Origin of the sequence: Gordonia sp. 'Campus', assembly GCF_022206305.1 — a bacterium.
GTDB lineage: Bacteria > Actinomycetota > Actinomycetes > Mycobacteriales > Mycobacteriaceae > Gordonia.
The window spans coordinates 1-184,167 of sequence record NZ_JAKOIW010000008.1 but is presented as its reverse complement, the minus strand read 5'-3'; the positions used below and the strand labels follow the sequence as shown (position 1 = coordinate 184,167).

The window sequence follows — 184,167 nt, the reverse complement described above, 5'->3', positions numbered from 1 at the left end:
GGAGTGGGACGTATGACCAGGGTGGGGCGCAAGGGTATTCAGCGATCGGACAAGGTCGCGCGACGCACGGATCGCAAGCAACGACGCACCGGGCGCGCGGTCGCCGGTGCCGCTGCGCTGGCGACTGTTGCCGCGATCGGCGCGGGCCAGGCGGTGGAGCCCGCGACGGCCGACGCCGCGTCGACGTCGTCCATCCTCGAAGATCTGCGCGACTGGTCCGCCGGATACGACAGCAAGAACCCGCTCGGCAGCCTCGTCTCCGAGATCGGCAACGGAGAGCTGACCACCGCCATCGCCGAACAGTGGCGTATCCAGTCCTGCGTGTCGACAGGCACCCGCGGGGGCTCCGATTGCACACAATCCAGTACCGAACTCGGCGGGCTGGGGATCGCCCTGGTGCTGCCCGATCGCATCGAGGTCGTCCCCGTCGCCGTCTACGATCCGGTGAAGGGTGTCTTCGACACCCTCTCCGGCTCGGCACTGGGCGATATCGTGCGCTGGCTCGGGATCAAGTTGCCGGAGAAGATGACCGATCCGCCGGCGACCAGCGGCTCCTCGACCGTGGCGGGCACCGGTTATCAACTCGCGGTGGCCTTCCGGGGTGGCGACGCGAGCGCCGTCTCCTACCTCCCGCTGAGCATCGCCACCGCGGGTGCCAGCGACGGCAAGACGGCGACATCGTTCGCGTTGATCGGCATGGCCCACGCGTGGAACACCGGACCGCTGGACGTGACGGCGCTCGGCGTACCCGTGCCGGGTGCGCAGATCCCGGGGGTCACCGGTGTCGGTTGCTACGGCGGACTCACCAGCGCCTACGCGGAAGGTGTCGGCGCATGTGCGAATGTTCTCGGCACCTTCGACTTTCGGTTCCGGCAACCCAACGGCGAGGTCCAGTTCGCCCTCACCGATCCGACGGCGCTGATCTCTGATCCCGGAGGCGTCCTCGGTGGCGTCGGGTCCGAGGTCCTCCAGGGGCTCCTCGCCGGCATCCTCAGCGGCTCCGGTGTCGACTTCGACGGCGACTGGATGTCGCTGTCCAAGGACTTCGCCCGCCTGAGCATCGGCGGTGATCACGACCTGTTCAGCGGCAACTTCCTCCGGCTGACGAGTGACTACGGGTTCACCGGTCCGATCACGGTCGACTGGCTGGGTTCGACGGTCACCTTCCGCCCGCTCGTCGAGGTCAACGGTGAGCTCCGCCCGAACCGGCTGGGCCGGCCCGTCATCGAGCTCGGACAACTCGACACGGGCGAGCTCATCCCCGTCCTGCGGATCCCGTCGTACGAGTTGCCGTTCGGGCTGCCCGCGACCCGTCCGATCGACACTGGCGCCCGGAACCAACTGTCCGACAGGGCTGGTGCGCCGGGCGAGCAGCTGTCCGCCATCGACGCGTTCGTCGCCACCGAGGACGTCGGCGGCGACTCTGCGGAGAGCTATGTCGGCAAGCATCGCGCCGCCGAGGACAGCTACGTCGGCAAGCATCGCCTCCCGGCGGAGACCCCCGACTCCGACGATGCGACGGGCGGGGTCGTCGACTCCGGCGGCGGCGCAGACACCGACGACAGCGCAGACGGCGACGGCAGCGCAGACACCGACGACAGCGCAGACACCGGGAGCACGGACAGTGACGCCGGCACCGACGACGTGTCGACCGCCGATGCCGATTCCCCCGCCGATTCCGACGGCTCCGATACCGATTCCGCCGGTGCGGATTCGAGCGACTCCCCAGCCGCGGCGGCCTGACTGCGGCGGCCTCACTGCGGGCGCCGCCCCCAGACCGGCGCCCCGGCACTGGCCACGAGCCGTGCCGGGGCGTCGTCCAGTCCCCGCTGCAGCCGGACGTTCGCGACCCACCTCGCGGTCGCCGCGCCGCGACTACCCTGGACGCACGATCTCGGGTGTCATCCATCCGCCGGGGCAGTCGAACCCAGATCTTCATGACAACACGGGAGGCCGGTATGGCAATCGATCGGGACAAGAGCAGAGCCGTGTCGGAGGTAGTCCGGCAACACCCCGTGATGAGTCTGGTCGCGGTGTCGCCGGGTATCGCTGTCTTCGCGGTGCTCGTGTTGCTCGATCAGACGTTCCTCGCAATCCTGTTCGCGATTCTCGCCGTGGGTGCAGGCGTGTACCTGCTGACGCGCCGGCGTTGAGATGGCGTGCCGGTCGAACGCCGGCCGGTCGCGCTCCGGTGTCGCTCGGGCCGACGCGGCTACAGTGGGGCCCAACGAACGGCGGCCGGCGACGGGTGCCGGCACGCGACGCGGTGGAGGGAGCGGGTGTCATGGTCGCTGAACCGGATGGGGACCGCACGTCCGCCATGACCCCCGAATCGAGCGACGATCGGCCGGGTGACTGAATGTCCACGCGCGTCGACGCCTACATCTGGGCGATCCGTCTCACCAAGACACGATCCGCGGCGGGTGCTGCATGCCGCGGTGGGCATGTCCGCGTGAACGGTGTGACCGCCAAACCGGCGCAGCCCATCGTGCCCGGAGACGAGATCCGGGTGCGTCTGTCCGGGCGGGAACGCATCGTCGAGGTCACCAAGACCATCAGCAAGCGGGTGTCGGCGCCGATGGCTGCCGAGTGTTTCGTCGACCGATCCCCGCCGCCCCCTCCCAAGGAGATCCTGGCGAGTCAGCCCCGGCGCGATCGGGGCGCGGGCCGGCCCACCAAACGTGAACGGCGACAACTCGATCGCCTCCGCGACGGCAGCTTGCTCGTCGTGGTGCTCGCCGCCGTGGCGCTTTTCGTGGGCGCATGCTCCCCGGACGAGCCGTCCACCGATCCCAACCGGCCCAACACCCCGGAAGCGCCCGCCCAGGCGGGTTCGGGGCCGTTCTTCGGCAAGTGTGGCGGTGTGTCGTCGGAGGACGTCGTCCGGATCACCGGTTTCGGCGGGCTGACCGAGACGGTCAACAACACCTCGGTCTGCGAGTGGGACACCACCGGGTCGCGGACGGGCGCGGTCGCCTCCTTCAACTGGTACCGAGGGTCGCCGATCGGTCGCGAAGAGGCCAATGTGAAGCTGTCGCGGGACGTCACCGAGAACATCGAGATCGACGGCCACCGGGGCTTCATCGGTTACACGCAGACGGGACAGATCTGCGAGATCGGCATCGGGTTCGGCGCCGACTTCTTCGAATGGTCGATCCGGGGTGACGCCGCGACACCGCGGCCCATCCAGGAGATCTGCGACGCAGCCCGCGAACTGGCCACCCTGTCGATCGAGCGCGCATCATGAGGCGCTCCCTGGTGGTCCTCGCGGCCGTACTGCTGGGCCTCACCGCGCTCGCCGGCTGCGCCCGCACCGTTGATGGTGAGCCGTTGCCCCTGGGAGGTGCCGACCGGTCCGGAACCAGCGACATCGACACCGACCAGTTCGACAAGCTGCTGCTCGAATGCGATGTGCTGCCCGACGCCATGATCGCCGACGTCGTGGCCGGAGGCGGGTTCGCCGAACGGTCCTTCACCGGGGCCATCTGTCGATGGCTGGTCTCGGGGACCGCCGACACGGTCAGCGTGACGTTCAACTGGTTCGAGTGGGGCAACGTCAACGTGGAGAAGGAGACGGCCAAGAAACTCGGTTTCCAGACCGAGAACATCAAGGTCGCCAGTCAGTCGGCGTTCACCCAGCGCAGTCCCGACCGCCCGGGGGTGTGCGGAGTCACGGCGCGCGCCCCGAGCCGTGGGACGTTCACCTGGTTCGTCGAGCCGCGCAGCGCGCCACAGGGAGATCCGTGCGCCGCGCCCATCAAGCTGATGGAACTGTTGCTGCAGGGCGGCCAGTAGCGCCGTTCACGCGGGGAGGAGGCCGACGACGACGCTCGCCGCGACGACGAGCTCGTCCCCGGTGCCCGGCATCAGCAGCCATACGGTCAGCCGGTCGTCCTCCCGGACACGCCGCACGATCAGCCGGGTGCCCGGCACGATGGGCCGTAGGTACTCGATCACCACGCGGTGAGGGCCGTCGACCAGGTCGGGGTGCTCGACGAGCTCGTCCTCGATCGCCTCGAGGTACGCGGCGTTGTTGAGGTGCTTGAACGGATCGAAATCGGTGATGCGCAGGACGTGCTCGCGGTCGGGCATCCTGATCTCGTCGGGCGCGGGCGCCTTCTCCGGGTTCATCGACCGCCAGCGCAACCGGTGCTCGTCGGTCATCGCCGAGAGCATCGCGAACGCCTCGTCGGACAATCGCGACGGGACGCCCTTCTCGTTGACGTTGATCCAGAACGCCTCGGTCTCGATGAGCCCGGGTGGCCGCGGCTCCGGGTTGAACCGGTTGACCTCGTGTTCGGCCGTGAGCCGGACGCGCATGTTGGTCCAGCGGGTCGACAACGCCCCGCACCAGCGCTGCGCGGTCACCGCCGCGGGCCATGTGAAGGGTTCGATGACGTCGATGATGGTGCGCCGAACGATCCAGAACGGGTCCGTCGCGTGGAACTCGGTGGCCTCGATGTTGTCGTTGGCGACGTCCTGGAGGTAGCGGGCGACCGCGTCGAGCCGGACGCGCATGTCCTGGTCCACGTCACCGGTGCGGACGCGATAGCCGACCTCGTAGAACGCGGATCCCGGTTTGCGATCCGACAGTGATCCAGCTGACACTTCTGGCGTAACCTGGCTCACTCGGGTCCCTTCGATAGGCCGCAGGTATCTTTGCAGTTAAGATACAGTCAACCGGAAAAATAGAACACGTTCTACGTGTTGGATTACGAGGAAACAGCAGATGGCGCATGTGATTACCCGCCCATGTTGCAACGATGCCAGTTGCGTGAGCGTGTGTCCGGTGAACTGCATCCACCCGACGCCCGACGAGCCGGAGTTCCTGACTGCGGAAGCCCTCTACATCGATCCCGAGACGTGCATCGACTGCGGAGCCTGTATCGACGAGTGCCCGGTGGAGGCGATCGTCCCCGACGATCAGCTGACCGAGCGGGATGAACCCTATCTGCAGATCAATGCGGACTACTACAAGGACCACGACGTCGAGGGTGGGCTCGTCCCGCCGCGCAAGGCACCGCCGCTGCCCGACAAGGATCTGCACGTCGCGATCATCGGGGCTGGCCCGGCCGCGTTCTATGCCGCCGAGGAACTCGTCCGCAAGCCCAGCATCAAGGTCGACATGTTCGACCGGCTGCCCACCCCGTACGGACTCGTCCGCGCGGGCGTCGCACCCGACCACAGCGCCACCAAGGGCGTCGAGAAGACGTTCGCGTCGGTCGCGGCCAAGAAGAACTTCACCTACCACCTCAACGTCGAGGTGGGCAAGCACATCAGCCACGACGAGCTGGTCGCGCGGTATCACGCGGTGATCTATGCGGTGGGCGCAGCCACCGACAAGCGTCTCGGCATCGAGGGCGAGGACCTGCGCAACTCCGTGGCCGCCACGCAGTTCGTCGCCTGGTACAACGGCCACCCCGACTTCGCCGACCTCGACGTCGACCTGTCCGGTGAGCGGGCGGTCGTGGTCGGGAACGGCAACGTCGCCCTCGACGTGGCGCGCATCCTGGTGACCGATCCCGACGAGCTGGCCAAGACCGACATCGCCGATCACGCGCTGGCCATGCTGCGCGAGTCGAACATCTCCGAGGTCGTCCTGCTGGGTCGTCGCGGAATCGCCCAGGCGGCCTACACCAACAGTGAGTTCCTGGCACTCGGCGACGTCGACGGCGTCGACGTCATCGTCGACCCCGACGAACTCGTGCTGGACCCCGGAACAGAGGCGGCGCTGTCCGACGACACGCTCGATTCCACGATCGCCACGAAGATCCGTCTGGCCCGGGAGTTCGCGGAGCGTCCCACGACGCCGGGCAACAAGCGCATCGTGTTCCGGTTCCTCACGTCACCTCTCGAAATTGCCGGTGACGGGGAAGTGGCTACCCTTACCTGCGTGCGCAATGCCTACGCCGACGCGACCGGGAAAGTCGCGGTGACACCCACCGAAGACCGTTTCGACCTCGACACCGGTCTGGTCCTGCGGGCCATCGGCTACCGGGGTGTGCCCGTCACCGATCTGCCGTTCGACGAGGGCCACGGTGTGGTCCCCAACTCCGAGGGGCGGGTCAAGGACGCCGCCGACGGCGACGTGATGCCGGGTCTGTACGTCACCGGGTGGATCAAACGCGGAGCCACCGGGGGCATCGGTATGAACCGCATCTGTGGGCAGGAGACCGCGCAGGCGGTCATCGCCGACTTCGTCGCCGCCGCGTTCGACGACCCGTCGACCTCGCGCGACGACGTCGCCGCACTCGTCGCCGACCGCGGAGCCAACCGCATCGACCTCGCCGGATGGAAGGCCATCGACGCGGCGGAGAAGGCCGCGGGCAAGGCTGCCGGCCGGGTGCGTTCCAAGTTCGTCAGTGTCTCCGAGTTCGAGGCGGCCGCCACCGCCGGAGCGCAGTGATGCGGATCGCACTGCTGTCCTACCGCAGCAAGCCACACTGCGGAGGGCAAGGCGTCTACGTCCGTCATCTGTCTCGCGAACTCGCCCTCCTCGGTCACAGCGTCGAGATATTCTCGGGGCAGCCGTATCCCGAACTCGACCAGGTGGCGATCGATGCCGGCGTCACCGTCACCAAGGTGCCCAGCCTGGGTCTCTATGACGAGCCGGATCCGTTTCGCACGCCTCGTCCGGGCGAATACCGCGACTGGATCGACGTTCTCGAGGTGGGTTCGATGTGGACGGCGAGCTTCGGCGAGCCGCTGACGTTCAGCCTCCGGGTGGCGCGTCTGCTCAAGGAACGGCGCGAGGACTTCGACATCGTCCACGACAATCAGTGTCTCGGTTACGGATTGCTCGACATCCAGCGGGCGGGCTTCCCGTTGATCGCGACGATCCACCACCCCATCACCCGCGACCGCACACTCGCGGTGAAAGCGGCCAAGGGGTGGCGCAAGATCAGCGCGTGGCGGTGGCATTCGTTCCTCCGCATGCAGGGCCGGGTCTCGCGTCGGATTCCCGAGCTGCTCACCGTTTCCCGCAGCAGCGAGGTCGACATCCGCAAGGCGTTCGACATCCCGTCGGGCCGGATCACCACCATCCCGCTGGGTGTGGACACCGAGATCTTCACGCCGGCCGCCACGCGTGTGCCGGGTCGGATCGTCTGTGTCGCCAGTGCCGATGCCCCGCTGAAGGGTGTCTCGTACCTGCTGGAGGCGGTCGCGAAGCTGTCCGCCGAGCGGGACGTCGAACTGGTACTGGTGTCCAAGTTGGACCCGAACGGTCCGTCCGCCAAGATGATCGAGGATCTCGCGATCTCCGACCGCGTCTCGGTGGTCTCGGGTCTCGAAGACGCCGAGATCGCCGGGCTGCTCGCGTCGGCCGAGGTGGCGTGTGTGCCGTCGTTGTACGAGGGCTTCTCGCTCCCGGCAGTCGAGGCGATGAGCTGTGGGACACCGCTGGTCGCGACGCGCGCCGGCGCGATCCCGGAGGTCGTCGGAACGTCCGAGGAGGCCGCACTGTTGGTGCCGCCGCGGGATTCCGGGCGCCTCGCGCAGGCGATCGGCCGTCTCCTCGACGACGCGGACCTGCGGGCACGTCTCGGCGACGGAGGCCGTCGTCGAGCCGAGGAGAACTACAGCTGGGCAGCGGTGGCCGCGAAGACGGCGGCTCACTATGAAACCGTGCTCGCCGGACACCGGCGTGCAACAGAAGGGACATCGAGTGCTCACAGTTGATTTCGACCGGCTGGGCGTTGGACCGGGCACCAAGGCGATCGACATCGGGGCGGGGCAGGGTAGGCACTCGTTCGAGATGTTCCGGCGCGGCGCCGAGGTCATCGCCTTCGACATGTCCGAGAGCGACATGTCCGACGTCGGCGAGATGTTCGACGCGATGATGGCCGAGGGGCACGTCCCGGCGTCGGCGAAGGCCCGTGCCGAGGTCGGCGACGCACTGCGACTCCCGTACGCGGACAACAGCTTCGACGTCGTGTTGATGAGCGAGATCCTCGAGCACATCCCCACCGACGAAGGCGCGATCAGCGAGATGGCCCGCGTCCTGAAGCCGGGTGGCGTGGCTGCGGTGACCGTGCCCCGATACTGGCCCGAGAAGGTGTGCTGGGCGCTGTCGGACGAGTACCACGAGGTCGAGGGCGGGCATGTCCGCATCTACAAGGCCTCCGAGCTGGCCGGGAAGCTGAAGAGCGCCGGCCTCGAGGTCACCGGCACCGACCACGCGCACGCGCTGCACGCTCCGTACTGGTGGCTGAAATGCGCTGTGGGAGTCGAGAACAAGGACAACGTCCTGGTGAAGGGTTATCACCAGCTGCTCGTCTGGGACATGATGAGCAAGCCGTGGCTGACCCGCGTCGGTGAGCAGGTTCTCAACCCGTTCATCGGCAAGTCGGTGGCCCTGTACCTGCGTAAGCCCGAGACCGTCGCGACTTCATGACCGAACTTTCCACGGCGGGAGCATCATGACCGATGTTCCCGCCGTCCCCGGTGTGGTCACTGCCGAGCAGATGCGCGCCACCGGCGCCGCCATCGTCGGCATGCAGGAGGAATCCGGGGCTCTGCCCTGGTTCCCCGGCGGGCAGACCGATCCGTGGGATCACATCGAATCGGCAATGGCGCTGTCGGTCACCGGCTTTCACGCCGAGGCCGAGGCCGCCTACGACTGGTCGCGACGTAAGCAGCGCGACGACGGGTCGTGGCCGATCCGTACCGTCTGCGGCAAGATCGAGGATGCCGGGACCGACAGCAACTTCTGCGCCTACATCGCGGTCGGGGTCTGGCACCACTACCTGATCACCGGTGACGACGCGTTCTTGCAGAAGATGTGGCCGGTCGTCTGGTCGGCGATCGACTGCGTGCTGCGCTTCCAGCGCGAGGACGGGGCGTTTCGCTGGGGCGGTGACCACCGCACCGGGGCCATGTTCGGTGAGGCCCTGATCACCGGGAACGCCAGCATCTTCCAGGCCCTCGACTGCGCGATCCGCATCGCGGGCGAGATGGACCAACCCGACGAGGCCTGGATCGCCGCGCACAGCCTCCTCGGGGACGCCATCCGGTCCGACGTCGGGCGCGAGGAGTGGCAGGTCTTCACCCCGCCGTCGGAGCATTCGATGGACTGGTACTACCCGATCCTCGGTGGTGCCGTGCGGGGGCGCGAAGGTCAGGAACTCATCGCCCGCCGCTGGGAACAGTTCGTCGTCCCCGGCAAGGGAGTCCGATGCGTGGACCATCGGCCCTGGGTGACCGGTGCCGAGACCTGTGAGCTGGCCCTCGCATTGGACTCGCTCGGCGACACCGCCGACGCCATCGAGCTCATCGCGTCGATCCAGCATCTGCGCGATCCGGACGGATCGTATTGGACCGGCCTGGTGTTCGCCGACGGCAAGCGCTGGCCGGTCGAGAAGAGCTGCTGGACATCGGCCGCCGTCGTCCTCGCGGCCGACGCGGTCAGTCGGACGAGCGTGGCGAACGGGATCTTCCGGGATGTGCGTCAGCGTCTGGTCGCACCGGCGCCCTGATCGGTGAACCGGCCGGCGGTCATTCCCCGATCGTCGAGCTCGGGTCGGTCTGCTCGGCGAGGGCGCGCCGGGCTTCGTCGTGCAGCACCGCTCGCAGATCCTCCTCCAGCGCAACGAATTCCGGTGACGTGAGGACCGTGAGTTCCCGCGGCCGCGGAAGCTCTACGAGCGCCTGACGGACGACGCTCGCCGGCCGGGCGGACAGCACGATGACCCGGTCGGAGAGGTAGATGGCCTCGCGGATGTCGTGGGTGATCATCAGCACCGTCCACCGATAGCGTTGCCAGACCGACTGCAGCCACGACTGCATCTCCGTCCGGGTCAACGAGTCCAGGGCGCCGAACGGTTCGTCGAGCAGCAGCAGATCGCGATTCTGCACGACCGTGCGGAGCAGGGCGGCCCGCTGTCGCATCCCCCCGGACAGCTGCGACGGGCGCGCATCCTCGAACCCGGACAACCCGAAGGTGGGGAAGAGCTCCGCCGCCCGGCGTCGGGCCTCGGCTGCCGGCACACCCTGTACCTGCAGGCCGAGGATCGTGTTGTCGAGGATCGTGCGCCAGGGGAAGAGCAGATCCTTCTGTGGCATGTACGCGCAGTGTCCGGCGATCGCGGCGTCGGCGCCGACGGTGACGCTGCCGGAGTCGGGCACATCGAGCCCGGCGAGCATGGTGAAGATGGTGCTCTTGCCGCAACCGCTCGGTCCGATGACCGAGACGAACTCGCCGGGCTCGGCGGTGAACGAGACCTCGTCGAGGACGTGGCGCGGCGGATGCTCGCGGCCGGATCGGGGAAAGGACTTCGTCAGCCGGTCCACGACGAGTCGGCGAGCGTCGTCGGTCATGACGGTTCGGCTTTCTCCGCGCGAGCCCACGGAACGACGACCCGTTCGATCGCGAACGTCAGCAGGTACAGCGCGACGCTGATGACGGCCGTGACCAGGACGGCCGCGAGCACGAGGTCGGTGCGGAACGAGTTCTTCTGGAGGCTCATGTAGATGCCGAGTCCTTGACTGGCGCCGACGTATTCCGCGAACACGGCACCCACCACCGCGTAGGTGATGCCGATCCGCAGCGCCGTGAAGAACCGGGGGAGTGCGGAGGGTAGGCGCACGTAGCGGAAGATCTGCCGGCGGGTGGCGCCCATGCTCCGCAGGAGTGCGCCGGCCTCGCGATCGGCGGCCGCGAACCCCTCGATCAACCCGATCGCCATCGGGAAGAAGGTGACAAGGGCGATGACGAGGACCTTCGGGAGCACGCCGAAGCCGAACCAGATGATCATGAGCGGGGCGATCGCGATGATCGGCAACGTCTGCGACGCGACGAACAGGGGCACGAAGGCTCGCCGCAGGGTGGGGGAGAAGTCGACGATGATCGCCAATACCCACGCCAGGACCAGCGACACCGCGAAGCCGATCAGGGTGACCTGAAGGGTCGACCCGGCGTGCACCCCGATCTCGTCACGGTGCGCCCACCCCTGTGCCGCGACCCGGGACGGCGACGGCAGCAGTTGCGGCCGGATCCCGCTGAGGTCGACGTAGACCTGCCAGGCCGCGACGAGTACGACCACCGCCACGATCGCAGGCGCGGCCCGCCGGAGACCGGTGCTAGCGGGACGGGTCGAGGTAGTCATTGGTGAAGTAGGTCGACCAGTCCGGCTCGGTCGTGAGCGCGGACCCGTTTGGACCCGTGAGAAGCCCACTGCGGTACAGGAACCCGGAGTTTCCGGCCCACTGCTCGAGCGTCTGCCCGCCCACCCGGCCGTTCGCGTCCTTCATGTACTGGGCGGCGAGCATCCGTTGGCTCTCGACAACCAGCTTCTCGTCGTTGAACGCGCCCGGATTGGCGGCGATGAGGTCGCGGGCGGCTGCATCCGGGTCGTCGGCCGCAGCCTGGTAGCCGCGTTGCAGCGCCCGTACGAACTGGCCCGCACGCTCCGGGTTCTCGTTCAGCCAGTCCTCGTTGGCGTCGACGACGATCGCGTAGGCCTCCGGGAAACCGAAGTCCGTGTAGTGGAAATACCTCATCGGCGTTCCGTGGTGCTCGGCCTCGATGCCCTCCCAGGCGAGATACGAGACGGTGAAGTCCGCCTTCCCGGAATAGACGGCCTCGTATGCGGAGGTGCCGAGGGTGACCGAGGTGAATTCACCTGTGCCGCCGTCGTTCCGGATCACCCGCTTGAGTGTCTCCACCTCACCGGGGTCACCGAACCCGGCATAGGTCTTGCCGTCGAGGTCCTTCGGGCTCGTGATGTCGTCGCGGTCGGCGCGGACACCGATACCTGTCGCCCACCGCTGCAGTGGTGCCAGCACGGAGATCGTGTGCGCGCCCGATGCCCGAGAGAAGGTGGACGAACTGTGGGTGCTGATCCCGAATTCGGCGTTCCCCGCGTCCACGACGGTGTCGACGGAGGTGTTGTTGTAGGGCAGGATCTCGACGTCCAGGCCGGACTCGGCGAAGTACCCGCGCTGTTGCGCCACGAACAGGCCCGTGTGATTGGTGTTCGGGGTCCAGTCGAGCGCGAACCGGATGGTGTTGTCGGAGGCGGTGTCCGAGCCGCACGCGGTGGCCGTCGACAACACCGCGACGGTGGCAACGAGGCAGGCCAGGACGCGGCGCGCGCGGCCGGTCATGCGGCGGGCCATGCGTAGGGGTTCAGCGCGGTGTCCCAGAACATGAGCTCGTACCGGGTGGCGATGGTGAACGCCGCGGACATCGCAGCCCGTTCCGGCGCGCCGGCCGACGCCGCCGCCGCATCCACCAGTTCCCTTGCCCGGGCGGCGGACTCCTGGAACTCCGGGGCGTCGTAGGTGGTCACCCACTGGGCATACGGGTGCTTCGGGTCGGCGGCGAGGACCTCGGCGGCGCTCGCCGCCAGTCCCCGGCCGACGTCGGCGTAGATCCAGAAGCAGGGCAGCGCCGCGGCGGCGCCGACCGCGTACGACTCGGTCGCTGCGGTGGCGATCAGGTAGGACACATAGGCCAGGCACGCGGTCGACGGCTCGGGCTCACCCTGCCGCGGCGGCAACTGGCCGCCCCCGAGCAGGTCGCCGTGCAGGGCGACCTCGACGGTGGCCGCGGTCGACGACGAGTTCGCCCAGAATGCCGCGGTCTGCGGGTCGGGCGACTTCGACGCCAGGATCGCGAGTGCTTTCGAGTACCCGGCCAGGTACAGCGAGTCCTGCTCCAGGTAGGTGCGGAACACCTCGAGGGGCAGCGTGCCGTCTCCGAGGCGGTGCAGGAATTCGAGATCGTCGATCGACGCTCGCAGAGCTGTCGTCTGTTCCCACAGGTGGTCGGTGAAGCGGCCGGGATCCGGCGCGTGCGCATGCAAAGACATGACATCCCTTCGTCAGCATTACCTGGACAGGTTCTCGGGTCTCATCTCAGCCCCGCAGTTGCGGAGCACCCCGTGTCAGAACGCACCCAGGCTAGCAGAGGGATTCGGGCCTCTACACGACTGCCGGAGCGATACCCAACTTTCCCGCGAGTTTCGCGAGGTAACCGGTCGCGCGCTCCACCGAGTCGTCGGGCAGGCCGTACAGCACTGTCGTGACGCCGATCTCGCGCCACTTCTCGAGTTTCTCGGGAACCGGTCGGAAGTCGAGGACGACGATCTCGGGATCGCCGGTGCGACCTGCGTCGGCCCAGATCTGCTTGAGCAGCGACACCGAACCCTCGATGTCCTCCTCGCCCGGGGTGGTGATCCAGCCGTCCGCGCTGCGCGCGATCCACTTGAAGTTCTTCTCGTTGCCCGCCGCACCCACCTGGACCGGGATGTGCGCCTGGGTCGACTTGGGCCACGCCCAGCTGGGACCGAATTGCACGAATTCGCCGTCGTATTCGGCTTCTTCCTCCGACCACAGCGTCGACATCGCCTCGAGGTACTCGCGCAGCATGGTGCGCCGGCGCTTCGGCGGCACGTTGTGGTCCGCGAGTTCGTCGAGATTCCAACCGAATCCGACGCCGAGGGTCACCCGTCCGTTCGAGAGGTGATCGAGGGTCGCGATGGTCTTGGCCAGCGTGATCGGATCCGATTGCACCGGAAGGGCGACCGCCGTGGCCAGACGGATGCGTTCGGTGACCGCGGCGGCGGCGGCCAGCGATGTCCACGGGTCGAGCGTGCGCATGTACCGCTCGTCGGGCAGGGTCTCGTCACCGGTGCGCGGGTGCGCCGCGTCGCGCCTGGTGGGGATGTGCCCGTGTTCGGGAACGTAGTAGGAAGCGAATCCCGCGTCCTCGATGAGTGGGGCGAGGACGTGCGGCTTCAATCCGCGATCACTGGTGAACTGCACGATCCCGAAATCCATGGTGCCCTCCGACGGCGTCGTTCGGCCGCCCGGGACGGCCGGACGGTTGACTGGACACCAGTCTAGGTGATCGGCGTCACTCAGACCAGAGGAGGACCGGGGCTCGGACGCGGTCAGTGGCGTGGATCGGTGCGGAACCCGGGGAGGATGAAGACCTCGAGGTGTCGTCGGACCTGGGATGCGTCGTCGATGTCGACGGTCTCACCCGGCGACGTACCCAAGCTGATCAGAACGCGGGCAACCCATTCGGACACCTCGCGCAGGTCATGTCCAGGATGGATCTCGCCCCGGTGCGCGGCGTGCTCGACGAACGGGAACCAGAACGCGGCGAGGTCGGGGACGAGCTTGACGACGCCCACGCCGGCGCATTCGGCGAACTCGGTCGGTTCGTCGGTGCGCAGCCGCATGAGCAGGGTTCCGGGGTCGTCGTACGCGCCGCGGCCGATCCGCACACCGGCAGTGAGCCGGCCCGCGAAGTCGTCGATCCCGTCGAGTTCGGCGCGTGCGTCCCGCCAGAAGGACTCGGTGAGGCGCACGATGGTGGCACCGATCATGGACGGTTTGTCGGGATAGTGCCGATAGAGCCACGCGCGCGAGACCCCGGCCGTCTCGGCCACCTGCTGCATCGTCGTCGCGCGAATCCCCTTGTCGGCGAGCAGCTTCTCCGTCGCATCGAGTAGACGGTCCTGGACCGTGGTGGTCGGGGCTTCGGTCACGGACACTCCTGCGGTCACGGTCTGCGCGCACTGCTGCGTACTCGTCGGCGGTTCCGGCGAACGGACGACGGCGTCGTAGACAGTTCGCGGATTCTGTGTACACGATACGTCGCATCGTGTAGACACAAACCAGAATGTGTCTACACGCATGACCGAGACCCATACGACCGAACCAACGACGTGTCCGACGAGGGGGCAGTGTGCCTTTACCAACCACCGCGATCATCGGGGCCGGCATCAGCGGTCTGACCGCAGGCAAGATGCTCACCGATTACGGCGTTCCGTACACATGCTTCGAGAGTTCCGACCGGGTCGGCGGGAACTGGGCGTTCGGCAATCCGAACGGCCACAGCAGCGCATACCGCTCGTTGCACATCGACACCTCCAAGCACCAATTGTCGTTCCGGGACTTCCCGATGCCCGACGAGTACCCGGACTTCCCGCACCACACCCAGGTGAAGGCCTATCTCGACTCGTACGCGGAGGCCTTCGACCTCTACTCGTCTATCGAGTTCACCAACGGCATCGAACACGCGACCCGACTCGACGGCGGCGGCTGGGAACTGCAGACCCAGCTGGGCGAGCGACGCCGGTTCGATCTGCTCGTCGTCGCCAACGGGCACCACTGGGACCCCCGGTGGCCGGACTTCCCGGGCGAGTTCGACGGCATCGAGATGCACGCCCACCACTACATCGACCCGCGCACCCCGCACGACTTCATGGGCAAGCGCATCCTGGTCGTCGGACTCGGCAACAGCGCGGCCGACATCGCCGTCGAGCTGTCGTCGAAGGCACTGGACAACAAGCTGACCCTGTCCACGCGGTCGGGTGCATGGATCGTCCCGAAGTACTTCGGCGGCAAACCGGCCGACAAGTACTACCGGTCGACGCCGTACCTGCCCACGTCGTGGCAGCGGAAGTTCGTCCAGGTCATGCAGCCCGTGACGGCAGGACGTCCCGAGGACTACGGACTACCGACGCCCAATCACAAGTTCTTCGAAGCACATCCGACCCAGTCGGTCGAGCTGCCGCTCCGGCTCGGCTCCGGCGACGTCATCCCCAAGCCCAACATCAACCGATTCGACGGGTCGACGGTTCACTTCGACGACGGCACCTCCGATGATTTCGACATCATCATCTACGCAACGGGATACAACATCACCTTCCCGTTCTTCGATCCCGAGTTCATCAGCGCCCCCGACGATCGGATCGACCTGTACAAGCGGATGTTCTACCCGGGGATCGACGACCTCGTCTTCGCCGGTTTCGCGCAAGCGGTCCCGACGCTGTTCCCGTTCGTCGAATGTCAGGCCCGCCTGATCGGCGCGTACGCCACAGGTCACTACCGGCTCCCGTCGGTGCCGGAGATGAAGCAGACGATCGAGGCCGACATGCACTACTACACCGGCCACATGCTCGATCGCCCGCGGCACACCCAGCAGCTCGATCACTATCTGTACGAACACAACATGCGGACCAAGGAGATCCCGGCGGGCATCCGCCGGGCCCAGCAGCAGGGGCCGACCGAATGGGCCGGCGTCGCTTCCGAACTGGTCTCGAAGGGAGCCTCGGCATGAGCACACCGGACGGTGCGACCACCGTGCGCTTCTCCTCGTCGGACGCCGAGTGCGACGCCTGGTTCTTCCCGGGCGCGGCATCGTCGCCTTTCGAGGTCGACGGCACACGGCCCGTCGTCGTGATGGCCCACGGCTTCGCCGGGACCAAGGACTCCGGTCTGGCCCCCTACGCAGAACGCTTCGCCGAGGCGGGCCTGGCGGTGCTGGCGTTCGACTATCGCGGCTTCGGGTTGTCGGGAGGAGAACCACGGCAACAGATCTCGCTGGAACGTCAGGCCGATGACTACCGTGCCGCGATCGTGGCCGCGAAGACACAACCGGGCGTCGATCCCGGTCGGATCATCCTGTGGGGTGTCTCGCAGTCCGGTGGCCATGCACTGACCGTGGCCGCGGACCGCGATGACGTTGCCGCGGTGATCTCCGTCATCCCCTTCGTGAACGGGCCGGCCGCCGGCCGGGTCGCCTACGCGCAGAACGGCGGGGCGGCGATCGCGAAGTCGACCGCGACCGCGGTGGCCAGTGCGGTGTCGCGACGCCTCGGTCGTTCCCCGAAGATGATGCGTGTCGTGGGGCAACCCGGCGACACCGGCGCCGCGCTGACGGCGCCCGGCTACCAGGAGAGTTACCAGGCCATTGCCGGCCCGTCCTGGCGCAACGAGGTCGACGCCTCGGTCGGCCTGGAGATCGGGGGCTTCCGCGCGGACAAGTACGCACACCGGGTCTCCGCTCCGGTGCTGTTCCAGATCGCTGACTTCGACTCCGTCGCACCGCCATACGCCGCGTCGAAGACGGCCTTCAAGGCACGCGCCGAGGTGCGGCATTACCCGTGCGACCACTTCGACGTGTTCGCCGGGAACGACTGGTTCGAGCCCTGCGTCAAGCACGAGATCGGTTTCCTGACACGGCATCTGGTCACCAAGGGCCACACCGTCGAGGCCGGGGCCCGATGAGTCGGGCGATCGTCGTCGGCGGCGCCTCGGGGATCGGCCTCGCCACCGTCGACGCGCTGGCCGACGCCGGTTCGGAGGTGGTCGTCGCCGACGTCGACGTCGCGCGGGCGCAGGCGGTCGCCGCCGAACGAGGCGATGCGGTGCGCGCGGTTCGGTTGGACGTGACCGACGAGGACTCTGTCGCAGCCGTTTTCGACGATGTAGGCGAGTTCGACACCGTGGTGAACTGTGCCGGGCTCTCCGACCCCGGGCCGCTCACCGACCTCGAGTTGAGTGCGTGGCGGCACACCGTCGACATCTGTCTCACCGGAACGTTCCTGGTCATCAAACACGCCGGCCGACGGATCGTCGACGGTGGGTCGATCACCTGCATCGCGTCGCTCAACGGTCGGCAACCCGGTGCGGGGATGGGCGCGTACTGCGCCTCGAAAGCCGGTGTGCTGATGCTCGTCGAGGTCGCCGCCCTCGAACTCGCCGAGCGTGGGGTCCGGGTCAACGCGGTGTCACCGGGACTGGTGATGACCCCGCTGACCGAGGGGATCGGTTTCGTCCCCGGTCTGACCGAGGACTACCTCGACAACACCCCGCTGGGCCGCAGCGGTGAGACGTCCGAGATCGCCGACACCATCGCATTTCTCGCCTCCGACAAGGCTGGATGGATCACCGGCGCCGCCTTCGACGTCAACGGCGGTGCGCACCTGAAACGCTATCCCGACGTGCTGGGCAAGGTGCGGGCGCTGGCCGCGGAAGCCTAGCGCCCGCTCTCGCCTCGCGTCAGACCTTCGGTGTCAGCGGCGCACCGACGTCACCCGAATCGCGACGCAGGACGCGCAGCGATCCCTCGACCCTGACCTCGGTGAACTGCCCGGTTTCCAGTGCCTGGCAGTAGATCTCGTACGGCGGCCGTCCGCCGTCGGCCGGGTCGGGGAAGACGTCGTGGATGAGCAGGGCGCCGCCGATACGAACCCATGGCGCCCAACCGTCGAGGTCGTTCTGTGCGGCCTCCATGCTGTGGCCGCCGTCGATGAACACGAAGTCGGCCGGCGTGCCCCAGACCCTCGACGCGACCGTCGACGGTGCCAGCACCCCCACCACGGTCTGGTCGAGCCCGGCGTCGAACATGGTGCGGCGGAAGCGTGCCGAGGTGTCCAGCGTGCCGGTGTGCGCGTCGACGAGCGATTCGTCGTGGTACTCCCACCCGGGCTGGTGCTCCTCGGACCCGCGATGGTGATCGACGGTCACGATGACGGCCCCGTGCGCCTCGCCCGCGGAACCCAGGAACACCGTCGACTTGCCGCAGTATGTACCGATCTCGACGCCGACCTTCGTCGAATCCGGTTGCGACAGATACTCTCCGGCGATCTCGAACAGCGTCTGCGCCTCGTCGAGCGGCATGAAGCCGGGGGTCTCCTCGGCGACTCGGAGGCGTTCGGGGGACGGTGCGCTCGGCAGCTGGGCCGTGGGGTGTGACATGGCACCAGATCCTATCGGGTCTGTGAGCGTCGCCGCGTAGGGTGAGCCCTATGAAAGCTCAGGTACTCAATGCAGAGACAGGCCCCTCCGGACTCGAACTGAAAGACGTCCCGGATCCGGTGCCGGCCGACGGTCAGGTCCTCGTCGATGTGAAGTCGTGCGGGGTCTGCTTCCCCGATGTCCTGATGAGCCAGGGCAAGTATCAGCTCCGCGTGCCCACCCCGTTCACTCCCGGAACCGAGGTGGCCGGGGTGGTGCGCTCGGCGCCCGAGGGGTCGACGGTGAAGGTCGGGGACAAGGTCCTCGTCGCGTCGATCGTGGGGGGCTTCGCCGAGCAGGTCGCGGCCGCACCCGAACAGCTGCTCCCGCTGCCGGAAGGGCTGAGCTTCGAGCAGGGCTCGGCGATGGGCATCAACTACCAGACGGCCCTGTTCGCGTTGAAGACCCGCGCCCACCTGCAGAAGGGTGAGGTCGTGGGAGTGCTCGGTGCTGCCGGTGGCGTCGGCACCGCCTCGATCATGGTCGCCAAGGCGCTCGGCGCGAAGGTCGTCGCGATCGTCCACCGCAAGGGTGCCGAAGAACTGCTGCGCAGCGCGGGGGCCGATGAGATCGTGCAGCTCGAAGAGGGCTGGGGGACCGCACTCAAGGAGCTCTTCCCCAAGGGTGTCGACGTGATGATCGATCCGTCCGGCGGCGAGGTGTTCGACGAGGCGCTGCGCCAGGTGGCGCCCGACGGCCGGTACGTGGTGGTCGGCTTCGCGGCCGGCGGTATCCCGACCGTCAAGCTCAACCGCGTCCTGTTCCGCAACATCGCGGTCGTGGGTGCCGCGTGGGGCGAGTACGCGCGCACGCACCCGGAGATGAACCTCCCCGCGACCCTGCACGAGGAGCTGTCCCAGATGATCGCCGACGGCATGTCCCCACAGGTGAATGTGACGTACACGCTCGATCAGCTGCCCGAGGCGTTGACCGATCTGGCCGAAGGGCGGATCCTGGGCAAAGCGGTCGTCAAGATCGGTGACTGAGGTCCCCACCTCGGTTCGGCCCCGGCGGCGACCCTCACCAGCATCCGACCGAAGGGATCTGCCATGTGCCGCAACATCACCGAACTCCGTGGTCTGGAACCGCCGGCGACGGGAGATGAGATCGAGGCCGCGGCACGGCAGTACGTGCGCAAGGTGAGCGGGGTCCGCCATCCGTCGGCGGCGAACGTCGAGGCGTTCGAGGCCGCGGTCACCGCGGTCACCGCGGCGACGCGGACTCTCCTCGACGTCCTGCCGGAGCGTCGTCAACCGCCGAAGACCGTGCCCCCGCTGCGTCGGCCCGAGGTGCAGGCGCGCATCGCGGCGCGGGGTTGAGGGCTCGCCCGTTCCCAACGACGTTCAGCAGTAGGTATCGCCAGGCGATACCTACTGCTGAATGCGTTTCGGGGGACTGCTACGACCCGGCTGCCGCGTCGCTTCCGGTGACAATCGTCTCCGCGAAATCCCAGAGCAGATTGTCGAACGCTTCGATGGCATAGAAAATCGCTGAGAGCATGAGGATTCCCGCTTTCTTTCTGTTCCGACAATGGAATCGCCGCTCCGGCGTCGGTGCACGTCAGCGGCGTCGGGAAGCGAGAAACGCGTCGTCGGTCCGGTGTCTCTCGGGCCATTCGGAACGCGGTGAAGAATGAATGTTACAGTTCTCGATTCCCTGTATCATTGATAGCACGCGGATAAATACGCCGACAACAAAACACGGAACATCTTTCCGGTGACATCGTGGACGCTTTCGCGGTGATTCCGACACGCCGTGGATCTCTCGACCATCCGGCCGGCGGTGACCCGTTCGCGCCGTCGCATCGACGACGCACCAGGTCGCAGCGAAGAACGCCTGGTCATCGGGGTTAGGCCCACCGGCGAGCGAAAAAATTGGGACGTCCCCTGGGCTGCCCGATAGGGTCCGAGTGGTGTCCAACCACCGTTCTCTCCGCGGCCGCGTGGCCGCACCGCGTGCCGTTCGCCTCGTCGCGCTGGTTCTGACGGCCGCCATCGTCGGTCTGTTGACGATTCTCGGCGGCCCGGCGCCTCGCGCACAGGCCGCTCCGGCCGACAGCTGCGCACCCGCCGGCCTCGCGTCGGCCTCGGCGGCGCCGGTCAACCTCGCGGCCGCGGCGCAAGGCGGCGAGGACCGGTACACCACCGCGACGACCACGCCCGTCGAGCAGATCGACGTCAGTCGCCTGGAGCTGCTCGCGCCCGGCAAGATCTCGGTGGGCACGCTGTCCGACGCCGGACCCAGCATCTGCGTGAACAGCGCAGGCGACTTCACCGGCTTCGACAACGAGCTGCTCAAGGCGGTCGCCGCCAAGCTGGGCCTGCAGATCGAGTTCAACGGCACCGAGTTCGCCGGACTTCTTTCCCAGGTCGCGAACAACAGGTTCGATGTCGGGTCGTCGTCGATCACCACCACCGACGACCGTCGCAAGACGGTCGACTTCACCAACGGGTACGACTTCGGCTACTTCTCGCTCGTCGCGCCGACCAGTGGTTCCATCAAGAGCTTCGGTGACCTGTCGGCGTCCACACGCATCGCGGTCGTCCAGGGCACCGTGCAGGACGACTACGTCGTCAACACGCTCGGACTGGACCCGGTCAAATTCCCCGACTACGCCACCGCCTACGCGAACCTCAAGAGCGGCCAGGTCGACGCCTGGGTCGCACCGTCTCAGCAGGCCGAGGGGGCGGTTCGCGAAGGCGACGGCACCGCGATCGTCGAGAACACCTTCAGCGTCAACAACTTCGTCGCGTGGGCCGTCGGCAAGAACAAGCCGAACCTCACGGCGGCGCTCAACTCCGGACTCGACGCGATCATCGCCGACGGCACGTACGCGAAGCTCTACACCGACTGGGTGCCGCGTGAACTCCCGGAGGGCTGGAAGCCCGGCAGCAAGGCCGCTCCCACGCCCGAGCTCCCCGACATCGCCGCGATCGCGGCCGCCAACGCCGAGAACGCCGGCCCGGCCGAGAGCACTGCGCCCAAGAGCACGCTCCAGCAGCTCGGCGACACCTTCGTCAACTGGGATCTCTACAAGGAGTCCTTCCCCGAGCTCATCAAGACGGGCCTGGTCAACACCCTCATCCTGTCGGTGGTGTCCGGCGTGCTCGGCACCATCCTCGGCATGATCCTGGCGATCTGCGGGATCTCCCGGTCGCGGTGGCTGCGGTGGCCCGCGCGCGTCTACACCGACATCTTCCGGGGTCTGCCGGCCGTGGTCGTCATCCTGATCGTCGGTCTCGGCGTCGGCCCGGTGGTCAAGGGAATCACCGGCAACAACCCCTACTGGCTGGGTGCGGTGGCCCTGGCCCTGCTGGCCGCGGCCTACATCGGTGAGATCTTCCGGTCGGGCATCCAGAGCGTCGACGACGGACAACTGGAGGCGTCCCGCGCGATCGGCTTCAGTTACCGACAGTCCATGCGCCTGGTGGTCGTGCCACAAGGCGTGCGCCGCGTGCTGCCCGCGCTGATGAATCAGTTCATCAGCCTCATCAAGGACAGCTCGCTCGTGTACTTCCTCGGGTTGCTGGCGAGTCAGCGCGAGCTGTTCGCCGTCGGCCGGGACCTCAACGCACAGACCGGCAACCTCTCCCCACTGGTCGCGGCGGGCATCATGTACCTGATCCTGACGATCCCGCTGACACACCTGGTCAACTACATCGACCGCCGCCTCCGCACCGGTCGGCCCACCGATGTCGCAGACGATCCGCTGCCCGCGACCGTCGTCGAGAAGGGATAGGCCCGTGCCCGATCTCCACAAGTCCGACTCTTCCCCGGCTGATTCGACCCCGGCCGGTTCGTCCCCATCGGGCGCGCCGTCACCCCGGGCGACGACCACGCGGTCCGCGGTGTCGCTCACCGGAACCGGTCTGCATCTGTCCTTCGGGACCCATCACGTCCTGCGCGGTGTCGACATCGCGGTCGACGCCGGCACGACCACCACCGTCATCGGCCCGTCCGGGTCGGGCAAGTCGACGCTGCTCCGGGTGCTCAACCGATTGCACGAACCCGATCAGGGCGACATCCTGCTCGACGGCCGGTCGGTCCTGAAGGACAACCCGGACGAACTCCGCCGCCGGATCGGCATGGTGTTCCAGCACTTCAACCTCTTCCCGCACAAGACCGTGGTCGACAACGTCGCGCTCGGTCCGCGAAAGTTGAAGGGCCTGAGCAAGGAGGAGGCGCGGGAGGTCGCACTGCGGCAGCTCGAGATCGTCGGTCTGACCAACAAGGCCGACGTGCGTCCCGCACGACTGTCGGGCGGCCAGCAGCAGCGCGTCGCCATCGCACGAGCACTCGCCATGACGCCGGAGGTCATGTTCTTCGACGAGGCCACGTCCGCGCTCGATCCCGAGCTCGTCAAAGGTGTGCTCGCCCTGATGGCCGACCTGGCCACCGAAGGCATGACGATGGTCGTCGTCACCCACGAGATGGGTTTCGCGCGCAACGTCTCCGACAGCGTTCTGTTCATGGATCGCGGCGCCGTCGTGGAAACCGGTGCACCCGATCAGATCTTCGACGACGCCTCGTCGGATCGGTTGCGAGCGTTCCTGTCTCAGGTGCTCTAGACCTGGTCGGCGTCTATCGGTCGAGTCCGAACAACCGCGCACCGTTGCGGTAGAAGACGTTTCGAAGCCAATCGTCGCCGAGGTCGAGGCGGATGACCGCCTCGAGTGCGTGGGTGTATCCGTACGGGATGTTCGGGAAGTCGCTGCCGAAGAGAATCTTCTCGCCCGCATCGGCCAGGCGCGCGAGATGGTCGACCGGGAACGGCGCCGACTCCTCGGCGAAATCGGTGAACGCCATCGTCGTGTCGAGGCGGACGTTGGGGTACTCGAGGGCGAGATCGAGAAACGCCGTGTACTCGGGCATGCCCATGTGCGCGACGATCAGTGGGAGCGACGGGAACCGGTGCAGCAGTTCGCGGATGGGTTCGGGCCCGGTGAACGTACCCGGGGCGGGACCGGACCCGCAGTGGATGATCACCGGCACCTGTGAATCGGCGATTTGCGACCACACGCCATCCAACAGCGAATCGGTGGGGGAGAAGTCGCCGACCTGGATATGGCACTTGAACACCTGTGTGCCCGCCTGGATCGCGCGCGAGACGTAGGTGTGCGCCGACTCCTCCGGGTAGAAGGTGGCGGTGTGCAGGCAGTCGTCGTGGTGCGCGGCGAAGTCGTGGGCCCAGCCGTTCAGCCACTCGGCCATGTTCTGCTTGTGCGGATACACCAGCGACGAATAGGCGCGAATCCCGAACTCGCGCAGAGTCGCGACGCGCACGTCCTCATCCGCCCGATAGGTGATCGGCCACTCCCGGCCGACGAGCGGACCGACGGCGTCGAAGTAGGCCCATACCTTGTCCATCACCGGACGCGGCATGAAGTGGGTGTGGACGTCGACGATGCCGGGCAGGTCGAGGCCGGACCAGATCGCGCGGACCCGCTGCGCCTCGTCTGGGCTGAACGGCTCGGGGCTGACCGGCTCGGGGCTGACCGGCTCGGGGCTGAACGGTGTGGGGTTGGACGGGATCGAGCTCCCGGGAACGACGCTGTTCACGATGGTGACCGTACGCCGGGAGCGGCCGCCCGCGCGACCGCCACTCAGCCGACGGAGGTGACGGCCGGCGAGATCAGCACCTTCCGGTGGTTGTTGGGCGTCGACAGTTCGGCGAACACGCGGTCGACCTCCTCGAAACCGACGATCTCGCTGACCAGTGCCGACGACCCGATCGCGCCCTTGCGCAGCTCGGCTGCCGCGGTGACGAATTCGTCTCTCGTGTAATACGACACGAAATGCATGGTCGTCTCCTTCACGACGCCCGCCACCGGCATGAACGTGTCGTCGCCCAGGCAGACACCCGCAACGACGACGCGCCCGGACGACGTGACCGCATCCACGGCGGCGGCGATCATCCCGGGTTTGCCGACACACTCGATGACCAGGTCGAAACCCGGACCGACATGGCCGGTCAGGTCGTCGGGGGTGCACACCGACGACGCCCCGACGTCGAGGGCCGCGGTACGCCGTCCCGGGGACGGATCCGAGCAGACCACCTCGGTCGCGACGCCACGCGACAGCCAGTGCAGCACCGCGAGACCGACCGGGCCCGCCCCCAGGACCAGCGCTCGATCCCCCGGGCGAACCGCGGCCCGCGTGACCGCGTGCAGTCCGACGGCGAGGGGTTCGACGAGTGCGCCGTCGGCGGTGTCGACACCGTCGAGCGGCACGCTCTCGTGTGCACCGACGACGACGAACTCGGCCAGGGCGCCGGGCAGCACGCCCAGGCCGAGGGTGCGTGCCGACGTGCATCGCGCGAGGTCCCCGGTCAGGCAGGCGCGACACCGGTGGCATCCGATCACCGGCATCGCGGCGGCGGTGTCGCCCGGCCGGAAGCAGTGTTCGACATCCGGGTCGTCGGGACCGACGGCGACGACCTCGCCCGCGAACTCGTGGCCCATGATGGTCCCGGCGGGCAGGAACGGGGCCATCGAGAGGTCGGACCCGCAGATGCCGTTGGCGGCCACCCGCAGGACGAGTTCGCCGGGGCCGGGTGCGGGATCGGGGACCTCGGCGACGACGAATCCGGACGCGTCCGTCACGGCGGCGCGCATGTCAGCCCGCCGACCAGCGGACCGACGGGGCTTCGGCCGCGGAGCGGGGCACGATGAACACGCCCTCCGCCTCGCAGGTCACCCCGTCGGCATCGGACAGGGTTCCGCGCACGATCCGTTTGCGTCCGTTCCGCTCGGTCACTTCCGCCTGTGCGACGAGGGCCCCCAGCGGCGTCGGCCGCAGGAACCGCACGGTGAGGGTGCCGGTGTAACAAGGCCCCTCGGTACTCGCCGCGTTGCCCAGGACGTGGTCGAGAACCATCGCGCACACGCCTCCGTGCACGCGACCGGGTGGTCCCTCGTACGCCGCGCCGAGAGTGAACTCGCTGCGTACGCCGTCGGCGACGTGGACGACGTCCAACGGCGGCGCCAGTGCGTTGCGTACACCGATGACCGCATTGCCCCAGGCCATTCCCGTGTTCTCGCGGGTATGGCGCACACCGAACGGCCCGTCCATCTGGCGGCTCCGCAGGTCTGCGACGACATCGGCGATGCGGCGGCGCGCGTCCTCGAGGTCGTCCTCGGGCACCTCGGTGCGGATCACGGCGTCGACGAGATCGCGGACAGTGTCCGTGAGCGGGGTGTAGACGCCGCGACGGCGAGCGACCTCGTCCTCGGAGATGTCTTCGAGAATGAACTCCATATCCTACCGATCAGTCAGTTGTGGGATAGGTAACGATCCCTGGCGACTCCAATTAGAACGTGTTCTAATTCAACCACTAGAACGTGTTCTCATTCTGCGATCCGAGGACATCGACGCCGGTCGGCGGCCTTCTCGAACAGCCGACACTCGCGGTGATCCGATCGATTCGCACGAGCAATCCACAGGAGATGGAACCGATGAGCGCCGAGACATTCGACCTCACCGCCCGCGACGAGACCTGGGTCAAGCGAATACTGCCCGTACTGAAACTCGTGGCCAAGACCTACTTCCGCTCCGAGGTCCGGGGCATGGACAAGGTGCCCGACGGCGGCGCCCTGCTGGTGTCGAACCACTCCGGTGGCCTGATGGCCTTCGACGTACCGGTCATCAGCGTCGCCTTCGCCGACGAGTTCGGAGCCGACCGACCGCTGTACACCCTCGCCCACGACCTCATCTTCACCGGCTCGGGCAAGCAGATCTTCGGCAAGGTCGGATTCTTGCCGGCCCATCCCAAGAACGCCGTCGCCGCACTCCGGGCGGGCGCAGCGACCATCGTGTTCCCTGGTGGTGAATGGGAGGCCCTCCGCCCGACCAGCCAGAGCGCCACCATCGATTTCCACGGACGCACCGGCTACATCCGCACCGCTCTGGAAGCCGGTGTGCCGATCGTCCCGATCGTGACCATCGGTGGGCAGGAGACCCAACTGTTCCTCAACCGCGGTGACGGCCTCGCGAAGTTCCTGCGCCTCGACAAGCTGATCCGCACCGACACGGCGCCGTTCGCATTCGGTTTCCCGTTCGGTCTCACCGCGCACCTCCCACCGAACATCCCGTTGCCGTCGAAGCTGGTCACCGAGGTTCTCGATCCGATCGACATCACCGCGGAGTTCGGCAACAACCCCGAACACGACGAGGTGGACCAGATGGTCCGCAAACGTATGCAGCACGCGCTCGACGGTCTGGCCCGCGAACGCCGGTTCCCGGTTCTCGGCTGACCCGCACCCGACCTTCATCCACACCAACGAGGAGACGACGATGATCACGCAACTCCGCGATCGCGTCACCACCCAGAAGTGGCTCGTTCGCACCCTCGTCCGAAGCGGCTTCCTCGGCTCACTGCGAGTCGACCGCTACATCCGCATGGGGCTCAACCTGCGTCGCCATGGTGGCCCGTCCCCGGTGAGCGGGATCGGCCTGGCAGCGGCCCGGGATCCGCACGGGCTCGCGCTCGTCGACGAGGCCGGTCAACTGACCTGGGCCGAACTCGATGCCCGCTGCGACGCACTCGCCGTGGGGCTGGCCGACCTACCCGGTGAACGCGTCGGCACGGTCGCCATCCTGTGCCGCAATCATCGCGGACTCGTCGAGGCGCTGTGCGCCACCTCGCGACTCGGTGCGGATGCCGTCCTGTTGAACACGGGCTTCGCCGGTCCTCAGCTCGCCGACGTCCTCGAGCGCGAACAGGCAGATGTCCTGATCGCCGACGACGAGTTCGACGCCGTGATCCATCCTGCAGCGCAACGACTTCCGGGCATGCGACGGCTGCAAGCGTGGACCGAGGGTGCCTCGGCGTCGGGAGAGACGATCGAGGCGCTGATCGCCGCGAACAAGGGTTCCCGTCCTCGACGTCCGGAACGGGCGGGCCGCATCGTGTTGCTCACCTCGGGCACCACCGGCACCCCGAAGGGTGCTCGCCGCGGGGGCAGTACCGACATCGCCTCGCTGGCCGCCATGCTCGACCGCATCCCCTGGCGCGCAGGCCAATCCACCGTCATCGCGGCACCGATCTTCCACGCGTGGGGATTCGGCCAGGTGGCGATCGCCGCGACCATGACGTGCACGATGGTGATGCGCCGTCGCTTCGATCCGGAGGCCACGCTCCGACTGGTGCGCGACCACGAGGCGACCGGTCTCGCCGTCGTTCCGGTGATGCTCGAACGCATCATGGACCTGCCGGACGAGGTGCTCGACGCCCACCCGACGCCGAGTCTGCGGTTCGTCACGGCCAGCGGATCGCGGATGCGCACCGACGCCCTCGTCGCGTTCCTCGACCGCTTCGGCGACGTGGTCTACAACAGCTACAACGCCACCGAGGCCGGGTTGATCAGCACCGCGACCCCCGGCGACCTGCGTGTCGCCCCCGAGACCGCAGGGCGCCCCCTCACCGGCACCAGCGTCCGCATCCTCGACGACGACGACCGCCCGCTGCCGGTCGGCGAGATCGGTCGCATCGTGGTCGCCAACAACTCGGGCTTCGACGGTTACACCAGTTCCGACACCAAAGCCTTCAGCGACGGTCACATGGTGTCGGGTGATGTGGGACGTTTCGACGAGAACGGACTCCTCTTCGTCGTCGGCCGCGATGACGAGATGATCGTGTCCGGGGGCGAGAACGTGTATCCGCTCGAGGTGGAACAGGTGATCGGCAGCCTGGACGGGGTCGCCGAGGTCGCCGTCGTCGGCGCGGACGACGAGAAGTTCGGGCAGCGGCTGATCGCCTATGTGGTGCGTGCCCGGCGGGGGCCGGCCGGTTCCTCTCAGATCCAGGCCGATCAGATCCGGCAGCACGTCCGCGACCAACTGGCCGGATTCAAGGTGCCTCGCGAGATCCACTTTCTCACCGAACTCCCACGCAACGCCACCGGCAAGATCCTCAAGCGCGAACTCCGGCCGGCCGACGATCAGCGAAAGGTGGGCTGAGCCATGCATTCTGTCCAACAGCCCGATGCTGTCCGACAACCGATTGCTTCCGGTCCCGACATCGAGCGGATGACCGGCCCCGACGCGCTCATGTTGAACATGGAGTCACCGTCCACCCCGATGCACACCCTCAAGGTGGTCGTCCTCGACACCACCCGGCGGGGACGTCCACTCACGCTCACCGAGATCGCCGAGACGTTGCCGCGCTACCTCGGCATGTTCCCACGGGCGACGCAACGGCTCGAGTGGACCCGTGGGCACGCGGCACGACCGTTCTGGGTGCGCGACAACGAGTTCGATGTGAACCTACATCTGGACGAGACGTGGGTCGCCACTCCGGGTAGCCGTGCGGATCTCGACCGCGTCCTCTCCGGTCTCGCGGTCCGGCAGCTCGACCGCAGCCGTCCGCTGTGGGGGCTCACCCTGGTGCACGGCCTCGCCGACGGACGCCAGGCAGTCGTGGTGCGGGTCCACCACGCTGTCGCCGATGGTCTCGCCGCGCTCAACACCTTCATGGCCGCGACGGCCGAACCCGGTCAGCACGTTCGTCCTGCGCCGATCCCGGAGGCCCACAACTCCCATGACGCCGACGATCTCGCACGCGCCGCACGCGCGGAATCGTGGCGTATGGTCCGTGGCCTGCCGTCGGTGGCCTCGGCCCTCACGCGCGCGTTCGCCGCGAAGCGCCACGCGGACAACGCCGGTCGGATCCCCAAGCCACTGACGGTGCGCCGCAGCAGTTTCAATGCTCGCAGCGGCGACGAGCGGGTGTGCGCCTCCGGTCAGATCTCCCTCGCGGCGGTCCAGCGCATCGCGCTCGCCGCGGGCACCACCGTGAACGGCGCCCTACACGGCGTGATCGCGGGCGCGGTCCGTGAAGAGCTCATCGCGCGCGGCGAGGACCCCGGTACCGCGGTCACCATCTTCGGCGTCTGCAAGGACTTGGCCTCGACGCGGGTCCAGGGCAACGAGATCGCCACTGCCATGGCCTATCTGCGCTCGGACCTCGCCGACCCCGTCGAACGCGTCGTCTCGACCGGCGAGAGCTGCGCCGCCACCGTGCAGTGCCGGCGCGACGTCGGGTTCGAACTCACCGACAAGCTCGCCACCTACACCGGTCGACTGGGCCCGGTCTTCCGCGGTCTGGCCGCCCACCGCGTTCCGCTCGTGATGAACAACATCACCACCGCCAACCTCCCCGGTCCGCGAACGAGACGGTGGGTCGGTGACATCGAGGTCGTCGAGTGGATCTCGTTCGCCCTGGCGATCGCTCCCGCCGACGTGAACCTCACCACGTACAGCTACGCCGGCACACTCAGCATGGGGCTGATCGCGACACCGGAATCGATGCCCGACCCGAGCCGGTTCCTCCAGCGGGTCGCCGACGCCGTCGAGGAGACGAGCGAGGCACTGGGCATCGGTGAGATGGCACAGGAGGCCAGTTGATCGATTGGGAGTCGGGCGCCGCCCGCATCGGACTGTTCGCAGGAGTGCTACCGCGGGCGGTGGGCAGTTCACGTGCCGCCGGACGCGGTGACCCGACCGCAGGCATCCCGCCCGCCGACTTCGGGCCAAGGATGGTCGGCGAGACCGCTGTCGACGAGCTGTTCATCGCGGTCAACTCCGTGATCCGGGACATCCCGCCCATCGAGTCGGTGGAGCAGGCGGTGCATCGGTGCGCGGAGGTCGGCGGTGAGCTCGCGCGGTTGGGACCGACGGGCGTCCACCGCGATCCCGGCCCGCCGAAGATCCTCGCACGTGACCGAAAGCTGTTCGGGACGACGTCGTTCGACCACATCGACTACTCGGTGAGCGCTCCGGTGCCCGAGTCGGTGGCCGCGGTCGACCCCTATGCCGACGGCATCGCGTCGGTCCGGGTGCTGTCGCGGCGTGAACCGGGACGCCGGTGGCTCATCTGGGTCCACGGTGCCGCGCAGGGACGCGCCGATGATCTCTACGCCTTCCGCGCCGCGCACCTCTACAACAAGCTCGGGTACGACGTGGTCTTCCCGGTCCTTCCGGCACATGGTTCCCGGCGGGTGAAGAAAGTGGCCTACCCCGGTTTCGACCCGCTGGTGAACACGGTCATCACCATTCGCGCGATCGCCGAGATCCGTTCGCTCATCTCATGGATCGAGGACCAGGAGCCTGCCGACATCGCCATCGCGGGCACGTCTCTGGGCGGACCCATCGCGGCAATGGTCGCCTCTACCGATCCGCGGATCAGCTCGGTTCTCGCGGTGGTGCCGATGCTGGAGATGCACGCGACCCTCGCCCATCACATGGAACGCGGCGGTTCCAAGGGGAAGTACCTCGCATCGCTGATGCGTAGCGACGCGGTCCGCGCGGTGGGTTCGGTGATCAACCCGCTGTCGGTCGAGCCGATCGCGGTCCCGGACCGTCGCATGGTGGTCGCCGCCCTCAACGACAGGGTGACCTCGGTGTCGGCGGCGCAACAACTTCACCGGCACTGGGGCGGGCGCGTCCACTGGTACTCCGGAAGCCATGTGGGTCACGCCATCTCGAACGGGATTCGGCAGGCCACCGATGGCTTCCTCGGGGAACCGCCCCCTGCCCCGCGGTCCGACAGCGAACCCGGCCTGCGGTCCTTGATCTGAACGAGCGCGTGCCCGCTCGCTCACCTCTTCCGTTCCCGCTCACCGAAATCGGGTGAGCGGGAACGGAAGATGTGGGCGCGAGCGCGCGCCGCGGGATGGGCGTCGACGCTCACCCCCCACTCACGCCGGGACGAGCTCCGGGTTGGCGTCCGCGAGGAGCTCGTCGCGGTCCTCGTCGACGACGAACCCGGCGGCGATCGCGGCATCGCACGCGTCGCGGTAGTGCTTCTCGTACTGGGCTCGTGTCCCGTACCTTGCGGTGAGGACGTCACCGGCGACAGGCGCGGTCGATCCGAACAGCAGGCAGATGCGCGAGATCGGGTTGGCGACAACACCGCTCAGTACCTGCGTGGGGGCATCGACACACGGTGTGCGGACGCCGCCGCGGACATTGCCGAGATCGTCGACGGCGAAAGCAGGCTCGGCACCGTCGGTGGTGCGCAGAACGAGAGGTTCTCCGACCGGAGGTGGAGTGCCGCCGGCCACCCAGGACTGCAGATGCCGGAGTGCGGCGCGCAGCACGAACCGCTGTTGGCCTCGGTTGACCGGGTCGGGGCAACCGAGGAACTCTTCGAAGTCCCCGATCTGGTGGAGATCGGCGTGCGAGGCGCCCGCGACCTCCCACACCCGGAGGCGGTCCGTGTCCGGCTGGCGCACCACGTGATAGCGGAAGTTCGTCAACACCTCGGTCTCGGTCTGCACCACGAAGACCGGTGAGACGAGGTCGGTGCGCAGGGTCGTCGGCTCGCACCCGAAGACGACCGATACGTCGATCCCGGTGCCCACGTCGCCTGCGGGGAGTCCGGCTGCGGCGCGACTGTGGATGAGGTAGCCGTCGAAGATCCCCGCGACCGCGCCCACCGTGTTGACGTAGGTCGTGAGAGCCATCGCCGACTGCGACTCGCCGACGGCGAGCACGGTGCGCACATCCAGGCCGGACAACGGATGGTCCGACGCCGACGTGGCGCGTACGGCTCGGCCCATCGAACCGAAGATGTCGTAGCAGTACGCGTCGCCGGGATGATGCAGTCCGGCATAGCGTTCCGGGTCCTTGTCGGCGAGGCTCTGGGGATCGCCGGTCGCCATACCGACCGAACCGGCGCCCCCCTCGACCCCGACGTACTGCGCCGAGACACCCACCCAGGCGTGCCCGGCCCGCACGATCTCGGCCGCGAGGTAGGAGTACTCGGGCGCGGCGTCGTTGCCGCTGCTGACGTTGAGCCATTCGACGACGACGCAACCGCTGAACGACGACGGGTCGTCGGGCCTGCGCGAGACGATGCGGGTGGTGAAGTCCGCAGGCGGCACGAGCGAGTCGCCGACGAGTTGTTCGGCGGTGCCCGACGCGGCGTACTCGGTCTCGGTGTATCCGGCCGCGACCAGATCGGGCAGCGGCGACGCGCTCAACAGCGAGCATCCGTTACCGCCGGAAAGCGGCCGAAAGCCGATGGGCATCATCACTGGTTCTTCCGGAACTTCTTGATCACCTCACCGAACATGAAGTGCATCTTGGTGCCCTGCGGCCAACCGACGTAGTAACACAGGAAGAGACTGATCTCCTCGAGCTGCTCGGGCGTGAGCTCGCCGTTGCCGAGCGCGGCCCCGGCCTGGATCTCGGCGACATCTATGTTGTTGCTCGCGGCCAGAGCGCCGAGCAGGATCAACCGGCGATCCCGGTTGGTCAGACCCTCACGCGCCCAGACGTTCCCGAACACCTGATCGGCGGTGTGGGCGAAATAGTCGCCTGGACCGTCGCTGACATCCCAGCCGTAGACCTCCGACATCTTCTCGAGGGCGCGTTTGCGCACCTCGCCGGGTGCGTCGTCGGAGATGTTGGATCGGGTCATGCGGATTCTCCTTGCGGGTGAGGGACGCCGAGGCCGGCGGCCAGGTCGCGGAGTGCGATCTGCCCCAGTGGCAGGTCGACGCCGAGCTCGTTCCCGAGCGCGAGAGCGAGCGACAGATCCTTCTCGCCCAGTGTACGAACGCCGGTGAGGATTCCGTACCACGGATCGTCGGCGTCGACGGCCGCGGTGGTCTCCCGCAGCATGATCGCGCCGGCTCCGCCGGTCACGGCGTCGGAATGGCGGACGACCTTGCCGAGCTTGGTGATGTCGAGGCCCGCGGCCTCGGCGAGCCGCGCCGCCTCGGTGGTGGCGGTGAACGAGATGAAGTGAAGCAGGTTGCGGGCCAGCTTCATCCGGGTGCCCGCACCGACCTCGGGACCCGCGTGGACGAGCATGTCCGCGGTGAGTGCGAAGGGTTCCTTCAGCTTCTCGTAGGCGGCGCGGGGGCCGCCGACCATGATGGCGAGCCGACCCGAGGCGGCACCCATGGCGCCACCGGAGATCGGGGCGTCGAGGAGGGTGACCTCCCGTGCCGCGCACTGTTCGGCGAGATCGGCGGCCGTGTCGGGGCCGATCGTGGAGTGCACGGTGATGACGGTGCCGGGCCGGGCCGTCGCGAGCAGCCCGTCGGGCCCGCTCACGACGGTCCGGACCTGGTCGTCGTCGAGGACGCAGATGCCGATGATGTCGGTCGTCGAGGCGAGGTCGGCGAGCGAATCCGCGGCGGTCGCGCCCTTCTCGACGACCTTCGCGATGGCGTCGGCGGACAGGTCGAAGACCGTCAGTCCGCCGGACCAGGCGGCCAGGCTGCCGGCCATCGGTCCGCCGATGTTGCCGAGCCCGACATAACCCAGGCGGATCGGCTCCGGCTGCGGGTCGGACGGTTCGCTCATGAGCGGATGACCTGACCGCCGTCGACGTTGAAGATCTGTCCGGTGATCCAACCCGCCTCGTCCGACAGCAAGAACAGGCACATCCCGACCAGGTCCTCCGGCGTGCCGAAACGCTTGAGTGGCAGCCGGTTCACGATGTCGGCGACCATCTCCTTCGGGGTCGTCGTGCGGGTCGCCTCGGTGTCGATGGGTCCGGGGGCGATGGCGTTGACGCGGATGTTCTGTCCGCCCAGCTCGGTCGCGAGCTGCTGGGTCAGACCGTTCACGCCGACCTTGGCGAGACCATAGAAGCCGCTGTAGAGCCATGCGGCGGTGGACGACTGGTTGACGATCGCACCGCCGCCGTTGGTCATGTGCGGGTACACCGCGCGGGTCACGTTGAGCGCGCCGTCGAGGTTGACGCTCATGAACTTCTTGTAGTAATCCCACGGCACCGTGATGAGGAAGTCGAGCTTCATCCCACCGTAGATCGCGGCGTTGTTCACCAGGCCGTCGATGGAGCCGTACGCGTCGACGGTCGCGGCGGCCAACGCCTTCGCCGAGTCCTCGTCGGCGACATCGGTGTTCACGTACAGTCCGCCGATGTCGGCGGCGACCTGCTTGCCCTTCTCGTCGGCGAGGTCGGCGATCACGACGTTGGCGCCCTCGGCGGCGAGCGCCCGGGCGTACGCCTCACCGATACCACCGGCGGCGCCGGTGACGATGATGGTCTTGTTCTCGAAACGCTTGGAACTCATTGTCCTGCTCTCTGTGTGGTTGATGTACTGCCCTTCGTGGCTCGCTGCGCTCGCACCTCAGGGGGCGGGGGTGTTGCTTGGCTCGCACCTCAGGGGGCGGTGGAATCTGCTCCCTGAGGTGCGAGGAGCGATAGCGACGAGCCTCGAAGGGTCACGCCGGGCGAGCGACGGCCTTGGTCTCGAGGTACTCCTCGAAGCCCGCGACGCCCATTTCCCGGCCGATCCCGGACTGTTTGAAACCACCGAACGGGACATCGGCGGCGTACCAGATGCCGCCGTTGACGCCCATCGTGCCGGTGCGTACTCCGTTGACCACCTTGTCGATCCGCTCCTCGTCGGTCCCGTAGACCATGCCGGACAGGCCGTATGGCGAGTCGTTGGCGATGCGGATGGCGTCGTCGTCACCGTCGTGGGGGATGATGACCAGCACCGGCCCGAAGATCTCCTCCTGTGCGACGCGCGCCGAATTGTCCAGGCCCGAGATGAGGGTCGGTTCCACGAAGAACCCGGCCGGCTTGTCAGTGGGGCGCCCGCCGCCGATCTCGATGGTGCCGCCCTCGCTGGTGGCCAGTTCGATGTAGGACTCGATGCGCTGCCGCTGCCGGGCGGAGATGACCGGACCGCAGATGGTGCCGCCGTCGGTCGGATCGCCTGCGGGTAGCCCGGCCATCGCGTCGCGGGTGGCGGTGATGGCCTCGTCGAGCTTGGTGCGCGGCACCACCAGGCGCGTCGTGATGGCGCACCCCTGGCCGGCATGGGTGACGACGTTGAACGCGGCCATGGCGCAGGCGGATCCGATGTCGGCGTCGTCGAGGACGAGGAAGGCCGACTTCCCGCCCAGTTCGAGGAACACCTTCTTCAGTGACTCGGCCGCGGCGGCCATCACCTTCTTGCCCGTTGCGGTGGAGCCGGTGAACGAGACCAGGTCGACGCGGGGGTCGGTGCTGAGTTGTGCGCCCAGCTGATGGTCGGTCGAGGTGACGATGTTGAGAACGCCGGGTGGGAAGTCGGTCTCCTCGGCGACGATCTTGCCGACCAGCGCTGCGCACCAGGGGGTGTCGGGTGCGGGCTTGAGGACCACGGTGCACCCGGCGGCGAGCGCGGGCCCGATCTTGGCGAAGTTGATCTGGTGCGGGAAGTTCCACGGCGTGATCGCGCCGACGACACCGACGGCCTCCGAACGCAGTTCCCGGTGGTTCTTGAGCCCCATCGGCTTGGCGGTACCGAGGTCGCGGGTCCACTCGTAGTTCTCGGCCAGGTCGGCGAAGTAGCCGAGATCGGTGACGGGACCGTCGAACTGCGGTCCGTGGGTCAGGAACGCGGGGCAGCCCACCTCGGCGATGGTGAGCTCGCGGAACTCGTCGCCGTGGGCGAGGAGTGCATCGCGCAGCTGACGGAGGCACCGAGCACGGAATGCGTGGTCGCGCGACCAGTCGGTGGTGTCGAAGGCGGTGCGCGCAGCCGCGATGGCCGCGTCCATGTCCTCGGACGTGCCGTCGGCGGCCTGTCCGATGACCTCCTCGGTCGCGGGATTGACGACGTCGAAGACGCCGCCGCTACCTGGGGTGAGTTTTCCGTCGATCAGCAGATCCGACGAGGTTTCGGGGCGAAGGGGCATCAGCTGGAACTCCATCTGGACAGGTGTCTGGACTCGCGTTCAAAGCTAGTGTAGCGTGGCTCACATGTCCAGCCCCGTATCTCAGGAATCCACTCGTCGCAGGCTGACGCAGCAGCAGGCGGAGACGGTCACACGCCTCACCGACGCCGCGGTCGACGTGCTGAATGCAGAGGGTTTCGACGGCCTGACCGTGCGGACGGTGGCCAAGATCGCCGGCGTCGCGCCCGCGACGGCGTACACCTACTTCTCGTCGAAGAGCCACCTCGTGGCGGAGGTGTTCTGGCGTCGGCTCTCCGCCGGTGTGCTGGAGCCGGATCCGAACGCGTCGGCCACCGAACGGGTCGCGCAGGTCCTGCGCGAGGTCGCGCTCGTGGTGGCCGGTGAGGGCCAGCTCGGGGGAGCGGTCACCGTGGCGCTGCTGGGCACCGATCCCGACGTCGAACACCTCCGGGTCCGTATCGGCGCGTTCATCCGCCGTCGCCTCGCCGCCGCGCTCGAGGAGGACCCGGAGAACCCCGGCCCCTTGCTCGACGCCCTCGAGATGATCTACTCCGGCGGCCTCGTCTATGCCGGCATGGGTCACATGACCTACGAGCAGACCTCCGAACGTCTTGTCGCAGCCGCACATCTACTGATGGAGAAGTGATGACCGAAACGACGGCGGTGTCGGGGATGGAGCACGAGCTCCCCTTCGACCCGTATGCCTACGGCTTCCACGAGGATCCGTACCCGACCTACCTTCGCCTGCGCGAGGAGTCACCGGTCTACTACAACGCCGGAATGGACTTCTGGGCGCTGGCGGGCCACGCCGACGTCCGCGCCGCTTTCCGGGACACGCAACGACTCTCGAACAGCTGGGGCGTGTCGATGGACCCCTCGGCCTACGGCCCCGACGCCCACAAGTCGATGTCGTTCCTGGCCATGGATGATCCCAAGCACATGCGAATCCGCAAGCTGGTGTCGAAAGGCTTCACGCCTCGGCGCGTCAACGAACTGACCGGCCGGATCACCGCATTGACCCACCAGCACTGGAGCAGGTGCCTCGACAAGGGCGAATTCGACTTCGTGCACGACTTCGCCGCGCTGCTGCCGATGGATGTGGTCTCCGAGCTGCTCGGCGTCCCCGAGGCCGACCGCACCCAGCTGCGTCACCAGTCCGACCTGCTGCTGCACCGCGAGGACGGGGATCTCGACCTCCCCGAGGCGGCCATCTACGCGTACATCGAACTGCACAAGTACTATTCGGAGCTCATCGCCGACCGCCGCAAGAACCCCGGCGAGGATCTGGTGTCGGCGCTCCTCGAGGCCGAGATCGACGACGAGTCCGGCACGAAGACGAGGCTCACCGACGACGAGATCGTCGGCTTCATGGTGCTGATGGTGGTCGCAGGCAACGAGACGACCACCAAACTCCTTGCCAACGCCCTCTATTGGGGGTGGCGTAATCCCGATGAGTTGGCCAAGGTCTTCGCCGATCCGGAGGTCGTCGTTCCGGAGTGGACCGAGGAGACCCTGCGATACGACAACTCGACACAGATCGTCGTCCGACGAGTGGTCGAGGACGCGCCCTACGGTGACTTCGTGATCCCCGCGGGGGATCGCGTGCTGCTGCTCGTCGGCTCGGCCAACCGCGACACCGAGGTCTTCGGCACCGACGCCGACCGGTACCAGATCGGACGGGACTGCAGTCAGGCGCTGATGAGTTTCGGCCTGGGCGCCCACTTCTGCCTCGGCGCACACCTCGCGCGCCTCGAGGCGAACATCGGACTCGGCGAGGTCGTGAAGTCGATCCGATCGGTCGACATCGACATCGACAAGGCGGTGCGGGTGCACTCGGTCAACGTGCGCGGCTTCGCCGATCTGCCGGTGAAGGTGACGGTGCGCTGATGGCATTCCGACCCCACCCGCAGCGTCGTCCCGTACTCATCGCCGGCGCCTCGTCGGGCATCGGTGCGGCGACCGCCGAATACCTGGCCGCCGCAGGCCATCCGGTGGCCCTGGCGGCACGGCGCGTGGAAAAGCTGCAAGAACTCGCCGACAAGATCACCACCGCCGGTGGCGAGGCGGTTGCCGTGCCGCTCGACGTCACCGACGAACAATCCGTCATCGATTGCGTGGCCAAGGCCCAGGCGGCACTCGGCGATCTCGAGATCGTCGTCGCCGGTGCCGGGGATCTCGCGATCGGTCTGTCCTACGAGACCGGTACGCAGCACTTCGCCGACCAGGTCAACATCCACCTCAACGGCGCCTACCGGATCTACCGGGCTGCGATCCGCGGGATGATCGACCGTGCCCGAGGCGATTTCGTGTTCATCGGATCGGACGTCGCCGCCCACCCGCGTCCCTGGTCGTCGGCGTATGTCGCGGCCAAGTCGGGGATCGACGGCCTCGTGGCGACCATCCAGCTCGAACTCGAGGGCACCGGCGTGCGCGCCGGGGTGGTCCGTCCCGGGCAGACCATCACCGGGATGGGGATGAACCTCGACGCGACGGCAACCGAGAACATGCTCAACGACTGGATCGCCCACGGTCTCGCCCGGCACGGCAACTTCCTCGCGCCCGAACACATCGCGCAGGCCGTCGCGGCCATGGTGACCATGCCCCGCGGTGCTCACATGCGATCGGTCGATGTGGAGGCCGAGGGCGCGGTGAGCGACAACAAACGACAGGCAACACAGGAGAAGGGGACGGATCGATGACCGCCACCACCGAATCAGGCCTGAGGCAACCCGATCGCGTCTCGGGCGGCGAGGGCGAGCACGGGCACCTCGACGAACTCGCCACCGACCCGATCTCGCTGTTCTGGCGGGTCCGCGAGGAATGCGGGGACGTCGGCATGTTCCAGCTCGCCGACCGGGAGGTGGTGCTCGTCTCGGGGGCCGCCGCGAGCGAGGAGTTCTTCCGCGCCCCGGAGGAGGACCTCGACCAGGCCGCGGCCTATCCGTTCATGACCCCGGTGTTCGGGGAGGGCGTCGTGTTCGATGCGAGCCCCGAGGAGCGGTCCAAGGCCATTCACAATTCGGCGCTCAAGGGCGCCCACATGAAACAGCACGCGGTGACCATCCCCAACGAGGCCGAGCGCATCATCTCCGAGTGGGGTGACGAGGGTGAGATCGACCTGCTCGACTTCTTCTCCGAGCTGACGCTGTACACCTCGTCGGCCTGCCTCATCGGTCGCAAGTTCCGCGAGCGGCTCAGCGGACACATCGCGCACCTCTTCCACGACCTGGAGAAGGGCACCGACCCGATCGCCTACGTGGACTACAACGCCGACATCGAGAGCTTCCGCAAGCGCGACGAGGCGCGTGCCGAGTTGGTCGAGTTCATCCAGGGCGTCATGGACGAGCGGATCGCGAATCCCACCGAGGACAAGGAGGATCGCGACCTGATGGACGTGCTCGTCCAGGTCGGTTTCGATGCGAACACGATCACCGGCATGTTCATCTCGATGATGTTCGCCGGTCACCACACCACGTCGGGAACCGCGGCCTGGACACTCATCGAGCTGCTGCGCAACCCCGAATACATGGCGCGGGTGTATGCGGAGCTGGACGAGATCTACGGCGAGACCCCGCCCGGCGAACGCCCGGAGTACACCTTCGCCCACACCCGGCAGATGCCGCAGCTGGAGAACGCGCTCAAGGAGGCGCTGCGGCTCCACCCGCCGCTGATCATCCTGATGCGTGTGGTGCAGAACGACTTCCACGTCGAGGATCTCGAGGTGAAGGCCGGTCAGTCGATCGCCGTCTCGCCGGCCATCTCCAACCGTCTGCCCGAGGACTTCCCCGATGCGGACACCTTCGATCCCGACCGGTACGACAAGCCCCGCCAGGAGGATCTCGTCAACCGGTGGACGTGGATCCCCTTCGGCGCCGGTCGCCACCGTTGCGTCGGAGCGCAATTCGCGATCATGCAGCTCAAGGCCATCTTCTCGGTGCTCTTCCAGAACTACGAGTTCGAGATGCTCCAACCCGCGGACAGCTACCGGAACGACCACTCGAAGATGGTCGTCCAACTCCAGCAGCCTTGCCGGGTCGCGTACCGGAAGCGCCAGGCTTCCTGATGCGCGTCGAGGTCGATCTGGATCTGTGCCAGGGGCACGGCATGTGCGAGATGGAGGCGCCAGACGTCTTCGCCGCGCACACGGACCACGTCGAGATCCTCGACGCCGACCCCGACGAGTCGAAACGTGCCGAGGTCGAGGCGGGTGTCCATTTCTGCCCGACGCAGGCTCTCCGGATCATCGAGGACCAAGCCAGTCAACACGTCACCCACGACGACGAATGAAGGTGTCACACATGTCTTTTGATCGCGCCGAACTGGAAGAGATGAAGGAGCGGTGGCTCGCCGCCAACATCGAGGCCGAGAAGGCGGGGGACTGGAAGCCCCTCGCCGACTTCTACACCGAGGACGCCACCTACGGGTGGAACTACGGTCCCAAGAAGGACTTCATGGCGGTCGGCCGTGAAGAGATCCGCGAGCTCGCCCTGGGTCAGGAGATGGAAGGCCTGCAGGGCTGGGAGTACCCGTACCAGGCGTGGGTGATCGACGACCGCACCGGCGACATGATCGGGTTGTGGAAGCAGATCTACGAGGGCACCCGCGCCGACGGCAGCCACTACGCGCTGGAGGGCATCCAGGGCAGTTGGTTCAAGTACGGAGGGAACTTCCAATTCTCCTGGCAGCGTGATTTCTTCGACTACGGCAACGTCTCCGCGCTCTTCATCGAGATGATGAAGGACAACGCGATGAGCGAGCCGATGCTGAAGCGGGTCGAGAAGTCGGCACCGGGAAACCTGCCGGGGTGGTACGACTTCGGCAAGGCGCCGGTCGCGTTCTGGTGATCTGACATGACTCATACAGCCCCGACCTACCAAGGTCTGAGTCAGGATCAGCTGGCCGTGCTCGTGCCCGAGCTGTTGCTCTCGGGCCAGATGATCGACCGCAGCGGGATGGCACACCTCATCAGCGCCTTCGGGCGGGACGTGATGGGCCGGATCGCCATCGAGGAATGGATGGCGGCCAGCCCCGTCTACACGCACCGGATGCGTAGTGCCCTGGGGATCGACGGCGACGGTGTCGAGGACATGTTCAAGTGTCTGCAGCTCGACATCGGTGCGCCGCCGCAGTTCATGGACTTCCGCTACCGGATCGACGACGAGTATCACGGTTCCTTCGTGCTCGATCACTGCGGCGCCCTGCTCGACGTCGAGCCCCTCGGTGACGACTACGTCACGACGATGTGCCACGACATCGAGGACCCGACCTTCGACGCGACAGCCATCGCCACCAACCGTCGCGCCCGGATCCGGCCCGTGCATCGTCCGCCCCGGCGCCCCGCCGACCGGACTCCGCACTGCGAGTGGACGGTCACGATCGAGCCCGATCGCGACGAGCTCCCGTTGCCGCCCGACTCGGTCGACATGTTCGCCACCCGGGCGGGTCAGCTCGTCCTGTCGCCGATCGACCGTTCTGAGACAGACGGCTGGGTCGACTACCGGGGGCCTCTCGTCGAGGACCTTCAGTTCGCGGAGTGGTCGACATCGGCGCTGGTGCGGGTTGCCGAAGAGGTTGCGCTGCAACACCAGCTGCTGTCTCTCGGTTTCCTCGTGAGCCTGCGCCGGTCCGCCGACAACCCGGCGCAGACCATCGAGATCTTCCGCAAACAGCTGATCGGGATCGCCGGACTCGCCGCCGATCGGATCCGCGCCGCACTCGACCTGCCCTCCGGCACGGCGGGCTTCGCCGAGGTGCTGGCCCTGCATCCGTGCTTCGGTCCCGTCCAGTACACCGGGCTGACCACCGAGGTCGACGGCGATACGGCCCTGGTACGGATACCTCAGGAGTCGCACGCGATGACCGACGGCGGGTGGATGTCGATCATCGACGTGGACCACCTCGAGCCGCTGCAGGCCGCGGCGACCGCGGTCGACCCGTACCTGGCCATCGTCGACGCCGAAGTCGTCGACGGCGAGTTACGGGTGCGGTTCGGGATGTCCGACACCGCCCGCAAGGAGTTCGGTGAGGTGTCCGTCGCACGGTTCAGCGGCGGCGCGACCTTCGAGTTCACCGACCGCGGACGGTCGATCCCGATCACTCCGGTCGGCAGCTCGGCGTGACCTCCGGCGGGGGCCGGTCACCCGGCTCCGCCGGACTCGGCGGCCGGGTCGCCGTCGTCGCGGGTGCGACGCGAGGTATCGGTCTGGCGGTCGCGTATGCCCTGTCGGGACAGGGTGTCTCGGTGGTCGTCAACGGACGCGACCCGGAGGCCGTCGACGCCACGGTCGCCGAGATCCGTGGCGGCGGGGGATATGCCGTGGGGGTCACCGGGTCCGCCGGTGACGACGGTGTGGCGCAGGCCATGGTCGAGGCGGCGCTCGAGGAGTTCGGCGCGCTCGACATCGCCATCAACTGTGCCGGGATCGCGGAACCGCCGGCGTCGACGGTGTTGACGATCACCCACGCCGAGTTCCGCGAGCAACTCGACGCCCATCTGATGAGCGCCTTCCACCTCGTACAGGCGGCGGGACGGGTGTTCGTCGAGCAGGAATCGGGATCGATCGTCCTCACCGGCTCGGCGGCCTCTCTCGGCATGTTCGGGGGCAGTGGCTATCCCGCCGCCAAGGGCGGCGTCAACGCGCTCGCGCTGGCCGCGGCCGCCGACCTCCGGGATCACCATGTCCGGGTGAACGTGGTGATGCCCGGCGCGAAGTCGCGCCTGTCGTCGGGGAACGACTACGTCGCGCACATCGAAGGTCTGCACCGTCGGGGGATACTCGACGATCTCACCCGTGACGCCGCGCTCGATCCCGCGCCGCCGGAGTACGTCGCCCCGCTCTACGTCTTCCTCGCCGGCGACGCAGCAGAGCACATCTCCGGCGAGATCTTCAGTGCAGCCGGTGGTTTCATCGGCCGGTTCGAGACGCAGCAGGCGAGCTTCGTCGCCTACCGCGATCACAAGGACACCTCGCCGTACAGCCTCGACGAACTCGCCGACATCCTGGCCGGCCCTGCCGTGCGCTGACGGAACGCCTCAGGAGCCACTGCCCTTTCGCGCGGCGCGGCGCTCGAGCCAGAACCGGGCGCCTTCGGCGATGGCGTCGGTGACCGGCTGGGGATGCCAACCGAGGTCGCGTTCGGCCTTGCCGTGATCCATCTCGGACATGACGTGCATCAGACGGACCGACGGGATCGTCAGCTGCACGGGACGTCGTGTCAGGGCGGCACGGGCGGAACCCGCCGCGCCGCAGGCATAGAGCGCGGGCCTGTTCAGCACCAGTCGTGGGGGCGGGCGTTCTGCCGTTGCCGCCGCGATCGACACGACCTCACCGGTGTCGATCGCGCGCTCGGAGACGATGTAGCGTTCGCCCACCTTCCCATGACCGGCCGCGAGGTGGAGCGCCGACGCCGCGTCGTCGATGCCGACGGACTCGGCGCGGCACCCGCGAATACTGAACGGCAGCTTGCCGAGTGCCGCACCGGCGACGAACGCGCCGTGTGGTGTGGGCTGCCAGTCGCCAGGGCCGTAGGTGTTGGCCACGCACATGGCGACCGCGGGCACCGCGCCGTCCCGGGCCCGCTGCAGCACCAGATCCTCGGCCGCCACGCGGCTCTTGACGTAATCGGGCGCCTGTCGCGACCAGTTGAACCGATCGGATTCGATCGCCGGGCGACCCCGAACCCGACCGATGGTGGCGATACTGCTGGTGAACACGAACCTGCGCAACGACTGCCGGGCGGCGACGTCCAGCACCGATCTCAGCGCATCGACGTTAGTGCGGTAGAGCGGAGTGGCATCGCGCAACCATGCGCGGGTGTCGACGGCGCAGTGGAACACCACCTCGCAACCGCGCATGGCCCGCTCGAGGGATGCGTCGTCGAAGAGATCGCCGGTGACATGCTCGACGTCGAGCCCGGTGAGCGATCGGAGGTCACTCGTCGAGCGGGTCAGGACGCGGACGTCTTCGCCGGAGTCGACGAGCTGGCGCACGAGGCGGGAGCCGAGAAATCCGTTGCCGCCGATGACGAGTGACGGCACGGGTCAGAGACCGCCGGGGGTGAGATCGTCGATGGCGGCGGCGCTCCGGGACAGCATGGCGTCGAACATCGCCGTGCCACGCTCGGTGGGTTGCGCAGCGGCGGAACCGAAGACAATGATGAGCGGTGCCTGGATCAGGTTGCCGACATAGTCGTCCCAACATTCGTCGAGCGTGTAGTTCTCGACACCCGCGGTGACCAGCGCGCGATGATACGACGCCACGATGCCGCGTTCGTGTCGGCGACGATCCTCGGTCGTCAGGCTGGTGCTCAGCAGGAAGGCGATGTCCCGGAGTGCGTTGCCGGTGGTGATGGTCTGCCAGTCGATGACCGTGACCTCGCCCATCGGTCCGAAGAGAATGTTGTCGACGCGCAGATCACCGTGGATGAGGGCGGTGTTCGTCAATGGGGCGACGAGCCAGTCACCGGCCTCGCGGACAAGCCAGTCGATGGCCGACGACGACAGACCGTCGGGCGCGAAACGATCGCGATACAGCTCGGCCATGGGGCCGAGTATCGACTCCATCACCTCGCGATCGGAGGCGGTGGGCAGCGGGATCTCCGCCAAGAGGGTGGGGTCGTTCCAGCGGGGTGCATGCAGGCCCGCGGCCGCGACGGCGACCGACTCGGCCTGTGCGGCCGAACATCCGGAGATCTGATCGCCCTGGACGGCGCTGCCCATGTCCTCGAGCAGGAGCACGAACTCGGTGCCCGCGTCGGAGATCGTCGTGGCGAAGCAGGTGGGCGTCGGCACGGTGAAACCCGCAGCGAGGTCCCGGTAGAAGCGCACCTCGTTACGGAACACACCCGAGCCGAGCTCCCGTTGTGCGGCGTCCCCGGTTGCGAGCTTGGCGACGATCGTTTCCGGGATGTCCGACTTGTCAGCGTGATTCAACGTCAACCGGTACGAACCGGCCATCTGTCCGGTGCCCACCGGTTCTGCGGTGATGGACTCGATGATCGTCGGGTGGCCGTTGCTCGCCAGCAGTTCCGTCAACCATGTGGGAGTCAGATCCTCGACGCAGATGGGGATCTCGGCGATCTCGGGCACGCGGGCATCCTTTCGGCCGGCCGGCGGAAATGACAGCGGGTGTGATGGCGCTCACGTCCGACCGTTGGTGCGACACTACCCAGTCGGTGGACTGGTGTCCAGGGATGCATCCGGTCCGCGTCGTGCGGATCTCCGGTGAGCCACGGGGCCGCGTGCGGTTCCGGAAATCCATTCGGCCACATGGACGATGGTTCCGGTTTAGGATGCGTGCACGGCGCGCCGGGCCTGCCGCCCGGACCGCGAACGGCCCGACATCGAGGAGAACCGAGTGACCACCAGACTCGACGGCAAGGTCGCACTGATCACCGGTGCGGCGCGAGGTCAAGGGCGTAGCCACGCAGTGCGGATGGCCGAGCAGGGTGCCGACATCATCGCCGTCGACATCTGCGACCAGATCACCACGGTCAACTACGCGATGAGTACGCCGGACGATCTGCAGCAGACCGCGAAGATGGTCGACGCGACGGACCGGCGGGTCATCGCCAAGATCGCCGACGTGCGCAGCCGCGACGCCCTTCAGGCCGCGATCGACGAGGCGGTGGCGGAGTTCGGACGACTCGACATCGTCGTCGCCAACGCCGGTATCAGCCCGCTCGGGCCCCAGAGCCCCTCCGTGACGTGGATGAACACCGTCGCGGTCAATCTCGGCGGCATCATCAACACCCTCGAGTTGTCGTTGCCGTACCTCGAGTCGGGGGCGTCCATCATCTGCATCGGATCGATGGCCGCGTTCATGCCGTCGTTCGAGTCCGCGCAGGCGGGGCCGGGCGCAGGCGGTTACGGTCATTCCAAACGCGCGGTCGCCCGGCTCGTCAACGACCTGGCGCGTCATCTGGCGCCGAAGGGCATCCGCGTCAACGCGATTCATCCCGGGAACGTCGACACCGCGATGGTCCACCACGACGAGATCTACCGCCTGTTCCGACCGGACCTGGACAAGCCGGCATATGACGACGTCAAAGACGTGTTCGCGGCGTTGCACGCGATGCCGGTCGATCTGCTCGCACCGGAGGACGTCACCGAGGCGGTCCTCTATCTGGCCTCTGACGCCGCCAGATACGTGACGGGCCAACAGATGCGGGTGGAGGCCGGTGCGCTCCTGAACTCGGTGCCGCCCGGCGTTCCGGACTGAGCGGGAGCCGGCGCCATCACGGGGCGTGGATCGCACCCGGATTCGCGTGCAGCGCAGGCAAGTCGGGTCGCAGCGCCCGATAGGCGTCGACCACCGGCAGCAGCTCCGACGGAGCCGCGCCGTGCATGATGACCGAGTCGACGCCGAGCTCGAACTGCCGGGCGATCGCGGACGCGCAGTCTCCCGCGCCACCGACCGCGCTGTCGGCGATCCAGGACGCCGGGATGACGCCGCCGAGCTCGGAGAGTTCCTCGACCGTCGCGGTGGCGTCGATCGGCCCGCGCGCTCCGGCGAAAGCCGCACTGCTGCGGACGCGGTCGAGGTCGTCGACGTCCCACCCGTTGGCCCTCATCAGCACATCCGGATACCCCTGTAAATAGGTCGCGAGTCGCCCGTACAGGCGACGCAGGCGGTCCGCGTCGTCGAAATGGTCGGGGACAGTTACCAGCACGGACCAGATCCGTATCGCCGCCGGATCCCGACCGGCCTGTTCGGCGGCGTCGCGGACGGTTCGAACCGCGGTGCTGGTCGCCTCGTCGGAGAAGAAGGTGTGGAGCACCACCCCGTCGGAGATGCGGCCGGCCAGCCGTAAGGTGTTGGGCGACATGGTCACCAGCATGATGGGGACCGGCGGCACGGCGACGCCCAGATTGAGGTAGTCGTACTTGCCGAGCGGGCCGTCGTGTCCGAGGATCATCTCCCCACGCCACAGCGTTCGCAGGACACCGACGGTGTCGGTGAGTTGCGCACTGGTCACATCGGGCACGCCGAGCACCTGCCACTGCGCCGCGAAACCGCGTCCCAGACCGAGGGCGAATCTGCCGCCGGTCATCGTCGAGAGGGTGGCGCCCATCGACGCGGTGATGATCGGATGTCGCGTGTTGTGGTTGGTGGCGGCCGTGGCAACACCCATTCGCGTGGTGACCGCGGCGAGGCCGCCGGCGAGTACGGCCGCATCCTTGACGTTGAAGCGTTCGGAGACGAAGGCGGCTCCGAACCCGGCGCGATCGGCGAGCCGGGCCTCCTCCGCGAGCTCGGCCGGGTCGACCGGGTGGCGTGAGAGCGCGTAGTAGCCGAGCTCGGGTAACAACGACGCCTCGGCTGCCGGGGAATCGCGCTCGGACATCTGGGTGTCCGTCATGCGCTGGCGCCGACGGCTTCTCGATAGACGCGCGTTCGTGGTTCGCGGACCCACAGGGTGCCCGCGCCCGCGGTGGCCCCCTCTGCCTTGAGTGCGCGCTTGAGGATCTTGTTGGTCGCGGTCGAGGGCAGATCGTCGGCGATGCGTACGAACGAGGGCCACGCCTTGGGCGACAGGTCCGCCTGTGCGGCGAGCTGTTCGGCGAAGGATTCGGGGGTGAGTTCGGCATCGTCCTGGAGCACCACAGCGGCCATCACCGCGTCGCCGACGTGCTCGTCGGGAACGGCATACACGGCAACCCTGTTGATCTCCGGGATGCGCAGCAGGATGCGCTCGATCGGTCCCGCGGCGATGTTCTCGCCGTCGACTCGCATCCAGTCGCCGGTTCGTCCGGCCAGGTAGATCCAACCGTCGGCATCCTTGTAGGCGAGGTCGCCGGACCAGTACATCCCGTTGCGGAGTCGCTCGTCGGTCGCCTCGGAGTCGTTGTAGTAACCCATGAACATTCCGCCCCCCTCGATGTTCACGAGTTCGCCGATGGCGTCGTCGGAGTTGGACAGCGCCCCGCTGGCGTCGAATTCCGCTCGCGGACACTCGGTCATCGTCGCCGAGTTGTACACGGCCACATTGGGAAAACCCTTGCCGATCGATCCGTGCGGGGTGCCCGGTTCGCGCGTGATGATGATGGCCAGCTCGGTGGAACCGAAGCCGTCCCACACCGTACAGCCGAACCGTTCGGAGAAATCGTCGATGTCGCGGTCGGTGGCCTCGTTGCCGAAGGCCACGCGCAGGGGGTTGTCGGCGTCGTCGGGCTTCGGTTCGGTCGCGAGGATGTAGGCAAGCGGTTTGCCGACGTAGTTCATGTAGGTGGCGTTGTATCGGCGGATGTCGTCGAGGAATGTCGATGCGGAGAACTTGGCCGGCGCGATCGCGGCACCGCCGCAGAGTGCGACGCAGTACCCGCCCATGAGCGCGGCACTGTGGAACAGCGGCATCGACAGGTAGCAGACGTCCCCCGGGCCGATGTCGTACTTGTCGGCGAGCACCGGGCCCGCGAAGGGCATCATCATGTGCGCGAACTGCACCGGTTTGGGATTTCCGCTGGTGCCGGAGGTGAAGATCAGCATGAAGGTGTCCATCGCACCCGGTACCGAATGCGGGGCCAATTCGCCTGCGCCGGAGAGCATGTCCGACCACTGCGGGGTGGAGGTGTCGAGTACGGTCACGCCGGGCAGATCCAGTCCGTCGAGAAGGGCCCGGTGGTCGGCGTCGGTGACCAGGATCTGACAGTCGGCACGCAGGATGTCGGCGGCGAGGCCGTCGCCGCGGCGGGTGTTGTTGATACCGGCCGTCACGTAACCGCCGAGTGCGCCGGCCGCCAGGGCCAGCAGCATGTCGGGTGTGTTCCCGAGGAGCACCCCCACATGCATCGGCCGGGACGGGTCGGCGACGCCGAGGATCGCCGACGCATACCGGCCGGCGTCGTGGATGTATTCACGCCACGTCCACTGGCGACCCTCGTATGTGATCGCGAGGTTGTCGTCGTCGGCGCGCTCGTGCAGGAGTTGGGTGACTGTCTCGGCCATGCGGCCAAATCTAGAACGTGTTCACCCGGCGTGTGTACAGATTTGCGGAATTGTCTACTGATGCTTCGGCCGGGGACGGCGACGCGTCCCCGGCCGTGCTGATCAGCGAGTGAAGGAGCCGCTGCCGGGGACCACCGTGAAGGTCTGATCGCCCTTGCCGAGGATCGTCGTCGTGAACTCGATGGAACCCGTTCCGGTCACGACGTCGACGCCGTCGGAGGGTCGGCCGTCGGTGCACGCGGCGAACACCTCGTCGCCGGAGGTCCCGGTGGTGGTGTTGCTCCACGAGATGCCGACGCGCGCGCCGGCGAGGTTGGTCGCGCATGCCTCGGTCGGCGTCGTGTTGAGCGCGATCCGGGTGACACCCGGCTCGATCGCCGAGGCCAGGATGCCGGCCGCGAACCCGCCGGTGACCCGGTTCGAGTCGATGGTGACCCCGGCGTTGGGGACCTGCTCCACGCTGAGGGCTCGTTCCGCCGGAACCGCCTGCGCGTCCGCGGCTCCCATGGCGAGCGCTCCCACTGCCGCAATCGCCCCGAGTGTTGCCACAGCCTTGCGTCGCATCTGTCTCTCCCGTCACTTCGGACACACGTACCCGGTCAGAGTACGGGAGTGATGTTCGACTCTCCAATGTGAGATCGGCTGCTCATCGCTGATAGAAGGGAATTCATGAGCGAGCCGTACGACCCACTGTCCGCATTTCACGTCGGCGACATCTCCGTGTCGGAAACCGGGGTGCGTGCCACCCAGGAGCTGTGTGCGCAGTTCGCCGATCACCGTGGACTCATCGAGTTGCCCGCGCTCGCGGTCCTGTTCGATCACTGCGGCGGCATCCCGTTCCATCGTGTCCACGACGACCCCGCGGCCGCGACGCTGCAGGCGCGGTTGTCGATGTCGACGCACGGGCGCGCCCGGGTGGGCGAGACCCTCACCGCGACGGCGGAGGTGGCGATGCACGACGACAGCTGGGGTTCCACGTCGGTGGAGATCCGCGGCGGGGACGGGCGCTGCTGCATGGGGGCCGCGCGCAACGTCCGCGTGGGTCGTGCGCTCACCGGGGACTCGCCGTCGACCAAGCTCGGCGTGGCGCCGCCCACGTGCGCGGCCGATCACGGCGTGGCGCTGCCCGCGCCGATCCCCGGCTCGGTGTCCGGACGTCAGGTGATCGACGAGATCGCGAACAAGATGCGCGAGCCCGGGCCGCTGGCGACGCTTCTGAACGGCCGGGTGGAGATCCTCGACGCGGCCACCGAACGCGACTCCGGTATCCGGTTCCGCAGCGCGACCGATCCGTGGATGGGCAACATGTTCGGCACGATGCACGGCGGGGTGATCGCCACGATCGTCGGTCAGGCGTCCTCCTACGCCGGGCATCTCCATGCAGGCGCCGGGCAGGGGTACTCCATCGGAGACATGTCGATCGGCTTCTACCGGTCGCCCGCGGTGGACGGCAGTGAGGTGGTCGTGGAGGTCGTGCCGATCAAGACCGGCCGCCGGATCTCCTCCTTCGAGGCCACGATGATGTCGTACGACGACGTGCTACTCAGTCGCGCGACCGTCGACGTCCTCTATTCCTGAGCGGTCTCCCGGCCGTCGTCGCGACGGCCGGGCAGGCCGGCCTGAAAACAATCAAGCGCGCTTGATTCTTCTGGAACCCTGTGTGAGGCTGAGCGCATGCCTTCCGATGGACAAGCCGCAGTGGTCGGCGTCGTGGCCGATCTCGAGGCCGAATCCGCCCAGCTCGACGCGCTGGTGGCCGACCTCGACGACGCCGGGTGGGCCACCCTGACGCCTGCGCCCGGCTGGAGCATCGCCCACCAGATCGCCCACCTCGCATGGACCGACGAAGTGGCGACCACCGCCGCAGCCGATCCCGACGAGTTCGCCCGGCTGCTCACCGAGGCCGCGTCGAACAACCCGGAGAGCTACGTCGACGATGCCGCGGAGAGCGGAGCGGCAGCGCCGACGGACGAGATCCTCGCCAGGTGGCGATCGGCTCGCACGCGGCTCGCCGATGCTCTGCGGGAAGTACCGTCCGGCACCAAGATCCCGTGGTTCGGTCCGCCGATGTCCGCGGCCTCGATGGCCACCGCACGCCTCATGGAGACCTGGGCGCACGGTCTCGACATCGCCGACGCGCTCGGTGTCACCGTGTTGCCGACCGACCGGATCCGCAGTGTGGCTCACATCGGCGTGCGGACCCGGGACTTCGCCTACATGGTCAACGGCCGGACCCCACCGGCCGAGCCGTTCCACTACGCACTCACCGCTCCGTCGGGCGAGCGGTGGACGTGGGGTCCGGCCGACGCGTCGAACGCGGTCCGCGGACCCGCACTCGACTTCTGCCAACTCGTGACGCAGCGCCGCGCGCTCGCCGATCTACAGCTCGAACTGACCGGGCCCGACGCCGTCGAATGGTCGTCCATCGCGCAGTGTTTCGCGGGGCCGCCCGGCCGCGGACGCGAACCGCGATCGAGCTGATCCCGGACCGACCCACCCCATCCACCTCCCGGACCCCGACCGACTGGAGAATGCCTGTGCCCATCGCGAACCCGATCTGGGAAACCCCGGAGCGCCTCGAATTGCGTTCCACCGTGCGCCGATTCGTCGACAAGCACATCCTCCCGCACCAAGACGACTGGGAGCGGGACGGCCTCATCCCGCGCGAACTGCACGTGGAGGCCGCGAAGCTGGGGTTGTTCGGCCTCGGTGTCCCGGAGGAGGTCGGCGGGTCCGGTGGCGATCTGATCGACACCACGATCCTCGGTGAGGAACTGCACTACGCGGGTGCGGCAGGCGGAGTGTTCGCGTCGCTGTTCACCCACGGCATCGCATTGCCGCACCTGATCGCGGCGGGTGACCCGGACCAGATCGACCGCTGGGTCCGACCCACGCTGGCCGGGGAGAAGATCGGCAGCCTCGCGATCACCGAACCCGGCGGCGGAAGTGACGTCGGCCATCTGACGACCAGAGCCGACCGCGACGGTGACCACTACGTCGTCAACGGCTCCAAGACGTACATCACCTCGGCGGTCCGGGCAGATTTCGTCGTCGTCGCCGTCCGCACCGGCGGTCCCGGAGCCGGCGGCGTCTCCCTGCTGGTGGTCGAGAAGGACACACCGGGGTTCACCGTCACGCGGAAGCTGGACAAGATGGGCTGGCGGAGCTCGGACACCGCGGAGTTGTCCTTCGTCGACGCGCGGGTGCCCGTCACCAATCTCGTCGGCCCGGAGAACTCCGGCTTCGCCCAGATCGCAACCGCTTTCGTCACCGAGCGGTCCGGCCTCGCCGTACAGGCGTACGCCAGCGCGCAGCGCTGCCTCGACCTGACCCTCCAGTGGACGCGCGACCGGCAGACCTTCGGCAAACCCCTCATCGCACGGCAGTCGGTGCAGGACACGCTGGTCGACATGGCGCGGCGCATCGACATCGCGCGCACCTACACGCGCGCACTCGTCGAACGAAAGGTCACGTCCACCGACGACCTGATCGCCGAGGTGTGCTTCGCCAAGAACACCGCGGTCGAGGTCGGAGAGTGGGTCGCGGACAAGGCGGTTCAGCTCCACGGCGGTCTCGGCTACATGACCGGCACCGAGGTCGAGCGACAGTATCGCGACATGCGCATCATCGGGATCGGCGGAGGCACCACCGAGATCTTGAACGGCCTCGCCGCCAAACGCCTCGGCTACCAGGCCTGAGCGTGCGAACCACCGCCAGTACGAAGCACATCGAAGCCTAGAGCAGGGAGCATCGAGATGACCGTGGACACCAACCCGTTCGTGGAGACCACCGAGCGTGCCGAGCTGCGCGCCGCGGTGGCCGGACTCGCGGCCAAGTACGGCCAGGAGTACTTCCGCGAATGTGCCCGCACCGGACGCAAGACCGACGAATTGTGGGCGGAGGCGGGCAAGCTCGGTTTCATCGGCGTCAATCTCCCCGAGGAGTACGGCGGCGGCGGTGCCGGTATGTACGAGCTGGCGATCGTGATGGAGGAGATCGCCGCATCGGGTACCGGATTGCTGATGCTCGTCGTCTCACCGGCCATCTGCGGCAACGTGATCGCGCGTTTCGGCACCGACGAGCAGAAGCAGCGCTGGCTGCCGGGTCTCGCCGACGGGTCGATCACGATGGCCTTCGGCATCACCGAACCCGACGCCGGCTCCAATTCTCATCAGATCACCACAACGGCGCGCCGGGACGGTTCGGACTGGCTGCTCAGCGGCCAGAAGGTCTACATCTCCGGCGTCGACCAGGCGCAGGCGGTGCTGATCGTCGCGCGCACCGAGGACGCCAAGACCGGCAACCTCAAGCCCGCGCTCTTCATCGTGCCGACCGACTCCGAGAACTTCTCCTACACCATGATCGACATGGAACTGCAGAACCCCGAAAAGCAGTTCCAGCTCTTCCTCGACGACGTGCGGCTGCCCGCGGACGCGCTCGTCGGCTCCGAGGACGCCGCACTCAGCCAGCTGTTCGCGGGACTCAACCCGGAACGGATCATGGCCGCGGCCTCGGCCGTCGGGATGGGTCGCTTCGCGCTCGACAAGGCGGTGTCGTATGTGAAGGAACGCACGGTGTGGAAGACGCCGATCGGCGCGCACCAGGCGATCGCCCATCCGCTCGCGCAGGGCAAGGTCGAGCTCGAGATGGCCAAGCTGATGATGCAGAAGGCCGCGACGCTCTACGACGAGGGTGACGACTGGGGCGCCGCGGAACCGGCCAACATGGCGAAATACGCTGCCGCGGAGGCGTGTGTGAAGGTTGTCGACCAGGCCGTGCACTCCCTGGGCGGCAACGGGTTGACCACCGAGTACGGGTTGGCGCCGATGCTGAGCCTCGCCCGGATCGCCCGCATCGCACCGGTGAGCCGGGAGATGATCCTCAACTTCGTGGCGCAGACCAGCCTCGGACTGCCGAAGTCGTACTGAGGCGTGAGTTGACTACGTCGTCGGCGAATGTCCGCTCGCCGCAACAGGAACGGTCGCGCCTGACGCGCGAGCGGTTGTTGCGGTCGACTGTCGACGTGCTGGCCGTCGACGGCTGGGCGGCTGCGACCGTGGCTGCGGTCGCCGAACGCGCCGGGGTCTCGCGAGGGGCGGCGCAACACCACTTTCCGACCAGGGAGGCCCTGATCACGGCGGCGCTCGAGCAGGTCTTCGAGGATCTGACCCGGGCCGCCGGCGTGGACCCGACCCCCTCGTCGGAGCCGGTGGACGAGGTGACCGCGAACCAGGTCACGCCCGCCCGGATCGTCAGGGCCGTGCAGCGGGCCGTGGATGTCTACACCGGTACCGAATTCAAAGCCGCGCTGCAGGTGTGGGCGGCAGCCGCATCCGATCCCGCACTGCGGCGGATGATTCTGCCGCTCGAGGCGAAGTTCGCCCGCGCGGCCCACCAGCGCACGATGGCGGCGATGGGGGTGTCCCCGGATGACGAGACCGGATTTCGGCTCGTGCAGGCGACACTCGACATGGCGCGCGGGCTGGGTCTGGCGGACACCCTGTCCGATGACTCGGCCCGGCGAGCACTGGTCGTCGACACGTGGTCGGCGCAACTCGTCGCGGCGCTCGGCAGCGACTGACCCGCGGGCCGACAAGTTCGCCTGGGTGGCCGGTTCGCCCGAGGGAGACGACACCTCGGGCGAACCGGCCGGGTTTCACTCCGCGTGGATGATGACCCCGCGGATGTTCTTGCCGTCCCGCAGATCCTGGTACCCGTCGTTGACCTGGTCGAGGGTGTAGGTCTGGGTGACCAGTTCGTCGAGCTTGAGCTGCCCGGCGTCATACAGTCGGAGCAGTTTGACGATGTCGTACTGCGGGTTGGCCGAGCCGAACAGACTGCCCTTGATCGTCTTCTGGTTGAGGGTGAGGTCGGTTCCGGAGACCTGCACGGTCAGCTTCGTCGGATCGGCGAGACCGGTGATCACCACCGTGCCGCCCTTGCCGACCACGGCGGTCGCGTTCGCCACCACCTCGGCGTCGACCGTGCCGACGAGGATCAGGGCCTGGTCGGCGCCCTGCCCCCAGGTCAGCTCGTTGACTTTCTCCGCTGCTTCGGCGGCGTCGGCGAAGGCATGCGTCGCACCGAATTTCAGCGCCGTGTCCCGCTTGAGCGCGACCGGGTCGACCACCACGACGTACTTGGCCCCCGCGGACACCGCGCCCTGCACCGCGTTGATACCCAGTCCGCCGATGCCGTAGATGACGACCGTGTCGCCGGCGCGGACGCCGCCGGCGTACACCGACGTGCCCCAGCCGGAGGGCACACCACAACCGACGAGGACCGCCTTGTCGAGCGGCAGCCACTCGTCGACCTTGACCACCGAGTGCTGCGAGATCGTCGCGCGTTCGGCGAAGGTGCCGAGCATGCACATGGCGCCGAAATCGTCACCCCCACCGTGGAATCGGAAAGTGCCGTCGGGCATCGACCCCTCGAGGATGGTCGCGCCCATGTCGCAGAGGTTCTGTCGGCCGGTCGAGCAGTAGCGGCAGGTGCCGCAGTTCGGGATGAAGCTGCAGACGACGTGGTCGCCGGGCTTGACCTTCGTGACGCCCGGGCCGACCGCCTCGATGATCCCCGAACCCTCGTGGCCGCCCACGATGGGATAGCGGGGCGGGAGGTCGCCGTCGGTGAGGTGAAGGTCGGAGTGGCACAGTCCGGCCGCGGTGTACTTGATCAGTACCTCGCCCTCGCGGGGCTCGTCGAGGTCGAGTTCGACGATCTCGAACGGCTTTCCGGGTCCGGTGAGGACGGCGGCCTTGGTGGTGAGAGTCATGAGATCGGGCTCCTAACGTGTTGCGGGAGTGCGGAAATGAGATGCGGGATCAAAGTGAGATGTTGACGGCCTTGGTCTGGGTGTAGAGCTCGATGGCCGACGAGCCGAGTTCGCGGCCCCAGCCCGACTGCTTGTAACCGCCGAACGGCATGGCCGTGTCGAAGCCGTTGTACTGGTTCACCCACACCGAGCCGGCCTTGAGCTGCCGAGCGGTCCGATGCGCCTTGGACAGGTCGGTGGTCCAGATGCCCGCGGCCAGACCGTAGATGGAATCGTTGGCGGCGGCCGCGACACCGGTGTCGGCGTCGAAGGGCATGGCGGCGACGACGGGACCGAAGATCTCCTCCTGCACGATGGAGAAACTCGGCTCGACGTCGACGAAGACGGTCGGTTCGATGAAAAAACCCTCGTCGCCCCAACGCTTTCCGCCGGTCAGTGCTCGTGCCCCGTCGGCGAGGCCGGCCGAGAGATACCCCGACACGCGATCGAACTGCTCCTGGCTGACCAGCGGACCGAGCTCGGTCGTCGGATCGAGGCCGGGGCCGATCTTGGCCTGGGACGCGGCCTCGGCGACGGCTGCGGTGAAGTCGTCGAAGATGGGCCGTTCGACGAACAGCCGGGTCCCGGCGACGCAGCACTGGCCGTGGTTGAACATCCATGCGGCCACCGACCCGGCCACCGCCTTCTCGAAGTCCGCGTCGGCGAACACGATGTTGGGGCTCTTGCCGCCGAGCTCCAGCGACACCTTCTTGAGATTGCCCTTGGCGGCATCGACGATCTTCTTGCCGACCTCGGTGGAACCGGTGAAGGCGATCTTGTCGACGTCGTCGTGCGCGGCGAGCGCGGCTCCGGCCTCGCCGTACCCGGTGACGATGTTGACCACGCCCGGCGGGAACCCGGCTTCTTGGAACACCTCGCCGAGGAGCAGGGCTGTCAGCGGGGTCTGCTCGGCCGGCTTGAGGATGACGGTGTTGCCTGCCGCGAGTGCGGGAGCCAGCTTGAACGCGGCCATCAGCAGCGGGAAGTTCCACGGCACGATCAGGCCGCACACGCCGACCGGCTCGCGCAGGGTGTACGCGTGGAATTCGCCGCCGGGCACGAACGGCATCGAGACGTCGACCGTGGACCCGGTGATCTTGGTGGCGAGGCCCGCGTTGTAGCGGAAGATGTCGGCGGACCAGTTGGTGTCGACCGCGGCGGCGATGGTGGCCGCCTTGCCGTTGTCGAGCGCCTCGAGCTGACCGAACTCCTCGGCGCGTTCGGTGAGGATGTCGCCGACCCGCCAGAGGAGGCGCTCGCGCTCGTTCGGCTTCATCCGGGTCCACGGCCCGTCGTCGAAGGCCTGCCGCGCCGCGCGGACCGCGCGATCGATGTCGGCCGCGTCGCCGTGCGCGACCGAGGTGATCGGCCGTGCCGTGGCGGGATCGATGGTCTCGAAGGTGCGGCCCGATTCCGAGAAGACCCAGTCACCGCCGATCAGCATCGGACGGTCGGCGGAGATGAAGTCGCGAACCCGCGGGTGCAGGGCGGTGTGCTGGGCGGTGTCGGGTGCGACGGCGGTCATGGGGCCTCCTGGTCGGTACGGGGTCGACGGTGCTGTGGTCTGCGAAGTGATCTGGGTCATATGCGACCTGACTTATTTCTCTCACCGTTCCGGCGTCGCGCCGTGTCCAGAAACTGAACACCTGGGCTGTACAGGGGTCCCGGCGATCGCCGCCGACGACGTGGCTACCGTGAGACGCCGAGCTGTCAGCGACTTGCGGAGGATCAGAGTGGACGTGCGCCCGTCGGGCCGGATCGGTGGCGCGCTTCGTGGTCTCGGACCGGTCGCCGGGGGCATCTCGGTCCGTGAGGCGATCCGGGCCGGGGCCGGTGCGGGGATCGCGCTCGGACTCGTCGGTCTGGTGCTCGCCGCATCCGGGGTGGACCTGCGGACCGGGCTCTTCCTGATCGCGCCGTTCGGCGCCACGGCCGTGCTCGTCTTCGCGGCGCCGAACAGCCCGCTCGCGCAGCCGTGGCCCGCGACCGTCGGCAACGCGATCTCGGCCGTCGTCGGAGTGGCCGCGACCCTGACGGTTCCGCAACCGGCGGTCCGTGTCGCGTTGGCGGTGGGGCTGTCCGTGGCGCTGATGATCGGATGCCAAGCGGTACATCCGCCCGCCGGTGCGGTGGCGATGACGGCGGCGCTCAGCCCGGAGACGATCCACTCGCTGGGCTTCCGGTTCGTCCTCGCGCCGGTCCTCGCCGGATCCCTGTTGCTGGTCGTCCTCGCCGCCGGCTATGCGCGACTGACCGGGCGGCGCTATCCGTATCGCCGGTTCGACTCCGCGCCCCCGCCGTCCGCGCGGCTCGGTCTCGACGAGGACGAACTCACCGGAATACTCGATCGGTACGAGCAGTCACTCAACCTCGGCGTCGCCGACCTCGCCCGTCTGATCGGTGCGGCCGAGATCCAGGCCGCCGGGCATCGTACGGGTCCGCTCACCGCAACGGATGTGATGTCTCGCGACCTGGTGACCGTCGGACCCGAGACACCGCTGCGGGACGTCGCGGCCCACTTCGACGAGTACGGCTTCACCTCGCTGCCGGTGATCACGGGTGAGGGCACGTTCGTCGGGGTGGTGTTCCAGATCCATCTCGTCCGTCGGCTCATCCGTCCCGACGGGGCCGAGTTGAGCGCGGCGGACGTGATGTCGCCGGAACCGGCGGTGGCGACCCCGGCGACACCGGTCGGGGCCCTGCTGCCCCTGCTCGCCGAGAGCGGATGTGACGCGGTGCCGGTCCTGGCGGGTGACACCCTCGTCGGCATCGTCACCCGGACCGACCTCATCGCGGCCCTGGCACGCCGGACGTTGCGGGACCCGCTCGCCACCCCGGCGAACGCGGACTGACGGCTGCCCGGGTCAGATGCCGAGTGCGCGCATGCGCGCATAGAGCGTGGTGCGGCTGATCCCCAGGTCTTTCGCCGCGTGGACCTTGTTGCCCCGGGCCCGGTCGAGGGCCTCGACGATCGCCGTGCGCTCGGCCTGTTCGCGTCCGGAGAGGTGCGCGGCCCGGCTGGTCGTGCGGTAGGCCGGTGGGAGATCGGCGACCTCGACGACGCGTGACGCGCGCGCCCGGCATGCCGAGGCGGCTTGCCGGAGAACCGAGTCGAGTTCGGTGAGGTTGCCCGGCCAGTCGTCGCAGAGCAGCGCATCGGTCGCCGGCCCGGACAGCGAGAGGTCCGGGTCGAGATGGGTGAGCACGCCGCTGGCGATCGCCGCCAGCTCCGAGGTCCGGTGCCGCAACGGCGGCAGATCGACACGCGTCGCACACCGCGCGAGCAGTGCGGCCACGCCGGGACTCGCCTGGTCTCGCGGACCGCCGACGATGATCAGCGGCGAGTCCGTCGAACTCGACACGGCCACCTTGCCGAGAAGTGCGACCGAGCGGGTGTCGAGCAGATCGACGCCGTCGATGAGCAGCGGGGCGCCCAGCGACCGGGCGCGGCCGACATAGGCGGGGATGTCGGGCGGGTTGCCTCCGATGAGTTCGTCGGCGACGTCGACGACGACGGCGGGCACAGCCGAGTCCGCGGTGAGTGCGGCCGCGTGGGTGCTGCGACCGGTGCCCGGTTCACCGGTGACCGCGACGCTGGTGCGCGATGGCGCGGCCGGCGCGGCCGGACGTGACGGCGGTGGTTCGACGACCGGCCGGAACCGGAACAGAGCTGCACCGCGTGCGCCGGGCACGGGTTCGACGGCGATCTCGACCTCGGTACCCGACACCAGGGTCAGCGGTAGCACGGTGGCGCGCAGCGCCGGGTCGGTCGCGACGATCCGCAGGGCTCCGATGTCGGTGGGGGAGAGCAGTTCGGCGGCAAGGGCGTTGGTCAGTTGGAGGTCATCGCCGATGGCGGCCACGGCGAGGTCGCGACGCGGTGCGGCCCGCTGGAAGGCGTCGAGGACGCACCGCTGGTGCGCGCGGGACCGGTCGAGCAGGCGGTCGGCGATGTCGGCGACGATCCCGTTCACCACCGGTATCGCCAACGGGTTGATGCGCTCGGCGATCTCGGACATGCAGATGATCCCGGCCAGCCGTCGGGTCGCCGGATGGATGATCGGTTGCCCGAAACAGCTGATCGACTTGAACTGCTCTAGGTAGTGCTCGGAGCTGTTGACGACGATCCCGCCGCGCGTCTCGGCGGGCGTCCCCAGCGCGGTGGTCCCCACGACGTCCTCGGCGAACGGGATACCCGGCGTCGCACCGATGGCGTCGAGCCTGCGTTCGACCGTCGTGCCGAAGGCCACCCGGGTCACCATCCGGCACTCGTGATCGACGAGCAGAAGGGACACATCGGTGCCGGCCAGACGGGCCGCCGCGTCGTCGAGCACCGGGCGGGCGGCATCGAGCAGCGGGTCGGCGGCGGTGATGTCCTCCGCACGGGTGGGGGTGGAGTCGCCGGGCCGGACTCCGGACAGCACCGACCGCCGCCACGAGTGTTCGATGACGGGACGTCGGGGCGTCGAATCGGAAGTGCGGTGCAGGGTGTCGATGTCCCCAACGTGACACAGATCACCGGGGAAGGAAACCCCGGGTCCCCGTCCGCCGGTCCCGGTGCCCCGGAGACGGCGTACTACCGTGGGCGCATGCGCGTGGCGACCTGGAACGTGAACTCGGTGAAGCAGCGGATTCCGCGCCTCCTGCCGTGGCTCGACGAACGCCGTCCCGACGTGGTGTGTCTGCAGGAGACCAAACTCTCCGACGACGCGTTCCACGACGCCCTGGGCGCGGACCTCGCCGAGCGCGGTTACGAGATCGCCCACGCCGGCCAGGGTCAGTGGAACGGTGTGGCTCTCCTGTCCCGCGTCGGTCTCGACGACATCCGGGTCGGTTTCGACGGGATGCCCGGTTATCCGGACCCCGAGACGCTCGAGGCGCGAGCCGTGTCGGCGGTGTGCGGCGGCCTGCGGGTGCACTCCCTGTATGTGCCCAACGGGCGGTCCCCGGACTCGGACCACTACCCCTACAAGCTCGAGTGGCTCGCGGCGCTCGCGCGTGCCGTCGACGACCCGGCCACGACGCTTCTGTGCGGCGACATGAACATCGCGCCGGCCGATGCCGACGTCTTCGACCCCGACGCGTACGTCGGGCACACCCACGTGACGCCGCCCGAGCGCGCTGCGCTCGCGACCTTCGAGGCCCTGGGTCTGCGCGACGTCGTCCGTGACCGCTGGCCGGATGAACGGATCTACAGCTACTGGGACTACCGGGCGGGGATGTTCCACAAGGACCTGGGCATGCGGATCGACCTGATCCTGGCGGGCGCGTCCGCCGCCGAGCGGGTGGCTGCTGCCTGGATCGACCGGAAGGCGCGCAAGGGGAGCAAGCCCAGCGACCACGCGCCGGTCGTCGTGGACCTCGACGAGGCGCCCGACGGCGACCTCGGACCCGTCGTCCCGCCGCCGTCGAATCCGGCGAAACCCGGCGGGGCGAAGGTGACGCTCCCGCAGACGCCGGAGTAGGTCGCCGGAGTAGGCAGCGGCGATCGGGATCTCCCCGGTTGTCGTACCTCGACGCATCGGGTGGCGCGGTGTACAAGTGGAGAAGGTAAAAGCCGAGCACAGAGCGTCGACGGAACCGATCACGCATGGCCCGTTCACCTGCAGGTCGCGTGGAGGATCCGTTTTTTGACCTGTGTAAACACGATCGGTAGAGTGGATCGTCGGTGCCCGGCCCATGCTGGGCCAGTCCGCATGCCCGCCCCATGGCCTCGAGCCGCCGGAGGACTCCGGTCGGGGCGGTGGTGGACTGACAAGCGAATCCGCTGTCGAGTGTATGACACGCCCGACCCCGGGGTAGCGAAAATGTACTGACCAGCATGTACATGCTGGTGGGGCGAGTTGTGGAAGCAGCGCAGAACCGGTGCGAACCAGTTCTGCGAGCTTGCCCGGAGCACCAACCACGACGGACAACAAAGAGGAATGAACACCTAGTGCCAACCATCAATCAGCTGGTCCGCAAGGGCCGTCACGACAAGGCTGCCAAGACCAAGACCGCTGCCCTCAAGGGGAGCCCGCAGCGTCGTGGCGTGTGCACCCGCGTCTACACCACCACCCCCAAGAAGCCGAACTCGGCGCTTCGCAAGGTCGCGCGTGTTCGCCTGACCAGCTCCGTCGAGGTCACCGCCTACATCCCCGGCGAAGGTCACAACCTGCAGGAGCACTCGATGGTGCTCGTCCGCGGCGGTCGTGTGAAGGACCTCCCGGGTGTGCGTTACAAGATCATCCGCGGCTCGCTCGACACCCAGGGTGTCAAGGACCGCAAGCAGGCGCGTAGCCGCTACGGCGCGAAGAAGGGGAACTGATAAGTCATGCCACGTAAAGGACCCGCGCCCAAGCGCCCCCTGATCAACGACCCGGTCTACGGTTCCCCGCTGGTCACCCAGCTGGTCAACAAGATCCTGCTGGACGGCAAGAAGTCGACCGCCGAGCGCATCGTCTACGGCGCCCTCGAGCAGGCTCGCGACAAGACCGGCACCGATCCGGTCGTCACCCTCAAGCGTGCACTCGACAACGTCAAGCCCACCCTCGAGGTGAAGAGCCGTCGCGTCGGTGGTGCCACCTACCAGGTGCCGATCGAGGTCAAGCCGAACCGTGCCAACACCCTCGCGCTCCGCTGGCTGGTCAGCTTCAGCCGGCAGCGTCGTGAGAAGACCATGGTGGAGCGTCTCGCCAACGAGCTGCTCGACGCCTCCAACGGTCTCGGTGCTTCGGTGAAGCGCCGCGAGGACACCCACAAGATGGCCGAGGCCAACCGGGCGTTCGCGCACTACCGCTGGTGACACCTGCCGGTCGCGGCGGCCCTGTCGGGGTCGCCGCGACCGGACCCACCCCAGACCCAACAGCTCTAGCGAAAATGCGAGGCGATTAAGTGGCACAGGAAGTGCTCAGCGACCTGAACAAGGTGCGCAACATCGGCATCATGGCCCACATCGATGCCGGCAAGACCACCGCCACCGAGCGAATCCTCTTCTACACCGGTGTGAACTACAAGATCGGTGAAACCCACGACGGTGCCTCGACCACCGACTGGATGGAGCAGGAGAAGGAGCGGGGGATCACCATCACCTCCGCCGCGGTGACGTGTTTCTGGAACAAGAACCAGATCAACATCATCGACACCCCCGGTCACGTGGACTTCACCGTCGAGGTGGAGCGCAGCCTCCGTGTCCTCGACGGCGCAGTCGCCGTGTTCGACGGCAAGGAAGGCGTCGAGCCGCAGTCCGAGCAGGTCTGGCGTCAGGCGGAGAAGTACGACGTCCCGCGTATCTGTTTCGTGAACAAGATGGACAAGCTCGGTGCGGACTTCTTCTTCACCGTGCGCACCATCGAGGAGCGCCTGGGCGCCAAGCCGCTGGTCCTGCAGCTGCCGATCGGTGCCGAGGACAACTTCGACGGCGTCGTCGACCTCATCGAGCAGAAGGCCATCACCTGGCGCGGCACCGTCGAGATCGGCGCCGAGCCGACCATCGAGGAGATCCCCGCCGACCTGGTCGACCAGGCTGCGGAGTACCGCGAGAAGCTCCTCGAGACGGTCGCCGAGACCGACGAGGCGCTGCTCGAGAAGTACTTCGGCGGCGAAGAGCTGTCCGTCGAGGAGATCAAGGCCGCGATCCGCAAGCTCACGATCGCCCGCGAGTACTACCCGGTGATCTGTGGCTCGGCGTTCAAGAACAAGGGTGTCCAGCCCATGCTCGACGCCATCATCGCCTACCTGCCGTCCCCGCTGGACGTGCCCTCCGTCGAGGGCCACGCCGTGGGCGACGAGGAGGAGATCCTCTCGCGCAAGCCGTCCGCCGACGAGCCGTTCTCGGCTCTGGCGTTCAAGATCGCGGCTCACCCGTTCTTCGGCAAGCTGACCTTCGTGCGTGTCTACTCGGGCCACATCACGGCGGGCACCCAGGTGCTCAACGCGACCAAGGGCAAGAAAGAGCGCATCGGCAAGCTCTTCCAGATGCACGCCAACAAGGAGATGCCGGTCGAGGACGCCACCGCGGGTCACATCTACGCGATGATCGGACTCAAGGACACCACCACCGGTGACACCCTGTGTGATTCGGCCGCGCCGATCGTGCTCGAGTCCATGAGCTTCCCGGACCCGGTCATCAACGTCTCGATCGAGCCGAAGACCAAGTCCGACCAGGAGAAGCTGGGCACCGCGATCCAGAAGCTCGCCGAAGAGGATCCGACCTTCTCGGTGAAGCTCGACGAGGAGACCGGCCAGACCGTCATCGGCGGCATGGGCGAGCTCCACCTCGACATCCTGGTCGACCGCATGAAGCGCGAGTTCAAGGTCGAGGCCAACGTCGGCAAGCCGCAGGTGGCCTACCGCGAGACCATCCGCAAGACGGTCGACAAGCACGAGTTCACCCACAAGAAGCAGACCGGTGGATCGGGCCAGTTCGCGAAGGTCATCATCAAGCTCGAGCCCCTGGTGGACGCCGAGGACGGTGCGACCTACGAGTTCGCCAACGCCGTCACCGGTGGTCGCGTGCCGCGTGAGTACATCCCGTCGGTGGACGCCGGCGCCCAGGATGCCATGCAGTACGGTGTCCTCGCCGGATACCCGCTGGTCAACCTGAAGGTCACCCTGCTCGACGGTCAGTACCACGACGTCGACTCCTCGGAGATGGCGTTCAAGATCGCCGGTTCGCAGGCACTGAAGGAAGCTGCGCGGATGGCCGGTCCGGTCATCCTCGAGCCCATCATGGCCGTCGAGGTCACGACACCCGAGGACTACATGGGTGACGTGATCGGCGACCTGAACTCCCGCCGTGGCCAGATCCAGGCCATGGAGGAGCGCAGTGGTGCGCGTGTCGTCAAGGCACAGGTGCCGCTGTCGGAGATGTTCGGCTACATCGGAGACCTCCGGTCGAAGACCCAGGGCCGGGCAAACTACTCCATGGTGTTCGACTCGTACGCGGAGGTTCCCGCGAACGTGTCGAAGGAAATCATCGCGAAGGCCACCGGCGAGTAAATCCGGTCCTAGCGACATGCGCCGACCCGTTCTGCGCACCAACGTAAGAAGAAAACCCCTGCTGGGATCCGCCCAGTAGAGCAACAACAGTCCAGGAGGACAATCAAGTGGCGAAGGCGAAGTTCGAGCGGACCAAGCCGCACGTGAACATCGGCACCATCGGTCACGTCGACCACGGCAAGACCACCCTGACGGCTGCCATCACCAAGGTGCTGCACGACAAGTACCCGGACCTCAACAAGAGCTTCGCGTTCGATCAGATCGACAAGGCTCCTGAAGAAAAAGCCCGTGGTATCACGATCAACATCTCGCACGTCGAGTACGAGACCGAGAAGCGTCACTACGCCCACGTGGACGCCCCCGGTCACGCCGACTACATCAAGAACATGATCACCGGTGCGGCTCAGATGGACGGCGCGATCCTCGTGGTCGCCGCCACCGACGGCCCGATGCCGCAGACCCGCGAGCACGTGCTGCTGGCCCGCCAGGTCGGTGTGCCCTACATCCTGGTCGCCCTGAACAAGGCCGACATGGTCGACGACGACGAGATCATCGAACTCGTCGAGATGGAGGTCCGCGAACTGCTGGCCGCCCAGGAGTTCGACGAGGAAGCTCCCGTCGTCAAGGTCTCGGCTCTCAAGGCCCTCGAGGGTGACCCCGAGTGGACCAAGTCGGTCGAAGAGCTCATGGCTGCCGTCGACGAGTCGATCCCGGACCCGGTCCGTGAGACCGAGAAGCCGTTCCTCATGCCCGTCGAGGACGTCTTCACGATCACCGGCCGCGGCACCGTGGTCACCGGTCGTGTGGAGCGCGGCGAGGTCAACGTGAACGAGGAAGTCGAGATCGTCGGCATCCGCGAGAAGAGCACCAAGACCACCGTCACCGGTATCGAGATGTTCCACAAGCTCCTCGACTCGGCACAGGCAGGCGACAACGCCGGTCTGCTGCTCCGCGGCCTCAAGCGTGAGGACGTCGAGCGCGGTCAGGTCATCGTGAAGCCGGGCACCACGACCCCGCACACCGAGTTCGAGGGCCAGGCTTACATCCTGTCCAAGGACGAGGGCGGCCGTCACACCCCGTTCTTCAACAACTACCGTCCGCAGTTCTACTTCCGCACCACGGACGTGACCGGCGTCGTGACCCTCCCCGAGGGCACCGAGATGGTCATGCCGGGCGACAACACCGAGATGAGCGTCAAGCTCATCCAGCCGGTCGCCATGGACGAGGGCCTGCGTTTCGCCATCCGCGAGGGTGGCCGCACCGTCGGTGCGGGTCGAGTCACCAAGATCACCAAGTGACGATTTCCCCCGCCCGATGTGGTTGCGCGAGAGCGTTGTCAGTCGGGCGGGGGCCTGCGTCACGGATCACCAAGTGATTCACTGACTCTCTGAGTCGAAGGCGCCCGGTCACGAAAGTGACCGGGCGCCTTTGTCGTGCCCGGTCATCATGTGGCCGGGCACCTTTCGTGCGCCGGGACCACCGCGCACAACCTCCCGCGTTTCTTGACGCATAGATCATAAATACCCAGGCGTGATCGAAGGGTCTGACGGCCCCGCTGGACTCTAGCGTCTCGAGGGCCCCTGCGCCCCAACTTTTTAAAGTTTCGCAGACTGCTGGACAGATCTATGTACATAGTTCACTATGATCCAGATAACACTGGTCGGGATAAAGTAACTATGATCACGCGAGGTACTCATGGTCGAGGCGCTCGAGGTTGCGAACCTCTCCAAATCGTTCGGCGGGCAGCGGGCGCTGGCCGACGTCTCGCTCTCCCTGGGCCCCGGTGAGATTCGCGCGCTGGTCGGTCAGAACGGGTGCGGCAAGTCGACTTTGATCAAGGTTCTCGCGGGTTACCACGAGCCGGACCCGGGTGCGAGGATCCTCGTCGGCGGGAACGAGCTGCACCTCGGTGTGCCGGGCAGCGGCGAAACCGCAGGCCTTCGGTTCGTCCATCAGGAACTGGGTCTCGTCGGCTCCCTGGACGTCGTCGACAACATGGCCCTCGGTCACGGCTACCGGCGAACACGTCTGGGCACCATCGATTTTCGCGCTGAGCGCCGGCGTGCGCGGTCGGCTCTGGACGAGCTGGGCATCGACCTCGACCTCAGGAAGCGCGCATCCGATCTGAGCATGAGCGAGCGGACGATGCTCGCGATGGCGCGCGCGGTCCAGGGCGGCAGCGGTTCGGCCAAGGTGCTGGTGCTCGACGAGCCCACCGCCAATCTCCCGGCGGCAGAGGCCATTCGGATGTTCGACCTGGTGCGCACGATTCGAGACTCCGGGGTGGCGGTGTTGTTCGTCTCCCACCACCTGCCGGAGGTGTTCCACCTCTGCGACACCGTCACCGTCCTGCGGGACGGCAACGTGGTGACCACGTGTCCGCTGGCTGGCCTCGACGAGGACGCGCTGGTTGCGCTGATGATCGGGAGCCGGTTGCGCGGAACCCCCGCAGCGACGCCGGGCAGACAGCAGGCCGAGCGGCCCGGCGGCGCACCTGAGCGACCCGCCATGCTCGACGTGTCGCAGATGTCCTGCGGGACCATCGCCGGGTTCGATCTCGCCGTCCGTGCGGGCGAGGTGGTCGGGATCGCCGGCATCACGGGCTCGGGACGCGAGTTGGTCGTACCGGCCCTGTTCGGCGACATCGGGCGCACCGGCACCGTGACCGTCGACGGTGCGGTGGTGCGCGCCGACCGGCCGGACGTCTCGATGGCGGCCGGAATGGGCTGTGTGCCGGCGGAACGGTTGACGAACGCCGCATTCGCGACGGCGTCGCTCCGGGAGAACGTCTCCGTCGCCGATCCCTGGGCGCACACCACGGCGGGGCTTCTCCGCCTCGGCCGCGAGAAGTCCGATGTCGCAACGTGGCTCGACCGGCTCGGGGTGCGCCCGGCCGGCGACACCGAACGCCACCTCGGCACCCTCAGCGGCGGCAACCAGCAGAAGGTGATGCTCGCGCGGTGGCTTCGCCGCCACCCCCGGGTTCTGCTCCTCGACGAACCGACACAGGGCGTCGACGTCGGCGCGCAAGCCGACATCCATGCGCTCATCGACGACGCCGCGTCGGCCGGGGCGGCGGTGCTCGTCGTCTCCACCGACCACGCCGAGCTGACTCGTCTGTGCGACCGGGTCGTCGTCCTCGCGGCGGGACGGATCGTCGACGAGCACCGGCGGCCCGACATCGATCCCGACGAGCTGACCGCCTCGACGCTCAAGACCTCCGCTCATGCACATGCGTAAGACCTCAGAACCGAAAGGACCCGCGATGACCACACAGTCATCCGAAGAAGTGCCGACCGCGCCCCGTGGCGCTGGTGCCTCCGGCGGTACGCCGACGGACCCGGGCGGGCTCGGCCCCGCCTCGGTCCGCCGGCGGCGCGTGGCGTCCCTGGGCCTCGACCGGTTCAGCGGCATCTACGTGTGGGTGGCCATCATCGTGTTGTTCGCGCTGTGGATCCCCGACACCTTCCTCACCGAGGGCAACCTGCGGATCATCGCGGGTGATCAGGCGATCACCGCGATCCTGGCGATCGGCTTGATCGTGCCGCTGGCGGCCGGGGTCTTCGACCTCTCCATCGCCGGGGTGATGGGCTTCTCGGTGGCCATGGTGTCCTATCAGCTGTCCATCGGAATCGGCATGCTGGTCGCGGTACTGACCACGCTGTTGTGCGGCGCGTTGATCGGAGCCGTCAACGGTTTCGTGGTCGTGAAGCTGAACGTCGACTCGTTCATCGCGACCCTGGGCATGTCGAGCATCCTGCTCGCCGGAACCTACTGGGTCACCGACGGTAAGCAGATCACGGATGGATTCACCGACGGATTCCTGAACCTCGGCAGCGGGATGTTCCTCGGCCTCCCGCTGCCGTTCTACTACATGGTGGTGGTCGCAGCCGTCATGTACGTCCTGCTCGAGAAGACCCCGCTGGGACGGTACCTGTACGCAACCGGCGGAAACCGTCAGGCAGCCCGGCTCGCGGGTCTGCGCGTCGAGCGGATCATGTTCGGTTCCCTCGTCACCTCCGCGACCATCGCGGCGCTGGCCGGTGTGGTGCTGGCCGCCAAGCTCGGAACGGCGGCACCGGACATCGGGCCGTCGTACCTGCTGCCCGCGTTCTCGGCGGTCTTCCTGGGCTCCACCCAGATCCGGGCCGGGAGAGTCAACGTGCTGGGCACACTCGTCGCCATCTACCTGCTGGCCACCGGGGTCAAGGGACTCCAGCTCGCGGGCGCGCCGAGCTTCGTCAACGACCTCTTCAACGGCCTCGCCCTCATCATCGCGGTCGCGCTGGCCGCTCGTACGGCTCGACGTTCGTGACGAACGCTCGCTGCCACCTTCCGCTGCGGCGGAGCCCCATCGGCCGAGAGGCCATCGTGAAAGGAAACCGAGTGAGAACCAAGTCCTGGGTGCAGACGATGATCGCGGTGGCCGCCGTCGGTGCCGTCGCCACCGCCTGTACGAGTGCCGACGGTGGGGGTTCGGGTGAGCCCGCGGATGTCTCGGCGGCGCGCAGCGTGGCGGATCAATACGAAAGTCCCCCTGAGGGGTTGGTGCTCACGACTCCGCTGAGTCGCGCTCCGCAACCGGGCAAGTACGTGATCAGCATCGAGACGCCACAACCGATCTCGAGTGCCAAGGACGACGCGATCCAACAGGCCGCGGATCTCCTGGGGTGGCGCTATCAGCGCATCCTGCAGGGCACCGACGCCGATGCGGGTCCGAAGGCGATGGACCAGGCGATCGCTCTCAAGCCGGACGCGATCCACATCTCGGGTACGCCGCTGTCGATGTTGTCGACGCAGATCAAACGCGCGTCCGACGCGGGGATCCCGGTCATCGCCGACAGTGTGGGCGACGATCCTGTGCCCGGGGTGATCTCCACCTCGCTCGACGGCACCAAGCAGGTCCAGGAATGGGGCAAGATGGTCGCGAGTCAGGTCGTCGCGGACAGCGACGGTCAGGCCGACGTCGCGGTGTTCACCATCACCGACTACCCGATCCTGAACGTCTTCACCGACGCGTTCACGGCAGAGATGAAGACCCTGTGCCCGGGGTGTCGGGTCGAGATGGTCAACCAGCAGGTGACGGACCTCGGCACCAAGACGCCGCAGAGTGTCGTCAGCACGCTTCAGCGTGATCCCGAGATCAACTATGCGCTCTTCTCTTTCGGAGACCTGGTGTTGGGCGTCGACGCAGCGCTGCGAGCTGCAGGACTCCAGGATCAGGTGCGGTTCGCCGGTCAGACCCCGACCCCGGCCAACCTCGCCTCCCTGAAGGACGGCGACGACAGCGTGTGGGTCGGTTTCCCGGTACAGATCCTCGGCTGGCGTGTGATCGACATGCTCGCGAGGCAGTTCAACGGCGACGATCTGCAGCCGGCTGATGACGCATTCCTGCCGACCCAGTTGCTCAACGGCGACAACATCGGCTCCGCGGTTCTCGATCCGAAGACGGGCTTCTACGTGGGGGTCGCCGACTATCAGGACCAGTTCAAGGAGCTCTGGCTGAAGTAGGGCCGGGCCGGCACGGTCGGGCGCCCGGTCACGGAAGTGGCCGGGCGCCAGGGTCGTTCGACGATCCGATCCGCTTCAGTGCTTGGGGTCCCAGGCGTAGACCATGTCCATCAACCCGGTTCCGTTGTTGCTCAGCGCAGGTGTGCTGGCGAGGACGAAGTAGGTGTCGGGCTTACCGGCGTCGACGACCGCGATCGAGTAGAGGCCGATGTCTTCACCGACCGCCATCTGGCCGTGGAGGACCTTGAACAGATCGGGCAGCGCGCCGGTGGACTTGACGACGTGGAAGTTCCGCTGCGCGTTCCACGATTTCCTCGGGTCGACGCTCAGCGGGACGTCGGTCTTCTTCCACTGGTACAGGCTGGTTTCGGGTTGCGTGATCGCCTGCAGGTCGCGCAGGGTCGCGGGGTACACCTGGGCCATGTGGACGTGGAGTTGATCCTGGCCCCGCTTCTGCGCCGAGTTCACCCCGATGGCAAGCGGTTTGGCAGGATTCTTCGCGACGCGCTTGCCGCCCTGCCACCACGCGGCACTCCACAGGTTCAACTGTGTTCCGTCCCACAGGTACGGGCATTCGATGCCCCGCACGCGGTTGGTCGGCACGATCAGGAAGTCGTCGTCGACCCCCTTGCTGTCTCCGCCACGCCGGACCGCATAGTACTTGGGCTTCTTCGGATTCGGCTGAACCTGGGCGGCCGGTTGGACGACCTCGATGTTCGGTCCGGGCTTCTTGGGTGTCGTCCCCTTCACCTGCCCCCACAAGTAGAGGCGGCTGTCGGTCTTCGGGTTGTCGCTGGTCTGGCCGCAGAGTTTCTGGGTCGGCGTCGGAGGAGCGGCCGAGGCGATGCCGCCGGCACTGATGGCCGTGCTCGCGGCGATGGCGGCGCTGACGGCCATCGTCGTGAGGAGCCGGGTGAACCGATACGAGTGGGACTTGTCCATGGGGAACCTCTCGATGGTGGGTCTCGGCGTGCTCAACTAGGCGCAGAGTGGCACGACGCAGCAACCGGTGATACGGAAATACGCAGATGAGACCCGGTTTTTCGCGGGAGAGAGCGACGAACGGCGCCTTTCGGACAGTCGGCGGACTGTCCGACGCACGCGAGTCGTTCCATGATCGGACGCGGTATCGCCGGGGCTTCCCCCGCCGATGGTCCCCGAATAGAGTTCGCGCATGACCATGTTCGGAGAGTCGGGGACCGGGCCGCGGGTCCCCACCCATGTGTGGAGTGCGATCGGCACTTTCGCGTTCGTCATGCTGTGCGGGATCGTCGGGCCGATCTTCCTGGTCGCCTATTTCCTCATCGACGCCCCCGACACGGAGTGGATGCTCTGGACGGGCATCGGGGTGACGCTGCTCGATGTGGTTCTGGGCGTGAGTATCGCGTACTTCAACTACCGCGGGGGTGCGAAGCTGGAGCGCCTGCGCCGGGCCGGCGTGTTGGGCATCGCGGAGATCACCTCGATCGGACAGACCAACGTCGAGATCAACGACCAGCCGCTGATGAAGCTGGGCCTGCGGATCCAGGGCGAAGGGTTGGTGCCCTTCGAGGTGTCGACGCGCAAGGTCATCCCGATGTACCAGCAACCGTTGCTGCACGCCCGCCGTCTCGCGGTGATGGTCGACCCCGAGACGCAAGAGTTCGAGATCGATTGGCAATCAACCGCTTTACTCGCCGGCTCGGTACCGGCGCGGTTCACCTCGGAGGAGGACGGCCGCACATACGACCTGACCGGGCAGGCCGAACCGCTCGGCGAGATCCTGAAGGTGCTCGGCAAGTACGGGGTCGCGGGCAGCGGAACCATCGACCTGCGTGCCCATCCCGCCGCCCGTGCCGAGGTCATGGACATCGTGCGCAATTCGGCAGGGACGACGCAGAATTCGTCGAATCGGACCCACGTGGGCTCGCCGTCCTTCGTCAAGGGCGGAGACGCGCCGGCGACGGCGGCAGGTACCGGCCGGTCGCCGGCGGAACGCCTTGCCTCGCTCGACGAGTTGCACCGCAGCGGGACGATCACCGGGGAGGAGTACGCGCGGGCGCGACAACGCATCGTCGACGATCTCTGAACGTGGGCGCAACATCCGAAGCGTGGCGTAGAATTTGTCACATCCGCAACTTTGATCACTGTAGTCACTCTGGTCACTGGTAGGTCTCGATGTCGATGCCCTGTGGTCACAGCCGTGGCATCGTTGATCCCCGCCGAATTACTGTTCGTCGGTGCAGTTCTCACTACGGCCCCGTCGGCTCGCGCGCCGGCGACGCGCCATTGCTCTCGTCCTGGCGCTCCTCGCGGTCATCGGAGTGGTCACGGTCGGGTCGGGCCGGGCCGAGGCCGCGGCATCCTTCGACAGGCTCACCGTCAGCGGCTGCGGTATGCCCAGTACGCCGGTCGACATGTGGACCAGGTGGGGCAACTACAAGACCGTGATCGCGCTCGACGGGTTGAGGGCGACCAGCGACATCAGCGGCTGGCGCCGGGACACGCGCGTCCAGCGCATCGCCGACTCGGGTGTGAACGTGGTCCAGCCGGTGGGCGGCCTGGCGAGCTTCTACACCGATTGGGAGGCGGCGAGTCCGGCGAACAAGATCGGCTACCGGTATCGATGGAATTGTCGTCTCGACACGATCGTCCGCGAGCTCGACGCGCGTGGTCTCGCGGTGGGACCGCAGGGCAAGTACGCGATGATGGGGATCTCGATGGGTGGCAACGCCGCGATGGTCTACGGCGCGTACCACCGTCGGCGAATCTCCCACGTGTTCTCGATGTCGGGGTACTTGAACCTCTCCGCCCCGACGATGCGGGAGGCCGTTCGGCTCGCACTCATCGACGCGGGGATCGGCGCCGGTGTCGGCCCGTTCAGTGCCGATGCGATGTGGGGGCCGCCCTGGAGCGATCGATGGGCGCGCAACGACGCGCTCGTCCAGCTGTCCCGGATGCGAGGCATGACGATCCGGATCGGTGCCGGGTCGGCGACGTGGGGTCCGCACAACGCCGACGCCGTCGCGTCGGTCAAGGGCACGCCGCTCGAGGTCGTGTCGCTCGCCCAGACACGGTCGTTCGAGGTCGCCGCCGCACTTCAGGGCATTCCGGTCACCACCGACTTCCCGAACGTGGGCACCCACGCGTGGGGGTACTGGGAAGACATGGTGTGGCGGGCGAAGCACAGCGGTTGGTTCCGCGACCGATGAGAACCGTCCCGCACAGGGGGCGCCCGACCACGCCGAGTGTGATGCCGACCGCACTCCCGACGCTCGTAAGCTGACGGTCATGCGTGTTCTGCGTCGAAGCGGCCATCCCGATCTCGCAGTCCGGGTCGCCGGCGAGGCCGATCGCGGCGTGCCAGTCGTCCTCGTGCACGGGATGGCGTCGGACCATTCCACCTGGCGTCGGCTGGCGGCGGCGCTGCGTGCCCGGGGGCGCGCGGTGATCAGCGTGGACCTCCGCGGGCACGGACGCAGCGGGCGAGCCCGAGACCTGTACCGGCTCGACGACTTCCGCGACGACCTGGTCTACGTTCTCGACACCCTCGGGGTCGCTGTCGCCGACGTGGTCGGTCACTCCCTCGGCGCCCACACCGCGTTGCGCTTCGCGATGCTCGAGCCGGCCCGGATACGGCGTCTGGTCCTGGAGGAGGTGCCGCCCATGCCCCGCGACGAGGCCGACCTCTCCGAGGGAATTGCGATGCGCGCGAAGCTGGGCGAACGCATCCGCGGGCTGATCGCCTTGGCGCGCAACCCGTTTCCCGTCCTCCGGTTCGACGGGCGGATGGGTGACCAGATCGTCGCCGAGTTCGATGTCTGTGCGCCGCACTGGTGGTCGGAACTCCCGGATGTGCGGGCTTCGACCCTCGTCATCTCCGGTGGCGAGAAGAGCTTCCTGCCCCCGCACCATCTGCGGACCCTCAGTGACACCCTGCCCGACTCACGGTTCGTCACCATCGAGGCGGGGCACAGTGTCCACCGTGACCGGGCGGCGGAGTTCGTCAGCCAGGTTGACGGGTTCCTGGGGCACTGACCCGGAGGTGCGGCCTACCGGCCGGGCTTGTTGTGCAACGGCCGGGGGTCGATGCCGATCTTCTGCCACGCTTCGTAGGCCCACGGAACATAGAGATACTTGAGCGGCAGCCGGTTGATCACCGGGTTGGCGGCCCGCATGAGTGCCGCAAAGCGTTGAAAGTTCCTCTCGCGCCGATCATTCCACTCGAGCTCGCAGACGTCGCGCATCTGTTGGGGGAGAGTCCCGACGACCACGGTGCGGATGAATGCGTTCAGCGGAGCCGAGAGGATCTTCCAGACCGGCGCGGGGATCTTCTTGGGCCGGGGGAGTCCCTGCCGGATGTATCCCGTCGCATAGACGATGGTCTTGTGCGGGACGAACCTGTCGAGCATGTCGTCCCAGTACTCGACGAATTCGTCGTAGGTCTGCGGCTGGCCGCGGTCGCTCACGCCGTAGAGCTGGTACCAGACCTTGCTCTCCTCGAAGATCTGGACCTTCTCGGCGTAGCTCAGCCGGCGGATGAACGTGTCGGTGATGTAGAGGACCTGGTCGACGAACGTCGCGTGCGCCCAGTAGAACAGCTCGGGATTGAGTGCGTGGTATCGCGATCCGTCGCTGATGGTGCCTTTGATGTCCTTGTGGAAGTCGCGCACGGTGCGACCCCACTTCTGGGGTTCGGTGCTGTAGACCGTGCGCATGACCGGAGGGCCGGTACGCTTTGCGCGGCCGAGGAAGTCGCTGAAGATGACGGAATGGTCGAGCACGGCCTGCCCGAGCTGCTCGATGCAGTTCTCGGTACCGGCCAGGCGCTGGAAGCCGAGCAGACCCCGGTTGTCGCCGTAGAACTTCCAGACGAGCGAGTCGGCGCCGAGGCGCGGGGTCGGCACGTCGGCTGCGGTGTCCGGGGTGTCGTCGACGACCATCGGCTCCGCCTCGCGGATGCCGGTGTCGAATCCCTGGTTGACTGACATGAGGGCGAGAGTATCGCACTTGAAACAAAGTTGGAAGGTTGTTCCAACGAGATGTGGGACGGAACTGTGTTCTCGTCCCACGGTGGCGTATGCATGTCGGGTGGCGAGGGCGGAGGACGGATGATCGGCGACGAGAACAGCGGCGCGGCGCTTCCCGACGTCGAGGAGCTGCTGGCCACCGCCGTCGCGGTGCGACTGCCGATGCGCACACGGTTCCGGGGGCTCACCGCCCGCGAGACGATGATCTTCTCCGGTCCCGCCGGCTGGGGAGAGTTCGGTCCCTTCGTCGAATACGACGACGTCGAGGCGTCGTCGTGGCTGAGGGCCGGGATCGAGGCGGCGTACCTGGGGCCGCCGCCGGCGGTCCGCGACGTCGTGCCGCTCAACGCGACGGTTCCGGCCATCCCCGCCGACGACGTGGCCGAATTGCTGCGCCGGTATCCCGGCGCCGGAACCGCGAAGGTCAAGGTCGCCGAACCCGGCCAGACGCTCGACGACGACGTGGCGCGGGTCGCGGCGACCCGGGATGTGATCGGGAGGGTCCGGGTCGATGCGAACGGCGGCTGGAGCGTCGACGAGGCGATCACCGCGCTGCGTGCGATCGGCGACCTCGAGTACGCCGAGCAGCCCTGCCGCACCGTCGAGGAGCTGGCCGCGGTGCGGCGCGCTGTTGCCGTACCCATCGCCGCCGACGAGTCGATTCGGAAAGCCGACGATCCGTACCGCGTGATCGCGGCGGGGGCTGCTGATGTCGCCGTCGTCAAGGTGGCGCCGCTCGGCGGCATGCGCCGGACACTCGAACTCGCCGACACGCTCGGCCTCGACATCGTGGTGTCGAGCGCCCTGGACAGTGCGATCGGCGTCTCGGCCGGCGTGGCCGCGGCGGCGGCCCTGCCCCGACTCGAGCTCGCCTGTGGTCTCGGCACCGGGTCGCTGTTCACCGAGGATGTCGCGGAGCCGTTCCTGATGTCCGACGGCGTGGTCGAACCCCGATGGTTCGGACCCGGTGCCGTGGTCGACGCCACGGGCCTCGCCGTCGACCACGACCGTCAGGAATGGTGGCGTGACCGGTTGCGGCGATGTCATCGGTTGCTGCTCCGGAAGTGAGCCGACCGCGGTCACCGGCCGCATGCAGTAGGCGTTAGGAACGCTTTTTCCGATCTGTTCCAACATGGTCTAGTATGCGATGTGGGTCACAACGCGATCGGCCCTGGCTGGAGGAGACGGTCATGACATCTGTGCCGGCGAAGGCGCCCGTGGGGAGTGGGCTGCTGGGGAAGGCCCACCGGACGGCGTGGATGCCCTTCGGCGGCGGCGTCCACGAATACAACGGGTTGTATTTTGGCCAGATGGAGATCAAGACGCTCATGCATCACCTGCTGCGCGGGTACGAGGGGTCGGTGCCCGCCGACCACGTCCCCCCGGTGGACCACAGCTCGCTGCCGGTCCCCGAGGACGCGTTGCCCGGCACCCTACGGCGGCGATGACGTCATGGCAGACACCCGCACCGACAGCAGGACCCGGACCTCGACACGCAAGGTCCGCAACACCGCCAGCCCGGCCGACCAGGAAGCGGCGATCCTCGCCGCCGCGGCGGCGGAGTTCGCCGAAGTAGGCGTGCGCCGCGCCAACATCGACGAGGTCGCCGCTCGCGCCGGGGTGAGTCGCAGCACCCTGTATCGGCGGTTCCCGAACAAGGACGCGCTCCTGTACGCGGTCGCCAACGACGCCTACGAGACGGGTATGCAGAAACTCGAGGCGTCGGTGAAGGGCCTCGGTCCCAAGGCTGCGCTGGTGGAGGCGTTCGCGGTCGGCGCCGAATGGGTGAACTCCGACCCGCTGCTGAGCCGGATCGTACTGACCGACTCCGAGATCAAGAGCGTCACCGCGAAGATGACGTCGTTGTTCATCGACATGGTCACCGACCGCGTCGCGGCCACCCTGCGCGACGAGGGTGCGCAGATGCCCGTTGAGGATCTCCTCGAGGCCGTCGAGATCCATGTGCGGCTGGTCATCTCACTTCTGGAGACGCCACCGTCCGACCCGGCGCGCAATGAGCCGCAGCGTGTTCGGGACTTCGCGTCCAAATTCCTCGCGCCGATGATCTGGTGACCGACGGTCGGTGACCATCCGCGGCGCGCCCGTCCGGGCGGCCCGCCCACGTGTGTTCCGTAACCCTTCAGAGGAGAATCAATGAGCCTGCGCGACAAGCTGTCCCGCAAACCCGACCACGACGCCATCCGCGCCGCGCTGCGGGACAAGGTCGTCGTCATCACCGGCGGTGCGCGCGGGATCGGGTTCGAGACCGCCACCCAGCTGTTCGACGCGGGCGCGAAGGTCGCGATCGGCGACGTCGACGGTGAGGCCGTCGGCAAGGCCGCGGCCGACCTGGGCATCGAGGGCATCGAAGTGGACGTGACCAGACGGGAGTCCTTCGACTCCTTCCTCACCGAGGTGGAATCGCGACTCGGGCCGATCGACGTGCTCGTGAACAACGCCGGGATCATGCCGGTCGGGCCCTTCCTGTCCTACGACGACACGATCATCCGCCGGACGTACGACATCGACGTGTTGGGCGTCATCATCGGGTGTCAGGAAGCGGCGCGCCGGATGGCACCACGCCGCACCGGTCACATCGTGAACATCGCCTCGACCGCGGGTCGCATCCCGACCCCCGGTCTCACCATCTACAACGGTGCCAAGGCCGCCGTGATCGAGTTCTCCGAGGCGCTCGGCGCCGAACTCGAACCCCAGGGCGTCACGGTCAGCGCCGTGCTGCCGACGTTCACCCGCACCGCGCTGATCTCCGGACTGCAGACCAACAAGTTCGTCCAGACCGTCGAGCCGGGCGAGGTGGCATCCATCGTCGTGGAGACCATCGCTCGTCCGGTGACGCGTGTGTACGCGCCGCGGTCGATGCGCTGGGCCGAGTCGAGTCCGCTGTTCCCGCAGGCGATGAAACGCTTCTCGCGCAAGCTGACCAAGCTGGACTCGATCTTCCTGAGTCCCGACCAGCAGGCACGTGCCGCCTACTCGAGCCGGATCCGTGGCGAGAACACCGGAGCGGACGGCAACCGCTGACTGCGATGACCGGTTCGTCGGATGGTGCGGAGATCGGTGCCGTACGACAGGCGCGTCGCGATCTGCGCGACGCCCTCGACGAGTTGCACGCGGTCGAGGTCGACGCCGGATTGAGGCGTCGGCCACCGCGGCGATGGTCGGTGCTCGCGATCGTCGCCATGGTGGCCGCAGTCGTCCTCGCGGCTACGGCTCTCACGCTGTGGTCGCAGGCGCGTGACCGGTACACCGATGCCGAACTCGAGGCGGCCGCCGCCGAACGCGTCGAGGTCCTCGTCGCCCCGGACAGCCGTGACACGCGTCGCGCGCAGAAGATCCTGGCCGGTGCCACCGGCGCCTTCTACGACGAATTCGCCCAGTCGGCGGACAGTTACAGCCGTTTCGTCGACGCCAACGGCGCCGTCGCCGAGTCGTCTGTCGACGCCACCGGGGTGTCGTCGCGCAACGGCGACACCGCGACGGTGCTCGTCGCGGCGACGGTTGTCTTCGCGCCCGGTGACCGTCCTGGCGCGGACCCTCCCGCCCCGAATGCTCCTGCCCCCGAATCTGCTGTCGCGGAACGGCCCGCGGGGGAGGCGTCCGGTGACGTCCGCCGCTTCCGGCTGCGCGTGCTGGTGACGCCCGACGCGGGCACCCTGAAACTCGGGGCGGTGCAATACCTTCCATGAGGCGCGAGGTCGGTACCCCACACGACGGCACGTCCCCACGGCGTTCCCCCACACGACCGCTGCCCGTCCGGGCCGGTGCGGTCCGGGTCGTCGTCGCGGTCGCGGTGGTGCTGGCACTCGTGGTCGGCGTGCTCGGGTTGTGGCGCGACCGCGAGGCCGGGGCGGACGCGGCCGACGCACGAGCCGAGTTGCGCAGCGCGGCCGGCGGTATCGTCGCCGAGGTGTTCTCGGTGGAATCGGCCCGATGGCAGCAGGATCGGGCTCGGGCACGTCGACTGGTCGCCGACGAGTTCGTGGACACTTTCGGAGCCCAGCTCGACCGCCCGCCCGCCGCTGACACGGTCGCGGTGACATGGCGGCCCGAGGTCGTCGGCATCGTCGACGCGGACGCCGACGAGGGCGAGGTCCTGCTGCGGGTCGCGGTGAGCGTGCGCCCCGCCACCGAACCGTCGACCACGGTGTACCGCTCGGTGCGCGCCCGATTCGTGCGCGCCGACGACACCTGGTTGCTCGCCGCGGCGGACGTGATCGGATGACCGGCCGCAACAGCGCGACGTCGTCGCGGGACGGGACCGCCGCCGCGCGCGTGGAACTCGCGCGCGCACGCGTGGACACGGCAACCCGGGCCGCCCGCACGGCACGGATCGCCGCCGCGCCCGCCCTCCGCGCGCGGGCGTCGCGACGGACGCGCCGGGTGCGTCAGGTCATGATCGTGTCGGCGGCCGCGGTGGTCGTCCTCGTCGTGGTGGCAGGGGTGCTGGCGTGGGGAATCCGCGAACAGCGTCGGACCCAGGATCTGCAGGACGACGTGCTGTCCTCCGCCCGCTCCGCGGTGACCGTGATGCTCAGCGCCGACCCGGCCGACGCCGACGCCTACGTGGCCGCACTGGCCGAGGTGAGCACCGGTCCACAACGCGCCCGCATCGACGGGGCGCGTGCCGAACTGGTCGCCGAGGTGGCGGGCCAGCGCGGCCCCAGCGTCGGTCAGGTGGTCTCGGCGGGGCTGGTGACCGACCCCGTATCCGATGCCGTTGGCTCGGGCGCGGATGTCCTCGTGGTGGCCGACGCCACCGATCCGCTGCTGCTGGGACAGGCCCCGACCCGCGCGGCGGGGTCAGAGGTCGATACGACCGCGGAACGCATCACCGCCCTCGTCACGATGGAGCGCACCGAGGACGGCTGGAAGATCGCCGAGGCGAGGCGGCCGTGACGACCTCCGACGCCCGTGTCGGGCAGCAGCTCCTACCGTCCCGAATGGGGCGCGTCCACCGTCGACGACTCGCGATCGCCGTCGTGGTGACCGCGCTCGCCCTCCTCGTGGCGGCGGTCGCGGGATTCGCCGCGATCCGTCCAGGCAACGACCCGAGCGAACCGGAACGGGCCGAGATCCTCTCCGCCACCGCAGATGCGGTGGGTGCGCTCACGACCTTCGCCCCCGACGACCCCGCCGACCGGCGCCGCTCGACCGACGCGCACCTCGCCGACCCGCTCCGGCTCGAATATCGAAACCGCGGTTCCGACGTCGTCCTGCCGGGAGCGCGTGCGGCGGGAATCTCGATGACGGGCAAAGTCATCGGTGCCGGGCTGCACGACAGCTCTTCCGACCGGGCGAAGGTCCTGGTCTTCGTCGATCAGACCGTGTCCGGTCCGGACACGCCGCAGACGGCGGGAGCGGGTGGGCCCACCGGTCCGTCGGGCGAGACGACCTCTACCGCGAAGTGGGCACTTATGCGTAAGGTCGACGGGAATTGGCTGCTGTCCGACCTGCAACCGGTCGGCGACGTGACCCGTTGAGGCCCGCGATCTTCCCGGGATGTCCCAGAGACTCCCCGCTGAGGACGCTGCCCACGGAAAGACGACAAAGGGGATGAGTATGAGTGGATCGGTCGCGGGTGTGGTCATCGTGGGAGCGGGGCTCGGCGGTGTGCGCGTCGCGGAGAATCTCCGGAACAACGGTTTCGCCGGACCCGTCACGCTGATCGGCGCGGAAACGCATCCGCCGTACGATCGTCCGCCCCTGTCGAAGTCGGTGCTGCTGGGCAAGGACGACCGCGTCGACCTCAAACCAGACGGGTTCTACGCCGAGGCTGACATCACCTTGCGACTCGGCGAGGCGGTGACAGCCGTGTCCCCGGGCGACCGGACCGTCACCCTCGCGTCGGGTACGACCGTCGACTACGACACCCTCGTCCTCGCCACCGGGCTCGATCCCCGCCCGTTCCCCGGCCTGACCGAGCGGGTCGCGGGTGTGCACATGATCCGGACCTACGACGACGCCGTCGCTCTGCGCGGCGAGATCGACTCCGCCCGTTCCGCAGTCGTCATCGGCGCGGGCTTCATCGGGTGTGAGGTGGCCGCGAGTCTGCTGTCGCGCGGCCTGCGGGTGAGTCTCGTCGAACCGGCACCGACACCCCTCGCGGTCGCCCTGGGCGAGCGGATCGGTGCGCTGGTCTCCCGCCTGCACGTGGACAACGGCATCGATCTGCGCACCGGCATCGGTGTGGACACGATCGTGGTGTCGGACGGACGGGTGCGGGCGGTCGAACTGGCTGACGGCACCGAGCTGCCGGCCGACATCGTCGTGGTGGGGATCGGGTCCACCCCGGTGACCGGATACCTCGACGGCTCGTGCATCGAGCTCGCCCCCCGGGAGGTGGGTGGTGGAATCGCCTGTGACGCAACCGGGCACACCAGTGCGGAGAACGTCTATGCCCTCGGCGACGTCGCCAACTGGCTCGACGACGACGATGTCCCCCACCGCGTCGAGCATTGGAATCACACGGTCGACCAGGCGTCCGTCGTCGCCCACCAGATCACCGGCGGCGACGCGGTGACCGCCTCGGTCGCCTACTTCTGGAGTGACCAGTTCGACCTCAAGATCCAGGTCCTCGGTGCGCCGCGCGCCGACGACGAGGTCCACGTGGTCGACGACGACGGCAAGAAGTTCGTGGCGTACTACAGCCGGGACGGCATCCTCACCGGAGTCGTCGGCGCCGGAAAGGTGGGCGCCGTGATGAAGACCCGACCCAAGCTGCAGACACCCACACCCGTCGCGGATCTGCTGTAGGTATGACCGGGGCCCGCCGGGTCCGCGCCGGTACGAACCCGGAACCGACCGCGGCCGCGGTGCGCGAGGCAGCGGCCGAGGCTGCCGACCCGGAACTCGCTGTCGGACAGGCCAAGTTCTTCCAGGCGCACCCCGGCGGTTACGCGGAGGGGGACGAGTTCATCGGACTGCGTGTACCGCGGCAACGTGCGATCGCTCGACGGTTCGCGGGCATCGGCCCCGAACCGGTTCGAGAACTCCTCGATTCGCCGGTGCACGAGCACCGCCTCATCGCGCTGTTCCTCCTACGCGCCGAGTTCGAGCGGGCGTCGCAGACATCCGACGGGGAGTCCGCGACGCGCCCGTGGGTGGACCTCTATCTCGACGCGGTTCGGCGTGGGCGCGTGAACAACTGGGACCTCGTCGATTCTTCTGCGGACCCGGTGCTCGGCGAGTACTGCCACCGACACGGTGAGCTCGACGTCGTCCTGCGGCACGCGCGGAACGAGGACCTCTGGATCCGGCGGGTGGGCGTGATGGCGACCTTCGCTTACATCAAACACGGTGACGCACAGGCGCTTCTGGCCGTCGCACCGCTGGTTCGAGACGATCGGCGCGATCTCGTCCAGAAAGCTTTCGGGTGGATGTGGCGGGAAGTCGGCAAACGCGTCGACGAGGGGATACTCCTGGACTACCTCGAGGCGAACGCCGCCCGGATGGGCCGCACCGCGCTGAGCTACGCGCTCGAACACCGGTCGCCGCAGGAGCGCGTGTACTACCGGTCGTTGCGCTGACGCTCACCAGAGCGCCGAAATCCGCCCTCCGGCAGCACGCCGAGCGCACATGGCTCGTCGCGGCCCTGCCGAGGGCGGATTTCTGTCGTGTACAGCCGGGTTCGGCGACTCAGCTCTCGCGCGCGACCTTCGCCGCCGCCCAGATCATCGGAAGCTGGAAGGGCAGGCGCGCGAGCGCGATGATCCTGTACGGCAGGGGCTTGTCCCACCAGAGCCGCACCATGTTGATGTTCGCCGGGTAGACCGCCAGGAAGAGCAAGACCGACAGGGCGGCCGAGGCGCGCCGCGTCTGCGGTACGAGAAGTCCTGCGCCCAGGCCGATCTCGGCCACGCCGGACAGGTACGTCAGAGTGCGCGGATCACCCGGGATCTCTTCCGGGATGATCTCGTCGAACGGCTTGGGGGCCACGAAGTGCAGCACGCCGATGCTGAGCAGCATCACGGCGAGTCCGCGTGCCAGCTGGACGGGGTTCACACGGGAACCTCGGAGGGTGTTCACGTCGTCGTACTCCTTCGATTCGATCTCGGGCCGTGTGTCAGAACTCGATCTTCAGAGAGTCCGACGTCGGATGGGCTTGGCACCCCAGGATGTATCCATCTTCGATGTCCTCGGGATCGAGCGCTCCGGAATTGTCCATGTCGACAGTACCCTCGGTGAGAGTGCAGGCACACGAACCGCATTCGCCTTCCTGGCAGGAGTACGGCGCGTCGAGCCCGGCGGCGAGCATGATGTCGATGAGCGTGCGCGACCGCGGCCACGTCAGCGTGTGCGTCTCGCCGTCGAGCTCCACGTCGACGGTCGCCGCGCTCGCCTGTTCCTCGTCGCTGACCTCGTCGAGTTCGACGTCGGCGAACGGATCACCGGACAGCGAGTTGTACACCTCGGTGTGGACGTTGTGGTGGGGAAAGTTCGCCTGGGCGAGACCCTTGTGGACGGCGTCCATGAACGGGCCGGGTCCGCACATGTAGGCGACGTGGGAGGCGGAATACGGTGCGAAGGTCGTTGCCAGGGCCGCCGCGCTGGGCAACCCCTGGAGGGCTTCGAGCCAGTGGATCACCGTGAGGCGGTCGGCGTGGGCCTCCAGGAGATCGCGGAGCTCGCGCGCGAAGATCACGTCCGCGACGTCGCGGTTGGCATAGAAGAAGACGACCGGGGCGCCGCCCTTCGTCAGCGCTGCCTTGAGGATCGACATCACCGGGGTCACCCCGCTGCCCGCCGCGATGAGCAGCAGCGGGTCGTCGTACGACTTGGGTGTGAAGACCCCGGAGGGAGGCAGGACCTCGACCTGTGTGCCGGGGGAGAGGTTGTCGCACACCCAGTTGGAGCCGTACCCCTCCACGGTCCGCTTGACGGTCACCTTGGGCCGTGGATCGGAGAACGGAGAGGACGCCAGCGAGTAGCAGCGAGCGACCGAGCCGGTCCGGTCGCTCGGAATCCGCAGCGTCAGGAACTGGCCCGGCTTGTAGTCGGTGAAGGCCTTCGACGACGACTCGGGGACGTCGAAGGCGATGGACTTGGCATCGGCCGTCTCGTCGATCACCTCGGACACCGTGAGGATCACGCTGCGCGAGCCGTGAGGGGTCAGGTCAGACATGTGAGCAGTCTCCGCCGTCGAGGGCCGGAGACGACCGGCCCAAATTAGAACACGTTCTACTTCAGCCTAGCCTAAGTGCCGGTCTCCCCACGAGGGTCTTCCGACGGTTGCCCGGGCTGTCCTCGATCAGGTTAGTCACGCCAGCGCTGCCACACCGTCGGCCACCGTTCGTGCTCCCGCCTCGATGAGGGCTTCGAGGTCGGCTGCGGGATCGGCGAGCCACCGTTCATAGGCGGCCAGGGCTGCTCCCAGGCACAGCCAGCCGAGCGTCTGGGGGAGGTGGTCGTTCGCGTCGAGGCCCAGCCTGCCGGCGCAGAACTCGGCGATGACCTGCCGCCAGTCGGCGTACATGATCATCGAATGCGCTTGCAGCGCCGGTACTCCCAGCAACAGCGACATCCGACGTCGGTGGTTCTCCAGTTCCGCGGGCGGAACGCGGTTGAATGCGACGAGGGCGTCGATGAGCGCCTGCGCCATCGGGGTCTCGGGCGGTATGCCCGCGAGCAGCGCGCGCAGTTCGCCGAGGTGGTCGTCGAACTCGCCCCAGGGGATCTCGTTCTTCGACGAGTAGTAGCGGAACAGCGTGCGGCGCGCGATGCCGGCGGCCTCGGCGATGTCGTCGACGCTGGTGTCTTCGAAGCCGCGGCTGGTGAACAGGCCGATGGCGAGCGCGCTGATCTCGGCGCGCGAGGTGATCGGGCGCCGGCCCGGCGAGGTGCGCGCGTGTCTCGCACCCGGTTGCTTCGTCGTCATCGGGACCCCAGTCATCTCGGGATTCACCTTAGTGGGCCGGTGTGGCGCGGCAGGACGCAACAGCCGCGCCTGACCATTCGGACGGTTTTCGCGCAGACTCTGGTTTTCTGCACCGGGTGCCACTATAGTCGTCCGTGATCCGCATCACTACCGAAAACCAAGGAGGTATGGATCATGGCAGACCAGTCCGCCGCCAACATGCAGAACTCGAACGACACGGAACTCCTCGCCGAGTCGCTCGTCGAAGAGGTGTCGATCGACGGGATGTGCGGGGTCTACTGATGTCGGCCCCGACATCGAATCCGATCTCCGGCGACCGTTCCGCGGTCGCCGGGGTCCGGTTCGACACCCCCGCTCCCGGTCCCGACGCTCCCGGTTTCGACACCCTCGAGGCCTGGCAGCTCAATCCGAAGGTGGCACTGCGCCCGGAACCGTTCGGTGCGCTGCTGTACCACTTCGGTACCCGCAAGCTCTCGTTCCTGAAGAACCTGACCGTGGTGGGGATCGTGAAATCCCTTGCCGACCACGACTCGGCCGAGGCCGCGTTGCTGGCCGCCGGGGTCACCCCCGCCCAGCGTCCGCTCTACCTTCAGGCGCTGACCGCACTCGCCGACAGCGGCATGATCGTGGCGCGCGCGGCCTGACCGCTGCCTGCGGTTCCCGCCGTGACCGACGATCGACCCGGCCCGGTCGATCGGCGCCTGCGCCCGGCCCGCAGGGCGAGAGCCCGCCCGCTGTCCAGATCAGCCCGCACCCCAGATCAGCCCCGAACCCAGCCCAGCCCGGCCCCGAACGCTAGGACCAACGATGACGACCATCGAGATGCCGCCCACCGCAGCCGAACTCGCGAGCTCACTCCGCGCCTCCGCGCCGGTCACCGAACCGCAGGTGCCCAAGGTGGGTCGCCTCGTCGATCAGTTCGAGAAGGGCCTCGACGCCCCCATCTGTCTGACGTGGGAGCTGACCTACGCGTGCAACCTGGCGTGCGTGCACTGCCTGTCGTCGTCGGGCAAGCGGGATCCCCGCGAGCTGTCGACCGAACAGTGCAAGGCCATCATCGACGAGCTGCAGCGCATGCAGGTCTTCTACGTCAACATCGGTGGCGGTGAGCCCACGGTGCGCCCCGACTTCTGGGAGCTCGTCGACTACGCGACCAGCCATCAGGTCGGGGTCAAGTTCTCCACCAACGGGTTACGCATCGACAAGAAGGTCGCGGCCCGCCTGGCGGCGTCGGACTACGTGGACGTGCAGATCTCCCTCGACGGTGCCACCGCGGAGGTCAACGACGCGGTGCGCGGGCCCGGGTCGTTCGACATGGCCGTGCGTGCGCTGGAGAACCTGGCGGAGGCCGGATTCGCCGACGCGAAGATCAGCGTGGTCATGACGCGGCAGAACGTCGCTCAACTCGATGAGTTCAAGGCACTCGCCGACCGCTACAACGCCACCCTGCGCATCACGCGTCTCCGTCCCTCCGGTCGCGGTGCCGACGTATGGGACGATCTGCACCCGCTGCCGCAGCAGCAGCGCGAACTCTACGATTGGCTTGTCGCACACGGTGACCGGGTGCTGACCGGTGACTCGTTCTTCCATCTGTCGGCCTTCGGGTCCGATTCCGGCGGCGGACTGCCCGGCCTCAACCTCTGTGGTGCCGGTCGCGTGGTGTGCCTGATCGATCCGGTCGGCGACGTCTACGCCTGCCCGTTCGCGATCCACGAGAACTTCCTCGCCGGCAACATCCTCGCCGATGGCGGGTTCCAGGAGATCTGGCAGCGTTCGGACCTGTTCACCGAGCTGCGTGAGCCGCAGAACGCCGGTGCGTGCACCAAGTGCGCCCACTTCGACGCCTGCCGCGGCGGCTGCATGGCGGCGAAGTTCTTCACCGGCCTGCCGCTGGCGGGTCCCGACCCCGAGTGCGTGCAGGGTTACGGCGAGGAGCTCCTCGCCGGTGATCGCACCAAACCGACTGCGAACAAGGACCATTCGCGAGGAACCCCGCTGACGCTGATGACGCGGCGTCCCGACGGAGACCTGACGCCGGTCGCGTCGCGTCCCACCAAGAGCTGTGATGAGAACCCGCTCGCCGGGTTCACCCCCGCCGCGCGGTAGATCCACCCGCGGTACGTTCCGGGTGCAGCGGGTCCCGGCGGGGCCCGCTGCACCCGGCCTCATGAGTGCCCGGCCGGCGCTCATGGACGATGAATGAGTAGGAAGAACATGGCTGCCAACCCCTGGGCGAGAAATCCCTGGTTCGAAACCGTCACCGAGGCGCAACGCCGGGCCAAGAAGCGCCTGCCGAAGTCGGTGTACTCCTCGCTGGTCGCCGGCACCCAGGCGGGTGTGACCGTCGACGACAACGTGCGCGCGTTCTCCGAGCTCGGATGGGCGCCGCACGTCGTCGGCGCTCAGGCCGAACGCGACATGGCGACAACCGTGATGGGACAGGACATCTCGTTCCCGGTGATGATCTCGCCCACCGGAGTGCAGGCCGTCGACCCGGAGGGTGAGGTCGCCGTCGCACGTGCCGCCGCGGCCCGCGGTACCGCCATGGGACTGTCGAGCTTTGCCTCGCACGCGGTGGAAGAGGTCACCGCGGTCAACGACAAGGTGTTCTTCCAGATCTACTGGCTCGGCAGCCGGGACGACATCCTGGCCCGCGCGGAACGCGCGAAGGCAGCCGGCGCCAAGGGCCTGATCGTCACCACCGACTGGGTGTTCAACGTGGGCCGCGACTGGGGCAGCCCCGAGATCCCGGAGAAGGTCGACTTCAAGGCACTGCTGCGCCTGGGTCCGGAGATCGCGGTCAAGCCGCGCTACGCGCTCGACTGGGTCAAGGGGGGCAAGATCAACATCCCCGACCTCACCGCGCCCAACCTCACCCCGCAGGGTGTCACCGGTCCCACGTTCTTCGGTGCCTACGGTTCGTGGATGAACACGCCCCCGCCCACATGGGAAGACTTGCAGTGGCTTCGGGAGCAGTGGGGCGGGCCGTTCATGGTCAAGGGCATCACGCGCCTCGACGACGCCAAGCGGGCCGTGGACATCGGCGCCTCGGCGCTGTCGGTGTCCAACCACGGCGGCAACAACCTCGACGGCACTCCCGCGACCATCCGTCTGCTGCCCGACATCGCGGCCGCGGTCGGCAACGACATCGAGGTCCTCCTCGACGGCGGGATCCGTCGCGGCAGCGACGTCGCCAAGGCGCTCGCGCTCGGCGCCCGCGCGGTCATGATCGGCCGTGCCTACCTCTGGGGTCTGGCCGCCAACGGCCAGGCCGGCGTGGAGAACGTGCTCGACCTCATGCGCATGGGACTCGACGGTGTGCTCATGGGCCTCGGACACAAGAGCGTGCACGAACTCTCGGCCGCCGACCTCGTCGTTCCCGACGGCTTCACCCGGTCGTTCGGGGACGCCTGACGCGGCGCATTTTCGCCGCCGGAACACTGGGGGAGCAGAACTAGAACGTGTTACAGTTCTGCTCATGGGACAGTTCGACGGCAAAGTCGTCTACATCACCGGCATCGCCCGTGGTCAAGGCCGTAATCATGCGGTCCGGTTCGCCCGTGAGGGAGCCACGATCGTGGGTCTCGACATCGCGGGTCCGATCATCGACCATGCGACCTATCCGGCGGCGACCGCCGACGACCTCGCCGAGACCATTCGTCTCGTCGAGGGCGTCGGCGGGAAGATCCTTGCGCGGCAAGGGGATACCCGCGACCTCGCCTTCCAACAGCAGCTCGTCGCCGACGCCGTCGAACAGTTCGGGCGACTCGACCACGTCGTGGCCAACGCGGGTGTGCTCACGTGGGGCAAGGTGTGGGAACTGACCGAGGAGCAGTTCACCGACGTCATCGACATCAATCTGGTCGGCGCGTGGAAGACGTTGCGGGCAACCATCCCCGCGATGCTCGAGGCGGCCAACGGCGGATCGATCACCGTCATCAGCTCGGTCGCCGGACTCAAGGCGATGCCGATGCAGGCGTCGTACTCGGCGTCGAAGTATGGACTCGTCGGTCTCACGCAGACGACGGCCAAGGAACTGGGGCACCACCGCATCCGGGTCAACAGCGTGCATCCCTACGCCGTGGACACCCCGATGGGCGTGGCCGACACCGAGGCCCACCGGATCTTCGGAATCCCGTGGGTGAACCCGCATTTCACGTCCATCCTGGACTACCACCCGGTCGCCGCGCTCGACGAGATCTCCGATGCGGTGCTCTACCTGGCCTCCGACAGCGCCAAGGGCATCACCGCCGCCGAGTTCCAGATCGACATGGGGCACTCGAAGGTCTGACGCCGCGAGCCACGAAGGACGACGTGAGTTTGTCGCCCTTCGTGGCTCGTCGCTTTCGCTCCTCGCACCTCAGGGAGCGGGGTGGGTCGCTTTCGCTCCCCGCGCCTCAGAATGCGGGGAAGTCAGTCGGCCCAGAGGGTCGACGGATCGGTCGCCTCGGTGGTCGGGCCGGCCGGGGTCTGCGGCTTGGTGCGCGAGAAGCGCGGCGCCACCTGGGCCTGGGTCACGCCGTCGATGTCGACGAGGTTGGCCCGCGCCGACATGTGCGCGTCGGCGGGGGCCTCGGCGAAGGTGAGGACCGGCGAGGTGCAGGCGTCGGTGCCGTCGAAGACCGCGGCCCATTCGTCGCGCGTGCGCGTCTTGAAGGTGTCGGTGAAGACCTGCCGGAGCTTGTCCCAGTTCGCGATGTCGTTCTGGTCCGGCAGGTCGGCGTCGGCGAGCTCGAGCCCCTTGAGCAGTTCGGCGTAGAACTGCGGCTCGATGGCGCCGACGGCCATGTACTTGCCGTCGGAGGTCTCGTAGACCTCGTAGTAGGGGGCGCCGGTGTCGAGCATGTTGACACCGCGGGTGTCGCTCCAGAGTCCGGTGCCGCGGAAGGCCCACATCATTTGTCCCAGAACAGAAGCGCCGTCGACCATGGCGGCGTCGACGACCTGGCCCTGGCCCGAGATGCCACGCTCGATCAATGCCGAGAGGACGCCCACGACCAAGAACATCGAGCCGCCGCCGAAGTCACCGGCGAGGTTCAGCGGCGGCACCGGGCGGTCGTCCTTTCGGCCGATCGCATGCAGCAGGCCCGTGAGCGAGATGTAGTTGATGTCGTGCCCGGCGAGGTTGGCGCGCGGTCCGTCCTGACCCCAACCGGTCATCCGGCCGTAGACGAGTCCGGGGTTCACCTTCGCGAGATCATCGGGACCGAGGCCGAGCCGTTCCATGACGCCCGGACGGAAACCCTCGAGGATCACATCGGCCTTGGCCACGAGACCGAGGATCGTGTCGCGGTCGTCGGCGTCCTTCAGGTTCGCCTCGACGACGCGTCGGCCGCGGAGCAGTGCGTCGGCGTTGCGTCCGGGGGCGGGCAGCGATCCCGGCCGCTGCACGCGCACGACGTCGGCGCCGAGATCGGCGAGCAGCATCGCGGCATGCGGTCCCGGGCCGATGCCGGCGAATTCGATGACCCGGATCGAACTGAGGGGGCCGGGCTTACCGCTGTCGTGTGTCGAACTCGTCGGTGTGGCACTGCTCATGGGGTGTGGTCCTCCCGGTCGTTGTACTGCCCACTGTGTCAGGCATCACTGGTCGGCTTCCAGCATTCCATAACCGATCGAACGCTCGTCAGAGTGGTCGCAGGCATATCCGGCACGGTTTTCACGCCGTTTTGGCCCGACGCCGAGATACCGCGGAGCACCATGGCTAGCATTGGTCGAATGACAGGTCCGTCGGTGTTGGGGCAGTGCAGCTGGCCAGACCTCGATGGGCAGGTGATCACGCTCCTGGTGCCGCTGGGCTCGGTCGAGCAGCACGGCCCTCATCTCCCGCTCGACACCGACACCCGCATCGCCGCCGCGGTCGCCGATGCCGTCTGTTCGCACTCCGACGCCGACGCGGGCCTCATGCGTGCCCCCGACCTCAACTACGGCGCCAGCGGGGAGCACGAGGGCTTCGCCGGGACCATCTCGATCGGACACGAGGCGTTGCGTGGCCTCCTCGTCGAGTACGGACGCAGTGCATGCCGCTGGGCCACCCGCGTGGTGTTCGTCAACGGACACGGCGGCAACGCCCGGACCCTGGTCGACGCGGTGGGCCTGCTGCGATACGAAGGCCGGGACGTCGCCTGGTTCCCGTGTGCGTTCGACGGCGCCGATGCGCACGCCGGTTTCACCGAAACATCGGTGCTGCTACACGTTTCGCCGTTGGCGGTCGACACCTCCAGGGCGATGGCGGGTAATCGCGAGCCGGTGGGCGCGCTGCTCGGTGCGATGCGCTCGGGTGGTGTCGCCGCGGTGAGCCCCAACGGTGTCCTCGGCGACCCGGGCGGTGCGACCGCCGATGACGGGGCCCGCCTGATGGCGGAGGTGTCCGAGCGGCTGAGCGCGGCGCTGTCCTCGTGGCGGGTCGACGCCCAGGGGCGGCTGGCATGACCGCACTCGACGATTCGGCCCCCCGCCGCTGGGGCCCGGGCCAGGAGTCCTCTGCGGACGGAAAGGCGGCCGGCGCGCACACGGAAACCACTGCGACGCAGCCGAACTCGTCCGGGTCGGACGAGGAGGGCACCGCCCCGGCCGAGGCCGGCGGGGTGGGCACCGATCTCCCGGACGGTTTCCAGGTGCAGATCGATCTCCGCTGCGCCAAGGCGGGTGACTTCCGCTACCTGGTGGGTGGATCCCCCACCCGTCTGTTGCGCATGTCTGACACCGCACTCGGCATGACCTCCGAAGACGGGCGAATCGAGGTGTGCGACAACGTGACCCGGCGCCTTGCCCGGGCGCTGCTGGACGCCGGGATCGCGAACCCGCGGCCGATGTTCGGGCCCCAGCCCTCGGATGTGACCGTGGTGATCCCGGTTCGGGACAACCAGGCCGGTGTGGATCGGTTGCTGCGGGCCCTCGACGGACTCGCCGTGATCGTCGTCGACGACGGGTCGTCGACCCCCGTCCTCGCCGACCGTTCCGGTGCGCAGGTGCTCCGTTTCGACGACAACCGCGGCCCGTCCGCGGCGCGCAACGCCGGCGCCGCCGCCGCGACGACCGACTTCGTCGCCTTCCTCGACTCCGACGTGGTGCCCGACGCCGACTGGTTGACGGTGCTCCTCACTCACTTCTCCGACCCGACCGTCGGGGTGGTGGCCCCACGCATCGTCGGACTGCGCGACGACGGGACACCGGCATCCTCGCTGGCGGCACGGTACGAAAACGGCTGGTCCTCGCTGGACATGGGCCCCGAGGAGTCCGCCGTGGCGCCGTCCACGCGCACCCCCTATGTGCCCAGTGCGGCAATGGTGGTGCGGCGCAGCGCCTTCTGTGGATTCGACGAGTCTCTCCGGGTGGCCGAGGATGTCGATGCGTGCTGGCGGATGCACGCCGAGGGATGGCGGATCCGCTACGACCCGGTGGCGCGCGTGGCGCATGAGCACCGGTCCGACCTGCGCTCGGTGCTGTCCCGCCGGTGCTTCTACGGGACGGGCGCAGCCCATCTGGCCTCGCGCCACGGCGACCGTGCCGCGCCGGTGGTGATGTCGGTGCCCATGGCCGCCGCCGTGGCCGCACTGCTGTCCCGCACCCGTTTCGGGGCCGCCCTGGCGATGATCATCCTCACCCATCTCGCCGTCCGGATGCGTCGTCGCCTGGGTGACCTGCCGTCGGCTCCGCTCGTCTCGGCGCAGATGACCGGACGGGCGGCCGGATTCGGCCTGCTGCAGGCCGCCGACGCGATCTGCCGGCACTACTGGCCCGTCGCGGTCGTGCTGGCGCTGGTGTCGCGGAGGTTTCGCGTGCTGGCGGTGCAGGTGGCCATTGCCGAGGGGGTCGTCTCGTGGGTCCGCGACCTGCTCGCCGACCCGACCCGACCGCCGGCCCTCGGCCCGCTGCGGTACATCGTGATGCACCGTCTCGACGACCTCGCCTACGGTGCCGGTCTCTGGCAGGGCGTCATCTCCCACCGAGACCCGGAGGCGTTGCGCCCGGTCATCTCTCGATGACATCGTCGAGCGGATCGCTGCGCGCCGATGTCGTGATCGTCGGGGCGGGCAGTGCGGGATGCGTCCTCGCCGAGAAGCTGTCCCGCGATGACTCGCGGAGTGTCGTGTTGCTCGAACGTGGCCCGGCGAGTCTTCCCGGACCCGCCGATCGCGATCTGCGGCGCCTCCCGATCCACGACGGCGCCCCCTACGCGGTACGCCACGAGACCGATCTCGGACTCGCGGCTCCGCGTGGCGCGGCACTCGGCGGGTCATCGGCGGTGAACGGTGGCTACTTCCTGCGGTGGCACCCCGGGGACTTCGCGTCATGGCCCACCGGGTGGGATCTCGAGACGGTCGCCGCCGCGTACGAGGAACTGGACGGCCCGGGCGGGACGATGGGCGTCGAACCGGTGTCCGACGACGAACTGGGCGACGCCGGAGCCGCTTTCGAACGCTACTGGTCACCGAGGGCCGACGTTCGCGCGGCCGAGGACAGATGGCCCGTCACCGGGGTCAACCGGGTAGTGATGAACCGCACGGGCCCCACCCGCCGATCCGCGGCCGACGCCTACCTCGCGACCGCGTTGTCCCGGCCCAACCTCGTCCTGGTGCCCGACTGTCCGGTGGGACGTCTCGAGGTGGTGCGCGGCCGGACCGTGACCGGTGTGCGTGCCGGTCAGCTCACGGTGACCGCCGGTGAGGTGATCCTCGCGGCGGGCACCCTCGGCACGGCCGGGATTCTGTTGCGCTCCGAGCTGGAGGCGATCGACCCCGCGCGCACCGGCCAACTCGCGGCGGGCGAGCATCGTGGTCTCGCCGTCTCCTACCGACGCCGGTCGCCCGCGGACCCCGGTGTGGTGCTCCCGACCGTGCTGCACACCGACGATGACCTCGAGATCAGGTGCTATCGAGACGATTTCGCATCATTCATCGACGGAGTGCCGCCGTCCCGGCCGATGGTCGAGGTGACGGCCATGCGATCCGCACCGATGCGGATCGTGGCGACACCTACAGGTGTCCGGCTGGAGTTCGACGATCCGGACCCGGCCACGACCGCGACGATGGGCGAAGGTGCGCAGCGCGTGGTGGAGATGTTGCGGGCCCCGGAATTCGCCGACATCGTGGTTCCCGGCAGCGTCACCGTGGCCTCCCGCCCGGGCTTCTCGCAGCACGCCTGGGGTTCCATGCCGATGGGTACCCGGACCGACTGGCTCGGCGGCGTCTACGGAACCCACGGCCTCCGCATCGTCGACGGCTCCGTCCTGCCGAGCGGCGGGCACAGCGGACCGCACGCGACGATCATGATGATGGCGTGCCGCATCGGTGACCTGTTGGCCGCGCGGTGACGTCGAACTCGGCGCCGTCGGGGGTCGCGGACGGGCATGGGGAAATCTAGTCTGAGGACATGACTGCTCCGTCGCTGACCGACCCGGCCATCCATGAGTTCCTGACCTCCGGGACAAAGACCGGGCACCTGGGATACCTGGCCGCCGACGGGCGACCGCTCGCCGTCCCGATCTGGTTCGTCCTCGACGGTGACCGCATCGCCTTCAACACCGGCGCCACCACCGCGAAAGGCCGTGCACTGCTCCGCGATCCGCGGGTCGTGCTGTCCGTCGACCTCCCCGAGCCGCCGTTCGCGTTCGTCCAGGTGCAGGGAATCGCACGCATCACCGAGGACCTCGACGAGGTCCGCCGCATCGCGACCTCGTGCGGCGCCCGCTACATGGGCGCCGATCGTGCCGAGGAGTTCGGCGCACGCAACGGCGTCCCCGGCGAACTGGGGATCTGGATCGAGCCGCGCAAGGTCATCGCGAGCCTCGATGTCACGGCCTGACCGGCATGCCGGTCTGCTGACCCCGACCCTGGCGAAGCAGTGCTGGGGGTTCATGGTCGGATCGTCGCTCTTCGCCCTCGGCTCGGCTCCCGGCCTGGCCTCGCTGACCGGTGTGGGCTTCGCCAACCTCTGCTACTTCGTGGGTGCGTGGTTCTTCACCGGTGCCGGTCTCGTCCAACTCCTCCGGAGCGGGTCGGTCGCAGACCTGCGCGCGTCGACGCCGGGTTCGGCGGTCCGTGCCGAGTGGTTCAGCGCGGCAACGCAATCGGTGGGGACGATCCTGTTCAACGTGTCGACGACCGGTGCGCTGGTCGCCCACACGATCGCCGGTGACCGCCATCTGGTGTGGACACCCGATGCGGGCGGCTCGATCGCCTTCCTCGTCAGCGGTGCGCTCGCCTTCGTCGGCTACGCCCGCTCCTCGGGGCGAGGCCTGGACCTTCGAGACCGGGACTGGTGGTCGGTGATGATCAACTGGATCGGATGCGTGGCGTTCGGCGTCTCGGCGGTCGGGGCCTTCGTCACCCGGGGCGGGGTGACCGCCGATGCGGTCCTGGCCACCGCCGGTACGTTCGTCGGCGCGATCTGCTTCTTCCTCGCATCGGCGGTCGTGCTGCCGCTGCGGGCGCCTCGCCGCTGAGACCCGTGCGCTGACCCGGACGGATTCAGTCCGAGGAGGTGGCCGGGTCGGCGTCCTCGCGGAGGTCGACAGCGGTCTTGTGCGCGAACAGTTCGCGGTCCAGCGCGGTGTCGAGTGCCCGATCGAGCGCCGCGTGCGCGTTCTCCGTGCCGACCCGGCGCATCATGCCCAGCAGGTTCACCGCCCACGCCACGTCATCGTCGTCGGCCGGCAGCCATCCCGGTCCCTTGCGGCGATCCACCTCGTCGTGCGCGGCGGTCATCAGGATCTCGGCGGCTTCGTTGATCTTGCCGGTGAAGCGCTCGTGGACGTCGGCGAGTGTGGACAGCTTCATGCCGCGCCGGACGAGCCGGGCCAGATTGCCGATGATCCGACGATCGACGGCCTGATAGACGCCGTTGCGGTCGGTCTCGGTGATGACCCCGGCCCGCAGCAGCGCCGCCACCTCGTCATCGTCGAGGGATCCGAACCGGTCGGCGAGCTCTTCCCTCGTGATCTCGGGGTGAGTGGTGCTCGACCAGTGTTCGTCGAGGATCTCGTTGAGTTCCAATGCATCCCCGATGCGGGCGCCGGGGTTGGTCATGAAGGTGGCGATGTGCTTGAGGGTGAAGCCGCTGCCCAGCAGCTTGTTGATGGCGCGGAGATTGCGCAGATGCTTCTCGGTGTAGATCGCCACCCGCCCCCGTCGGAGGGGGGCGGGCAGGAGTCCGCGTTCCTGGTAACCACGGATGTTCCGGGTCGTGGTCCCGGACACGCGGGCCAGGTCGTCGATCCGGTACTCGGTCATCCCCTCACTGTATCGCCGCAGCCGCCGGAGTCCGAGCGGACTCGTGCACGAAGATCCGCCAGTCGCGCAGGTCGACGCGCCGCAGCTGGCCGACGTACTGGCTCGCGAAGCCGGGGAACATCGTCGCGTTGAATCCGTCCTCCGTGAGATACCAGCTCTGACACCCCGAGTTCCATGTGGTCGAGGTCAGCCGGCGCTGGAGGTCGCGGTTGTAACGGTCCTGCGCGTCGGCACGGACGTCGATCGCTTTCCACCCGTTGCCGAGCAACTGTGCGACGGCATCGGTGATGTAGTCGATCTGCGCCTCCATGTAGACCAGCGCCGAACTGTGACCCGGGCCGGAGTTCGGTCCGAAGGTGAAGAACAGGTTGGGGTAACCGGACACGGCGATGCTGCGGTAGGCGTATGCCCCGCGGCTCCACTCCGCGGCCAGTTCGCGACCGTCGACACCGGTGACGGGGATGGGCGTGCCGGTGGTCGACACGTCGAACCCGGTCGCGAACACGATGCAATCGAACTGGTGCTCAACACCTTCGACGGTCCGGATGCCGCGTTCGGCGATGCGGGCGATCGGCCACGTGACCAGCTTGCAGTTCGGACGTTGCAGAGCGGGGTAGTAGTCACTCGTCATGAGCAGGCGTTTGCAGCCGGCGGCGAAGTCCGGCGTGAGCTGGCGGCGCAGCCAGGGATCGGCCACCTGGGTCCGCAGGTGAAGTCTGCTGATCGCCTCGACGATCCGCGTGAACGGCGTGTTCCACACGACGCCGAGTGCCACCGTCTCATGGCCCCAGAACCACAGGGACCGGGCGAGTCGTTGAGCCCCCGGCACCGACCGGTAAATCTGCTTGGTGGTCTCGCCCGTTCGGGCGTTCATCCTCGGCAGGACCCAGCCGGCAGTGCGCTGGAAGACCTTGACCGACGCGGCTCGGTCCACCAGTTCCGGCACGATCTGGACCGCACTCGCTCCGGTGCCCACCACGGCCACCTTCTTGCCGGTGAAGTCGTAGTCGTGATCCCATCGCGCACTGTGGATCTTGTGTCCCCGATAGTCGTCGAGCCCGGGGATGTCGGGGAACGAGGCGTTCGCGAGCGGACCGGAGGCGAGGACGACGGATCTGGCCCGGACCGTCCGATGGGCTTCGGCGAACGTGATCGTCCACAGTCCGTCCGACGCGTCGTACCGCAGATCGGAGACCGTGTGACCGAACCTGATGTGCGGCTCGATCCCGTGGTCCTCCACCATCGTGTCGATGTAGGAGAGGATCTCCTCGCTGCGCGAGTACGTGTGCGACCAGTCCGGGTTGGGTGCGAAGCTGTAGGAGTACAGACGTGACGGGATGTCGCAGGCCGCGCCCGGATAGGTGTTGTCCCGCCACGTCCCACCGACCCGCGCGTCCCGCTCGAAGATCGTGAAGTCCTCGATCCCGCGCTCCTTGAGCCGGATCGCCGTGCCGATGCCGGCAAAACCGGCACCGATGATCGCCACCGAGATGTGCATCGTCACGTCCTCAGGCCGTCGGTTCGTAGGTCAATTCTTGTGACCACGTCGGTGTCCGGTGGACGAGCCCGAACGGGATGCGCCCGGTGAGTTTCACCATCGAGTCGGCGAACAGGTGGTAGGGCACGTTGCCTCGGTTGACCACCGCGGCACCGTGATATGAGACGACGCGGAACATCGGCAGCCTGCGGACGTACTCGCTGCGGTCGCCGACGGCGCGATACCGTTTCATCGCACTGTAGAGACGTTCCTCGTCGACGCCCATGGCGACGATGTTGTCGCGCATCTTGTTGAGCAAGGGGACGTAGCTGAGCGCACCGATGAGGAAGGTGGGTTTCACCCAGCCGCCGACGAATTCGATCGTCCGCTTGCGCAGCCCCGCATGGCCGAGGAGTTCCATGACCTCGAAATCGACTGCCAGATGGCGGGATTCGTCGGCGTTGATCCGCTTGAAGACCTCCTGGGCCACCGGGTCCTCGACCTCGTCGGTGATGAACTTGATGAGGGCTCCGTCGAGTGCGACCTCCAGCATCGGGATCACCGTGCCCAGGAACGACAGGGACATGTCGTCGGAGTGCTTGTCCAGCCAGTTGATCACCAACTGCACGTTGATGTTCGGCGAGGGGATCTCGTCGTCGACCAACATCCCCCAGCGTCGCATGAGCGCCAGTTCGGCGTTCGCGTGCTTCTGCTCTTCGGCGTGGAAGTGCTCGTAGATGCTCTTCAGGGTCTGTGTCGGCGCTTTCTTCGCCATGGCGGCAAAGCCTCGTGCCCCCACGTTCTCGATCCACATCAGGTCGCTGAGAAATGGTTTGAGCTTGGCGTGCAGTTCGGCGTCGATCAGCTCGGCTCCGGGGGCGTCCCAATCGATGTCGGCCAGAGCCCACTGGCGGTCCTTGATCTTCTGGAGCATGTTGTCGAGGTCGATGGCCATGACGGTCCTTTCGGGTCAGGTCGGGTGGATGTCGCCGGGGTCAGGACGATGGGAGGAGCCGGTTGAGCAGTCCCAGGCCCCGGACGTAGGAGGCCGGGAAGTGTCGCTTGAGGTGCCAGATCACCCGGGCGTCGACCTGGGGCACGACGTAGAGGCGCCCGAGATCGTGCGCGTCGAGCGTCGCCGAGGCGACACCGTCTGGTGAGATACCCGTCCAGCGCATCAGTTTCGCGGCGAGAGTGCGTGCCTCGGAGGTGATCCGACCGTCCTGGGCGACGTTGGTCTTCACGAATGTCGGGCACAGGACCGTCACGCCGACCCCCGAGTGCGCCATCTCGGCGGCGAGTGTCTCGCTCAGCGAGACGACGGCCGCCTTCGACACGTTGTACGGCGCCATGACCGGGGCCGCGGCGAACCCGGCCGCCGAGGCGACGTTGATGATGCCTCCCCGGCCGGCTTCCCGGAGCATCGGCGCGAAGAGTTCGCAACCATGGACCACGCCCCAGAGGTTGATCCCCAGGGCCCACGACCAGTCGTCGAACCCGATGTCGCCGACCGGGCGGCCGCCGATCCCGACCCCGGCATTGTTGATGACGAGATCAGGTGGACCACCGAAGGTCTCGACGGCGAACGCGGCGAGGGACTCGACTGCCGTGCGGTCGGCCACGTCGCAGGTGAAGGGATGTGCGGGGCGGCCGGTCCGGGCTTCGATCAGTGACACCGTCGCCACGGCTCGCTCGGGATCGATGTCGGCGCAGATGACCTCGCCGCCGCGTCGTGCGAGTTCCAGGGCGAAGGCTCGACCGATTCCGCTGCCCGCACCGGTGACGATCGCGCGTGAGCCCATCGACACGGGGTCACGCAGGAAGCGCCGTCGCAGGCTGTCCACGACCGGGATCATGACACCTCCGACACGGTGTGCTGGCGGTCGACGTCGGCGAGGACGCCGGCGAGGAAGTCGGCAACCCGGTGCAGCGCGGCGTCGGCTTCGGGGCCCAATCGGGGAAGGGCCTGGAAGACGTGCATCATGCCCGGCCACACCTCCAGCCGGCTGTCGCCGCCGTGCGTCCGGAGTCGCTCATGGAGGTGACGGGCGTCCGCGCTGAGCATCTCTGCCCCGCCGGTCTGGATGAGGAACGGTGGCAACTGCCCGGCGGGAGTGAACTCGAGCTCGAGGCGGGGATGGTCCGCCGGGACGTCACGCGTGTAGAGGGCGACGAGTCGCGCCGCCGCGGCGGCGGTGATCGCCGGGTCGCGCCGCATGCGTTCCTGCTGACGGGCCAGCCCGAAGGTGAGGTCGATCAGCGGTGAGAACAGGACGATCGACGAGGGCTGGGCGCTGCCGGCCCGCGCCCGTTGCAGGACGAGGTCACAGGCGAGGTGTCCGCCGGCCGAATCCCCGCCCAGCACGATGCGCGACGCCGGATAGCCCTGACGCACAAGCCACTCGAACCCGGCGGCGACGTCGTCGGCCGCGCACGGGAAGCGGTTCTCGGGGGCCAGCCGGTAGTCCACGACGAAGACGGGCAGGCCGCTCGCCGCGGACAACCGGGCGGCCAGCCCGCGGTGGGTGCGCGCCGAACAGATCGCGTACGCGCTGCCGTGGATGTAGTAGATCGCCGCGTCGGAGGGTTCGACCCCGGGTCCGAGCACCCATTCGCCGCGCACGTCGTCCTCCTGCACGGCCCGCACCGTGGTGCCGGCGGGTGCGGGACCGAGCAGTCGCATCACCGTGGCGATGAGGCCGCGTGAGAGCCGGATTCCGGTGGGATTCAGCGGAATCAGTCCCGTGAAGGCACCGAAACCCCAGCGGGTGAGGTGGGCGGTGACCGTCGAACGGGCGGTCGCGCGGGTCGGCAGCGGTGTTGGCGACCGGAGTGGGTCTGTGTGCATCACCTCACACCATCAGCAACTGTGCCATTTGTCAATGGCATGGTTCGCGCGGAGTGTTGGAACAGCGACAGGGCCGCGCGATCTCGTCGCGCGGCCCTGTCGATGGTCACGTCGCCGCTAGGGAGCGGGCAGTGGTGCCTCGGAGTTCGCGGTGATCTCGATGTCCCCGGTCGTCCGCGCGCCGGTCGAGGTTCCGTAGATGAGGTGGGCGGGCACGAAGCGCATGCCGAGCCAGTACAGGATCATCCCGGCTCCTGCCCCCATGAACCAGGTGAAGCTTGCCTGATAGACGGTGCCGAAGATGACGACGCAGATCGGCAGGGCCGACGCGATCACGGTGGCGCCCACGGCAATCGGGTTCCACCCGTTGCGGTACCAGTAGGTGCCCGCCGGCCTCATCGTGAACAGGTCGTCGACGACGATCTTCTGCTTCTTGACGAGGTAGAAGTCGGCGATCAGGATGCCGAACAGCGGGCCTATCACCGCGCCGAGGGTGTCCATCGTGTAGTGGATCGCCGTCGGGTTGTTGAACAGATTCCACGGCGTGATGAGCACCGAGCCCACCGCTGCGATCATGCCCCCGGTGCGCCAACTGATCTTGGTGGGCGCCACATTCGAGAAGTCGAAGGCGGGCGAGACGAAGTTCGCGACGATGTTGATGCCGATCGTGGCGATCGCGAACGTCAACACGCCCAACACGGCCGCGGTGGTGTTGTCGATGCGGTCGACGATGTGCACCGGATCGGTGATGATGTTGCCGTCCTCGTCGGTGCCGATGACCGTGACCGCCGCGGAGACCGTGCACACCACCAGAAGGGAGAAGAAGAGGAAGTTGACCGGGAGTCCCCAGAAATTGCCCTTCTTGACCTCACCGAAGGAGCGGCCGTAGCGCGAGAAGTCGCCGAAGTTGAGCATCGGCCCGGAAAAGTAGGAGACCACGAGCGCGAATGCGCTGATCATCATCGTGATCGACGACCATCCGGAGAGCCCGTCGCCCACGGACAGGTCGAGGCTCACGTTGTCCCACCCGGCCTCGACGACGAGGTAGGCCGCCAGCGCGATCATCACGACATACACTGCGGGACCGCAGAAGTCGATGAACTTCCGAATCGTCTCCATCCCGTTCCAGAACACGAGCGCCTGGAGGACCCACATCAGGATGAAGCCCGCCCAGCCGAGTGCGGACAACCCGAGGAAACCGTGTTGCTCGACGTCGCCCCACGGTTCCAGTCCGGGCCAGAACTTCAGCGCGAGAAGGCCGAAGGCGACCGACGCCAGGTAGGTCTGGATTCCGTACCAGACCACCGCGATGACACCGCGGATGATCGCCGGGATGTTGGCGCCCTTGACGCCGAACGAGACCCGCGTGGTCACCGGATAGGGGACGCCCGCGAGCTGGGACGGTTTGGCGACGAGGTTGCACAGGATGTTGACCGCGACGATGCCCACCACGAGCGCGACGAGCACCTGCCAGGCCGCGATCCCGAGCGCGAACAGGCTGCCCGCGAACACGTACCCGCCGACGCTGTGCACATCGGACATCCAGAAGGCGAAGATGTTGTACCACGTCCACTTCTGTTCCTTCAGCGGCGCGAGGTCGGTATTGGTGAGTCGGTCGTCGTAGGTCGCCTTGATGACGCTCTCGCCCGCCGCCCCGGAATGCGACTGTGCCGCAGGACCCGTCGGGTCGGGGTAGGGATTCCCGGATGTTGTTGTGGACATTGTGCTCCCGTTGTCGGTCTCGGCGACAGCGCTCGTCTGTCGGCGAACGGCGTTGATGGGAGAAATGTAAGAACGGTTTGTTACCCCACGATGAACGCGCGGAAATATCCCTGCCTCAGGGCCGCACGTTCCGGGACGGGAAACGCGTGAGCCAGTCGGCGACGGCCCCGGTGAGCCGATGCTGGTTGGCGCGCTTGACGATCTCGTGCCCCTCGTCGTCGAACAACAGCATCTCGGCGACCGCCCCACGGGCCTGTAGTTCGGCGACCATCTGCTGGGACTCGCTCACCGGCACATTGGTGTCGTGTGCCCCGTGGACGACGAGCAACGGTGCCCGGACGTCGTCGATGCGGTGGATGGGGGAGAGGTCGGCGAGCAGCTCTCGGTCGGACTCCGGGTGGCCGTACTTCGTGTAGGCGGCCACCGCGATCCACGGTTCGGTGTTGCGGAAGAACGACTCGAGATCACTCATGCCGCAGATCGCGATGCCCGCCGCGAACACCTCGGGATGAAAGGTCAGGCAGGCCAATGTGAGATAGCCGCCGTAGGAACGGCCCGAGCAGTACACCGCGTCGGGGTCGGCGATGCCCTGTCGGCAGAGGAACTCGGCGCAGTCGGCGGCGTCGTCGATGCCGGCGTACCGCCCGTACCGATCGTCGGCGTGGGCGAACAGGCGTCCATAGCCCGAGGATCCGCGAACGTTGGGAGCGAACACCGTGATTCCGGCGTCGACGAGCGGGCCGAACAGGAACTGGTAGTCCGGTCGCGTCTGCCCCTCCGGGCCGCCGTGGAAGTGCAGCAGTGTGGGTCCGGGCTTCTTCGAGGCGCGGAACAGGAAGCCGGACAGGGGCATTCCGTCGCGTGCCGAGAACTCCAGCAGCTCCGGACGTAGCTGATCCGACGGCCCCTCGCCGGTCACCACGTCGTCCCGCACCGGGTACACCGCGCGGTTCGCGACGTCGACGAGATGCACGAGGGGGGAGTGCTGCGGACTCGAGACCGTGACCGCGACCACCGAACCCGCGGCACTGATCGACAGGTCGGAGGCGACCTCACCCGGGAGTTCGATCGGTGGGTGCAGCGTCTGGTCGGGCAGTGTCATGATCTGCAACTCGCTGCGGCCCTTGACGTTCCACAGCAGCGCGACGGTCGACTGATCATGGCTGACGGCGAACTCGTCGAGTCCGATGTCGACCCGCTGGGCCATCACCCGGAACCGGACGCCGAACCTGCTCACCTCGACGCCGAGGAGGCGCGGGAACTTGGCGTCGAAGTCACTGCGTACCAGCGCCTGGACGCTGTCGAGATCCCGGACGGGTTCGTGCGGGGCGGGCACGAACACCGTCGAGGAGTGATCGAATCCCTGGTCGAGCACGTATCCCTGATCGGTGACCGCACCGGGGTCCTGCGGCAGGAGCGGAGTCATCGTGATGTCGTCGTCGGCCGCTTCGGGATGGCGTCGGAGAAGGAGCATGTCGTGGTAACCGCGGGGTCCGACGCGGACGAGTGTCGCGCCCTTCCAGGAGTCGATCAGGACACCGCCGACACGCTGGTCGAGGGTCTGGGTCGTCCCCGTGCCGGGGTGGACCCGCAGGGCGTATGAGGTGCCGTCGTGGTCGATCGCCGTGATCAGGACCCAGTCGGTGTCCCAGCCGACGAGTCCGACGGTGCCGAACGACCGGCCGTCCGGGCGCGTGGCCGCGATCCGGTGAGCGGTGTCGTCGTCGGGCTCGGTGGTCACCACCCAGACCTGGTGGTGTTCACCGCCGCTCGGCGCGATCTCCACCGCCAGCCACCGGCCGTCGGAGGAGTGGACCACCTTGCGCACCGGACCGGTGGACAGCAACTCCACCCACCTCAGGTCGCCGACGCCGTCGCGCGACAGCGAACGCTGGGCGGCACGCGGGTAACCGGTGCCGTCGTCGACGATGTAGGCGAACGCGCTGCCGTCGGGAGAGAGGGACGCGCCGTAGGTCTTCCACCCACGGTCGTCGAAGCGGAGGGTGCTCACCGGTGGGCGTTGCCTTCCATCGTCTGCAGCCACATCTCCAGCAGTGCGACCTGCCACAGTTCGTTGCCGTCGAGTCGGGTGCGCACGCCGTTGGGGTCGGCGAAGAGCTTCTCGAGCGTCTCGGGGCGGTACAGGCCGCGGTCGAGCGCGGCCTGCGAACGCAGGGTGTCCGCGACGAGGTCGAGGACGCCGCCGGTCAGGTGGCGGATACCCGGCACCGGGAAATACCCCTTCGTGCGGTCGATCACGGCCGAGGGCAGGAGCGCGCGGCTGGCCTCCTTCAGCACCCCCTTGCCGCCGTGGGCGAGCTTGAGGTCGGGAGGGCAGGTGGCGGCGAGTTCGACGAACTCGTGGTCGAGGAAGGGCACGCGGGCCTCCAGGCCCCAGGCCATCGTCATCGTGTCGACGCGCTTGACCGGGTCGTCGACGAGCATGACCGTGGTGTCGAGGCGCAACGCGGCGTCGACGGATGTATGGGCGCCGGGCGCGGAGTGGTGGGCCGAGACGAATTCGAAGCTGGGGTCGTATCCCGCCTCGGTGAGGTAGTCGTCGGCCAGGATGGCGCGGATGTCGGCGTCGTCGCGGTCGAAGAAGACGTTCGCGTAGGCACGGGTGGTGTTCTCCCGTCGTACGTCACGCAGCGGCGGGTACCAGCTGTAACCGCCCAGGATCTCGTCGGCGCCCTGGCCCGACTGGACCACCTTGATGGACTTGCTCACCTCTTGCGACAGGAGATAGAAGGCCACGCAGTCGTGGCTGACCATGGGTTCGCCCATCGCCGCGACGGTGTCGGGGATGGCGGGCAGCAGGCGGTCGGTGCCGATGTGGATCTTGTGGTGATCGGTGCCGAAGGTGTCCGCGATCAGATCGGAGTAGGCGTACTCGTCACCGGATTCTCCTGCCGCCGAGTCGAATCCGATGCTGAAGGTCGCGAGGTCGGTCTGGCCCTGCTCGGCGAGCAGTGCGACCACGAGTGAGGAGTCGACGCCGCCGGAGAGGAGCACGCCGACCGGGACGTCGGCGACCATGCGCCGACGCACCGACGTGCGCAGCGAATCGAGAAGAGCTTCTTGCCAGCGCTTCTCGTCCCAGTCCCGGCGGTCGGGGTGCGGTTCGAAGGCGGGCTCCCAATACCTGCGTTCGGTGCGCCGGCCATCGGGTTGGATCGTGACGACGGTCGCCGGCGGGACCTTGCGGATGCCGTTGTAGATCGTGTGCGGCGCCGGGACGACGGCGTGGAAGCTGAAGTAGTGATGCAGCGCAACGCGATCGATGGAGGTGTCGACCTCGCCGGCGCGCAGCAGCGCCTGCACCGACGAGGCGAATCTCAGCCGCCCCGGGGTGTCGGCGAGGTACAGCGGTTTGATGCCGAGTCGATCGCGCCCGAGGGTCACCACACCGGAATCGGTGTCGACGATCGCGAACGCGAACATGCCGAGGAAGTGGTCGACGCAGTCGGGGCCCCAGGCGTGGAACGCCTTCAGGATGACCTCGCTGTCGGCATGGGAGAAGAAGGTGTAACCCTTGCCCTCCAGCTCGGCGCGCAACTCGTGGTGGTTGTAGATGCACCCGTTGAACACCAGCGCCAGACCGAGCGCCGGGTCGACCATCGGCTGGCTCCCGCGCTCGGACAGGTCGATGATCTTCAGGCGGCGGTGGCCCAGTGCGACAGACCCTTTGGCGAAGACGCCCGAACCGTCCGGCCCGCGTCGGGTCATCTCACAGGTCATCGCGTCGACGGCCGAGACATCGGGTGCCGTCCCGTCGAACCGGATCTCACCGCAGATTCCGCACATGGGTCTCAGTCCTCCTGCTCGTTGCCTCCGGGAACGACCCGGGCGCAGACATCACCCCACCCTAGGAGTACCGACAGCGGGCAGCACGCCGAGGTCGGCGCACGCCGACGCCTCTCGGCGGGAGCATCTACTTCGGGGTCACCCACGTCGTGATGTCGCAGTGGACGACCTCGACGCCCCTGGTGTCGGTGATGCGCACCGACACGGTGACGTCGGTACCGGCGGTGATGGCGCCGAAGTCCACCGGCTCGGCCAGACGGGCCTCGGCGGTCAATCGCGTCGTCGCCTTGGTGAGGTAGCTCGTATGCATTGCCTTGGGGATCCACCGGTGCGAGGTGGGGGTGCTCGCCTCCATCAGCATCCCCATGGCCGCCTCGGCCAGGTTGCAGGCGGCGATCGCGTGGAAGGTCCCGATGTGGTTGTGCACGCCGAACCAGTTGGGTGCGGTGACCTTGCAGTACCCCGGCTCCATCTCCTGCACCAGCGGCAGGACGGTGCCGAAATAGGGGACCTTCGCGACCATGCCGAGGGAGAAGAGGACGTTGCCGAGCGGGTTGTCGGGGAGCTTCTTGCGCAGTGCGAAAGTGGGATTCGTCGATGCCATGGCGGTATCTTACTCATCAGTCAGTTCTGCGGTCCCCGTCGGCGTCCGCGGTGGATTTGATCGAGCTCCCGACCTGATGCATACTGTTCGGGTTGCCTTGACCGGCGGACGCAGGTTGTGCCATGTGCCAGACCAGCGGTCGCGATCAGGTGAATGACTCCCAGGCCCGGTTAACGGGGAATGGGCGTGTAACGCGTGCGCCGATATCGGCTCACGGTCACGACACGCCCGACCGCGGGTGCCGGAGCGAACCGGCTCGTATCAGCTACGAGCCAACGTACAACGACAGATGAACAGCGTCGATTGCCGAATTCATACGGTGGTCATGTGCTCAGCCGGCAGAGGTCGGTCCAGGTCACGCGGTGTTTGTCTGTCGAGAACAACTGACGGAAGAGGACACAGCGTGGCGGGACAGAAGATCCGCATCAGGCTCAAGGCCTACGACCATGAGGCGATCGACGCTTCGGCGCGCAAGATCGTGGAGACCGTGACCCGTACCGGGGCACGGGTCGTCGGCCCGGTGCCGTTGCCCACCGAGAAGAACGTGTACTGCGTCATCCGTTCGCCGCACAAGTACAAGGACAGCCGCGAACACTTCGAGATGCGTACCCACAAGCGACTCATCGACATCCTCGACCCGACACCGAAGACGGTTGACGCGCTGATGCGCATCGACCTGCCGGCCAGCGTCGACGTCAACATCCAGTAGGACGGGGGCGAGATACATCATGAGCAATCAGAGTTCGACCAAGGGCATCCTGGGCACCAAGCTCGGCATGACCCAGGTATTCGACGAGAACAACCGTGTCGTCCCGGTGACTGTCATCCAGGCCGGCCCGAACGTGATCACCCAGCTCCGTACCGCGGATCGGGACGGCTACACCGCCGTTCAGATCGCCTACGGTGCCGTGGATCCCCGCAAGGTGACCAAGCCGGTCGCCGGTCAGTTCAGCAAGGCCGGGGTCACCCCGCGCCGCCACCTGGCCGAGATCCGCGTCAACGACGTCGCCGAGTTCGAGGTCGGTCAGGAACTGACCGCCGAGATCTTCGCCGACGGCGCGCTGGTCGACGTCACGGGCACCTCCAAGGGCAAGGGCTTCGCCGGCGTCATGAAGCGCCACGGCTTCGCCGGTCTGGGTGCCAGCCACGGCGCCCACCGCGTGCACCGCGCACCGGGCTCGATCGGTGGCTGCGCCACCCCGGGTCGCGTGTTCAAGGGCATGCGCATGGCAGGCCGCATGGGTAACGACAAGGTGACCACGCAGAACCTCACCGTCCACAAGGTGGACGCCGAGGCCGGCCTTCTGCTGATCAAGGGAGCGATCCCGGGTCGCAAGGGCGGCATCGTCATGGTTCGCGACGCAGTGAAGGGTGGTGCCAAGTGAGCACCGAAACCGCTACGAAGCTGACGCTGGACGTCAAGACCGCCGACGGCAAGACCAACGGAACCGTTGACCTGCCCGCGACGCTCTTCGACGCACCGGCCAACATTGCGCTGATGCACCAGGTCGTCGTGGCCCAGCAGGCCGCGGCTCGCCAGGGCACGCACTCCACCAAGACCCGCGGCGAGGTCCGCGGCGGTGGCGCCAAGCCGTACCGCCAGAAGGGCACCGGCCGTGCGCGTCAGGGTTCGACCCGTGCGCCGCAGTTCGCCGGCGGTGGCACCGTCCACGGCCCGCAGCCGCGTGACTACAGCCAGCGCACCCCCAAGAAGATGAAGGCGGCCGCCCTGCGCGGTGCGCTGAGCGATCGCGCTCGCAACGAGCGCATCCACGTGATCACCGAACTGGTCTCGGGGCAGAAGCCCTCGACCAAGTCGGCACGTCAGTTCCTGGAGAGCCTCTCCGATCGCCGCAAGTTCCTGGTCGTCCTCGGCCGCGAGGATCTGACGGCGTGGCTGAGCGTGGCCAACCTGCAGAACGTGCTGCCGATCGCTCCCGATCAGCTCAACACCTACGACGTCCTGGATTCGGACGAGGTGGTGTTCAGCGTCGAGACGCTCAATGCCTTCATCGAGCAGAACACGGCGGATGCCAAGGCTGCCGTCGAGAAGACAGCAGAGGAGGCCTGACATGACGACCGTTGCCGATCCGCGCGACATCATCCTGGCGCCAGTGATCTCGGAGAAGTCCTACGGGCTCATGGAAGACAACGTGTACACCTTCCTGGTGCACCCGGAGTCCAACAAGACCGAGATCAAGATCGCGATCGAGAAGATCTTCGGTGTCAGTGTTGCCAGCGTCAACACCGCGAACCGACAGGGCAAGCGCAAGCGGACCCGCTCCGGCTACGGCCAGCGCAAGTCCACCAAGCGCGCCATCGTGTCGCTGACCGCAGACAGCAAGCCCATCGAGATCTTCGGAGGCTCGGTCAGCTGACCGGGGCCTTCGAGAAGGACTAGAGACTCATGGCTATTCGTAAGTACAAGCCGACGACCCCGGGTCGTCGTGGGGCCAGCGGCTCCGATTTCGCGGAGGTCACCCGTGACCATCCCGAGAAGTCGCTGGTGCGTCCGCTGCACGGGCGTGGTGGTCGTAACGCTCACGGCCGTATCACCACTCGTCACAAGGGTGGCGGCCACAAGCGCGCCTACCGTCTGATCGACTTCCGTCGCAACGACAAGGACGGCATCAACGCCAAGGTCGCTCACATCGAGTACGACCCGAACCGCACCGCGCGGATCGCGTTGCTGCACTACGTCGACGGCGAGAAGCGCTACATCATCGCGCCGAAGGGCCTGAAGCAGGGCGACGTCGTCGAGAGCGGTTCGACCGCCGACATCAAGCCCGGCAACAACCTGCCGCTGCGCAACATCCCGACCGGTACCCAGATCCACGCCGTGGAGCTGCGTCCGGGCGGTGGCGCGAAGATGGCCCGCAGTGCGGGTGCTTCGATCCAGTTGCTCGGCAAGGAAGGCACCTACGCCACGCTGCGTATGCCCTCCGGCGAGATCCGTCGCGTCGACGTGCGCTGCCGCGCCACCGTCGGCGAGGTGGGCAACGCCGAGCAGAGCAACATCAACTGGGGCAAGGCCGGCCGTATGCGCTGGAAGGGCAAGCGCCCCACCGTCCGTGGTGTCGTGATGAACCCCGTCGACCACCCGCACGGTGGTGGTGAGGGCAAGACCTCCGGTGGTCGCCACCCGGTCAGCCCGTGGGGTAAGCCCGAGGGCCGCACCCGCAAGAACAAGGCCAGCGACAAGCTGATCGTCCGCCGCCGCCGTACCGGCAAGAACAAGCGATAACAGGAGGAGGTAAGAGAATGCCACGCAGCCTCAAGAAGGGCCCGTTCGTCGACGACCACCTCCTGAAGAAGGTGGACGTGCAGAACGAAAAGGGAACCAAGCAGGTCATCAAGACCTGGTCCCGTCGTTCGACCATCATTCCCGACTTCATCGGTCACACCTTTGCCGTCCACGACGGACGCAAGCACGTGCCGGTGTTCATCTCGGATTCGATGGTCGGGCACAAGCTGGGCGAGTTCGCCCCCACCCGCACCTTCAAGGGTCACATCAAGGATGACCGGAAAGCGAAGCGCCGGTAATGACTACGCAGACCGATAATCCGACAGCAAAGGCGACCGCCAAGTTCGTGCGCGTCACCCCGATGAAGGCTCGTCGAGTCCTGGACCTGGTTCGCGGCAAGAACGTGGACGAGGCCCTCGACATCCTGCGGTTCGCACCGCAGGCGGCATCCGAGCCCGTGTACAAGGTGCTCGCAAGCGCCGTCGCCAACGCGGAGAACAACCTGGATCTGGATCGCCGGAGCCTGGTCGTCGCCACCGCGTTCGCCGACGAGGGTCCCACCCTCAAGCGCTTCCAGCCGCGCGCGCAGGGTCGTGCGTTCCGTATCCGCAAGCGCACCAGCCACATCACCGTGGTCGTGGAGAGCTTGCCGGAGAAGGCAGCCGGCGGCCGTGGCCGTTCGCGTCAGCCGAAGAAGAAGGGAGCCTAGTAGTGGGCCAGAAAATCAACCCGCACGGCTTCCGTCTGGGCATCACCACCGACTGGAAGTCGCGGTGGTACGCCGACAAGCAGTACGCGGACTACGTCAAAGAGGATGTCGCCATCCGCAAGCTCCTCTCCACGGGGCTCGAGCGGGCCGGCATCGCGAAGGTGGAGATCGAGCGCACCCGAGACCGGGTTCGCGTCGACATCCACACCGCGCGTCCGGGCATCGTCATCGGTCGCCGCGGCGCCGAGGCCGATCGCATCCGCGGCGACCTGGAGAAGCTGACCGGCAAGCAGGTCCAGCTGAACATCCTCGAGGTCAAGAACGCCGAGTCCGAGGCACAGCTGGTGGCCCAGGGCGTCGCCGAGCAGCTGAGCAACCGCGTGGCGTTCCGTCGCGCGATGCGCAAGGCGATCCAGTCGGCGATGCGTCAGCCGAACGTGAAGGGCATCCGGGTCCAGTGCTCGGGTCGTCTGGGCGGCGCAGAGATGAGCCGCAGTGAGTTCTACCGTGAGGGTCGCGTGCCGCTGCACACGCTGCGCGCCGACATCGACTACGGACTCTACGAAGCCAAGACCACCTTCGGCCGCATCGGCGTGAAGGTGTGGATCTACAAGGGCGACATCGTCGGTGGACGTCGTGAGCTGGCCGCGGCCGCTCCGGCAGCCGAGGATCGCCGTCCGCGCCGGCCCAGCCGGCCCCGGCGTAGCGGTGCCTCGGGCACCACTGCGACGAGCACCGACGCCGCTCGCGCGGCCGAGGCCGCTCCCGCCGAGGCCACCGCTGGTGCGGCTGAGAAGCAGGAGGGCTAGGCCATGTTGATCCCACGTCGGGTCAAGCACCGCAAGCAGCACCACCCCAGCCTCAAGGGGCAGGCCAAGGGCGGCACCAAGGTGACGTTCGGCGATTACGGCATCCAGGCTCTGGAAGGCGCGTACATCACCAACCGGCAGATCGAGTCCGCTCGTATCGCCATCAACCGGCACATCAAGCGTGGCGGCAAGGTCTGGATCAACATCTTCCCGGACCGCCCGCTGACCAAGAAGCCTGCCGAGACCCGCATGGGTTCGGGTAAGGGTTCGCCCGAGTGGTGGGTCGCCCCGGTGAAGCCGGGTCGCGTGCTGTTCGAGATGACCTACCCGAATGAGGAGATCGCTCGCGAGGCCCTGCGTCGCGCGCAGCACAAGCTCCCCATCAAGACCAGGATCGTGACCAGAGAGGAGCAGTTCTGATGGCACTCGGAGTTGCTGCGAACGAGCTCCGCGAGCTCAACGACGCCGATCTGGTCGATCGCCTGAAAGAGTCGAAGGAAGAACTGTTCAACCTTCGGTTCCAGATGGCCACCGGCCAGCTCGACAACAACCGTCGCCTGCGGACCGTGCGTCGTGAGATCGCACGTATATACACCGTGATGCGCGAGCGTGAGCTGGGCTTGGCGTCGGGACCGGACGGTGATGACGCATGAGTGAGGACCAGAAGGTGACGGAAACGACTGAGGTGCGTGCGAGCCGCAAGGAGCGGATCGGCTACGTCGTCAGCGACAAGATGCAGAAGACCATCGTGGTCGAGCTGGAAGATCGCAAGAGCCACAAGCTCTACGGCAAGATCATCCGGACCACGAGCAAGGTCAAGGCCCACGACGAGAACGGCGATGCCGGCGTCGGCGACCGTGTGCGGATCATGGAGACCCGCCCGCTGTCGGCGACCAAGCACTGGCGCCTCGTCGAGGTGCTGGAGAAGGCCAAGTAGGCCCTCTCCCAACCAGATCCACCGCAACGGCCCGTTCCCCCTGGGGAACGGGCCGTTGCGCGTCTCGACTGTGGTCTCAACGGGGGATTGACCCGCCGATTCGGTTGATGTGAGGGTGACAGCGATGCCCTCGACCCTTGTCGCCGCGAGCGACGAATCCCGCGCGCCCGTCGCCTTGTTCCGACGAGCGTTCGAATCCGGCTCGACCGAACCGGATCTGGATCGTGTCCGGCGCATCGGCGCACGGTTTCTCGGACTGGGTTTCGTCGGCTACCCCGTGGTGTCCGTGCCGTCGATCCTCTCCTCGGCCGCCGTCACCTCCGCGTGGTGGACCCCGATCAGCGTCCTGCTGTCCGTCGGACCGGGAATTCTGCTGTTCGTCGCCAGTTTCCGGTCCGGGACACGCTGGCTGACCCCGCTCGCCCTGGCGACCTGGACGGGTTACGTCCTCGGCGTCGCGCTGTGGTTTGTCGCGTGGAACGGTGCCGCCCTTGCGAATCCGGACGACACCGCACAGTGGATGGTCGCGTTCTGCGGCATGCCCAGCATGGTGGTGATGCTCGTGCACGCCCGGCTCGCAGCCGTCGGGCTGGTGGCCGCGTCCGTGCTGGCCCACATCTCCCAGCAGTTGGGGCGGTTCGACGCCGTGTCCGCCGATCTACTGATCGAGATCCTGTGGTCGCTCGTGTTCACCGGGGTGTTCCTGGCCGTCGTGCTGGTGGCGATCCGTACCGGCCGCGAGCTCGACGAGACGCGGGAGGAGACCTACCGCACGGCTGCCAGCGTGGCGGCGGCGTCGGCCCGGGAGGTGGAGATGGCGCGCTTCGACGCGATCGTGCACGACCGCGTCATCGCATCGCTGCTGGCCGTCGAACCGGGTAGGCCGGACCCACGGCTGGCGGCGCAGGCAACGTCGGCCCTCGACGAGTTGGCCCGAGTACCCGGCCAGGGCCCGGCCGAGGTGGTGTCGCGGACCGACGCCATCCGGCGTATCCGGTCGGCCGCAGCCGAGATGTCGGAGCGTGCCGATGTAGAGATCGTGTCGGACGACGCGCAGGACGCTGCAGAGGATCAAGGCGTAGGGGATCAAGGCGTAGGGGATCAAGGCGTAGGGGATCGAGACGTAGGGGATCGGCACGTAGCGGCCGACGACCCGACGGTCGGCGATACCGGGGGCGGCGACTACCCCGCCGAGGTGCTCGACGCGGTCGTCGAGGCGATGACGGAGTCCCTGCGCAACGTGGTCCGCCACGCGGGCGCGGGCGCCGACTGCGCGGTCATCATCCGGCTGGCGTCGGATGCGCTGAGCATGGCGGTCGTCGACAACGGAGTCGGATTCGATCCCGGGACGGTGGCCGCGGGCCGACTGGGCATCGAGGTCAGCATCCTCGGCCGCCTCGCCCGTGTACCGGGTGGTCACGCTGAGGTGCGCAGTCGTGCAGGTCGGGGAACGACGGTCCAGATCATGTGGGAGCGACCGTGATCCGGGACCGTTCGCGCGCCGCGCGTGGCGTCGACCGCGGCGAGGTCGTCAATGCGTTCGGCATCGGTTCACGACCCCTGTGGTCGATGATGGCGATCTTCGCGTGCGGATACGTCGTGGTCTCGTTGTACGCCGACGTCGATGTCACCGGCTGGTGGCCGTGGTTCGGGCTGGCGTCGGGGTTCGTGTTGTTCGTCGTCGGTGGGCTCCTGGTGCTCGACGCCCCGGGCGATCCGCTGCCGGTGCCGGCGACCATCGGGGTGGCGTCACTGGCCGTCGCCGGGGTGGCCGCGACCCTGTTCTCCCTGCCGTTCCCGCCGGATCGGGTGATGCAGACCGGGCCGGCGATGGGAGCTTCGGTGGTGCTCCTGGCGTTTCTGGCCGTCCGGGGCCGTCCGCTGGCGGCCTGGCTGGCGAGTGGATGCATCTCGACGATCGCGATGGTCTGGGGGTATTTCTCGACCGCGGGAATCCTCTGGGGACTGTCGGTGACCCTGCCGGGCTACGCGATCATGATCATGGGGTCGCTGTTCTCGCTCATGTTGCGCCCGATGGCCCGCCAGATCTATGCGCTCCGCGAGGCGAACGAACGGCAGGCGGCACTCGATGCCGCGGCCGCGGCTGCCACCGAAGTCCGGGACCGGCGCTTGGCGGCACTCGACGAACGGGCACGTCCGGTCCTGACACGTATCGCAGGTCGCGCCGTGTTCTCCGCCGACGAAGTGGCGGTCGCCCGGCTGCTCGAAGCGCAACTGCGTGACGGCATCCGAGCCTCGGGGCTCGATCTGCCGGTGGTTCGTGAGGCCGCGTGGCGGGCCCGGCAGCGAGGCGTCCGGGTGGTGTTGCTCGACGACGGCGGACTCGCGGGTCTCGACGAGCGCCAGGCCGCCACGGTCCGCGCGCGGCTCGCCGTCGCCGTTGCCGACGTGCTCGACGGGACCGAGAGCGGACGGGTGACCGCCCGCATCCAGCCGCCCGGCCGCGACGCGCTGGCCACTGTCGGCGTCGACGCCGGGGAGCGATCGGAGCGGCTCGTGTTCGATTCGCGGTCGTTGGCGGTCGCCGGTGGCGTGGTCGCCACGACAGCCGGCGAAGGGTAGACGCGCCCCGGGGAACTCACCCGGCCGGGGATCTTTATACGAGATCTCAGGACGCGGTTCTCAGGACGCGGTTCTCAGGACGAGGAGCGCAGCCACTCCAGGATCGCGGGCGTCACCGGCGCGGTCGCGTCCGCGTACTCCGGGTGCTTCTTCAGGAAGGCGGCCACCAGCGGGCACACCCCCACGATCGTCAACCCGCGTGACCGGGCGTCGTCGAGGGCTTCCCGCACGAGGATCGTCGCCAGTCCGCGGCCCCCGAAGGCCTCGTCGACCTCGGTGTGGAAGAAGACCCGCGCGGTCTCCGGTGAGTCCTCGGGACCGGTGACCCGGTCGCGGTACTCGGCGAAGCCGACTGCACTGTCCCTGTCGGCGGAGCCGACCGCACCCTCACTGCCGTCGACCATGATGTCGTACCGCCGGGCGCCGGGGTTGTCGCTCACCGTCGTCTGGGCGCCGGTCTTGTCGGCGGTCATCGTCGGACCTCCACGATCGGACCCTGCGCGGACCACGGGAAGTCGATCCACTTGTCGGTCGTGCGCCATGTGTAGTCGGGAGAGGTGATGGTGTGCGGTTTGGTGTACAGCACCGCGTTTCGCACCTCGGCGACCCGGCCCTGCTCCTCGCAGAAGTCGTTGACCAGCTTGAGCGTCTTGCCGGTGTCGGCGACGTCGTCGACGACCAGGACGCGCTGGTCGGTCAAACCGCTCGATTCCAGGAGCGAGGGCAGCATGACCGGCTCCGAGAGTGTCTCCCCGACGCCGGTGTAGAACTCGACGTTGAGCGAGATCATCAACTTGCAGTCGAGCGCGTAGGCGATCGACCCCGCGGGGATCAGCCCGCCGCGCGCGATGCCGAGGATGATGTCGGGGACGAAGTTGTCGTCGGCGACCTGTTGGGCGAGTTCACGACACGCGACACCGTTGAGTTCCCAGGTCAGGATCTCGCGCTCGGGAGACGTAGTGGTCATGGGAACACTCTTCCAGAGCATCCCCGACCGCCGCGCGGTGGCCGCGTGCGGGCGCCGGTGTGCGTGGGGCGAGCCGCCGTCGGTCATTCGACGTCAATGACGAGCATTCCCCGACGTCGGTAACCATTCCCGCCGGAATGTCGACATATTCGTGGAAGACAGACCGGGTCAAATTCGGCCGTTAACTCGTTTCGTGCGTAAGTTTGTTGTCGTGGATGCCTAGCGTCGAATCGTTCTGATGCCGTCCGGATGGACGCCACGGCCGACGACCTCGTCATCCACACTGTCCTGTTCCCGACGCGTAGAGGAAGACATGTCCGAGGCCAACGGTCAGCGACCCTCCGTCGCCTCGTACGCGCCCCGTCACCAGCGCGAGGACCCTCCTCTTCCCCCTCTGCCCGAAGACCCGTTCGTCCTCCCGGACCCGGTCGAGGAGCAGTTGCGGCGCTGGCGTGCCGAGCGTTCGAATCCCGCGGAACCGGCCACGAACGGCAGTCCGGACACCGACGCCGAACCCGGCGCGCACCCGTCGGACCCGGTGACCCGCGAGCCCGACACCGCCGAGTCCGAGACCGCCGAGCCCGAGATACCGGTGCCGGCCGGCTTCGAGTCGGCACCGTCGGAGTCTCCGATCGCCTTTGCTCCGCCGACGCCGGTCGACTTCGGTCCGCAGACCGACCATCCGCGTCCGCACACCGACTTCTCGCGGCCGCCGGCCGAGTCCGGAAACCCCGCAGAGTCCGGGAACCCCGCAGAGTTCGAGAACCCCGCAGGGTTCGGGCAACCCGCGGCGCCGTTCGTTCGCCCTACGCCGTCCGAACCCCGCACGGCCGAACGCAACGGCCGGATCGCCGAGACCGCTCCCGGCACCGGGGTCGTGCCCGGCTGGCAGACCCCGATCGACGGATCCGAATCGCAGACGGTGTCCCTGCGTGCGCAGACGCCGGGATCGGTGGCCACCGTGCCGTCGGTCGGCGGACCGATCGCGATCGAGGCCCGGAATCTGCACAAGCGCTTCAAGGACATGGTCGCCGTCGAGGACGTGAGCTTCACGGTTCCGGCGGGGAGCATCGTCGCACTGCTCGGACCCAACGGCGCGGGCAAGACGACGACCGTCAACATGCTGTGCACGCTGCTGAAACCCGATGGGGGAGCGGCCACGGTGAACGGACACGACGTCGCCGCCGAGTCTGCGGCGGTTCGCAAGTCGATCATGCTGACGGGTCAGTTCGCCGCGCTCGACGAGGCGCTGACCGGTCGCGAGAACCTCGTGCTGTTCGGTCGGCTCCTGGGGCTGGACAAGGCGGCTGCACGCGCGCGTGCCGATGAGTTGCTCGACGCGTTCTCGCTGACCGATGTCGGCGGGAAACGTGTCCGTGAGTACTCGGGAGGCATGCGGCGCCGGATCGACATCGCGTGCGGGCTGGTCACCGCGCCCAAGATCGTGTTCCTCGACGAGCCGACGACCGGTCTCGATCCGCGCAGCAGGCTGGAGGTCTGGGCGCTGGTGGAGAAACTCCGCGACTCCGGGGTGACCATCCTGCTGACGACCCAGTATCTCGAGGAGGCCGACGTCCTGTCGGACAACATCGTCGTCATCGACAAGGGTCGGGTGATCGCCGAGGGGACCTCCGACGAACTGAAGGCCTCGACGGGTGCGGCGTACTGCGAGGTCACCCCGTCCGATCCGGCCGACCGGGCACGGTTGCGCGCGACCGTCGCCGACCTCATCGGCGACCACACGCAGGACGACGACGACCATTTCGTCGCGGTGCCCGCGCCGGACGGCCCGGAGACCCTCGTCGAGGTGATCCGCCGGACCGCCGCCGCCGGTATCCCGCTCTCTGATGTCGCCATGCGACGTCCGTCGCTCGATGAGGTGTTCCTGGCGCTGACCGACCCGCGACGCGACCGGAGTTCCTCCTGACATGACGACTTCTGATGTGGTGCCATCGGGAGTGACGTCAGCGGGACCCACCACGCTGATCGAACCCCGTGTCCGACCCCTCCAGCAGTGGTGGGCGCTCTCCGGGCGGGGCATCTCGAAGGTGTTCCGCGGTGGCGAGGTGATCTTCGCGTTCATCTCGCCGGCGTTCCTCGCGATCTGCTTCTACCTTCCGCTGCGCAGCATCGTGGAGATCGCCCCCGGGGTGAACTACGGACAGTTCCTCATGCCGATCATCGTGCTGCAGTCGGTGAACTTCGCCGCGACGTCGGCGGCCATGCGAGCCGCCTTCGACGGAGTGCAGGGCATCAACACCCGCTTCCGGGTGATGCCCATGTCGCCCGTGATCCCCATGCTGGCGCGGACCGCGACCAACGGCGTGCTGCTGCTCATCTCGCTCGTGTGTGCGGCCGTGGCCTGTCTGCTCATCGACTGGCGTCCCGGCGGCGGCTTCTGGGGCACTGCCGCCCTCTTCGGTCTCGCGCTGCTGATCGGGTCATTGTTCTCCTGGGTCGCCGACGGCCTCGGTCTCGTCGCGGGCAGTCCCGAGGCGACCAGCCAGGCCCTGGCGTTGCCGACACTGATCCTCGGGATGATGTCCACCGGGTTCGTGCCGCTGACCCAGTTCCCGGAGTGGATACAGCCGTTCGTCCGCAACCAGCCGATCTCGCAGTTCGCCGATTCGATGCGTGCACTCGACGCCGGGACGGCGACGTGGCATCAGCTCGTTCCGTCAATGTGGTGGTGTGCCGGACTGGCCGTGACCGCGCTGGCCCTGCTCGCCATCAGCACGCGGAGGACCCGCTGATGACCGACATGGACGCGGCGACGTCGACCGCCGACCGGGTGTCGTCGCGACACTTCCTCACCACCGCACCGACAGACGTGCCGCCGGAGGCGTCGGTCCGCGCGTTGTGGCGCCAGAGTCTCCCACTCGCCGGACGGCAGATCGTGGTGTTCGTCCGTGACACCCCGACCCTGATCCAGGCGCTGGTGTTCCCGGCGTTGAGCATGCTGATGTTCAAGGTCGTTCTGGGCGACGCCATCGGGTCGGCCACCGGCCAGAACAGCGCCTACGGCACGGTGCCGCTGGTGATCCTCGTCGGGGCGATGTTCGGGTCGATCGCATCGGCGACCCGACTGAACCGGGAACGGGCGACCGGGCTGCTGGCGCGTCTGTACGTGCTGCCGATCCATCGGGCCGCGGATCTGACGTCGCGGGTCATCTCGGAGCTGGCCCGCATCCTGGTGACGACGTTCATCCTGCTCGCCGCGGGGCACCTCATCGGGTTCCGGTTCACCCAGGGACTGGGCCCCGCGATCGGGCTCGTACTGGTGGCCCTCGTGTACGGAGCGGCCTTCGCCACGCTCACCCTCGCGCTCGCGGTGAGTGCACGCCCGGGTGCACCGATCGTGCCCTATCTCGGCCTGGCCTCGAGCCTGTTGATGTTCTTCAACTCGGGATTCTCTCCGGTCAGTGCCTATCCGACCTGGTTGCAGCCGATCGTCGCGAATCAACCCATGACACCGGCGATCGAAGCAATGCGCGCACTCGCCGCGGGAGGCCCTCTCACCGAGTATCTGGTAAAAGTCGCGGTTTGGACCGTGGTGATTCTGGTCATTTCCATTTATCCGGCTATGCGTGGATATCGGAAAGCGGCGAGGGATCGATGACGCCCACCCGATCCCGGGGAGTCGTGGTAACGAATGACACTCGATATGGTCGCGGCGTAGCCGAGGCCGGCGGAGATCGACGGCACGGTCGACATCGTTTACGCAGGTCATCGCTTCGACAGCGGTGTCGACGGGACGCGGTGGCCGGCTCCGGCGCCCCGCGTCGGCGCTCCGAACGGCGTAACAAGGAAGGCAGGTGCAGCGATGGCATTGCATGAGGCTGTCTCTGCCTCCCGGTTTCATGAGAACCCCTCGCGTGAAATAGCATGGAGATTCTGTGCCGGCGTCCGATGTGGAGGGTCTGAACGATTACCAACGGCAGTGTCGTGAGGTCTAATCGACTGCAGGACTAGCGAGGGAGTGGTCAGAGGACGTGGCAATCGCCGATTACCGTGCTGACACGCCGGGTGAGGTGGACGAGACCATTCAGGTCCTCCCGCTCACCGCGGCGCAGCGCGGCATGTGGTTCGCCGAGTCGCTGTCGTCCGAGTACTCGGTCAACATCGCTCAGTATGTGGACATCCGGCACGAGCCGGGCGGGCTCGACGTCGATCTGCTCGCGCAGTGCTGTGTCGAGGTCGGCAAGCTGGTGGAGTCCCCGTTCGTCCGTCTCACCGAGATCGACGGCATTCCCATGCAATACGTCGACGTCGACTTCGATCAGAGCGTCGACGTCCTCGACTTCCGCGCGGAGACCGATCCGATCGCCGCGGCGATGGACTGGATGCAGGCGGAGTACCGCAAGCCGGTCGACCTGCTCCACGATCAGTTCATCGTCATCGCCATCCTGCAGGTCGCCGACGACCGCACGTTCTGGTACAACCGCGCCCACCACATCATCATCGACGGGTACGCCGCGCTGTCGATCATGCGCCGGACCGTCGACCGGTACAACGCGCTGCGCCGAGGTGAGGAACCGCGCGACAAGGCGCCGGCCACGATGGCCGACATCGTCACCTACGAGGAGACCTATCAGACCAGCACGCGACGCGAGACCGACCGCGCGCACTGGCTCGAACGCGTCGGCGACCTGCCCGAGCGGGTCACCCTGTCCCGGGTCGGGACCACCGGCTCACTGTCGTTCGACAACGTCGTCTCGAGCGCCGCGCTCGATCCGGAGCGCCAGCGACGCTACGAGGCCCTCGCGGGCAGCCTGAACAGTTCGCTGGCAGTCCTCATGACCTCGGCATTCGGTGCCTTCCTGGCGCGGATGAGCAATCACGACGACATCGTGATGAGCCTGCCGGTGACCGGACGTGCAACGGCCAAGATCAAGATCTCGGGCGGCATGGTGTCCAACATCCTGCCGATCCGGCTGCGCGATGTATCCGCCAAGTCGGTACGCGACCTGATCGCGACCGCGCAGCTGGAACTGACCGGAGCCCTCCGGCATCAGCGCTATCGCTCCGACGACATCCGCCGCGATGCGGGCCTCGACCAGAGTTCGGTCTCCTTCGGGCCCACCATCAACATGGTGTTCTTCGACGAGCAGGTCGCGATCGACGGCACCGAGATGGAGTACCGGATCCTGACGTCCGGCATCCTCGAGGACCTGCTCATCAACCTGTACCAGTCGAGCCCCGCGGCGCCGCTCGTCGTCGACCTGCACGGCAACCCGCACCTCTACACCCCGGACGAGCTCGACGCGCTCCACGGACGCTTCCTCACGTTCCTGGACCGGTTCCTGTCCGATGCCGGACTCGACACCCCCGTCGCCGATCTCGATCTCCTCGTCGACGACGACCATCGGTTGTTCGACGCTCTGCCCGAACCACTTCCGGCCGCACCCGCATCCACCCTCGTCGAGATGTTCGACGAGGTCGTGTCGAGTCATCGTCACCGGGGAGCGGTGTCCGACGCCAACGGCGTCACCCTGAGCTACGCCGAGCTCGCGAGCCGCTCCGACGCCGTGGCAACTGCACTGCGTGCCCGGGGGATCGGCGCCGGGGACCTGGTCGGTATCGCCACCGCGCGGGACACGGGTCTGGCGGTCGTGATGCTGGCCGTGCTCAAAACCGGCGCGGGCTACCTGCCGCTGGACACCGGCAATCCCGAAGAGCGCCTGCGCTACATCATCGACGACGCGGCACCGGCGTGCCTGATCGTCTCCGACGGCGACCGCCCCGGATGGGCGGGGGAGTGCCCGGTGATCGAGACCGGCAGCCTGATGGCCGAGGCGGACTCGCTCGGCGCCGACGCCGAACCCCCGCGGGGGCCGGCTGACGCCGAGGCCACCGCCTACGTCATCTACACCTCCGGTTCGACCGGCGCGCCCAAGGGCGTGGAAATCGTCCACCGCAACGTCGCGACCCTGCTCGACGCCGCGTCCGCCGATTTCGACTTCTCACCCGAGGACGTGTGGTCGGTCTTCCACTCCTACGCCTTCGATTTCTCGGTCTGGGAGATCTTCGCGCCGCTGCTGACCGGCGGGCGCGCGGTGATCGTCGACCGGATGGTCGCGCGGGCGCCGGCGGAGTTCCTCCAGCTGCTGGCCGACGAGCAGATCACGGTGGCGTCGCTGACCCCGTCGGCGTTCAGCATCGTCGCCGATGTACGGCGTCGGACGGCGACCCCATTGTCGTTGCGCTACATCGTGTTCGGCGGCGAAGAGCTCCGCTTCGACGAGGTCCACAACTGGTACGAGTCGTTCGGTGACGAGATCGCGCTCGTCAACATGTACGGGATCACCGAGACGACCGTCCACGTCACGTACCGGCCGCTGGACCCTGAACTCGTCCGCGGCGAGAGCGCCAGCCTCATCGGCCGCCCGCTGAACTCGCTGGGCCTGCGCGTGCTCGACAACCGCCTGCGGCCGGTCCCCGAGGGCGCCGTCGGCGAGATCTATGTCGTGGGAGGGCAACTCGCACGCGGATACCGCAACCGGTTCGGCCTGACCGCCACCCGCTTCGTCGCCGACCTCCACGGCAGCGGTGAGAGGATGTACCGCTCAGGCGATCTCGGTCGGCGCATCGGTACCGACATCCAGTATCTCGGACGCGCCGACACCCAGGTTCAGCTGCGCGGCTTCCGCGTGGAGCTCGGGGAGGTCGAATCGGCCCTCCGTGCCGTCGAGGGCGTCAACGCCGCGGCCGCCGTCGTGACCGACGCGGCGACGGTGGGCGGCGCCAAGCTGATCGGTTACGCGGTCGTCGAATCGGGCCGGGATGTCGACGAATCGAGTATCCGGGAGCAGGTGCGCGCCCATGTCCCGGCGTACATGGTCCCCGACGTCGTCATGCTGATCGACGAGCTGCCGCTGACCTCCAACGGCAAGCTCAACCGACACGCTCTGCCGGCCCCGGTGTTCGCGCGCGACGAGCGCGTTGCCTACGTCGCACCCTCGTCGCCGCGGGAGCGCGAGGTGGTGTCGATCGTCGAGGAGCTGCTCGACATCGAGCCGATCGGTCTGCAGGACAACATCTTCGCGCTCGGCGCGGACTCGCTGACCGCGGCCCGGCTGGCGTCGCGGTTGCGAACCGTCGCGGGCCTGGACATCAAGCTGGCCAACATCTTCGAGAGCCAGAGCCTCGGCGACATCATCCGGGTGGCGACCCCGGTGGCCGACGAGGACGGTGCGCGTCGTCCGGAACTGCGGCCGCGGCCGCGCCCCGAGCGGATTCCGCTCGCGTTCAGTCAGCGCCGACTCTGGTTCATCAACCGGCTCGACCCGACGTCGGCCGCGTACAACATCCCCGGCGCCGTTCGACTCGGCCCCGACGTCGACGCGACAGCCCTGGCCGCGGCCATCGACGATGTCATCGCGCGTCACGAACCGCTGCGCACCACCTTCCCGGACGAGGACGGTGAGACCTACCAGTTCATCCACTCGGCCGAGGCCGCCGCCGCGGCTCGCCTGTTCGACGTCGTCGACGCCGACCCCGTGGACACCGACCGCCGGCTCGCCGACTTCGCGATCACCGGTTTCGACCTCAACTACGAATATCCGGTTCGGGCAAGGCTTTTCCGCTCTGTCGGTCGCGACGGCGCGCTCGACCACGTCCTCGTCGTGGTCATGCACCACATCGTCGGCGACGGCGCGTCTCTGGGCCCGCTCATCACCGATGTCCTGACGGCCTACGCGAGCCGCCTCGAACAGCGGGTGCCGGCGTGGCGTCCGCTCCCGGTGCAGTACGCCGATTACGCGTTGTGGCAGCAGGAAGTGCTCGGTGACGCGTCCGACGACACGTCGCTCATGGCGGCGCAGATCGACTACTGGCGTACCGAGCTCGCGGGCATGCCCGAACTCATCTCGTTGCCGACCGACCGCCCACGGCCCATCCGGCCCTCCGGCGCGGGCGGTTACGTCGACACCATGCTCGACGCGGAGACGGTGGCCCGGCTGCATGCAGTGGCCGCTCACCACGGCGTCACGGTGTTCGCCATCTTCCACGCCGCGCTCGCCGTGATGCTCTCGCGGTTGAGCGGGAGCGACGACGTGGCCATCGGCACCGCCGTCGCGGGCCGCGACGAGCCCGAGCTGGCCGACCTGATCGGCATGTTCGTCAACACCCTTGTCCTGCGGACCCGGGTGCATCCCGACACCGACCTGACGTCGCTGCTCAACGACGCCAATCACACTCGGGCACAAGCACTCAGCAACGCCGACGTGCCGTTCGAGCAGGTCGTCGACGCGGTCGGGGCCCGCCGATCCACGGCGCACTCGCCGCTGTTCCAGGTCGAACTCGTGATGCAGCACGACCAGGTCATGCACCTGTTCGAGGAGGAGACCGGCATCAGCGTCCTGGACGCGCGTGCCCCCTTCGCCAAGTACGACCTCTCGCTCAGCGTCGTCGAGTACTCCGACACCGGAAACCACGCCAACCAGATCTCCCTCGCCTTCGGGTATGCGCGAGACCTGTTCGACGAGGCCACCGTCGAACGCTTCGCGCACTATCTCCACGCCGTCCTGGGCGCGATCGCGTCCTCGACGGACGCCGGGTCGGACCGCACGCTGCGAGTGGACGATCTGTTCGCCTTCCCCGAGTCGGAACTGGAGACCGTCCGTGGGTGGTCGCAGGGCAGCCGTCAGGAGTTGTCGGCTCCGGACCTGGCGACCGCACTCGCCGCCGGCTACTCGAAGGATCCTGATGCGGTCGCGCTGGTCTTCGGCGACCGTGAGGTGGCCTATGCGGAGTTCGCCGCGCGGGTGAACGTGCTCGCCCGCACGCTCATCGCCGACGGCGTCGGCCCGGATGATGCTGTGGCCGTGTGTATTCCGCGCTCGGTGGAGCTGCTGGTCGCGGTTCATGCGATCGTGGCGGCGGGTGCGCAGTACGTGCCGATCGACACCGAGGCGCCGGCCGAACGCGCCGGATACATGCTCGCGACCGCGGGGGCCGACCGGGCACTCGTCGGGCCGGGCGACCTGCCGGCCGTCATCGACGAACTCGCCGACCGGGTGGCGGTCACCGTGGTCGATGCATCGAATCCCGTTGCCGCGCCGTCGGAGCGAGGCGGCGAGCCGGTCACGGACTCCGAACGACTCGGGTCGTTGCGTCCTGATCATGCCGCGTACACGATCTTCACCTCGGGGTCGACGGGACGCCCCAAGGGCGTCGTCGTGTCGCATCGCGCGATCATCAACCGGCTCGACTGGATGCAGGACCACTACACGCTGACCGGGCGGGACGTGGTGCTGCAGAAGACCCCGGTGACCTTCGACGTGTCGGTGTGGGAGTTGTTCTGGCCCTTCCTGACCGGCTCCCGCCTGGTCGTCGCCGCCCCCGGCGGGCACGGTGATCCCTCGTACCTCGTCGACGTCATCCAGCACGAGAACGTCACGACCCTGCACTTCGTGCCGTCGATGCTGGCGACGTTCCTCGACGTCGTCGGCGCCGCCCGGCTGGCCGAGCTCAGCTCGCTGCGGCAGGTGTTCACCTCCGGCGAGGCACTGACCGCCGCGACCGCCGGCGGACTGCGGACGGCTCTGCCCGCGGTCGGCCTGCACAACCTGTACGGCCCCACCGAGGCCGCGGTCGACGTCACCGAGCACAACGTGCGCGGCACCGAGTCCGTGGTGCCGATCGGCCGGCCCGTCCCGAACACGAGCACCCATGTCCTCGATCACCGCCTGCGGCCGCTGCCCGCCGGTGTTCCCGGCGAGATCTATCTCGGCGGCGTACAGCTCGCCCGCGGCTACGTCTCCCAGGGCCGGCTCAGCGCCGAACGGTTCGTCGCCGACCCGTACGGCCCGCCCGGTGCACGCCTGTACCGCACGGGTGACCTCGGCAAGTGGGGACCGTCGGGCGAGATCGAGTACCTGGGTCGCAACGACTTCCAGGTGAAGTTGCGCGGCCAGCGCCTCGAACTGGGCGAGATCGAATCGGCCCTCATGTCGGTTCCCGGCATCGTGCACGCGTCGGTGACCGTGGCCGATCTCGCCACCGGCCAGAGTCTGGTGGCCTACTACTCCCCGGACTCCGTGACCTCCGAAGACGCCCAGGCGCACCTGCACGGCACGGTTCCGGAGTTCATGGTCCCGACCATCTGGATGCCGCTGCCGGCCATGCCGCTGAACTCGGCGGGCAAGGTCGATCGCAAGGCGCTGCCCGCACCGGTCATCGAGACCAGCGAGTTCGTTCCCGCGAGCACCGAGACCGAGCGCGTCATCGCCCGTGTCTTCGCCGACGTCCTGGGCGTCGACCGGATCAGCGTCGCCGAGTCGTTCTTCGACCTCGGCGGCAACTCGTTGAGTGCGACGAAGGTCGCGGCCCGACTCTCGGCCGACCTGGAGGTCGACATCCCGGTCGCGGCGGTGTTCGACGCGCCGTCGGTGCGGGCGATGGCGGTGTTCGCGACCGAGAACGGCACCCCGTCGCGTCGTCCCCGTCTGGTGGCTCGGGCTCGCGGCACCAGCGCCCCGCTGTCGGCGGTCCAGCGCGGGATGTGGCTCATCAACCGGGCCGATCCCGCATCCCCCGCCTACAACGTGGCGATGGCGCTCCGCCTGTCCGGTCGGCTCGACACCGACGCGATCGGCGGTGCCATCGAAGACCTCATCGACCGGCACGAGTCGATGCGAACCCGCTACCCGCTCGTCGACGGCGAGCCCACCCAGGTCGTTCTCGACCGGGAGGCGGCACTGGAGTTGTTGGAGCGCAGCGTCGTCGATGTCGACGGCGATCCGGTTCCGGTGATCGCCGAGTTCACCGGACGCGGTTTCGACGTGACCGTCGCCCCTCCGCTGCGCATGATGTTGCTCCGGCTCGACGAGACCGAGCACATCCTGGTGTTCGTGGTCCACCACATCACCGCCGACGGTGCCTCGATGCTCCCGCTGGCCACCGACGTGATGACGGCCTACTCCGCGCGGGTCGCGGGCAACCGGCCGGACTGGGAGCCGCTCGCCGTCCAGTACCTGGACTACACGCTGTGGCAGCTGGAGTCCCTCGCGGTGACGGGACCCGACGGCACGACCGAGGCCGACCGGCAGTTGGCGTACTGGGTGGAGCGCCTGCGGAACGCACCCGCCCGGCTCGAACTGCCCACCGACCGCCCGCGCCCGCGGACGCCGTCGTTCGTCGGCGGCGAGGTCGTCTTCGACATCGAGGGTTGCCTGGTGCGCAAGCTCGAGGCCGTGGCCCGGCAGCACAACGCCACGCTCTTCATGGTCATGCAGACCGCCCTGGTGGTGTTGCTGGGCCGGCTGACCACCCAGCGCGACATCGTGATCGGCACGCCGTTCGCCGGGCGCGGTCAGCCCGAACTCGACGGTGTCGTCGGGATGTTCGTCAACACGCTCGCGCTGCGGTCCCAGCTGCAGGACGAGGAGAAGTTCGCCGAGCTACTCCAGCGTGTCCGCGACGAGGACCTGGCCGACATGGCGAACGCCGAAATCGCGTTCGATACGATCGTGTCATCTGTTCTTCACTCGCCACCCACCAGTTACAACCCGATCTATCAGGTGATGTTCGCCTACCAGAACTTCACCATCCCCACGCTCGACATGGACTCCATGACGATCGCACCGATCTCCGAGCAGCTGACCCCGGCCAAGGTGGACCTGCAGCTCACCCTGTTCCCGGTCGATTTCGGTGCACCGGCAGCAAAGGACGCTGATTCAATGACGGGCCAGTTGATCTACGCCGCCGATGTCTTCACCAAGGGAACCGTCGAGACCTACGCGCAGCGCTATCTGCGCGTCCTCGAGGAGGTCTCGGAGAACCCGCAGGTCCTGGTGGGTGACATCGACATCGCGACGGCCGCCGAGCATGCCGTGGCCGTCGAGGATGCCGGTGTCGAACTCGCCGTGGCGCTCCCCGAACTGGTCGCCCGTGCCGCCGCCGCGCGGCCGGATGTCGTTGCCGCCGCACACGGAGGTGCCGAGGTAACGTTCGCGGCGCTGTCGTCGATCAGTGATGCGATGGCTGCCGCTCTCCCGGATCCGGACTCTGCCCTCACCACCGCCCTGATGAGTCTGCTCCCGGGGCTCGCGGTGTCGGGGCCCGACGCGCTCGGTGAGGTGCTGGGTGAGCTCCGGACCAATGCGCTCGGCGTGCTCGGGGCCGGATCGGGTGAGGAGTCCCGCGCAGACGATGCAGTGCAGTCGACCGAAGGAATGACTCAGACGTGACCGATGTCGATTCAACGGCTTCCAACCTCTCTCTCACCTGGGGCTCGCGGCCTTCGACACTTCACCTGATCGCCTACTCGGCAGGGATCGCGCCGACCGAGACCGCCTATGAAGCGGCAACGGGTCCGGTCACCTTCGGCGAGCTGTACGCACGCGTGTCGGCGACCGCCGATGTGTTCATCGCCCAGGGCCTCGACACCGAGGCCGCGGTCGGCGCGGGTGTCACCCAGACCGAGGCCGCGCCCGGTCGCGCGCCCGCCGAGATCGCCGATGCCACCCGGCGCGCGATCGGGCTCATCCGTGACCGCGCCTTCGAACTCATCGGCAGCGCCGACCTCGGTTCGCTGCCCGGCCTGTTCCGTTCCGCCGCCGCCCGGCACGCCGACCGTCCGGCGGTCAGCGACTCGACCGGCGCGATCACCACCTATGCCGAACTCGACGAGCGCTCGGACGCCCTCGCACGCGGACTCCGTGCCGCCGGTGCCGGCCCCGGCCGGCTCGTCGGCGTGGCCCTCCCGCGCCGCACCGACCTGATCGTGGCGCTGCTCGCCGTGATGAAGACCGGATCGGCCTACCTGCCGCTCGACCGTTCGCAGCCGGTGGCCCGTGCCCGGTCGATCGTCGAGGACGCCGAGCCGCTGCTGGTGCTCGCCGATGCCGAACTCGCGGCGAACTGGGCCGAGATCGACGTCCGCTTCGTTTCCCCCGAGGACGTGGACGACCCTTCGAGACGCCCCTCCGCAAGCTCCGGGGCTCCTCAGGGAGCGGAGGGGGCCGGTACCGTCGACCTCCCTTCTCTCGACGACCGACTGCCCGCCTATCTGATCTACACCTCGGGCTCGACCGGCAAGCCCAAGGGCGTCGTCGTCTCGCATCGCGAGGTAGTGGCGCTGATGAAGTCGGCTGCCGAGGAGTTCTCCTTCGGCCCCGACGACGTGTGGACCCTGTTCCACTCGTACGCCTTCGATTTCTCCGTCTGGGAGATCTGGGGTCCGCTCGTGACGGGCGGCCGGGTGGTCGTCGTCGACCAGGACACGACCCGCGACCCGGACGCGTTCGTCGAACTCCTGGCCGCCGAACGCGTCACCGTGCTGAGCCAGACGCCGTCGGCCTTCTATCAGCTCGTAGCCGCGCAGCGCCGTCGCCGGGCCGAGCTGAGTCTGCGCTACATCGTCTTCGGTGGCGAGGCGTTGAGTTTCGAGCAGGTGCGTCGCTGGTTCGACGACAATCCGGACGATCGCGCGCAGCTGGTCAACATGTACGGCATCACCGAGACGACCGTTCATGTCAGTCACCGTCCGCTGCAGCGGGATTCGGTGTCCGCAGGGGACGCGTCGTTCATCGGCCGTCCGCTGTCGTCGCTGAACATCCACATCCTGGACTCACGGCTCCGGCCGGTGCCCGAGGGCGTCATCGGCGAGATGTATGTGACGGGTACCCAGCTCGCGCAGGGTTATCGCAGGCGCGCCGGACTGAGCGCCACCCGGTTCGTCGCCAATCCGTTCGCGGGCAACGGACTTGCCGCGGGCGACCGGATGTACCGCACGGGTGACCTCGCACGGCGGGTCGGCGACGACATCGAGTACCTGGGTCGTGGCGATGCGCAGGTGCAGCTTCGCGGTTTCCGCATCGAATACGGCGAGATCGAGGCCGCCCTGATCGGTGTCGAGGGGATCGCCGCCGGCGCCGCGAACGTGGTCGAGCTCCCGGACCGCGGCGAGATCCTCGCCGCCTACGTGGTTCCCGAGCCCGGTGCCGTCGTCGACGAGCAGCTCGTCCGTCGCCGCGTCGCGACCGCCGTGCCGGAGTACATGGTCCCCGACGTGATCATGTCGGTCGAGCGTCTGCCGCTGACGCAGAACGGCAAACTCGACCGCGGTGCGCTGCCGAGGCCGGTACTCGCCACGACCACCGAATTCGTCGCCCCGCAGAACGAGACCGAGACCGCCCTGCGCGACATCTTCGCCGAGGTGCTCGGTCTCGAGGACATCAGTGTGGTCGAGTCGGTGTTCGACGTCGGCGGCAACTCGTTGCTCGCTGCGCGGATCGTCGGCCGTGCCGCCGAGACGTTGGGTGTCGACCTCACCGTCCGCGATCTGTTCGACGCGCCGACGGTGCGTGATCTCGCGCTCGCCGCCGCCTCGAAGCGCCCCGGCCTGCCTCCGATCGAACCCGCCGCCCGTCCGGAGCGGATCCCGCTGTCGCTCGCGCAGCAGCGGATGTGGTTCATCAACCGGTTCGACCCCGCGTCGCCCGCCTACAACATCCCGATGGTGCTGCGACTGTCGGGAGCGCTCGACGCCGATGCCCTGCGGACCGCGCTGCTCGACGTCATGGAGCGGCACGAGGTCCTGCGCACCACCTATCCCGAAGCCGACGGCGAGCCCTACCAGGTGGTGCACGATCCGTCCGCCGCCGCCGAGATGCTCGACTGGCGTGCAGTCGCCGAATCCGAGCTCCCGGCCCTTCTGATGCGTGGCTTCGACGTCACCTCCGAACTTCCCGTACGCGTGGGCATCTCGCGTACCTCGGACACCGAGGCCGTGCTGGGTCTGGTCGTGCACCACATCTCCTGCGACGGCGAGTCACTCGCGCCGCTGGTCGGCGATCTGATCACCGCCTACAGCGCCCGCGTGGCCGGCGTCATGCCGTCCTTCGAGCCGTTGCCGGTGCAGATGGCCGACGTCGCGCTCTGGCAGCGCCGGGTTCTCGGCGCGGCCACCGATGAGTCATCGCTCATCGGCGCGCAGCTGCAGTACTGGGCGCGGCAACTCGACGGTGTCCCCGACGTGCTGGAACTCCCCACCGACCGTCCGCGGCCCGCCGTCGCCTCCCAGCGTGGTGCGCGCATCGAATTCGCTGTGCCGCAGGAGATCTCCGAGCGGGTCGCCGGGCTCGCCCGGGATCGTGGACTCACGCCGTTCATGGTCGCGCACGCCGCGCTGTCGGCACTGCTGTCCCGTCTGTCGGCGACCGAGGACATCGCCGTCGGCACGCCCATCGCCGGCCGCGGCCAGTCGATCCTCGATCCGATGGTGGGCATGTTCGTCAACACGCTCGTCCTGCGGACCGGCGTCGACGCTCACCGCACGTTCAGCGAACTGCTCGACGACGTCCGACGCACCGATCTCGAGGCCTTCGCCAACGCGGACATCCCGTTCGAGGCCGTGGTCGAACGCGTCAACCCGTTGCGTTCGGAGGCCTATGCACCACTGGCGCAGGTGTGGCTCGCCTTCGACCAGTCGGCCATCGCCGACCTGGCATCGCAGACGCTGACCATCGGGACCGACGACCTCGACGCGGGAGGCCTCGCGGTCACCCCGGTCGAACCGCACGACATGTCCGCCAAGGTGGACCTGACGCTGGGGATCGCCGACAACGGCGACAACTGGCAGGGGTCGGTGGTCTACGCGACCGATCTGTACGACGCCGACACCGTGCGGGTTCTCGCCGACCGCTTCGTCCGCGTTCTCGACGCCCTCACCGCCGACCCGGATGCGGTCATCGGTGACACCGACCTGGTGACCGCGGAGGAACTCGACCTGATCGACCGGTGGGGGAGGGGTGCCGACGCCGGCGCGCCCACGCCGCCGTCGACGGTTGCCGACGCGCTGTCGGAGTCGTTCGCGCGCAATGCGTCCCGGACGGCGGTCCGCGCCGATGGGGGCGCGCTGGACTATGCCGGCTACGGTGCACTGGTCAACGCGTTCGCCCGCCGTCTGGTCGATGCGGGCGTCGGACCCGAGGTCGCGGTGGCCGTCGCCGTCCCGCGCTCGGTGGAGATGCTCGTCGCGGTGCACGGCGTCGTCCTCGCGGGCGGGCATTACGTACCGCTGGATCCCGCGGCGCCCGAGGACGTCGTGCGCAGGCAACTGGCCATGTCGGGGACAACCGTCCTCGCGGTCGCCGGTGACATCCCGGCCTGGGCGCAGGCCGCCGACGAAACGATCACCCTGCTCGGCGTGGATCTGCCGGAGCTCTCGACGGCACCGTCGGAGCCGCTCACCGCCGCCGACCGCCGCGCGCCGCTGCGCAGCGAGCACCCGGCCTACACGCTGTTCACCTCCGGCTCGACCGGACAGCCCAAGGGCGTGACGGTCACGCACCGCGGACTGCACGACATGCTGTCCTGGTTCGGCGCCTACACCGGTGAACCGGCCGACGAGCGCGTGTTGGTCAAGACGCCGTACACGTTCGACGCCTCGGTGTGGGAACTGTTCTGGCCGTTCGTCAGTGGTGCGACGGCGGTCGTGGCCGCGCCCGACGGCCATCGCGATCCCGCGCACCTCGCCCGGATGATCGCCGACGAACAGGTCACCTCGGTGCAGTTCGTCCCGTCGCTGCTCGCGGTGTTCCTCGACGAGACCTTCGATCCCGCCACCGGTCTGTCCTCGGTGCGTCAGATCTTCACCGGCGGTGAGGCACTCACTCCTGCGGTGACCCAGCAGACCCTCGCGGCGGCCCCGCACACGGTCATCGTCAACCAGTACGGTCCGACCGAGATGACCGTCGACGCGACGATCGCGACGCTGGCCGAGCCGGTCGACGTCGTCCCGGTCGGTCGTCCCGCGCCGGGCCTGACCGCACGCATTCTCGACGCGCGACTACGCCCGGTCGCACCCGGCGTTCCGGGTGAGTTGTATCTGGGCGGTGCGCAGATGGCGCGCGGTTATGCCGCCGCGCCCGCGCTGACCGCCGCGTCCTTCATCGCCGACCCCGCAGGCGATCCCGGAGCCCGCCTGTACCGGACGGGCGACCTCGCGCGCTGGCGTGCCGATGGCGAGATCGAGTACCTCGGCCGCACCGACTTCCAGGTCAAGATCCACGGTCAGCGCATCGAACTCGGTGAGACCGAAGCGGTACTGGCGGCGGCACCGGGAGTGGTCTCGGTCGCGGCGGCGGTCACCAGGACCCCGGCGGGCGACGCCCTCGTCGCCTATCTGACCGGACATCCCGGCGACACGATCGACGTGGACGCGGTCCGTGCCTTCGCCGCCGATCGGCTGCTCGCACACCTGCGTCCGACACTGTGGGTCGTCCTCGACGAGATGCCCCGCAACGCATCCGGCAAGGTGGATCGTCGCGCACTGCCTGCCCCCACGATCACCGAGTCGGAGATCGTCGAGGCGGCGACCCCGGCCGAGCAGACGCTCGCCGATGTGGTCGCTGAAGTACTCGGCGTGGAACGGGTGTCGGTCGTCGATTCCTTCTTCGACCTCGGCGGCAACTCGCTGGCCGCCATGCGCGTGGCCGCCCGCGCGGGCGCGGCGCTCGGCGTCGAGGTGAGCGTGCGCGACCTCTTCGACGCCCCGAGCGTGCGCGAACTCGCCCTCCGGGTTGCCGACCGCGTACCCGGTCTGCCGCCGGTGACCGCGGTCTCCCCGCGTCCCGACGAGATCCCGCTGTCCTATGCGCAGCAACGGATCTGGTTCATCAACCAGTTCGACACCGCCTCGGCCGCCTACAACATCCCGATCGCGCTGCGCCTGCGCGGCAAGCTCGACCTCGCCGCCCTGCGCGCCGCGATGGTCGACGTCGTCGAACGCCAGGAAGTCCTCCGCACCGTCTTCCCGTCGATCGACGGTGCCCCGCGCCAGGTCATCGGCGACGCCGCCGGTGTGGGAGCGGAGCTCGACTGGGACGTCGTCGACGACGAGTCCGATCTCTTCGCCGCGGCGGGCGCCGGTTTCGACGTGACGACGCAGCGTCCCATCCGGATTCGCGTCCACCGTGTTGACGACCTCGAACACATCGTCCTCATCGTGATCCACCACATCGCGGGCGACGGTGAGTCGATGCGTCCCCTGGTCACCGATGTCGTGACCGCGTACGTCGCACGGTCGCAGGGCCGGGCACCCGAATTCGCCGCCCTACAGGTGCAGTTCGCCGATGTCGCGCTGTGGCAGCGGCGTGAGCTGGGTTCGATCGACGACCCGGCGTCGCGCGTGTCCGCCCAGGTCGACTACTGGCGGTCGAAGTTGGCTGGACTGCCCGAGGTTCTCGAGCTGCCCGGCGATCGTCCCCGCCCTCGCGTCGCCTCGATGCGGGGCGCCGAGTTGGCCTTCGAGATCGACTCGGCGACAGCAGATCTCGTCCGCGGGTTGGCTGCCGAGCGCGGCGTCACCGAGTTCATGGTCATCCATGCCGCGCTCGCGGTGCTCCTGTCGCGTCTGTCGGCCACCGATGACATCGCCATCGGCACCCCGATCGCCGGCCGCGGTGACGCCGCCCTCGATCCGCTCGTCGGCATGTTCGTCAACACCCTGGTGCTCCGCGCCGTCGTCGACCCGGGCGGACGGTTCGCCGATCTCCTCGACTCGGTGCGGGTCACCGATCTCGACGCGTTCGCACACGCCGACGCCCCGTTCGAGGCTGTCGTCGATGCCCTCTCACCCTCTCGCTCCGAGGCGTTCGCCCCGCTGACGCAGATCCTGCTCACGGTGGACCCGACGCCCGCGGATCCCTCGACGCTGGTCGCCGACATCGACGATCTCGCGGTCGAAGTGGTGGAGACCGAAGAGAACTCGGCCAAGGTCGACCTGACCGTCGGCCTCCGCGGCGGCCGTGGCGGGTCCTGGATCGGCCGCGTCAACTACGCCACCGATCTGTTCGACGAGGCGACCGTCGCCGACATGATGCGTCGCTTCGCCCGGTTGCTGCACGACCTCGCCGCCGATGCCGGCGCGATCGTCGGCGATGCCGAACTGCTCGACCCCGCTGAACGTGCCGAACTCACCCCCGTGGGCCGGAAACCGGCGAATCCCGCTGTGCCGCTGGCAGATCTGTTCGCCGACGCGGCCGCCCGCGGCGCCGACCGTGTTGCGGTCACCGACCCCGGCCGGTCGCTGACGTATCGGGAACTCGACGCGCAGTCGAATCGACTCGCACGCCATCTGCTCGCGCAGGGCATCGGCCGCGGAACGCTGGTGGCGCTGGTCATCCCGCGCTCGGTCGACCTCATGGTCGCGATCTGGGCGGTCGCGAAGACCGGCGCCGGATACGTGCCGATCGACCCGGACTACCCGGCCGACCGCGTCGCGCACATGATCACCGACTCCGGCGCGGCCATCGGGCTCACGCTGACCGGTGTCGCCGACGTCGATGCCTTCGGCGGGCGCTGGATCACCCTTGACGCCGAGGCCGTCGGCGCCGCCGTGTCGGCACACCCCGACGCCGGGGTCACCGATTCGGATCGTGGCGCCCCGGTGCGTACCGACGACACCGCCTACGTGATCTACACCTCCGGTTCGACGGGCCTCCCCAAGGGTGTCGCCGTCACCCACGGCGGACTCCGCAACTTCGGCATCGAGGCGGTCGAGCGGTCCGGGATCACCGCCGACTCCCGTGTGCTCGGTTTCGCCTCACCGAGTTTCGACGCCTTCGTACTCGAGTACCTGCTCGCGTTCACCGCGGGCGCCGCGGTCGTCTACCGGCACCGCGATGCGGTCGCCGGTGCGCCCCTCGCCGACTACATGCGCGAGCAGCGCATCACCCACACCTTCCTCACCCCGACCGTGCTGGCGTCACTGGATCCGGCCGATCTGCCCTCGCTGGAGACCGTCTGGGCAGGCGGCGAGGCCGTGCCCGAGGGCCTGCGCGACCGGTGGAGCCGGTTCGTCGCCTTCCGGAACGTCTACGGCCCCACCGAGACCACCATCGTCATCACCGTCGCCCCGCCGACGCATGCCGGCGAGCCGCTCTACATCGGGCCTCCCATCGACGGCATCGACCTGTTGGTGCTCGACAGCCGTCTCCGTCCGGTACCGGTCGGGGTCGCGGGCGAACTCTATGTCAGCGGTCCGGCTCTCGCGCGCGGCTATCTCGACCGTCCCGGTCTGACCGCCGAGCGCTTCGTCGCCGACCCGTACGGTGCACCCGGCGCACGGATCTATCGCACGGGAGACGTCGTCCGGTGGGCTCGTGGCCGCGACGGCGCGCTGACGGTCGACTACGTCGGACGCTCCGACGACCAGATCAAGCTCCGCGGTCTGCGCATCGAACTCGGCGAGATCGAGAACGCGCTGACCGATCACCCGTCCGTGGCCTCCGCGGTCGTCGTCGGGGTCGACGCAGACGGCGGACTCGCCGCGAGCGGGCAGTCGGTGGTGACCGCGCTCGCCGCGTACGTGGTTCCCCGCGACACCGTCGAGATCGCTTCGCTGCGCGATCATCTCGCGGACCGGCTGCCGTTGTTCATGGTGCCCGCGAGCATCACCGTCCTCGACGCCCTGCCGCTGACCCCGGTGGGCAAGCTGGACCGCCGGGCGCTGCCCGCACCCACGATCGAGGTCGAATCCGACCACGTGGAACCCGAGAACGCGGTCGAGCAGCAACTCGCCTCGATCATCGCCGGTCTGCTCGGACTCGAGCGGGTCAGCGTCACCGACTCGTTCTTCGCCCTCGGCGGCGACTCCATCATGTCCATCCAGGTCGCGTCGGCCTCGCGGGCCGCCGGCATCGACGTCTCACCGCGGGACATCTTCGAACACAAGACCGTTCGCGGAATCGCACGTGCGATCGGCTCCCGTGGCGAACGCGTCCCGGCGCTCGACGAGCTCCCCGGCGGCGGGGTCGGTCCGATGACCGTTCCGCCGGTGGTGTCCTGGGTTCTGGAACAGACCGACGACATATCCGACTTCGCCGACTTCTCCCAGTCGATGGTGCTGACCGCACCGAGCGGGCTGACCGCCGAGGTCGCGCAGGAACTCCTCGCGCAGGTGGTCGACGTCCACCCGATGCTCGGTGCGGCCGTCGAACCCGGCGAGAACCCGGGCGGATGGCGGATGCGCACCGGCGTGATGCCGCTGCAGCCCGGTGCGGTGACCACGATGCAGAGTCCGGCACCCGCCGGCGAGCAGCAGTTCGACGAGGCCGTCGTCGCGGCCTTCGAAGAGGCGTCGCGACGCCTGGACCCGACCACCGGGCAGCTGGTCGCGGCCGTCCTGCTGACCGACCCCGCCGGTGACGCGCGGCTGGTCGTCGTCATCCACCACCTCGGCGTCGACGCCGTGTCCTGGCGCGTCATCATCGAGGACCTGCTGACCGCGTGGGCGCAACACGAAGCGGGACAGCCGTATTCGCTGCGCCCGGAGGTCACCTCGGCGCGCGGTTTCGCCGCGGCGCTCGAGGCTCGGCGCCCCGACCGTGACCACGAGTTGCGCTACTGGCTCGATCGGTCGCCGGAACAGGTCACCGATCTCGGGGGACGGCTCGATCGCGGGCGTGATCGCATGTCCACCACCGAGACCGTCGTGCACACCGTCGGCTCGACGGTCACCGAGGCGCTGCTCACGACCGTGCCCACCGCTTTCCGGGGCAACGTCAACGACGCCCTCGTCGCGGCCCTGGCGCGCGCGATCCGCTCGTGGCAGCAGTCTCGCGGGATCGTCGACGACGCCCCGGTCACCCTGCTGCTCGAGGGCCACGGCCGGTACGAAGAAGCACTGCTGCGCGGCGACGATCCGCGCACCGTCGATCTGTCGCGGACCGTCGGATGGTTCACCACCATCGCACCGATGGCCGTCGACGTCCACTCCGACGCCATCCGGACCGTCAAGGCGGCCAAGGAAGAACGAGTGGGCCAGCCGGACAACGGGATCGGTTACGGCCTGCTCCGCTACTCCGGCACCGAACTCGCGCACCGCCCGCTGCCGAACATCGGGTTCAACTATCTCGGCAACGTGACCGGGACCGGCGGTGTCGCCGCGACCGAGGCCGACGCCGCACTGGCCTTCCTGCCCGATCCGTCGGCACCGCGCCTGCCGGGCACGGTCACCGGTGCCATGGTGGTGCCGAACCTGTTGAGCATCAACGCCGGAACCGCCATCGGCGACGCCGGTCGCGAGTTCGTCGCCGGTTTCACGTTCCCCCGCGGGGTTCTCGATCCGGCAGACGTCGACGATCTCGCGCAGCGCTGGGACGACGAACTCGCGCTCGTCGTCGACGAGATCAGCCGGGTCGGCGACCCGGGTCTGTCTCCGTCGGATGTGGTTGGCGCCCGCGTCACCCAGGACGACCTCGACCACCTCGCGCGCACCCATCCCGGCGCCGACGTGTGGCCGCTGTCGCCGCTCCAGCGCGGCCTGCAGTTCCAGGCCGAACTCGCCGCCGCCCGCCGGGACCAGGGCGCCGTCGACGTGTACACGGCGCAGGCCGTGCTGACCCTCAAGGGTGAGATCGACGCCGATCGCCTCGCCGGCGCCGTGCGCGAGGTGTTCGACAAGCATCGGGTGCTGCGTTCCAGCTTCATCCGGGTGCCGAGCGGCGAGGTCGTCGCGGTGGTACCGGACACCGTCGACATCCCTTGGCGGGTGGTCGATCTCGACACCGACGCGGGTGCCGAACACGCCTCGGACGGCGTGGCGGACGTCGCGGCCCTCGAGCGGGCCACCTCGTTCGATCTCGGGTCCGGGCCGCTGATGCGGTTCGTCCTGGTACGAAGCGGCGCGACGTCCACCCTCGTGGTCACCAGCCACCACATCCTCATCGACGGCTGGTCGAGTCCGCTGATCATGGCCGACCTGTTCGCCCTGTACGCGACCGGACAGACCTACACCGGCACCGTGGCCGGCGCCGCATCCGGCTCGGACGCACCCGGTGACTACTTCGACTACCTGCGCTACATCGCCGATTCCGACACCGAGGCCGGGATCGCCGCCTGGCGTTCGGTGCTGTCGATCGTGGACGAGCCGACCCTCGTGGGCGCCGGCCGGGAGGCCACCAGCGACCAGCTGCCGCGAGACCACAGCGTGCTGTTGCCGCCCGAGATCACCTCGGCCATCGACGATCTCACCCGCACGCGGGGCGTCACCGTCTCGACGGTGATGCAGTTCGCGTGGTCGGTCCTGTTGTCCCGCATCACCGGTCAGCGAGTTGTCGTCTTCGGCGAGACCGTGTCCGGCCGACCGGCCGACCTCGATGGTGTCGAGACGATGGTGGGCCTGTTCATCAACACGTTGCCCGCGGTCGCCGATGTGGACCCGAACAGCAGCGCCGCCGATGTGCTCGACGCGCTGCAGGCGTCGAAGGTGGCCGTTCTCGACCACCAGCACCTCGGCCTGCCCGAACTCACCGCGCTGGTGGGCCGCGGCCAGTTGTTCGACACGCTGACCGTGCACGAGTCGTACCCGGTCGACGCGCAGTCGCTCAAGCAGGGCGCCGATGCGGGCGGTATCGGGATCGCCGACCTCGAGGCGTCCGATTCCACCCACTATCCGCTCAACATGGTCACCGGCGTGATCGGCGATCGCATCGAGCTGAAGCTGAAGTACCTGCCGGCCGCATTCGACGAGCGTCAAGTGCAGGTGTACAGCGATGCGCTGGTACGCATCCTGACGACGCTGGTGACCGATCCGGCCATCGAGGTCGGCGCGATCTCGCTTCTCGACGACGCGGACTACCGCCGTGGACTCGTCGCGCCGGTCACCCGCACCACGAACACCGATTCGTCGCTGGCGGCTCTGTTCGAGCGTGCGGTGTCGGCGCATGCGGACCGTCCTGCGGTCACCGACACCGCCACCACGGTGAGCTACCGCGACCTCGACGAGCGGTCGGCCGCGATCGCCGCGGCGCTGCGGGCCCGGGGCGTCCGGCCGGGCGATCTCGTGGCGGTCGCGCCGTCACGCAGCGTCGACCTCGTCGCCGCCATCCTGGGCGTGTTGCGCTCCGGTGCCGGATATCTCCCCCTCGACACCACCAACCCGGTCGAGCGACTGGCCTTCATCGTCTCCGACGCCGCACCGAGTGCGGTTCTCATCGACGAGACAACCGCCGACTTCGAACTGTGGACGCAGCTGGGTTCGGTCCCGGTGGTGACGGTCGACGAGCTGGTCGACGAGGGTGCCGGCGCCACAACGGAACCGGTCTCGATCCACCCGGATTCGCGCGCATACGTCATCTACACCTCGGGTTCCACCGGCCGCCCCAAGGGCGTCGAGGTGACCCACCGCGACGTCATCACGCTGATGGACACCGCCGCAGGCGATTTCGAGTTCGCCGCGACGGACGTGTGGACGATGTTCCACTCCTACGCCTTCGACTTCTCGGTCTGGGAACTGTGGGGTCCGCTGCTCACCGGTGCCCGCCTCGTCCTGGTCGACCGCGACCTCGCCCGCGCGCCGGAGGAGTTCGTCGACCTCCTCGCGCGTGAGGGGGTCACGGTCCTCAGCCAGACGCCGTCGGCGTTCTATCAGCTCGCCGAGGCCCGGCGACGCAATGACGCCGCACTCGCGTTGCGCTACATCGTGTTCGGTGGTGAGGCCCTCAGCTTCGAGCAGGTCCGCCGCTGGTTCGACGACCATGCCGGCGAGAGCACGGTGCTGGTCAACATGTACGGCATCACCGAGACGACCGTGCACGTCAGTTTCCGTCCGCTCGATCCGGCGTCGGTGGCCGCCGACGACGCGAGCTTCATCGGACGTCCGCTGTCGTCGCTGGCCATCCACGTGCTCGACGACCGCCTCCGTCCGGTTCCCGAGGGTGTCGTCGGCGAGATGTATGTCACCGGTGGACAATTGGCGCAGGGTTACCTCGAACGCGCCGGCCTGTCCGCGACGCGTTTCGTGGCCTCTCCCTACGGCGAGCCCGGCTCCCGGATGTACCGGACCGGCGACCTGGCCCGTCGGGTGGCCGGTGACATCGAGTACCTCGGACGCGGTGACGCACAGGTGCAGTTGCGCGGCTACCGTATCGAGTTCGGTGAGATCGAGGCCGCGCTGCTGGCGGTCCCGGGAGTGACCGCCGCGGCGGCCCGGGTCGTCGAGATCCCCGGTCGCGGTGAGCAACTCGTCGGTTACCTGGTTCGCGACACCGGTGGCGCCGACGTCGATGCCGCCGAGGTGCGGCGGATCGCCGCGCGCTCGGTACCCGCGTACATGGTCCCCGACCAGATCGCGGTGCTCGACGCTCTGCCGCTGACCGCCAACGGCAAACTCGACCGCGACGCGCTGCCGGTGCCCGATTCCGGTGTGGCCGCCGACGAGGTGGTCCCCCCGGCGACCCCCGCGGAGACAGCGGTCGCCGAGGTGTTCGCCGACGTCCTCGGCCTCGACGAGCTCGGCGTGACGACGAGCTTCTTCGACCTCGGCGGAAACTCGCTGTCGGCAACTCGTCTGGCCTCCCGGGTCGCCGACGCGCTCGGCGTGGGCGTGTCGGTGCGCGACGTCTTCGAGGCGCCGTCGGTGCGCGACCTGGTCGCCGCGGTGACCGGCGGAGACGCCGGCTCCGGCGGTTCCTCCACGCGCGGCGCGAACCTGCCGCCCGTGGTTGCGGTCTCGCCGCGCCCGGACCGGATCCCGCTGTCCTTCGCCCAACAACGCCTCTGGTTCATCAACCGGTTCGAACCCGCGTCGTCGACCTACAACATCCCGATCGGGCTGCGCCTGCGAGGTCCGGTCGATGCCGAGGCCCTGCACGCCGCGGTCGAGGACCTCGTCGTCCGTCAGGCCGTGTTGCGGACGACGTTCCCCGACGTCGAGGGGGTCCCGTATCAGCGGATCCACGGACGCGACGAGGTCGACCGTCTCGACTGGGCGATCGTGGACTCCCAGGAGCACCTCGAGACCGCGATCACGTCCGGCTTCGACGTCACCGTCGACTGGCCGATCCGTGCGCGGTTGTGGCCGGTCGCCGCCGACGAATTCGTCTTCGTCGTGGTCGTGCACCACATCGCCGCCGACGGCGAATCGATGAAACCCATGCTCGCGGATCTCATCACCGCCTACGGTGCGCGCGTGTCGGGTCAGGAGCCCGAGTACGCCGAGCTCGAGGTCGAGTTCGCCGACTACGCACTGTGGCAGCACGACGTCTTCGGCTCGGCCGGCGACCCGGACTCGCTCATCGCGGCCCAGCTCGACTTCTGGACGAGCCGGCTCGCCGGCACGCCGGACGTCCTCGAACTGCCCACCGACCGCCCGCGCCCGCCGGTGGCGTCGCAGCGCGGCGCCCGCTTCGACTTCGACATCCCGGCCGCGGTCGGCGATGCGATCGAACGGGTCGCATCCGAACGCGGGGTGACCCCGTTCATGGTCGTCCACGCGGCACTCACCGTGCTGCTCGCGCGTCTGTCGGCGACCGACGACATCGTCGTCGGCACCCCCATCGCGGGGCGCGGGAAGGCCGCACTCGACGCGCTCGTCGGCATGTTCGTGAACACCCTGGTGCTGCGCGTCCCGGTGACAGGCGAGGAGACCTTCGACGCACTGCTGGACCGGGTGCGCACGATCGATCTGGATGCGTTCGCCAACTCCGACGTCCCCTTCGAGACCCTCGTGGAGGCCCTCAACCCGGTGCGGACGGAATCGTTCGCCCCTCTGGCGCAGGTCAATCTGACCTTCGACCAGTCCGCCTCCGCGGACTTCGCCATCGACGCAGAACAGAGCGGGTCGATCGGTGACCTGGATTTCGAGCCTCTCCCGCCGGCGGCTCCGGGCGCCAAGGTGGACCTGAACTTCGCCATCGACAGGGGAGACGACGGTCGGCGCTGGGCCGGTTCGGTCATCTACGCGACCGATCTCTTCGACGAGTCGACCATCGATGCACTGACGCAGCGGCTCGTCGCCGTGCTGCAGTCCGTCCTGGCGGCGCCGTCGCGTCCCGTCGGCGATGTCGATCTCGTATTGCCCGCCGAGTCGGCCCGCCTGCTGGATTTCGAGGCGGGGCCCCGTGCCGAGGTGGGTGCGCCGGACACTGTCGCCGACCTGGTGTCGGCGTGGGCCGCAGCCACCCCCGATGTGCCCGCGGTCATCTACGACGACCGGGTCGTCGACGCGGCGGAGTTCGCCGCGCATGTGTCACTGCTCGCCCGCGAACTCATCGATGCGGGCGTCGGACCCGATGCTGCGGTCGGGGTCTGCCTCGACCGGTCGGTCGAGATCATGGTCGCGGTGCACGCGATCGTCGCGGCGGGCGGGCAGTACGTGCCCATCGACCCGGAGAGCCCCGTCGAGCGAAGCCGGTACATCCTGGAGACGGCTCGGGTCGCGACTGTCGTGACCGGACCCGGCGACACTCCCGAGGCGCTCGCCGAATTCGCGGGCCGCGTCGTGCGTGCCGACAGTACGGTGCCACTGCCCGACGCACCGGTGCCGCCCGTGACGGGGGCGCAACGCCTCGGCGTCGTCCATCCGGACAATGCCGTCTACACGATCTTCACGTCCGGCTCCACGGGCCGGCCCAAGGGCGTGACCGTCACCCACGGCGCCCTGCGCAACACCCTGGCGTGGTTCAGCGACTCGAACGGCGAAGGCGCACATCGCTTCCTGATGAAGACGCCCTACACCTTCGACGCGTCGGTGTGGGAGTTCTTCGGACCGGTGTTCAACCGGAGCGCGGTCGTCGTGGCCGAGCCCGGCGGGCACCGTGATCCCCGGTACCTCGCGGGACTCATCGAGCGTCACGGCGTGACGTCGGTCAAGTTCGTCCCCTCGATGCTGGCCGCCTTCCTGGACGGCGCGACCGGGGCGGGCATCGAGAAGCTCGCGACCCTGCGCCGCATCTTCTCCGGCGGCGAGGCCCTGCTGCCCGGTCTGGCCACCGGGTTGGCCACCGAATTGCCCGACGCGCTCCTGGTCAACCAGTACGGTCCCACCGAGGCCGTCGTCGACATCACCTACGGTGCGGTCACCGACCCGTCGGCGCAGAACATCCCGATCGGCACACCGGTCTGGAACTCGTCCGTGCATGTCCTCGACGCCCGCTTGCGGCCCGTGCCCGTCGGTGTCGCGGGAGAGCTGTATCTGGGCGGCGTCCAGCTTGCCCGCGGTTACGCCTCGCGCTCGGGACTGACCGCCGAGACCTTCGTGGCCGATCCGTTCGGACCGGCCGGTGCCCGGTTGTACCGCACCGGCGACCGGGGTCGGTGGAACGCCAACGGTGAACTGGAGTATCTGGGCCGCAACGACTTCCAGGTGAAGCTGCGTGGCCAGCGCATCGAACTCGGGGAGATCGAGTCGATCCTGGGTTCGGCGCCCGGCGTCGTGCACACCGCCGTCGTCGTCTCCGCCCCGGCGGGTGGAGGCGAACAACTGGTCGCCTACCTCGCCGGCGGCCCGGGCGTGACGCCCGACCTCGACACGGTCAAGGACCTCGCGCGTCGCGGCCTGCCGCAGTTCATGGTGCCGACGACCTGGATGGTCCTCGACCAGATGCCGCTGACGACATCGGGAAAGGTCGATCGTCGCGCGCTGCCCACACCCGATGTGAGCCAGCGCGAGGTGGTTGCGCCCGCGAACGACACCGAAGCCGCAGTGGCCGAGGCGTTCTCGGGCCTGCTCGGGGTGGACGACATCGGTGTCACCGAGAGCTTCTTCGACATCGGCGGCACGTCTCTCTCGGCGATGCGCCTGGCCGCTCGTGTCTCCGACGTCCTCGGGGTCGAGGTGTCGGTCCGCGACGTCTTCGACGCCCCGACGGTTCGGGAACTCGTGGCCGGCACCACCGAGCGCGACCGTGCGCTGCCGCCGGTCGTCGCGGTATCGCCACGCCCGCAACGCATCCCGTTGTCGTTCGCGCAGCAGCGGATGTGGTTCATCAACCAGTTCGACCCGACGCTGCCCACCTACAACATCCCGACCGTCGTGCGGCTGGCCGGAGATCTCGACGTACCGGCGCTGCAGGCGGCGATCGCCGACGTGGTGGCTCGCCACGACGTGCTGCACACGACGTTCCCGCAGGACGAACAGGGTCCGTACCAGCTGATCTCGGATGCCTCGGAGGTCGCCTCCGGCCTCGACTTCTCGATCGTCTCGACGGCCGAGGAATTCGAGCGGACGATCACCCGCGGCTTCGACGTGTCGGCGGAATGGCCGGTGCGAGCCTGCCTGTGGCCGGCCGAGGACGACACCCACATCCTGGGTCTGATCGCCCACCACATCGCCTTCGACGGTGAGTCGCGCAAGCCGCTCGTCGCCGACCTGGTGGCGGCTTATGTCGCTCGCAGCGCCGGGGAGGTCCCGGCTCTCGCGCCGCTCGACGTCCAGTTCGCCGACTTCGCGATCTGGCAGCACGACGTGCTCGGTTCCGCCGACGATCCCGAGTCGGTCCTGGGCCGTCAGCTCGCGCACTGGACCGAACGTCTGACCGGACTGCCCGACGTCCTCGAGCTCCCGACCGACCACGCCCGGCCCGCGGTCGCCTCGGCCCGGGGCGGACGACTCGGCTTCGAGATCCCCGCCGAGGTCGCCGACGCGGTGGCCGCCACCGCGCGCACGCACGGCGTCACCCCCTTCATGGTCGTGCACGCCGCGCTCGCGGTGCTGCTCGCGCGGTTGTCGGCCACCGACGACATCGCGATCGCGACCCCTGTCGCCGGACGTGGTTCACGCGTCCTCGACCCGCTGGTCGGCATGTTCGTCAACACCCTCGTCCTGCGGTCGCGCATCGCGCCGGAGATGAGCGTGGACGAGCTGCTGGCACAGGTGCGCGGGACCGACCTCGACGCGTTCACCAACGCCGACATCCCGTTCGAGACGCTCGTCGAACACCTGGACCCCATCCGTTCCGAGGCGTTCGCGCCCCTCGCGCAGGTCCTGCTGACCCTGGGTGAGGCGCTGCCCGCCGGACCCGGGGTGCTCGGCGAGGACGCCGCCGCCGGCGCGGCCGAGCTGCCCGGACTGGCGATCACCCCCGTGGAACCGCCTGAGGTCTCTGCCCAGCTCGACCTCGCCGTGGCCGTCTCGGTCGGAGCGGCCGGTCAGGCGTGGTCGGGGAGTGTGATCTACGCGCTCGACCTGTTCGAGGCCGGCACCGTGGCCGGATTCGCCGACCGCCTGGTCTCGCTGCTGCGCGACATGACCGGCGCCGGTCGCGACACCGTCGCCGTGGGCGATCTCGCGCTCGTCTCGGCCGACGACCGTGCCCGCGTCGACGGCTGGTCGGTCGGTGAGACCACGGTCTTCGGAAGTCCGGTGATCGCCGACGCGGTGGCCACACGTATCGCCGAGGACCCGACGCAGGTGGCCATCGACTTCGAAGGTCGTCGACTCACCTACGGTGAATTCGGCTCGCGCGTGGCCGATCTCGCGCGGACCCTGATCGGGCTGGGGATCGGTCCCGAGGTCGCCGTCGGCGTCTGCATCGACCGTTCGGTCGAGATGGTCGTCGCCGTGCACGCCGTGCTCGCCGCGGGTGGTCAGTACGTGCCGATCGACACCGCCGCACCGGCCGATCGGGTTCAGTACATGATCGAGACCGCCCGGGTCGCCGTCGTGCTGTCCGCCGGTGACGCTCGTCCGGAGGCGATCGACGGACTCGACGACGGGATCACGCTGGTGCAGGTGGACGCGACGAGCGCCGTCGCCGACACCGCGCCCGTCACCGACGCGGACCGCCTCGCGCCGCTGCGGGGCGACCACGCCGCCTACACGCTGTTCACCTCCGGCTCCACCGGCCGCCCCAAGGGCGTCACGGTGTCGCACGCCTCCGTCATGAACCGGTTGTGGTGGGGACTCGGGGAATTCCCGTGGACCGTCGGCGACCGCATCGTGCAGAAGACTCCCTACACCTTCGACGTCTCCGTGCCGGAGTTGTTCGGCCCGTTGATCTCCGGCGCGACGATGATCGTCGCCCGGCCCGGCGGTCACACCGACCCCGACTATCTCGTGGACCTGATCTCCTCGACACGGGCCACGTCGGTGCACTTCGTCCCGTCGATGATGTCGATCTTCCTCGATCTCGTCCCGGCCGGACGATTCGCCGAGATGTCGGCGCTGCGATGGGTTTTCGCCTCAGGTGAGGCGCTGCCGCCGGCCGTCGTGGCCAAGCTGCACGCCCTGCTGCCGCAGGTCTCCATCGTCAATCTCTTCGGGCCCACGGAGGCGGCCGTGGAGGTCGCCGTCGCCGACGTGTCCACCGCCCCGGCGATCATTCCGATCGGCGTGCCCGTCGCGAACACGTCGACATGGGTCCTCGACGCGCGGCTGCGACCGGTTCCGGCCGGGGTGCCGGGTGAGTTGTACCTCGGCGGCGTCCAGCTCGCCCGCGGTTATGCCGCACGCGCCGACCTGTCCGCGGAACGGTTCGTCGCCGATCCGTACGGCGAACCGGGTTCGCGTCTCTACCGCACCGGCGACCTCGTGCGCTGGCGGGCAGGCGGAACCCTGGAGTACCTGGGCCGCACCGACTTCCAGGTCAAGCTGCGCGGCCAGCGCATCGAGCTCGGTGAGATCGAGTCCGTGATCGCGACCGTCGAGGGTGTCGTGCACACCGCCGTCACGGTGGCCAAGGCCCCGACGGGCGCCGACCACCTCGTCGGTTACGTCGCGCCGGAAGGGGTCGACCTCGACCTCGTCAAGTCGACGGTGGCCGCCGAGCTACCGGAGTACATGCGTCCGACCGTGTGGATGACGCTGCCGTACATCACCCTCAACAGTGCCGGCAAGATCGATCGAAAGGCGCTGCCGGAGCCGGAGTTCGGGGTACACACCGAGATGTTCGTGGCGCCGGCCACGACGACCGAGGAAGTACTCGCCTCCATCGTCGCGCACCTCATCGGTATCCCGCGGGTGTCGGTGACCGAGTCGTTCTTCGCCCTCGGCGGGGACTCGATCATGTCGATCCAGCTCGCGTCCGCGGCGCGCGCCGCGGGCGTCGACCTGTCCCCGCGCGAGATCTTCGAGCACCGCACGATCCGCGGCATGGCCGCCGCGGCCGATGACGACGCCGCCCGCCTGCCGATGCTCGAGGAGTCCTCGGCGGGCACCGGACCGGTCACGGTGTCCCCGGTCGTGCACTGGATGATCGAACACGCCTCGGCTCCATCGGATTTCGCCGACTTCGTGCAGGCCGCGGTGCTCCGGGCACCGGACGGACTCGACGTCGAGCGGCTGATCGAGCTCCTCGCGGCGGTCGTCGACGCGCATCCCATGCTCACCGCGACCCTCGCGCAGACCGAGGACGGATGGCGGTCGACCGTCGGAAACACATTCGACGGCGCGTCCGCGGTCATCGAGGTGTCGAGTGTCGCCGCGGTCGGTACCGACGAGTTCGACTCCGACGTCCGTACCGCGTTCGGTGCGGTGTCGGCCACCCTCGACCCCGAGGCCGGGCAGCTGGTTCGGGCCGCACTGATCCGCGACCGCGACGGCGTGGGGCGGGTGCTCCTGGTCATCCATCACCTCGGCGTGGACGCCGTGTCCTGGCCGATCCTCATCGAAGACCTGATCACCGGATGGGCGCAGCTCTCCGACGGTCGGGACATCGAACTGCGCGCCGAACAGACGAGCGCCCGGGCGTGGACGGATGCCCTTGCGGCCCGGACTGATTCGTGGCACGAGCAGCGCAACCACTGGCTCGAGCAGTTGCCGCCGCGGCCCACGCCGCTCGGCGTCACGCTCGACCGCACCCGCGACCTGATGTCCACCGAGCGCCACGTCTCCCTCGAGGTCGGCGCCCCGGTGACCCGATCCGTGCTGACGGCGGTGCCGGAGGCATTCGGCGGCAACGTCAGCGACGTCCTGCTCGGTGCTTTCGCCCGTGCGGTCCGATCCTGGCAGTCACGTCGCGAGATCACCGACAGCGCACCGGTCACGGTCCTCACCGAGGGTCACGGCCGGTACGAGGAGGTCCTCGCCGCCGGCGAGTCGCCGCGTCGCGCGGACCTGTCCCGGTCGGTCGGCTGGTTCACCACCATCGTCCCCGTCCGCCTCGATCCCGGTACCGACGTGGTGCACGCGGTGAAGGCTGCGAAGGAAGCGCGTCTGGCCCAGCCGGACAACGGCATCGGATTCGGGTGGCTGCGCTACGGATCCGGGGCCGCCGACCCCGATTCCGACACCCGGGAACTGGCCACGCGTCCGCTCCCGAGCATCTCCTTCAACTACTTCGGTGCCGGCGGAGGCGCAGGCGCGCCGGACGCCGAGGTGCTCCCGTTCACCCACGCTCCGGACGCGCCGATCCTGGGATCGTCCGCGTCCGGTCGGATGGTGGCTCTGAGCACCTTGGGCGTGAGCGTGACCACCTCACTCGACGAGCAGGGCAACCGCAAGCTCGTCGCCGGTGCCAGCTTCCCCGGCTCACTGTTCGCCGACGACGAGGTCACCGATCTCCTCGACATGTGGGCGGCCGAACTGGCTGCGCTGACCCAGGCGATCGGTTCGGGCACCCGCGTCGGCCTGTCCCCGTCGGACGTCCCGGGCACCGGCGTCACCCAGCGCGACCTCGACGACCTGGCCCGCACGTATCCGGGCGCGGCGGTGTGGCCGCTGACGCCGCTGCAACAAGGTCTGTACTTCCAAGCGCAGCTCGCCGCGTCCGGCCAGGACTCCGGCGCCGTGGACGTCTACGTCACCCAGGTGGTCCTCACGCTGGGCGGCCGTGTCGACGGCGATCGGCTGCGCGGTTCGGCCGAGCAACTCTTCGCCCGACACCGCGTGATGCGGTCGGCCTACCTCCGGACCGGCAGCGGCGCGGTCGTCGCGGTGATCCCCGAGCACGTCGAGATCCCGTGGCGAGTGGTTCGGCTGGACTCCGGGGTGACCGCCGAGGACGCGGATGCCGAGATCCGGCGGATCGTCGAGGGCGAGCGGCTGGCCCGGTTCGACCTCGGCCGACCGCCCCTGGTGCGGTTCGTACTCGTCTGGCACGACGACCAGGCGCACCTCGTGGTGACCAACCACCACATCCTGATGGACGGCTGGTCCGGTCCGCTGGTCCTGGCCGACCTGCTCGCCCTGTACGCCACGGGGGAGACCTACACCGGCCAGGTTGCCGGCGGTGAGGGATCGCAGCGATCGGACTTCGCCGACCACGTCCGGCGGCTCGCCGCCGCCGACCGCGACGCCGGTCTGGCGGCATGGCGACAGGTGCTCGCGCCGATCGAGGGCCCGACTCTCGTGGCGCCCGGACTCGAGGCCACCGACGACGAACTGCCCCGGCAGCACCGGGTCATGCTCGACGAGGAGACGACCGCGGGGCTCGAGGAGCTCACCCGAACCGAGGGCGTCACCACCGCCACGGTCATGCAGTTCGCCTGGTCTGTTCTGCTGTCGCGGATGACCGGCAACCGGGTCGTGGTGTTCGGCGAGACCGTCTCGGGCCGGCCCGCGGATCTGCCGGGCGTGGAGACGATGGTCGGGCTCTTCATCAACACGCTGCCCAGCGTCGTCGACGTCGATCCGGCCGCGACCATCGTCGAGGTGCTCCGCAGGCTGCAGGCCGCCAAGGTCGCGGTCATGGATCACCAGCACCTGGGTCTGTCCGACCTGACGGCTCTGGCCGGATCGGCCCAGCTGTTCGACACGCTGACCGTCCACGAGTCGTTCCCGATCGACACCGAGGCCCTGTCGTCGCAGGACGCGACCGAAGGCCTGGCCGACGGTCTCGTCGTCGCCGACGTCGACTCCAGGAGCACCACCCACTACCCGATCAACCTGATCACCGCGGCCGCGGGCGGACGGGTGTCGCTGCAGCTGAAGTACCTGCCCGCCGCCTTCGGCGACGACCAGATCCGGGTCTTCGGCGAGATCCTGGTGCACATCCTGGAGACGGTGGCCCGCACTCCCCACGAGCGGACGTCCGACATCCCGCTGGTCTCCACGGTGGACGGTCTCGACGTCGCCGAGTGGTCTCGCGGACACGAGGTCGAGATCCCGGGCGAGCACACCGTCGTCGACCTCGTCGCCGATGCGCGCACACGCGCGGCGGATCGCCCCGCCGTGCTCTTCGACGACCGCGTGGTGCACTACGACGAGTTCGCCGCCCGGGTGAGCATCCTTGCGCGAGAACTGATCTCGCTCGGTGTCGGACCCGATGTCGCCGTCGGCGTCTGCATCGACCGCTCGGTCGAGGTGATGGTCGCCGTACACGCCATCGTGGCGGCCGGCGGTCAGTACGTGCCGATCGACACCGAATCCCCGGTCGAGCGCACGCAATACATGATCGACACCGCGGACGTCGCCATGGTGCTCATCGGTGCCGAGCGTCCGGAAGCGCTCGCGGGTGTGGATCTCCCGGTGGTCGTCGTCGACGCGTCCGCGCCCGTCGACACCGCGGTCGCCTCGGTGTCCGACGCCGATCGACCCGTCCGGGTGCTGCCGGACCACGCCGTCTACACGATCTTCACGTCCGGATCGACCGGACGCCCCAAGGGCGTGACCGTCACCCACGGTGCGCTGCGCAACACCCTCGAGTGGTTCACCGAGTCGAACGGCCCGGGTGAGCACGTCTTCTTCCTCAAGACGCCCTACACGTTCGACGCGTCCGTGTGGGACTACTTCGGCGGCATCTTCGCCGCGTCGCCGGTCGTCGTCGCCGAACCCGGCGGACATCGGGACCCGGTCTACCTGGCACGCCTCATCGAACGCCATCGGGTCACGACCGCCAAGTTCGTGCCCTCGATGCTCGCGGCGTTCCTCGACGGCGCCACCGGCGCCGGGGACGCCGACCTCTCGTCGATGCGCCGGATCTTCTCCGGTGGTGAGGCTCTGAGCCCCGCCCTCGCCGGTGGTCTGCTCCGACTGCTCCCCGAACTCGGGCTCTACAACCAGTACGGTCCGACCGAGGCGACCGTCGACATCACCTACGGACGCGTGGACCGGCCGACGCCGAACATCCCCATCGGGGCACCGGTGTGGAACTCGACGGTCCGTGTCCTCGACGATCGGCTGCGACCGGTCCCGCCGGGCGTCCCGGGTGAGATGTATCTCGGCGGACCCCAGCTGGCCCGCGGTTACGCCTCGCGGCCGGGGCTCACCGCCGAGACCTTCGTCGCCGATCCCTTCGATCCACGCGGCGGCCGGTTGTACCGCACCGGTGACCGCGCCCGGTGGAACACCGACGGCGTGCTGGAATACCTGGGCCGCGCCGACTTCCAGGTGAAGCTGCGCGGGCAGCGCATCGAGCTCGGCGAGATCGAGTCCGTGCTGTCCTCGGCGCCGGGTGTCGTGCATGTGGCCGTCGTCGTGGCCACCGCCCCGAGCGGCGGCGAGCAACTCGTCGCCTACGTCGCCGGACGTCCCGGTGAGGAGGTCGATCTCGACCTCGTGCGCGGAGCGTCCGTGCGGGGTCTGCCGGAGTTCATGCGACCCACGGTCTGGATGGCGCTTCCCGAGATGCCGCGGACCACCTCGGGCAAGGTGGACCGACGGGCGCTGCCCCGGCCCGAGTTCGCCACCGGTGAGTACGTGGCTCCCGAGACGCCGGAGGAGACCGCGGTCGCCGAGGTCTTCGCGGAGCTCCTCCAGGTCGAGCGGGTGGGTGCCACCGACAGCTTCTTCGAGCTGGGCGGCAACTCGCTGTCGGCGATGCGGGTCAGTGCCCGCGTCGGTGACGCCCTGGGTGTCGAGGTCTCGGTCCGCGACGTCTTCGAGGCGCCGTCGGTGCGCGAGCTGGTGTCCGCCCTGACCGGTCGCGGCTCCCGGATCGCGCCCGTGGTGGCGGTGTCGCCACGGCCCGAACGGATTCCGCTGTCCTTCGCGCAGACCCGGATGTGGTTCCTCAACCGCCTGCATCCCGCGGCGCCCACACACAACATGACGATCGTGCTGCGGCTGTCGGGCGACCTCGACGTCGAGGCACTGCACACCGCGCTGGGCGACGTCGTCCGCAGGCACGAGGTCCTGCGCACGACGTTCCCGGATGCCGAAGGCGTGCCCTTCCAGCTCGTGCATCCGCCGGAATCGGTCGCCGACCGGCTCGACTGGGAGGTCGTCGGGTCCGAAGACGACATCTTCGCCGCGGTGACAAGGGGATTCGACGTCACCGAGGAGTGGCCGTTCCGGACGCGCCTCTGGGCGGTCGAACCCGGTGAGTTCGTGCTCGCCGTCGTGTTCCACCACATCGGTGCCGACGGCGAGTCCATGGCCCCGCTGGTCTCCGACCTGGTCTCCGCCTACAGCTCCCGCGTCGCCGGGAACGAGCCCCAATTCCCGCCGTTCGCCGTGCAATTCGCCGATTACGCGATCTGGCAGCACACCGTCCTCGGCTCGGTCGACGACCCGGATTCGGTCGTCGGACGCCAGTTGGCCTATTGGGCCGGGCACCTCGCCGGTGTTCCCGACGTACTCGAACTGCCGTCGGACCGTCCGCGTCCGCCGGTCGCCTCCGGGCGCGGCGCCCGCGCACGGGTCGAGATCCCGGCCGAGATCGGCGAGCGCGTCACCGAGGTCGCGCGCGGAGCCGACGTGACGCCGTTCATGGTGCTGCACGGCGCCGTCGCGGTGCTGCTCGCACGCCTGTCGGCCACCGACGACATCGTCGTCAGCACGCCGATCGCCGGTCGCGGTCAGGCGGAGCTCGATCCGCTCGTCGGCATGTTCGTCAACACCCTGGTGCTGCGGACACTGGTCGACGGCGCCCAGTCGTTCGAACAGCTCCTGTCCGCGGTGCGCGACGTCGACCTGAACGCGTTCGCCCACGCCGACGTCCCGTTCGAGACCGTGGTCGACCGGCTGAGTCCGGTTCGCTCGGAGGCCTTCGCGCCGCTGGCCCAGGTCATGTTCTCGTTCAGCCCGTCGGCGACCGCCGCCGAGGCACTCGGTGACGCGGCCGGCATCACGGTGACGCCGTACGCGGACGTGATGGTCTCGTCGCAGATCGATCTCTGGATCACCGTCTCCTCGCGGCCCGCCGGGCAGACCTGGCCGGTGAACCTCGACTACTCGACCGACCTCTTCGACGAGCCGACGGTGCTCGAGTTCGGCGAACGCTTCATCCGTCTTCTCGATGCCCTGACCTCGGTCCCGGACCGGGCAGTGGGGGATGCGCCGTTCGTCGCCGAGGACACGACGGCCGCCATCGAGTCGGCCGAGTGGGGCGAGCGGGTGGAACTGCCCGCAGTGCAGACCGTCAGCGACGCCGTCTCCGCCCAGGCGCAGCGCACCCCGGACGCCACCGCGATCGTCTTCGGCGACCGCGAGGTGTCCTACGCCGAGTTCGTCGCCCGGGTCAACACACTGGCCCGCGACCTCATCGAGGCCGGTGTCGGGCCGGATGTGGCAGTCGCCCTGTGCATTCCGCGCTCCGTCGAGATGATGGTCGCGATCCACGCCGTCATCGCCGCGGGTGGACAGTACGTCCCGGTCGACGTGGCCGCCCCCGCCGACCGCGTCCGCTACATGTACGAGACCGCCGGTGCGCGGGTGCTGCTCGTCGCCGACGCCGAGGGTGTCCGGGACGCGGTGGCCGCCGCCGACGACGCCGGTGTGCGGGTCGTCGTGGTCGACGCCTCGGCCCTGGTGGACGTCGACTCGTCGGCCGCCGCACCGGTGTCCGACGCGGAGCGACTCTCCCCGCTGCGCCCCGACGACGCCGCGTACACCTTGTTCACCTCGGGCTCCACGGGTCGCCCCAAGGGCGTGACGTTGTCGCATGCCGCGGTGCTGAACCGATTGTGGTGGGGCCTGGACGCCCTGCCGATCGGTCCCGACGACGTCGTCATGCAGAAGACGCCGTACACATTCGACTGTTCGGTGCCGGAATTGTTCGCGCCGTTGTCGATCGGTGCCCGCCTGGTGGTCCTCGCCGACGGCGGACACCTGAACCCGCGCCAGGTCGCCGACGAGATCGCCCGCACGGGCACGACGATGATCCACTTCGTGCCGTCGATGCTGTCGGTGTTCCTCGAGGTGGTCGGCCGCGAGCAGCTCGCCGCCCTCGACACCATCCGCATCGTCTCGACCACGGGTGAGGCGTTGCCGCCCGCGGTAGCGGCACCCGTCCGCGAGATCTGGCCGGACGCATGGTTCTTCAACCTGTACGGTCCGACCGAGGCCGCGGTGGAGATCACCTTCGAACGCATCCACTCGGTTGCCGCCGACGATCCGACCGTGCCGATCGGCATCCCGGTGTGGAACTCCTCTGCCGTCGTGCTCGACGCCCGGTTGCGCCGGGTGCCCGCCGGTGTCCCCGGTGAGCTCTACCTCGGTGGCGTGCAGCTCGCCCGCGGTTACGCGGCCCGCCCGGACCTGACCTCCGAACGGTTCGTCGCCGATCCGTACGGCGAACCGGGTTCGCGGCTCTACCGCACCGGCGACCTCGTGCGCCGGCGCCCCGACGGCGTCCTGGAGTACCTGGGACGCACCGATTTCCAGGTCAAGCTCCGCGGCCAGCGCATCGAGCTCGGCGAGATCGAGGCGGTCATCGCCTCGGCTCCGGGCGTCGTCCACGCCGCGGCGACCGTGGCCACCGCACCCGGCGGCGGGGAACACCTCGTCGGCTACCTGGCGGGTGTGCCGGGTGAGCACATCGACCTGGACAGGGTCAAGGCCGTTGTCGCCGAGGCACTTCCGGGCTACATGCGACCGACCGTGTGGATGCCGGTGGACGACATCGCGCTCAACACGGCAGGCAAGATCGATCGTCGTGCGCTGCCGGAACCGGTCTTCACCGCGGGCGAGTACGTCGCCCCCGCCGGTGAGGCGGAGGCCGCGGTCGCCGAGGTGTTCGCCGACATCCTCGGTGTCGATCGCGTCAGCGTGACCGACTCGTTCTTCGACCTCGGTGGCAACTCGCTCGCCGCGATGCGGCTCGTCGCCCGCGTGGGCGAGGTCACCGGCACGGAGATCTCGATCCGGGAACTCTTCAACGCCCCGAGCGTGCGTGAACTGACGCGGGTGAGTTCCGGCCTCGACTCCGCACGCGCCCCGATCGTGGCCGTCGAGTCCCGGCCCGAACGGATCCCGCTGGCGTTCGCCCAGCAGCGAATGTGGTTCGTCAACCAGGCCGACACCACCTCGTCGGCCTACAACCTGCCGATCGTGCTGCGGCTGTCCGGTGCGCTCGACACCGACGCGCTGCACGCCGCTCTGATCGACGTGGTGTCGCGCCACGAGTCGCTGCGCACGACGTTCCCGTCGGCCGACGGCATGCCGTACCAGAAGATCAACCGCGCGACGTCGGTCGCGGCCAAGCTGGACTGGCAGGAGGTGTCCTCGCAGGAGGAGATCGAGGCGGCGGTCTCCGCAGGCTTCGACGTCTCGCGGGAATGGCCCATCCGCGCCCGGATCTGGGAGGTGACGCCCGACGAGCACGTGTTCGCGGTGATCACCCATCACATCGCCTCGGACGGGCAGTCGATGACGCCGCTCGTGCGCGACGTCGTGACCGCCTACCTCGCCGAGTCCGCCGACACCGACCCGGAATTCGCCGACCTCGACGTCCAGTTCGCCGACTTCGCGATCTGGCAGCACGAGGTTCTCGGTTCGCCCGAGGATCCCGAGTCCGTGGTGGGCCGCCAGCTCACCTATTGGACCGACCGTCTCGCCGGCCTCCCCGACGTGATCGAGCTGCCCACCGACCGTCCCCGGCCCGCGCGGGCCAGCCAGCGCGGCGGCCGCGTCCTGTTCGGCGTCCCCGCGTCGGTCGGCGATCGCATCGCCGGGTTCGCCCAGGAGACCGGGACGACCCCGTTCATGGTGGTCCACGCCGCACTGGCCGCGCTCCTGTCACGGCTGTCGGCAACCGACGACATCGCCGTCGGCACACCGATCGCCGGTCGCGGGCAGCGCGTGCTCGAGCCGCTCGTCGGCATGTTCGTCAACACCCTGGTGTTGCGGACGACCGTCGACCGCGACCGCGGCTTCGCCGACCTGCTCGACGCCGCCAAAGACGCCGACCTCGCTGCTTTCGCCAACGCCGACGTCCCGTTCGACGTGGTCGCGGATGCGGCCGGGGCCCAGCGGTCGGCAGCGTTCGCGCCCTTCACCCAGGTGTGGCTGACGTTCGACCAGTCGACCCTCCCCGAACTGGCGGGTCCGGATCTCTCGATCGGCGAGGTCGCCGGCCTCCAGGTGAGTTCGGTGACCACCGAGCGCATCCCGGCCCGCGTCGACCTGCTGGTCGCGCTCTCGCAACCGGCCGGGTCCGAGGACTGGTCGGGTGCGATCACCTACGCGACCGATCTGTTCGACGAACCGTCGGTGGCGCGTCTCGCCGAGCAGCTGGTGACGCTGCTGACCGAGGCCCTGGCGGAGCCCGAGATGCCGCTGCGGCAGATCCCGCTCGGTGAGACGACCATGTCGGTGGCCGAACTCGCCCGCGCGGCAGCGCAACCGGAGCCGCAGAAGACGGTCTCCATCGCCGACTCCGATGCGGTCGTCACCGGTGGGGCCGGCACCGAGCCGGTGGTCCTCGCCGACATCTTCACGCAGGCCGCCACCAAGTGGGGACCCCGTCAGGCCGTCGTCGACGCCGACAACGTGATGCTCTCCTACGCCGAGCTCGACGCCCGGTCGAATCGCCTGGCGCGCTGGCTGATCGAACGCGGTATCGGAGCCGAGACACTGGTCGCGCTGGCGATCGGGCGGTCGGCGCAACTGCTCACCGCGATCTGGGCGGTGGCCAAGACCGGTGCCGGTTACGTGCCCATCGACCCGGACTACCCGGCCGACCGCGTGGCGAACATGGTCGAGGACTCCGGTGCGATCCTGGGCCTCGCGGTCGACGCGTCCGGCGACTTGCCGGGCGACAGGTTCGACTGGGTCCGGCTCGACGACGCCGGGGTGGCGGCGGAGATCGCCGCGCACTCCGAGACGACCGTGCCGGAATCCGAGCGCCTCGCGCCGGTCCGGGTGAGCAACATCGCCTACGTCATCTACACGTCCGGTTCCACCGGGCGCCCCAAGGGTGTCGCCGTGACGCACTCGGGCCTGGCGAACTTCGCCGCGGAGGAGATCCGCCGGTCCGGCGCCGACGAGTACTCGCGGGTCCTCGGCTTCGCCTCGCCGAGCTTCGACGCGTCGGTCCTGGAGTACCTGCTCGCGATCGTGTCGGGCGGCGTGCTCGTCTACCGGTCCGCCGAGGCGGTCGGCGGGCCGCCGCTGCAGGACCTGATGATGCGTCAGGCCATCACCCACACCTTCCTGACCCCGACCGTGCTCGCGACGATCGAGCCGCAGGCCGTGCCTGCGCTCCGCGTCGTCTACGCCGGTGGTGAGGCGGTGCCGCAGGCACTCAAGGACAGTTGGGCGCCGTTCCGTCGCATCCAGAACCTCTACGGTCCCACCGAGACGACCATCGGCGTGACGATCAGCGCGCCGATGGCGGTGGGGGAGCCCGTCGCTCTCGGCGGCCCGCTCGCCGGCGTCGGCCTGATGGTGCTCGACGCGCAACTGCGCCCGGTGCCGATCGGGGTCGCGGGTGAGCTCTACGTCAGCGGGGGTGCGCTCTCGCGCGGCTACCTCGACCGTCCGGGACTCACCGCCGACCGGTTCGTGGTGAACCCGCACGGGCATCCGGGGGATCGCATGTACCGCACCGGCGACATCGTGCGCTGGCGGCAGGACTCGACCGGTGCACCCGTCCTCGAGTACTCCGGTCGCAGCGACGACCAGGTGAAGCTGCGCGGTCTGCGGATCGAACTCGGCGAGATCGAATCCGTGCTGGCCGAACACCCCGGCGTCCGATCGGCAGTCGTGATCGGTGTCGGCGGTTCGGTCGCCACCGCGCTCGCCGCCTACGTGGTGGCCGTCGACACGGGCTCCGGCCCCGCCGAGCTCGACGCGGCGGAGCTGAGAAGCTTTGTCGGCGAACGCCTCCCCGCGCACATGGTGCCGGCATCGGTGGCGGTGCTCGACGCGCTCCCGTTGACGCCGGTGGGCAAGCTGGACAAGGCCGCCCTCCCCGAACCGGTCATCGAGGTCGGCGAGATCGTCGAACCCGAGACCGAGCAGGAGGCCGCGGTCGCCGCGGTGTTCGCCGACGTCCTGGGACTCGAACGGGTCAGCGTCACCGAGTCGTTCTTCGACCTCGGCGGCAACTCGCTGTCGGCCACCCGTGTGGCGGCCCGGGTCGGCGAGGTGCTGGGCGTCGAGACCTCTGTCCGTGACCTCTTCGAGGCACCGACGGTGCGCGCGCTGGTCGGCGAGGTGTCCGGTCATGCCGAGGCCCTGCCTGCGATCGTCGCGAATCCGCAACGGCCCGAACTGGTCCCGTTGTCGTTCGCGCAGCAGCGGATGTGGTTCATCAACCAGTTCGACCCGTCGTTGCCGACCTACAACATCCCCGTGGTCCTGCAGGTGGCCGGACCGCTCGACATCGACGCGCTGCGGCTGGCGATCGTCGACGTGATCGAGCGGCATGAGGTCCTGCGCACCACGTTCCCGTCCGTCGAGGGCGTGGCGTATCAGCTCGTCGCACCGCGCGAGCAGATCGCCGACCGGCTCGACTGGGAAGTCGTCACCGACCAGCGTCGCCTCGAGGCCGCGGTCACCGCTGGCTTCGACGTCGCCGCGGACTGGCCGATCCGCGTGCGGGTCTGGCAGATCGCGCCGGATCGTGCGGTCGTCGCGGTGGTCGTGCACCACATCGCGGCTGACGGCGAATCGATGAACCCGCTGCTGACCGACGTGCTCACCGCCTACGACGCACGGGTCTCGGGAGGCGCACCCGACTTCGAACCGCTCGAGGTGCAGTTCGCCGACTACGCGCTCTGGCAGCACGACGTCCTCGGCGACGGGTCGGACCCCGACTCGGTCGTCGGTGCCCAGCTGTCCTACTGGACAGACAAACTCGCCGATCTGCCCGAGGTCCTCACGCTGCCCTTCGACCGGCCCCGACCGCTCGTCGCATCGCAGCGCGGTGGCCGCGTGGCCGCGGCGATCCCGGCCGAGATCGGCGCACGGATCCGCGACCTGGCGCGCGAGGCCGACGCGACCCCGTTCATCGTCGTGCACGCCGCGCTCGCCGTGCTGCTCGCGCGGCTGTCGGCGAGCGAGGACATCGCGATCTCCACACCGGTCGCCGGGCGCGGCCAGCGGGTGCTCGATCCGCTGGTGGGCATGTTCGTCAACACCCTGGTGTTGCGCGCCCGGGTCGATCCGTCGATGTCGTTCGCCGACCTGCTCGATCAGGCGCGCGAGACCGATCTGGAAGCGTTCGCCAACGCCGACGTCGCCTTCGAGATGCTGGTCGAGAAGCTCAACCCGGTTCGGTCCGAGGCGTTCGCGCCCCTGGCCCAGGTGATGCTCACCTTCGGCCAGACGGCCCTGCCCGAGATGGGTGCGGACACCGCGCCCGCAGCCGTCGCCGGGCTCGACATCGAGCCCATGCCGCCGATCGAACCACCGGCGAAGGTGGATCTGACCTTCGGCGTGACGGTTCCCGACGACGAGGCCGACTGGCCCATCTCACTGGTCTTCGCCCGCGACCTGTTCGACGAGGATACCGTGGTGCAACTGGCCCGGAGATTCGTCGGGCTGCTCGATCAGCTCACTACGCGGACGGAGGCGCCCGTCGCCGACGCGGCCCTCCTCGAACCCGCGGAGGTCGAAGAGATACTCCGCCGCTCGCGCGGTGCGGACACCGCCATCCCGGCGGGATCGGTGGCCGATGCCATCTCGTTTCGCCGAGCGCGGTCGCGCGACGCGATCGCGCTGACCTTCGCCGACCGTGAGCTGTCCTACGGCGAGTTCGGCGCAAGGGTCGCCGAACTCGCGCGTGAACTGCTGAGTCTGGGCGTCGGCCCGGATGTCGCCGTGGCCGTGTGCATCGATCGCGGTGTGGAGATGGTCGTGGCCGTCCACGCCGTGGTCGCGGCCGGCGGGCAGTACGTACCCATCGACACCGCGGCGCCCGCCGATCGTGTGCGCTACATGGTCGACACGGCCGGGGTGGGGATCCTCCTCGTCGGGCCACGTCCGGTGCAGGCCGACCTCGACGCTCTCGGGGACGAGATCCGCTGGGTCACGGTCGATTCCACGCGTGAGGTGGATCTGTCGACGCCGCCGGTCACCGATGACGAACGAGTGCGTCCGATGCGCGGTGACGACGCGCTGTACACGTTGTTCACCTCCGGATCCACCGGCAGGCCCAAGGGTGTGACGGTCTCGAACGCCGCGGTGATGAACCGGTTGCGGTGGGGTCTGGACGAGTACCCGTGGACCGCAGGCGACCGGATCATCCAGAAGACGCCGTACACCTTCGACGTCTCGGTGCCGGAACTGTTCGGGCCGTTGCTGACCGGTGCGACGATGGTCGTCGCCGAGCCCGGCGGCCATGCCGACCCGCTCTACATCGCCGAATTGGTGGAGCGGTCACAGGCCACCTCGGTGCACTTCGTGCCGTCGATGCTGTCGGTGTTCCTCGATGTCGTTCCCGCCGAGGTGATCTCCGGCCTCGGTACGCTCCGCTGGTTGTTCGCCTCCGGTGAGGCGCTCCCGCCGGGTGTCGTCGCACGTGCCCATGCGCTGCTGCCGCACGTGCAGATCGTCAACCTGTTCGGTCCCACGGAGGCCGCCGTCGAGGTGGCGTATGCCGATGTGACGCAGGCGGAGTCGGTCGTGCCGATCGGGGTGCCGGTGTGGAACACGACGACCTATGTGCTCGATGCACGACTGCAACCCGTGGCCACCGGTGTGCCCGGTGAGCTGTACCTCGGCGGCCATCAGGTCGCCCGCGGTTACGCCGCGCAGCCAGGACTGTCGGCGGAACGTTTCGTCGCCGACCCGTTCGGGCCGCCCGGTGCGCGTCTGTACCGCACCGGCGATCTGGTGCGCTGGAACGCCGACGGCGAGATCGAATACCTGGGCCGCACCGACTTCCAGGTCAAGCTGCGCGGTCAGCGCATCGAGCTCGGCGAGATCGAGTCGGTCGTCGCGGCCGCGCCGGGCGTCGTCCACGCCGCGGTCACGGTCGCCGATGCGCCGGGTGGCGGACAACACCTCGTCGCCTACGTGGCGCCCTCGGGCGTGGACCTCGACGTCCTGCGGGACGCGACGGCCCAGGCACTCCCTGAGTACATGCGTCCGACGCTGTGGATGCGCATGGACGACGTCGTGCTCAACAGTGCGGGCAAGCTCGATCGACGGGCACTCCCCGCTCCGGACTTCGCCGGGCTCGACGCCGACTACGTCGCGCCGGCCGATGCCGTGGAGGAGACGCTGGCCACGATCGTGTCCGGACTCCTCGGACTCGATCGGGTGTCGGTCACCGAGTCGTTCTTCGCGCTCGGCGGCGACTCGATCATGTCCATCCAGCTGGCGTCGGCGGTCCGCGCGGCAGGGTTCACCCTCACACCGCGGGACATCTTCGAGCAACGCACGATCCGGGCGATGGCCCGCGTCGTCGCGGGGGAGGCCCATCGGCTGCCCGCACTCGAAGAACGCGACGGCGGGGCGCGCGGTGCGATGCCGCTCCTGCCGGTCATGTCGTGGATGGTCGAACACTCCACCTCCGCAGCGGATTTCGCGGACTTCTCGCAGTACCGGGTGCTGCACGCGCCCGCGGGCATCACCCCCGAGGCGTTGTCGGATCTGCTGCGCGAACTCGTCGCGATACACCCGATGCTGTCGGCACGACTGATCGAAGACGGCGACACCTGGCGTCTCGAGGCCGGGACGGACCGGCATGCGGACGCCGATTCCGGTGAGGGCACGTCTTCGGCGCCGTATGTGTTCATGCGCCGGTCCGCGTCGACGGTCGACGAGGCCGGTTACGCCGACGACCTGCGTGCCGCTCACGCCGAGGCCTTGGCGCATCTCGATCCGGCGGCCGGCGTCCTCGTGGCGGCCGGCATCGTCGAGGATTCCGCGGGTGCGGGACGGATCGTGCTGGCGATCCACCACCTCGGTGTCGATGCCGTGTCGTGGCCGATCCTCATCGAGGACCTCGTCACGGGCTGGGCACAGCACGTGGCAGGTCGACCGGTCGCGCTTCGTTCCGAATCGACCTCGGAACGTACCTGGACGCATGCGGTCTCGGAACAGGCGCACGGGCGCGATGCGGAGCTGCCGTACTGGCTCGACCGTCTCCCGGCGCGGCCCACCGACCTCGGGGTCGCCTTCGATCACGCACGTGACCGGTTCGCGACCGAGGTGTCGGTGATTCATGCCTTCGACGCCGACGTCACCGAAGCCGCCCTGACCGTCGTGCCGGAAGCCTTCGGCGGCAACGCGAACGATGTGTTGCTCGGTACCTTCGCCCGCGCTGTCCGCGCGTGGCAGTCGGCTCGCGGCATCGCCGACGTCGCACCGGTCACGGTGCTCGTCGAGGGCCACGGCCGACAGGACGACATCGACACGGCCGACGGCAGGCGCGCCGTCGACCTGTCGCGCACCGTCGGCTGGTTCACGACGATCGCCCCGGTCTCGGTCGATCCCTCCGCCGACGTCACCCACGCGGTGAAGTCGGCCAAGGAGGAACGCCTCGGACAGCCCGACGGCGGACTGGGCTTCGGCGTGCTGCGGTACGCCCGGGAGACGGAACTGACGCATCGGCCGCTGCCGAGCATCGGGTTCAACTTCTTCGGCGCCGGACGCGCCGGGCGGGCGAGCGCGCACGAACCGACCGAGGTCATCCCGTTCACCGGAGCACCGGGTGCGCCGGGGATGCCGCCGTCGGTCTCGGGCGCCATGGTCGCCCTGAACCCGTTGAGCGTCAACGTCAGTACTCGTCGCGACGGAGACGAACGCCGCCTCAGCGTGAACTTCACGTTCCCCCGGGCGTTGTTCGACGCAGACGACATCTCCGCCCTCGCCGGGTTGTGGGCGGACGAGCTGGCCTCGCTCGTGCAGCACATCGACACCGTCGGGGACCCCGGACGGTCGCCGTCGGATGTACCGGGCAGCTCGATCACCCAGGACGAACTCGACACCCTCGCGGTGCGGTTCCCCGGTGCCGACGTGTGGCCGCTGACGCCGCTGCAGGCCGGCCTGTACTTCCAGTCGCAGATGACCGCGCGGGAGTCGGCGGGAGCCGACGACGTGGATGTCTACGTCACCCAGGCGGTGCTGCACCTCGGCGGCGACGTGGACCGCCACCGGTTGCGTGCTGCCGCAGAGGAACTGGTCGCTCATCACCGAGTGCTCCGCAGCGCCTACGTGCGTACCGCAGGGGGTGCGCTGGTGGCCGTCGTACCGCCACGGGTGGACCTGCCGTGGACCGACGTCGCCCTCGAGCCCGGGCTCGGCACCGACGATGCCGACCGTCGGGTCCGCGAGATCGCCGACGCCGAACGCATCGCCCCGTTCGACCTCGCGGCCCCGCCGCTGATGCGGTTCGTGTGCGTCGAACGCGGTACCGGGGACGGTGGCGCGACGCTGAGTCTCGTCGTCACGAACCATCACATCCTGCTCGACGGATGGTCGGGACCGCTGGTCCTCGCCGACCTGTTGGCCCTCTATGCCGGCGTCGGGCCGTACACCGCCACACTCGCCGCGCACTCCGATCGCGGGGTCTCCGACTTCGGCGACCACGTGCGCAGGCTCGGTGCCGCCGATCCGGCGGCGGGTCTCGCCGCGTGGCGCGAGGTCCTCGCGCCCCTCGACGAGCCCACCATGGTCGCCGGCGGGGACGAGGCCACCACCAAGGCACTGCCGCGCAATCACGAGGAGTGGCTCGACGCGGAGCTCACCGCCGCGATCAACCGCCTCGCCCGTGAGCGCGGTGTCACGGTCAGCACGATCCTGCAGTTCGCGTGGGCGGTGCTGGTGTCGCGCATGACCGGTGATCAGGTGGTGGCGTTCGGCGAGACGGTCTCGGGCCGCCCGTCGGATCTCGAGGGCGCCGAGGGCATGGTCGGACTCTTCATCAACACGCTGCCGACCGTGGTGGACGTCGATCCGGCGTCCTCGATCGCCGACGTCCTCACCGCGATGCAGGCCGACAAGGTCGCCGTCCTCGACCATCAGCACATCGGGCTCGCCGACATCACCGCACAGGCCGGGATGGGTCCCCTGTTCGACACCCTGACGGTGTTCGAGTCGTTCCCGGTGGACTCCGATTCGCTGTCGACCGCGGACACCTCGCTCGCGGGCGGGCTGCAGATCGTCGGCGTCGACGCCGACGACTCGACGCACTACCCGCTCAATCTGGCCTCGTCGCCGTCCGGCGATCGGCTGCTGTTGAAGCTGAAGTATCTGCCCGCGGCCTTCGCCGAGGAACAGGTCCGGATCTTCGGTGCGGCACTGAGGGAGATCCTGCGCAGCGCGGTCGACGACGCCGATCTGCCGACGTCGGCGATCGCACTGCTGGACGCGGCGACCGCCGCCGAACTCGCGCCCGTGAGCGGGCCGCCGGCGCCGGCGGCACGCCCGCTGGCGGCGGTCTTCGCCGAGGTGGCGGCCGAGCACGCCTCGGTCGTCGCGGTCACCGACGCCGCCGGGGCCGAGCTCACCTACGCCGAGCTCGACGAACGGTCGAACCGACTGGCGCGGTGGCTGATCGGCCGGGGTGTCGGCGTCGACGACGTGGTCGGGCTGGCCGTGGGACGCACCGTGGACCGTCTGGTGGTGCAGTGGGCGGCCGCGAAGCTGGGTGCCGCCTACCTGTCGATCGACCCGACGCTCCCCGCCGACCGCATCGCCCACATGGTGTCCGATTCGGGTGTGCGCCTGATCATCGGGAACCGGCCGGGATCCGGCGGCGACGGCGCGGTGGAGAACGGCGCGGTGCAGAACGACGCACCGTCGGACGACGCGTCGTGGACAGACGTCGGCGAGCTCGCCGAGGCCGTACGCGACGTCGACGGTGGGCCGCTGAGGCCGGCGGAGACCGCGGGCCCGCCGCATCCCGATGCCCTGGCCTACGTCATCTACACCTCCGGATCGACCGGCGTGCCGAAGGGCGTCGCGGTCACCAACCGCGGCGCGCATGCCTTCGCGTCGGCCGAGGTCGAGCGGTTCGGCATCACCGCCGGCTCGCGGGTACTCGGTTACGCCTCACCGAGTTTCGACGCCTCGGTCCTCGAGTGGCTGCTCGCCTCGACCTCGGGATCGACGCTCGTCTACCGATCCGACGACGTCGTCGGCGGGGACGTGCTCGCGGAGTTCCTACGGACGGAGGGGATCACGCACGCGCTGCTGACCCCCGGCGTACTGGCGACCGTCGAAGCCACCGAGCTCCCTGCTCTGCGGGTTCTGGCCTCCGGTGGCGAGGCCGTGCCCCAGCGACTGGTTCAGCAGTGGTCGACGCAGACCGCGTTCCACAACGCCTACGGCCCGACCGAGGCGTCGGTGGCGGTGGCCATCAGCGGACCGTTGGACCCGGACGAACCCGTGCACCTCGGGGGCCCGGTGCCCGGCACCGGTCTGATGGTTCTCGACGCCCAGCTGCGTCCGGTGCCGGTGGGGATGGCCGGCGAGCTGTACGCGACCGGTGTCTCACTGGCCCGCGGATACCTCGGTCGCCCGCGGTTGACCGCCGAGCGCTTCGTCGCATGTCCGTACGGCGATCCGGGCGAACGCATGTATCGCACGGGCGACCGTGTGCGATGGGTGCGCACGGCACACGGTGAGCTGGTGCTGGAGTACCTGGGCCGTTCCGACGACCAGGTGAAGCTCCGCGGCCTGCGCATCGAACTCGGCGAGATCGAGCACGCACTGTCGTCACATGCCGACGTCTCGACGGCCCTGGTGATCGCCGTCGGCGGCTCGGTGGCGACGGCGCTGGCCGCCTATGTGGTTCCTGTCCGGGGCGCGGACGAGGTCGACGTGGCCGACCTCCGCGGCCATCTCGCGGACCGGTTGCCGTCGTACATGATCCCGGCGACGATCACGGTCCTGGAGAGCCTGCCGCTCACCCCGACCGGCAAGCTCGACAAGCGGGCGCTGCCCGTGCCCGAGGCCCGGACCGAGGATCTCGTGGCGCCGGAGACGCCCACGGAGGCCCGGGTGGTCGCGATCTTCGCGGATCTACTCGGTGTCGACGCGGTGTCGGTCACCGGTGACTTCTTCGACCTCGGCGGCAACTCGCTGTCGGCCACCCGCCTCGCGGCGCGTGTCGGGGACGCCCTCGACGCCGACATCGGGGTCCGGGACGTGTTCGAGTCACCGACGCCGCGTGCGCTGGCCGCGCTCGGCGAGCATCGGGGCGGATTGCGAGCACCGGTCACCCGGGTCGAGCCGCGACCGGAGTCGATCCCGTTGTCGTTCGCGCAGCAGCGGATCTGGTTCATCAACCGGCTCGACCCCTCCTCGACGGCCTACAACCTGCCGATCGGGGTCCAGCTCAGCGGGGATCTCGACGTGGTGGCGCTGGCCGCCGCGGTCGACGACGTCGTCGCGCGGCACGAGATCCTGCGGACGACCTTCCCCGCGGTCGACGGTCGGCCCACCCAGGTCGTCCACGACACCGCCGGGTCCGCGGAGCTACCGACGTTGGTCGAGTGCGCGACGGAGGCCGAGCTCCTCGAGGCTCTCTCCGCCGGCTTCGACGTGACGTCCGAGATCCCGGCCCGCATCCGGTTGTGGCGGCGCGACGAGAACACGTGGGTGTTGCTCGCGGTGCTCCACCACATCGTCGGCGACGGCGAATCGATGGTGCCGTTGATGAGCGATGTCGCCGCCGCCTACCAGGCCCGGGCGGCGGGTCGCGCAGCGGATCTGCCGCCGCTGCCGGTCCAGTTCGCCGACTACGCGCTGTGGCAGGAGCGCGAGCTGGGTGCGGTCGACGATCCCACCTCGGTGGTCGGACGACAGCTCGCGTACTGGATGCGCAAGCTCTCCGGGGTTCCCGATGTGCTGGAACTGCCCGCGGATCGTCCCCGGCCGACCGTGGCGTCGCTCCGGGGTGCCCGGGTGGACTTCGAGATCCCTCTCGACGTCGCCACCCGCATCACCACGCTCGCCCGGAAGCGCGGGATGACGCCGTTCATGGTCGTGCACGCCGGGCTGGCGGTGCTGCTCGCCCGGGTCACGGCCACCGACGACATCGCGGTGGCGACCCCGATCGCGGGTCGCGGACGCGCCGAGATCGATCAGCTGATCGGCATGTTCGTCAACACCCTGATCCTGCGGGCCGAGGTCGACCCGGCGATGAGTTTCGACGAGCTGCTCGACGAGACCCGGGTCGTCGACCTCGATGCGTTCACCAACGCCGACGTGCCGTTCGAGACACTCGTCGACCGCCTCAACCCGACCCGGTCGAGGGCCTTCTCACCGCTGGCGCAGGTCATGCTCACGCTGACCAACGCCGGAGCCGGCTCGCCGGTCATCGAGGCCGACGGCCTGCGCGTCTCGGCGCTGGAGTCGCCGGTCACCTCGGCGCAGCTGGATCTGACGGTCGCGGTGGCCGCACGGACGGACCGGTCGTGGTCGGCGTCGATGGTCTATGCGACCGACCTGTTCGACGAGGGGACCATCGAGCTGCTCGCGCAGCGCTTGGTTACGCTCCTCGACGGGCTGACGGCACAGCCGGGGGCGCCGGTGGGCGCGTGCCCGATGGTCACGCCCGCCGAACGGGAGCGGGTGCTCGCGTGGTCGTCGGGCAGGCCGGCGCGTCCGGCGACAGACGGGGTGGATGACACCCTGCCGGGTATCATCGGCCGCCGTCGTCCCGATGCGGGTGGTTCGCCATCGCAGCCGGTCGGCGACGACGGCCTCGGCGGGGATGGCTGAGAGAACAGAAGACACGGGGGGAACGGGGAACAGAGCACGAGACAGTAGGCGACGAAGCGAGATGGAGGCCCGACAGTGACCGATGTGGTTCATGTGGCGACGATGTCCGATGTGCCGGCCATCGTGTTCGGTCCACGTCGGGTCGGCTACGCCGAGTTCGGCGCGCGCGTCAACTCCCTCGCCCGGTACCTCATCTCGCTCGGCGTCGGACCCGACGTCGCCGTCGGCGTCGCCATCCCGCGTTCGGTCGAGCTGCTCGTCGCCGTCCACGGCATCGTCGCCGCCGGCGGACACTACGTCCCGCTCGACACCGAGGCCCCGCTGGAGCGCACGCGGTACATGCTCGAGACCGCCGGTGCGCGACTCGTCCTCGTCGCCGCGGGCTCCCCGTCGCCCCTGCCCGAGGACGCGACCGTCGTGGTCCTCGACACCGACGCCGACATCGACCTCGCGACGCCCGCCGTCACCGACGCCGAACGGCTCACGCCGCTGCATCCCGACGATGCGGCGTACACCCTGTTCACCTCGGGCTCGACCGGACGTCCCAAGGGGGTCACGGTCTCCCACCGCGCCATCGTGAACCGGCTCGAGTGGATGCGCGACTGGTACTCGATCAAGGACTCGGATGTCTTCGTGCAGAAGACGCCGATCACGTTCGACGTGTCCGTGTGGGAACTGTTCCTGCCGTTCGCCGTGGGCGCGACACTCGTGGTCGCCGAACCCGACCGGCACGGCGACCCGCGGTATCTCGCCGAACTCATCGCGGCCGAGCGGGTGTCGGTGATCCACTTCGTGCCGTCGATGCTGTCGGTGTTCCTCGACGTCCTGGGTGACCGCGTCGCCGAACTGTCGTCGTTGCGGCTGACGTTCACCTCGGGTGAGGCTCTGACGGCCACGGTCGCGCAGGCGCTGGTCGCCGCGCTGCCCGACGCCGAGTTGCACAACCTGTACGGTCCGACCGAGGCGGCCGTGGACGTGACCGCGCATCAGGTGCGCGCGGGGGAGACGTCGGTCCCCATCGGTGTGCCGGTCCCCAGCACCACCACCTTCGTCCTCGATTCGCGCCTGCAGCTCGTGCCCTCGGGGGTGCCGGGGGAGCTGTACCTGGGCGGTGTCCAGCTCGCGCGCGGGTACGCCTCGCGTGCCGGCCTGACCGCCGAGCGTTTCGTCGCCAATCCGTTCTCCGCGGACTCGCCCGGTGACGCCGGCTTCGGCGAACCCGGCGAGCGGCTCTACCGCACCGGCGACCTGGTCCGCTGGAACGCCAGGGGACAGCTGGAGTACCTGGGCCGCACCGATTTCCAGGTCAAGCTCCGCGGGCAGCGTCTCGAGCTCGGCGAGGTCGAATCCGTCCTGATGTCGGCCCCGGGGGTGTTGCACGCTGCCGCATCGGTGACGACGGTCTCCGGACAGTCGCATCTCGTCGCGTACGTCTCGCCGGAGTCCGTCGACCTCGACGCCGTCAAGGCGGTGGTGGCGCAGGCCCTGCCGGCCTACATGCGGCCCAGCGTGTGGATGACCCTCGACCGGCTGCCGCTCAACTCGGCGGGCAAGGTCGCGCGCCGTCAACTGCCCACCCCGGAGCTCACGGTCGAGGAGTTCGCGGCACCCGAATCCGATGTCGAGACGTCCATCGCGGCGGTCGTGGCCGACGTGCTCGGCGTCGACCGGGTGAGCGTGACCCAGTCGTTCTTCGACCTCGGCGGCAACTCGCTGTCGGCGGCGCGGGTGGCGGCGCGGGTGGCCGACCTCCTCGACGTCGACGTGTCCGTCGGCGACCTGTTCGATGCGTCGTCGGTGCGGGAGTTGGCCGCGCTGGTGTCCGGACGCGGGCGCAGCGTCCCGCGGGTGACCGCGATGCCCCGCCCCGACCGGCTCCCGCTGTCCACCGCACAGAGCCGCATGTGGTTCATCAACCAGTTCGACACCGCGTCGCCGGCCTACAACATCCCGATGGCCCTGCGGCTCACCGGCGCACTGGATCTCGCGGCACTCCAGGAAGCGGTCGGCGATGTCGTCGCCGCCCACGAGATCCTGCGGACCACCTACCCCAGCGACGAGCAGGGTCCCGTCCAGCTCGTCACCGACGCGGAGACGGCACGTGCCCGGCTGGACTGGCGGGTCGCGGAGTCCGAGCTCGACCTGTTCGAGTCGGCGACAACCGGATTCGATGTCGCCGCCGACTTCCCGCTGCGCGGCCGGGTCCTGCGTCGCGGGGACGACGCGGTCGATGTGGTGCTCACCGTGCACCACATCGCCTTCGACGGTGAGTCCACACCCGTGTTCGTCCGCGACCTCCTCGCGTCGTACCTGCATCGCACCGCCGGTGGACCGGCGGTCTCCGCGCCGGCCGTCCAGTACGCGGATTTCGCCCTCTGGCAACGGGAGTACCTGGGCGCGGCCGACGATCCGGGTGCGCCGATGGGCCGCCAGCTCGATCACTGGCGCCAGGTCCTCGCCGACCTGCCCGCCGTCACCGATCTCCCGATGGACCGGCCGCGCCCGGCAGTCCTGAACACCGCGGCCGCCGTCGAGTCGGTGACCGTGGACGATGCCCTCGCCGCCGCTCTCGAGCGACTGGCACGCGACCACGACGTCACGTTGTTCATGGTCCTGCACGCGGCGCTGGCCGTCACCGTGGCCCGGCTGGCATCCACTCGCGACGTCGTGATCGGGACACCGGTCGCGGGTCGCCCCGACGCGGCCCTGCACGACCTCGTGGGCATGTTCGTCAACACCCTCGTCCTGCGTACCGACGTCGATCCGGCGTCGTCGATGAACGACCTCGTCGCCGCCGTGCGCGCGGCCGATCTGGATGCCTTCGCCCACGCCGACGTCCAATTCGACGACCTCATCGAGGAATTGGCCCCCGAGCGGTCCACGGCCTACCCGCCGCTCGTGCAGATCGCCTACACACTGGTGTCCGCGGCCGGGCGGCCCGAAGAGATCGACCGCGTCGAGATGTCGGGCCTGAGCGCCGAACCGCTCGGCGTGGCCGATCCGATCGCCAAGTTCGACCTGACCGTCTCGGTCACCGAGCGCACCCCGTCATCGCCGATGCGTGCCGACTTCCTCTACGCCACCTCGCTGTTCGACGCCGCGACCGTGCGCCGGTTCACCGATGTCTGGCTCCAGGTGATCGCGTCGATGGCCACCGATCCGGCACTGCCGGTCGGCGACATCGACATCGTCGGCATCGATGCCACCGCGTTGAGCGCCCCCAGCCGCAACTCCGTCGGCGAGACCGCACCCGCTGCCGACGGCGGGATCACCGTGCCGGTGCCACTGCCCGACCTGCTCGCGCGCCGCGACCTCGACGCGGACCGTCCCGCGCTCATCAGCGACGGCGTCGAGATCTCCTATGCCGATTTCGAAGCCCGCACCAATCGGGTGGCACGCCAACTGATCTCGCGGGGCGTGGGCGCGGGGGACGTGGTCGCCGTGGGACTCGAACGGTCCATCGGCTCGGTGGTCGCCGTCTTCGGCGTCGTCAAGACCGGCGCTGCCTATGTTCCGATCGACCCCGCGTATCCGAGCGACCGCATCGCCTACATGGTCACCGATTCCGGAGTCCGACTGGGGATCACCGACACCCCGACCCGCGAACGCCTCGGCGAGTCGTCGTGCGAGTGGCTCGACCTGGACACGCTCGAGCACCCCGCGACGCCGGGCCATCCGGTCGGTGACGACGAACGCCGCGCCCCGGTCCGGCTCGACGACCTCGCCTACCTCGTCTACACGTCGGGTTCCACCGGCCGCCCGAAGGCCGTCGGCGTCACCCACCGGGGTGTCGCGAACTTCGTGGACGCACTGGCCGAGGTGACCGGGACGCCCGCGCAGGCACCCGACACCCGCGTCCTGCACGTCGCATCGCCGAGCTTCGACGCCTCGGTGTTGGAGATGATGTGGTCGATCGCTCTCGGGCACACCCTGGTCGTCGCGCCCGCCGCCGAGTACGCAGGCGACGCGCTCGGCCGAATCCTGGAGCGTGACAGGGTCACCGACACCCTGATCACCCCCACGGTGCTCGCCAGTGTCGATCCGCGGCGAGGCCGCTTCGTCCGCAACCTCGTGACCGGCGGCGAGGCCTGCCCGCCCGAGCTGATCGCGCGGTGGGCCTCCCCGGACGCGGGTCGGCGGATGTTCAACTTCTACGGCCCGTCGGAGGCCACCGTGTGGGCGACCACCGGCCGGTCGGAACCGAACCGGCCGGTGACCATCGGCCGCCCGGTGCGCGGTTTCGCGGCCTATGTTCTCGACGGTCGTCTGCATCCGGTGCCGCAGGGCGTCGTCGGTGAGCTCTACCTCGCGAGTCCGGACTCCCTGGCGCGCGGCTACCTCGGCCGGCCCGACCTCACCGCCGCGTCGTTCGTCGCCGACCCCTTCGCCCGCGAGGCCGGTCGCCGCATGTACGCCACCGGCGACCTCGTGCGGGTCACCGCGGCGGGCGAGATCGAATTCGCCGGCCGCGCCGACCACCAGGTCAAGGTCAACGGCCAGCGGGTGGAACTCGGCGAGATCGAGACCGTCCTCGGCGACCAGCCGGGCGTGGCCTCGGTCGTGGTCCTCGGCGTCGACGACGACTCCGGCCGCACCCGCCTCGTCGCCTACCTCGTCGGCGACGAGACCGTCGCGACGGATGGCCTGGACGCCGACGCGGTCCTCGCGGGCGCCTCGGATCGCCTTGCCGGGCACATGATCCCGCACCACGCCGTCGTACTGCCCGAACTGCCCGTCACCCCGGGCGGAAAGCTCGACCGGCGTGCGCTGCCCGCGCCCGAGTTCAGCACGCCCGCCGACGGATACGTCGCACCGGCGACCACGGGCGAGGAGACTCTCGCGGCGATCATCGCCGGGCTGCTCGGCGTCGACGCCGTCTCGGTCACCGACTCGTTCTTCGCCCTCGGCGGGGACTCGATCATGTCCATCCAGCTCGCCTCCGCGGCCAAGGCCGCGGGACTGTCGTTGTCCCCGCGGGAGATCTTCGAACAGAAGACCGTTCGCGGGATGGCACGGGTGGCCGCGGCGGGCGACGCCCGGCCGCCGATGCTCGCCGAACCCGAGGGCGTCGAGACCGGTGATGTCGTCCTGCCGCCGATCGTGTCGTGGCTCGTCGACGCAGCGCGGACCCCCGCCGATCTCGCCGACTTCAACCAGTCGATGGTCCTCACCGCCCCGGCCGGCCTCACCGTCGCGCATCTCGGTGAGGTGCTGGGCGCCGTGGTCGACGCCCATCCCATGCTCGCCGCGCGGTTGCAGATGGACGACCGCGGCGCGACCCTCACCACCGGAACACCGTTCGACGCCGACGCGTCGATCGCGACCCTCTCGGTCGACTCCCCGGCGGGCACAACGGAGTTCACCGCGGCGGTGACCGCCGCCCACGCCGAGGCCGCGCAGCGTCTCGACCCGGCTGCCGGACGTCTCGTCGCCGCCACGATCGTCTCCGATCCCGCCGGCGCCGGTCGTATCGTGCTCGTCGTCCACCACCTCGGCGTCGACGCGGTCTCCTGGCCGATCCTCATCGAGGATCTGCTGACCGTGCACGCCCAGCTGGCCGCCGGGCAACCCGCGGCGGTCCGTGCCGAGGAGACCTCTCAGCGCGCATGGCAGGCCGCGCTCGCCGGGCAGCTCGGCGCGCGGGCCGGGGAAGCGCGGTACTGGCTGGACCGTTCGCCGTCCGCGACCACCGACTTCGGTGCTCCGCTCGATCCCGATCGTGACCGCTACGGCACCCTGTCGTCCCTCGTGCACCGCATCGACCCGGCGATCGCCGAACCGCTGACGACCGTTGTTCCCGAGGCGTTCTCGGCATCGGTCGTGGACGTGCTGATCGGTGCGCTGGCCCGGGCCGTCCGGTCGTGGCAGCGCGACCGTGCGATCGTCGACGAGACGCCGGTCACCGTCCTCACCGAGGGTCACGGCCGATACGAGGAGGTGCTTCTCGACGGCGAGGACCCGCGTCGCGCGGACCTGTCCCGCACGGTCGGATGGTTCACCTCCCTCGCGCCCCTCCTGATCGACCCGGCCGACGACGCCGTGCACGCGGTCAAGGCGGCCAAGGAAGAACGACTCGGCCTGCCGGGCAACGGTATCGGATACGGGTTGCTGCGGTATGCCGCCGATGAAGTCGATCAAGTTGCCGCGCAACTCCATTCGCGACCGCTGCCGTCGATCGCGTTCAACTACCTCGGCACACGGGGAGCGACGAGCGGTGCGGGCCAGACGTCGACCGCCCAGTCGGTGTCCCCCCAGTCGGATGCGGCACAGTCGGATGCGGCACAGTCGGGTGCCACGTCGGCAGCGGACGCCTCGACGACCGCCTTCCTGCCGGCTCCCGACGCGCCGTTCCTGCCGGCCACGGTGTCACCGGGTGTCGCCGCGATGAGCGTCCTGACCATCAACGCCAGCACCGGCGCGTCATCGAGCGGTCGCGTGTTGTCGGCCAACCTGCAGTTCCCGGAGGCGATCCTGTCGCACGCCGATGCCGGCGACATCGCCGCGCGGTGGACCGATGAGTTGGCCGAGCTCGTGCGGATCGTCGGGGAGGGGGCCGATGTCGGCCCGTCGCCGTCGGACGTACCCGGCGCGGACGTGACGCAGGCTGATCTCGACGCTGTGGCGCAACGATTCCCGGGCGCCGAGATCTGGGCGTTGTCACCGCTGCAGCGTGGTTTGTACTTCCAGTCGCAGCTGGCCGGCGACGACGAAGTCGATGTCTATGTGACGCAAGCGGTCCTGCATCTCGAGGGCGATGTCGACCTCGATCGGCTGCGCGGTGCCGTGGTGTCCTTGCTCGATCATCACCGCACCCTCAAGTCCGGTTTCGTGCGCGTGCCGAGCGGGGGTGTGGTGACGGTCGTGCCGCCCACCGTCCCACTTCGTTGGCGGGTCGTCGACGTTCCCGCGTCGACGGAAGCGCAGGTTCGGGCACAGGTCGAGGAGATCTCCGCAGCCGAGCGCACCGAACCGTTCGATCTGGCCGATCCGCCGCTGTTGCGCGCCGTCATCGTGCGCCACGCGGAGGGTTCGAGCGTGGTGATCACCAACCACCACATCCTGTTCGACGGATGGTCGGGCCCGCTGGTGCTGGCCGACCTGCTCGCGCTGTATGCGACCGGAAGCCCGTTCACCGGTCAGGGTGCCGCGCAGCGGACGGACTTCGCCGATTACCTCGCGCGCATCGCCGAGACCGACGTCGCGGCCGGGCTCGCGGCCTGGGCGCGGGTGCTGGCCCCCGTGGACAGCCCGACGCTCGTGGCCCCCGGCCTCACCGGCACATCCGTCGACTCCGAGACCGGAGACTCGGCGACACAACATCTTCCGCGTGAACACCGCTGGGTACTCGACACCGGCCTGGTCGCCGGCCTCGAACGCACGGCGCGGCAGTCGGGGTCCACCGTGGCCACCGTGCTGCAACTGGCGTGGGCCGTATTGCTGTCGCGGCTCACCGACAACCGGGTGGTGACGTTCGGCGAGACGGTGTCCGGCCGTCCCGCAGGCCTCGACGGCGTCGAGTCGATGGTGGGGCTGTTCATCAACACGTTGCCCGCCGTCGTCGACGTGGATCCCGACGCCACGATCGCCGAGGTCCTCGGCCGCTTGCAGGCCGACAAGACGGCGGTCCTGGACCATCAGCACATCGGCCTGCCCGAGATCCTCACGCACGTCGGCCGGCCCGCGCTGTTCGACACCTTGACCGTCCACGAGTCGTACCCGGTCGACAACGACTCGCTGGCCGGCGGGGCAGCCAATGCCGCGGTGGGACTGGCGATCCGCGACGTCGAGGTGTCCGACGCGACGCACTACCCGCTCAATCTCGCGACCTCGCCGAGTGCGGCGGGCATCGCGGTACGTCTGACGTATCTGCCGGACGCCTTCGACGACGACGAGATCGCGGTCTTCGCGCGTTCGCTCATCCGCATCCTGCAGACCATCGCCGAGGACGCGCAGGCGCGCATCGCCGACATCCCGGCGATGTCCGGACACGACGAGTCCCTGCTCGACACGTGGTCGTCCGGTCCGGACCTCGCGCTTTCCGGAACGCACGTCGCCGACCTGCTCCTCGAGCGTGTCGCGGCATCGCCGTCCGACGTCGCCGTGGCGACCGCCTCGGATTCGCTGACCTACGACGAACTGGGCAGGCGCGTCAGTGTTCTCGCCCGCCGGCTCGTCGAGCTGGGGGTGGGTCCCGAGGTCGCCGTCGGCGTCTGCATGCCGCGTTCGGTGGAGATGATCGTCGCCGTCCACGCGGTGCTGGTCGCAGGCGGCCAGTTCGTCCCGATGGACCCGCAGGCGCCCGCCGACCGCATCGACTACCTCGCCCGCACCGCCGAGGTCGCCGCGGTGCTCATCGCCGACGGAGACCGGCCCGCGGGGATCGACGCGCTCGACGCCGGAGTGCACGTCGAGGCCGTCGGAACCGGGCCCGCCGCGACCGGGGTCGAGCCGTTCTCCCCGTCCGAACGCCGGGCGCCGGTCGCGGGAGACAACCCCGCGTACACGATCTTCACGTCGGGTTCGACCGGCCGCCCCAAGGGGGTCACCGTCGGACACACCACCTTGCGTTCGCATCTCGAACACGACCGCGCCGATTACTCATTCGGCCCCGGCGACGTGTTCCTCCAGGTCCTCGAGCTGACCTTCGACCCGTCGGTCGGCGAGATCCTGCGGCCCCTGCTCTCGGGCGGGCGCCTCGTCGTCATGGCCCCCGGCGAACACCGGGACCCGGTCGCGGTACTGCGCTACCTCGCCGACTTCGGCGTGACCTCGGCGACCCTGGTTCCGTCGATGCTCGCGGTTCTCACCGAGGTCGCCGATCCCGCTCGGTTGCAGCAGCTCTCGCGACTGCGTTTCCTCCACACCGGTGGCGAGGCGCTGCCGGGGAGCGTCGCTCGGACGGTCCGTGAACGGATCCCGCACGCGCCGATCAGCAACCAGTACGGGCCCACCGAGGCGACCATCTACGCCACGGTGGCCCGGGTCGGCGGCGACGAGGTCTCGATCGGACGGCCCGTGGCCAACACCACCGCGCTGGTCCTCGATCACCGCCTGCGTCCGGTGGCCCCGGGATTCACCGGAGAGCTCTACCTCGGCGGGCTCCAGCTGGCCCGCGGCTACACCTCCCGTCCGGCCCTGACCGCGGAACGCTTCGTCCCCAACCCCTACGGTGCGCCGGGCAGCCGGCTGTACCGGACCGGTGACCTCGTCCGATGGCGATCCGACGGCGAACTGGAATACGAGGGCCGCACCGACTTCCAGGTGAAGCTGCGCGGTCAGCGGATCGAGCTGGGGGAGATCGAGTCGGCGCTGACCTCCGCACCCGCGGTGGTCCATGCGGCGGCGGCGGTCGTCGAGACACCCGCCGGCCAGCAGCTGGTCGCCTACCTCGCCCCGGCGAACGTCGATCTCGACGCCGTCAAACACTCGGTGGCGCAAGCGTTGCCGGAGTTCATGCGACCCGGCATGTGGGTGTTGCTCGACGAGATGCCGCTCAGCAGTGCCGGAAAGATCGTGCGTCAGGAACTGCCCGCTCCGACTGTCGACGCGGCGGCCGTGGTCCCGGTGGTCGGCGGGCGTGAATCCGCGGTGGCCGCGGTCTTCGCCGAACTGCTGTCGATGTCGCCGGAGAACGTCGGCGCCACGACGAACTTCTTCGACATCGGCGGCAACTCGCTGTCGGCCATGCGGGCCGCGGCGCGTGTCTCTGATGCGCTCGGCGTCGAGGTGACGGTGCGCGACGTCTTCGAGGCGCCCACCCCCCGCCTGCTCGCCGAGCGTCTCGGCGGGCGCGGGGGCGGGCTGGCACCCGTCGTCGCCGTGCGTCCTCGCCCGGACCGCATCCCGCTGTCGTACGCGCAGCAGCGGATGTGGTTCGTCAACCGCTTCGATCCGTCCCTCGCGGCGTACAACATCCCCGCGGTGTTGCGCCTGCGCGGCGACCTCGACCCCGATGCGCTGGGTGCCGCGATCGCCGACGTGGTCGCGCGGCACGAGGTGCTGCGCACGACCTACCCGGAGATCGACGGCGAACCGGTACAGCTCATCGCCGGTGTCGCCGACATCCCGTCGAGGCTCGACCACGAGTACGCGACCGCCGGTCCGGACGACTGGGGCCGGGTCGTGCTCGACGCGGTCACCACCGGCTTCGACCTCGCGGTCGACTGGCCGGTCCGGACCCGGCTGCTGGAGATCGGCGGCGACGACGCGGGCTCGCGGGAGTTCGTCCTGGCGGTCGTCCTGCACCATGTGGCCTCCGACGGAGAGTCGTTGGCGCCGCTGGTCGCCGACCTCACCACCGCCTACCTGGCACGAGCCGCCGGCGCCGAGCCGCGGTTCGAACCGCTCGCGGTGCAGTACGCCGACTTCGCGATCTGGCAGCGTCGGGTGCTCGGCGACGTCGACGATGAGTCGTCCGCGATCGGCGGCCAGCTCGCCTACTGGACCGCACAGCTGGCCGGGATGCCGGATCTGCTGGAGCTGCCGACCGACCGTCCGCGGCCGCCGGTGGCGTCGCAGCGCGGAGCGCGGGTGTCGTTCACGATCCCCGCCGAGACCACCCGACGGATCGACACCGTCGCCGACGAGTACGGCGTCACCCCGTTCATGGTCATGCACGCCGCCCTGGCGGTGCTGCTCTCCGATCTGGCGGGCACCGACGACGTGGCCGTCGGCACGCCCGTCGCGGGCCGCGGCGCCGAGGTGCTCGACCCTCTCGTCGGCATGTTCGTCAACACGCTCGTGCTCCGGACCGCGCACGCACCGCGCGACACGTTCGGCGACGTCCTCGGACGTGTCCGCACGGTCGATCTCGATGCGTTCGCCCATGCCGACGTGCCGTTCGAGACGCTCGTCGACCGACTCAACCCGACCAGGTCCGAGGCGTTCGCGCCGCTGACACAGGTCTGGCTGACGCTCGACCAGAACGCGGTCCCCGAGCTCGCCGGCACGCATCTCGGCGCGGATCTCGGTGGTGTCTCGGTGACCCCGCTCGACCCGGGCGAGGTACCGGCGAAGGTCGATCTGCTGTTCTCGGTGTCCCGGTCGGAGGCCGGGCGCCCGTGGTCGGCGGCGCTGCAGTATGCCACCGACCTCTTCGAGGAATCGACCGCTACCGGGCTCACCGCGCGCCTCGTCGGCCTGCTCGACGCCCTGACCGCGCGTCCCGGGGAGCCGGTGGCCGCGGCGTCCATCCTCCTCGAGGGTGAGGCGGAGCGTCTGCTGCCGGTGCAGACCGGAGCGGCCGCCGAGCCGGTGCTGCTCAGCGAGCTCTTCAGCGCGGCGGGAACGCGATTCCGCCGCCGCACCGCCGTGGTCGACGCGACCGGTGCGACCCTGTCCTACTCCGCGCTCCACGCGCGATCGAATCGCCTCGCGCGCTGGCTGATCGAACGCGGGGTCGGCGTGGAGACCCTGGTCGCCCTCGCCATTCCGAGGTCGGTGGACCTCCTGGTCGCGATCTGGGCCGTCGCCAAGACCGGCGGTGGATACGTGCCGATCGACCCGGACTATCCCGCCGAACGCGTCGCGACGATGGTCGAGGACTCGGGCGCCCGGCTCGGACTGTCGATCACCGCGGTGGGCGAACTGCCCGACGAGGGCTTCGACTGGATACGGCTCGACGAGCCGGAGATCGCGGCCGGGGTGGACGCCACACCGGACGCCGAGATCGAGCCGGCGGAACTGTCGGGCCCGGTCCGGACCGACAACATCGCCTACGTGATCTACACGTCGGGGTCCACCGGTCGGCCCAAGGGCGTCGCTGTGTCCCACTCGGGCCTGCGGAACTTCGCGCTGGCGAAGTCCCGCGCCCTCGAGACCGAGGACGGCGTGGTGGTCCTCGGTTTCGCATCGCCGAGCTTCGACGCATCCGTGCTCGAGTACCTTCTCGCGACGGTCAACGGCGGCACCCTCGTCTACCGGCCCGCGACCGCGGTCGGCGGCGAGGCCCTGCAGGACTTCATCCGGCAGCACGAGATCGCGACGACCTTCCTCACGCCGTCGGTCCTCTCGACGCTGGATCCGTCGACCCTGCCGAGTCTGCAGGCGGTCTCGGTGGGCGGCGAGGCCGTGCCGCAGTCGGTGATGGACGCCTGGTCGCCGTCCACCAGGATGCACAACGGGTACGGCCCCACGGAGACGACGATCATGGTGGCGGTGGGTGAGCGCGCCGTGCCGGGCGACCCGGTCCGCCTGGGCGGTCCGCTGCCCGGTGTCGAGTTCCTCGTCCTCGATGCGCACCTGCGGCCGGTTCCGGTCGGCGTCGCGGGTGAGCTCTACGTTCTCGGGTCCGCGCTGTCCCGCGGATATCTCGACAAACCAGGGCTCACCGCGTCCCGGTTCGTCGCGAGCCCGTACGCGGGCGCCGGACGGCGGATGTACCGCACCGGCGACGTCGTGCGCTGGCGCGAGAGCGCGTCGGGCAGCCTCACCCTGGAGTACTCGGGCCGCAGCGACGACCAGGTCAAGCTGCGCGGACTGCGCATCGAACTGGGCGAGATCGAGGCCGTGCTGCGCTCGGCTCCCGGTGTGCGTTCCGCGGTCGTGCTCGGTGTCGGGGCATCGGGAGAGCCGAGTTCGTCGCCGTCGTCGCTCGCCGCGTACGTGACCGGCGACGGGATCGATGTCGACGAGGTCCGCGGGCTGCTCACCCGCAGGCTGCCTGCACACATGGTCCCGGCCTCGATCACGGTGGTCGACGAGTTCCCGCTGACCCCGGTCGGCAAGCTGGACCGGGCTGCGCTGCCACGTCCCGAGATCGTCGCCGAGGAGTTCGTCGAGCCGGCCACCCCGGTCGAGCAGGCCATCGCCGACGCCTACGCGGAGATCCTCGGTGTGGAGCGGATCGGTGCGCGCGACAGCTTCTTCGACCTGGGCGGCAACTCGCTGTCGGCGACGCGGGTGGCGGCCCTGCTCCGCGAGCGCAACGGCTTCGACATCGAACTCGGGTGGTTGTTCAACGAGCCCACGGTCCGGGGTCTCGCGCGCCGCGTCGCGGAGGGCAACGACGTCAGCAGCGACGTCGTGATCACCCTGCGCGGGGAGGGGACCCGGCCGCCGCTGTTCTGCGTGCACCCGGCAGGTGGACTGGCCTGGTTCTACGGCGGCCTCGCGCCCCATCTGCGAGATCGCCCGATCTTCGGTCTGCAGGACCCGCACGTGGTCACCGGAGAGCCCAGCGTCACCGATGCCCGCGAACTCGCGCGACGGTATGTCGAGGAGATCCGTCGGGTCCAGCCACACGGTCCTTATCATCTGCTCGGCTGGTCGGTGGGCGGCGTGATCGCCCACGCCATGGCCACACACCTGGTCGAACTGGGTGAGGACGTCGCGTACCTGGGCATCATGGATTCGCGGCCGGAGGACGAGCCGATCGTTGTCGGACACGAGGGACCGCGCGGCGAGCCCACCGCGCCTGAACCCACCGCGTCTGAGCCCACCGCGTCGGGGGCCGCCACGGAGGCCCCGGACACGGCCGAGACGACAGCGCCCATCGAGCCGGATGCGTCCACGGTCGTCGACGTGCTCGGCGGGTGGCGCGATCTGTTCGATCTCGGTGACGACGTCCAGGCGTCCACGGGCGAGGAGGTCACCGCGATCATCCGCGAACAGATCTCGGGTATGGGTCTGCTCGCCGAGGACCAGGTGGAGCGGATTATGGACAGCTTCGAGTCGTCGACGCAGGTCGTGCTGGACTATCGGCCCGACGTGTACGCCGGGGACATCCACGTGTTCACCGCCACCGAGGACAAGGACGATCCGGCCGCGCTGGCAGCGGCCTGGCGTCCGTTCGTCACCGGTTCCATCGACAACGTCGACGTCGCCACCCACCACCTCGGGATGGCGAACGCGGACGCACTCGCCGTGGTCGGCCCGGCGCTCGACGCGCAGCTGTCGCGAGCCGACGAGTCGAGCCGCACCGTGGACGCCCACGAACCGTCTCGAGGAGGTGGACCGCGGCCGCTGACCGGCGAGGATGTCCCGGAATGAGGGGCATCGCGTGACATGATCGACAAGACAACAGCTAGGTTCTGACGAAAGCAGTGAACCGGCCGCTCACCGAGACGGCCCGGCACGACAACAGCAGGTGGGTGACCCAGTCGCCGCGCCGACGGAGAAAGGACGCACATGACGAATCCATTCGACGACGAGGACGGCCGCTTCTACGTACTCGTCAACGACGAGAACCAGCACTCGCTGTGGCCGACGTTCGCCGACATCCCGGCCGGCTGGACGAAGGTCTTCGGCGAGGACAGCCGCGCAGCGTGCCTGGAGTACGTCGAGCAGAACTGGACCGACCTCCGGCCGAAGAGCCTCATCGAGGCCATGGAAGCCGACAAGAAGACCGACGCCTGATCCGTCCCGGCGAGGACGGATTCGGGCGACGCGCACGGATTGCCTCGAATGTCGGGAGAGTTGCGCATGGGTAACAGGTCAAGAACCGGCCTACTGAGCCCCTGTCGCAACTGCAGTCACAGCCGTAACATGAAGATGTGCATTGTTACGAGAAATGTTGTGGAATATCCCACACATGTTGAACCAGTGTTCTGCTAGCCGAGTGGGGTAGGGCACACTGGGTTGAAGGATCGTAGAGGGCCCGGGTCAGGGGAGGCGCGGGTACTGCGATCGACGCTCCACGGGCGGGAAGGCAGTAAATCATGGACCAGCTACTGGACGACATCCAGACTCGAGGGGCGATCACGCCCCATCTGACCGCAGTGCGGCTGGGCGATGAGGCCCTCACCTACGGTGAACTCGCCGATCGCGTCGAAGACTACGGAACCGTGCTTTCCGAGTTCGGTATGTCGGACTCCTCGGCGTTCTACGCCGCGCTGATGCACTGCATGCCGTCGCTCGTGGACATCGACCCCGTCGATGCCCGTCTCCAGGTCATCGGAGAGATCCACGCATGGCTCGGCCGGGAACGCGGCGAAGTCGCCTCCGTCCGCCCGCGCCTGCGCGCCGTCAGCTAGCCGGGCCTGAGCGCTTCGACCCGGTTCACGCCGAGTCAGGTGCTCGACTGGACTACTGCACCCACCTACGACGAGACCCGCCATCGGCGGGTCTCGTCGTCTTTGTCTGTGTTGTCGCCGGCCCTCGGCGCCCAGCCGCGTCTACAGACCGGCGAGCAAGAGCACGAGGAAGAGGATCGGACCGCCCACGATCATGCTGCCCGTGCCGGCGATGATGCCGGTGACGGCCCGACCGGTTCCCTTGCGGTCCGCGGGCGCTCTGCGCACCTGCCGGATCGCAATGGCACCGGACACGACGGCGACCAGCCCGAGCACCGCGCCCAGGCCCAGTGCGAGCGTCAACGGGAGGGAGATCAGGCCGGTGGTCAACGCGAGCGACGCCGCCGGCGTCACGGTGCGGCGCATGGCGGGTCGCGTCAGGTAAGGGGCGGGTCGGGGC

The 184,167-nt window shown here is 68.6% G+C and carries 126 protein-coding genes, 2 pseudogenes and 1 riboswitch; of the genes and pseudogenes, 86 read left to right on the top strand and 42 right to left on the bottom strand.

The window, feature by feature from the left end; genetic code table 11:
• The first annotated feature begins 12 nt into the window (after positions 1–12).
• The 4 genes from MAY35_RS11425 (at position 13) to MAY35_RS11410 (ending at position 3,795) form a co-directional block, all read left to right on the top strand.
• The gene (locus tag MAY35_RS11425; RefSeq protein WP_245403957.1) at positions 13–1,743 is read left to right on the top strand and encodes an MSCRAMM family adhesin SdrC; all 1,731 of its coding nucleotides are present in this window, start codon (positions 13–15) and stop codon (positions 1,741–1,743) included.
• A gap of 215 nt (positions 1,744–1,958) precedes the next feature.
• Positions 1,959–2,153 carry a hypothetical protein gene (locus MAY35_RS11420; protein ID WP_238421411.1) on the top strand — a complete coding sequence of 65 codons (195 nt, stop codon included), beginning with the start codon at positions 1,959–1,961 and terminating at the stop codon, positions 2,151–2,153.
• A gap of 206 nt (positions 2,154–2,359) precedes the next feature.
• On the top strand, positions 2,360–3,247 hold the full coding sequence (locus MAY35_RS11415; RefSeq protein WP_238421410.1) for a DUF3558 family protein: 888 nt from the start codon (positions 2,360–2,362) through the stop codon (positions 3,245–3,247).
• Complete coding sequence (locus tag MAY35_RS11410) at positions 3,244–3,795, top strand: DUF3558 domain-containing protein (protein WP_238421409.1); 552 nt, start codon at positions 3,244–3,246, stop codon at positions 3,793–3,795. The genes MAY35_RS11415 and MAY35_RS11410 overlap by 4 nt, the downstream gene beginning before the upstream one ends.
• 6 nt (positions 3,796–3,801) lie before the next feature.
• Here MAY35_RS11410 and MAY35_RS11405 read toward each other — a convergent pair whose 3' ends face one another.
• Complete coding sequence (locus tag MAY35_RS11405; RefSeq protein ID WP_238421408.1) at positions 3,802–4,629, bottom strand: acyl-[acyl-carrier-protein] thioesterase; 828 nt, start codon at positions 4,627–4,629, stop codon at positions 3,802–3,804.
• 100 nt (positions 4,630–4,729) lie between these two features.
• Here MAY35_RS11405 and MAY35_RS11400 point away from each other — a divergent pair, with 100 nt between their 5' ends.
• The 4 genes from MAY35_RS11400 to MAY35_RS11385 are packed head-to-tail and all read left to right on the top strand — an operon-like array spanning position 4,730 to position 9,476.
• Complete coding sequence (locus MAY35_RS11400; RefSeq protein WP_238421407.1) at positions 4,730–6,406, top strand: FAD-dependent oxidoreductase; 1,677 nt, start codon at positions 4,730–4,732, stop codon at positions 6,404–6,406.
• Entirely contained in the window at positions 6,406–7,680 is a 1,275-nt protein-coding gene (locus tag MAY35_RS11395) for a glycosyltransferase family 4 protein (RefSeq protein WP_238421406.1), read from the top strand. Before MAY35_RS11400 ends, MAY35_RS11395 begins: the two co-directional genes overlap by 1 nt.
• The gene (locus MAY35_RS11390; RefSeq protein WP_238421405.1) at positions 7,667–8,395 is read left to right on the top strand and encodes a class I SAM-dependent methyltransferase; all 729 of its coding nucleotides are present in this window, start codon (positions 7,667–7,669) and stop codon (positions 8,393–8,395) included. The genes MAY35_RS11395 and MAY35_RS11390 overlap by 14 nt, the downstream gene beginning before the upstream one ends.
• Positions 8,396–8,420: 25 nt before the next feature.
• Entirely contained in the window at positions 8,421–9,476 is a 1,056-nt protein-coding gene (locus MAY35_RS11385; RefSeq protein WP_238421404.1) for a prenyltransferase, read from the top strand.
• 19 nt (positions 9,477–9,495) lie between these two features.
• Here MAY35_RS11385 and MAY35_RS11380 read toward each other — a convergent pair whose 3' ends face one another.
• The 6 genes from MAY35_RS11380 to MAY35_RS11355 form a co-directional block, all read right to left on the bottom strand.
• Complete coding sequence (locus MAY35_RS11380; protein WP_238421403.1) at positions 9,496–10,317, bottom strand: ABC transporter ATP-binding protein; 822 nt, start codon at positions 10,315–10,317, stop codon at positions 9,496–9,498.
• On the bottom strand, positions 10,314–11,105 hold the full coding sequence (locus MAY35_RS11375) for an ABC transporter permease (protein WP_238421402.1): 792 nt from the start codon (positions 11,103–11,105) through the stop codon (positions 10,314–10,316). The genes MAY35_RS11380 and MAY35_RS11375 overlap by 4 nt, the downstream gene beginning before the upstream one ends.
• On the bottom strand, positions 11,080–12,117 hold the full coding sequence (locus MAY35_RS11370) for an ABC transporter substrate-binding protein (protein ID WP_374237943.1): 1,038 nt from the start codon (positions 12,115–12,117) through the stop codon (positions 11,080–11,082). The genes MAY35_RS11375 and MAY35_RS11370 overlap by 26 nt, the downstream gene beginning before the upstream one ends.
• The gene (locus MAY35_RS11365; protein WP_064571003.1) at positions 12,102–12,812 is read right to left on the bottom strand and encodes a TenA family protein; all 711 of its coding nucleotides are present in this window, start codon (positions 12,810–12,812) and stop codon (positions 12,102–12,104) included. Before MAY35_RS11365 ends, MAY35_RS11370 begins: the two co-directional genes overlap by 16 nt.
• Positions 12,800–12,895: riboswitch (TPP riboswitch) on the bottom strand. It overlaps the preceding gene by 13 nt.
• 29 nt (positions 12,896–12,924) lie before the next feature.
• Complete coding sequence (locus MAY35_RS11360; RefSeq protein WP_064571002.1) at positions 12,925–13,782, bottom strand: LLM class F420-dependent oxidoreductase; 858 nt, start codon at positions 13,780–13,782, stop codon at positions 12,925–12,927.
• A gap of 113 nt (positions 13,783–13,895) precedes the next feature.
• Positions 13,896–14,504 (bottom strand): TetR/AcrR family transcriptional regulator, encoded by a 609-nt coding sequence (locus tag MAY35_RS11355; RefSeq protein ID WP_033206310.1) that lies wholly within the window; start codon positions 14,502–14,504, stop codon positions 13,896–13,898.
• Between the two features lie 194 nt (positions 14,505–14,698).
• On the opposite strand from MAY35_RS11355, the gene MAY35_RS11350 reads away from it, so the two are divergent.
• The 3 genes from MAY35_RS11350 to MAY35_RS11340 are packed head-to-tail and all read left to right on the top strand — an operon-like array spanning position 14,699 to position 17,780.
• Positions 14,699–16,075: an NAD(P)/FAD-dependent oxidoreductase gene (locus MAY35_RS11350; RefSeq protein ID WP_238421401.1), complete on the top strand. Its 1,377-nt coding sequence runs from the start codon at positions 14,699–14,701 to the stop codon at positions 16,073–16,075.
• A complete protein-coding gene (locus MAY35_RS11345; RefSeq protein WP_238421400.1) occupies positions 16,072–17,025 on the top strand; it encodes an alpha/beta hydrolase in 954 nt (317 codons plus the stop codon). Before MAY35_RS11350 ends, MAY35_RS11345 begins: the two co-directional genes overlap by 4 nt.
• The gene (locus tag MAY35_RS11340; RefSeq protein WP_238421399.1) at positions 17,022–17,780 is read left to right on the top strand and encodes an SDR family NAD(P)-dependent oxidoreductase; all 759 of its coding nucleotides are present in this window, start codon (positions 17,022–17,024) and stop codon (positions 17,778–17,780) included. The genes MAY35_RS11345 and MAY35_RS11340 overlap by 4 nt, the downstream gene beginning before the upstream one ends.
• Positions 17,781–17,799: 19 nt before the next feature.
• Here the strand turns inward: MAY35_RS11340 and MAY35_RS11335 are convergent, their stop codons facing one another.
• Positions 17,800–18,498, bottom strand: a complete 699-nt coding sequence (locus tag MAY35_RS11335) for a class I SAM-dependent methyltransferase (protein ID WP_238421398.1) — start codon at positions 18,496–18,498, stop codon at positions 17,800–17,802.
• A gap of 50 nt (positions 18,499–18,548) precedes the next feature.
• Here MAY35_RS11335 and MAY35_RS11330 point away from each other — a divergent pair, with 50 nt between their 5' ends.
• The 4 genes from MAY35_RS11330 to MAY35_RS11315 all read left to right on the top strand — a co-directional run bounded on the left by MAY35_RS11330 (position 18,549) and on the right by MAY35_RS11315 (position 23,105).
• Positions 18,549–19,523: an NADPH:quinone oxidoreductase family protein gene (locus tag MAY35_RS11330; protein WP_238421397.1), complete on the top strand. Its 975-nt coding sequence runs from the start codon at positions 18,549–18,551 to the stop codon at positions 19,521–19,523.
• A 63-nt stretch (positions 19,524–19,586) separates the two neighbouring features.
• On the top strand, positions 19,587–19,856 hold the full coding sequence (locus tag MAY35_RS11325; protein ID WP_064570998.1) for a DUF2277 domain-containing protein: 270 nt from the start codon (positions 19,587–19,589) through the stop codon (positions 19,854–19,856).
• Positions 19,857–20,449: 593 nt separating this feature from the next.
• Positions 20,450–22,276, top strand: a complete 1,827-nt coding sequence (locus tag MAY35_RS11320; protein ID WP_238421396.1) for an ABC transporter substrate-binding protein/permease — start codon at positions 20,450–20,452, stop codon at positions 22,274–22,276.
• A 109-nt stretch (positions 22,277–22,385) separates the two neighbouring features.
• Complete coding sequence (locus tag MAY35_RS11315) at positions 22,386–23,105, top strand: amino acid ABC transporter ATP-binding protein (RefSeq protein ID WP_238421416.1); 720 nt, start codon at positions 22,386–22,388, stop codon at positions 23,103–23,105.
• Positions 23,106–23,118: 13 nt separating this feature from the next.
• Here the strand turns inward: MAY35_RS11315 and MAY35_RS11310 are convergent, their stop codons facing one another.
• The 3 genes from MAY35_RS11310 to MAY35_RS11300 form a co-directional block, all read right to left on the bottom strand.
• On the bottom strand, positions 23,119–23,970 hold the full coding sequence (locus MAY35_RS11310) for an amidohydrolase family protein (RefSeq protein WP_308192452.1): 852 nt from the start codon (positions 23,968–23,970) through the stop codon (positions 23,119–23,121).
• A 170-nt stretch (positions 23,971–24,140) separates the two neighbouring features.
• Positions 24,141–25,151, bottom strand: a complete 1,011-nt coding sequence (locus MAY35_RS11305; protein WP_238421394.1) for an alcohol dehydrogenase catalytic domain-containing protein — start codon at positions 25,149–25,151, stop codon at positions 24,141–24,143.
• A 1-nt stretch (position 25,152) separates the two neighbouring features.
• Positions 25,153–25,794, bottom strand: coding sequence for a PaaI family thioesterase (locus MAY35_RS11300; protein WP_238421393.1), 642 nt, complete (start codon positions 25,792–25,794; stop codon positions 25,153–25,155).
• 197 nt (positions 25,795–25,991) lie between these two features.
• On the opposite strand from MAY35_RS11300, the gene MAY35_RS11295 reads away from it, so the two are divergent.
• Genes MAY35_RS11295 through MAY35_RS11280 form a run of 4 tightly spaced genes read left to right on the top strand, consistent with a single transcriptional unit; the run spans position 25,992 to position 31,112 of the window.
• On the top strand, positions 25,992–26,789 hold the full coding sequence (locus tag MAY35_RS11295) for a 1-acyl-sn-glycerol-3-phosphate acyltransferase (RefSeq protein WP_238421392.1): 798 nt from the start codon (positions 25,992–25,994) through the stop codon (positions 26,787–26,789).
• A 40-nt stretch (positions 26,790–26,829) separates the two neighbouring features.
• Positions 26,830–28,494, top strand: a complete 1,665-nt coding sequence (locus MAY35_RS11290; protein WP_238421391.1) for an AMP-binding protein — start codon at positions 26,830–26,832, stop codon at positions 28,492–28,494.
• A gap of 3 nt (positions 28,495–28,497) precedes the next feature.
• Entirely contained in the window at positions 28,498–29,940 is a 1,443-nt protein-coding gene (locus MAY35_RS11285; RefSeq protein WP_238421390.1) for a wax ester/triacylglycerol synthase domain-containing protein, read from the top strand.
• Positions 29,937–31,112 carry an alpha/beta hydrolase family protein gene (locus tag MAY35_RS11280; RefSeq protein WP_238421389.1) on the top strand — a complete coding sequence of 392 codons (1,176 nt, stop codon included), beginning with the start codon at positions 29,937–29,939 and terminating at the stop codon, positions 31,110–31,112. The genes MAY35_RS11285 and MAY35_RS11280 overlap by 4 nt, the downstream gene beginning before the upstream one ends.
• A gap of 120 nt (positions 31,113–31,232) precedes the next feature.
• Here MAY35_RS11280 and MAY35_RS11275 read toward each other — a convergent pair whose 3' ends face one another.
• The 5 genes from MAY35_RS11275 to MAY35_RS11255 all read right to left on the bottom strand — a co-directional run bounded on the left by MAY35_RS11275 (position 31,233) and on the right by MAY35_RS11255 (position 36,207).
• Complete coding sequence (locus MAY35_RS11275) at positions 31,233–32,570, bottom strand: alpha/beta hydrolase domain-containing protein (protein ID WP_245403938.1); 1,338 nt, start codon at positions 32,568–32,570, stop codon at positions 31,233–31,235.
• Positions 32,570–32,959 carry a carboxymuconolactone decarboxylase family protein gene (locus tag MAY35_RS11270; protein WP_238421387.1) on the bottom strand — a complete coding sequence of 130 codons (390 nt, stop codon included), beginning with the start codon at positions 32,957–32,959 and terminating at the stop codon, positions 32,570–32,572. The genes MAY35_RS11275 and MAY35_RS11270 overlap by 1 nt, the downstream gene beginning before the upstream one ends.
• Positions 32,956–33,852: an NAD(P)-dependent oxidoreductase gene (locus tag MAY35_RS11265; RefSeq protein WP_238421386.1), complete on the bottom strand. Its 897-nt coding sequence runs from the start codon at positions 33,850–33,852 to the stop codon at positions 32,956–32,958. Before MAY35_RS11265 ends, MAY35_RS11270 begins: the two co-directional genes overlap by 4 nt.
• A complete protein-coding gene (locus MAY35_RS11260; RefSeq protein WP_238421385.1) occupies positions 33,849–34,589 on the bottom strand; it encodes an SDR family oxidoreductase in 741 nt (246 codons plus the stop codon). The genes MAY35_RS11265 and MAY35_RS11260 overlap by 4 nt, the downstream gene beginning before the upstream one ends.
• Positions 34,590–34,740: 151 nt before the next feature.
• Positions 34,741–36,207, bottom strand: a complete 1,467-nt coding sequence (locus tag MAY35_RS11255) for an aldehyde dehydrogenase (RefSeq protein ID WP_238421384.1) — start codon at positions 36,205–36,207, stop codon at positions 34,741–34,743.
• Positions 36,208–36,271: 64 nt separating this feature from the next.
• On the opposite strand from MAY35_RS11255, the gene MAY35_RS11250 reads away from it, so the two are divergent.
• Genes MAY35_RS11250 through MAY35_RS11215 form a run of 8 tightly spaced genes read left to right on the top strand, consistent with a single transcriptional unit; the run spans position 36,272 to position 43,231 of the window.
• Entirely contained in the window at positions 36,272–36,853 is a 582-nt protein-coding gene (locus MAY35_RS11250; RefSeq protein ID WP_238421383.1) for a TetR/AcrR family transcriptional regulator, read from the top strand.
• Positions 36,853–38,094 (top strand): cytochrome P450, encoded by a 1,242-nt coding sequence (locus MAY35_RS11245; protein WP_238421382.1) that lies wholly within the window; start codon positions 36,853–36,855, stop codon positions 38,092–38,094. Before MAY35_RS11250 ends, MAY35_RS11245 begins: the two co-directional genes overlap by 1 nt.
• On the top strand, positions 38,094–38,906 hold the full coding sequence (locus MAY35_RS11240; RefSeq protein WP_238421381.1) for an SDR family oxidoreductase: 813 nt from the start codon (positions 38,094–38,096) through the stop codon (positions 38,904–38,906). Before MAY35_RS11245 ends, MAY35_RS11240 begins: the two co-directional genes overlap by 1 nt.
• Positions 38,903–40,270, top strand: a complete 1,368-nt coding sequence (locus MAY35_RS11235; RefSeq protein WP_238421380.1) for a cytochrome P450 — start codon at positions 38,903–38,905, stop codon at positions 40,268–40,270. Before MAY35_RS11240 ends, MAY35_RS11235 begins: the two co-directional genes overlap by 4 nt.
• The gene (locus MAY35_RS11230) at positions 40,270–40,494 is read left to right on the top strand and encodes a ferredoxin (RefSeq protein ID WP_238421379.1); all 225 of its coding nucleotides are present in this window, start codon (positions 40,270–40,272) and stop codon (positions 40,492–40,494) included. The genes MAY35_RS11235 and MAY35_RS11230 overlap by 1 nt, the downstream gene beginning before the upstream one ends.
• 11 nt (positions 40,495–40,505) lie before the next feature.
• Positions 40,506–41,051 (top strand): nuclear transport factor 2 family protein, encoded by a 546-nt coding sequence (locus tag MAY35_RS11225; protein ID WP_238421378.1) that lies wholly within the window; start codon positions 40,506–40,508, stop codon positions 41,049–41,051.
• A 6-nt stretch (positions 41,052–41,057) separates the two neighbouring features.
• Positions 41,058–42,326 carry a hypothetical protein gene (locus MAY35_RS11220; RefSeq protein ID WP_238421377.1) on the top strand — a complete coding sequence of 423 codons (1,269 nt, stop codon included), beginning with the start codon at positions 41,058–41,060 and terminating at the stop codon, positions 42,324–42,326.
• The gene (locus MAY35_RS11215; protein WP_238421376.1) at positions 42,323–43,231 is read left to right on the top strand and encodes an SDR family NAD(P)-dependent oxidoreductase; all 909 of its coding nucleotides are present in this window, start codon (positions 42,323–42,325) and stop codon (positions 43,229–43,231) included. Before MAY35_RS11220 ends, MAY35_RS11215 begins: the two co-directional genes overlap by 4 nt.
• Positions 43,232–43,240: 9 nt before the next feature.
• Here the strand turns inward: MAY35_RS11215 and MAY35_RS11210 are convergent, their stop codons facing one another.
• Both MAY35_RS11210 and MAY35_RS11205 read right to left on the bottom strand, forming a co-directional pair.
• Positions 43,241–44,245 carry an NAD-dependent epimerase/dehydratase family protein gene (locus MAY35_RS11210; protein ID WP_238421375.1) on the bottom strand — a complete coding sequence of 335 codons (1,005 nt, stop codon included), beginning with the start codon at positions 44,243–44,245 and terminating at the stop codon, positions 43,241–43,243.
• 3 nt (positions 44,246–44,248) lie between these two features.
• The gene (locus MAY35_RS11205; protein WP_238421374.1) at positions 44,249–45,295 is read right to left on the bottom strand and encodes a phosphotransferase family protein; all 1,047 of its coding nucleotides are present in this window, start codon (positions 45,293–45,295) and stop codon (positions 44,249–44,251) included.
• 268 nt (positions 45,296–45,563) lie between these two features.
• On the opposite strand from MAY35_RS11205, the gene MAY35_RS11200 reads away from it, so the two are divergent.
• A complete protein-coding gene (locus tag MAY35_RS11200; RefSeq protein ID WP_238421373.1) occupies positions 45,564–46,427 on the top strand; it encodes a mycofactocin-coupled SDR family oxidoreductase in 864 nt (287 codons plus the stop codon).
• A gap of 16 nt (positions 46,428–46,443) precedes the next feature.
• Here the strand turns inward: MAY35_RS11200 and MAY35_RS11195 are convergent, their stop codons facing one another.
• The 3 genes from MAY35_RS11195 to MAY35_RS11185 form a co-directional block, all read right to left on the bottom strand.
• Complete coding sequence (locus MAY35_RS11195) at positions 46,444–47,553, bottom strand: TIGR03857 family LLM class F420-dependent oxidoreductase (protein WP_238421372.1); 1,110 nt, start codon at positions 47,551–47,553, stop codon at positions 46,444–46,446.
• Positions 47,554–47,564: 11 nt separating this feature from the next.
• Positions 47,565–49,154, bottom strand: a complete 1,590-nt coding sequence (gene fadD1, locus MAY35_RS11190) for a fatty-acid--CoA ligase FadD1 (protein ID WP_238421371.1) — start codon at positions 49,152–49,154, stop codon at positions 47,565–47,567.
• A gap of 102 nt (positions 49,155–49,256) precedes the next feature.
• On the bottom strand, positions 49,257–49,718 hold the full coding sequence (locus MAY35_RS11185) for a hypothetical protein (RefSeq protein WP_238421370.1): 462 nt from the start codon (positions 49,716–49,718) through the stop codon (positions 49,257–49,259).
• A gap of 105 nt (positions 49,719–49,823) precedes the next feature.
• Here MAY35_RS11185 and MAY35_RS11180 point away from each other — a divergent pair, with 105 nt between their 5' ends.
• The 5 genes from MAY35_RS11180 to MAY35_RS11160 all read left to right on the top strand — a co-directional run bounded on the left by MAY35_RS11180 (position 49,824) and on the right by MAY35_RS11160 (position 54,735).
• Positions 49,824–50,732 carry a PaaI family thioesterase gene (locus MAY35_RS11180; RefSeq protein WP_238421369.1) on the top strand — a complete coding sequence of 303 codons (909 nt, stop codon included), beginning with the start codon at positions 49,824–49,826 and terminating at the stop codon, positions 50,730–50,732.
• 96 nt (positions 50,733–50,828) lie between these two features.
• A complete protein-coding gene (locus MAY35_RS11175; protein WP_238421368.1) occupies positions 50,829–51,635 on the top strand; it encodes a TIGR03084 family metal-binding protein in 807 nt (268 codons plus the stop codon).
• Positions 51,636–51,685: 50 nt separating this feature from the next.
• Complete coding sequence (locus tag MAY35_RS11170) at positions 51,686–52,852, top strand: acyl-CoA dehydrogenase family protein (RefSeq protein WP_245403937.1); 1,167 nt, start codon at positions 51,686–51,688, stop codon at positions 52,850–52,852.
• Between the two features lie 57 nt (positions 52,853–52,909).
• Entirely contained in the window at positions 52,910–54,082 is a 1,173-nt protein-coding gene (locus MAY35_RS11165; protein WP_238421367.1) for an acyl-CoA dehydrogenase family protein, read from the top strand.
• A gap of 8 nt (positions 54,083–54,090) precedes the next feature.
• A complete protein-coding gene (locus MAY35_RS11160; RefSeq protein WP_238421366.1) occupies positions 54,091–54,735 on the top strand; it encodes a TetR/AcrR family transcriptional regulator in 645 nt (214 codons plus the stop codon).
• A gap of 75 nt (positions 54,736–54,810) precedes the next feature.
• Here MAY35_RS11160 and MAY35_RS11155 read toward each other — a convergent pair whose 3' ends face one another.
• Entirely contained in the window at positions 54,811–55,929 is a 1,119-nt protein-coding gene (locus MAY35_RS11155; protein ID WP_238421365.1) for an NDMA-dependent alcohol dehydrogenase, read from the bottom strand.
• A gap of 49 nt (positions 55,930–55,978) precedes the next feature.
• Complete coding sequence (locus MAY35_RS11150) at positions 55,979–57,493, bottom strand: aldehyde dehydrogenase family protein (protein ID WP_238421364.1); 1,515 nt, start codon at positions 57,491–57,493, stop codon at positions 55,979–55,981.
• A 208-nt stretch (positions 57,494–57,701) separates the two neighbouring features.
• Here MAY35_RS11150 and MAY35_RS11145 point away from each other — a divergent pair, with 208 nt between their 5' ends.
• The gene (locus tag MAY35_RS11145) at positions 57,702–58,820 is read left to right on the top strand and encodes an HPP family protein (RefSeq protein WP_238421363.1); all 1,119 of its coding nucleotides are present in this window, start codon (positions 57,702–57,704) and stop codon (positions 58,818–58,820) included.
• A gap of 12 nt (positions 58,821–58,832) precedes the next feature.
• Here the strand turns inward: MAY35_RS11145 and MAY35_RS11140 are convergent, their stop codons facing one another.
• Complete coding sequence (locus tag MAY35_RS11140; RefSeq protein ID WP_238421414.1) at positions 58,833–60,482, bottom strand: sigma-54-dependent Fis family transcriptional regulator; 1,650 nt, start codon at positions 60,480–60,482, stop codon at positions 58,833–58,835.
• A 75-nt stretch (positions 60,483–60,557) separates the two neighbouring features.
• On the opposite strand from MAY35_RS11140, the gene MAY35_RS11135 reads away from it, so the two are divergent.
• The 8 genes from MAY35_RS11135 (at position 60,558) to MAY35_RS11100 (ending at position 70,458) form a co-directional block, all read left to right on the top strand.
• The gene (locus MAY35_RS11135) at positions 60,558–61,433 is read left to right on the top strand and encodes an exodeoxyribonuclease III (RefSeq protein ID WP_238421362.1); all 876 of its coding nucleotides are present in this window, start codon (positions 60,558–60,560) and stop codon (positions 61,431–61,433) included.
• Between the two features lie 470 nt (positions 61,434–61,903).
• A complete protein-coding gene (gene rpsL / locus MAY35_RS11130; protein WP_004020596.1) occupies positions 61,904–62,275 on the top strand; it encodes a 30S ribosomal protein S12 in 372 nt (123 codons plus the stop codon).
• A 6-nt stretch (positions 62,276–62,281) separates the two neighbouring features.
• Positions 62,282–62,752, top strand: a complete 471-nt coding sequence (gene rpsG, locus MAY35_RS11125) for a 30S ribosomal protein S7 (RefSeq protein ID WP_004020595.1) — start codon at positions 62,282–62,284, stop codon at positions 62,750–62,752.
• Positions 62,753–62,841: 89 nt separating this feature from the next.
• Positions 62,842–64,947: an elongation factor G gene (gene fusA / locus MAY35_RS11120; protein WP_238421361.1), complete on the top strand. Its 2,106-nt coding sequence runs from the start codon at positions 62,842–62,844 to the stop codon at positions 64,945–64,947.
• 107 nt (positions 64,948–65,054) lie between these two features.
• Positions 65,055–66,245 (top strand): elongation factor Tu, encoded by a 1,191-nt coding sequence (gene tuf, locus MAY35_RS11115; RefSeq protein ID WP_004020593.1) that lies wholly within the window; start codon positions 65,055–65,057, stop codon positions 66,243–66,245.
• Positions 66,246–66,642: 397 nt separating this feature from the next.
• Entirely contained in the window at positions 66,643–68,187 is a 1,545-nt protein-coding gene (locus MAY35_RS11110) for a sugar ABC transporter ATP-binding protein (RefSeq protein ID WP_238421360.1), read from the top strand.
• Between the two features lie 25 nt (positions 68,188–68,212).
• Positions 68,213–69,262: an ABC transporter permease gene (locus tag MAY35_RS11105; RefSeq protein ID WP_238421359.1), complete on the top strand. Its 1,050-nt coding sequence runs from the start codon at positions 68,213–68,215 to the stop codon at positions 69,260–69,262.
• A gap of 71 nt (positions 69,263–69,333) precedes the next feature.
• A complete protein-coding gene (locus MAY35_RS11100; protein WP_238421358.1) occupies positions 69,334–70,458 on the top strand; it encodes a sugar ABC transporter substrate-binding protein in 1,125 nt (374 codons plus the stop codon).
• A 75-nt stretch (positions 70,459–70,533) separates the two neighbouring features.
• On the opposite strand, the gene MAY35_RS11095 is transcribed toward MAY35_RS11100, so the two are convergent.
• On the bottom strand, positions 70,534–71,400 hold the full coding sequence (locus MAY35_RS11095; RefSeq protein WP_238421357.1) for a CDP-diacylglycerol diphosphatase: 867 nt from the start codon (positions 71,398–71,400) through the stop codon (positions 70,534–70,536).
• Between the two features lie 232 nt (positions 71,401–71,632).
• On the opposite strand from MAY35_RS11095, the gene MAY35_RS11090 reads away from it, so the two are divergent.
• The 3 genes from MAY35_RS11090 to MAY35_RS11080 all read left to right on the top strand — a co-directional run bounded on the left by MAY35_RS11090 (position 71,633) and on the right by MAY35_RS11080 (position 74,475).
• Entirely contained in the window at positions 71,633–72,526 is an 894-nt protein-coding gene (locus MAY35_RS11090; protein WP_238421356.1) for an SHOCT domain-containing protein, read from the top strand.
• Between the two features lie 151 nt (positions 72,527–72,677).
• Positions 72,678–73,649 carry an alpha/beta hydrolase family protein gene (locus MAY35_RS11085; protein ID WP_238421355.1) on the top strand — a complete coding sequence of 324 codons (972 nt, stop codon included), beginning with the start codon at positions 72,678–72,680 and terminating at the stop codon, positions 73,647–73,649.
• 79 nt (positions 73,650–73,728) lie between these two features.
• The gene (locus tag MAY35_RS11080; protein ID WP_238421354.1) at positions 73,729–74,475 is read left to right on the top strand and encodes an alpha/beta fold hydrolase; all 747 of its coding nucleotides are present in this window, start codon (positions 73,729–73,731) and stop codon (positions 74,473–74,475) included.
• Between the two features lie 14 nt (positions 74,476–74,489).
• Here MAY35_RS11080 and MAY35_RS11075 read toward each other — a convergent pair whose 3' ends face one another.
• Positions 74,490–75,428 (bottom strand): oxygenase MpaB family protein, encoded by a 939-nt coding sequence (locus tag MAY35_RS11075; protein WP_238421353.1) that lies wholly within the window; start codon positions 75,426–75,428, stop codon positions 74,490–74,492.
• A 120-nt stretch (positions 75,429–75,548) separates the two neighbouring features.
• Between MAY35_RS11075 and MAY35_RS11070 the strand changes: the two genes are divergently transcribed.
• The 10 genes and pseudogenes from MAY35_RS11070 (at position 75,549) to MAY35_RS11025 (ending at position 83,014) form a co-directional block, all read left to right on the top strand.
• A complete protein-coding gene (locus MAY35_RS11070; protein WP_238421352.1) occupies positions 75,549–76,535 on the top strand; it encodes an o-succinylbenzoate synthase in 987 nt (328 codons plus the stop codon).
• A gap of 170 nt (positions 76,536–76,705) precedes the next feature.
• A pseudogene (locus tag MAY35_RS11065) lies at positions 76,706–76,915 on the top strand (cytochrome P450); the annotation flags it as partial.
• A gap of 4 nt (positions 76,916–76,919) precedes the next feature.
• A complete protein-coding gene (locus tag MAY35_RS11060) occupies positions 76,920–77,540 on the top strand; it encodes a TetR/AcrR family transcriptional regulator (RefSeq protein WP_238421351.1) in 621 nt (206 codons plus the stop codon).
• Between the two features lie 81 nt (positions 77,541–77,621).
• On the top strand, positions 77,622–78,509 hold the full coding sequence (locus tag MAY35_RS11055; protein ID WP_238421350.1) for an SDR family oxidoreductase: 888 nt from the start codon (positions 77,622–77,624) through the stop codon (positions 78,507–78,509).
• Between the two features lie 5 nt (positions 78,510–78,514).
• Positions 78,515–79,174, top strand: a complete 660-nt coding sequence (locus MAY35_RS11050; RefSeq protein WP_238421349.1) for a hypothetical protein — start codon at positions 78,515–78,517, stop codon at positions 79,172–79,174.
• A complete protein-coding gene (locus MAY35_RS11045) occupies positions 79,171–79,710 on the top strand; it encodes a hypothetical protein (RefSeq protein WP_238421348.1) in 540 nt (179 codons plus the stop codon). The genes MAY35_RS11050 and MAY35_RS11045 overlap by 4 nt, the downstream gene beginning before the upstream one ends.
• Positions 79,707–80,384 carry a hypothetical protein gene (locus MAY35_RS11040; protein ID WP_238421347.1) on the top strand — a complete coding sequence of 226 codons (678 nt, stop codon included), beginning with the start codon at positions 79,707–79,709 and terminating at the stop codon, positions 80,382–80,384. The genes MAY35_RS11045 and MAY35_RS11040 overlap by 4 nt, the downstream gene beginning before the upstream one ends.
• Positions 80,381–80,968, top strand: a complete 588-nt coding sequence (locus MAY35_RS11035) for a hypothetical protein (protein ID WP_238421346.1) — start codon at positions 80,381–80,383, stop codon at positions 80,966–80,968. The genes MAY35_RS11040 and MAY35_RS11035 overlap by 4 nt, the downstream gene beginning before the upstream one ends.
• A gap of 79 nt (positions 80,969–81,047) precedes the next feature.
• Positions 81,048–82,241, top strand: a complete 1,194-nt coding sequence (locus MAY35_RS11030) for an NAD(P)/FAD-dependent oxidoreductase (RefSeq protein ID WP_238421345.1) — start codon at positions 81,048–81,050, stop codon at positions 82,239–82,241.
• 2 nt (positions 82,242–82,243) lie between these two features.
• Complete coding sequence (locus MAY35_RS11025; protein ID WP_238421344.1) at positions 82,244–83,014, top strand: DNA alkylation repair protein; 771 nt, start codon at positions 82,244–82,246, stop codon at positions 83,012–83,014.
• Positions 83,015–83,123: 109 nt separating this feature from the next.
• Here the strand turns inward: MAY35_RS11025 and MAY35_RS11020 are convergent, their stop codons facing one another.
• The 3 genes from MAY35_RS11020 to mftR all read right to left on the bottom strand — a co-directional run bounded on the left by MAY35_RS11020 (position 83,124) and on the right by mftR (position 85,377).
• Positions 83,124–83,453 (bottom strand): DoxX-like family protein, encoded by a 330-nt coding sequence (locus MAY35_RS11020; protein WP_245403942.1) that lies wholly within the window; start codon positions 83,451–83,453, stop codon positions 83,124–83,126.
• A 97-nt stretch (positions 83,454–83,550) separates the two neighbouring features.
• On the bottom strand, positions 83,551–84,609 hold the full coding sequence (locus tag MAY35_RS11015) for a ferredoxin--NADP reductase (RefSeq protein WP_238421342.1): 1,059 nt from the start codon (positions 84,607–84,609) through the stop codon (positions 83,551–83,553).
• A 135-nt stretch (positions 84,610–84,744) separates the two neighbouring features.
• Positions 84,745–85,377 carry a mycofactocin system transcriptional regulator gene (mftR, locus tag MAY35_RS11010; protein WP_238421341.1) on the bottom strand — a complete coding sequence of 211 codons (633 nt, stop codon included), beginning with the start codon at positions 85,375–85,377 and terminating at the stop codon, positions 84,745–84,747.
• A gap of 159 nt (positions 85,378–85,536) precedes the next feature.
• Between mftR and mftA the strand changes: the two genes are divergently transcribed.
• The 5 genes from mftA to MAY35_RS10985 all read left to right on the top strand — a co-directional run bounded on the left by mftA (position 85,537) and on the right by MAY35_RS10985 (position 89,653).
• Entirely contained in the window at positions 85,537–85,644 is a 108-nt protein-coding gene (gene mftA, locus MAY35_RS11005) for a mycofactocin precursor MftA (protein WP_238421340.1), read from the top strand.
• Positions 85,644–86,006, top strand: a complete 363-nt coding sequence (gene mftB, locus MAY35_RS11000) for a mycofactocin biosynthesis chaperone MftB (RefSeq protein WP_238421339.1) — start codon at positions 85,644–85,646, stop codon at positions 86,004–86,006. Before mftA ends, mftB begins: the two co-directional genes overlap by 1 nt.
• Before the next feature lie 163 nt (positions 86,007–86,169).
• Complete coding sequence (gene mftC, locus MAY35_RS10995) at positions 86,170–87,468, top strand: mycofactocin radical SAM maturase (protein ID WP_238421338.1); 1,299 nt, start codon at positions 86,170–86,172, stop codon at positions 87,466–87,468.
• Positions 87,469–87,576: 108 nt separating this feature from the next.
• Positions 87,577–88,776: a pre-mycofactocin synthase MftD gene (gene mftD, locus MAY35_RS10990; protein ID WP_238421413.1), complete on the top strand. Its 1,200-nt coding sequence runs from the start codon at positions 87,577–87,579 to the stop codon at positions 88,774–88,776.
• 64 nt (positions 88,777–88,840) lie between these two features.
• A complete protein-coding gene (locus tag MAY35_RS10985) occupies positions 88,841–89,653 on the top strand; it encodes a mycofactocin-coupled SDR family oxidoreductase (protein ID WP_238421337.1) in 813 nt (270 codons plus the stop codon).
• Positions 89,654–89,775: 122 nt separating this feature from the next.
• On the opposite strand, the gene MAY35_RS10980 is transcribed toward MAY35_RS10985, so the two are convergent.
• The gene (locus MAY35_RS10980) at positions 89,776–90,900 is read right to left on the bottom strand and encodes a CaiB/BaiF CoA-transferase family protein (RefSeq protein ID WP_238421336.1); all 1,125 of its coding nucleotides are present in this window, start codon (positions 90,898–90,900) and stop codon (positions 89,776–89,778) included.
• Between the two features lie 180 nt (positions 90,901–91,080).
• Between MAY35_RS10980 and mftE the strand changes: the two genes are divergently transcribed.
• Genes mftE through MAY35_RS10955 form a run of 5 tightly spaced genes read left to right on the top strand, consistent with a single transcriptional unit; the run spans position 91,081 to position 95,809 of the window.
• Complete coding sequence (gene mftE, locus MAY35_RS10975; protein WP_238421335.1) at positions 91,081–91,794, top strand: mycofactocin biosynthesis peptidyl-dipeptidase MftE; 714 nt, start codon at positions 91,081–91,083, stop codon at positions 91,792–91,794.
• Positions 91,791–93,350 carry a mycofactocin biosynthesis glycosyltransferase MftF gene (mftF, locus tag MAY35_RS10970; RefSeq protein ID WP_238421334.1) on the top strand — a complete coding sequence of 520 codons (1,560 nt, stop codon included), beginning with the start codon at positions 91,791–91,793 and terminating at the stop codon, positions 93,348–93,350. The genes mftE and mftF overlap by 4 nt, the downstream gene beginning before the upstream one ends.
• Positions 93,347–94,678: a mycofactocin system GMC family oxidoreductase MftG gene (gene mftG / locus MAY35_RS10965; RefSeq protein WP_238421333.1), complete on the top strand. Its 1,332-nt coding sequence runs from the start codon at positions 93,347–93,349 to the stop codon at positions 94,676–94,678. The genes mftF and mftG overlap by 4 nt, the downstream gene beginning before the upstream one ends.
• Positions 94,679–94,737: 59 nt before the next feature.
• Positions 94,738–95,169: a PPOX class F420-dependent oxidoreductase gene (locus tag MAY35_RS10960; RefSeq protein ID WP_238421332.1), complete on the top strand. Its 432-nt coding sequence runs from the start codon at positions 94,738–94,740 to the stop codon at positions 95,167–95,169.
• Positions 95,170–95,221: 52 nt separating this feature from the next.
• Entirely contained in the window at positions 95,222–95,809 is a 588-nt protein-coding gene (locus tag MAY35_RS10955; protein WP_238421412.1) for a hypothetical protein, read from the top strand.
• A gap of 25 nt (positions 95,810–95,834) precedes the next feature.
• On the opposite strand, the gene MAY35_RS10950 is transcribed toward MAY35_RS10955, so the two are convergent.
• The 9 genes from MAY35_RS10950 to MAY35_RS10910 all read right to left on the bottom strand — a co-directional run bounded on the left by MAY35_RS10950 (position 95,835) and on the right by MAY35_RS10910 (position 107,054).
• Positions 95,835–96,596: a MerR family transcriptional regulator gene (locus tag MAY35_RS10950; protein ID WP_238421331.1), complete on the bottom strand. Its 762-nt coding sequence runs from the start codon at positions 96,594–96,596 to the stop codon at positions 95,835–95,837.
• Between the two features lie 4 nt (positions 96,597–96,600).
• Positions 96,601–98,094 (bottom strand): NAD(P)/FAD-dependent oxidoreductase, encoded by a 1,494-nt coding sequence (locus MAY35_RS10945; RefSeq protein WP_238421330.1) that lies wholly within the window; start codon positions 98,092–98,094, stop codon positions 96,601–96,603.
• Positions 98,095–98,104: 10 nt separating this feature from the next.
• Positions 98,105–99,028 (bottom strand): ferritin-like domain-containing protein, encoded by a 924-nt coding sequence (locus MAY35_RS10940; RefSeq protein WP_238421329.1) that lies wholly within the window; start codon positions 99,026–99,028, stop codon positions 98,105–98,107.
• Between the two features lie 40 nt (positions 99,029–99,068).
• Positions 99,069–99,929 carry an SDR family NAD(P)-dependent oxidoreductase gene (locus MAY35_RS10935; RefSeq protein WP_238421328.1) on the bottom strand — a complete coding sequence of 287 codons (861 nt, stop codon included), beginning with the start codon at positions 99,927–99,929 and terminating at the stop codon, positions 99,069–99,071.
• Entirely contained in the window at positions 99,926–100,921 is a 996-nt protein-coding gene (locus MAY35_RS10930; RefSeq protein ID WP_238421327.1) for an alpha/beta hydrolase, read from the bottom strand. Before MAY35_RS10930 ends, MAY35_RS10935 begins: the two co-directional genes overlap by 4 nt.
• A 117-nt stretch (positions 100,922–101,038) precedes the next feature.
• Positions 101,039–102,643: an NCS1 family nucleobase:cation symporter-1 gene (locus tag MAY35_RS10925; protein WP_238421326.1), complete on the bottom strand. Its 1,605-nt coding sequence runs from the start codon at positions 102,641–102,643 to the stop codon at positions 101,039–101,041.
• Between the two features lie 115 nt (positions 102,644–102,758).
• Positions 102,759–104,654, bottom strand: a complete 1,896-nt coding sequence (locus tag MAY35_RS10920) for a prolyl oligopeptidase family serine peptidase (protein WP_238421325.1) — start codon at positions 104,652–104,654, stop codon at positions 102,759–102,761.
• Positions 104,651–106,450 (bottom strand): N-acetylglutaminylglutamine amidotransferase, encoded by a 1,800-nt coding sequence (locus MAY35_RS10915; protein ID WP_238421324.1) that lies wholly within the window; start codon positions 106,448–106,450, stop codon positions 104,651–104,653. The genes MAY35_RS10920 and MAY35_RS10915 overlap by 4 nt, the downstream gene beginning before the upstream one ends.
• Positions 106,451–106,577: 127 nt before the next feature.
• A complete protein-coding gene (locus MAY35_RS10910) occupies positions 106,578–107,054 on the bottom strand; it encodes a hotdog fold domain-containing protein (RefSeq protein ID WP_238421323.1) in 477 nt (158 codons plus the stop codon).
• Between the two features lie 403 nt (positions 107,055–107,457).
• Here MAY35_RS10910 and rpsJ point away from each other — a divergent pair, with 403 nt between their 5' ends.
• The 13 genes from rpsJ (at position 107,458) to MAY35_RS10845 (ending at position 115,336) form a co-directional block, all read left to right on the top strand.
• Complete coding sequence (gene rpsJ / locus MAY35_RS10905; protein WP_003938093.1) at positions 107,458–107,763, top strand: 30S ribosomal protein S10; 306 nt, start codon at positions 107,458–107,460, stop codon at positions 107,761–107,763.
• 19 nt (positions 107,764–107,782) lie between these two features.
• Positions 107,783–108,439 carry a 50S ribosomal protein L3 gene (gene rplC / locus MAY35_RS10900; RefSeq protein WP_238421322.1) on the top strand — a complete coding sequence of 219 codons (657 nt, stop codon included), beginning with the start codon at positions 107,783–107,785 and terminating at the stop codon, positions 108,437–108,439.
• Positions 108,436–109,125 (top strand): 50S ribosomal protein L4, encoded by a 690-nt coding sequence (gene rplD, locus MAY35_RS10895; protein WP_238421321.1) that lies wholly within the window; start codon positions 108,436–108,438, stop codon positions 109,123–109,125. The genes rplC and rplD overlap by 4 nt, the downstream gene beginning before the upstream one ends.
• A gap of 1 nt (position 109,126) precedes the next feature.
• Positions 109,127–109,432 (top strand): 50S ribosomal protein L23, encoded by a 306-nt coding sequence (gene rplW / locus MAY35_RS10890; protein WP_188328732.1) that lies wholly within the window; start codon positions 109,127–109,129, stop codon positions 109,430–109,432.
• Between the two features lie 29 nt (positions 109,433–109,461).
• Complete coding sequence (gene rplB, locus MAY35_RS10885) at positions 109,462–110,298, top strand: 50S ribosomal protein L2 (protein ID WP_238421320.1); 837 nt, start codon at positions 109,462–109,464, stop codon at positions 110,296–110,298.
• 17 nt (positions 110,299–110,315) lie between these two features.
• On the top strand, positions 110,316–110,597 hold the full coding sequence (rpsS, locus tag MAY35_RS10880; protein WP_004020551.1) for a 30S ribosomal protein S19: 282 nt from the start codon (positions 110,316–110,318) through the stop codon (positions 110,595–110,597).
• On the top strand, positions 110,597–111,007 hold the full coding sequence (rplV, locus tag MAY35_RS10875) for a 50S ribosomal protein L22 (RefSeq protein ID WP_238421319.1): 411 nt from the start codon (positions 110,597–110,599) through the stop codon (positions 111,005–111,007). Before rpsS ends, rplV begins: the two co-directional genes overlap by 1 nt.
• 2 nt (positions 111,008–111,009) lie before the next feature.
• Positions 111,010–111,816 (top strand): 30S ribosomal protein S3, encoded by an 807-nt coding sequence (gene rpsC / locus MAY35_RS10870; protein WP_004020549.1) that lies wholly within the window; start codon positions 111,010–111,012, stop codon positions 111,814–111,816.
• 3 nt (positions 111,817–111,819) lie between these two features.
• Positions 111,820–112,236, top strand: a complete 417-nt coding sequence (gene rplP / locus MAY35_RS10865; protein ID WP_004020548.1) for a 50S ribosomal protein L16 — start codon at positions 111,820–111,822, stop codon at positions 112,234–112,236.
• Positions 112,236–112,469 (top strand): 50S ribosomal protein L29, encoded by a 234-nt coding sequence (gene rpmC, locus MAY35_RS10860; protein ID WP_004020547.1) that lies wholly within the window; start codon positions 112,236–112,238, stop codon positions 112,467–112,469. The genes rplP and rpmC overlap by 1 nt, the downstream gene beginning before the upstream one ends.
• Positions 112,466–112,753, top strand: a complete 288-nt coding sequence (rpsQ, locus tag MAY35_RS10855; protein WP_238421318.1) for a 30S ribosomal protein S17 — start codon at positions 112,466–112,468, stop codon at positions 112,751–112,753. Before rpmC ends, rpsQ begins: the two co-directional genes overlap by 4 nt.
• A gap of 124 nt (positions 112,754–112,877) precedes the next feature.
• On the top strand, positions 112,878–114,236 hold the full coding sequence (locus MAY35_RS10850) for an ATP-binding protein (protein WP_238421317.1): 1,359 nt from the start codon (positions 112,878–112,880) through the stop codon (positions 114,234–114,236).
• Positions 114,233–115,336, top strand: a complete 1,104-nt coding sequence (locus tag MAY35_RS10845; RefSeq protein WP_238421316.1) for a hypothetical protein — start codon at positions 114,233–114,235, stop codon at positions 115,334–115,336. Before MAY35_RS10850 ends, MAY35_RS10845 begins: the two co-directional genes overlap by 4 nt.
• 74 nt (positions 115,337–115,410) lie before the next feature.
• Here MAY35_RS10845 and MAY35_RS10840 read toward each other — a convergent pair whose 3' ends face one another.
• Positions 115,411–115,809: a GNAT family N-acetyltransferase gene (locus MAY35_RS10840; protein WP_238421315.1), complete on the bottom strand. Its 399-nt coding sequence runs from the start codon at positions 115,807–115,809 to the stop codon at positions 115,411–115,413.
• Positions 115,806–116,303: a phosphoribosyltransferase gene (locus tag MAY35_RS10835; protein ID WP_238421314.1), complete on the bottom strand. Its 498-nt coding sequence runs from the start codon at positions 116,301–116,303 to the stop codon at positions 115,806–115,808. The genes MAY35_RS10840 and MAY35_RS10835 overlap by 4 nt, the downstream gene beginning before the upstream one ends.
• A 313-nt stretch (positions 116,304–116,616) precedes the next feature.
• Here MAY35_RS10835 and MAY35_RS10830 point away from each other — a divergent pair, with 313 nt between their 5' ends.
• The 8 genes from MAY35_RS10830 to MAY35_RS10795 all read left to right on the top strand — a co-directional run bounded on the left by MAY35_RS10830 (position 116,617) and on the right by MAY35_RS10795 (position 183,728).
• Positions 116,617–118,230: an ATP-binding cassette domain-containing protein gene (locus MAY35_RS10830; RefSeq protein WP_238421313.1), complete on the top strand. Its 1,614-nt coding sequence runs from the start codon at positions 116,617–116,619 to the stop codon at positions 118,228–118,230.
• A 1-nt stretch (position 118,231) separates the two neighbouring features.
• Positions 118,232–119,056 carry an ABC transporter permease gene (locus MAY35_RS10825; protein WP_238421312.1) on the top strand — a complete coding sequence of 275 codons (825 nt, stop codon included), beginning with the start codon at positions 118,232–118,234 and terminating at the stop codon, positions 119,054–119,056.
• Positions 119,057–119,064: 8 nt separating this feature from the next.
• Positions 119,065–119,922: an ABC transporter permease gene (locus MAY35_RS10820; RefSeq protein ID WP_374237944.1), complete on the top strand. Its 858-nt coding sequence runs from the start codon at positions 119,065–119,067 to the stop codon at positions 119,920–119,922.
• A gap of 373 nt (positions 119,923–120,295) precedes the next feature.
• A complete protein-coding gene (locus tag MAY35_RS10815) occupies positions 120,296–128,494 on the top strand; it encodes an amino acid adenylation domain-containing protein (protein WP_238421310.1) in 8,199 nt (2,732 codons plus the stop codon).
• Positions 128,491–168,756, top strand: coding sequence for a non-ribosomal peptide synthase/polyketide synthase (locus MAY35_RS10810; RefSeq protein WP_238421309.1), 40,266 nt, complete (start codon positions 128,491–128,493; stop codon positions 168,754–168,756). The genes MAY35_RS10815 and MAY35_RS10810 overlap by 4 nt, the downstream gene beginning before the upstream one ends.
• A 75-nt stretch (positions 168,757–168,831) precedes the next feature.
• Entirely contained in the window at positions 168,832–182,745 is a 13,914-nt protein-coding gene (locus MAY35_RS10805) for a non-ribosomal peptide synthetase (protein WP_238421308.1), read from the top strand.
• A 138-nt stretch (positions 182,746–182,883) separates the two neighbouring features.
• The gene (locus MAY35_RS10800) at positions 182,884–183,111 is read left to right on the top strand and encodes an MbtH family protein (protein ID WP_238421307.1); all 228 of its coding nucleotides are present in this window, start codon (positions 182,884–182,886) and stop codon (positions 183,109–183,111) included.
• Between the two features lie 302 nt (positions 183,112–183,413).
• Entirely contained in the window at positions 183,414–183,728 is a 315-nt protein-coding gene (locus tag MAY35_RS10795; RefSeq protein ID WP_238421306.1) for a hypothetical protein, read from the top strand.
• 141 nt (positions 183,729–183,869) lie between these two features.
• On the opposite strand, the pseudogene MAY35_RS10790 reads toward MAY35_RS10795, so the two are convergent.
• Positions 183,870–184,167, bottom strand: a pseudogene (locus MAY35_RS10790) (DUF4190 domain-containing protein); the annotation flags it as partial.

Excerpts from the sequence above, each read along its gene's own strand:
- MAY35_RS11250 (WP_238421383.1), top strand. The coding sequence starts at position 36,272 with ATGTCCAGCCCCGTATCTCAGGAATCCACTCGTCGCAGGCTGACGCAG.
- MAY35_RS11395 (WP_238421406.1), top strand. The coding sequence starts at position 6,406 with ATGCGGATCGCACTGCTGTCCTACCGCAGCAAGCCACACTGCGGAGGG.
- MAY35_RS11230 (WP_238421379.1), top strand. The coding sequence starts at position 40,270 with ATGCGCGTCGAGGTCGATCTGGATCTGTGCCAGGGGCACGGCATGTGC.
- MAY35_RS11345 (WP_238421400.1), top strand. The coding sequence starts at position 16,072 with ATGAGCACACCGGACGGTGCGACCACCGTGCGCTTCTCCTCGTCGGAC.
- fadD1 (WP_238421371.1), bottom strand. The coding sequence starts at position 49,154 with ATGGCCGAGACAGTCACCCAACTCCTGCACGAGCGCGCCGACGACGAC.
- MAY35_RS11040 (WP_238421347.1), top strand. The coding sequence starts at position 79,707 with ATGACCGGCCGCAACAGCGCGACGTCGTCGCGGGACGGGACCGCCGCC.
- rplV (WP_238421319.1), top strand. The coding sequence starts at position 110,597 with ATGACTACGCAGACCGATAATCCGACAGCAAAGGCGACCGCCAAGTTC.
- mftB (WP_238421339.1), top strand. The coding sequence starts at position 85,644 with ATGTCGGCCCCGACATCGAATCCGATCTCCGGCGACCGTTCCGCGGTC.
- MAY35_RS10820 (WP_374237944.1), top strand. The coding sequence starts at position 119,065 with ATGGACGCGGCGACGTCGACCGCCGACCGGGTGTCGTCGCGACACTTC.
- MAY35_RS11180 (WP_238421369.1), top strand. The coding sequence starts at position 49,824 with ATGAGCGAGCCGTACGACCCACTGTCCGCATTTCACGTCGGCGACATC.
- MAY35_RS11060 (WP_238421351.1), top strand. The coding sequence starts at position 76,920 with ATGGCAGACACCCGCACCGACAGCAGGACCCGGACCTCGACACGCAAG.
- MAY35_RS11170 (WP_245403937.1), top strand. The coding sequence starts at position 51,686 with ATGCCTGTGCCCATCGCGAACCCGATCTGGGAAACCCCGGAGCGCCTC.
- MAY35_RS11360 (WP_064571002.1), bottom strand. The coding sequence starts at position 13,782 with ATGGATTTCGGGATCGTGCAGTTCACCAGTGATCGCGGATTGAAGCCG.
- MAY35_RS10835 (WP_238421314.1), bottom strand. The coding sequence starts at position 116,303 with ATGACCACTACGTCTCCCGAGCGCGAGATCCTGACCTGGGAACTCAAC.
- MAY35_RS10850 (WP_238421317.1), top strand. The coding sequence starts at position 112,878 with ATGCCCTCGACCCTTGTCGCCGCGAGCGACGAATCCCGCGCGCCCGTC.
- MAY35_RS11090 (WP_238421356.1), top strand. The coding sequence starts at position 71,633 with ATGACCATGTTCGGAGAGTCGGGGACCGGGCCGCGGGTCCCCACCCAT.
- MAY35_RS10840 (WP_238421315.1), bottom strand. The coding sequence starts at position 115,809 with ATGACCGCCGACAAGACCGGCGCCCAGACGACGGTGAGCGACAACCCC.
- MAY35_RS11070 (WP_238421352.1), top strand. The coding sequence starts at position 75,549 with ATGATCGGCGACGAGAACAGCGGCGCGGCGCTTCCCGACGTCGAGGAG.
- MAY35_RS11015 (WP_238421342.1), bottom strand. The coding sequence starts at position 84,609 with ATGTCTGACCTGACCCCTCACGGCTCGCGCAGCGTGATCCTCACGGTG.
- MAY35_RS11175 (WP_238421368.1), top strand. The coding sequence starts at position 50,829 with ATGCCTTCCGATGGACAAGCCGCAGTGGTCGGCGTCGTGGCCGATCTC.
- MAY35_RS11245 (WP_238421382.1), top strand. The coding sequence starts at position 36,853 with ATGACCGAAACGACGGCGGTGTCGGGGATGGAGCACGAGCTCCCCTTC.
- MAY35_RS11400 (WP_238421407.1), top strand. The coding sequence starts at position 4,730 with ATGGCGCATGTGATTACCCGCCCATGTTGCAACGATGCCAGTTGCGTG.
- MAY35_RS11165 (WP_238421367.1), top strand. The coding sequence starts at position 52,910 with ATGACCGTGGACACCAACCCGTTCGTGGAGACCACCGAGCGTGCCGAG.
- rpsG (WP_004020595.1), top strand. The coding sequence starts at position 62,282 with ATGCCACGTAAAGGACCCGCGCCCAAGCGCCCCCTGATCAACGACCCG.
- MAY35_RS11185 (WP_238421370.1), bottom strand. The coding sequence starts at position 49,718 with ATGCGACGCAAGGCTGTGGCAACACTCGGGGCGATTGCGGCAGTGGGA.
- MAY35_RS11305 (WP_238421394.1), bottom strand. The coding sequence starts at position 25,151 with ATGCGCGCCGCCGTGACGGACGCGTCCGGATTCGTCGTCGCCGAGGTC.
- MAY35_RS11220 (WP_238421377.1), top strand. The coding sequence starts at position 41,058 with ATGACTCATACAGCCCCGACCTACCAAGGTCTGAGTCAGGATCAGCTG.
- mftD (WP_238421413.1), top strand. The coding sequence starts at position 87,577 with ATGGCTGCCAACCCCTGGGCGAGAAATCCCTGGTTCGAAACCGTCACC.
- MAY35_RS10985 (WP_238421337.1), top strand. The coding sequence starts at position 88,841 with ATGGGACAGTTCGACGGCAAAGTCGTCTACATCACCGGCATCGCCCGT.
- MAY35_RS10940 (WP_238421329.1), bottom strand. The coding sequence starts at position 99,028 with ATGGCCATCGACCTCGACAACATGCTCCAGAAGATCAAGGACCGCCAG.
- MAY35_RS10915 (WP_238421324.1), bottom strand. The coding sequence starts at position 106,450 with ATGTGCGGAATCTGCGGTGAGATCCGGTTCGACGGGACGGCACCCGAT.
- MAY35_RS11135 (WP_238421362.1), top strand. The coding sequence starts at position 60,558 with ATGCGCGTGGCGACCTGGAACGTGAACTCGGTGAAGCAGCGGATTCCG.
- MAY35_RS11340 (WP_238421399.1), top strand. The coding sequence starts at position 17,022 with ATGAGTCGGGCGATCGTCGTCGGCGGCGCCTCGGGGATCGGCCTCGCC.
- MAY35_RS10950 (WP_238421331.1), bottom strand. The coding sequence starts at position 96,596 with ATGACCGAGTACCGGATCGACGACCTGGCCCGCGTGTCCGGGACCACG.
- MAY35_RS11255 (WP_238421384.1), bottom strand. The coding sequence starts at position 36,207 with ATGCCCCTTCGCCCCGAAACCTCGTCGGATCTGCTGATCGACGGAAAA.
- MAY35_RS11225 (WP_238421378.1), top strand. The coding sequence starts at position 40,506 with ATGTCTTTTGATCGCGCCGAACTGGAAGAGATGAAGGAGCGGTGGCTC.
- MAY35_RS10980 (WP_238421336.1), bottom strand. The coding sequence starts at position 90,900 with ATGAGCAGTGCCACACCGACGAGTTCGACACACGACAGCGGTAAGCCC.
- MAY35_RS11365 (WP_064571003.1), bottom strand. The coding sequence starts at position 12,812 with ATGTCTTTGCATGCGCACGCGCCGGATCCCGGCCGCTTCACCGACCAC.
- mftE (WP_238421335.1), top strand. The coding sequence starts at position 91,081 with ATGACAGGTCCGTCGGTGTTGGGGCAGTGCAGCTGGCCAGACCTCGAT.
- MAY35_RS11330 (WP_238421397.1), top strand. The coding sequence starts at position 18,549 with ATGAAAGCTCAGGTACTCAATGCAGAGACAGGCCCCTCCGGACTCGAA.
- rplP (WP_004020548.1), top strand. The coding sequence starts at position 111,820 with ATGTTGATCCCACGTCGGGTCAAGCACCGCAAGCAGCACCACCCCAGC.
- MAY35_RS11385 (WP_238421404.1), top strand. The coding sequence starts at position 8,421 with ATGACCGATGTTCCCGCCGTCCCCGGTGTGGTCACTGCCGAGCAGATG.
- mftA (WP_238421340.1), top strand. The coding sequence starts at position 85,537 with ATGGCAGACCAGTCCGCCGCCAACATGCAGAACTCGAACGACACGGAA.
- rpsS (WP_004020551.1), top strand. The coding sequence starts at position 110,316 with ATGCCACGCAGCCTCAAGAAGGGCCCGTTCGTCGACGACCACCTCCTG.
- MAY35_RS11045 (WP_238421348.1), top strand. The coding sequence starts at position 79,171 with ATGAGGCGCGAGGTCGGTACCCCACACGACGGCACGTCCCCACGGCGT.
- MAY35_RS11290 (WP_238421391.1), top strand. The coding sequence starts at position 26,830 with ATGATCACGCAACTCCGCGATCGCGTCACCACCCAGAAGTGGCTCGTT.
- MAY35_RS10910 (WP_238421323.1), bottom strand. The coding sequence starts at position 107,054 with ATGGCATCGACGAATCCCACTTTCGCACTGCGCAAGAAGCTCCCCGAC.
- MAY35_RS11265 (WP_238421386.1), bottom strand. The coding sequence starts at position 33,852 with ATGAGCGAACCGTCCGACCCGCAGCCGGAGCCGATCCGCCTGGGTTAT.
- MAY35_RS11275 (WP_245403938.1), bottom strand. The coding sequence starts at position 32,570 with ATGATGCCCATCGGCTTTCGGCCGCTTTCCGGCGGTAACGGATGCTCG.
- MAY35_RS11235 (WP_238421380.1), top strand. The coding sequence starts at position 38,903 with ATGACCGCCACCACCGAATCAGGCCTGAGGCAACCCGATCGCGTCTCG.
- MAY35_RS10795 (WP_238421306.1), top strand. The coding sequence starts at position 183,414 with ATGGACCAGCTACTGGACGACATCCAGACTCGAGGGGCGATCACGCCC.
- MAY35_RS10930 (WP_238421327.1), bottom strand. The coding sequence starts at position 100,921 with ATGCACACAGACCCACTCCGGTCGCCAACACCGCTGCCGACCCGCGCG.
- MAY35_RS11030 (WP_238421345.1), top strand. The coding sequence starts at position 81,048 with ATGAGTGGATCGGTCGCGGGTGTGGTCATCGTGGGAGCGGGGCTCGGC.
- mftG (WP_238421333.1), top strand. The coding sequence starts at position 93,347 with ATGACATCGTCGAGCGGATCGCTGCGCGCCGATGTCGTGATCGTCGGG.
- mftF (WP_238421334.1), top strand. The coding sequence starts at position 91,791 with ATGACCGCACTCGACGATTCGGCCCCCCGCCGCTGGGGCCCGGGCCAG.
- MAY35_RS11375 (WP_238421402.1), bottom strand. The coding sequence starts at position 11,105 with ATGACTACCTCGACCCGTCCCGCTAGCACCGGTCTCCGGCGGGCCGCG.
- rpmC (WP_004020547.1), top strand. The coding sequence starts at position 112,236 with ATGGCACTCGGAGTTGCTGCGAACGAGCTCCGCGAGCTCAACGACGCC.
- MAY35_RS11335 (WP_238421398.1), bottom strand. The coding sequence starts at position 18,498 with ATGTCACACCCCACGGCCCAGCTGCCGAGCGCACCGTCCCCCGAACGC.
- MAY35_RS11420 (WP_238421411.1), top strand. The coding sequence starts at position 1,959 with ATGGCAATCGATCGGGACAAGAGCAGAGCCGTGTCGGAGGTAGTCCGG.
- MAY35_RS11025 (WP_238421344.1), top strand. The coding sequence starts at position 82,244 with ATGACCGGGGCCCGCCGGGTCCGCGCCGGTACGAACCCGGAACCGACC.
- rpsQ (WP_238421318.1), top strand. The coding sequence starts at position 112,466 with ATGAGTGAGGACCAGAAGGTGACGGAAACGACTGAGGTGCGTGCGAGC.
- MAY35_RS11325 (WP_064570998.1), top strand. The coding sequence starts at position 19,587 with ATGTGCCGCAACATCACCGAACTCCGTGGTCTGGAACCGCCGGCGACG.
- rplW (WP_188328732.1), top strand. The coding sequence starts at position 109,127 with ATGACGACCGTTGCCGATCCGCGCGACATCATCCTGGCGCCAGTGATC.
- rplB (WP_238421320.1), top strand. The coding sequence starts at position 109,462 with ATGGCTATTCGTAAGTACAAGCCGACGACCCCGGGTCGTCGTGGGGCC.
- MAY35_RS11080 (WP_238421354.1), top strand. The coding sequence starts at position 73,729 with ATGCGTGTTCTGCGTCGAAGCGGCCATCCCGATCTCGCAGTCCGGGTC.
- MAY35_RS11105 (WP_238421359.1), top strand. The coding sequence starts at position 68,213 with ATGACCACACAGTCATCCGAAGAAGTGCCGACCGCGCCCCGTGGCGCT.
- MAY35_RS11410 (WP_238421409.1), top strand. The coding sequence starts at position 3,244 with ATGAGGCGCTCCCTGGTGGTCCTCGCGGCCGTACTGCTGGGCCTCACC.
- MAY35_RS10945 (WP_238421330.1), bottom strand. The coding sequence starts at position 98,094 with ATGCACATCTCGGTGGCGATCATCGGTGCCGGTTTTGCCGGCATCGGC.
- MAY35_RS11155 (WP_238421365.1), bottom strand. The coding sequence starts at position 55,929 with ATGACTCTCACCACCAAGGCCGCCGTCCTCACCGGACCCGGAAAGCCG.
- mftR (WP_238421341.1), bottom strand. The coding sequence starts at position 85,377 with ATGACTGGGGTCCCGATGACGACGAAGCAACCGGGTGCGAGACACGCG.
- MAY35_RS10960 (WP_238421332.1), top strand. The coding sequence starts at position 94,738 with ATGACTGCTCCGTCGCTGACCGACCCGGCCATCCATGAGTTCCTGACC.
- MAY35_RS10955 (WP_238421412.1), top strand. The coding sequence starts at position 95,222 with ATGGTCGGATCGTCGCTCTTCGCCCTCGGCTCGGCTCCCGGCCTGGCC.
- MAY35_RS10825 (WP_238421312.1), top strand. The coding sequence starts at position 118,232 with ATGACGACTTCTGATGTGGTGCCATCGGGAGTGACGTCAGCGGGACCC.
- MAY35_RS11415 (WP_238421410.1), top strand. The coding sequence starts at position 2,360 with ATGTCCACGCGCGTCGACGCCTACATCTGGGCGATCCGTCTCACCAAG.
- MAY35_RS10925 (WP_238421326.1), bottom strand. The coding sequence starts at position 102,643 with ATGTCCACAACAACATCCGGGAATCCCTACCCCGACCCGACGGGTCCT.
- MAY35_RS10800 (WP_238421307.1), top strand. The coding sequence starts at position 182,884 with ATGACGAATCCATTCGACGACGAGGACGGCCGCTTCTACGTACTCGTC.
- MAY35_RS11270 (WP_238421387.1), bottom strand. The coding sequence starts at position 32,959 with ATGACCCGATCCAACATCTCCGACGACGCACCCGGCGAGGTGCGCAAA.
- mftC (WP_238421338.1), top strand. The coding sequence starts at position 86,170 with ATGACGACCATCGAGATGCCGCCCACCGCAGCCGAACTCGCGAGCTCA.
- MAY35_RS11195 (WP_238421372.1), bottom strand. The coding sequence starts at position 47,553 with ATGTCCGAGCGCGATTCCCCGGCAGCCGAGGCGTCGTTGTTACCCGAG.
- MAY35_RS11095 (WP_238421357.1), bottom strand. The coding sequence starts at position 71,400 with ATGGACAAGTCCCACTCGTATCGGTTCACCCGGCTCCTCACGACGATG.
- MAY35_RS11240 (WP_238421381.1), top strand. The coding sequence starts at position 38,094 with ATGGCATTCCGACCCCACCCGCAGCGTCGTCCCGTACTCATCGCCGGC.
- MAY35_RS11295 (WP_238421392.1), top strand. The coding sequence starts at position 25,992 with ATGAGCGCCGAGACATTCGACCTCACCGCCCGCGACGAGACCTGGGTC.
- MAY35_RS11260 (WP_238421385.1), bottom strand. The coding sequence starts at position 34,589 with ATGAGTTCCAAGCGTTTCGAGAACAAGACCATCATCGTCACCGGCGCC.
- rplC (WP_238421322.1), top strand. The coding sequence starts at position 107,783 with ATGAGCAATCAGAGTTCGACCAAGGGCATCCTGGGCACCAAGCTCGGC.
- MAY35_RS11150 (WP_238421364.1), bottom strand. The coding sequence starts at position 57,493 with ATGACCGCCGTCGCACCCGACACCGCCCAGCACACCGCCCTGCACCCG.
- MAY35_RS11285 (WP_238421390.1), top strand. The coding sequence starts at position 28,498 with ATGCATTCTGTCCAACAGCCCGATGCTGTCCGACAACCGATTGCTTCC.
- MAY35_RS11050 (WP_238421349.1), top strand. The coding sequence starts at position 78,515 with ATGACCGGTTCGTCGGATGGTGCGGAGATCGGTGCCGTACGACAGGCG.
- MAY35_RS11020 (WP_245403942.1), bottom strand. The coding sequence starts at position 83,453 with ATGCTGCTCAGCATCGGCGTGCTGCACTTCGTGGCCCCCAAGCCGTTC.
- MAY35_RS11110 (WP_238421360.1), top strand. The coding sequence starts at position 66,643 with ATGGTCGAGGCGCTCGAGGTTGCGAACCTCTCCAAATCGTTCGGCGGG.
- MAY35_RS11055 (WP_238421350.1), top strand. The coding sequence starts at position 77,622 with ATGAGCCTGCGCGACAAGCTGTCCCGCAAACCCGACCACGACGCCATC.
- MAY35_RS10830 (WP_238421313.1), top strand. The coding sequence starts at position 116,617 with ATGTCCGAGGCCAACGGTCAGCGACCCTCCGTCGCCTCGTACGCGCCC.
- MAY35_RS11370 (WP_374237943.1), bottom strand. The coding sequence starts at position 12,117 with ATGGCCCGCCGCATGACCGGCCGCGCGCGCCGCGTCCTGGCCTGCCTC.
- MAY35_RS11425 (WP_245403957.1), top strand. The coding sequence starts at position 13 with ATGACCAGGGTGGGGCGCAAGGGTATTCAGCGATCGGACAAGGTCGCG.
- MAY35_RS11380 (WP_238421403.1), bottom strand. The coding sequence starts at position 10,317 with ATGACCGACGACGCTCGCCGACTCGTCGTGGACCGGCTGACGAAGTCC.
- MAY35_RS10935 (WP_238421328.1), bottom strand. The coding sequence starts at position 99,929 with ATGATCCCGGTCGTGGACAGCCTGCGACGGCGCTTCCTGCGTGACCCC.
- MAY35_RS11300 (WP_238421393.1), bottom strand. The coding sequence starts at position 25,794 with ATGGAGTTCATTCTCGAAGACATCTCCGAGGACGAGGTCGCTCGCCGT.
- MAY35_RS11075 (WP_238421353.1), bottom strand. The coding sequence starts at position 75,428 with ATGTCAGTCAACCAGGGATTCGACACCGGCATCCGCGAGGCGGAGCCG.